Below are 230,686 nucleotides of genomic sequence, written 5' to 3' on the forward strand. Positions count from 1 at the left end.
AGAAGAAAACCAGAGGATAATGCCCTCAGCAAGGCTCTCTTTTGTACCCCGGCTTTTTTCCTTGAGGGCCTTCTGGCAAACTTCATTGGTCAATTTCCTCCCCTTTGTTTGGAAGTCACAACCTTATCCCTTTCAACCACCACCTTTCACCCTAACCAAACGTTAAAATGAAAACAATTCTACTTGCCTTGTTCTGTGTTTTGTGTGCTCAAGGAGCATGGGCTCAGGACCTCATTGTGAAAAGAAACGGCGAGGAAATCAGCGCCAAGATTCTGGAGATAACGCCAGACGTCATCCAATATAAACGCTTCGACTACCAGGACAGCCCCCTCATCTCCATAGCCAAAAAGGAAGTGTTCATGATCAAGTATGCCAATGGCAGCAAAGAAGTCATAACCACTACCTTGTCGCCCGCGCCCATTACCTTCAACAACGTAGATCCTACCCTTGGCCAGGAAGCCATTAAACTGGGTGGTCCCCGGTTAGGCTTCACCGCGATAGGAGGTACGTTAGCGGATGAGCTCAAAGAAGACCACAACCTTAACCCCTTCCTCACGCAGTTTGGCTGGCAGTTTGAAACCCGCCTGTTCACTACTTCCAAAGGTTTGACTGGTCTGGCAGAGTTTGTTCCCTTAGTGGGCGGTTTGGAACAAGGAGCTTTTCTGCCAAGTTTGAGCGCCTTGGTGGGCCTGCGCGGCGCCAAAGGATTTGAGTTTGGAGTGGGACCCAACGTTTCGCCGGCGGGCGCTGGGCTGGTGTTTGCCTTGGGCACCAACTTGCAGTCTGAGGGCATCAACTTCCCTATCAATCTGGCGGTGGTGCCTAGTAGGGACGGCGTACGGGCCAGCGTATTATTTGGGTTCAACTCCCGCAAAAACTGATTAGAGTCTCACATAACAGCCTTTATCCAGATGAAAAAAAGACTACTATTCATGGTGTTGTTCGCCTTGGTTTGTTTACAACCGCTTATGGCCCAGGACATCATCTTAAAAATGACCGGCGAAGAAATTAAGGCCAAGGTTATGGAAATCTCCCTGTCCCAGGTACGGTTTAAATTGACGGATAGCCCCACTGACAGCGTGCACGCACTCCCGAGAAGCGAAGTTTTCATGATTACGTTTGCCAACGGCGCCAAGGAAGTGCTAAACCAGGAGCCAGCAGATACTACCAGTGCAGAGGTCATGACTCCCCAGCAGATGTACCAGCTGGGTACAAAAGACGCGAAGGCTTACTACAAAGGAAGAGATGTAATTTGGGCCAGCGCAGCTACCACCATGCTGTTTCTACCCGCTCCTATTATCATGGGCGCCATTCCGCCTAAGATTAAACCCACAGAGGTTTCTAACATTGACTACCTCAAAAACAACTATTACGTGAAGGGTTACAAAAAGCAGGCGCACAAAAAGAAGATTGGCAAAGTGGCCATTGGAACGGGCGTGGGCCTTTTAACCACTGCTGCCATTAGTGTGATTGTCTTCATGACCGCCATGAACTCCATGTAAGCCAGCCGGCCGTTTTTGGCCTGTTTTCTGGAAAATTAGCCAAAAACGGGCCTAATCTAGTTTAATTTGAAGGATTTAGAAAAATCGAATTGGCTCAAACTAACAACCGTTTTTTATCTGATTATCAAATTATTAGCCTTTTTATTTTGTAATTCAAGTCCCGGGCCGTACGTTTGGTCTACCTATTGACATAAGATGATTCAGCACCACGCATTTTTCTTTGGTTATTACTTTTTTGGACCTTACAAGGGGCTCAACTGGTAAACCTATGCGTTGAAAACATAACACATACAACACCTGAAGCCCCGCCCACCAGCGGGGCTTTTTTATTGGCAAAAATGTAAGATGAGAATAGCAATTCAAGGAGGCCCAGCCTCTTTTCATGACGTACTGACAAGAACTATTTTTGAAGAGACTTCCCTGGAAGTTCTGCATTGTGACACCTTTGAGCAAGTAGGCCAACTTTTGGCAGACGGTAGCGCTGCCCGGGCGGTCATGGCCGTGGAGAATACCCTGGCCGGGCCTTTGCTGAATAACTTCAAGTTAGTGCAACAGCATCAGTTCCATATTCTGGAGGAGCACTGGCTGCCCATTGACCAAACGCTGATGGCGTTACCAGGCCAGACCTTGCAGAACCTTCAGGAAGTATGGTCGCACCCCGTGGCCCTGCAGCAGTGCAGCCGTTTGTTTGAGCAGCATCCATACCTGGTGGCCACGGCCAAGGCAGACACCGCCGACAGCGCCCGCCAGATTCAAGAACAGCAATTGAAAGGCATAGGAGCCATCGCAAGCCTTGCCGCCGCCGCCTTATATGACCTAACCGTTTTGCAAGCACAGGCCGCAGACACCCGTCACAACTATACCCGCTTTTTCCTTTTGTCTAAAGAGCGCCGCGGCGCGCATGTTCCCGCCACCAAAGCGAGCCTTATTGTACCTATCCTATCTGTAAATTCCTCCGCCGCTTTAGTCAGCCAGCTCAAAAAAATTCTGGGGAAGAAATTGTCCCTTTGCCAGGAGTTGCCGGGCGGTAAAAACCCAGAACTGCTGGTGGAAGTGTCTTGCCCGAATGAAAAGGAATTGATCTTCGCCCTGAAAAAATTGAAGTCCCTTGAGCCTCGGGTTCAATTGCTGGGCATGTACCAAGGCAAGCCTGCACCGCAACTATCGTCAATTCTAGATTCTGCCCTATGATTATTTCCAGCGCTCACCGGTTGCAGAACGTGCCAGAATACTACTTTTCCAGAAAGCTGGCAGAGGTACGGGCTTTGCAGGCAGCCGATAAACACATCATTAACCTGGGCATTGGCGATCCTGATTTGCTGCCCTCCCCAGAAACTGTGCAGGGTCTTGTGCAGGCTGCCGTCCGTCCAGAAGCCCACCACTATCAGCCCTCTGCCGGTGCGCTGCCTTTAAAAAAAGCCTTTGCACGTTGGTACCTGAAAACCTACGGAGTCACGCTTGACCCTAAGTCAGAGGTTCTTCCTTTGATGGGCTCCAAAGAAGGCATCTTTCATATTTCCATGGCCTTTCTGAACCCGGGAGATCAAGTGCTTCTGCCAGACCCCGGCTACCCGGCCTATACGGCGGTAACAAAACTAGTAGGTGCGCAGCCGGTTCCATATGCCCTAACCCAGGAGAACGACTGGCAACCAGATTTGGACCAGTTAGAAGCGGTGCTGCAAGGCGGCAAGGTTAAACTCATGTGGGTGAATTATCCGCATATGCCCACGGGGGCCGGCGCCTGCATAACAATGTTGGATGCCCTCATTGTCCTAGCCAAAAAGTATAAGTTTCTACTGGTGAATGACAATCCTTATAGCCTGGTATTGCCACAGGAATCGCCGGTAAGCCTGCTTTCCAGACCGGGAGCCGAGAAGTGCTGCCTGGAACTTAACTCTCTGAGCAAATCGCATAACATGGCGGGATGGCGCGTGGGCGTGGTGGCAGGAAATGGTGCGTATTTGAGCTGCCTGCTCCAGGTGAAGAGCAATCTGGACTCTGGCATGTTTCTGCCCGTGCAACAGGCCGCCATCAAAGCCTTGCACAATCCAGAGACTTGGCATGACCACCAAAACCAAGAATACCAGAAGCGCAAACAGGTAGTCTTTGAGCTACTTGATCTCTTGGATTGCCACTACCAAACCAACACGCACGGTCTTTTTGTCTGGGCCAGAGTGCCGGACCATGTTCTAGACACAGAAGCCTTTTTAGACGAACTCCTCTATGAGGCCGGAATATTCCTGACTCCGGGCAAAATCTTCGGGAAGCAAGGCGAGCGGTACCTACGGGTCTCGCTCTGTTCACCAGTATCTCAGTTAAAAGAAGCCATTCAAAGAATTCAACATCACCTTTTACCCAAGAATACCCATGCAAGTATCTAACAACTCCCTTACCATCACCGCCCGAACCAAAATTTTAAACGGCGGCCCACTGCCAACCGTCATTGCTGGTCCCTGCAGCGCTGAAACCGAAGAACAAATGCTCCAAACCGCCAGGGCTCTGCAGCAGGATCACCGCGTGTCGGTGTTCAGGGCGGGCATCTGGAAACCCCGCACTCGGCCAGGCTTGTTTGAAGGAATTGGCCAGGTGGGTTTGGAATGGCTACAGAACGTGAAAAGTGAGACCGGCCTGCAAACTGCGGTGGAGGTGGCCAATACGCAGCACGTAGAACAGGCCCTTCGGCATGGGGTGGACATTTTGTGGGTGGGTGCCAGAACCACCGTCAATCCTTTCTCTGTACAGGAGATAGCTGATGCCCTGCAAGGTGTGGACATTCCGGTGCTGGTGAAGAACCCCGTCAACCCAGACATCCAGTTGTGGCTGGGCGCCCTGGAACGACTGAACCGCGCCGGCATCACAGACCTGGGACTCATTCATAGGGGCTTTTCCACCGTCAACAATAAACCGTACCGCAACCATCCCAAATGGGAAGCCATTGCCCAGATAAGAGCCCTCGCGCCTGGAGTTCCTTTGATCTGTGACCCCAGCCATATTGCTGGCCGCCGCGACCTGTTACAGACTGTTAGTCAGCAGGCGCTTCACCTGGGCGCAGACGGCCTCATGATTGAAACCCATTGCAACCCAGACGCTGCGTTAAGCGATGCCTCCCAACAAGTGACTCCCGCGGGCTTAGACGCGCTCCTCACTTCTTTGGACCTGGAATCTGAGCGGGTGGCCAACACGGGACAGTTGCAGGAATTAAGAATGATTGTGGACAGATTGGACCAGGACCTGCTGCACCTGCTCTTCCTCCGGACGGATGTTTCGGAACGCATTGGCGCCTACAAGAAAACACATGGCCTGGATGTTTTTCAGGCGGGACGCTGGCGCGATGTACTGGAGAACAGACTCACCATTGCCCGCGAAATTGGCTTGGACGAGCATTATGTAAAAGCCATCTTTGACATCATCCACAACCAGTCCATCGGGCTACAAAACGAAGTAGTGGCCTCTTCTGCTCCTGTTCAGGAAACCGCCCACTAAATGAAGTTTTCTCTGCATGGAATAGATAATTATACCGGTCGTTTTTGGCTTGTTTTCTGGAAAACAAGCCAAAAACGACCGGTATCAAAGTAGTATCACTTGAGAAACCCCAACAACAGGCCAGATTGCTTTGCGTTACTCTAGAACAACCATTTTGTAGAGTTATGACGCATTTCAAATACCTAAGCCTTCTTCTGCTTTTTGTGTCCCAGATAGGCGTTGCCCAGGCGCAGCCGAAACCTTTGGACCCAGACCTAACCAAGTACACCTACCCTTTTCCGGTGCATTTCCATTCCCTCACCGTGCAGCGGCAGGCAGTTAAAATGGCGTTCATGGACGTGAAGCCGTCCACTCCTAACGGGAAGTCCGTTTTGCTTTTGCACGGCAAGAACTTCAACGGGGCGTATTGGGAACAAACTGCCAAAGACCTGAGCAAAAATGGCTTTAGAGTGATCATCCCAGACCAAATAGGTTTTGGCAAATCCAGTAAGCCGCAGAACATCCAGTACAGTTTTCAGATGCTGGCACAAAACACCAAAAGCTTGCTAGACAGTCTGGGCGTAAAGCAGGTGGCGGTGCTGGGGCATTCCATGGGCGGCATGCTGGCCACGCGCTTTGCGCTTATGTACCCAGAGACTACGGAAAAACTCATCCTGGAAAACCCCATTGGCCTGGAAGACTGGAAACGCTGGGTGCCCTATCAATCCATAGAAAAATGGTACGCCGGGGAGCTCAAGCAGAACTATGAGACCATCAAAAAATATCAGCTGGATAATTATTATGGTGGAACATGGGACCCCAAGTATGATGAGTGGGCGAACGTTCTGGCCGGTTGGACCTTACACCCGGAATATCCTAAAATAGCCTGGGTTTCGGCGCTCACCTATGACATGATTTTCACGCAACCGGTAGTGTATGAGTTCAGCCAGGTGAAAGCGCCTACCCTCCTGCTCATTGGTCAACGCGACAAGACCGCCTTGGGCAAGGCCAACGCCCGTCCCGAAGACCGCGCCCTGCTGGGTAATTACCCCGCACTGGGCAAGGAGATCGCTAAGAAGATTCCAAACGCTAAATTGGTGGAGCTGGCCAACGTGGGCCATTTGCCGCACATAGAGGCCTATGACCGGTTTCTTGTCCCTCTGCTGCAATTCCTGAATAGTAAGTGAAAAGGTTTTCTGCCGTAAATTCTGACTAATCTGTTTTTGGGCTGTTTTCTGAGAAACAGCCCAAAAACAGATTATTTTTCAGAGGGTGGTTAAACCTTTTGGAGTGGGTTCAGTCAAAGTCCAAACCATTCCAGCAATGAAAAAACAACATTTACTCTTTCTTCTATTTTTCACCCTTTCCTTTACGGCCTTCAGCCAGTCCACGTCGGTGAGTGGAACGGTGGAAGGTGGCGGGTCTCCCCTTATTGGGGCCACGGTAGCGCTCCTTAAAGCAGATTCAACGGTGTTCAGAGGAGCCGCGACTGACGTTGACGGCGGGTTTCAAATCGCCGGCGTACCTGCCGGTCGTTATATCATCAAGGCTTCTTATTTAGGCTTCTCTGATTTTTACCGCGGCGTAACCGTGGGCGGCACGCCGGTAAGCATGGGCACCCTCACCTTGTCCAGCGCCAGCAGACGCCTGCGCGAAGTAGAAGTAGTAGGCAGAGCCGCCACCGTGATCACCAAGGCAGACACCGCTGAAATGAACGCCGCGGCCTATAAAGTCAACAAAGACGCCAACGCCGAAAACCTGATTCAGAAAATGCCGGGCGTCACCATCCAGAACGGTCAGGTGCAAGCCCAGGGCGAACGCGTGCAGCGCGTTCTGGTGGACGGAAAAGAATTCTTCGGCGAAGACCCAAACGCGGTCCTGAAAAACCTTCCTGCCGAGGTGATCTCCAAAATACAAGTGTTTGACCGTCAGAGTGACCAGTCCCAGTTCACTGGGTTCAGCGACGGCAATGAGCAAAAAACCATCAACATCATCACCAAGCCAGAATTCAGAACCGGGCAGTTTGGGCGTTTCAGCGCAGGCGTTGGTACAGATGAGCGCTTTAGACTAAGCGGCAACATCAACCAGTTTAAAGGTGACCAGCGCATTTCTATAGTGGCCTTGAGCAACAATGTAAATGAGCAAAATTTTTCTTCTGAAGATCTTGTTGGTGTGGCAAGCGCCAGTTCCAGAGGAGGCGGCAACCGTGGCGGCGGTGGCGGTGGCCCACGCGGAGGAGGCGGCGGGTTTGGCGGCGGTAACAATACGGGAGATTTCTTGGTGAATTCCAGCAACGGCATTGCCACTACCAACGCCATTGGTATCAACTACCTGGACAAATTGGGTAAGAAAGTAGACGTGCAGGGCAGCTACTTCTTTAATTACACTAACAATGACAACAACTACAACACCCTAAGAGAGTTTGATTTTAATAATCCTGGGGCGTATGATGTCAATGAGGGTGGTCTTTCTGATGCCAAAAACCAGAACCATCGCCTTAACCTGCGCATTACCTACAACATTGACTCTGCCAACTCCATCATCATCCGACCAAGACTGAGCTTGCAGCAAAACAAAGGAGATAGTTTTACGGAATCCAGGCTCTTCTCAGATTCTCAAATTGAATCAACCCAGCTTTTATTGAAGAACTTTGACAATACTTTTCTTTCTGACTTAACAGGCATTAACTTCAATAATAGCATCTTATACCGCCACAGCTTTGCCAAGAGAGGGAGAACCATCAGCTTGGATGTCAACAACGGCTACAACCAAAACAAAGGTGATAACAGAAATGACATCATCTTCTTGAAGGACTTAGTGAATGAAGGCGATGACTCCTTGGTATACCTCACGTCTAACTTAGACAACAGAGGCTACAACGTGGGTGCCAATTTGAATTACACAGAGCCCCTCAGCCAAAAAACACAATTACAGTTGACGTATGTGACCAACTACTCAAACTCAGACGGTGACAGACGCACATTCCAGTACCGTCCGGTTACAGAACTTTATGATAGTTTGGTAGTAAATCAGTCCAGTACGGTAGACAACCGCACCTTTACCCAGGAGTTTGGTGGAGGCTGGCGCTATAATACCAAAGACTTCCAAGTGATGCTGAACGCCCGCTACCAATGGCTGGAGCTTTCTACAGACCAGATGTACCCTAGAGCACTGGACACGGTCAGAAACTATCACAACATTTTACCGTTTGCCATGCTGCGTTACAATTTTACGCAAGACCGAAACGTGCGTATTTTCTACAATGGCCGTTCCCAGACACCTTCTGTGGACCAGTTGCAGGGCGCGGTGGATTACTCCAACCCCACCATTCTCACCCAAGGCAACCCAAACCTGGGCCAGAGCTTTAACCACAGCTTTAACGTCCGTTATTCTTCTGCCAATCCAGGTAAGTCTGCCTCGTTCTTTGCCGTATTCGGTGGGTCGTTTGCTCAGGATTACTTGGGCCGAAGCACCATCATTAACAATGGCCCAGACACCAACGGACGTGAGGTGGAAGATGAACCGGTTGCGACGGGTACTGGCGTTTTCTTGGGAAGAGGCCAGCAGCTTTCCAGATCGATTAACCTGGATGGACAATATTCCTTCCGCTCGTTCTTAAATTATGGCTTTCCGCTTAATTTCATCAAGTCCAACCTCAACCTCAACGCCAACGCCACCTATTCCAAAACACCGTCCTTGTACAGTGATTTTGGAACGTCCTATCAACCAGTTGCCAATGACAGTAAAACGGCTAACTTGGGTGGCGGGGTAGTGTTGAGCAGTAACATTAGTGAGAACTTTGACTTTTTGATTTCAACCAACGGAACCTACAACCAGGTAGAATACGCCTACCGTACCACTCAAAACAATGACTACTACAATCAAAGCAGTTTGCTAAGGTTGAACTGGGTGCTTTGGAAAGGCTTGACCCTCACATCTGAGTTAAACCACCAATACAACGGTGGTCTGGCCGAAGACATTGACAACACCTTTACACTTCTGAATGGCAGCGTAGGCTACAAGTTCTTGAAAGACAGAAAAGCCGAAATTAGACTTTCTGGTTTTGACTTACTGGGTGAGAATAATAGCCTGAATGTATTATTCCAGGACAACTACAGAGAAACTACGCAAACTACGGTATTGCAACGCTACTTCATGGTGAGCTTTGTGTACAACCTGCGCATGTTTGGCGGAGCGGGTGCCAGACCAATGCAGCAACAACAAGGTCCGGGTAACTTCCAGCGGGGCGGCGGCATGCATTAATCTGCGCCCAGCAAAAGAGAATTACTGTGCGGCTTCTGATTTTGGCTTGTTTTATGGAAAACAGCCCAAAATCAGAAGCCGCTTTTTTTGCCCGCCGTTTTTGGCTTATTTTTGAGGAATTACGCCAAAAACGTCCTTCTCCGCTATGCACCTGGAAGCCCTCAGAGCCTACTGCCTTTCTTTAGCTGCCGTCACCGAAGACGTGAAATGGGACCATGACCTGTGCTTTTCCATTGGCGGGAAAATGTTCTGCGTGGCCAGCATGGAACCGCCCTTTTCCTTTTCGTTCAAGGTGGACGCAGAGGATTTCCAGGCTCTCTCTGCAATGCCTGGTTTGAGTCCCGCCCCGTACCTGGCCCGCTATCATTGGGTTCTGGCAAACGAAGGCCATACGCTTTCCAGCCAGGAAATTGAGCACCGCGTGCGGGAATCCTATGAGTTGATTAAAAGCAAACTACCTAAAAAGGTGCTCAAAGAAGCCGGACTTCTGTAACAGCATCGCTTTCTTAAAAAATCCTTCCTTTTCTCCTTCCTGCAGCAATTACGTATGAACCGCCTTTCGCTGCCCATCTCTGAACCTGCATGCCTTTCCCTTCGTGTGCTTTAAAACTTCTTTACTTTCCCTACAATCTTGAAATGCTCCAATCTGGGTTTGGACGCCATCAAGGCGGCACTAGGTGATCCAGTCCGCCTATTCCCCAACTTTCTTGGGTATTCAATTGATTATGTGCGCTTTGCCAAACAGGCTCGTGTGAGACAAAATAGATAAAAGCTCCCAACTCAGACTATTTTTACACACCTCTGCACAAAAAATGGAACATTCAAAACGAGTTGGTAATGGAATCACTCCCATCAAAATTTTTAAATAATCTAAATTTTATTTGGAACGCGTCTAAATAGGCTGTTAGTTTGCATCAGTTTAGAACAAGTCTAAATAAATTTAAACCCCATGCATTCTACCTATACCTATTCAAATACCCCCAAAAGCCTACTCCTTCTTTGTTTCTTTTTCTTGTCCTCCTTGTCTTTAATGGCGCAGCAAAATGTGTTGCGCGGAAGAATCACCACTCCTGACGGGGAGCCTGCCGCTTATGTGTCTGTGTTGTTGAAGGAAGCCAATCGGGCAGCCATCACCTCAGAGGAAGGAACGTACCAGTTCAAACACATTCCGGCGGGCACCTACACGCTCATGGCCACCTGCATCGGTTTTGAGTCGCAGGAGAAAACCATCAGCGTAGCGGCGGGCCAGACAAACATCCAGGATTTCACGGTCACCAAAACCTCTACCCAGTTGCAGGAAGTGACTGTGACGGGTCGTCAGTCCATTAATGAGAAACCGATGGCTATTGGCAAAATAGCCATTAAGCCGCTAGACCTTCCGCAGAGCACCACCATCATTGGCGCAGAGGTGCTGGAAAAACAACAGGTACAGACCTTGGGCGAGGTCTTGCAGAACGTGAATGGCGTTTACCAAATGGGCGCCACCGGTGGCACACAGGAAGAAATTGCCGGCCGGGGCTTCGCGTTTGGCAGCAGCAACACCTTTAAAAACGGATCACGGTTCAACAACGGCATCATGCCAGAAATGTCTGGTTTGGAGCGGGTAGAAGTCTTGAAAGGCAGCAACGCCATTTTGTTTGGCAACGTGGCCGCCGGCGGCGTTTTGAACCTGGTGACCAAGAAGCCCAAGTTTGAGCATGGTGGAGAGGTGAGCCTGCGCGCGGGTAGCTATGACTATTACAAACCGGCCATTGATGTGTATGGGGCCATTAACCACAGTGAAAAAGTGGCCTATCGGTTGAATACTTCTTATCTTAATTCGGGTAGTTTCAGGGACCAGGTGAAGGCAGAGCGCTTTTACATCAACCCATCGCTTCTTTTCAAGGCCGGTGCCAAGACAGACATCTTGCTGGAAGGCGACTACATGCACGACACCCGCACGCCAGATTACGGGGTGGGCGCCATCAACTACGCCATCACAGACCTTCCCAGAAGCGCGTATTTAGGCGTTTCCTTCGGCAAAAACGAGGTGAAGCAACGCAGTGCTATGGCTACCATCACGCACCGCCTCAATGACAAGTTTGAAATCAGAAGCACCAGCTCTTTTCAGAACTACAACGTGGCCCTGCTCACTACCTCCCGCCCTACCAACTTTGTCCTGGACGCCGAAGGCAGATACAACGGTGACCTGAAAAGAGGCTTGCAGCGCTCAGCCTCTGATGAGAAGTATTACCTGACCCAACTGGATTTGACAGGCAAGTTTAACACCGGCTTCTTGCAGCACACCTTGCTGGTAGGCGCAGACGTGGACAAATATGACACAGAGGCTCCTTCTTTCAACGCCATCAGCTCCTATGACGTCATCAACATCTACCACCTGAACCCAGACAACCAGCGCAAGGACATCCCGGACTTCATCACCAAACCCTACAACACCAAGACCGTTTCCAACCGCTTTGGTGTGTATGCCCAGGATTTGATTAGTGTTTCGGAGAAGGTGAAAGTACTGGCTGGTTTGCGCTACAGCGCCATTGACACAGAAGGCGAATCTACCGTGACCGACGCACAAACCAAGAAAGAAGTGCTAGGCACTACCAGCAGCTATGACTATGCGTTCAGCCCCAGAACCGGCGTGGTGTTCCAGCCTACCCAGAACATGTCCTTGTTTGTGAGCTATGCCAACTCTTTTACGCCTAATACCGGCACAGATGTGAACATGAAACCATTGGATCCGTCCATCACAGATCAGTATGAGGTAGGCATTAAGAATGAGCTATTGAATGGACTGTTGTCTGCCAACGTGACGGCCTACCAGATCAAGAACAGCAACTTTGCTCAAAGAGCCTTGTTTCTAGCCAATGGCGTGACGGCCAACACTAACAACAACATCAAAGAACTGGCCGGCGAGGTTACCAGCCAGGGCGTGGAAGTAGACATCATGAGTAAGCCAATGCTGGGCTGGTCTCTGCTAGGCGGCTACAGCTACAATGACACCCGCTACACAAAATCCAACACCTATGCTAAGAACGAGCGCCTGCGCTACAACCCGTCACATACGGCCAACGCCAGCCTCTTCTACTCATTCCAGAACGAAACGTTGAGTGGCTTAAACCTGGGTGCCACCGCCTTCTACGTGGGAGACCGCCTGGCCGGAAGAAACAGGACAGATGCCAACCCCAACTTTAAACTGATTGCCCTGCCCAACTACATGCTTTTTGACGCCCACGTAGGCTACACCCTGCAGCGCGTGTCTGTGCGGTTGAAACTGACCAACCTCCTGAACAAACTGAGCTACAATGCCCATGATGATAACAGCATCAACCCCATTGCGCCGCGTCAGTTCATGACCACCATTGCCTACAAATTGTAAAGATTAAAAAGATGGATGAAAAGCGTTTTTGGCCTGTTTTACCGGAAATGGGCCAAAAACGCTTTTGCTTTTAGCAGGGCATTCTCGTAATTTTATAGCACACTAAACATTCTGTTCTTATGGCCAATTGGAAAAAAGCCTTGAAACGTATGGGAGTGGCAGGTTTTCTGTTCTTCTTGATCAAAGGCCTCATCTGGATCTTTATTTTCCTGGGGGGCGCCAAACTAATTTTTGATTAAAAAGACGCTTCTTTCCTCCTGAATTCATTCCCTGCAGGCGCTGCCTTTCTTTTATTACCTCCTGATCCTGAGCATCTTCTCCAGATTACACCAATCTCCCTTTCTAGCTTTTCTGCTGCTATCTTAGAAAAGCTGAATATTTGCTATTGATTCCCATTCTTTCTTAGTACCTTCTCTTCCAGATTTCACATACCATCCTCCTGGCGCCCATCTTTGGTTGATTGGCAAAGATTTTAACAGGGGCTTTTTTTAGAGTGTGGATTCCCGTTTCCTTTTCTTCAGGTGTCATGCCTGGCTATGTTTTTCTTTGTTTAGTATGCCCGCTCCTAGTATCTCTTCCGTTATTACCGGCTCCGGTAGTTTTATTCCCGCCAACATCATTGACAACAGCCATTTTCTGGAGACAGAGTTTTTTGACGCGCAGGGTCACCGGTTGGTAGGGGCCAATGAAACCATCATCCGGAAGTTTCACCAAATCACGGGCATTCAGGAAAGGCGCTACGCAGATGCTGGCATGGTCAACTCAGACCTTGGGTACCATGCGGCGCTACTGGCCATTGAAAATGCCAACATAGACCCAGAGACTCTGGATTACATCATTGTGGCCCATAATTACGGCGATGTAAAAGACGGCTGTGGCCGCGTGGACATGGTACCTACCCTGGCGGCCCGCGTAAAGCACTTGTTACGAATCAGGAACCCGTACACCGTGGCGTATGATTTGCCCTTTGGCTGTCCGGGTTGGCTGCAGGCACTCATACAGGCCCACTATTATTTACAATCCGGGGATGCCAAGCGTATTCTGGTGATTGGCGCCGAGACCCTTTCCCGCGTATCTGACCCGCATGACCGCGACAGCATGATCTATTCTGACGGCGCCGGTGCCGTGGTTCTGGAGGCCCTGGAGACGGAAACCAAGACCGGTATTTTAAGCCATCTCACGGTTTCAGACACATACTCCCAGGCACATTGGCTCCGGAACACGCATTCTTACAATCCAGATAAACCGCAGGAACAGTTGTATATTAAGATGGATGGCCGCAAAATCTATGAATATGCGCTCACCACGGTGCCCCAAGCCATTCAAAAATGCATTCAAAAGGCAGGCCTAGATTTGGATGACATTCAAAAGGTATTGATTCATCAGGCCAACGAGAAAATGGACCAGGCCATGCTGGAGCGCTTGTTCAAGCTGTATGGCAAAGCAGAAGTACCGGCTGGTATCATGCCCATGACCGTGAACACCCTTGGCAACAACTCCGTGGCTACCCTACCAATCTTATATGACCTGGTGCAGAAACATCAATTAGGCGATCATACCTTAGAAGCTGGCCGGCCCTTGGTGTTTGCTTCTGTGGGTGCCGGCATGAACGCCAATGCCGTTGTCTACCAGATGCCTTAACCCAGTCAGAAAAGCTTTCTCTTTACCTCTTTTGAATACGCTAAGCCAGTTACGTTAAAAGCAATAATTTACGGCTTAGTATGGTGTTTTGCCACCCATTTCTGCTGAGATTTGCGGCAGTAACCAAGACAGGCAATCATGACCATTGGCATTATAGGCGGCGGCATTGGCGGACTCACCACGGCCATTGGCCTTCATCAGGTAGGCATACAGGTAGAAGTATTTGAGGCCGCGCCGGCCTTTGCCCCCGTAGGCGCCGGGTTGGCCCTGGCAGCCAACGCCATAAAAGGCTTGCAACGGCTGGGCATTGCCCAGGGCATCATCGCTCGAGGCCAGTGCCTGGATGGTTTCCATATCTTTGATGAAAAGGGCCGCCTCATCAACCGCACCGACAGCCGGGCCATGAGCGCCAAATATGGTCTGGACAACTTCGTGATACATAGGGCCAGTTTGCATGAGGCACTTTTGGAGCATTTAACCGATGTCCCCTTGCACGTAAACAAGCGCGTTCTTAAAGTAGAGAACCATGCCCAGGGAGTTACTCTGTTTTTTCAGGACGGTTCCACGCGGCAGGTGGACTTTCTGGTGGTGGCAGATGGCATCAACTCGCAGGTTCGGCAGCAGCTGTTGCCTTCGTCCAAGCCCAGATATGCGGGCTACACATGCTGGCGCGCAGTGATTGAAAACCCGGGACTCACGGCACATTATGCCTCAGAAACCTGGGGCCCTGACGGACGTGTGGGCTGGACGCCATTGCAAGACAATAAGATTTACTGGTTTGCCTGCATCAATGGTCCGCAGAATGACCCAGCCATGCGCGCCATGAACATTGAGGGGCTTCGGGCGCATTTTCAATACTACCACGCCCCCATTCCATACCTGTTTGCCGCCACTAAGCCCGAAGAACTGCTGTGGCATGATCTGTTTGACCTGGCCCCCATTTCTACCTTCGCCTTTCCCAACATTCTGCTTTTAGGAGACGCTGCCCATGCCACCACACCTAACATGGGTCAGGGAGCGTGCCAAGCCATTGAAGACGCCGCCGTGCTGACAGATGAACTGCAAAAAGACCTTGATTTTAACGCAGCGGCCCAGCGCTTTGAGAAACGCCGACTAGACCGCACTCACTGGGTCACTAACCAATCCAAGGTGTTAGGAAGCGTAGCCCAAATGTCTAACCCGTTTTTGATCAAAGCCCGAAACTTCGCGCTCAGGCACCTACCCACAAGAATCAATGACTGGCAGTTAGAAAAGGTGTATTCAGTAGATTTTTAAATCGGGAGCGGTTGTCGTTTTTGGCGTATTTACTAGAAAACAGCCCAAAAACGACCGTAGCACAGATACAAGAAAAGGCGCCCATATCCGGGCGCCTTTTCTTGTATTGGGTTCAATTAGAACAAGGTTTTTAATAGGAACTGGCCGTGTTTAGCCGTTGAATGTCATGTTCTGTCAAAGTAAGCTGCGTGGCTTTAATCAGATCTTGCAGCTGTTCTGTACTGGTGGCACTGGCAATGGGTGCAGTGATGCTGGGCCGGGCCATGAGCCAGGCCAGGGAAACCTGCGCAGGCGTGGCCTGATGATGAGCGGAAATAACGTCCAAAGCAGCTAGAATGCGTTGGCCTCGCTCATTCATAAACTTCTGCATGCCGCCGCCGCGGGCGCTCTTGCTAAAGTCCTCCTTAGAGCGGTACTTGCCCGTCAGGAAACCGCTGGCCAGGGCAGAATAGCAGATTACGCCAATCTTATTTTCCAATACCAGTCCCTCCAGCTCATGCTCATAGCCAGCGCGGCTGTACAGGTTGTATTCTGGTTGCAAAGTTTGATAGCTGGGCAGGCCATGCTCTTTACTCACCGCCAGAGCTTCTTTTAGGCGGTTGGCTTTGATGTTAGAAGCCCCAATGGCGCGTATCTTCCCTTGGTCCAACAGTCGGCTATAGGCCTCCAAGGTTTCCTGAAAAGGCGTAGAAGCATCATCCACGTGTGATTGGTACAAGTCTATGTAATCGGTTTGGAGACGCTTGAGGGATCCTTCCACGGATGTCATGATGTAGTCTTTCTTGAGGCCTTCGCGTTCTGGGGTGATTTCCCAACCCACTTTGGTGGCAATCACTACCTGATTGCGGTTGCCTCTGGCCATTAGCCACTTACCAATGATGGTCTCAGATTCGCCGCCCTGGTTGCCGGGTGCCCAACTGCTGTAAGAATCTGCCGTGTCAATCAGGTTCAGGCCCGCCTCTATGAAACCGTCCAGCAGCTGGAACGAGGTTTTCTCGTCTACCGTCCACCCGAAGACGTTTCCGCCAAAGGCCAGCGGCCCTAATTCAATGCCCGTATTTCCTAAGATTTTCTTTTTCATAGTATGGTTTAAGTCCCTTGTGCCCGCCTAAAAAAGAACACCCGCCCCGGTTGAGGGAGCGGGTGCCTGTTCAATTGCATTTGTTTGTTTTACGCTATCTCCAGGAAAAGGTCTTTCTTGCTGCGGCGCACTTTCTTAGCCGTGGCCAGAAAATCCTTTTCAGTGTCACGGTACCCTAGCGCCATGATGGTAATGCTTCGTAAGCCTTTCTCTGCCAGGCCCAGCACTTTGTCCAGGGCGGCCGGGTCAAAGCCTTCCATGGGTGTGGCGTCTACGCGTTCTGCCGCCGCAGCCACCAGGCCGGTGCCCAGGGCAATGTAGCTCTGCTTGGCCGCCCACTGGAAGTTCTCTTCTGCCGTGCGGCTGTTGATGGTGCCTTTGAGGCTATCCGCGAAGCCGGCCAAGGTAGAAACGTCTACCCCGCGTTCCTGCGCAATCTGGTTCATGTAAGCATCTACCTGTTCATCGGTTAAGGTAGCCCAGGCGGCAAAGATCAACAGGTGTGAGGCTTCTACAATCTGGGGTTGGTTATAGGCAGCGGCTTGTATTTTCTTTCTCACCTCAGGATCCTGGATCACCAATACATTGTAAGGCATAAAACCCATGGACGAAGCTGATAACCTGATGGCCTCCAATATATTCTGCAGTTTCTCCTCTGGAACGGTCTCACCGGTCATGCGTTTTGTGGCATAGCGCCAGTTCAAATCTTCAATCAGTTTCATTTTGAAATTTTAAGGTGTATATACGTCATTTGTATAAACAAATTTACGTACCTTTGGTTTCAAATAGATACTAATATACCCAGGTATACCGGTATCTTACATGAAAGCTAATTTGCCATGGAAACCATCACAGTACCAGACACGGGTATGTGCATTACCCACATCCTTCCTATTAGAGACGCTTTGGACATCTTGAGCGGCAAATGGAAGATTCCCATCATTGTAGCCCTGTGCGTGCACAAGCGCCGGTTCAAAGAACTGCACCGTGATGTGGCAGGCATTACGGCCAAGATGCTTTCCAAGGAACTGAAGGAGCTGGAAATCAACAAGCTGGTAAAACGTACGGTGCATGACACCTCTCCGGTGACGGTAGAATACTCCATCACAGACTACGGCCACAGCCTGGCCCCGGTGATCAGAGAACTGCGTGACTGGGGACTCAAGCACCGGGATAAAATCATCTATCACCCAGAAGAGGCCTAAGCCGATTCTCCTTCAATGACCTTAGCCGTTTTTGGGCTGTTTTCTGATAAACAGCCCAAAAACGGCTTTTTCATTTACCGTAATAGTTTGCGGGCCTGGTGTACGTCTAGTCCGTTTTCCCATTTAGCTACAAAGAGCGTAGCTACGGCATTGCCTACCAGGTTAGTGAGCGCCCGCGCCTCACTCATGAACCGGTCAATGCCCAATATAAGCGCCAACCCGGCCACGGGAATGCCTCCTACCGCCGGCAACGTGGCCGCCAAGGTGATAAAGCCGCTCCCCGTCACGCCGGCCGCTCCTTTTGAGGTGAGCATGAGTACCAGCAGCAAGGTGACTTGTTGCTGCAGGCCCATGGGCGTGTCGGTGGCCTGGGCTACGAACACGGCAGCCATGGTCAGGTAGATGGAGGTGCCGTCCAGGTTAAAGGAGTAACCAGTAGGTACCACTAGGCCTACCACGGGTTTGGCGCAGCCGGCTTGCTCCAATTTTTCCATCAGGCTGGGCAGCGCCGCCTCAGAGGAAGAAGTTCCCAGGACAATGAGCAGCTCTTCGCGCAGGTACTTGAGCAGGGAAATGATGGAAAATCCCATGGCTTTCATGATGGCGCCCAGCACCAGAAGCACAAACAGAATGCAGGTAAGATAAAAAGCGCCCATCAGCTGGCCCAGCGCCCCTAAAGACGCCAACCCGTACTTGCCAATGGTGTAGCCCATGGCCCCAAGTGCTCCCAAAGGCGCTACTTTCATGATGATGTGAATGACGGCGAACAACCCATTGGCAAACGACTGGATGACCGTGAGAATGGGCGCAGCCTTCGGGCCAATCTTAGACAACCCAAACCCGAACAGCACCGAGAAGAACAGAATCTGCAGCAGTTCACCTTTGGCCAGGGCGTCTATGATGTTCTCAGGGATAATGTGCAGCAGAAACCCGATGACGCCTTCCGTTTCCTGCTTTTTCTGGGTGAGTGCGTTCAAGGCGGTGGCGTCTAAACTGGCGGGGTCAATGTGCATGCCTCGTCCCGGACCCACCAGGTTCACTACCAACAAGCCTAACACCAGGGCAATGGTGGTGAGCACCTCAAAATACAGTAATGCCTTTACGCCCACGCGCCCCACCTGCTTCATGTCCTGCATGCCGGCAATGCCCGTCACGATGGTACAAAACACCACCGGCCCAATCATCATTTTCACCAGCCGAATGAAGGCGTCTCCTAAAGGTTTTAACTGCACCGCCACGTCTGGCACATAATGACCTAGGGCGATGCCTAACAAGATAGCAGCAATGACCTGGGCATACAGACTTTTATACAGCGGCTTTTTGGATAGCATTTAGACGGAGGGCTTATTTTGGCAGCTTAAGATTACACAGATAGTTGCACAGTGGCAAATCTCTGCCCTCTCCATCGCCCGTGGGCATAGCAAAAATCCGTTTTTAGCCTCTTTCCTGTAAAACAAGCCAAAAACGACGACATGTCTTAAATTGACTATATTTTATTTATTATGTTAAATTAAATCATTTGTGCACTTTCAACATTGCCGTTGCTTTAAACTATTTTATGACAAGTGTCGTTAATTTATAGACAAGTTTCGTATCTTTCCTTTCAATTTGTAGACACCATGAGCAAGGCCCTAACTTTAGACACTACCCTTTCCAACAGTTCTGTAGATGACAGAGACATTCTGCTGTTGGTGCAGACGGTGCGCGCGGGCATCAAGTACCCGCTTTTTGTGAAGATTGCGAGCCAGAGCCCTTTTAATTTAAGTGAATGGTCTGTGTTTCTGCATTTGTCTGAGCGCACCATTCAGCGCTACAAGAAAGAAAAGAAAACCTTTGACCCTATCCACTCAGAGAAGATTCTGGAAGTGACCCTGCTGTACAAGCGCGGCACAGAGGTGTTTGGTAGTACAGAGAATTTCAATGCCTGGCTGGAGGCGAAGAACGTGGCCCTGGGTGGCATCACGCCCAAGAGCCTGCTGGATACTACCTTCGGGATAAGCTTGCTCAAGGACGAGCTGACCCGCATTGAACATGGCGTGCTGGCATGATTGTATTCAGGCTGAGCAAGGGCTTGTACAAAACTGATTTGTCGGGCCGCGGGGCAGAGTTGGTGGGTGGCCGATGGAACAGCAAAGGCACAGCTCTGGTGTATACCTGTGAGTCCCGGGCTTTGTGTACCACTGAGATTGCCGTGCACACCCCGCTGGGCATTCTTCCCTCTGACTACTGGCTCATCACCATTGAAGTACCAGACACTCTTCCGGTTTCTGAACTCGTGCAAGAGGCACTTCCACCAGACTGGAAAGCGTTTCCGCACCCCAACGCCACGCAACTCCTGGGTGATTCTTTTGTGCGCGAAGGGCAATACGTAGCCATGAAAGTACCATCTGCGGTAGTCCACGGCGACCATAACTTTCTGCTTAACCCCAGACACCCAGACTTCAGGCATATCAAGATTCTTGAATCGGAGCCCTTCCCTTTTGATGAGCGGTTGTTTATCAAGTAAAATCCACCACCTGCCTTATGAAAGGTAAATCCTCTAAAAATACCCGCGTAAAGTAACCTTCATTCAATTAAAAAGCCGCCAGGGAGTTCCTGACGGCTTTTCATTGTGCCTTTGCTATGGATGAGGTTACTGCCGCAGCAGTTGCATGGTCTGCACGCCATCGCTGGTAATTAGTTTCACCACATAGAGTCCGCGGTCAACCTGCTTGGGAGACCATTCCAGGCGCACCTGCTGGCCCGCCTGTGCGTTGGCCGGGGCAAACCGCTGCACTAATTTCCCTTTCATGTCATAGATTTCAACCGTGTACTGCTGTTTCTTAATAAAATTCATGGCAATGGAAGTGGCTTGCGTGAAAGGATTAGGATAAACCCGCAAACTATTAACCTCAGCCTTGGCAGCCATCATTTCTTCATTGCCACATTCGCCTAGTCTGTCTTCGGGGTGGTTTTTCAAATGTGCTTTGACGGCGTCATCTGCAATACAAATCATCTGGCCCTTGTGGCAGATCATGACCTTGGTGAGTTTAGAGCCGCAGCGCACATCCATCACGGTGATGGTCACGGACTCTGTAGCCGTACACTCGCCATTAGCTACAGTGACTGTAAAGGTGTACATGCCCGCCTCAGTGGCTGTAAACACTGTTTCGGCGGTGTTGGTGCTACTCAGGCCAGTGGCCGGGCTCCAGGAGTAACTGGTGCCACCGCTGGCGGTTAGCATGATGGATTCTGGTCCGTAGCCTAGGTACAGGGTTGAGGGAACATCACCTGTGTATGTGTTGGCCATGCGGGTCAAGGCGATGGCCGGGGTTGGCACCACGCAGGTCTCACCAGTCATTTTCACAATCCAAAAGTCAAATCCGCCCACGTTGGCCTCTGATTTCTCTCCGCTGATGGGCGAGGTGGAGGATCCACCTATAATGTAACCGCCGTCCATGGTATGGTCCATGGAAGAAAGGACGTCATCGCCGGCGCCTCCGAAGGATTTATCCCATAATGTAGTGCCGGTGGCGCTCAGTTTCACTACCCAATAGTCGCCAGCGTTGTATTCATCCTCGTCACGTTGTGGTTCGGTTTTATCACCGCCAATGCCAGAAATAGACCTTCCGCCAATAAGAAAGCCCCCGTCTGAAGTAGCCAATAAACCTCCAAACCTGTCATCTTCGGTACCACCTACGGTTCTATCCCATTGGATTTGACCCATGGCGGTAATTTTAACTACCCAAAAGTCCCTACTGCCATTGTTACTATAGTTGGGTGCTGTTTTATCGTAGCTTGCACGAGCCGCATCTGAGGCCCCTCCTAATAAATAGCCTCCGTCTTGGGTGGCTACCATGTCCAGAATGCTTTCTCCGCTTTCACCGCCTCCGGCTCCCATGGTTCTGTCCCATTCTTTCATACCAAGGGCATCTACTTTCACCAGCCAAAAGTCAAAAGCGCATTCCTCGGTACAGTTTACTTTAGGCGGGTCTGTCTTGTCACCGCTTACCAGAGAAACAGAGCCCCCGCCCAGCAGGTACCCGCCATCACTAGTTTGCAGAAGGGAGTTTAAGCCATCATAAGAACTGCCTCCGTAGGTTCTATCCCACTGCTGTTTCCCTTTAGAGCTGAGCTTCACAATCCAGAAGTCAGACCACCCTCTAGCGTCCTCAGATTTATCTCCACTTTTCATGGAAGAAGAACTTCCGCCCAGCAGGTAGCCGCCGTCACTGGTTTGGATGATATCATTTAAGGCATCACCACCACTGCCACCCAGGGTCTGGTCCCACTGCACCTTTCCCTTAGAATTGATTTTAATCACCCACATGTCACTGCCTCCCCTGCTTGGGTCAGATTTGTTGATGGTTTTACCTGCGCTGGAAGTACCCCCCAGTATATAGCCTCCGTCACTTGTTTGCTCCAATGCGGAGAGTCTGGCAAGGCCATCATACACCTTGTTCCATTCTATTTCACCAGCGGCGTCTACTTTCACTACCCAAAACTCCAGGCCATCACCGGTATCCTTGGTTTTGTCGCCGCTTATGCCAGAATATGAGTTTCCGGCCAAGATGTAGCCGCCGTCACTGGTGTGCCGGACAATCTCCAACTCGTCATTTTCTGTGCCGCCATAGGTCTTGTCCCATTGCTTCATCTGGCCAAACGCCAAGGAGGAAGACAAAAGCAGCATCATCCCCACCATTGTTATTTTAAATGCACTAACTTTTTGAAGGCCAGTCTCTATTCTGGCTTGGTTTTGAAATAAATTTTTTACCATGATTAATAAGAAGATTGTGTGAAACTAACTGGGGGTCATCAGAAAAACACAGTTGAGAAAGGATCACTGTACCGAGGGCAGGTAAAAGCCGTACAGAAAGGGGTAGACATACCTCTTCCTGCATGATTATGGTAGGAGCGTATAAGGGACGTTGATTTTAGTAGTTGGAATTTAAATTGAGCCAGCCGGAGATAGAATGATCAGTTTGTGTTGACCATTCTACCTCCGGCTGGCTCAACCATTTATTGCTTCAGAATCTGCCTATTCTGCACACCGTCTCTAGTGATGATTTTGACAACATACAGACCGCGTTCCCCCTTCTTAGGTGCCCATTCCAATTTTACCTGCTCGCCGGCTTTAACGCTGGTAGTGGCCCATCTTTTTATCATCTTTCCATTGCCATCATACACCTCAACGGTATATTCTTGGTCCTCTTGGAAACTAAGCTGGATGGCCGTTGCACTGGTAAACGGATTTGGATATACTTGGACACTGGCAGCGGTGGTTGCGGTAGGCATCTCCTCCGTCTCACAAGCTCCCAGCCTATCTTCGGGATGGTTTTTAAGATGAGCCTTGGCGGCGTCATCTGCTATGCAAATCACCTGGCCCTTGTGGCAAATCATGACCTTGGTGAGTTTAGAGCCGCAGCGTATGTCCATGACCGTAATGGTCACAGAGGCGGAGGCCATGCATTCTCCGTTCCAGGCAGTGACCGTAAAGGTATACACACCTGCTTCTGTAGGCGTGAATACCGTCTCTGCCGTGTTGGTGCTGCTCAAGCCCATAGCAGGACTCCACATATAGGTAGTGCCACCGCTGGCGGTTATGGTCATAGACGTAGGCCCGTAACCCAAATACATGTTGGTAGGTATGCCCCCGGTATACGTATGCGAACTGGGCGTTAAAGCAATGGAAGGCGTTGGTGTTACGCAGGTCTCGCCTGTCATTTTCACAATCCAATAGTCAAACCCGCCAACGTTGCCCTCAGTTTTATCTCCGCTGATGGGGGAGTCAGATTTACCACCTAAAATATAGCCTCCATCCATGGTAAGGTCTAAGGATTCAAGGTCATCATTTCCGGTTCCACCAAAGGTCTTGTCCCAGAGTTTAGAACCCATGGCGTCTAATTTAACTATCCAATAGTCGCCGGCATTGATATCCTCGTCACGTCTAGGCTCTGTTTTATCATCGCTCACCTCAGAATTAGACCTGCCACCCAACAGGAAGCCGCCGTCTGGAGTAGCTAGTACGGCCCCTAAACTTTCATTTCCATCAGCACCTAAGGTTCTGTCCCACTGAATATCTCCTGTGGCGTTAATTTTCACCACCCAAAAGTCATTGTAGTCTCCAAAGGTGCTTTTATTGGGCTCAGATTTGTCATATTTTGCATCAGAGTCAGAGTTACCAGCCAGAAGATAGCCGCCATCCTGAGTAGGGGCCATGTCTAGAATGCTTTGCCCGGTCTCACCGCCGGTTGCCCCAAACGTTTTATCCCATTCCCAATTGCCAGTGGCATCTACTTTCACTACCCAGAAATTAAAATAGCATTCATCATCACAGAATACCTTTTGCGGGGAGGTTTTGTCACCGCTCACATAAGAATCAGATCCGCCCCCTAAAAGGAAGCCCCCGTCACTGGTCTGAAGCAGGGAGTTCAGCAAGTCTGACAAGGCACCGCCGTAAGTTCTGTCCCACTGCTGTTTTCCTTTGGACGAGAGTTTTATAATCCAGTAGTCATAACCGCCTCTGGAGGCTTCAGTCTTGTCGCCGCTCACTGCTGAGATGGATTCGCCACCTAGTAAATAGCCGCCGTCACTGGTTTGAATGAGGTCACTGAGAAGATCAGAAGAGGAACCTCCCACGGTTTGGTCCCACTGAACTTTGCCCTTGGCATTGATTTTGACTACCCAATAGTCATAGCCCCCTCTGGAAGGGTCTGATTTGTTGCCATTTTTGCCTGAGATGGAGTAACCACCCAGAATATAGCCGCCGTCATTGGTTGGTTCCATGGCCGCCAGTCGGTCATCACCATCACCACCGTAGACTTTGTTCCATTCTATGGCGCCTGCAGCGTCTACTTTCACTACCCAGAAATCTGCGCCACCCCGGCTGGCTTTGGTCTTGTCGCCGCTTATGCCAGAATAGGAAGTCCCGCCCATGATGTAACCGCCGTCACTAGTATGCCGCACAATCTCCAGCTCGTCATTCTCTGCGCCGCCGTAGGTCTTGTCCCACTCCTTGGTCTGGCCCATGGCCTGGCTAGCAAGCAGGATGGTGGACAGTAAAAATACCCATACTCTAAAATAATTGGATAGATGGTTGCCTGCTTTGGTGCTGGCAAAGGCTGTAAATAAATTTTTAATCATGATAATGGAATAAAATAAATGAACTACCTGGGGGTAAGCAGAAAGGCACAGGCGTAGTATGGCCTGAGAAGGGGAACCTACACGAATAAAACCAGAAGAAAAGGCACAGTCCTCCCGGTGAGTGGGTGCAAGTAGGAGGATATGGGGCAGCTTGCAGGAAACTGCGATAGATAGGTTGTTCTTATGTACGATAAGGATTATTTAAAGATTCCCATTGCACCTCAAAATCAATTACTTTAGGGAGAAGTAATCTGGTAGAAGTGACCGGAACTTGTATCTTGTACTTTCCTCTGGTTTAATCCTCTTTGTCTTGAAAGTAAAACTCATCCTGCCCGCCCTCGCCGAAGCAGAAAGTCCCTTCTGGCGGCCCATCAAGTATTCTTTGTTCCCTCCTTTGGGATTGGCTACCCTGGCCGCTTATTTGTCCCCGGACGATGAGATAGACTTACAAGACCAGCACGTAGAGACGCTTAATATTCATGATACGCCCGATTTGGTCATTATACAGGTGTACATTACCAACGCGTATAGAGCCTATGCCCTGGCAGACCATTACCGTAAGAAAGGCAGCTACGTCTTGTTAGGAGGCCTGCACGTTACTTCGCTGCCGGCAGAGGCTGCCCCGCACGCAGACACTATTTTCTTGGGCCCCGGCGAAGACACGTTTCCGCAGTTTCTGAAGGATTTTAAGAATAAGCGGCCTCAGAAAATATACACTTCCACCCTTAGAACCCTGGCCCAAGTGCCGCCCATCAGGAGAGATTTGATCAAGCGGGAAAGGTATTTGGTTCCAAACTCCATAGTGGTCACCCGCGGCTGTCCGCACCACTGCAACTTTTGCTATAAAGACGCTTTTTTTGAAGGAGGCAGATCTTTCTACACCCAGACGGTAGATACCGCCCTGGCTGAGATTGACCGACTGCCCGGCAGGCACTTATATTTCTTAGACGATCACTTGCTGGGAAACGCCAAGTTTGCGGGCGAACTATTTGAAGGCATGCGCGGCATGAACCGGGTTTTCCAAGGGGCGGCTACCATTGACTCCATTTTGCGGGGCAACCTCATTGAAAAGGCAGCAGACGCAGGTTTACGCAGTCTTTTTGTAGGATTTGAGACCTTCTCGCCGGCCAACCTCAAACAAAGCAACAAGAAACAGAACCTGCAGAAAGACTACCGAAAGGCCGTGAACAGACTGCATTCCCTGGGCATCATGATCAACGGAAGCTTTGTCTTCGGGTTGGACGAGGACGACAAGGACGTATTTAAAAGGACCGTTGACTGGGGCGTAGAAAACGCCTTGACCACTGCCACCTACCACGTGCTTACGCCCTACCCGGGCACCCAGCTCTTTAAAGACATGGAACGCGAGGGCCGTATTCTTACCCGCAACTGGGACCTCTATGACACCAGAAACGTGGTCTACCAAACCACCCACCTTACGGCGCAGGAGCTGAAACAGGGCTATGACTGGGCCTACAAGGAATTCTACAGTTGGTCCAACATTTTCAAATCAAGCCTGAAGCACGAGGCCCACAAGCACAAGCTCAAACACTTCTTCTACCAGGGCGGCTGGAAGAAGTTTGAACCCCTCTGGAACATGCTCATCAAGTCGGGGAGTTTGAACAACATGCTGCCGCTGTTGGAGGCCATTCTGGCCAAAGTGCCGGCGGCCCGCAAAGAGGACTTACCGCCGGCAGACCAGATGCCTGAGGCACTTGAACCTGAACAAGCTTTTAGCCCGGTCCCCATTGCAGATACCTTTACGCCTTTGCCCATTCTAAATAACTAAGGTTACTTTTGCCCCAAGAATGTAACTTGCCGCTTTGTTAAGAGCCTACCTCTTTCTATGCAGATAAAAACCTACATCATAGACTCGTTCACGCAGGAGCCCTTCAAAGGAAACCCGGCGGGCGTGTGCTTACTGGATTCTGAATTGGCGCCACCGCTCATGCAGTCCATTGCCAGTGAGATGAACTTATCTGAGACCGCCTTTCTGGTACCTGCCCCAGAGAGTGATGACCATTTTCACATCCGATATTTCACGCCAAAAGTGGAGATAGCGTTTTGCGGACATGCCACGCTGGCTTCGGCGAAGGTAGTGTTGGACAGGCTATCATTGTCTAAGGCCACCTTTACCACCGGGCAGGGTTTGCAGTTGCAGGTAAGCCAGGAAGAAGACGGCGGTATTCTTATGCATTTCCCGCTGTACGCCCCGGCGGCCAAGGAACCTCTTCCTGAAATCTACGCGGCCCTGGACCTCTCCCCCGACGACTGCGTAGGAGTTTTCTACGCTGAACCTCTTACCCTGCTCATTGTGCAGCTCAAAAAGCACAAGACCCTGCTAGAGGTAAAGCCAGATTACAAGAAATTAATTCAGGAGGCACCGTACTTAAAGGGACTGGCCCTTACCTCACCCTCAGAAGATCCGGCATATGATTTCTGCTCTCGTTGTTTCTGGCCGTGGGTGGGCATTAATGAGGATCCGGTGACCGGCTCGGCACACAGTGCATTGGCTCCGTTCTGGGCCTTTATTCTGGGCAAGACTCAGCTGAACGCCTACCAAGCCTCGGCTAGAGGCGGCAGCATGCACCTTACCCTGCAACCGGCCAAAAGCCTGGTAGAAGTAAGAAGCCACGCGCAAATTGTGCTGGAAGGCGTACTGTTTGTCTAAGTTTGCGTATACCCTCCCGTTTATGCTCCATTCTGGCAGAAGCGCCCTGGTGGTTCTGCTGCCCTCTTATCTATGAAAAAATTAGTATTTGCCCTTTGCCTGTTCCTCCCGGGATTAGCCCAGGCACAATTGTCCAAGCTCCAAAAAGAAGTAAAAGTTACTCTCAACCAGACCTTCACCAAAGACGAACTGGAACCCAATGACCCCAGCCTGCACCAGTACAGGTTCAAGGCGAAAACCGGCGGCGGCGCAGAAGTCCTTTTAAGCAATTACCTGGCGGGTAGCTTCTTTGTGAAAGGCGGGCTGGGCCTGCGGTTTAACCAGTTCGGGTTTACCATTGACCAGACCTCCAGCCAGGCCCAATGGCAAGGCGACCAATCTCTGCTGACGTTACAAGTCCCACTCTTATTAGAAAACAGATTTTTAGAAGAAAGGCTCCGGCTGAATTATGGCGTGACACCCTACGTGCTTCTCTATCATACTGAAGACCTAAAAGCCGCCAACGCCGGAGCCAAAGCCATGGAACCTGCTTTTCAAAACACTAAATACAACCTGGTAGGCATGCAGTTGCAGATAGGCACTTCGTTCCAAATAAACAGAAGTTTAGGCCTTACCTTGGAGTACAACTACCTATTCTCCAACCTGATCAAGGAACAGGTGGCGCAAGGTACGGCAGTGCTTCCGGCCAACCTGCGGTTGCACACCGTGAGCGCGGGCGTGCTGTATCGTTTGGGCAGTCAATCAGGAAGGCTTAGAAGACTTTAATTAAAGTTCCTTATCGCGCCCGGGGCTGTTTTTGCCTTGTTTTCTGGAAAAGAGCCTAAAAACGCCAAGAGATGAGGTTAGTAAAGAAGAACACAGAATAAATCGCGTACTTTAAACGTTCGCACAGCAAAGAAAAAGACATGCCTAAGATTCTGATCATTGACGATGAGCGCAGCATACGGTACACGCTCAAAGAGATTCTGGAATACGAAAGTTATATAGTAGACGAAGCCGAAGACGGCGAAAAAGGCCTGGAGCTCCTGCAGAAGACTAAATATGATGTGGTACTCTGCGATATTAAAATGCCCAAGATGGACGGCCTGGAAGTGCTGGAGCGCGCGACTATTCTGGTGCCCGACACGCCCTTCATCATGATCTCGGCGCACGGTACCATAGACACCGCCGTTGAAGCCACCAAAAAAGGCGCTTATGATTTTCTGGTGAAACCCCCAGACCTCAACCGCCTGCTGGTTTCTGTGCGCAACGCCCTGGACAAAGCCCATCTGGTAACTGAAACCAAGACTCTCAAAAAGAAGATTTCCAAGACATTCGAAATGGTGGGCGCCTCCCCGGCTTTGGGAAAAGTAAAGTCTGCCATTGCCAAAGTGGCCCCTACAGATGCCCGCGTACTCATTACCGGACCCAACGGTGCGGGTAAGGAACTGGTGGCCCGCTCGCTGCATGAACAAAGCAGCCGTGCCCAAGGCCCCATGGTAGAAGTAAACTGCGCCGCCATTCCTAGTGAACTGATTGAAAGCGAGTTGTTTGGACATGAGAAAGGGTCCTTTACCTCTGCCGTGAAACAGCGCATTGGCAAATTTGAGCAGGCCAACGGTGGCACTCTGTTTCTGGACGAGATTGGCGACATGAGCCTTTCTGCCCAAGCCAAAGTGCTCCGTGCCCTGCAAGAGCATAAGATTACCCGCGTGGGCGGCGACAAAGACATTACCGTAGACGTGCGCGTGGTGGCGGCCACCAACAAAAACCTGCTGGAAGAGATTGAGGCCAAGAACTTCCGGGAAGATTTGTACCACCGCCTGAGCGTGATCCTTATTCATGTACCGCCCTTGAATGACCGCCGCGAAGACATTCCAGACCTGGTGGAGAAGTTCTTGCAAGACGTGGCCCGCGACTACGGCAACAAGCCCAAAGCCATCTCCCCTGAAGCCCTCACCTACCTGCAGAACCTGGACTGGCGCGGCAATGTGCGCGAACTCCGCAACGTGGTAGAGCGCCTGGTCATTATGAGCGAAGACACCATCACTGAAGAAGACGCCCGGCAGTTCGCCAAGTAGGATTCGTCAATACATTTCAACCGAGCGCCACCTAAAGTCCATTTGGGTGGCGCTTTCGTTTTTGCGCTGTTTTCCGGGAAACAGCCCAAAAACGGTTACTACCCCGGGCAAATTGGACTTACAATTGACTCTTTTAAATCATCCAGAAAATCATATCTTGTCCTAGAAATTAATGCTTGGAAAAAGTCCACTTCCAGACATAGAGTGAACTCAGCCTATAGTGCAGATAAGCCGGACAGTTCGGTTTATCTGCACTAGTTAGGCGTAAATAACAAAGTATAGAATGGGAGTAATTAGACTAATATTGTTCTTGCTGATTCTAATTCCGACAACAGCTTACTCTCAAGTAGACTATGATAAGATTAAGCAAAAAGGGTTAGAACCAATCACCATCGACACAGTCAATGAAGACGTGCTGATTGTAGAGAAACGCTTTGGCACTCTATACTTTAAAAAAGCAGATGTCAGGAAGTATGCTATTCCTCATAATAATCTAGGTGTTCGCATTGACCAGCATCATGATAACTTATTGAAAATAGTAAATACATCTGGTAACACAAGGCTAGTGGACTGGTGGAATGACTATACAGACGAAGAAAGGCAAAGCATCCATGGTAATCCCAATTTTGTGAACGATCACAAGAAAGCCCTATCAGAGCTTTACTATGTCGGAGCCGACTTGATTCATGACGGGAAATTTATGGTCGTAGATAAATCCTCAGGTGAAGAAGTTAGAAAAAGGCTTAAAATGAAAAGAGTTAAAGGGTTGTATGGGAGCCGCTATGTGGAGTTCCTCTTGCCAAACGGTCAGAAATTTTGGCACCTAGTAACCCGCCTTGGAGAATAGAACTACTTAGCCCAACAAGGTTTATACCCTATGCCTCAGCCGATGGCCTCGCACAAGGTATACACGAACACGTTGGCAGAAATTAATAATAATACAGTTGGAGTTTAAAGAAGAACAAGAAATTGAGAATGCTGCAGCAGTAGTCAATCACTTTGGTTATTGGCCTTCATTTCACGACTCCGAAGTCCTTTCGATTAAATTTGAAAGGAGCCTTGAAATGGGGATGCCTACCGTGGAAATGAAAGTCTATGCTTTTGAAATGACCGACAAAGTGATAGATGGTTATTATGAAATGGTCAAATTCTGCATCATCGACTTTTTGTTTATCGACTTACAGACAAGTGACATACAGGATTTCAATCATCAGAACGCAGTCCTTGGACTGGACTTTGTAAAGGAAGGCGAGGACTTAAAATGTGAAATTCATGCAGCGTATGGTGTTGATGGACAATTAACTTCCAGAAAAATCAGAGTAGTAAGTGTAGAGCATATAGAAAAATAACTACCCCTAACAATAGCTAAACGTCACCTCGGCCGACGGCCTCGCCGCCGTTTACACTAGACGTTAATGCAATACTATCCTCAAACAAAAACACAAACAATGGCACTTATCAACCCGCACATCAACTTCAATGGAAACGCCGAGGAGGCCTTCAATTTTTACAAATCAGTATTCGGGGGAGAGTTCGCCAGGATAGTGCGTTTCAGAGATTTCACCAGCGCTGAATACCCAATGGCAGAAAGCGAAGCAGAAAAGATCATGCACATAGCGCTGCCCATCGGGCAAAACATGCTCATGGCCAATGATGTGCCGGCGAGCATGGGGCGGGTGGATGAAAATGAGAACCGGTCCAAAATCTCCGTCAGCACCGAAAGCCGCGAAGAGGCGGAAAGAATTTACAACGGCCTTTCAGAAGGAGGAACCGTGGAGATGCCCATGGAGGACAGCCCCTGGGGCTCGTATTTTGGAATGTTCAGAGACAAATACGGCATTGAATGGATGATAGAATTTGACCCTAATAGCCGCACGAAAGTATAGGCAAGCCTTTAAAAGCGATTCCTTAATTTCGAGAAGAAGGCAGATAAACACTCATTTGGTAGTTCTGTAGTCCTTAGAAATTTGCGCTTCTAATGTATTACAGTGCTTACAGCTTTCTTTTACAGCAAAGCTCCCAAACAAGGAGAATGCCCAGCTGTTAGCTTTTAGCTATTTACAAAATTACGCTATTCAATCCTTTCGTTTTTGGGCCGTTTCCCAGAAAACAGCCCAAAAACGATCTTCTGGAGGAAAGGCTGTTAGCATTCGCGTTGTTAGACTTATCTTTGTAAACCAGTTGACTAAACGCTGGCCGCTTTTGCTTTTGTCCTCACTTAACCCTCCCCTTCCAAAGTATTTCATTCCGTTTCAGGAGGCTGATTTGGTAGGGCGTTTGCCAGAAAAATTTACTTGTCCCTTTGACCGTCAACCGCATGCTGTGGCTAAGATGGCAGCGGTGCAATTGCAAATTCATTTACAGGAACAACGGGTTTGGGAGCATAACTTCGGATTGAGGAATGGTCAAGAAGGACCCGTGATTGGGAAGATGTTTGGTGTGCTGGTTGTTCAGGCAGAGCAAGGTGAGTTAGGTTTTCTGGCGGCTTTTTCTGGGAAACTGGCAGGGAGCAACCACCATGCGTATTTCGTGCCGCCCGTGTTTGACAGCCTCACCGAAGGCAGTTTCCTGAACCTGGGCATGGCAGCCCTCACCCAGCTCAACAACCAGATTAAAGCGCTTTCAACAGAAACGCCAACGGTCGGCAACCAAGTCCTACAAGCGGAGCTTATGGCGCAAAGAAAATTGCATTCATTGGCATTGCAGGAGCAGCTTTTTGAGGAGTACCATTTCTTGAACCAAGGCGGTGAGGTGAAGACTTTGCGCCAGTTGTTCAAGAAAGAATCTGGCAAAAACCCGCCCGCCGGAGCTGGTGAATGCGCTGGCCCTAAACTTTTGCAGTACGCTTTTCAGCACAAACTACAACCTCTGGCCATGGCTGAATTCTGGTGGGGACAATCGCCTAAATCAGTACACTGGCAGCATGGCCATTTCTACCCCGCCTGCCAGGAAAAATGCGCTCCTATCTTGGCGCACATGCTGCAAGGATTGATTGATTGATTGATTGATTGATTGATTGATTGACTGACCTTACAACCAATGGACAAGCCAATGCGCTTCCATTAGAAATCACCGGTAGGTAGCCTGCCAATAAATAGCCTAGCTTTATGAATTTCCGTTTTTGGCCTGTTTTCCAGAAAACAAGGTAAAAACGGCATTGGATACTGCTTTTATCTTAAGCCTATCCATGAGAGTTTCCAAAACCTCTTCTAAACAACGGGTGCGACTGGTTTCTCTTTATTGGACCCGTAGGCAATTTGGTTGATCATGCCTTTGAAGATGAAACCATGAAACGGCAGCACGGCGTACCAATACAACCTTCCCCATAAACCCAAAGGCCTGAACGTGGCGGTCTGCTCCAGCATATGGTCGGTGATTTTGAATTCCAGCCAAGCCTCTCCGGGCAGTTTCATCTCGGCGTACAGGAGCAGGCGCTGCTGCTTTTTGCTGGCCAGCAACACGCGCCAGAAATCCAGCGTATCTCCGGCCTGTATCTTGGTGGGGCTCCGCCTGCCGCGCCTCAGACCTACGCCGCCTACCAGTTTGTCCATCAGTCCCCTGAGCCCCCAAAGCCAGTTGCCATAATACCAGCCGTTCTGTCCACCAATGGCCCAAATCCTTTGCAAAACCACCTCTGGATCTGCCACGTGCACTTTCCGGACGTCACGGTAACAACCGTTTACGGGCGTCTCAATATGCTGGGCAATGCCTTTGCTGAGGATGTTGCTGCTCAAGGCATCTTTCCAGCTAGATACTACTTCATTCTGCTCAATCCGGTCAAAGGCCTGTTCAATGGCCTGGGTATAGGTGATGAGTTGAATGCCCAGGGTTTGAGCCAGGTGGTTGGGCGTGCAGACCATCTCTACCTTCATGCTGTCCACCAGGTTTCTGGCCAGATTATAGGACGTGGCCGTGACAAAATAAAGCCAGTAAGAAGATAGCCTGGGCGTCATGACCGGTACAATGAAGATGCGGCGTGTGAGGCCACGCACCCGGGCAAAACGCAAAAGCATCTCTTTGTACGTTAGGATGTCAGGGCCGCCAATGTCAAAACTCTGGTGGTAGGTTTCCTGCCGAAGCATCACTCCCGCCAGAAACTCAATCACATTCCGAATGGCAATAGGCTGACAGTGGGTGTTGAGCCAGCGCGGGGCAATCATGACGGGCAGTTTCTCCACCAAATCACGGATGATCTCAAAAGAAGCGCTGCCCGAACCCACAATGATGCCTGCCCGCAGCGTGGTCAAAGGCGTCTTCCCCGATGCCAGTATTTGCTCCACCTGCCGCCGGGACTGCAGGTGCTTGGATAGATGCCGTTCATTGATGATACCGCTCAGGTAAACCACTTGCTGTACGTTGGTCTGCTCCATGGCCTTCACAAAATTACGCGCAGCCGTTGCTTCCAGGCTGGAGAAATCACCGGTGGTGGAAGCCATGGAATGAATGAGGTAAAAGGCCACGTCCACTTCCGCAGGAAGGGAGGCTAACGTCTCTTGCCGTAGAAAATCAACCTCTATTACCTGGAGCAGCTCAGTGTTTAAGGCCTCCTCCGGAAACCGGTTCAGATCCCGCACGCAACAGACCACCTCATGGCCCGCTTCTAAGAGCACGGGCAGCAATCTTCTGGCAATGTATCCGGTGGCCCCCGTCAAAAGAATTTTCATGCTGCTGCTCCGTAATAGTGGGAATAAGAACCAAGGCATAAAGGACGCGTCTCCTCCAATCTGCCTCCTTTACCAAACAGGTGGTACGGTCAATTGTTGCAGAAACCTCTCCCACCATTTATGTCAATTAAAGACAAGGCTCATAGGTAGTGTTCCCCGTTTTTAGGCTATTTTCTGGAAAACAGCCTAAAAACGGGGAACACGCGCCCTCTTAACATTAAAAACGAATAAGAAGATAGGGAGATACAAAAAGCAACAGCAGTTGTTAGCCCACCAACAAGTTACACCCTCTAATATCTGAGTTGTCAAATCTACCTAGCACTTCAAAGGTGCCATCTGTGTAGAGTTTGCCCAGATCTTTGGTCTCTATGAAAGCGCAGGAATCAGCGTTGGCCAGGTCTATCACGTTGATGCCGCCAGATGCGGGACCTCTGGTAACGGCAAACGGGTCGTTCACGTCACGCACCAACACCTGCAGCGTTCTGGACGGTTGGAAAATGCCCTGGCCTGTAGAATAGGCCTGGGACAGCAATTCGGTCATGCCATATTCAGAGTGAATGGCCTCCACGCCAAAGGCAGTGGTTAAGATGTGATGCAGTTCTTCGCGCACCATTTCGCGGCGGCGACCTTTCATGCCGCCGGTCTCAAATACGGTAAGGCCAGAAAATTCTCCCGGGCTTAGGTCCTCCGCCAGGTCCAGCAACGCGTACGTCACGCCAAATAGATAAATCTTCTGGCCGGCGGCTTTGGCCTGGGCCACGGCCGCTCTCAAGTCTTGGTGGTTGTGCAGGTAAAAACCTGTCTGCTGCTGACCGGTGGTTTTAATGAAATGATCAATCATCATCACCAGTGATGAATCTCCCTGCTCCAGGTAAGAAGGCAGCAAGGCCAGAACCACAGTTCCTTTGAGCGGGCCATACGTGTCTTCAAACAAGGTCTGGGCGTGGCGGCAATAGAAGTCTGGGTTGGCTACCAGGTGGCGGCTGCGCTGTTGCAGGGTGGTGCCACTGCTTAAGAAAATGGTTTTCGGTTCAAAGGAATGAGATACTACCGGGTGCGTCTTGAAGAACTCAATGGGCAAAAACGGTATTTGCTCCAGACCTTCTACTTTTTCAATGGCGTGCGGCAAGCCCTGTAAAAAAGAAGCATAGACCTGGTTTTCCTTGGCCTGATACCTGAAAAGCTCCAAGGCGGCCTCCTCAAAGGCATCTGGGGTAAGCGAAGAAAGTTTGGATTTGAAATCTTGGATAAAAGCCATAGCAGGCATTAAAATTACTACAACAAAGTACGCAACTAAGCGTTAGGAAATCTAACTTAGGTGTTATTTCTTGCGCCATGATCCGTCACAAAATCATCTATTCGCTTTTGGCAGGGTTGAGCCTTCTTGGGTTTGCGGCTTGCCAGGATGCCCCAGATTTTTCTAACACGCCCAGCATTGAATATCGTGGCAATCTGCATTATTCCTTCCGGGACAAGAACGGCGTGGTGTGGGACACCATTCAGCACGTGCTTAGGTTCACCGACGGAGACGGCAACATTGGCCTCTCAGACAAGGATGACCCGGCCATCAATGACTACTTCAGCGAGTTGTACTTAAAACGGAATGGCGTCTTCACCCAAATCTATGCACGGTTGGCGGTGAGACCCGCGAACCCCATCAGGTACTACGGTCGCATTCCGCTTTTAAATACCACAGATCGCATTGAACCCCTGGAGGGCGACATCAAATACGGCGTCAGATTAAGGAAAGACACTCCCATTGAATATCCTTCTAACGGTGGTTTCGTTGAAAGCACCTTGAAAACCGGAGATACCATCAGGTTTGACTTCTACATCAAAGACCGAAGCGGCAATACCAGCAACAAGGTAGAATCACCGGAAATCATCCTGAAACTAGACCAATGACCGTTAGTGAATCTTCATAAAAGAGAAAGGCCCGTTTGATTGTCAAACGGGCCTTTCTCTTTTATGAAATCCAAGGACTACATGATCGCCGGAAACGCTTCTGGGTCTGCCTCATGCATGATGGCATAAACTGTTTCAAACACATCTTCTACGTTCGGTTTGGAGAAGTAATCCCCGTCTGAAGAATACGGAGGTCTATGGTCATGCGCCGACAAGGCTTGTGGCTTAGAATCTAACCAGCGCCAGGCTTCCTGCTCATCTACTACTTTCTGCATCATAAAGCCGGTGGCTCCGCCAGAAACATCTTCATCTGCAAACAGTACACGGCTGGTCTTCCGTATAGAGTCTGTGATGGTGTGATGGATATCAAACGGCAACAAGGTTTGTACGTCCATTACCTCGGCTGAAATGCCAAACTCCTGTAATTGCTCGGCGGCGTCCAAGACAATGCGGCACATAGATCCGTAGGTGACAATGGTAATGTCCGTGCCAGCGCGCAAAATCTCAGGCTGTCCTAATGGAACGGTAAACTCGCCCACGTTGGCCGGAATACGCTCTTTTAAGCGATAGCCGTTCAGGCACTCAATTACCAAAGCCGGCTCATCTGACTTAAGCAAAGTGTTATAGAAACCGGCGGCCTGGGTCATGTTACGCGGCACCAGAACGTGCATGCCCCTTAAGCTGTTCAGAATCATGCCCATGGGTGAACCAGAGTGCCAGATGCCTTCCAGTCTATGACCGCGGGTACGCACAATCAAAGGGGCCTTCTGTCCGCCTTTGGTGCGGTACTGCAAGCAAGCCAGGTCATCAGACAGAATCTGGATGGCATACAGCAGGTAATCTAAATATTGAATCTCAGTGATAGGACGCAAACCACGTAGCGCGGCGCCTATGCCCTGCCCTACAATGGTACACTCCCTAATTCCAGTATCCGTTACTCTAATCTCGCCGTATTTTTCCTGCAAGCCGGCAAAAGCCTGGTTCACGTCGCCAATCTTTCCTACGTCTTCACCAATGGCAAATACGCGCGGGTCACGGGCCAGAATGGCGTCAAAGCAGGCCTGCAATACTTCGCGGGCATCTACGGTGGGGCTATCCTCGGTGTATTCTGGTTTGATTTCCTCTACCAGCAGGGCAGATTCTTCAGACTGGCTGTATAAATAAGAGTTGAAACGGTCTGCGTTTTCGCCCTGGGCAGTTTCCAGCCATTTCACCAGGTCGTTTTTAGCCGCGCTTCTCACAGTACGCACGTAGCGCAAGGCTTTGCGCGCAGCTTTTACCGCGTCTGATCTAATAGGAACGGTGGTTTTTTCTAACTCTTCCTTGATGGCGGCTACTTCAGAAGCGTGGGCCTCAATGCTGCCAGAAAGGTTTTCCAGTAACTGAACGCATTCTTTATGGTCCGTTACGATGCCTTCATTAAAAGCGTTCCAAGCGGCCACGCGGGCTACCTTTACGGCTTCCTTGGCTTCGGTTTCAATTTGATCCAGGTCTGCTTCTGTCGCGAAGCCATTTTCCAGCAGCCACATGCGCATTTGCTTGATGCAGTCAAACTCAGCTTCCCAGGCCAGACGGTCCTGCGACTTATAGCGCTCATGGGATCCTGAGGTAGAGTGGCCCTGTGGCTGGGTGACTTCTTCTACGTGTACCAACACCGGCACGTGTTCCTCGCGGCAGACGGCAGACGCCTGTTGGTAGACTTCGCAAAGACCGGCATAGTCCCAGCCTTTCACTTTGTAGATTTCATAGCCCTGCTCGCCGGACGCATTTCGCTGGAAACCGGCCAGAATCTCAGAGATGCTGCCTTTGGTGGTTTGATAATGTGCTGGCACCGAAATTCCGTACCCATCATCCCAAACGGACATGAGCATAGGCACCTGCAGCACGCCGGCCGCGTTGATGGCCTCAAAGAACATGCCCTCAGAAGTAGAGGCGTTGCCAATGGTACCGTAGGCTATCTCGTTTCCGTTGATGCTAAAATCCTCAAACTGATGCAGCTCAGGGTTCTGGCGGTATAGCTTAGAAGCGTAGGCCAGGCCCAACAAGCGGGGCATCTGTCCGCCGGTAGGCGAAATATCTGAACTGGAATTCTTGGTGTCGGTTTGGCGCTTCCAGTTGCCTTCCTCGTCCAGGAGGCGCGTCCCGAAGTGCCCGTTCATGGCTCTTCCTGCGGTAGAAGGTTCCTGCTCTACGTCTGTATGTGCGTACAATTGGGCAAAATACTGCTGAAGCGTAAGGGCGCCAATGGCAAACATGAACGTCTGGTCCCGGTAATAGCCAGATCTGAAATCACCGTTCCGGAAGAATTTGGCCATGGCCAGCTGGGCTACCTCCTTGCCGTCGCCAAAGATCCCGAATTTGGCCTTGCCCATGAAAACTTCCTTGCGGCCGGCCAGGCTGGCCTGCCTGCTTTCACAGGCAATGCGGTAGTCTTGCAACATTTCATCTACTGACAAGGAAAGCTGATTGGTCCGTTCAACGGTTTGCATGCTCTATAGGATAAGATTCTGAACTTCGTTTAGGCTTTTTACAACCAAACTTACGTAAGTTTTGTGCCATTTTCAAGAAGAATGGGCTTTTGCCCCATTAATCGGCGCTTCGTTGTTAGTACATCGAACTAATTTTTTGTAATTTTGTTCTGCCCATAACAAGGCCTCTTAAAGGAACTTAACGATCATTTACTATGAAGAAAATCTATCTTTTTCTGGCGCTGGCACTGGTAGTGCTGTCTCAGGGTGTAGCTGCTGCTCAAGGTGTATTGACCTTTGAAAAAGAAACCCATGACTTTGGAACCATCAAAGAAGGCGGCGTGGCCACCTATGAGTTCAAAGTGAAGAACACGGGCAATGCTCCGGTGATTATTAGCCACGTACAGGCTTCTTGCGGTTGCACCACGCCTGAGTGGTCAAAAGAGCCCATTGCCCCGGGTGCCACCAGCGTCATCAAGGCTGGTTACAACACAGTGGGCCGTCCGGGTGCCTTTAACAAGGCCCTGACCATTACGTCTAACTCTACTCAGGAGACCCAGATGCTGTTCATCAAAGGAACGGTGACGAGCGCCCCGGCTGCCCCGGCCCATACGCCTGAGCAATTGGCCGCCTCGCCAAAAATTGAGCTGACCAGCTCAACGTATGACTTCGGGAAGGTGGAAAAAGGCCAGAAAGTGACGGCCAAATTCACTTTGAAAAACACCGGAAAACAGGATTTAAACGTATCTGGCCTACAAACGGCCTGCAATTGCGTAACCTATAAACTGTCTCCGGCGGTAGTAAAGCCAGGACAATCTGCCAAGTTGGAACTAACTTACAACCCGCAGGTGTTGCAAGACAGAATAGAGACGGTAACATTAGCTTCTAATGACATCACCGGCTCGGCCACCAGCCTTACCCTTAAGGCCAAAGTGGTGGAAAGCTTAGCAAAGCAAAGCGCAGTTAAGATTAACAAGGGCAGCGTCCCTTTTAAATAGTTTTTTCATAGTTTTATTTTGTACTAATGGCAAGGATTCAATCCTTGCCTTTTTTTATTTAACCCCAATCCGTTTTTGGCCTGTTTTTAGGGAATTAGCCTAAAAACGACGGTTAAAATTTTAAACTGCTATTAAATGGGCGGTTACTTGCAAAATTGCTAGTGGGTTGGCGTATATTTGCCCGCAAATTCTACATCTTTTAATTTTTCATATAATGATTATAGGTCTTCCAAAGGAGATTAAAAACAACGAAAACCGCGTAGCCCTTACCCCGGGCGGCGTGGCAGAGTTTGTTAAAAATGGCCACACCGTGTACGTACAAGCTACGGCTGGTGAGGGAAGCGGCTTCTCAAATGAAGAGTACGTAGGCGCCGGTGCCACCATTCTTCCAACCATTGAAGAAGTGTACGCCATCGCGGAGATGATTGTGAAAGTAAAAGAGCCGATTGAGCAGGAATACAGCCTGATCAAAGAAGGCCAGTTGCTGTTCACGTATTTCCACTTTGCCTCTTATGAGCCATTGACGCACGCCATGATTGAGCGTAAGGCAACGTGTTTGGCCTACGAAACCGTTGAGTTGAAGGACCGTTCTTTGCCGTTGTTGATTCCAATGAGCGAAGTGGCCGGCCGCATGGCTCCGCAGGAAGGCGCAAAATACCTGGAGAAACCATTGAAAGGCCGCGGCATCTTGCTAGGCGGCGTACCAGGCGTTCCTCCTGCCAATGTATTGGTATTGGGCGGTGGTATTGTGGGTACTCAGGCAGCTAAGATTGCTGCTGGCTTTGGCGCCCGCGTGACCATCATGGACATTAGCTTGAAGCGTCTGCGTGAACTGGATGACTTCATGCCAGCCAACGTGACCACGGTGATGTCTAACCACTACAACATCAAAGAAGCCATCAAAACCGCTGATTTGATCATTGGTGCCGTATTGATCCCAGGCGCGAAGGCTCCTCACTTGATCACCCGTGACATGTTGAAAGACATGAAGCCAGGCACCGTACTCGTGGACGTAGCCGTTGACCAAGGCGGTTGCATTGAAACGTGTAAGCCTACCACCCATGAGAACCCCACCTTCATCATTGACGACGTGGTGCATTATTGCGTAGCCAACATGCCAGGTGCGGTTCCTTACACCTCTACCCTAGCCTTGACCAACGCTACCTTGCCATATGCCATCTTGCTTGCCAACAAAGGCTGGAAGCAGGCATGCCAGGAGCGCGACGAGCTGAAACTAGGTTTGAACGTGGTGGATGGGAAAGTAGTATATCCAGGTGTGGCTGAGGCCTTCAATCTCCCTCTGGTGAATGTAGCAGATGTTCTAGCGTAAGCTGATCAACCATAACTTGGAAGCGCCTCCTGATGCAAATCAGGAGGCGCTTTTGTTTATTAAGGAATTAAGCTGATTTTGGTTTGTTTTTTTATTGTTTTCCAGGAAAGAGGCGAAAAACGATTTTCTTTTTTTTCCCTTGTATTTTGAAGATTGGGACTCAGCCCTCTGAAAGATTTCCTTTTGCTGGGGTTGATAATCTTTGCCACTTCCGTGGTTTATGTGCTCACCTACTTATCCTCCTGCAATTGCCATCGCCCGCCGTTGTTGGTGTTCTCATCAACGACCAAGACTACTTCTCCAGTAGTTAATATGTTCCCTGTTGCCGGCAGTGCACTTCCGTTGGCCTTTCCTTCGTAGTTTCCGCCTGTTCCGGAGCGCACTCACTGCCTTGTTTCATTGTGTCTGCTAAGCGCTCACGGCCGCGGGGCCACGTCCTGTCCCTTCGCGCTGCTGTTGTTTGTGGGACTTTGTCCCTGCCGCCGCTGCCCGCGGCGCACAAACACCAGAGGCGCTCAGGACCAGGACTGGCTTGGGTCCCAGTTCTGCTTTTGTAGGATGCTTGGTTCGCTTGTTGCTGGCAATTGCGGTTCCTGTCGCTGCAGAGGCATGCGTGCCAAGGCACGGTTTTACTTATCTGATTTCCCGCGTCTGGTTCAAGCTTATAACCTGGACCCACCGTGGCGGGCAGTCTGAGGCTGCCCTGGGTATCAGCCTCCCACCTCTTTCGCTGGGGAACCGGTGCATCATCCTTCGCCAAGTGCGGATTCCCCCTTAGAGGGGGGCGAGGGGGGTGTTTACACCTGTAGAAAAAAGCTCCCCGCCAGTTTAGTGAAGTTGGAATGATAAATACTGCAGAATAAGTCGATACGTATAGCAATTAACTAAACCCACAGTTTTTAGCCCGTTTTCCAGAAAATACGCTAAAAACGGGGAGAATGTCAGCCTACCGGGATGCTTCCCATTGAAGTTGGAGCTGGGCGAAGGTTGGTAAGGTTTCTAAAGATGAAAGACTGATGCCGTCTGGACCTACTTGCCAGCAGTAATGCTGGAGGCCGTTACTGAGGAAAAGAAAAGGAGCCTGAATGGTTTGGTTGTAGACGGCAGCCTGCTGCACCGTGGTGGACGTGAGTGGTACGTGCGGAGCTTTGCATTCTACCAGCAAAAGAGCCGTCCCTTCATGGCTGTAGATGCAGAGGTCGGTGCGCTTTTGAAGGGTGTTGTAGGTGGTTCCGCGCTCTACGCCCATCAGGCTGAGCGGGTAAGCGAGGTGCTTATGGAGGAAATGGATGACATGCTGCCGTACCCACTCTTCAGGGGTTAAGACCAGCCATTTCTTGCGTACTACATCGTATATACAGGTTTTCCCTCCAGAATCCTTAAGTTTGTAGTCAAACGCCGGTAAAGTCAACTGCTCCATCCCTCAAAGATAGCATTTGTTGAGATTCCGTTTATCGGCTGTTTTCCTGGAATTAAGCAAAAAACAACCTATGAAGACAAAAGAAGAAATTGTAGAGAACTGGCTGCCCCGCTATACCGGCAGGCCCTTAAACGAGTTTGGCGAGTACATCCTCCTGACCAACTTCCTCAACTACGTGGTGATGTTCTCTGAGCAGTTCGGCGTGGAAATGAAAGGCCAGGACAAGCCCATGCAGACCGCCACGGCTGAGAACATTACCATCATCAACTTCGGGATGGGAAGCGCCATGGCTGCCACGGTGATGGATTTGCTTTCTGCCATTAAGCCGAAGGCTGCTCTTTTCCTGGGCAAATGCGGTGGCTTGAAGAAAGCCAAACTAGGCGATTTGATTTTGCCTATTGCGGCCATCAGAGGCGAGGGAACGTCCAATGACTACCTTCCACCTGAAATTCCGGCCCTGCCTTCGTTCCGTTTGCAGCGCGCGGTTTCTTCCATGATCAAAAAGCACGAACTGGACTATTGGACCGGCACCGTATACACCACCAACCGCCGCGTATGGGAGCACGATGAGAAGTTCAAGGAATACCTGCGTTCTATCAGAGCCTTGGGCGTGGACATGGAAACGGCTACCATTTTTGTGGTGGGCTTCATCAATGAAATTCCGCACGGAGCGTTGTTGCTGGTGTCTGACAACCCAATGACGCCAGACGGCGTGAAAACCTCTGAAAGTGACCTGCGCGTGACCGCCGACTATGTGACCAAGCACTTACAGATAGGCATTGACTCTTTGTTGGAGCTTAGAGACTCAGGCGAGTCTGTGAAACACTTGCGCTATGACTAAGAAGATTTCACACTGGGGCCTGGGGGTCCTGCTGTGCGCCTCCCTCCTGTCCAGCTGCCAACGCAACGCAGGTGACCAGGCAGATTTGCTGGTGTACAATGCCAACGTGTATACCGTAGATGACCAGTTTGCCAAGGCGGAGGCTATTGCGGTAAAAGACGGAAAGATTTTGGCCGTGGGCACCACTAACGACCTCCGGAAGAAATACAAGGCCACCGAAGAGGTAGATGCTCAGGGCAAATCTCTGTACCCGGGCTTCATTGATGCGCATGCCCACTTTGTAGGCTATGCTACCAACCAGCGCGAAGCAGACCTGGTGGGCACCACTTCTTTTGCTGAGGTTGTGCAGCGCCTGCAGGCCCACAGAAAAGAATATCCATCGTCGGCGTGGTTAACCGGCAGAGGCTGGGATCAGAACGACTGGCAGGTTAAGCAGTTTCCTACCAAAGACACGCTGGACAAGCTTTTCCCTGACACGCCGGTCATTATTGAGCGCGTAGACGGCCACGCCTCCCTGGCTAATCAAAAGGCTTTGGATCTGGCGGGCATTACCACGTCAACGCCTGTGCAGGGTGGCAAGATTGAGCAGCAGAACGGCAAGCTCACTGGTATTTTGGTAGACCGCGCCGCAGACCAGGTGGTGGCTAAAATCCCTACGCCTACTGTGGCAGAATACACGCAGGTGTTAAAAGAGGCTGAGCAGAATCTCTTTGCCGTTGGCTTGACGTCTGTGGTAGACGCTGGCTTGCCTAAATCTGCGGTGAACCTGATTGACTCGCTGCAAAAGAAAAACGAGTTGAAGATACGGGTGTACGCCATGCTCAACCCGTCCAAAGAGAACCGAGACCATTATTTTAAGAGCGGCCCGTACAGCACAGACCGTTTAACGGTGAAGGCATTTAAGGTATATGCAGACGGCGCCCTGGGCTCCCGTGGCGCCTGTCTGTTGCATCCGTACACAGACCGCCCCGGTGAGACAGGATTCTTGTTACAAACCGTGCAGGAGTACAAAGACCTGGCGGCTGAGATTTACAAGACAGATTTCCAGATGAACACCCACGCCATCGGGGATTCTGCCAACCGCGTCATTTTGCAGATTTACGGCAATCTGCTCAAAGGCAAGAATGACCGCCGCTGGCGCATTGAGCACGCGCAGGTGGTCAACCCAGTGGATGTGCCTTTGTTTGGCAAGTATAGCATTCTGCCATCGGTGCAGCCAACGCACGCAACATCAGACATGTACTGGGCCGGGGAGCGCTTGGGCATGGATAGGTTGAAACACGCCTATGCTTTCAAGGCGCTGTTACAGCAGAACAACATGATTCCGCTGGGTTCAGACTTTCCGGTGGAGCACATCAATCCCTTGTATGGTTTCCATGCGGCAGTGGCCCGCCAAGACGCTAAAAACTACCCTAAAGGCGGCTTCCAGATGGATAATGCCCTGACCAGGGAAGAAGCTTTGCGAGGCACCACTATTTGGGCCGCGTTCGCTAACTTTGAGGAAAAACAGAAAGGCAGCCTGGAACCAGGTAAGGTAGCCGACTTTGTGATTCTGGAGAAGGACATCATGACGGTGGCCCCAGAAGAACTGAGAGATGTGAAAGTGCTTTCTACGTATGTAAACGGAGAGAAAGTCTACGGCAAGAAGTAGTACCGTTTTTCACCTGTTTTCCAGAAAATAAGCCAAAAACGCCAACCTCTACCGGTTGGCGTTTTTATTTTAGTTTAATTCGGCCTTAGAATTTCATGTTGTAATCGGCGGATAATTTGTCCTCGTTTTTTTGGATAGACATGCGGTTGAATCTGGAATGCGTAAGGACACCAGAGGATATATGCTCTATGAAGATGTCAACAAATTGAACCTGGACAATTATACTTTTTAAGTTCGCTTTCGAGGAGATTCACTTAAAGTTAGATACAAAACAGCCTCTGTTTTTGGCCTATTTTCTGAGAAATAGGCCAAAAACAGAGGCTGTCCCATTGAAGGAAGCTCTTACGCTATGGCAGGCACAGGTTCTTCCTCGCCAGAGAGCTTCCGGCTTTTGATGGTAAGCAGGATGATGAGGCCAATCACAAAGAAGACCAACAAGGTGAGGATGCTGTTGCGCATGGACCCGAAAATCTGCTGCGTCACGCCGAAGGCTAAACTTCCCATGGCCAACCCTACCTTGTCGCAGATGTCATAGAAACTGAAGTAAGAGGCGTGGTCGGTAGTTTCGGGGAGCAATTTGCTGTAGGTAGACCTGGACAGGGACTGAATGCCGCCCATCACCGCGCCCACCACAAAGGCCAACACATAATACTGCGTGCCAGTCGTCACAAAGTACGCGCCTACCGTGATTCCCACCCAAATAATGACCGTGATGGCAATGGCCTTAATGTTCCCAATCCTGCCAGACAGCCATGCAAAGAAATACGCGCCCCCAATGGCTACGGCCTGAATGATGAGCAACACCGTGATTAAGGAAGAATCAGGGAGGTTCAGTTCTTTGGAGCCAAACAGAGAAGCCACATACATAACCGTCTGCACGCCCATATTATAAAAGAAGAAGGCCAGCAAAAACCGCTTCAGCAAAGGAAGGTGCTTTAACTGTCGCACTACCAAACCCAGCTCTTTAAAACCGTTCAGCAAGAAATTACCTTTGCTTTCTCTCTGATAGGGATTGTGAGGCAGGTAGGCAAATGAGTATTGCGCGAAGCCAAACCACCAGAGTCCGGTCATCAGGAAGGAGATTCTAGCGGGCAAGGCAGAGTCCGTAATGCCTATCTTTTCTGGAAATAGCACTAATACCAGGGAAACGATCAGCAGAATCATGCTACCAATGTACCCTAAGGAGAAACCCCGCGCACTAAGCTTATCAAACTGGTCTTCGGTGGCAATCTCTGGCAGGTAAGCATTGTAAAATACAATACTGCCGCTGTAGCCAATGGCCGCAATCATGAACAACAGCACAGAAATGGAGAACGTCTGCTCCGTGAAAAAGAACAGCCCCATGCACGCAAAAGACCCCATATAGGCAAAAAAGCGCATGAAGGACTTCTTGTTTCCGCCGGAGTCTGCCAATGCCGTCAGCAATGGGCTTAAAAAAGCGATGATTAGAAATGCCCCCGTCAAGGCGTAGCTGTACAGCACCGAGGCAGAAATATCCCAGCCAAAAAAGCTCACCTGGTCTCCGTTGTCCTTTTTAGTGAGGGCCACGTAGTAAATAGGGAAAATGGCGGTGGTAATCACCAATGAGTACACTGAGTTAGCCCAGTCATAAAAGCACCAGGCCCGCAGAATCTTTGGGTCGTTTTTAATGAGTTTCTCCATAAGGTAAAGGCAGGCAGGTTGAGGCCGCTTTTGTAAGGCTAGTTACGGAAAATCTTTCTTTAAACAGCCAAGTCTGTGATTTTAGAGTCACAAAAGTAGGAACCCTCTGCGCTTCTTTTATCTTTGCAAGCTACTTTAAATCATGCCACTTATGGGTTCACCTGCACCAAGCCCAGACCAGGACTTACACCTTCTGCTCAAAACCAATGAGGCTTTGTTCATGGAGAAGCTCTTTAAGGAGTACTATGGCCTATTGTGCCGTACGGCCCTACGGTTTACCAAGGACACAGAAGCCGCTGAAGACCTTGTGCAGGAGGTTTTCTGCAAGATATGGCAGAACCGTGAGGTACTGGAGGTCACCACCTCGTACAAGGCCTATCTGGTAAGGTCTGTTACCAATCAATCCCTCAACTACTTAGAAAAGCAAAAACGCCTGGTGCTCACAGAAGATACCTCGCCGTTTGAAGAAGCCTTTTCTGCCAATACCACCATGGACCTATTGGAAGGCGCCGAGATGGAAACCAAGGTGCAGCAGGCCCTGGCCGCCTTGCCTCCCCAGTGCCGGCTTATCTTTGAAATGAGCCGCTTTGAGGAACTGACCTACAAAGAGATAGCCGAGACGCTGGAAATTTCCCCTAAGACCGTTGAGAACCAAATGGGCAAGGCCCTGCGCATTCTGCGCGAGCGCCTGCTGGGCCTTCTGGTATTGTTCTACTTTTTAGGTGGTTAAACTGCTGTACCTACCTGGGTTAGCAATAAAATAATATTTTTTCATTTGAGGATAGGGGTGCCCCTTACTTCATCTGTCTTACAAGCAACATGACACAAACAACACCTGTCAACCATGAGAGCCCAGAATGGGTGCTTATGGCAAAGGCCCTCCGCGGAGAGCTGAATGATGAGGAACAAAAAGAGTTCTCTGCCTGGCTTGCCCAAGAGGAGTCGCATGCCCAGCAATGGACCGATGCCCTGGAAACCTGGCAACGAGTAGGTCTGGAGCAGCACTCCGCTTTTGAGCCAGATGCCCGCGCAGCCTGGCAGAAAGTATGCGCCAAAGCAAATATCCATACTCCGGTTATCCCAGCAGTAGAGGCGCAGGAAGCGGTGGTACTACCTATGTTTAACTGGAGCTCTCTTGCCAAATTTGCTGCTGTTTTTGTGTTGGCGGCGGGCTTGGCATGGTTAGGATACTCCCGTTTTGGCGGCTCTGAAGAATGGACGCAGGTTGCCACGCTCACCGGCGAACGCAAGGTGTTCTACCTTCCAGACAGCAGCCGAGTGGTCCTGAATGAAAATTCCACTTTACGCTACCTAGCCTCCTTTGAGGGCGATGAACGCAAGGTGGAACTCACCGGCGAAGGATTTTTTGAAGTACAGAAAAACCCCAGCAAGCCCTTTCTTATTACCAGCGGCGATGCTCAAACTAAAGTGCTGGGCACGTCTTTCAACGTATGGGCCCTTAAAGACGAAAAAGAGGTAGCCGTGACGGTTTCTACGGGCAAAGTCTCCTTCTCCTCTCTGCAAACCCAAAACAACGTGATTCTTACCCCAGGATTCACCGGAAGGTTAAACGCTAACGGGCAAGTGGAGAAGCAGCTGACAGAAGAGGCCTTGGCTCCTACCTGGCAGACGCTTACCTTCAAAGGCACTACGTTAGGGCAGATGGAGAAAACCCTAGAAGCCTACTTTGGAGTTGATATCACCTTAAACAACAACACCTTACAACACTGCACTTTTACAGGTACTTTTAATCATCCTCACTTAAAAGAGGTCTTGGCGGTTCTGGCTGCCTCAAATGGATTTACCGTTCTACAGCCAACGGCCAACAATTATATTATCTCCGGCGACGGCTGTCAATAAGCCACCCGCCGGGCAAGTTCCATTACCATGAACTTACTCAGATTCTCTTTTTTAAGTACATGCTTTTGCTTGTCACTGGCGTTCACCTCCTGTGATATCCTAGCCGATGGTCCTTGTTTGCAGGGCAGCGGAGAAGTAAGAGAAGAAGTTCGGGACATGGCGTCCTTCACCGGAGTTGATTTGCGCATTCCGGGCAAGGTTTTCCTCATAGAAGGTCCCCAACGTGTACGAGTAGAAGCCTACCAAGATATTTTGAAAGAGGTGAAAACCGAGGTGGTATCCAATACCTTAGTAATCCGGTCAGACGCATGCCTGGAGTATGCAGATGAAGAAACCAAGTTCTATATCTCCATGCCGCATGTAGAGAATGTGGAGTTGAAAAGCTCTGGGCAAATTTACGTGCAGTCTGTGCCCTCCCCTGATAAGCTTCGTCTGACCATGTCCGGTTCTGGGTTTATTGACTATTCTGGGAATTTGAAAAAACTGTACGTGCTTCACTCAGGCTCCGGCGATGTGGACCTCTTCGGGAGCACTTCTTATCTTGAGTCCACTTTGAGCGGGTCTGGCAGATTACGCGGTTTTGCAATGGCCACAGATTCTGCTAAAACCACTCTTACAGGTTCTGGCTACCAACAAGTTTGGGTGAACAACTTCCTAGAGGTGATCATTACGGGCACGGGAAATGTGTATTACAGAGGCCAGCCATGGTTCACGTCTACCTATACCACCAGCTCAGGCAAACTTATTGACAGCAACAAATAAAGAGAGTCTGTTATTTTTCTCTGAAGCCTCTTTTGCAGGAGCTTTGACTATTGTAATTAATCCATAAAAATCTGAATTTGCGGTAAATCCTTGCGCCTCCCCCGGCCCTCCTCAGCACTTCCACCTATGGGTTTGCCGCCTTTGTTTAAACTTTCCATCTTCTGTCTGCTGCTCCTGCTTTTTACCCAGGAAGCCGCTGGGCAGAAAACGGCCAAAGGAAAAGCTCCCAAAATCTCCTTCGACTACCAAAACACGCCGCTTTCTCAAGTACTCCAGGACCTGGAACAACGGTATTCCCTCAATTTTTCCTTTAGCAATGAGCAGGTTGATGTAACTTCAAGGGTTACCTGCGCCACAGAAACAGTTAGTTTGCAAAAAGCTTTAAGGCAGCTTACCTCCTGCCTGGGTCTTAGCTATCAGTTAGTAGGGGAACAAGTGGTTCTGCGCCGGAGCCTCAACAATGGATTGGGAGAATCTGCCAAACCTTATACCCAAAACATACGCGGAACCGTGGTAGATGCTGCCATTCAGACTCCGCTGATAGGGGCCACTGTAATTCTGGTGTCTGAATCTCCTATACGAGCTGTTACCACCCGAGAAGATGGTTCTTTCCTGATTCCTAAAGTGAGCATAGGCCGCCATATTCTTAGAATCACCTATATAGGATATCAGGAGGCAGAGATTTCCAACCTGTTGGTGGTGGCGGGAAAGGAGGCCATTGTCAGCGCTACGCTGGAAGAAAGCCTCACTCCCGGAATGGAGATTGTGATTGAAGCGGAAAGTGATAAGTCCCTGCCCCAAAACCAATTAATCGTTTCTAGCGTGCATACGCTCAGGACAGATGAAATCAATCGGTTTGCTGGCTCAAGGCAAGACCCCAGCCGCATGGCAGCCAATTACGCCGGCGTTCTCAATGCCTCTGACCAGCGCAATGATTTGATTGTGCGCGGCAACTCTCCCTTGGGTGTTCTCTGGCGGTTAGAAGGTGTTGAGATTCCCAATCCTAACCATTTTACCTTTACCCCTAACACCGGCGGCGCGTTCAGTCTACTCAACAACAACCTGCTGGCCAGTTCAGACTTTCTTACGGGGGCCTTCCCCGCGGAATATGGCAACCGCATTGGTGCCGTCATGGATGTGAAGATGCGGACGGGCAACAACCAGAAATTTGAAAACACCCTGCAGATTGGTTTGAATGGGCTGGAAATGGTGACTGAGGGGCCATTGATAGGCAAGTGGGGAGGCTCTTTTCTGGGCAGCATGCGCCTTTTCACGTTTCAGCCGTTAGAAAAACTGGGAGTGGATATTGGTTTCAACGGTCTCCCTAAGTATCAGGACGGTTCTTTTAAGATTGAATTGCCCACTCCCAAGGCTGGGACCTTTACACTGTGGGGCATTGGAGGCACCAGCAACATCACCGTCATGGACTTTGACCCAGACACGACCACTTGGGGGAAAGTACGGTATAGAACAGAGCATACCTTGACTAATAGGATGTTTGCAACCGGTCTCAGACATACTTTCACCTTCTCCCCCAAAACCGTCTCAGAGTTTATAATTTCCAGTTCGGGGAGTCAGGTGGAAGCCACCAACACTGCCACCTTCCGGAACAGAACCACCAAGCTGTCTTACTACCTGCGCAACTATGAACAGCAATTCATCTCCAGGTTGAACGTCACGCACAAAGCTTCCCAGAAGCTGCTGTTCAAAACGGGCCTTTCCTGGCAGAAAATGTACTACAACAACCAGGAGATAGTATATTATGACTTGCGCGACGTGTATGAAATCCCTTTAGACGCTCAGGGGTCAGCCTCCATTCTGCAAGGCTATGGGCAAGCCAGGTATTCCTTTAGTCCCATGTTGGATGTTCAAGTGGGATTGTACAGTCAACTATTCTCCATAGGGGGCAAATGGTCTATAGAACCCAGAATCTCAGCGAGCTATTACCTCACAGATGAGCACCGTATATATTTAGCGGCAGGCTTACACAGCCAGACCCAACCGTTGGTATATTATGAGTACAAGTTCTTTAACCCTTCAGGTGAAGGCTTTAACCAACCGTACAATAAACTAGATTTTACCAGAAGCAGCCAGGTGGTGGCAGGGTACAATTACAACATCAGTACAGCCTGGCGCTTTAAGACCGAGGTCTTCTTTCAAAAGCATTACCGGGTGCCTGTTAGTAAAAGAGCCGGGGAAGAAGCTTTTTCTATGCTGAATCAGGGAACAGAGTACAATTTTGTTACCGTAGACAGCGTAGTGAGCGAAGGCTATGGCAGAAACTATGGGATAGAACTTACCCTGGAGCGGTTCTTGAAGAAAGGATTCTATGCTTTAGGCAACGTGACCTTGATGCAATCCTGGTTTACAGGCGGAGATGGCAAGGAAAGACCCACCACCTTTAGCGTTGGCTACATCTCTAATATCCTCATTGGCAAGGAGTTTCAGCTGGATCAGGAGCAGCGGCACTTGTTGTCCTTAGATGTACGTTTCAATTTATCTGGCGGGAGACGGTTTATTCCAATAGACGTAGAAAGAACCATCAATGAACCCACAGACAAAGTACACTATGACGTGGCTAATGCCTTCCTGCCGCAGCTTAAGCCTTACTTCAGGTCTGACGTTCGACTTTCTTACCAATTGAACACCCGCAAAACCACCCACTGGATTTATGCCGCCGCAGACAACTTCCTGAACACAAAAAACGAGCTGTACTATAGCTGGGACCTGGAGGAAAACAAAGCCAAAATATACTACCAGTTGGGCATTTATCCTTATTTGGGCTATAGGATACAGTTTTAAAAAGAAAGCTTACGCTTCCTGCTTTTGCAAACGCTCCAGCACCAGAAGCCATAAATGCTCATAGGGTACAATCTCTATCTCAGCGTACGCATCACCGGGCGGATTAGTGTGAAGCAGCTTTTGGTACAATGCCTCTCCTCTTTTTTGCGTGGCCGTAAAATCAAAATTTGCTTTCACCACCAAGGCCAGTAGTTTAAAGAAAATCCGACTTCGTTCGCTGAAGCTGTCTTTGAAGTGCTTGTGCGCATATTTTTTCAGCGCTTCCATTCTATACTCCAGAGCCTCAGTGTCCAGCATCTCTACATAGTACAATACTTGCAAGATAAGAATGGCCACATTGAAGCCCTCTTTGTCTTTACTATAACTAGGCACGTTTTGTACTAGATTCTGCCATTTAAAAGGAACATCATGCTGGGGAGCCATAAGGTGCAAATAGGCCTCAAATAGGCTCCAGCGCTCTTGTGCCATTTTGGTGATCTTCTTAAAGAAAGGGTTGGTTAGAACCTTGTGCATGATGCCATGCGCCACCTCATATTGCTTGGCATGCAAAGCCAGCAAGGTATAGTTCTCCATAAAGGCAAACCAATTGTTGCTGGACGGGTTAAAGGAAGTCTCATACCTACTGGCTAACCGTATGCCTTCCGTTAACTTTTTGGCGCGCAGGTGGGCGTATACCTGAATATATTTATTATATCTGTGGTCAAAGCGTTCAGCGTTCACCTTATTATTTTTCAATAGTTCCTCAGAGGCGTTGGTGATGTCTACAATTTTAATGAAGTCTCCAATGAGTTCCTGCGCCCAGATGGAAAGAATATAATAGTAGTCAAACGTGTTGTAAGATTGGGATTCCTGCCATAATGTCTCCAATTTGTCTAGTACTTCCCGCACTTTCCCCAAGTGGTTTTTTCTGGCAGATACAGAATGACTTAACTCTATTTTGGATTCCAGAAACAACTTCTCTGATTCCTGGTCGGCGGTGAGTTTTGGCGTCAGGTTAAGCAACTGCTCCGTCACCTTGTAAAACTGCGTGCGCTCCCCCAAATTGGCATAGGCATGCATAAAGGACCGAAGTGCCAGGGAGGCAATATCATTGAAGTCATAATTCTGCGCCGTAGCCAAAACCTGCCTTAGGAGCGGCAAGGCTAAATCATAGGCGCCAGAGTTTATGAGCACACGCGCCTGGTACAACTTTGCCAGGCACTCCTGCTCCAGGGTATGAGAGCTTTTAATGCTCTTCCCTTGAAAATCTAAGAAGAACAATTGGTTCATCAGCTTTTTTCTAAGCCTGGACTTCACCATTTTAAAAGCGGCGGTAGAGTTTTCTTCTGGATACAGCAACTTAAGAGCATCTTCCTCATTCTGGATATATCCAGTTGCCAGACCATCAAATAAGACCCACTCCTTGTTAGGGCGCTTCGTCTTAAAATTTAAAAGCTGAGAATCAGAAGCCCCTCGCTTTTGGATAATCTGCACCAGCTTTTTCAACTCTTCCATGCGTTCAATAACATTTAAATGGGTATAGATTTGGAAACCCTAAATCTATATGATAATCTTGTTGCTAAAGTAATTCAAGGCAACTTACCTTTAGTTACAAAACATTCCATTTCAGGTGATTAAGTAATCACTAAAAATGGTAATTTCCAATTGCAGAGCTATTTTCCCTTCTTATCTGCAAGATTTACTACGTTTATTTCTAGTTACATTCTGCAACATCCTTTCCTTTTTATTAGTAAGGCTTTCCGTCATATTTGATCTAGACATTAAAAACAAGACGAACCATGATAGAATTACTCATTGCTCTACTTCTGCAGTTAGGTGTTTTGACCGGCGGAAACGGCCAAAAGCAAAATAACACGAAAACAGCTACAAGCAGCACCACTACTCAAACAACCACCACAACCACTACAGGAACGGAGGAAGAAAAAACTACCGATGAAACTGCCAATTATGGTGGTACTGGCAATTGGGACACAAAAGACTAATAAATGAAAGCGGACACTTTCCCCCCTTGTCCGCTTTCATTTATTTAATTCTCTACTCAAATCTGAGGCAAGTTTTGTAATATTGAGCAGGGCACCTTAGCTTCTGTAATCAATGAAAAAACTTCTATCGATAGGCTTGGGGTGCTTGTTGGCATGTCAGGTCTCTTGCTCTCCCTCCCCACAACAAGAAGATCACGTTCAAGTACGGCTCTCCCAAGACCCAGCTTCTCTACATCCGTTAAGCTATGGGAATGCCCATGCCCTCCAGCTTATCAATCTTATTTATCAAAGCCTACTCACTGTAGAGATTGGATCCCATACGGTTCAGCCACTGCTGGCTACGGCCTTGCCGGTAGTCAAGGTAAAAGATTCTATTTCCTACTTTTCCTACCAGATCAGGCCCGAGGCGCGCTGGGACGATGATCGCCCGGTCACGGCTAAGGATGTGGCCTTCTCTCTTAAATTACTCCACGGTCCACTGCTAGACAATGAACGATGGCGGGCTCAATACCACTTCATTAAGGACATTCAGCTTCGGGAAGACAACCCCCTGGCCTTTACCATTGTGGCATCTGGGTACACCCCCGAAATGGATTTGCTTTCAGGGGATTTTTTTATTCTACCTGCGCACAAATACGACCCCAAGGGAAGTTTACAGGCTTTACCACTCTCCTTGGTAAAGAGCAAATATGACTCGCTTTCTACTAGTCCTACCTTTCAGGCCTTGTCTAAAGAAATCAACCACCCTAAGGTAGCCAGAGATACGGCATGGGTGCGGGGCAGCGGCCCTTACCAGCTCACTTCCTGGAACAACGGACAGCAAATCATCCTTTCCAAGAAAGCCAATTGGTGGGGGAACAAGTTAGCCACTACGCATCCTAGCTTCGTGGCCAGGCCCACGCAACTGCAGTTCCAAGTTATTCCCGACAATGCCGCAGCTGTCCTAGCCCTGAAAGCCAGACAAGTGGATGTAATGGATAATATTCCTTTGACCAACTTCCTGGAGATGCAGAAGGACGCTGAGTTTAAAAAGCATTTCAACTTATCCGGGGCGCCCACCTATGATTTAGTTTTCTTGGGCATGAACGGCTTCAGCAAGACTCTGCAAGACATGAAAACAAGGCAAGCCTTGGCGCACCTGGTTAACATTCCGCAACTTATTAAAACGGTACAGGGAGGACTGGCTACTCCTACCGCGGGCTTGGTACACCCTTCTGAAAAGCAGTTTTATAATTCTGCATTGAAACCCGTTGGCTTTGACCCGGCAAAAGCCCAGGCGCTATTGAAAGAAGCAGGCTGGCAAAAAACCTCTGCGGGCTGGGTGAAAGACCAAACTAAAAGCAAATCTCCTCTGGCCCTCAACCTCATGTACAGAGGCGGCAACTCTGAATTTGAAAGCATAGCGCTTCTGTTTCAGCAGAATGCCAGAGCCATAGGAATTCCTATTACCTTACAAGCCATAGAGAGCAGCCAGATTTCGCAGAGACTACAGGAGCATACTTATGATCTGTATTTGCGCACCTTTGTAGGCAATCCTTTTTCGTATAACCTGCTGCCACTTTTACATACGGGCAGTACAGGCGAAGATGGCGGCAACGTCACTAATTTTGGCAATGCAACCACAGACCAGCTTTTAGAGAAAATCGCCAAAGAAGCTAGCCCAGCCACGAAAGCCACCTTACTAAAACAACTGCAGAAAGAGATGCAGGAAGAGAGCAATATGGTGTTCCTGTTTTTCCAGCAAAATAAGCTGGTAGTCTCCAGCAGGTTTGACTCGGTGATAGTTTCCAGCTTGAAACCAGGCTATGACTTACCAAAGTTTAAGCTAAAGAAAAACTAAGGAATGTCCCTCAGGAATTGGCTATTCAAGGCTTTTGCGCTGTTGCTTTCCTTGTGGGGAGCCGCCACCGCTTTGTTTTTCCTGAGCCTGCTGTTGCCCAACGCCTCCTCCCCTTTGGGAATGTCAGATCCAGACACCGCGGTCTATGGCCAGGCTTCTTCAACGGTGAGTGAAAAGATTAAGGCAGAGTATCAACTAAGAAAGGGCCTTGACAAGCCACTCTTTTATATACGTGTGCAACCTTGGGGCATACTCAAAGGGGAGAAAATGCCAGTCGAACTTCCACACCTTACCCAGTTCACCGGTAATGCAACTCTATGGCATGGCAGAGAGGCCACACATGCCTTCCTACAAGCACTGCAAGAGGAGTTACGCTCTAACAATTTTTCTTCTTCCCAAAAAGCACAGATAACTTCTTCACTTTCTGCCTGGGCAAGTGCTTCCTCTCATACTGCAAAGGAAGAAGCGTCAGCTCAGTTTTCGCTTTATTTGGAAAAAACTGGCCAAAAAAGAAATTCTCTTTTATTAGCACGCTGGCAAAACTTGCAGAAGGCCTCCGCACCTTGGTGGCATTTGCTCCCGGTGGTCCAGTGGAATAGCTGGGACAATCAATACCACCTGTGGTTAACTGAAATTATAGCCGGCCGGCTGGGTACCTCACTGCAAGACTATTCCCCAGTACAAGACAAGGTAGCAAAGGCTTTGAAGGTCTCTTCTATTATTGCCTTCCCCGGATTTGGATTAGCCTTAATTGGGTCATTTATCTTGGGTTTTTGGCTCACTCTTACTCCTTTGAGTCTAGCTACAAAATGGGTGAAACAGGTTTTGTACACGTTAGATAGTGTGCCGGGTTTTATGATTACACTGGGCATCTTTGCCTTGTATCTGCTGGCGGGCGGCACCTTGTTTTTTGCTTCTTCCGGAATGTCGTTTACGCCCTCCACGCTTTTGGGCAGCGGGTGCGTAGCTCTCTTTTTGCTACCCTTTCTTTCCCTGTTCTTTCACCAGAGCCTGCAGCAAGAAGCCTCCAAGCTCTATCTGCGCACAGCCCAGGCCAAAGGCCTTTCCTTTTCCCAGGCCATGGTGTACCATGCACTGCCCAATGCGCTGGCCTCCTCTGTAGTGGTGATAGGTGATATTCTGGCAAGTTTGTTGGCGGGTGTTTTGATTGTGGAGGTCACCTTCTCCCTCCCGGGTACAGGAAGTCTTCTGGCCAAGTCCTTACTCACGCAGGATTACCCCACAGTCATTGGCCTCACCCTTTTCTTCTTGCTCCTAAGAACCGTACTCATGTGGACGGCAGACATTGTGAGCGGGCTCATTGACCCTAGAATGAAGGTGCAATGACGTTAACCAAACCGAGAATGGTCTCCAAGCCTGCCGTCTGGTCACCTGGCGTAGTATTAGCTTTGGTCTGGTTCTGTTTGTTCACGTTGACAGCTTGGCTCCCCATCCCCCTGCAAGCCATTGACGCCTACCCAGAAAACGCCTTGCAAGCTCCTTTTAAAACCGAAAGCCACTGGCTTGGCACTGACCAACTAGGAAGAGACGTTTTCTGGTATGTGGTGGCCAGCGCCAAAACTGCCTGGTGGCTTACGTTTCCGCCCTTGGCGGGTGCTACATTTTTGGGTGTACTGGTTGGAACGGTCTCTGCGAATTTTGCGAAGAAACCCCTTGTCCTTCGCCTGTTGCCTAGCTTATGTGCATTGGCCATATTACTAAGCCTTTACTATCTAGGCTATCTATATAAACTAGGAGCACTGCAATCATCTGGTATTAGCACCTCCTTCTGGCTTCTGACGGCTTTTCTTATTGCAATAATCGGGTTGTTCTACTGGGGCGTTAGGGCCCTAATTCCAAGGGCAGTGAGAAGAGGCACCATTCAGATTCCCCTTGATGAGACCATCCAAAGAATCATGGATTTCTGGACTACGTTTCCTAAGCTGTTGCTACTATTATTGCTTTCTGCCTTGTCGGCACCGTCTTTACAAGGGCTAGGCTTCTGGATTATGCTCACGTATTGGGTGCTGCCCGCCAGACTAGCCAGGGCCAAGGTGCTACAAACAAAAAACGAAGCTTTCTATGAGGCGGCCATTGCGCTGGGTACTACTAGGCAAACGCGCTTCAAGCAATACCTATGGCCTGCTATGAAAAGTCCCTTAATAACCAATTTCTGTTTTAATGCGTCTGGTTTATTAGGAATTGGTTCTACCCTAGCCTACCTAGGCATAGGCTTACCCGCCGATGTGCCTTCTTGGGGAAAGATGTTATCATTAGCCAGGTATTCCTTTGATAGCTGGTGGCTGTTCTTATGGCCAGCTATTCTATTGTTGCTTTCTATCTTAAGCTTACAAGCTTTAGGCAATTATTTTGGCAAAATCAAGCAATAACGAAATGTTATTTCTACCAAAGTTAAAATATATTTTAATACTGAACAACAGCAACTTATCCTACTTTTTAAATCATACTTTCAATTATATATTATTTTTATCCTAGTTACGATTTTTCAACTCTTTCCTTTCTTCTCCGTCAATATCGCTATACTTTTACAACAATTCAGAGCTCTGCTACTTACAAGAAGGCGTATCTCTGGGCATTGATAACCCAAAGTTGCAATGCATGTGTTTGTTGGTAGGCTCTGCGAAGTTGGTGTTTGAATTTTCCTGCTTCCTTACTTATTCCTGTGTATAACTCATGAAGAGTTATTAGTTGGCAGACATGTTCTGCTAAGTATTCACTCATCATACATAGCGAAAAAATAGAGGACAGTGAGATTTGACTTACACTCGTCAGAAGCCAGATAAAGAGTTTACAAGATGAATATCAGTGCTTCCCCCGGGCACCGATGTGCGTTTCAATTTAGTTTTTTTGTTGTTTGTCTGTCTGCCTGCCGTCTTGTCAACGGCAGGCTTTTTTTATCCTAAATACAATTACAGAATTTTTATCCCGCTTAACGTAATCAAACCAAATCGTATTAAAAGAAAAAGAGCCTTGCAACACATCAGTTGCAAGGCTCTTTGTTTTGGTGGCGGAGAGGGAGGGATTCGAACCCTCGATACCGTTACCAGTATACACACTTTCCAGGCGTGCTCGTTCGACCACTCTGACACCTCTCCGGATTACAGGTTGCAAAGAAAGGCAGAACCAAACGCTTTTGCAAGCCCTTTTCTAATTTTACCTGGATTAAACGCGTAAAGTAAGCTCGCCCCGCAGATTGGTCTGTAGCAGCTCTTTGGTTTCATCCATAGAAAGGCGTTGTCCCAGCACAAACATCAGCTTGGTCACGGCCGCCTCAGTGGTCATGTCTGAACCACCTACTACGCCCATTTCGCGCAGATACAAGCTGGTCTCATATTGTCCTTGCCGTACTTCGCCCTCCTCACATTGAGAGATGTTCAAAATGACCACGCCGCGCTGCATGGCTTGCTTGAGTAATTCCAAAAACCAGGGATAAGTAGGTGCATTGCCAGATCCAAACGTTTCCAGCACCAATCCCTTCAAACCCTCGCTCTCCAAAACGGCTTTGACTACTGCCGGGCTTATACCCGGGAAAAGTTTCAAAACCGCCACCTGGTCCTCCAGGTCCTGAAACACCTTGAGGGGCTGCTCCGCCAAGGGTTTGATATTCGTCTGATTGTATTCAATATCAATGCCTACGTGCGCCAACGGCGGAAACTTACCAGAGTGAAAGGCATTGAACATGCGGCTCTCCACCTTAGTAGCCCTATTGCCGCGCAGCAATTGAGTATTGAAGAAGATGCACACTTCAGGCACCAGCGGCTTGCCTTTCAAGTGCGCCGAGGCAATCTCAAGGGCGGTAATAAGGTTGCGGCGAGCGTCTGTGCGCATACGGCCTATGGGCACCTGTGCTCCCGTGAAAATGACTGGCTTGGAAAGGTTCTCCAGGAGAAAGCTCAGCACCGAGGCGCTGTAGGCCATGGTGTCAGTGCCATGCAGCACTACAAAACCGTCATACTCGTCATAGTTCACCTGAATTATCTGCGCCAGTTTCACCCAGTGTTCTACGCCAATGTTGGAAGAGTCAATGGGCGGATCAAGGCTGAGCACGGTTAGCATCACTTTGAACTGCCGCATCTCTGGCACCCTGTGAATCACCTCACTAAAGTCAAAAGGGACCAGGTGCTCATCCTGCTTGTCAGACACCATGCCAATGGTACCACCCGTGTAAATAAGCAAAATAGACGCCTCTGGATTACGCGGGGCGGCTGTGTTGATATTTACCTTAAAAAACTTCATAGATCAGGAGAATAACTGAGTGGCATTGGCAGAGGTGGCCGCGGCAACTTCTTCCAATGGTAATGATTTTAGATCGGCTAGGCGCTGAGCCACTTTGGGCAGATAAGAAGGCTCATTGCGCTTGCCCCTGAACGGCACCGGGGCCAAATACGGGCTGTCGGTTTCCAGGACCAGGTGTTTCAGGTCAATTTCTTGCAGGACGGGTTCCAGGCCGCCGTTCTTAAAGGTAGCCACCCCGCCAATGCCCAGTAAAAAGCCAGCCTCAATGGCTTGGTGCGCTTCTTCCACCGTCCCCGAAAAGCAATGGAAAATTCCCCGGAGGGTGCCTTCCTGCTGCTCATTTACAATGGCCAGTGTTTCCTGAAAAGCGTCTCGGGTGTGGAGAATGATGGGAATCTTGTATTGCTTGGCCCACTGGCACTGGATTCTTAGCACTTCCTGCTGCTGGGCAAAAAAGGTTTTATCCCAATACAGGTCCAGGCCGGCCTCCCCTATTCCTTTGAACGTGCGCTTCTGAAACCATGCCTCTATCTCATACAGCACCTGCTGGAAATCTTCTTTCACGTAGCAAGGGTGCAGCCCCATGAGTGAATGGCATAGGGAGGGATATTTTGCTTCTAATGCCAACATGGCCTCAATAGAGGTTTGGTCAATGTTGGGCATGTAAATTTCGGTGATGAGGGCGTCTTGTGCCCTTTGGATCATTTGGTCCTGGTCTTGATCAAACTCTGGGGCGAAGATATGGGCGTGGGTATCTATGAACTTCATGTTGGCGCGCGTTGGGTGGATGCTGTTTTTGGCCTATTTTCCAGAAAACAGCCCAGAAACGACAAATATAACAGTTTACCCGCCAACCGTATTTTTCAATACAGCCTTCCCTTCCAATTTATCTTGAACGGCAGGAAGAAATACAGCAAAAGCATTAAAGAAACGGTCAACAGATATCCCTCCAGATACAACAAATCCTGCCACCCAATGCGCACGTCCGCCCGTTTAAAGGCTTTCTTGATGAAGATACTTTGCAGGAGCACCTTTCCGCCGCCAATCAACGCCATGGTTCCCAGAGAAGCGTGTAGAAAAAAAGGCAGCCATACCGGATAGTACATGGAATGGAAAACCAGCAGCGCCCAGATGTACCAGGGTAGTTGGGAGGCACCAAGCATCCAGCGTTTGCGCTGGTGCAGTAACTCCATTAATGACTGAATGGGCAGGCTCAACGCCAAAACGGATTTGTCAAAAACATGGCCGGTCTTGAAGCCCTTTTGCACCACGTGCTTGAACAGTTGCACATCCTCAGTGATAGAAAACGGAAGCCCCTCAAACCCACCCACGGCCTCATACGCCTGCCGCGTCACCACCATGTTGTTGCCCATACAGGAAACGGGAAGCCCCCGGTCAGCCACCACCTGCATGAGGCCCAGGGAGTATAACCAATCCAGGGACTGCATTCTGGCAAACCAATTCTGCCCCTTGACCGTGGTGGTACCCGTGACGATGGCCAGACCTTGCTGCACTTCCGCCAGCAGGCTTTGGACCCAGGCCCGCGGAACTTCTATATCTGCGTCTGTGATGAAAAAATAATCTGAGGTGGCATGGTGCGCCAGCTGCGCCAGCACATTGGCTTTGCCCTTGAGCCCAGGCAAGTTCTCTTCAATGGCCAAACAAATAAGGTAAGGCTTGTCTTTTCTATAGATCTCCACCAGCGCGCGCGTCTGATCCTCAGAGCGGTCGTCTCCTACTATCACTTCCAGCTTGTCTTTGGGATAGTCCAGCCGGTCAATGGCGGCCAGACACGTGAGAATGTGCGCCTCTTCGTTTCTGGCGGCTATCAGGATGGAGACTTTTGGCAGGTTAGCGACTAGTTCTTGCTTTCTTGATCTACCCTTGAACCTGAACAGCCAGAAGTACAATACCAACAGAAAAAACAGGAAAAAAACCACGAAGTAGACCAATGAAAACAGCATGCGCTTACAGGGCTTTAAAAGAATACCCCAATGAAACAGCATGTTGCAACAGGCGCGGCAAGACAAAACGCAGGTTCCGTTCAGCCTTTAGGCTATCATGCATCACTAGTATGGCGCCAGGCCTTAGCTTTCCTTTAAGCTTGTCCCAGCACTTTTCCGGCGGAAGCGTCTGATCAAAGTCATAAGTTAAATGACTCCACATGACAACCTGGTATTTTTCCTGCAACCGCTTAAGATGCGCCAACGTCAGCTGACCGTGCGGCGGCCGGAAGAGCATAGAAGAGTTGGCCGTGGGTTGTACTTTATTTAGCGCGGATTGACAGCGTTCCACCTCTAGCAGATAGTCATTTACCGGCGTCTTCCAGGCTTGCACGTGCTTGTGGGTATGGTTGGCCAGCGTATGACCGGCATGGTAAACCATTTCAGCAATGGCAGGATTTCGCTCAAGGTTCTCCCCTACACAAAAAAAAGTGGCTTTGGCCTGATAGAGGGCTAATTGATTCAGGACAAACTCTGTCACGTCTGGAATGGGGCCATCATCAAACGTAAGATAAAGTACCTTCTCCGCGGTCTTCCTGTGCCACCAGATTCTGGGGAACAGCCAAGAGAACACAGCAGGAGTCTGGAAGAAGCGCACTTTACAAATTTATGGTTAGATAAGCGAAAGCGTACTTAATTGTGCCCAAGTTTAAACTGATGGCCGTTTTTGGCGTTTTTTCTGGAAAATAAGCCAAAAACGCCGGCCATTCATCTAGCACCTAGTTTAATTAATTTTATTTAAATCGGCAGGACAGCAAGGTAATGTCATCTGAATAAGACGCACTGCTGTTGAAGCTATTGATCTCCTGCAACAACTGCGTATGTATGTTGCGCGAACTCACATAGCGGCAGCACTGAAGTACCCGTATGGTGTTGTCTATGCCAAACTCGTCTTCGTCGGTGTTGAATACCTCCGTGAGGCCGTCCGTGTAGCAGAACACAAAAGACTTGGGAGGAATGTACACGTTGGTTACCGTCAGGAAGGGAAGCTCTTCAAAAATGCCCAGCATGGTGCAGCCAGCCTCCAGCAACTGGTAGGTGTTGTTCTCCAAGAGCAAAATAGAAGCGTTGTGACCGGCATTTACATAAGACAGCTCGCGCGTCTGGGCATTATAAATCCCTACAAACGTGGTGATGAACTTTTCGGCAATCGCGTTCTGGTAAATCAGGTAGTTCAGTTCAGAAACGATGGTGCCCAGGTCTGTGGTTTGCCGAAGGATGGTGCGCAGGCCCGCCTGAAAGTTAGACATGAGCAAAGAAGCCGGCACGCCTTTTCCAGAAACGTCTGCCACGCAGAACAGAAACTGGTCTTTATCTATCTGAATGAAGTCATAATAGTCGCCTCCAATGGATGAATGCGGAATGTAGGTGGCATGAATGGAGACTTTGGAGTTGTTGGGCAGGCTCTTGGGGAACAGCATGTTCTGCACCTCACGGGCAATTTCAATCTCCTTCCTAATCGCCTCCTGGGCCAACCGGTGCCGCTCCAGCCTACGGTTTTCCATGGCTACCAGAATAATGTTGCTCAGGGTCTGCACAAAGCTCAAGGCGCCCAGCGTGGTGTAGTAGGCGTGCACGTTCCCGATCATGACGAAGGCCAGAATGCGGTTGTTATGAATGATGGGAATGATAGTCTCAAAGTCCTGCCAGCGCTTGTCAATAGGCAGCTTAGCCATGGCAGTGATCTGCCGCAGATCGGTTACCTCAACGGGCAGCTCTATCTCTCTGAAATTATGATCTGTCCCGAAGTTGACTTTACACTCCCAGGCCTCGTCATGAATAAACAGCGCCAACCTTCTGATGTGGAGCTGCGCCAGAAGCGTGAAGTGGTAGATTTTATAGAGCGCTTCCTCTGGCAAGTTGTTGTTGATGGCCTTCGTGATTTCCAGCAAGGCCGCCAATTCCAGCTTCTTCAGATTCAACTCCTGCTCTACCGTGGGAAACTTCAACTCAGACATTGTCTTTCAGGTTTGGGGAAACGGAATAACCAGTTGCGGTAGCCGGGTCCTGCCCATCATACGTTACCAGAAGATTCAGCCGGCAAAATAATTAAAATAACCCACCGAAGCACATTTACCAAGGCAAAGTCTGGTCGTTCTCTTGCGTAAGCCCTTAAAATCAGTATTTGTACTGTAAGGTTTTACCCAGCGGTGTTGTGCGCCAGAAGTCCTGCCTTGGTGGCCAGAAGATAATACTGCTCACGATAGGCGGCAAAATGTTCTGCCTCAAAGGGTACCTCTGTGTCCTGGTCAGGGAACAACACCTTCACGTACCCATTGCCAATCAACTGCAGCAAGGTTTGTTCAAACTCCTGCTCGGGCAGGTTTATTTGTTGGCGAAGCTCGTTGTAAGGCGTAACAAAATACAACTCATCTAAGAGGTCAAATTCTGAATCTGTCATACGGGTAAGTGTTGACGGTTTTTCCAGGCATACGTTCCCCGCCACCCCAGAATGGCGGTGGCGAGCACATACGGGACATACAGCACCTGTAAAAGACCAATAAATAAAAGTAATCTCTTTCTCCTAAAGAAGTCCAGCACCGGCGCAAGCAATACCAGATCAGGAACTAATTTCATAGCCAGCGCCCACCAAAACCACCACCAGCCCAGTGTACCTGCTACCGCCAAACCAAGAACCACCCAAAGCGCCACATTTGCCGTTAGCACCAGCACCGCCAAGGCTTTGGGAGCCGTGCGGGTATAATGCTTCCATTTGCTGGCCCAGCGTTTGCGCTGCTCCAAAAAGCTTTTGAACGCAGGTATTGCTGAGGTCTTGACAATGGCCTCCTGATCTTTTAAAAAAGCAACCGACCCCGGATACTTTTGGTGGATTTTGTGCATCAGGAATTCATCATCCCCCGACGGTAGATGGTCATTCCCGGCAAAGCCGTTCACGCCCAGAAAAGCAGCTTTTTCATAGGCTAGATTGGCACCGTTGCACATGGTGGGCTGCTGCCAGCCAATGCATGCCGCCCCCACTCCAATAAGCGCCGAGAACTCCAGCGCCTGCAACTGTTGAAACCAATCTTCTTGGTAAGTGAGCATTACGGGCCCGCTGATCAGTTTGGCTTTCTGTTCCAGCCGGCAGGCATTGAGTACAGTAAGCCAGTTAGGATGAACTCTGCAGTCCCCGTCTGTGCAGACAATCCAGTCTCCCTGGGCTTGGGAGACTCCCAGTTCAATGGCTCCCTTTTTTAGCCTCTTTTCTGGAAAAGAGGCTAAAAACAGAAGCTTCACTTGTAAAGAGCTGCGCTGAAGAAAGTCATTTACTAAGTCCGGCGTGCCGTCTATGGAATGGTCATCCACTACCAAAACCTCAAAAAGCGATGATGGGTAGGTTTGTCGTTCTAAATCTTGGAGTAATGGAAGGAGATTGCCTTGTTCGTCTTTTACCGGAATAATGACTGTGAAGAAAACCTTGGAACCTACAGATTGGTTTTTCGGAACCGGTAGTCTGGCCCAGGCCCAGGCACTACCCAACAGCACCAGGGCGTAGGTTCCTAACACCAACAGCAAAACGACTAAGAAAATCAACGGGTGCGGGTGAGTTTAAGCGGAAGCACAAACAGCAAGCCCACCACGCTGGGCAAGGCAATGTTGAGGGCCCACAAAGACAAACTGGCTCCCAGCACCAGCATGGGTTCCTGCCCCATCAACCCGAAGAAGTGCATAGCGCTCAGTTCGCGCATGCCAATGTCTGCCAGAGCATTGATGGACGGCACCAATGATTTCAGCAGGAAGGTTCCGGCCACGCCCCAGATGTACTGATCTAGCGTAAGGTTGACGCCAAACGCCCACAGCAGGGCAATGAACTGGGCCATGAACACCGCATACCGCAATCCAGAAAGTAAAATCATCCGGTTCAATTCTTCGGGCGAGTAGTCCCCTATCACAGCGAAGTAGTGCACCCATCGCTTAAGCAGAGGAATTCTTTCCAGCACGGCAATAGCCCAGTGAAAACTGAACAGCAAGGCCAGCATCCATCCATTGACCAACAGCAGTCCCAACGCCACCGAAATTCCCACCGGGGTGGCCAGGGGCAGATAATAGCTATAGAAGAAATACGCCAGCGCGCCAGAACCCACCAGCACCGTGGCAAACAACTGGCACAGACGGCCCAGCAAAATGGCGCCTATAGCGTCTACCCGGTTCTTCTGGTGCAGCGTTAAAATGCGGCCTGCATAGTCTCCTACCCGGTTAGGCGTCACAAACCCCAGGGTAAGGCCCGCCAGTACCGCACGATAGGCTTTTAAGAAAGATAATTTTTCAATTTTCTGGGAAAGGTACTGCCACTTGAGAGCTTCCACGCCCCAGTTGAGGGGCAGTAAAACAAGGGCCAGCGCCGCTGCCCATCCGTTGGTAGACCACACCTGCTGCCATCTGACCCAGGAAAAGGCAGTTTGATTCTCAGAATCCAGCAGGGCCTGTCTCAAATAATAAAGCGTCAAACACAAAACCGCCAGCTTGCCCCCCCACACCAAAAGGCGCACGGGTAGCTTAAGACTGCCAGATTGTTTGTAATTTTGTACTTTATGATTCATTCTAGCCTACCACTTCCTAATAATAAGTTAATTCTTGGCGTAGACCCCGGCACCAACGTGATGGGCTATGGCCTCATTGAAATAAACGGTTCCAAGATTAATGTGCTACAGTACGGGGTTCTGCAACTGAAAAGCTACCCGAACCACGCTGTGAAATTAAAGAAAATATTTGACGCCACCCTGCGCCTCATCACCGAGTACCTCCCCGACGAGATGGCCATTGAGGCACCGTTCTTCGGGACTAACGTACAGTCCATGCTAAAGTTGGGCCGGGCGCAAGGGGTTGCCATTGCTGCCGCCCTTTCCAGAGACATTCCCTACGTGGAATACGCGCCCAAAAAGATTAAACAGTCCGTGACCGGCAACGGAAACGCCTCCAAAGAACAGGTAGCAGCCATGCTCCTGCAAATTCTCAAAATAAAAGAAGCTCCCAAGTTCCTGGATGCCACAGATGCTCTGGCCGTAGCCCTTTGCCACCACTACGCCCAAGGCAGCAATTTAAAAGCCGGCGGAAAATCCTGGAAAGCCTTCTTAACAGAAAACCCCAATCGCATCAAATAGACGTTAGAAGGTAGACACTAGACAGTAGACTTTTGATTTAGACCTTGAATAGAGGTTAAAACAGTTCTGCCGTTTTTGGGCTGATTTCATGAAATCAGCCCAAAAACGGCAGAACTGTTTACTAAGAATACCCAAGAATCATCTTGTGATCATTGAGGTAACTATTACTGTCTAATATCTAAGGTCTACTGTCTAGCATCTACACTTACTGCAAGGCTTCTCTTCCAATGGCGTGGGCCACATCTTCCATCTCTTCTGCGGAGAACTTCTGCTTGGGATTGCTGAAGTTCATGTCTGACATCTTGTTGATGGGAATGAGGTGGATGTGCGCATGGGGCACCTCCAGGCCTATCACCGCCATGCCTACACGCTCACAATCAACGGCTTTCTTGATGGCCACGGCCACCTTCTGCGCGAACTTATGCAAATCTGCCAGGGTGCCTGGTTCCAGGTCAAAGATGTAATCTACGGGCTCCTTGGGGATGACCAGCACATGGCCTTTCACCAGTGGGTTCACGTCCAGAAAGGCAAGGAAACGGTCATCTTCCAGCACTTTATACGCCGGAATCTCTCCATTCACAATCTTTGAGAAGATGGTTTCTGCCATGGCGCTTACTTATTAACGGGAGATTTCTTTAATTTCAAACTTGATGGTACCGGCCGGAACGGTGATTTCGGCTACGTCTCCTACGCTTTTGCCAAGCAGGCCTTTGCCAATAGGTGATTTCACTGATATTTTGCCCGCCGCCAGGTTGGCCTCTTCTTCAGCTACCAGGGTGTACATCACCTCCATGTTATTGTTGAGGTTCTTCAGCTTCACCTTTGACAAGATTAGCGCCTTGGTAGGGTCAAGGTTAGAATCATCTATGAGGCGGGCGTTGCCCACCACCTCTTCTAGTTTAGAAATCTTTAGTTCCAGGTGGCCCTGGGCGTCTTTCGCAGCGTCGTATTCGGCGTTCTCGCTCAAGTCCCCTTTGTCACGGGCTTCAGCTAACTGACGCGCCGCCTCCGCACGTCCTTTGGTCTTCAGTTCTGCCAACTCTTCTTTGAGTTTCTGCAATCCTTCTGCGGTGTAGTATGATACTGTTGCCATAATTGGTATGGATGAGTACTGTGGTAAAAAAGAAGAACGGCCTTCCGTTTGGAGACCGTTCTTATGCTAAGGTAGTATTATTTTTTTGAAAAGCATGGAATCCGGCCAATATTTTAAAGCTCCCTCCTTTTCTGGAAATCGGGTGGTAATTCCCCTTTTAACGCACCTGCAGCCCAGGTTGTTTTTGGCTTGTTTTCTAGGAAACAGACTAAAAACGCTGCTTTATCCATAGGGCCGTTTTCTGTTTTTGGCTATATTTGTTTCTACCTCTATGACAGAAGCCACTGAACCCCTCTTAAAACTGGCCGCCATTGACATTGGTTCTAACGCGGTGCGGTGCCAGATTTCCAACGTGTTTAAGTATGAGCAGCACACCCTCTTTAAACGGGTGGAATACATACGGTATCCCATGCGTCTGGGCGAGGACGTTTTTGCCTCTGGCATCATCTCCAAGAAGAAATCAGAGAAGTTCATAAAACTGCTGCACGCCCTTAAACTTCTGTTAGAAGTGCATGAGGTGCAGGATTACATGGTCTGCGCCACCTCCGCCATGCGCTCTGCCACCAATGCCCCGGAGATCATCCAGGAGGTCCACAAAAAACTGGGTATGGACATACAGGTGATTGACGGCACCACCGAGGCAGATTTGATTAACATGGTCATTCGGCAGCAGCTGGACGACAAAAACTACCTGCACATTGACGTAGGTGGCGGCAGCACCGAGTTCAACATCTACGTGAACCGCATGAAGGTGGCCTCGCGGTCCTTTGAGCAAGGCTCCATTAGGCACATGCAGGGCGATGAGTCTCAGGAAATGTGGACGGCCATGCAAGAATGGGTAACCGAGAAAGCTAAACTGCACCATGTATCAAGGGCCATTGGCACCGGTGGCAACATCAACAAAATCTATGACATGGCCCGCAAAACCGGTGGCAAGCCTATCTTCAAAAAGCAGATTGAAGAAGTGGTTGACCACATTGCCAGCCTGTCCATGGAAGAGCGCGTGAAAGTGCTCCTCCTCAACGCAGACCGCGCCGACGTGATTGTTCCAGCCGCCGAGATTTACCTGTCTGCCATGAAATGGGCCCACATTGAGAGCATGCTGGTTCCGCAGGTGGGTTTGAAAGACGGTATGTTGCAAGCCTTGTTAGAGCGCCACCAAGAAGGCATCCACCACCATTTCAAGATTGATTTTTAGATCGTTTTTTGCTTATTTTCTGAGAAATAGCCCAAAAACGGAAGAGCCCGATAGTTAAAACTTTCGGGCTCTTCCGTTTTATAACTCATTAGAAAATTGAATAATTAGCATTTTAAAACAAGCAAGCTTCCTTGGTCATCTCACTGGTTAAGTGGTAGAATTCGCGGTGGGCGTTGAAGGGTGCTTCGCCTTCTGCCGGATGACGGCGAATGTAAGTGCCATCCTCGCGCATCATGTAGGAGTTCTGGTTGTCCATGAGGTTAAAGCGAAGGATGTTGATGGCCTGCCGTTTTAACTCGTCATTGACAATGTAGAACAAGGCTTCAATGCGGCGTTCAAAGCTACGCACCATGATGTCTGCGCTACCGCCCAACACCGTGGGAATGCCATTGTTGTGGAAGTAGAACAAGCGTGCGTGTTCCAGGTACTCGCCCACAATAGAGCTCACCTGAATGTTCTCGCTCAAGCCTTCCCTTCCCGGACGAAGACAGCAGATACCCCGCACAATCAACTTGATTTTCACGCCCGCCTGCGAGGCAGCGTAAAACTCGTCTATCACCTCTTTGTCTTCCAGGGAGTTGATTTTAATGACAATCCCCGCCTCAAAGCCTTTTTTGGCATTTTCCGCCTCGTGCCGGATCAATTCTATCAACTGCTGGCGCATGTCCTTGGGCGCCGTGATCAGGTATTGATAGTCCTCTGGATAGGAATGCCCCGTGATGACATTGAAGAAGTCAGACACGTCATGCGCGTACACGTCATCTGTGGTTAGTAAACTGATGTCTGTGTATTGGCGGCTGGTAGACTCGTTGTAGTTACCAGAGCCAATGTGTACGTAACGCGTTACCTTCTCCCCTTCCTTCCGGATAATCATCATCATCTTGGTGTGGGTCTTGTACTTACTGATGCCGTAAATCACGAAGCAACCAGCTTTCTCCAGACGCTCCCCTTCCTTGATATTTTTCTCCTCGTCAAAGCGGGCCTTCACCTCAAAGAGCGCAGACACGTGCTTCCCATTCTCGGCGGCTTTGAGCAGGGCGGCCGTCACTCTGGAATTGTCTGCCAACCTGTAAATGGTCTGCTTGATTCCTAGCACATACGGGTCTTCGGCGGCTTTTTCTAAAAGGCTCACCACCGGCTCAATGCTGTTGTAGGGGTGGTGCAAGAGCACGTCATGTTCCTTGAGGTACTCAAACATGTTCTCCTCGGCACCGCGCGGTAAACTAGGCGCCTGCACGGGGGCTGGGGCCTTCATGAGCTTGTTCTTGAACAACGGATGCTTGATGATCTGCCAAAGGCCGCGCAAGTCTACCAGTCCGTCTATCTGAAACAGGTTGGCTTGGTCAATGGTCCAGCGCTCCTTCAGAATCTTAAGCATGTGCGGCGAGGGTTCTTTGTCCATCTCCAGGCGCACCACCCGTCCTTTTTTACGGGTCTTAAGCTTGAGTTTGACTTCCTGCACAAAGTCCTGGTCCATGTCATCGCTTTCTTCCAGCGTAAAGTCTCCGTTGCGGGTAATCCTGAACAAACTCACCGACAGAATCTCCACGTTGCGAAACAGCTTGGGCATGTTCTCCCTAATCACGTCTTCAATGGGCACGAAAATGACTTTGTCCTTGCGCTGAATTTCCAAAAAACGGTTCAGATTGGCCGGTACCTGAATGAAGGTAAGACGGTTGGCTGGTTTCACGTCTTCATTCACCTGCGTCACTACCCCAAAAATGAGGAGCATGTTCATCATGAGCGGGAAGCCGTGGTAACTGTCATAGACCATGGGCGTGAGCAGCGGGAAGATGGTGTCCTTAAAATAGGCGTCTACCTTGCGTTGCTCGGCCTCGGTTAAGTCTTGTACCCGGCAGATGTCCAGCCCGTGCTTCGGGAATTCCTTCACCAGTTCTTGATACACTTTGTACTGGTCTGTGACAAAGCGGTGCGAAAAATCCAGCAGTTTCTTCCGGAACGGAACCTCCCGCATGCCTGAGTAGTCAATTCGCTCCTTGCCGTAGTCAATGTAGTTGTACAGAGAGCCAATCCTGATCATGAAGAACTCGTCCAGGTTGGATGCCGTGATGGCCAGGAACTTGAGCCGGTCAAAGATGGAGGTGTCTGGGTTGCGGGCCTGGTCCAGGACTCTAAAGTTAAATCGCATCCAGCTCAGGTCACGAGAGATGTAATTACTTTTCCGGATTTGGTCAGAGACTTTTATTGGGTTCATAGCAGATGAATCATCAATTCTGAAACGCGGAATATCCCGTTTCTGCCTTGTGCTAAGATACTAGCTTTTTGCTTGTCAGCATGAATACAAACACAAAAGCCTGCAAGAGCGCAGGCTTTTGTGTTTGTTCTATAATTCAACTTCCATTTCTGCCCTAAGGTTGCCAGAAAAAGAAGCTTTTATTGCTTACACGTCTACTTTGGCGTATTTGGCATTGCGTTCAATGAAATCCCTGCGCGGCGCCACTTCATCGCCCATGAGCATGGAGAACAAGTGGTCAGCCTCGGCAGCAGATTCTACTGAAACGCGCTTGAGGGAACGGGTGTCTGGGCGCATGGTGGTTTCCCACAATTGCTCAGGGTTCATCTCACCCAAACCTTTGTAGCGCTGTACGCCCACGCTTTCGTCCTTGCCTTTGCCTAGTTCAGCCACCGCTTCAATACGGTCTTGTTCGGTCCAGCAGTAACGCTCTTCCTTGCCTTTCTTCACCAGGTACAGCGGTGGCAGGGCAATGTACACGTAGCCAGAGTCAATCAAGTCACGCATGTACCGGAAGAAGAACGTCAGGATAAGGGTTCTGATGTGAGAACCGTCCACGTCCGCATCCGTCATGATGATCACCTTGTGGTAACGCAGCTTGTTCATGTTCAAGGCCTTGTCGTCTTCTGGCGTCCCGAAGCTCACGCCCAAGGCAGTGATCATGTTCTTGATCTCTTCGTTCTCATAGATGCGGTGCTCCTGCGCCTTCTCCACGTTCAAGATCTTACCTCTCAGCGGCAGAATGGCCTGGAACTTACGGTCACGGCCTTGTTTAGCCGATCCACCCGCAGAGTCACCCTCCACCAGGTACAGTTCACAGTTTTCAGGATCGTTGTCAGAACAGTCAGCCAGTTTACCCGGTAGGCCAGAGCCGCCCATCACGTTCTTACGCTGTACCATCTCACGGGCCTTGCGGGCCGCCAGACGAGCTTGCGCCGCCAAAATCACTTTCTGGATGATGATACGGGCTTCTTTGGGGTTTTCTTCCAGGAACTGGTTCAGGATCTCTCCTACTACCGTGTCCACGGCGCCCATCACGTCTGAGTTACCCAGCTTGGTTTTGGTCTGGCCTTCAAACTGCGGTTCCTGCACTTTCACAGAAATCACGGCGGTCAAACCTTCCCTGAAGTCATCGCCCTGAATCTCCACCTTGGCTTTTTCCAGCATACCAGACTTCTCGGCGTAGCTTTTCAAAGTACGGGTAAGCGCTCTCCTGAAACCGGCCACGTGGGTACCGCCTTCATGGGTATTGATGTTGTTGACGTAAGAGAAGATGTTCTCTGTGTAAGACGTGTTGTAATTCAAGGCAATCTCAACCGGAATACCGCCCTTTTCGCTCTCCACATAAATGGGGTCAGGAATCAGGTTCACGCGAGTTTCCTCCAGGTAGGCTACAAATTCACGCAGACCGCCTTCAGAGAAGAAAGAGTCGTTCAGGAATTCACCACCCGCCAAAACCTCGCGGCGGTCAGTGAGGTTGATTCTGATGCCCTTGTTCAGGAAAGAAAGCTCGCGCAGACGGCTGGCCACGGTTTCATACTTGTATTCTGTGACCGTGAAGATGCTGGCGTCTGGCTGAAAATGGACCGTGGTACCAGATTTATCTGTGGTGCCAATCTCGCGTACGGGGTACGCTGGCACGCCAATGTTGTAGTGCTGCTCATACACTTTTCCGTTTTTGTGAACGGTCACGTGCAGGTCAGTGGAAAGGGCGTTCACGCAGGAAACCCCTACGCCGTGCAAACCGCCAGAAACCTTATAACTGTCTTTGTCAAACTTACCGCCGGCGTGCAATACGGTCATGACCACCTCCAAGGCAGAGCGCCCTTCTTTCTGGTGGAAATCTACCGGTATACCGCGGCCGTTGTCTGACACGGTGATGGAATTGTCTTCATTGATGGTGACGTTGATCTCATCGCAGTGACCGGCCAGGGCCTCGTCAATGGAGTTGTCAACTACTTCCCATACCAGGTGATGCAGACCCTTTACGCCAATGTCGCCAATGTACATGGCGGGGCGCTTGCGTACGGCTTCCAGTCCTTCCAGAACCTGAATGCTGTCTGCTGAATAAGAGGTGTTGTTATCGAGAGTTTGTTCGATGTCACTCATGGTGTAATCGGTGGGTTATTAACATGCAAAAATAGCGAATTTTATCGGTTTTTGCCAGTAAAACTGCCGGAAATATAGGAGAAATTTAATAATTTCTGAAGCATCTCCTACCCCATTGGTGTAAGTCCTGGTACACAAATGGCTTCTTGGTCTTGGCCCTCCGTTTTTGGCTTGTTTTCTACAAAACAAGCCAAAAACGGAGTACTTTACATAATCCGCTTTCAAGGCGACATTTTCTTACTTAGCGAAGGATCATAGCATTCTGTTTGGCCTAGCTAATAATTATAAACACTTAATTTTCTGATAGTTATTTGTCAACCACATAAGAACTACAAGGCCTTGTATTTGGGTAAATGCCCGATTCTTCTTAAGTTTCGTCTTTTAAAGCAAAAGTACCCAAGGCAGCCTCCTCTTTTGGCCGTTCTGCCTTCTGCATCTATTCTCTACAAACGCACATGAAGGACGTAATTTTAGGTATTGACATTGGGGGCACCAACACCAAGTTCGGTTTTTTGGATCGGGACGGTATTAGCCTGGTTCAAGGGGAGCTTTCTACCAATGAAGGAGAAACGGTGCATGATTTCTTGCGAGTCCTGTACCAGGAGGTGATGACCAAATTCAAGAAGATTGAAGACGAGGCCAACCTGATTGGCGTAGGCGTGGGCGCCCCTAACGGCAACTACTATACCGGCACCATTGAAAACGCACCCAACCTGAAATGGCACGGCAGCGTTCCCTTGGTGGACCTCCTGAAGCAGTACTTTAAAATGCCGGTTTTCCTGACCAATGATGCCAACGCCGCCGCCATTGGCGAGATGGTGTACGGCGGAGCCAAGAACATGAACAACTTTGTGGTCATCACGCTGGGCACCGGTCTGGGCAGCGGCATTGTGGTGAACGGCCAGCTGGTGTACGGCCATGACGGCAACGCCGGCGAAATTGGACACACCCTGGTGAACGTGAACGGCCGCGGTCGCATGTGCGGCTGCGGAAGAAAAGGCTGTTTAGAAACCTACGTTTCGGCGACGGGCATCAAGCGCACCGTGTACAAACTCCTCGCCGACTCTACCGATTACAGCGAGCTGCGCAGCGTGAGCTTCAATGACTTGACTGCTGAGATGATCACCCAGGCGGCCAAACGCGGCGACAAGATTGCCATTGACGCCTTTGAATACACCGGCAAAGTGCTGGGCATGAAACTAGCCGACACCGTGGCCCACCTGAGCCCAGAGGCCATCTTCTTATTTGGGGGCTTGGTGCGCGCCGAGGAGTTCTTGTTTGACCCCGTTCGCTACCACATGGAGAAGAACTTGCTGCACATCTTCAAAGGCAAGGTAAAGATTCTTCCGTCTGGCCTAGGTTTGAACAACACCGCTGTCATGGGTGCTGCTGCTCTGGCTTGGAACGAAATGGAGCGCGGAGCCACTGCGTGAACGAATCCCATTGATTTAGATAAAACGGAGAGGGCGCTACCAATGGTAGCGCCCTCTCCGTTTTTGGGCTGTTTCCCAGAAAACAGCCCAAAAACGATATTCCTGGCCGGCACATAGCTCTTTGGACATTTTCTGCCATACTTACTTTAGTTGCTGATTACTTCCTTTCCTTCTTAAGCCTTAAGTCGAAGTTTTGATATCACTTTTGCCAGAATCCGGTAGCATGAGAGTATCGTATATCTCAAAGGCATCTTTTTTAAATGCCGTACTGAGGAGATGGAAGCAACATTTTTTTAAAATATTAGTATTTACAAATATCCTTTCTTTTCAGGCAGTGCAGAGCAGTTCAAGAGTAACAGGGCGCTCTTCCCTTCCAGCAGATTTTAATGATTGCACCCCGTTGCGCTTCCTCACCCCAAGGAAGAGATGATTCACTGGCGTTCAAACAGATACGTACCTTTCACTCAATTCTAGTAGAAATTACCCGCGGTACATTCGCTCGTTTTATTTCCTTAAAAACAGGTTTCTAGCTTAATAAGGAATTTCTGAAAAACGGCACCGCATCCAACATACAGTAATTACTCTTTCTCCCAACGTTCCTTTGAGCGGCTTTTTGAACGTGATCTGCCGCTAGCATACCCTTACCTTTTTCTATGAGATAAGATGTACTATTACAAAAGGTGTTTACTGTTCATTTGCGTTTTTCTGATGAATCTGGCACAGGGTGTTGCGCAGGAATGCCCCGCTGTGATTACGCCCTCCAATCCGGCCGCCGTCTGCCAGCCAGACGCGGTGACCCTGGCCGCCAATAGCGGTCCTGGGCTCACCTACCAATGGCAAAAAGACGGAGTAGATGTGCCAAATGCCACCGGGGTCACGTTTACGGCCGCGGCCTCGGGCAATTATACCGTGCGGGTGACGGGCCCTAGCTGTACCGCCAAAACTTCTACGCCCGTTACCGTCACCATAACTCCTCAACCGGCCCAGCCTACTTTTCTGGTCAACCCCAACATTGTTCAGTGCGCTGGCACGCCCATTGGGTTTTCCATTGTAAATCCTTTGCCCAACACCAACTATGTCTGGGATTTTGGTGACGGAACTACCTCTACTGGTGATTTCGTACAGCACGCATACAACTCGGTGGGTAACGGAACAGTCACTTTCACGGCTCAGGTGTATGCCGTGACGCAAGGTGGTTGTACCTCTCCGGCACGGTCTACAACAATCTCGGTGGCTCAGAAGCCGGCTTTCTCCCCGCCCAAAGACAGCAGCAATTTTATTGTCTGCGTGCCAGACAGCCAGAAGGTTATTAAACAGACGGCCTCTTTGCTCAATCCTACTCCGGTGCCCAATAACATTGTTTCGTATGTGGTGGACTTCGGGGATGGTGCCGGGCCAAGGGCATTTACAGCAGGAGATTTCACGGCGACTAAGCCTATCCGGAATACCGTGCCCTATGACACCACCGGCGCTTTTAAAATCTCCATCAGAGCCATTGGGTCCAACGGCTGTGATTCTGTGTATACCATTGATTACCAGATCAGCCGAAAGCCAAAGGCTGGCTTTACCACCAACAAAGAACGGGTGGACCCTGCCGCCTGCGTGCCCGTGAAAGTGACCGTAGACACCGACAGCAGCAGCGGCGGAAACCTGAGTTATAAGTGGAAGGTCCTCAACAAAAACGGCCAGGAAGTAGGCAACAGTGATATGGAGTACCTGGATAACACCACAGACACCACTCAAAATCCCATCTTCAGTTTCAAGAACAAAGGCCGGTTCACCATCAAGCTGTTTGTGTCCAATACCTGCGGCACAGATTCTACGGAACAGAGCGTGTTGATTGCCTTGCCCGAAGTACAGATGAACGCAGACTCCACGGCCTGCGGGGCGCCCACCACCATCAGGTTCAACGCAGACATGGTGCAGTTTGACGCCAACCTGGGCACCATTAGCGGGTACAAATGGACTATCTCGGGCACGAGCGGGGCAACAGCCGTCAACGGCACCACCCTTCAGGACATGACCCCTGAGATCAGGTTCCCCAACGTGGGTGTCTACACAGTCACGGTAGTGGCGACCAATGAATGCGGGGCCTCAGATGAAGTAGAGCAGCAAATGGCCACGGCCACCATCACCGTCAATGAGATACCCGGGGCACCTACGTTCACCACGGCCTCCACAACCATTTGCAATGAAACCTCCGCCCTCCTACGACCGACGGGGCCAGGTACGACGTATAATTTCTATAGTGAACCTGCGGGAGGAACGCCTTTAAAAACCGGAAGAGACTACACCACAGATTCCCTTAATAGCGCTACCACCTTCTACGTGGCCTCGGTGACCCCGCAAGGTTGTGAAAGCGCCACCCGCACTCCCTTCACGGTGAACGTGACGCCTGGCATCACGGATAATTCCATCTCTGTGGAAGCCGGAAACCAAGAGATTTGCGCAGGTTCCTCCCCAGGCACCCTTGCCGGTACGGCGGCCAAAGAAGGCACCAACACCCCCGCATACGTCTGGCAGAAAAGCACTACCAATGAAACTACTGGGTTCACCACCATTGCTGGGGCTACGGCGCAAGATTACGCGCCGGGGCCATTGGCTGCCACCACTTGGTTTAGAAGAATAGCCCGCTCTAATTTCTCCTGTCCGTCAGATACCAGCAACGTAGCCGTGGTGAATGTGAGTCCGGCTATTGAGGGCAACACCATTAACGTGGGCACCGGAAGGCTTTTCACCATCTGCGAGGGCAGCACCGCACCTGAAATCACCGGTACTGCCATTGCGGGCGTGAGTTACCTCTGGGAAAGCAGCAACAATGCCACCGACGGCTTTACCGCTGCCCCTGGCGTGAACAACCAGCAGAACTACAGTCCCGGCGTTCTTACCCAGACTACTTTCTATAGAAGGCGGGTCATCAGTTCTGCCTGTGACCAAGCCTCTGCCGTGGTAGTGGAGATACGCGTAACGCCCAAACTGACCAACAACGTGATTGAGGGCAATCAGGAAATTTGCGCCACTGGCTCTGCTCCGGCTCCTTTGACCGGCACCGTGCCTACCGGCGGCACGCTGAACAGAACCTACCGCTGGCAAAGCAGCCTCAACGGCAACGCAGAAGACTTCCAAACGGCGGCAGGCAACTCCACTGGTCAGAACTATTCTCCAGCGGTGCTCACCCAGACCACGTTCTTTAGGAGGCTGGTATCTTCTGAGGGGTGTGACTCCTTGAGCAGCAACGTGGTGAAAATTACGGTGAGCGCGCCGGTCAATGACAACACCATTACTGCTGCACAGACATCGGTTTGCCAGAACACCACCACCTCTTTTACTGGTTCTGTGGCAACAGGCGGCTCCGGCACCTTGAGTTACCAATGGCAGCAAAGCACCACCAATGGCACAGACGGGTTCCAGAACATTGCGGGCGCCACTTCGCAGAACTATACGCCGGTTGCCACCAATCTCAACACTTGGTACCGCCGATTGGTGACTTCTGCTGGTAATACCTGCCTGGCCAATGCCTCCAATGTAATCCTGATATCGGTGCAACCTTCTCCGGTGGCCCCAACCGTGGAGGCAACAAATGTCACCTCCTGCGCCGGTGAGTCCGTTACCCTGCGGGCAAGCGGGACTGGTGGCGTGTTTGAGTGGTTTACTTCGCCTGAAGGTGGAACGCCAGTGTTCATCGGTCCAGAATTCCAGACGGGGCCTTTGACGGCTTCTACTTCGTACTACGTGCAGGCCAAGAATACCAATCAATGCGTGAGCGTGACCCGCACCCAGGTGCAGGTGACCGTGAGCAACGCGGTGGCAGACGCCGGGCCAGATGCCACCATTATTGAAGGCCAGGCCGTGACTCTGCGCGGCAGCGGGGGTGCCACCTACCTCTGGACTCCGGCTACCGGCTTAAGCAGCGCCACCGTGGCCAACCCGGCCGCCAGCCCCATATTCACCACCACCTACACCTTGCAGGTAACAGACGCCAACGGCTGCACCGACACAGACGAGGTCACGGTCACCGTGATTGGCGGCCTTAAGATTGTAAATACCTTCTCTCCTAATGGCGATGGTGTCAATGAAACCTGGGACCTGGGCAACGTAAGCAACTTCCCGGACATCAGCATTGAAATCTTTAACCGATGGGGACAACGGGTGTACACCTCTAAAGGCTACGCCACGCCCTGGGACGGAACTTACAACGGCAAGGCGCTGCCCGTAGACACCTATTACTACATCATCCGGCTGAACCAGGAGGAGAATCCTTTGAAAGGCAGCGTCACCATTATCAAATAACCGGCTATGAAAAGATTTCTACTTACAGGAGGTTTGGTACTGGGAATGATGACCGCTGGCTGGGCCCAACAACGGCCGCAGTACACGCAATACATGGTCAACAGTTACTTGTTTAATCCGGCCATTACGGGCATAGAAGACTACACAGACATTAAGTTCGGATCAAGGCAGCAGTGGATAGGTCTGGAAGGCGCACCCAAAACCTATTTTTTAACTGCGCATTCACCTTTGAATAAAGCCCTGGGAAGCGTGCGGAGCTCGTCAAGCCCGGGAGGAGTGCGCACCGTGAACAGGAACAAGTTTGTGCCGGCTTACCCGCACCACGGGGCGGGCATTATAGCCGTTGTAGACAAGGCAGGGCCGTTGCGCAGAACCAATGTCAATCTTTCTTACGCGTACCATTTGCCGGTTACCAGAAGCATCACCATTTCTTTGGGGGCCTATGGGGGCATTCTCCGGAACAGTTTCAATGCCAGCGAAGCCACGTTTTCCAATCCCGCCGAACCTGCCCTCAACAGTGATTTCTTAAACCGAAACTTCATTGACGTAGGCCTGGGCACCTGGATTTACGCACCCAATTTTTACCTCGGCTTTTCTGGCGCACAGCTGTTGCACACAGAATTAAAAGCCTCTGAAGGCTCCGTGACGGAAGGAATCATCCAGCGGCATTTCTTCGGGATGGCTGGTTACAAGTTTAGGGTGACTCCGGCGGTGACCTTGATTCCCTCGGTTCTGGTGAAGATTGCCTCTCCCAGCCCTACCACCGTTGATGCTAACCTAAGAGCGGTGTATGCAGACCGATTCTGGGTAGGTGCCACCTACCGGACCAAAGACGCCTATGCTGCCATGCTGGGTCTTAACGTAACCCACTTCCTGGAGATGAGTTATGCTTATGACTACAATACTTCCAACCTTAACATTGCCAATTCCGGCAGCCATGAAGTCACGGTAGGCGTGCGTCTGTTCAACAAAGGCAAAGTGCTCTGTCCGCGCTGGATGAATTAAAAACCGATCCTTGAAACCGCAGCCCTCGTTTTTAGCCTGTTTTCTAGGAAACAAGCCAAAAACGAGGGCTGCGGCGTTTCTATTGCTAGCTTTCTAGCTGGAATCGAATTAAAAAGCCAGCAATTGCTACAGTGGCTAGTTCTTCTAATCAAAGCGAAGGAGATTGCTAGCATAAAACCAACAATGGCAGGCTGGCCTTTACTCAAAAGCTTAAGCGGCGGTAAACCAACCAAACTTTTACAACGAAACCAGGCAGGCCGTTTTTGGCTTGATTTCGAGAAAACAAGCTAAAAACGATACAAACAACTCAAGTTGAATTTCGCCAATTTTTCAATTCAACATTACCAGCGCAAACAATAATCGGAGCAGCTTTTGGCTTGTGTACAGAACCTAACCAGGCGCGGGACGTTTTTGGCTTGTTTTACAGAAAATAGGCTAAAAACGGCAAGGGCTAGGTCAATCTGTTTCTACTAAATGACGAGTCGTTACTTTTTGTAGAACAACCAGGTGAAGGCATCCGGGAATTCGCGTTGCCAGAAGGATTCTTTGTGCTCCCCGTCGGCGTGGGTTTCATAGTGCAGGTTCTTCTTTTTGAGCCCTTTCTTCAACAGCAAGTCACGCATTCTAGCCATGTCTGGCACCATCTGTTGACCTTCCTTTTCGCCGGCCAACAATACAATTTTCAAGTCTTTGGGTACTTTGTGGGTTTCTACAAACGAGTATACCTCCGGAGAAACCCAGAACGCAGGTGAAAACACACCCGCCTTCCCGAAGACGCTTGGATGCTTAAGCGCGGCATACAGAGAAATCAACCCGCCCATGGAGCTGCCGGCCACGCCCGTATGTTTTTTATCTGCAAGCGTCCGGTAATGGGCATCCATGTAAGGCTTTAAGGTCTGAGCCAGAAAGTCAACATAAGCATCGCCTTGTCCGCCGCCGTATTGTGCATTCTTCCAGGGGGTGTACTCGTTCATGCGCTGATCAGAGCCGTTGTCTGGCGCAACAATGATGGCGCCCCTTCCGGTCTCTGCAAACAATTTGTCCATTGACTCGTCCACGCCCCACTCGCCGCTATAGCCATAAAACGCATCAAACAGGTTCTGGCCGTCGTGCATGTACAACACCGGGTATCGCTTTCCCGAGGTGGCATAATCTGGCGGCAAATAAATCCAGACGCGGCGACTGCGATTGAGCTGCGGCATCCAGAACTCATTGCTCAGGATCTTCACATTGGGACTGGCCGTGTGTACCTTTTCTGGGCTGGCAAAGAAGTCTGACCAGCTTTCAATCTCCACCCGCACCGTGTCTGTGGATTTCTTGGCTACGTAGATTCGGTTGTTTTTGGGCGCACCGCTGATGAGGGCCTCGCCAGTGGCCCAGTTGCCGCGCGTGATTTTATATTCCAGCTCACCGGGGCCCGAGGGCATGGTCAGGTACCAGCGTCCGTTGGCGTTTTTTTTGAAAGCATGGGTTTTGCTGCCAGGGTTCCAGTTGTTGTGATTGCCCGCCAGAAAGAGGGTGTCCTGCGCAGGGGTTTTAGCAGGTACTTTGGTGACCTCAAAGGTGACCTGCGCCGAGGCAGAATGCACGCCCACGCCTACCAACAGGAGGGTCATCAGCTTAGCGCTAAAGCTGTTTTTCATAATTTGGCATTTTTAAATCAAGGAAATCGATTTCCCTCTCGCAAATCTTATTATTTTTGGTGTAAATATTATAAAACTAGCAAAGAATCGCTAGGCTTCTGGACCTAAAGCTACTTGAAGGCATGTATAAAAAGGCAATCCCCGTATTACTCTTGGCCAGCTGTGCACTTTTTTCCTGCACCAGAAATGCCTCAGCGCCTATGCCTTCTACTGCTACCTTATACACATCGCCCGCGTTTTCCATCTTTTCAGACAAGGTAATCCAGGGGAAGAACGAAGCCCATGCCTTGTCCCCTACGCACCTTAGGTCTACCTACCAAAGCCCTGCCAACCAAACCTTTAACCGCTTAATTGAATTCAAGTTCAGCCTAAACGGCAAGGACAATGAACTACCCGTAGGCGTGAACCACCGGCTGGTGTTACAACCGGTGAACGGCAAAGTAGAGACGCCGGTGTTGGTGTTCGGACAGCAGGATGCCACCACGCCCACTGCCAAGGCCAACGATTTCCTGGAACCCAATACCCAGGTCACGTTGAAGTTGGACATGCGCCCGGTGCTGGAAGCTTTTCAAAAACAAGGCTTCTACACGGCTTATAACGGCGACAAGCTCTATGCTCAGGATTTTAAAGGCGTGTTTGTGGCCGGCGGCTCAGAACCCTTGAGCTGGGACTTTGAGAACCTGCCCAGCCGCCAGCACCTGCAGCTCCAGGACCCTGACAAAGACGGCATTTATACGGTTACCCTCACCTTCAATGCCTACAACCCAGAAAACTTCACGGCCTCTGAGTGGCAACTCAAACAAGACATCAGCAAACTGCCCCAATTCAACTCCAGCCATGTGCTACTGGACGCGCTGTACAACCTGTCACTGGAAGAATCTTTGCTCAACATCAGGACGGACCAGACCTTTATGGCCGGTGCCAAATGGGACGGCGTCTGGACCCGAGACATAAGCTACAGCATTGTGCTGGCCCTGGCCGCCATTCACCCTGAGATTTCTAAAAACAGCCTGCTCCGCAAGGTAAAAGACGGACGCATTATCCAAGACACGGGCACGGGTGGCTCCTGGCCTATCTCCTCTGATCGCATGACCTGGGCCCTGGCCGCCTGGGAAGTTTATCTGGTGACCGGTGACCAAAACTGGCTGCAACAAGCCTATGCCATCATCCAAAAGTCTTCCGAGGAGGATTTCTTAACCGTGCAGGATTCAAAGACCGGCCTCATGCGTGGTGAATCTTCTTTCCTGGACTGGCGCAAGCAAACGTACCCGCTCTGGATGCAACCCGTGGATATCTACGAGTCCCTTAACTTGGGCACCAACGCTGTGCATTACCAGATGTACCGCATCCTGGAACAGATGGCCCAGCGTTTGGGGCAGCCGAGCCAACAATATAGTCAACGGGCTTCCCAAATTAAACAGGCCATAAATGACAGACTTTGGTCTGAGGAACAAAAATACTACGGACAATATCTGTATGGCCGTCAAAACTTGTCGCTGTCACCCAAAGCAGAAGGACTGGGCGAGGCCTTAACCTTGCTGTACGGCATTGCCGAAGGAGACCGCAGAGACCAAGTGCTCAACAACACGCCGCAGACTAACTTCGGGATTCCCAGCATCTTCCCGTATATCCCAGAAATTCCGCCGTACCATAACAACAGCATGTGGCCCTTTGTGCAGGCCTATTGGACCTGGGCTGCCGCCGAGGCCGGGCACACCGCCAAAGTTTCTGAAAGCATGAGCGCCCTCTACCGGGCGGCGGCTCTGTTTCTCACCAACAAAGAAAACCTGGTGGCCACCACCGGCGATTACAAAGGCACCGAAACCAATTCTGACCGCCAGCTCTGGAGCGTGGCCGGCAATTTGGCCATGGTCTATAGAGTATTCTTCGGGATGAAGTTTGAGCAGGACAAACTGGTATTTAAGCCGGTGGTGCCCGCCTCTTTTGCCGGTAAAAAGAACCTGACCAAGTTTCCATACAGAAAAGCATTCTTAAACATAGAGTTAGAAGGCCACGGCACCCAGCTGAAGGAGATTTACCTAGATGGCAAACGCGTAAATTCGGCTGAGATTCCGGCCAACTTAACTGGTGAGCATTCCCTTAAAATGGTATTGGCAGGAGACACCGGTACCACCACACCAGCTAAACTAGTGGAGCATAAATTCACGCCAGCTACGCCGCAACTTACCTACAAAAACGGCAAGGTGAGCTGGACTTCGGTCCCGCAAGCTGCCTCCTATAAAGTAGTGCACAACGGGAAAGTAGCAGCCACTATGGAAACTACTTCTTTCACAGTTCCCACCAATTCTTTAGAACCCGCAGAATACCAAATAAAAGCGATTGGAGCTAACGGAACAGAATCCTTCTTAAGCGAACCCCTTAGCGTAAAAGGCACCAAAGCAGAGCGTTTGGTGGAAATGGAAGAAACCACTGCTTCAAAAGCCCACAACGCGGCCGGGTTTACCGGAAAAGGCTACATCGAAATAAAGAAAGGACAGCCTGCGCTATCATTCCAAGTAAAGGTAGCTGAGAACGGATTATATGCGTTGGATTTCAGATACGCCAACGGAAGCGGCCCCATTAACACAGACAACAAAGCGGCCATCAGAAGTTTAAGCGTGAACGGGAAGCGCATAGGCGCCATGGTGTTTCCGCAGCGCGGCTTTGACGAATGGTCTAACTGGGGCTACTCCAACGCACAGAACCTGTACCTACCCAAAGGCACGCATACCTTCACCTTGTCTCTGGAAGCCTCAGATGAGAACATGAACGGCGATATCAATGAGGCCTTGCTGGATCTTTTGCGACTTACCTGGCTACGAGCGAAAGAATAAGCTTCGTTTTTGGGATATTTCTCAGGAAACAGGCCAAAAACGGATTTGTAAAATTTGAAAGACACTGATTGAAATAAATATGCGACAATTCCACTTCGGCTTGAGGAGCAAACTAAGCATTTTGCTTCTTCTTGTGCTGGTCACCTTCACCACGCAGGCCCAGAAAAAAGACGGCATTACCCGCATGGACCCTACCTTCTGGTGGGTGGGCATGAAGAATCCCAACCTGCAATTGTTGGTATACGGCCCCAACGCGGGCACGTATGAGTATTCCTTGAGCCATCCGGGTGTGACGCTGGTGAAGACCAACAAAGTAGAAAATCCCAACTACGCCTTCCTTGATTTGACCATCTCCCCTACTGCCAAGGCGGGTACGTTCACGCTTACCGGAAAAAAAGGCGGCAAAACCATCAAGCGCACCTATGAGTTGAAGGCGCGTACCGCAGAACCGAAGGCGCAAGGCCTAAACGGCTCTGATTTTATCTACCTGGTCCTGCCCGACCGCTTCTCCAACGGTGACCCCAAGAACGACAAGTTCAAGGATATGGCCGACTCTAATGCGGACCGCAACAATCCTTTCTATAGACACGGCGGTGACATTAAGGGCATCCAGAATCACTTAGACTATTTCCAGGAATTTGGCGTGACGGCGCTTTGGCTGAACCCGGTCATAGAGAACAATCAGCCCTTAACAGATGAAGGCGGCACCAAACGCAGTGCCTACCATGGCTACGCCTTCACGGACCACTACAATGTAGACCGCCGTTTGGGTGGCAATGAAGCCTACAAAAAACTGGTGCTAGCCGCGCACGCCAGAGGCATGAAGATTGTGCAGGATGCCGTGTACAACCACGTGGGCATCAACCACTGGTTTATCAAAGACATGCCCAGCAAAGACTGGGTGCACCAGTTCCCTAGCTATACCAACACCTCGCACAAATTCCAGCCCATCATTGACCCTAACGGCTCTAAAGCCGACTGGGACATCATGCTCAATGGCTGGTTCACGCCTTTCATGCCAGACCTGAACCACGAAAACAAACTGGTAGAGAATTATCTGATTCAGCACGCGCTTTGGACGGTAGAGCATTTTGAGATTGATGCCTGGCGCATTGACACCTACATGTACAATGAGGACCAGTTCATGAACCGTTGCAATCAGGCCTTGCTAGATGAATATCCTAACATCCACATCTTCGGGGAGAGCTGGGTGAACAACGTAGTGGCTCAGGCTCGCTTTGTCCGTAACAACATCAACTTCCCCTTCAAGAGCAACCAGCCAAGCACCCTGGACTTTGTTTTGTTCAACGCTTTTAATGACGCCCTAAACCAGAACTTCGGTTGGGACGAAGGAGTGAGCAAAGTACACCAGGTCCTGGCCCAAGATGCCGTGTATGCAGCCCCCATGAACCTGGTGACTTTCCTGGACAACCATGACATGAACCGCTATTTCTCTGTCATTGGCGAAGACCTGAACAAATACAAAATGGGCGTGACCTGGCTGTTAACCACACGCGGTATTCCTTCTTTGTATTATGGCACCGAGATTCTGATGAAGAACTTCAAAGACCCAACGGACGCTGAGGTGCGCAAGGATTTCCCGGGCGGTTTTACAGGCGACAAGGAAAATAAATTCACTGCATCAGGCAGAAACGAGCGCGAGAATGATGCGTTCAACTTTGTCAAGACCTTGGCCAACTACCGCAAGAATACCCCGGCCCTGCACTCGGGTAAACTCATGCAGTTTGTACCGCAGGACGGCATCTACGTGTATTTCAGATACAACCAAGACAAGACAGTGATGGTGGCCACCAATACCACAGACAAAGAAGCAGACCTAAAAACTGAACGCTTTGCCGTGCGCATGACTGGATTCACCAAAGCGCAGAACATCCTCACCAAGCAACCGGTAAGCAGTTTAAGCACTATTAAGATTCCGGCTAAAACGGCTTTGGTGCTGGAGTTACAGAAATAACCAGTTTTTGACCTGATTCCCGGAAAACAGGCCAAAAACAAAAGCAAATTTATACCTCCGTATGGAGGTCGAACATTATAAGAGCAGAAGTAGATGAGCCAGATTACAGCGTGCCTTTTTGACTTAGACGGCGTTTTAGTAGACACCGCCGTGTACCACTACAAAGCCTGGCGCGACCTTGCCAACAGCCTGGGCATTGACTTCACCGAGGAAGACAATGAGCGCCTGAAAGGCGTGAGCCGCGTTAGGTCCCTGGAGATTATTCTGGAGATTGGCGGTCAGACCTTGGACCAAGAAAAGATGCTGGCCCTTTGCGAGCAGAAAAACACCGAGTACCTCAAAGACGTGGCCCAAATGACGCCCGCAGAGATACTGCCCGGTGTGGTAGATTTCCTGAAGACATTGAAGCAGGAAGGAATGCTGATTGCCTTGGGCTCTGCCAGTAAGAATGCCCAATTGATTCTGGAGCGCACCGGCTTACTCGGCTACTTTGACGCCATCATTGACGGCCGACACGTCATCAACGGCAAGCCAGACCCAGAAGTGTTCCTGAAAGGCGCCGAAGCCCTTGGCGTTCAACCAGAAAACTGCGTGGTCTTTGAAGATGCGGTGGCTGGCGTAGAAGCCGCTAAAAACGCTGGCATGCGCTGTGTGGGGGTTGGTGAACCAGAGACCTTAGCAATGGCAGATATCGTGGTAAAAGACATGACGGAGATGTCAGTGGCTAGACTACGTGAACTAGGACAGAAATAAGAAGCCGTTTTTGGCCTGATTATCAGAAAACAAGCCAAAAACGAATACTTGAAACATATTAATAACTGAGTCTTGATACGTGTGTCTTGATTCTTGATACTAAAAAAGCATGAAGCAATACCTTACCATAGATGAATGGTCCATCATTGAAGAAGGCTTCCGTCCAGAGTACAACCGTATTTCTGAGAGCGTCTTCAGTTTGGGCAACGGGCGCATGGGCCAGCGCGCCAACTTTGAGGAAACCTACACCGGCGAGACCCTGCAAGGCAATTACGTGGCAGGCGTGTACTACCCAGACAAAACGCGCGTGGGCTGGTGGAAGAACGGCTACCCAGAATACTTCGCCAAGGTCTTGAACGCCGCCAACTGGATTGGTATTGATGTGCAACTAGACGGCGAAACCCTGGACCTGCACCACTGTCAGGTATTGGAGTTCAGACGCGAGCTGAACATGCGCGAAGGTTGGTTAGAACGTACCTTTACGGCGCAGTTGCCCAGTGGCAAACAAGTGCGCGTGGTAGCCAAGCGATTCACCAGCATTGTGGACGATGAGGTAGGCGCCATCAAGTATTGCCTTACGCCGCTTAACTTCTCGGGCACCATCACCTTCATGCCGTTTGTAGACGTGGACGTGATGAACGCTGACTCCAACTATGATGAGAAGTTTTGGAACGAGGTCCAGAAGGAAGCCAAAGGCCTGGAGGGCTACGTGACCGCCGAAACCAAGAAAACCGCTTTTCATGTGTGCACCGGCCAAAAGGTAAAAGTAACGGTAGACGGCGAGGAAGTATCTGTAGACGCATCAAACACGGAACGGGCTAAATATGTGGCTTCAACGTTCACAGTTTCTGCTAACCAGGACCAGGACGTGGTGGTATACAAGATTGCCGCCAACCTTTCTTCAGAAAATCACCCCAAGGAGCAATTGCTGGCCAAGACCAAAGAAGTAATTGCCCAAGCCTACGCCAAAGGTTTCAATCAATTGTTGTTAGAGCAAATAGATGCCTGGGCCGCCAAGTGGGAAGAAAGCGATATCATCATTGAAGGAGATGCCTCTGCCCAGCAAGGCATCCGGTTTAACATCTTCCAGCTCAACCAAACCTACACCGGCGAAGATGAGCGCCTCAACATTGGCCCAAAAGGCTTTACCGGCGAGAAATACGGCGGGTCTACGTACTGGGACACAGAGGCCTACTGCCTGCCCTTCTACCTGGCCACCGCCGACCAACAAGTAGCGCGCAACCTCTTGGTATACCGTTACAAGCACTTGCAGAAAGCCATTGAAAACGCAGAGAAGCTGGGCTTTACCAATGGTGCGGCTTTGTACCCGATGGTGACCATCAACGGCGAAGAGTGCCACAATGAATGGGAAATCACCTTCGAGGAGATTCACCGCAACGGCGCCATTGCGCACGCCATTTATGACTACATCCGGTACACCGGTGATGACGCGTATTTAGCAGAGTATGGGGTGGAAGTGTTGGTAGGCATCTCAAGGTTCTGGGCACAGCGCGTGAACTGGTCGGCGGCCAAAAACCAGTACGTGATGCTGGGCGTGACCGGCCCGAACGAATACGAAAACAACGTTAACAACAACTGGTACACCTCTACCATTGCCACCTGGACGCTGGAATACACGCTCAAAGCTTTGAAGCATGTGCAGGAAACCAATCCAGCCCGCTACCAGGAATTGGTGAGTGTATTAAACCTGGACGAAGCCAAGGAAACCGCGCAATGGCAGCATGTCATTGACCACATGTTCTACGCCGAAGATAAAGACTTGGGCATCTTCCTGCAGCAGGACGGCTTCCTGGACAAAGAGCAGACCTTGGTGAAGGACCTTCCGGCAGAAGACCGCCCCTTGAACCAGAAATGGTCCTGGGACAGAATCCTGCGCTCGGTGTTCATCAAGCAGGCCGACGTATTGCAAGGCATTTACTTGTTTGAGGACCGCTATGACCTGGAGACCATCCGGAGAAACTATGACTTCTATGAGCCGCGCACGGTACATGAATCGTCGTTGAGCCCATGTGTGCACTCTATACTGGCCGCCAAACTGGGTGATGAAGAGCGTGCCTATGAGTTCTACCTGCGCACCGCCCGTCTGGATCTGGACGATTACAACAACGACACCGAGGATGGTTGCCATACCACCAGTATGGCCGGTACCTGGATGAGTGTGGTGCAGGGTTTTGGCGGAATGCGCGTGCGTGACAACCAGTTGCACTTCAATCCTTTCATTCCGGCGGGCTGGTCCAGCTACTCGTTCAAGATTAGGTTTAGAGGTCATTTGTTAAAGGTGAAAGTGACCAATGAAGGCGTAGAGATTGAGAACCAGCACATCCAGCCGCTGGCGCTTACCATCTTTGACCAACCACAGACCATTGAGGCCAATGGTAAAGTACAGCTGGCCCACAAAGTAGCGTAATAAATAAACTTCCGTTTTTGGCCTATTTTCTGGAAAACAGGCCAAAAACGGAAGCTTTTTCCCTTTCTACTGGCGCGAGTCTCCAGACTCGTGACACAAGATGAGGTGAGTCTTCAGACTCAATAGAAACATACATAGAAACTGGAGTCTGGAGACTCCAACCATCCAATGTCACGAGTCTAGAGACTCGCGCCAGAATAAATCTTGATACTTGATACTCGCTACTTGATACCAAAAACTATGAAACCTACGCAGCGTTCAATCCTGTCATTGGCTTTGCTGGCTTCGCTAGCGGTTGGTTGTAAATCGTCGGTGCCTAGCACTTCTACTATACCAGATAAAGAAACCACAGAAACGACTATGACTTCTTCTGAAGGTGCGACAGAAACACCCAATCCCTTCACCACAAATGAAGAGGTAACCGACCAGAAACTGGTGATTTACCAGATGATGACGCGTCTGTTTGGCAACAAGAAAACGGTGAACAAAACCTATGGCACCCTACAAGAAAATGGCGTGGGCAAGTTCAACGACATCACAGACAAGGCGCTTCAGGAAATTAAGAAACTGGGCGCCACACACGTCTGGTACACCGGTGTTTTGGAGCACGCACTCATGACAGACTATACCAAATTCGGTATACCCTTGGATGACGCTGATGTGATTAAAGGCCGTGCCGGTTCGCCTTATGCGATTAAGGATTACTATGACGTGAACCCAGACCTGGCGGTGGACGTGCGCAAACGCATGTCGGAGTTTGAAGCGCTGGTAAAACGCACGCACGGCAATAGCTTGAAGGTGATTATTGACTTCGTGCCCAACCACGTGGCTCGTAAATATCAGTCCGACGCCAAGCCGGCAGGTGTAGAGGATTTCGGGGCGAAGGATGATGTGACGGTTGGTTTTAAACCCAGCAACAACTTTTACTATTTGCCGGGCCAACCTTTACAAGTTCCATCTGGGTACAATGCCTTGAGCGCTTCGTTCAAAGGACCGCAGGAGGACGGCAAGTTCGCAGAGAATCCGGCAAAGGCATCTGGCAATGATGTGTTCAGCGCCACGCCTAGCGTAGATGACTGGTTTGAGACCGTGAAACTCAACTACGGCGTAGATTATCAGAACAACCGCACCAAGCACTTCTCTCCTACCCCAGACACCTGGATTAAGATGCGCGACATTCTGTTGTATTGGGCCGGCAAGAAGGTGGACGGTTTTAGATGCGACATGGCCGAGATGGTGCCTGTGGAGTTTTGGGCCTGGGTGATACCGCAGGTGAAAGCCAAGTACCCAGACATCAAGTTCATCGCTGAGATATACAACCCCAATGAGTACCACAACTACATTAAGACCGGCGGCTTCGACTATCTCTATGACAAAGTGGGCTTATATGACGGCGTGCGCCGTTTGATGGAGAACAAAGGAAAAGGCAATACCGCTGACATTACCAAAGTGTGGCAAGAGGAAAGCCGAGGCATCTCCAGCCACATGCTGCGCTTCTTAGAAAACCATGATGAGCAACGCATTTCCTCTCCAGACTTCGCCGGTACGCCTTGGGCGGGCGTACCAGCCATGACGGTGAGTGCTACCTTGGGCAGCGGTCCGGTGTTGATTTACTTTGGACAGGAAGTGGGTGAGCCGGGCAAAGGGCACGAGGGTTTTCAGGGCGAAGACGGCCGCACCACCATCTTTGACTATTGGGGCGTACCTACGCACCAGGCCTGGATGAATGGCGGTAAATTTGACGGAGGCAAACTCACTGAAGATCAGCAGCGCCTACGCGAATTCTACGCTAAACTTTTGAATGTAAGCACCAGCCGCGAGGCCCTTCGGAAAGGCAAGATGTACGGCTTGACGGTGCAGGAAGGAATTGCGCCGGCGGGAACCTATGCCTACATTCGGCACACTGCCAATGAACGTATCTTGGTGGTGGTCAATTTCAACCGCACCGCCGCAGATTTCAGTTTGGCATTGCCAGCTCAAGCATTGTCTGCGGTAGGATTAGATAACAAAGGCACGCTTATCCTGCAAGATTTGCTTACCAGCATGCCGCCGTTGTTTTTGGAGCCTTCGGTAAAAACTAAAATTACGCTGGCACCTATGAGTGCGCATATATTTCTGTTGCAGAAAAAATAGAAAGAGGCCCCGTTTCTCGGCTATTTTTCCCAAATTAAGACAAAACTGACCTAACCCTTTACCTAACAAACAAACCCCTGCCCATGGCACAAACCTTACAGAACGCCACCTCCAAGCCACGGCTGGATTTCTGGCAAATCTGGAACATGAACTTCGGGTTCTTAGGAATCCAATTTGGCTTTGCCCTGCAGAACGCCAACGTAAGCCGCATTTTTGAAACCCTGGGCGCTACGGATATAGCCACTTTGTGGCTGGCTGCACCCGTGACTGGTTTGGTGGTACAGCCCATCATTGGCTACCTAAGCGACAAAACCTGGCACCCCGTGTTTGGCCGTCGCAAGCCTTACTTCATGATTGGCGCCTTACTTGCTTCGCTGTCTCTGTTCATAATGCCAAACTCTTCCGTGCTCTGGATGGCGGCAGGAATGCTCTGGATTTTGGATTCTTCCATTAACATCTCCATGGAGCCGTTCCGGGCCTTGGTGGGCGATTTGCTTCCTTCCAGCCAGCGGACGTCGGGCTTTGCGTTTCAGACGTTCTTCATTGGCGTGGGAGCCGTGGTGGCTTCCGCCCTGCCCTGGGTGCTGAATAATTGGTTTGACATGCCTAATACCGCCCCGGCAGGTGAAATCCCGCCATCGGTGAAATGGGCGTTCTACCTGGGTGGCGTGGTGTTCTTTTTAGCGGTGCTTTGGACGGTCATTAAAACCAAGGAATATCCCCCCGAGGACATGGACGCTTTTGAGCGCGAGAGAAGCGAGACTTCTTTCTGGGCGGGCATGAAAGAAACTGTGCTGGGCATCTTCAAAATGCCGAAGACCATGCTGCAGTTGGCTATTGTGCAGTTCTTTACCTGGTTTGCACTTTTCTCCATGTGGATTTTCACCACTCCCGCCATCACCAGCCACCTGTATCACACCACAGATAAAGCATCCAAACTCTACAATGAAGGCGCAGACTGGGTGGGCATTCTGTTTGCGGTCTATAACGGGGTTTCAGCTATTGCAGCTCTTTTACTGCCAACCTTGGCTAGAAAGACCAACCGCAAAATGACGCACCTCATTTGCCTGGTGATTGGCGGGTTGGGACTTATCTCCTTCTACTTCGTGAGCGACCCCAAAATGCTGATCATTTCTATGGTGGGTGTAGGGATTGCCTGGGCGAGTATCTTGTCTATGCCATACGCTATTCTTGCGGGATCACTGCCTAGTAATCGCATGGGCTATTACATGGGCGTGTTTAACTTCTTCATTGTGATTCCGCAGATTGTAGCCGGGTCTTTGTTGGACTTCTTCAACAAGCATGTATTTGGAGGCGAGTCTATCTATGTTTTGGTCTTAGGCGGATGCTCTATGGTGCTGGCTGGCTTGCTAACGCTGTTTGTGAAAGACGTAGACGAAGCCGTAGAATAGATATTGGCAAATCAATTGATAAAACGAAGAAGCCCCAGTCCAACGCTGGGGCTTCTTCGTTTTTGGGCTGTTTTCTGGAAAATAGGCTAAAAACGAACCAATCTGAAGTCAGAAATTAAGGAAATAAATGTTTCTTACTTATTGGCTAGCACTACTACGTTCATTGGACTAACCTTCACTTGCTTAGAAGCTTTATTAGAAAATACATCTTTGAATTTATTCTTCCTCAACAGCTCATGTGTGAACGTAATCTCTTGGTTTCCTCTGTTCACAATCACTACCACTTCTTCATTCCCTAACTTTCGGCTGAAGGCATACATTTGGTTTGCATCATCTATGGCTATAGTAGTAAAAGAGCCTAGTTTAATTGCTTTGTATTGATGACGCAAGGCAATGAACTTCTTATACCAGTTGAATAGGTCTTGGTTGAAAGCTACTGCATCTGGATCATGCATACTTTGGTCTGGATTATGCGTCTCAGGGTAATAAGTCAGGTCATTCCAAACCATTGGCTTCCGGCAATCTGGGTCATTGCTTCCCCACATGCCTGCTTCATCTCCGTAATAGACCATGGGAGAGCCTACGTATAAAAGTTGGAAAGCCGCAATCAGCTTTTGCTTCTGCAGTTGGTCTGGAGTGGGCTTGCGGGCATTGTAACTTTTGTTGTTGCTCTTCTGGCTCCAGTTGAAGTATTTGCCCCAGTTCCCAAATTTCTCCCCGTCTGGGTTGGCCACGGCACTGCCCAGGCGGGTGGCGTCATGGCTGTCCATCAGGTTCTGCATGTTTAAGGCCACTCCATTCCCAAATGCATTGCGCAGCTCATTCAATTTCGCATCAAACTGGGTGACTGTAGAGGCCTTTTTTTCCTGCACAAAGAAGTCATGCATGATAAAAGCGAAATTGTAGTTCATGGTAGCGTCAAACTCGTCTCCGCTCAGATATGGCTTCGTTTCTTTAATAGAAAAGACCAGTTCTGCCGTCATATACGCGTTGGGATTGATACTACGAACGTGCTTGCGCCAGTCTTTCCAGAAGGCATGACTCACGTCATAGGCCACATCTAGTCGCCACCCGTCAATGCCATGTGCCACTCCTTTATTCATAGGATTCATCCAGCGCTTGGTGGCATTAAAAATGTATTCCTTGGGTCCTGCCACAATACCGGTGCTGTCTTCCTTGAACTCTGGCAGAGTGCTCACGCCAAACCAGCCTTTGTATTTAAAGGGAATACCTTTCGCTTCATCACGCCAGCTTTCCACTATGAACCAGTCTTTGTAGGCAGAGGCCTGCTGCTTTTTCACAAGGTCCTGAAACGCAAAGCTGTTTAACCCAATGTGGTTGAACACTCCGTCAAAGATGATGTACATGTTTCGCTTGTGTACCTCATCAATGAGTTTCAAGGCTAGCTTGTCTGCACTTGTCCAAACCCAAGTGTTGGGGTCTAGCGGGTTTTCCTTAGCAATCAGCTGCTTATCACCCTCTGGATCTGGGCCGAAAGTTGGATCTACGTGATGGTATGAGAGTGCGTCATATTTATGCGAAGAGGGAGCCCAAAACACTGGATTCATATAAATGGCATTCACACCCAATGATTGCAGGTACTCTAGCTTGTCTATTACGCCCTGTAAATCACCGCCGTAACGACGACGCTGTAGGTTGTAGTAGATGTCTTTTCCATTCCCTTTTTCATAGGGTTGGAGCTTATACCAATCACTGGTCCAAGGATGTATTTGGAAAGCTGAGGAATCATTGAAGGGATACGCGCCCCGCTGGTCCTCTACCTTGGGGTCATTGGTCTTGTCTCCATTGTTAAATCTATCTGGAAAAATCTGATACCAGACCACACCTTTGCTCCAGTCTGGAGTAAAATCTTTTTGAGCCCAGACGGGAATTGCGTTTAAAAGCATCCATTGCAAGGCAGCACCTAAAAAGAATTTCTTCATCATCAAGTTTCTATTTTCACTTTAATACTTACTTAAGAAAGCTACTTTTTCAAAAGCACCGTGCTAAATGCCGGAAGGGTTAAGGTTGATTTATTTAGCTTGGACTTGTCCGTGGCGAAATGAATTTTATTGAACGATTGTACCTCTGTAGGAAGGCTGATGGTGATATCATTTCCAGAAAGATTATGTATTACCAGCATTGACTCCTCGCCAGAGGTTCTGGTAAAAGCGCTCACTGCCAAATTGCTGACCTTTACCGGAACAAGGTCGCCAAAGGTTAGGGCGTGGCTGTTTTTTCTTAAGGCAATAAGCTTTTGGTAATGGTTATACAAGGAGTTCTTGTCTTTGATTTGAGCCGCGGCTGGTACTACGGTTTTCTCCGTCACATACTCGGGCTTCATCCATTTGGTGCGGCTTTTGTCTTTGCTGGCTACGTCCCATAAGAAGGGCTCTCTAATGTTAGGGTCTGGTTTTTTGCCAGTCATGCCTAGTTCCTCGCCATAATACAGGTACGGTGAGCCAGGCAGCGTTAGTAAGATAGAAGCCGCAATCTTCGCTTTGTTCTTGTCTCCGTTCAGGTCACTCATGATTCGGTTCTGGTCATGGTTGCTCAGGATGGTAGCATCAATGAAGTTGGGGTTCACAGATTTATAGAAGTTGGTGATGTTGGCGTGTTTAATGGCCAGGGAATCACCTCTGCCTTGGTTCACGGCTTTAGGTATGGCCCAACTCATCTCAAAGTTGAACAAGGCCGGCAAACCCTTCATGTAAGGAGCCACAATGTCTGCGGGCGCCCAGACTTCACCTACCAAGTACACATCTGGTTTGGCCTTCACCATTTCGCTTCTAAAATACTCCCACCAGCGGTGGTTGTCATAGGGCCGCTCATCAGGGAAAATGTGACGGGCTGCATCCAGTCTGAATCCATCTACGCCCACGTCTTGCAACCAGAAACGGCCAATCTTGAAAATCTCATTGCGCAGTTTAGGGCTGTCAAAGTTCAGGTCAGGCATGCCATTGTAGAAATAGCCGTAGTACAGGTAGTCACTGCCTTCTACTTTGTGCCAGTGTTGGGTATTGTCAGAATCGGCGCCGGTGGGTCTGCCCTCTTTCTGGGTCTGGGGGTCAGATTTGTGCGTCCAGACGTAATAGTCGCGGTACGGGCTGTTTTCATTTTTAGCGGCGTCTATAAACCACGGGTGCTTGTTGGAAGAATGGTTGATGACCATGTCCATAACCACGTTGATTCCTCTTTTATGAGCTTCCTTCACAAACTCCTTGAAGTCGGCCATGGTACCATAGTCTGGGTGGATGCCATAGTAGTCTGTGACATCATATTTATGGTAAGACGGCGAAGGGTTGATAGGCATGAGCCATACGCCTTCCACTCCCAGATTTTTCAAGTAATCCAATTTGGAAGTCATGCCTTTAATATCCCCGATGCCGTCTCCGTTGGAATCTGCAAAGGACTGGACAAAGATTTCATAGGTCACTCCTCTGGGCCACTTGCTTTCTTTCTTATCCTGGGCGTTGGCCGTCTGCACAGAACCAGTCCAAAGGGCCATGGCACTGAGCGCAAGAGTGATCGCTTTTCTTAGGTTTCGTTTTTTCATACGTTAGGGGATTGGCTCTATAGGTTTGTTTATCTTAGTGGGCAACTATTAGTCTCTTCATGGTCACCAGTCCTTCTGATTGTATTTTCAGGAAGTAGGTACCATTGGCCCAGGAACGGGTATTCAAAGTAATAGATTGGCCTTTGAAGCTGGTTTTGGTCATTAGCTTTCCGGTCACATCATACACCAGCAATTGGTTACTGCTTTTGGGAGGATTCTGCAAAGTGAGCGTAACGTTGTCTGCCGCTGGGTTGGGAAACAAGGTGGTTTCTAGGTGAGGTTCTTCTTTAATACCAGTGGTGGTACCCCTCGTTAAAAGCAAAATCCAGGTCTGGTCTGCGGCCAAAGGACCCGGTATTTGCCAATTGGAAAAGCCACCTTGTTCATTGATGGTAACACTCCCCACCGCCCGGTCACCTATAAGCTCCCTTACCTGATAAGTACCAGCCTGCAAGGTAGACACCGACATGGAAATGCTGGGGTTTAGCAAGGCATCACTTCCCAAATTAGACACAATGAGGGACGCCTCCTGCTCATATACCCGTCCATAACTCATCAAGGAGGCATTGCCGGCTGTTACCTCTGCATAATAGCCTTTGCGGAGAGTGGGTTGTGCGTTTCTGGTATGGATTAAGGTCTTGTAATAGTTAAGCAGCGAGCTGGGATCAGCGGCTAGAGTCTGCACATTGAACTGCGCGAAATTGGAGTTAAGCGCACGCCACGGAGTGCCGGTGGTAAAACCAGACTTAGCTCCATTGGTCCACTGCATTGGTTTGCGTTTGTCTTCATCTACACCAGAACCCAGCATGCCTACCTCTTCGCCGTAATACAGGAAGGGAACGCCCGGCATGGTCAAGTACAAGGCTGCCGCTTGTTTCATTTGGGCCAGGTTGGCACCTAGCTCGTCCATGACGCGGTTTTGATCATGGTTGGTTAGAAACGTGGCATACTGGAGTTTTGGGTAAAGCCGGTTGACCAGGTTCAATTGATTCCGCAAGCCCGCCGGATTGGTATTTTTCACCGAATTGATAATCGCTGACGCCAAGTCAAATTCAAACGCCATGTCCAGCCTGTTGTCTTGTACATAAGGAACCACGGCCGAAGTATTAGACCAGGCTTCGCCTACCGTAAAAGCGTCTGGGTTGGACTTTTTTACTTCCTGGTGAAACTCTTGCAAAAGGCTGAAGGTCTCAGGGGTGCTTTCAAGTTTCGGGCCGTCTTCGTCTAAATATTTGACGGCATCAATCCGGTAACCGTCCACGCCTTTGTTCAGCCAAAAACGAGTAATCTCCCACATAGAACTCTTCAGCTGGGGGTTGCTCCAATTTAAGTCTGGCATGCCACTATAGAAAATACCATAGTAATACTTCCCGTTTTTCTGATGCCATACTCCTTGCCCCCAAGGCCCAATTGTGCCCGGATTGGTATCTGACCAGATGTACCAGTCCCGGAAGCTGTTTGTGGTGCTGCTGCTGGACTGCTGAAACCAAGGGTGCTGGTCTGAGGAGTGGTTCATCACGAAATCAATGATTACTTTGATGCCACGGGCATGAGCGGCCGCCAGAAATTCTTCAAAATCGGCCATAGTGCCATAATCTGATTCGGTGGCGTAGTAGTTGGTCACATCATACCCGTGATAGCTAGGCGATTCCATCATGGGCATGAGCCAAATACCGGTTATGCCCAGGTCTGTAGTGGTGGCAGGATTGCCATCGTTTAGGTAATCTAACTTTTGAATAAGCCCTTTAAAATCGCCTTTTCCGTCGCCGTTACTGTCATAGAAGCTTCTTACAAAGATTTCATAGAAGACCGCATCATTCCACCAAAAGGTAGGATAGTCAGCGTTGACGGGCACGTTTCCTGAAGTGGCACAAGACCCAAAAAGAAAGCTTGGCGTCTTCACCGAGGTGGTGGCATCTAACGTGCGGTTCCAAACTCCTTCCCCGCCAGACACTCCGCAGGCGCTGGGAACCTGCTCTGCGCCAGATGTGGAGGAGCCATTAACGAATTTGTATTGAAAGAGTCCGCCCGCTGGTAATGCTACGTTCACCGTGTACACTCCGTCCCCTTCTGGGTCTTGCACTGGAATAGAACCAGGGTTCCAGTCTGCGCCGTACCCAGCCAGAGCCTGAAAGTTGCCCATTACGTACACGCCGCCACTAGCTACCGTTTGCTGGCTCATGTCTACGGCAAAGGTTATCTGTGTTGTACAAGAACCGAAACTCACCACTGGTAGTCGTACGTTACTAGCTCCTACCGTCACCTGCCTGTTTACATTCCCAGCTCCATCCTCCATGCCGCAGGCAGCTGGCACCAACTCCGGCTGCGGCGCCAGCCAGGTACTACCATTGATGAATTTATACTCATACACACCAGCCGGAACATTCACCGTCAGTTCATAGACATTGTCTTTATCGGCATCGGTCATTACAGAAGTAGCCGGGTTCCAGTCTGCCCCTACCCCAGATTCAGATTGAAATGAACCTGCCACATGCACCCCATTTGGTGATACAGTCTGCTGGCTCATGTCCACTCTGAAGGTGAGCTGTACTTGTTGAGCGTGCAAGCTAAAAGAGGCACTTATCCAAAGCAGGAAACAGGTAAAAAGTGCTTTCATTTAAATAGAAAAAATGAGATAATACTAATTTTAAACTTCGCCCGAAACAGAAGATGAAAGGGATTTCCCTCCTCTGTAGTTTCACAAGTCATATTTATGCACAGAAGCATTATTGGCCTGTTTCTCACAAAGGGAGTCAAAAACAGAAAGTGGCCAAAATAGCAGAAGAGGTTACCTCATCTATATGAGATAACCTCTTCTATGACTATCTACACTGCACTAGATAGATTAAACCTTGGTTAGCTTGTAAGTGCCCATGCCTGTTGTAAAGTCAACATCAATTCTGTATTTACCTGCAGCTAATCCTTTAGTTGACAAGTTTGGACCATTACCCTGTGCATCAAATGTACCTTGGGTAGAGGTTCCTGAACCAAAGGCCCATTTGTCATTCCATTGATTATACTCAGGCAATAACAAATATTCACTATCTGCTTTCAGGTCAATAGTAATTGAGTATTTGCCTGGTGCAGTTTTAGTAAAGTCTTGACCAGAAGATACTCCCCAGTCACCTGGAGTGGCTCCACCCACAATCACAATTTTGTTTCCTAATGTAAAGGCTGGATCACCAAAAGTACCTATGCTTACACGTACAGGATTAGTTTTACCGTCCCATATGGCAGACTGAGCAAAACCGTATCTGTTTTTACCAGTGGCAGAAGCTGATCCTTTCACAACTACGTACTCAACACCTGTTTTCTTAGGTACTGCTGCAGCAATCTTGTTAGTACCTTCAAAGGCAATCATTTTAGTAGCACCTGTTAGGCTAGTGGCACCTTTTTCTACTACGTAATAGTCGCCGCCTTTCGCATCTAAGCTATTGTCTAAGGTAGCTACAAAGGTCAACATGCCAGCCTTAACCGCATCAGCAGGAACATTCAGAATTTCGCCACTTGTAGAAGTTGGAGTTACAGTAGGCAGATCTTTCCAGTTGAAAGCAGTAGCGTTAAAGGTAGTTTCACCGTTATAGGTAAAGTCTGAATACTCCGCACCAGCGGCAGTGGTCATTTGCTTGTCCCAGGTACCACGAGTAATTTTAAACTTATCGCCAGACACTAAGTGCATGGCAATTTCGTAGCAAGTTGGGCTCAGTTGGGTAAATTTGTGCGGTCCTCCACCGCCATCCCAATCAGAGCCCCCTTCACGAGAACCAAAACTACCAGTAAGGTAAACTGTTCTGTCTGCAGCCGGAAGTGTGGCACCATTAGGAACATACAATCTTATCCATACCGTTTTTCCTTCTGGAAGACGACTAGTAAAATTACACAACACAGGCTCCATGTTGTTGATTACGTTAATTTTGTAGGAACCTACCGTCTGCTCTCCATCCTTGCTGGTCATCTTGTAATTAACCGTATACACACCAGAAGGCGCCTTGTCATTGCCTGGAAGTTTCACGCTCATGTTTACACGGTTCAAGCTGTTAGACTTGATGTTGTTAAGAGTGGAAGTGGCAATGGCATTAGAAGCTCCTTCTTTCATTACTTCTACCACTACCTTCTCCAAGTCAGTGGCAGACGCGGTGAAAGATACGGGAATGGCTGGGCTAGCATCTGACAACACCACCAAGTCATACTCCTGGTTTCTTACTTCCATAAACATGGAATCCACCTCATCCTCGCCACATCCCCACATGAAGGCACTCATCAGGAGGCTGAAGAAAAGGAAATATTTCTTAAAATTTTTCATATGAATTCTAGTTTAATGCTTAATAACCAGGGTTCTGCTTTAATGTTGGATTGTTAGATATTGCTACAGCAGGAATAGGGAACAATTTGTATTTATCACTGCTTTGCGCTTTGAATGCACGGGCAGCGGTAAAGGTGCCAAAGCGAATCATATCCTGACGACGGTGACCTTCCCATACAAGTTCACGGCCTCTTTCATCATATATCTCATTTAAGGTCAAGGTACCTGTGATGTCAGCTAATCCTGCACGGTTTCTAACTTGGTTCACTAATGATTTAGCAGTTCCCTGATCTCCATTGCTCCTAAGCAATGCTTCCGCTTTGGTCAGCAATACGTCAGCATAACGGAAAACCGGGAAGTCGTTTGAAGTACTATTATTGGATTCAAAGGGAGGAACAGGCAAAAACTTAGCGTTTCTGGCACCATCTGTCATTCCTGCGTTATCTATAGAAGATATGTTCAGGTTGTAGGTAACACCCCCTGGCTGCGGTCCTATAAGCCATTGATCGCGACGCTTGTCCTGTTCAGAATATTTGTTTACAAAATCCTGATGAACGGTAGCCCCGTTCCAACCACTAAAGCCAAACAAGGCGGTAGCATGAGGACCATGGAGCGTACGAATACCAATAATGTTCCGTGGAGCAGTAAGTGCATCTACGTACACAGCCAAAATCACTTCTTGGTCAGACAATCTATCTCCAAACACTGCTTGCGAACCTGCATTGTCATAAAGGTTTTGCACTAAGGAGAAGCCACCTTCATTTATTACCTTATCTGAGGCTGCAATGGCCTCTGTCCAACGTGGAGTACCTGTATACACTTGGGCATTTAGGTAAAGTTTACCCAACAAAGCATAACCTGCCCATTTATTGAAGCGACCATAGAATTGCCCTCCCTTGGCAGTAGGAAGCAAATCAATATTAGCATTCAGCTCATTTTCAATGAATTTGAAAACCTCTGCGCGCGGAGTTTGTGGAATCTGGTCTACCGTTACATTGTTTTCGGTGTAGAAAGGAATATCTCCCCATCCATCCATCAACATATAGTAAAAGTAGGCTCTCAAAACTTTAGCCTCGGCTATTCTAGCCGGGTCTGCATTAGCTTTGGTCAAAAGCTCCACCGCCAAGTTAGCCTTAAAGATGCTTCTATATAACCAGTTCCAAGTATTCCCAATGAACTCTTGAGAACCTGTCCACGTGTGCTGGTACATAGCACGCCAGATACCATTATCATCCCAAGCCCCATCAGAGCGTCTAGGAATAATCATCTCATCTGTAGAGGACTCGTTCAAGTCATACCAGCCTCTATCAGCGCCGGCAATTCCTTTTCCGTTCCAGTCTCCTCTTACCTCATTGTAAATATTGGCTAAGGCTGCATTTACACCGGCTTCAGTAGCGTAGAAATCGTCTGCTACCTGTTGCCCGTAAATACCTTCATCCAAATCGGTACAGCCCACAAACGTGACAGACGCGAAAATCAAGGCTGAATAAAATATCTTTTTCATACAAAAATCTTATAGTGTTTACCTAGCGCCTATTGCCTTATAAGCTAAGACAAAAGCACTTAGTTCATTTTTAGAAGGTTGCGTTTATCCCTAATGCAAAACTGCGCGTACGTGGATAAATACCGTAGTCAACCCCAAATCCAGATCCACCGCTTGTGCTCAATTCTGGGTCAATGCCAGAGTATCCTGTGATGACAAAAAGGTTGTTTGCCGTAAATGAGAATCTTAAAGATTTAACAGCTCCAAACTTTTCCGTATTCACATTATAACCTAGAGTAAGGTTTTCTAAACGAGCAAAATCTCCGTCTTCTAACCAATAGTCAGTAGCGTATGTCAAGTTATTGATGCCATCTTCTAAAGCGCTTTTCAACATGTTAGTCTGACCAAAGCTTCCCAGAGCACTCATTGTAGCTCTTCTAGCATTGAAAATCTTATGACCGTGAGCACCTCGCACCACCATGTTCAAATCAAAGCTCTTGAATCGTGCAGATGGTGTAAACGCCCATGTGAACTTAGGCAAGGCCTGACCAGCAACGTAACGATCTGGGTTTTCTCTGTTTCCATCAGAAATAACTCCGTCTCCATTTAAATCATCAATGATTTGGTTACCGTTGGCGTCAACCCCAGCGTGCTTGAACAAATAGAATGTTCCCAAGCTCTGACCAATGATTAAGTGAGAGATAGCATTGTTAGTTGAGGCTACCCCTGTTGTACCACCAGAAGCCCAAACAACGTAATCTGTCTCCAATGGTAAGCCGTTCAAAGAGCCGCTCAATTCTTTTACTTCGGTCTTAGTAGTAGATACGTTACCCGCTAAAGTCACCCCTACGTTTTCATTGTCTACTAAAATATAACTTAAGCTAGCCTCAAGTCCTTTATTCATGATCTCACCAATGTTGGCTTTGATGGTTCCAAAAGGATATGGAGGTTGTGGCACCGCATAGTCAAACAGTAAGTCACTGGTTAAGCCATAGTATCCATCAAACGTACCAGAAAGCTTTCCTTCAAAGAAACCAAAGTCAATACCGGCGTTGTACATCTTCTTAACTTCCCACTGCAAGTCTCTGTTTTCGTTCTGGGTAATAGAGAAGTTAGGGATTACAGAGCCTCCAAAGAACACAGTCCCATCATTGTTCACTAAGCGTACAGAGTTTAATGGCCCTAAACCTTGCTGGTTACCGGTTTCACCGTAGCCAACTCGCAATTTAAAGTCGTTCATCACATCCAAACCAGACATGAAGGCTTCTTCAGAAATTCTCCAGGCTCCAGAAACAGCAAAGAAGTTAGCCCATTTGTTGTTGGCTCCAAATACAGAAGAACCATCACGTCTAAAGCTGGCGCTCAACATATATCTATCTTTGAAAGAGTAGTTTACTCTACCAAGGAATGAAGCCAAAGTTCTGTCAGATTTATAAGAAGTAATGTTGCCCGCTTGGAACAAAGTAGGGTCTGACGATTGCAAACTGCTCAGGTTATTCTCAGTATCAACAGTAAACCCTCTGGCAGAAGCTCTAAAACCGTTATACACTTGTTGCTGCCACTCGTTTACGCCAATTACATCAATGCTGTGATCGCCGAATTCCTTTTTATAGTTCAAAATAAAGTTGAATAACTTCTCATCAGAAGAATTCAGTTCTCTGGAAGCAATACCGTCTGGCAAGTTCTGAATGTACAGGTTTCTTTCTGCACCAGTAAGGTTAGCAGGCACAACCCCTAGGTTTCTAGCGCTTTCCTGAGTAGTTCTAGCCGAAATGTAATTTTGGTACTCGCGGTCAGTTTTACGCCAAGAGCCAAAAGCAGTAGCGGTTAGGCCATTCAAGATTGTGTATTCCGCACGAAGGCTACCAAACAAATTGTTGGTTCTGTCGCCGTCTACAATCTCAGTAGTGCGAGCTACAGGGTTTAGGTAATTGAAACCGTTAGGATCAATAAAATATGGACCCGTGTCTTTGTTTAACGGATTCTCTACATAAATTGGATCTGTGGGTCTGCGATTGATGGCCTCTCCAATTCTACCGCCGTTATTGAAATCATTGGTGAGAACTGAAGTATTCAAATTGAAGGTTAATGCCAACTTGTCTTTGAAGGCCGACTGCATTCCCTGGAATCGGGCGATGTAGTTTTCAGAGTTTGACTTCTTGATGATACCTTGTTGCAGAATGCCTGTTAATGAAGTTCTGTAAGTAAAGTTTTCAGTACCTCCAGAAACAGCAAGGTTGTGTGTAGTAGTATACCCTCTACGAGTAATTGCATCTACCCAGTCTGTATCTCCTCCAAAGTCATAGGTGTTTTCGATACCTCTAGCCGCAGCGGCAGCTCTGTATTCAGAAGCATTTAGCAACTCATAGTTTTTAGCGATGGTTTCTACTGAACCCACGCCGCTGTATTCTACAGTGGTTGTGCCTGCAGAGCCTTTTTTAGTAGTCACCAAAACTACACCGGCTGCACCTCTAGACCCGTAAATAGCCGTAGCAGAAGCATCCTTCAAAATCTCAATAGACTCAATCTCACTTGGTGGAATCTGCTTTAACAGGTTCAAGTCACCTTGAATACCGTCTACCACCACCAAAGGATCATTACCACCAATCAAAGAAGTAATCCCTCTAATCCGGATGCTAGGCGCCTGGCCCGGCTCACTACCCACTTGGTTGATGTTCACACCGGCCGCTCTACCATTGATTTGTTGTAATGGGCTGGTGATAGGTCCTGCGTTGAAATCTTTTTCATCTAAAGATGCAACAGAACCTGTCACGTCTCTTTTATTTTGAGTACCATACCCTACCACTACAATTTCATCTAAGGCCTTCGCATCAGACTGGAGGGTTACATTTACAGTTGGCTGTCCGGCAATGGCAACTTCCTTAGATAGAAAACCAATATAAGAGAATACCAAGGTTCCATTTGCCTGAGCATCAGACAAAGACAATGTATAACGGCCTTCAGCGTCTGTAGAAGTTCCGTTGGTAGAGCCTTTCAGGACTACCGTTACCCCTGCTAAGGGAGATCCTTCCCCGCTAACAACACCAGAAACACTACGCTGCTGGGCTTGCACCAGACCGCTGCAAAGCAGAAAGAAGACCGTAGCCAGCACCAGAAATCCTGATTTCTGAAACGGCCGTTTGCCTTGTGGTCCATGACTGGGAGGCAAATTTTTGAGTAATAATTTAAACATAGATAGAGGTTTAGGAATGATAGGTTAAAAGTTCAAGGTTCAATTCTCAGACCTGTGAGTTAAAATATTGGCTTTTAGTTATTTACCTTCAAAGCCAGTTCTTGGCAATCGATTTCCTTAGCGATTTAACAACTTCTGCGCTAATTGCAAAGCGTTTTAGGCAGAATTAATCAATAAGTTTTAAGGATTTCCCAAAAATACGTCTTAAACACGTATGATTTTCAAAAATACCTTCCAGAATCGTCCCTTTATTAAAATATGTTTAATTAGCTTTGTTTGCTGCGTATCAGCTTAGCGGCTGTTACAGGCGCATTCTCCCAACATTTTACGAAATCGATGGTTCTCCATGGCTAGAGTTACAATTCATGACATTGCGAAAAAGGTAAACACCACTGCCTCTACGGTTTCTAAGGCCCTGAACGATCACCCTTCCATTAGTACCGCCACCAAAGAACTCATCAAAGAAGCGGCCCAGAACCTAAACTACCGCCAGAACAGACTGGCCTCTTCCCTCCGCTCTGGCAGAACCAACATCATTGGCATTGTCATACCCAGTTCTGAGATAGGATTCTTCGCCACGGTAGTGCACGGCATTGAGAAAGTAGCTAGAAACCACGGGTACAACGTGCTGCTGTTTCAGTCTAACATTTTGGGCGAGTACGAGGTGGAAGGCATTGAGACGCTGCTTCACTCCAGCGTAGACGGCATCATTGCCTCCATTGCCAAAGACACCACCACCTTGGACCATTACCTGGAGGTAAAAAAGAGAAAAGTACCATTGGTGCTGTTTGACCGCACCAAAGACGAGATTGGCGTGCCTTCTGTGGTGATTGATGACTACAAAGGAGCCTACATGGCCACGGAGCATTTGATTGAGCAGGGCTATACCCGTATTGCTCATATTTCTGGTGCCCAGCACGTAAAGATTTTCAATGACCGTCTGCGGGGTTACGTAGACGCCCTTCGTGCCCACAACCTGACCGTAGATGATGATTTAATCCAATATGGTAAAAACTCCATTGAGTCTGGGAGGGCGTGTATGCAAGCTTTGTTGGAAGGCGCCAAAAAACCAGATGCCGTCTTTGCCGTTGAAGATTTCACCGCCCTGGGAGCGCAGCAGATAATAAAAAAGAGCGGCTATAGAATTCCGGAAGAAATCGGCTTGATTGGGTTCGGAAATGAGTCTTTCAGTCCGTTTATCACCCCAGGACTTTCCACTATAGACCAGCAGGCCGCACAGATGGGCGAAGAGGCATTTAAGATGTTTCTGCACCAAGTCAAAAACCCAACCATTGCTACTGAGTTAATTCCTAAACTGGTGCTGGACCCGGTGCTCATCATCAGAGAGTCCTCGGTAAGAAAATCATAGGAATAGAGTTTTACTCTCAGCCTTCGCCCCTCTTTCGTTTTTGGCCTGTTTCTCAGGAAACAGGCCAAAAACGAAAGAGGGCTTTTTATTGTATCTCGCTTATTATGTTTACCAATCCCTGATGGCATAGAAGGAAATGCGATGGCTCCTTTGCTTATATCCCTTCCTGCTTCTCTACAATTCACTGTAGGAAACCCATGCATTTAAAGCAAAAAGTGTTTTTTCAGCACTTTTGCATCTGTTTGCCGCTTCTTCCTTTTCTCCTCTATTATCTTATTCCTATATTACCCATCCAAACTCTGACTAAACAAGACAAACCGCTTTATGGATCAACATTCTAGTAAAAGTTACAGCTCGGCGCTCTACACGCTGGCAATGGTATTTTTCTTCTGGGGCTTTCTGGCGGCCTCCAACGGGGTATTCATACCCTTCTGTAAATCGCATTTTAACCTGAGCCAGTTTCAGTCGCAGTTGATTGACTCGGCCTTCTACGGTGCTTACTTCATTGGCTCGCTGTTGCTATATCTTTATTCTACCAGCGTAGGGTATGATTTCCTGAACAAGATTGGCTATAAGAAAGGTATCATTTATGGCTTGATGGTGTCTGTAGTCGGCGCTTTGGTAATGATACCAGCGGTGAACACTGGCGAGTACCTGTTCATCTTGCTAGCATTTTTTGTCATTGCCTTGGGCTTTTCTTTGCAGCAAACCTCTGCCAACCCATTTGCCGTGGCGCTAGGTGATCCGGCCACCGGATCTCACCGCCTGAGCTTGGTGGGTGGCGTGAACTCCCTGGGAACTACCATCGGACCCATCATCATCACGCTAGTCCTTTTCGGAACGGTGGCGGCCACGCAAGAGCAAACAGAGTCAGCCCCTATCAGCTCCATTAACACCCTTTACTTGATTCTTGCAGGGGTATTTGTACTGGTGGCCGGCATCTTTGCGGCCCGAAACATGCCAAGAGTTACCTCAGACGAAGAGCCTGAGCGTAGTGGCAAGGCCACTGTTTCCTTGCTAGCTATTACGGGAACCATCATTGCCCTGGCCGTAGTGGGCAATTTGCTGCCTGAGAGCGAATCCGGAACCTCTACCATGATTCTTCTCATACTGGCCCTGGTAAGTGTTATTCTTATTCTGGTATTGTCTAACTTGGCTGCTCAAAAGAACGGCGAAGGCTGGGGTGCCATGAAATACCCTCAGCTTACCCTGGGCATGATTGCCATCTTTGTTTACGTGGGTGTGGAGGTAACCATTCAAAGCAACCTGGGTGCCCTGTTGCAGACCCCGGAGTTTGGCGGTTACAATGAGTCACAGATTTCTCATTTCATTTCCTTGTACTGGGGTAGTTTGATGATTGGCCGCTGGATGAGCGCGGTGACCGTGTTCAACGTTAGCAAGAACGCCAAATTGGTGTTAAGCATTCTGGTGCCATACATAGCTTTTGCCGTGGTATTGTTTGTGAATTACATTTCTGGCAATGACGTGAGCGACCTATATATTTACGCCGTTTGCATTGCCATCATGATTGCCGCCAACTTCTGGTCACAAGGCAAGCCTGCCAAACTTCTAATGGGCCTGGGCTTATTAGGAGTTGTAGCTATGCTCATTGGCTTGTTCACCACAGGTACCGTGGGCTTGTTCGCGTTTATCAGCGGCGGTTTGGTTTGCTCCATCATGTGGCCTAGCATCTTTGCGTTGAGCATCACGGGTTTAGGGAAATACACCAGCCAGGGCTCTTCGCTCCTCATCATGATGATTTTGGGAGGTGCCATCATTCCTCCGCTACAAGGCGGCATCGCGGACTTCACAGACATCCACTCATCGTATTGGGTGGCAGTGTTGTGCTTCGGGTACCTCACCTTCTTTGCCTGGAAAGTCTCTGGCATCTTAAAGAAACAAGGCCATGACATTGAAAACCTAAATGCTGAAGGAGGTCATTAATCTTCCTTCTTACTTAGAGTAACGCAAAAGGGCGAGTAATTCTACTCGCCCTTTTTTATATGATTAATTAAATAACATTCCCCGATTACCCTTCAATTCTAGACTAACAAAATAACGCATCATAAAAGGCCTTCCTTCCTTCCTTCCTTCCTTCCTTCCTTCCTTCCTTCCTTCCTTCCTTCCTTCCTTCCTTCCTTCCTTCCTTCTTAACTATTGCTCCCCACCATTCTTTTGTCCTCCTGCAAGGACCTTGTGGGCAAGCTGCAACAACTTTAACTATGGAATCAGAACTGCCCTACTCCAGAAGAAAATGCAAAGTAGTTTCAAAGCCAAAGTCTGTCTAGGTCGCCAACAAGATTCTTGCAGGAAGACAAACTTATTAGTTGGATGTCCCTTGATTGCAGAAAGCTGAGTCACGCCGTTTTTGGCTTGTTTTCCAGTAAATACACCAAAAACGAAGGCAATTTTAGAAAGCTTGAAACGACTTTTCCTGCTCACTATAATTCCATTCTCCAGCAAAGAAATTAATTCAGCCTTCTCATCTTCTATTCAATTTAAGGAGACTCCCTTCGTTTTTGGCGTATTTCTTGGAAAAGAGGCCAAAAACGGCTTCAAGGCCAGCTACAAAAAAGGCCAGCTACCGAAACGATAGCTGGCCTTTTACTTATCAACTGATTCTAGTTACTGCACTACAATCTGCACAGATTGAGCGGTTTCACCAGTGATCACTTTGCAGATGTACATTCCCGGGGCCAATCTTCCGGCTACTGGAGTTGTCAATGGCAGCTTAACTGTTTTGGTGCCGGCTGCTTGTTTGCCTAATTCCTGGGAGTTCACTAATCTGCCCATGGTATCATACAAATGGATGCTCACCGAAGACGAAGAAGCCAGTTGGAAAGAAAGGGTGGCCTGGCCATTATAGCTGGGATTAGGATACGCTACCAGTCCTTTCACAGGCGAGTTTTTGTCTTCTGCCACTCCGGTAATGATACCGCTGTTAGTGATTTTTTTGGAAGTGTACAAACGCATTTCGCCGGGTTGCAGGGTGATAAGCTGGTTGACGTTGGTAACCACCAACTCCTCCCCCGACATGTAATCATACCAGGTGCCGGTGTATTGAAACTGTGCATCTGCAGAGGTAGCCGTCAGGCCGAAGTTGCCTACAATGGCCACGTTCATGCTGGGGTCCTGGATATGAATGCGCTTCACCAGTCCACCCAAATCCAGCGTGAAATCATTGGACTCAAAAGCAGGCTGCTCTATTTTCAGTTTAATCAAAGCGGCGTAGACATCATACAATTTCTTGCGCTCTGCCTCTTGGTAGTAGTTCCAGAGAACAGGCTTGTTGCCAGTACGGCCATTCTGATCAATGGAAATGTCATACCCAACCTCCCCAAACTGCCAGATCATTTTAGGACCGGGAATGGTGAAGAAGAAGCCGGCTGCCAGGCGCATGCGTTTGAGGGCATTTGTCAAGGTTCTGGTAGAGTAGTTACCAGAGCTTCCGCCGTTTCTTAAGACGTCATACATTAACCGTTCCTCGTCATGGCTTTCCATGTAGCCTACCACGTGCGGGCTGTTCCAACCGCGGCGTTTGTAGGAAATCCAGTCAAAGTTAGAATCATTCACAAATCCTTTGGCAGCCTGGCGATAATTGTAGTTCAGGTTACCCCAGAGCATCATGCCATAGTCTGCCAGTACTTTTTCTTCAGAATTGTCTGCCAGGTGCTCCAGAATGACAGTGGCGTCTGCGTCTACGCTCCAAATATGATCAGCCATCCTTTTTAATATTCTTACTCTGGATTCGTCATACTGGCCCCACAGCCCCACGTTACCTAAGGTCTGCTTCTGAGTAAACCCTTTTGACAAGTCAAAACGGTAGCCGTCTATGTGGTATTCCTGCAGCCAGAACTCGTTCACGCGGTCCACAAAATATTGGGTGGCCAGGCTCTCATGGTTGAAGTCATGGCCTACGTTGTAGTCATGCGTTGGGTCTGGGTTAAACCATGGGCTCTCAGGAGTAGTCTTGCCGGTGGCACTGTTGAAGTACAGCTGCACCATGGGTGACTGCCCGAAGGAGTGGTTCAAAACCATGTCCATGATTACGGCCATGCCGTTTTTGTGCGCCTCATCAATAAAGCGCTTGAGCATGTCTTTGGAACCGTAGTACTTGTCTGGCGCAAAATAGAAGCTGCTGTTATAGCCCCAGCTCAGGTTGCCCTCAAACTCATTGATGGGCATCAGTTCAATAGTGTTCACGCCCAGGCGTTTTAAATAGCTAAGCGTGTCAGAGAGGCTCTGGTAGTTATGGTTTGCCAGGAAATCACGCAGCAATAACTCATAAATGACCATGTCCGTCTTCTTGGGTGCCTGAAAATTGGTCACTTGCCAGGCGTATGGTGTTTGGTCTGTTTGCAGGACGCTCACCTGCCCCGTGGTTTTGCCGGTTGGGTAGGGCTTGAGGTTTGGATAAGTGGAGGCCTCCAGGTATTGATCATTGTTAGAGTCCAACACTTTTTCTGTGTAGGGGTCTGCAATTTTGATGGTTTCATCTACCAGGTATTGGTAGGCGTATTCCTTCTTAGGCGTAAGGTTGTCTATGCGGGTCCAGAAACGGGTACCGTCTGGGGTTTTGTAAAGCGGTGTGCTGGCCTGCCAGTTGTTAAAGTCCCCCATGGCATACACGCTCTGCTTGTTGGGCGCGTACAGGTTGAGCAACACGCTTGTGGGGCTCAGGTAGGTAACGCCGTCTTTGGCGGTGGCCGGCAGGGCCATGACCTGGGTGGCGGTTCTCACCACAAACCCGAAAGAATCAGCAGCCAGGATGGTGCCGGCGTCTTCGGCGGTCAGTTTCACTTTGTTGTACCCCGCAGCGGCGGCCGTCAAGGTGGCTTCTAAGGAAGTGCCGGTGGCTTCTGAGACCTTCTGCCCGTTCACGTACAATTTGAGCGAACTGCTGGCAGAGGCCGTTCCTTTCACCTGAATGGTTTGGTTCTGGTCTACAAAATATGGGTTCATGCCCACGGCGGGCTGCGTAATGGTCACGTTCACACCACCCGATTTGAACACCGGTACTTTGATGTCTTTGTTTTCAGTGTCCTTGCCTTCTTTGGTGCCCGTGGCGGTCTTGCTCCAGAACACAAACATGAGGGCCGTGATTTCTTCATCGGCCGCCACTCCGTAATAAGTGCGCGGGTTGTCAATGACAAGTTGGTATTTGTTGTTGCCGATGGAGGTCAGCTTGGTGGCCTCTATGCCCACTTCCCAGCCGCTTTTCACGTGCGTCCAGGTGGTGCCGTTGTTTACCAGCACGCCGGTGTGCGCGTAAATGGGAGTGGTTACGTCTAGCAGGCCACGGTTTCCCTTAGTGGCGTCAAAAATAATGGTTACCTTATCGGTTTCGGAGGGAAAGCTTGGCGACCAGGTGACCACCTGTGCCTGTCCTGTTTTTGCCAACAGAACCAACCATAGGAGGCAAAGTAATCGTAGAGTATATTTCATGCCAATGCGGTAAAATTGTTTTAAAAGAGAAATTTACGGAGAAAATACGTTCTTACGAAATCGTTTTCCTTGATAATTTCTCAAAGCAGGCAGAAGGCTGATATCTGTTTTTGGCATATTTTGAGAAAAACAGGCCAAAAACGATATAAACCTCAATTTATACAGGCAACTACTTACTAATCAAGCGGTATTCTATCTAGTTAATTTATGCGTCAGTCCTCCCCCTCCCTTGCCCTTGTTCAATCAGACGTTTACCTAGAACCCTATCTCCCCAAGCTTCTGAAAAGGCAGCAACGGTTTCAGGAGGCTTTGGCCCAGATTGAACGGGAACATAACAGCCTGATACACTACGCCACCTGGCATGAGTATTTGGGCGTACATCAAGCACCGGATGGTTCTGGTTGGTGGTACCGCGAGTGGGCCCCGGCCGCTCAAGCGCTTTCCTTCATTGGTGATTTCAACGACTGGGACAGAAACGCGCATCCCTTGACCAAAAAAGAAGATGGCGTTTGGGAAGTGTTTGTACCAGCAGACTCCTATCCCATTCGCCATGGCCAGCGCTGCAAAGTGCAAGTGACTCATGCAGATGGTAAAACGCAGGATAGGATACCGGCCTGCATCAGGCGCGTGGTGCAAGACCCGCAAACCTATGATTTTGCCGGACAGATCTGGTGCCCGGAAGACACCTTCACCTGGACAGACCAAGACTTCCAGATCAATTCCCAGGAGGCGCCGCTCATCTATGAATGCCACATCGGCATGGCGCAGGAAGAACACCGCGTAGGCACCTACCGCGAGTTTGCCGATTTGATTCTACCCCGCATTGTGGAGACTGGCTACAACTGCCTCCAGATCATGGCCCTGGCAGAGCACCCATATTACGGCTCATTCGGGTACCACGTCTCCAACTTTTTTGCGCCTTCCTCCAGGTTTGGCACCCCCGAAGATTTAAAGTACCTCATCAACCAAGCGCATCAAAAGGGACTTACCATCATCATGGACTTGATCCATGCGCACGCCGTCAAGAATGAAGCCGAAGGTCTGGCCAATTTTGACGGTTCTGGCGGGCAGTACTTTCATGAGGGCACCAGAGGCCACCACCCCGGCTGGGATTCCAAGCTGTTCAACTATGGCAGACCAGAAGTGCGGCGGTTTTTACTGTCTAATTTACGCTATTGGCTGGAGGAGTTCCATATAGACGGTTTCAGGTTTGACGGTGTCACCTCCATGCTCTACCACCACCACGGCGAGGGTGTTTCGTTTGACCATTATGACAAGTACTTTGACGCCGGCGTAGATGAAGACGCCATCCTCTACCTGCAATTGGCAACGGAGCTTTCGCATAGATACACTGCGCATTCCATTCTCATAGCCGAAGACATGAGCGGCAAGCCTGGCCTTTGCCGGACGCACGAAGAAGGCGGCGTGGGCTTTGATTACCGCCTGGCCATGGGTATCCCTGATTTTTGGATCAAAACCCTCAAACACCAGCGGGACGAGGACTGGAACCTGCACGACATCTGGCATGAACTCACCAACCGCCGTTTGCAGGAGAAAACGGTGGCGTACGCCGAGTCTCATGATCAATCCCTGGTTGGTGACAAGACCCTGGCGTTCTGGCTCATGGACAAAGACATGTACTTTCACATGCAGGTGGCGGATAAGAATGCCAACATAGACCGGGGCATGGCGCTGCATAAGATGATCAGACTCCTTACCCTGGCCTTGGGTGGCGAAGCATACTTAACCTTTATTGGCAATGAGTTCGGGCACCCAGAGTGGGTGGATTTTCCAAGGCAGGGCAATGACTGGAGCTACCAATACGCCCGCCGGCAATGGTCCCTGGCAGACAACCCAGATCTGAAATACCGTCAATTGTGGCAGTTTGAGAAAGACATGCTGCGGGTTTCTAAAGAAAATGAATTACTCACCCAAGGGCCCGCGCATTTACTGCACCTAGACACGCACAACAACGTCCTCATCTTTGAGCGCGCCGGACTGGTGCTTCTTTTCAACTTCCACGTGAAGAATTCCATACCAGACTATATTTTCCCGCTGAACCACGCAGGCAGCTACCAGATCATTCTTTCATCAGATGCCCCTGAAACTGGTGGCCATGACCGGGTAGACACTGAGCTGGAGTATTTCACGCAGCCCACCAAATATGGTCCCAGAATGAGCGTGTATCTCCCCAATCGTACTGCTTTGGTCTTGAAAAAGAAGAAGTAAGTACGCTCATACAAAAGAAGCCCCTTCCAAAGCTATTAACTCTGGAAGGGGCTTCTTTATAATTCAAGGAATTTCTTTAGTCTTGGGCCGGTTTCGCGACGGAAAGCAAGGCTTGGTACACTTGCTCAGAGGCCGCCTTCCAGGTAAGGTCTTTTAGAGCTGCCTGGTTGGCCTGCACGGCGCGAGTGCGCAGGGCATTATCATTAAGCAGTTCCAAGATGTGATCAGCCAGACCTTCGGTGTCCTGGGCATCTGATAGATAGGCGCTGGGCAGCACCTCTGCCGCTCCGGTCTGGCGAGAAATCACCACCGGAATACCTGCTTGCGTAGCCTCTACTGCGGCCAAACCAAAAGGCTCAGAAACGGCCGGTAGGCAGAATACGCTGGACTCCCGAAGCATTTCCTTGGCCTCCTCTGCAGGCAGAAATCCTTTAAAGGACACCACTTCTTCTAAATCTAGTTTTTTGGTGAGTTGCTGGGCTTCTTCCCACAACGGACCATGCCCGGTCACCACAAACTGAACCTCGGGGTCTTTGCGGTGCACGCACTTGGCCACTCGTATGAACTGTAATGGCCCTTTCTGCGGCACCAATCGGCCCAGGAAGATGACTTGCTTGGCATGAGCAGGAACCATGGGGGCTAAACTGTTTTCTGAGGACCCGTTGTACACCACCTTAATCTTGCTCTTGCTTACGCCGTAGCGGGTGGCAATCATGTGGGCGGTCCGTTCACTCACGGCCAGAATAAGGTCTGCCTGCTGCATGGCCTTGGCCTCCAGTTCATATACCCATCCCCACGGTTGGGCCACCTGCCGGTCAAAGGTGAGGCTGTGCACGTGCAGGACCAAAGGCACCTTACGTTGGTTCTTGATTTCAATGCCTGCCAGAAAGGTCATCCAATCATGAGCGTACACCACGTCTATCTCTTTATGAGAGGCCAGGCGAGCCGCAAACCGGGCAAACTGGATTACTTCAAAGTTGAGGGTGCCTCTAGGGCCTGTGGCAATGGCAATCTCTGGCTGAGGGCGGGGAACTTCTGGGGCCGTTTCATTTGGTTGCTCTGCTAAAGTTTCTCCTTCTTGCAGGGCCGCTTCTTTGGCTAAGGCTTCTTTTACGTAATACTCGTCTTCATTCTCATAGGGGAACAAATTGGCTGGAACCCGGTAGGTCTTGGCAAACCGTTCATAAGATTTGGTCACAGGGGCCTGTGTGACGGCAGCAAGGTCCAGGTCGTTCAGGCCCACCACGTTGGTGCGCTGGGAGTAGGCCTGGCCTTCGGCCTGGGGTACTATCAAAGTTAACTCAACTTCATTTGTTAAAGACTCAGCTAAATGAAAGCAGGCTTTGCCCACTCCTCCATTTAAGACGGGCTGGTCTTCCCAGCCCAGCATCAAGATGCGCAGTTTTCCCATGGTAAGCTCTAATTCATCATTGGTGAAGGGGCAATGGCCGCCTCTCAAAGGAAGCACCGCCTCCTCCCCTGGTGTGAATCAGTAAATGTATTTATTTATCGTCTACTTAAGTAAGCATAGGAAAGTTAAAAGAAACTTGCAGTATTTAGCGCAAAATATTTCGGTTAGAAATACGTATACCCTTTTTTAGCATCTCGTTTACCCAGTTTCCCAGAATGGACAACCCAATACAGGACCATAATTACATGCTCAACGACCTGGGCACCAAGCGCGAAGAGTTCTTCCCGGGCGTGGTGCAGCAGGTGCAGCAGACAGACCATCACCTTGTTTTCACCTGCGCCAACCGTGCAGGGCTTAAAGTAGAAATACTGGCAGACGGCCTGCTTAGGTTTACCTTTTCTACAGAAGGTGCTTTTGCCCGTGACTTCTCTTATGCCGTTTTTGGCCAGAACAAACCTTCACCGCCGGCCTTTGAGTTCAAAGAACTGGCGGACCACTTCCGCATCACTACCCAGGAACTGATTTGCACCATCTCTAAAAATGGCCTGCGCACCAGAATGATGGACCGCTCTGGGCAGCTTTTGAACGAAGACGAGAAAGGCTTCCATTGGGAGGAACACCAGGACTACGGCGGCGACATTGTGAAGATGAGCAAAGTGGCCCAGCCCCAGGAATTTTATTATGGCCTAGGCGACAAGGCCAACAACATGAACCTGCGCGGGGAACGCTTTGAGAATTGGGGCGCCGACACCTATGGCTATGGCAAAGGCTCAGACCCGCTCTATAAGAACATCAATTTCTACATGGGCCTGCACCAGCGCAGCGCCTATGGCATCTTCTTTGACAACACGTTCCGGTCTTTCTTTGATTTTGGCCGGGAACGTAAAGACGTGACCAGCTTCTGGGCCCAGGGAGGCACCATGGACTATTATTTCATTTACGGTCCTACCCTGCTGGAAGTCACCCAGAAATACACACTTTTAACGGGCACGCCCGAACTGCCGCCCTTGTGGTCATTAGGCTATCACCAGTGCAAATGGAGCTATTACCCTGAAAAAGTGGTAAAGGATTTGGCCAAAGGCTTCAGAGAACGCCAGATTCCCTGCGACGCCCTTTACCTGGATATTGACTACATGGAGGGTTTCAGGTGCTTTACCTGGAGCAAAGACCATTTCCCGGAGCCGGCCCGCATGGTGCAGGAACTAAAGGAAGACGGCTTTAAAACTGTAGTGATCATTGACCCGGGCATCAAGATTGACCCAGACTACTGGGTGTACAAGCAAGGGATGGAGAACGATTACTTCTGCCGGCGCGCCGATGGCCCCGTCTACAAAGGAACCGTTTGGCCAGGCCTGTGCCACTTCCCGGATTATACAAGAGAGGACGTGCGCCAGTGGTGGTCTGGTTTGTTTGAGGGCCTCATCTCTGAGGTGGGCGTGAAAGGTGTCTGGAACGACATGAACGAGCCCGCCGTTTTTGAGATTGGCACTTTCCCTAACGACGTGCGCCACCATTTTGACGGCGACCCTGGCAGTCACCGCAAGGCACACAACATCTACGGCATGCAAATGGCCCGTGCTACGTATGACGGCGTCAAGCGCTTTTCTTACCCAGACCGGCCCTTTACCATTACACGCTCGGGGTATGCCGGCGTGCAACGCTACGCCTCGGTTTGGACGGGAGACAACATTGCCTCTTGGGAGCATCTTTGGCTGGCCAACATCCAGTGCCAGCGCCTGAGCATTTCGGGGATTTCATTTGTGGGTTCAGATATTGGCGGCTTCATTGAAACTCCAGACGGCGAGCTGTACATCAGGTGGTTGCAGCTAGGCGTTTTCCATCCTTTCTGCCGCACGCACTCCTCCGGAGACCACGGGGAGCAGGAGCCTTGGTCGTTTGGGGAGCCCTATACCAGCCTGGCCCGTAAATTCATTGAGCTGCGCTACCAACTATTGCCCTACCTCTACACCACCTTCTGGCAGTACACTACGCAGGGAACGCCTATGTTGAGGCCGCTGGCTTTGTTAGATCAAAACGATCCAGAATGCTATGACCGAATGGCAGAATTTTGCGTGGGCGACCACCTGCTCCTCTGCCCTATTACCCAGGCTGGCGTAGGCGGAAGACGCATGTACCTACCCCTGGGCGAATGGTATGACTTCTGGACGGACAAGGTCTTCTTTGGCAAACAGGAATTCTGGGCCAGCGCGCCCCTGGATCAAATCCCTATGTTTGTGAGAGCCGGAGCCGTCATTCCTTTCTATCCCGTGCAGCAGTATGTAGGAGAGAAAGAAATCACGGAACTCACCTTGCATGTCTACTATAGCGCCAACACCTGCCAGAGCGTGTTATATGAAGACGGCGGCGATGGCTATGGGTACGAAGAAGGACAATACCAGCAGAAAACGTTCCTAACGGCCACTTCGCTCACCACGTACTCGCTGTCTCAGCAAGTGCAAGGTGATGGCAAAGAAGCGCATGAAACCTACCGCGTCATCTTCCATGGAATGCCCGCCGCAACGGCCGCTGTGCTGGTAGACGGACAGGACGTGCCGTTTGAAGCCTCAGAAAACCAGGCCACATTAACCGTCAAGGTGCCAGCAACTTTCAATCAATTGAGCCTGCATTCCGTTATGCCCACAACGTAGCGGAGGCATTTGCAAAACTAAGAAGCCCGTCGTTTTTGGCCTGTTTTCTGGAAAACAGGCCAAAAACGACGGGCTTCTTAGTTTAACTAGATAGATGGGCTATTCGTCTGCGTTCAAGGCTAAATGGTAGGCGCGTTCATAATGCACCAGTAGTTTCTTCCAATCGAACATTTCTGAGGAGCTTTCCACTTTGTTGCGCTGGGCAATGCGTTCCCTTCTGGAGAATTCCACAAAGTCCATCAGGTGCTTGGCCAGTTGCTCGGCAGATTCTTCAAAGCCTTTTTCATGGCGATTGATCACGTAAATGCCTTTGTCTGTGTATTTCTTGACGTGCTTCTTCACGTAATCCCCGAAGCCTGATAAGTCACTGGTCACGGCCGGGATTCCGCTGGCCACGCACTCCAAGGGCGTGTAACCCCAAGGCTCATAATAGCTTGGGAAAACGCCCAGATGGCAACCACGCACAAACTGCCCGTACTCCATGCCAAACAGTGGGTTGGTAGGCGAAATGAAGTCTGGGTGGTACACGATCTTCACGCGGTCATCGGCGTTGTTCACCAGATTGGCCGTGCGCAGGAACTCCAGAATCTCGTCGCTTTTATCATTGACCAGATTATGCGTGACCACGGAGGGTAGATGGTGGGTTTTCCAGGATTGCAGGGTACGGCGGTAGCGCAGTTTCCAGTAATCGTCCACGAAGTTCTCCAGGTTGGGCAGTTTGTACTCTGTGCTGGCCGCGGCCTCATAGAATAAGCGCTCTCCAACTTGGTTGCTGATGGCCTCCACCGTCTCGCGTATTTCTTCCATGAGGGCCTTGGAATGCAACACCTCTGGGTTAATGGAATGGAACGGTTGTTTGGTAATGAAGAACATGACCACCGTAGTGTCCATGCGCGCTTTTTTCATGCGGTAGTTCAGGCGAGCCAAGGCCTCCAGCGTCAGGTCGAAGCCTTTGTTGCGGTACTCAAACCTGCCCGAGGTAAAGAAATACAAAGTCTTGTCCAGCGCAAACGGGAAGCTCTGGAAGAAATGCGACATCACAAACCGGTGAATCTTCTCCTTGTAGGTCAGGTGCAGGTTCTGGAACTCATGCATGGCCGTGAACCGCCGTATGTTCAGGCCATTGGGTAAAACCGTGTCCGGAATTCGGTCCAGCAGGTAGATACACTCGCGTACGGTCACTTCACTCACGGTAGTAAACACATGGGCGCCGTGCGCGGCCGCGCGTTCAATAGAAACTGCCGGCTCAATGTTAAAATGCCGCGCTTCTTTCTGCCAGTCTACCGCCGTGAGCTGGTCATAAAAATTGGGATCGTTCATTGCCAGGTACCGGCCCAGCAAGGTAGCGTGCGTAGTGAATACAATCTTGACCGGCACCTGCTCGCGGCGCAAATCTGGAATAGCCGAGCCTACCATCCATTCATGAAAGTGCGCAACTACTTTAGACATGTTGGCCACCAGCTTGATGAACCGCTTGGTCAACTCCCCGAAGGCCAATACCTGGTGCAGTAGGTATTCTTCTGAGGTGGGAAGATGATGGTTTTCCCAGAGCTGGTGCCTGATCTCGTTTAATTGATGGAAGGCACTGCTGGGGTTGATGAGAACAATGCGGGGCCGGCCAGTCACCAACCACGTGCCGTAGTACACCTCTACTCCTTCCTCACGCAACTGCAATACGGCCTTACCAAACACGTCTGAGTAGTCATCTGTGGGTTCAAATTCTGCCGCGGCCTGCTGCGGAAAATAGGGTCCTACCAGGCAGTATTGTTCCCCCCAGTATTCCATCATGGCAGGCACCTTGGATCTGATTACCGTGTAAATTCCGCCTACTTGGTTACAAGCTTCCCAGGCAATTTCTAAAAGATGAGGTGAGGCGGTAGAGTGCGGCATAATGAAATGGATTTTGGCCTATTTTACCGAAATTAGAGCAAAAATGGTTGTACCACGGCAGGAATTCTCTCAATTAATAAAAGTTCTGTACTACCACCCTTCTCCTCAAGCTGTTGCCCTCCCCTGAAAAGAACCTTTCCAGAGCCTCCTTTGGACCTTTCCCAGTCTTGCCAATACCTATGATTTTGCCAAATTGCGTAAGAGTATACTTTTACCAGAGGAAACGCCCATTGGTGTCTTCTTTACCAAAATACCCACTATGAACAATGAATACAACGGCCACGTGATTTGGTCACAAGTAGATGCCAACATGCATTTGCGCCACTCTGCCTATGCAGACTTCGCCGCACAGGCGCGCATATCCCTGCTCAATGAATTAGGCTTGGATTTTTCCGTTTTCCAGAAGCTGCAGATGGGTCCCATTCTGTTCAGGGAAGAACTGCAGTACCTGCGCGAAGTAGGCATCAATGACCAAATCAAAATACTTTCCTTCCTCACAAAAGCCAAGGCAGACGGGGCAAGGTGGTCCATCAGGCATGACCTGTACCGCGGCGATGGCGTAAAAGCCTGCATCATTCACGTAGACGGAGCCTGGCTGGATCTGCGGAAGCGCAAACTCACGGGCTTACCAGAAGACGTGGCGACCAAATTCATGGAAGTAACTAAATCTGAAGATTTTGAGTTGCTGGGCTAGGCCGTCGTTTTTGAGCTGTTTTCCAGAAAACAGCTCAAAAACGACAAGCCAATTACCAATCAAGTCGGCCAGCAAGCCATGGTTTCAGAGGCCTGGTGAATTTTGTTGAATGGCCTACATCTGTCTGTCTTTTACTTCGTATTAGTACCAAGATGACTGACGCGAATACCTATTTATTTCTGCATCAACTGGCCCAGAAAAGCAACAAGCTCATTTTTTGCTTTGACGCTGCCACGGGCTCTTTCCTCTACTTAAACAGTAGCTTTGAAACAACCTGGAGCCTGACCAGCCAACAGATTCAGGCGCGCCCAGGCCAGTTGCTGGATTCAGTGCACCCCGAGGATTTGGATTTTCTGGAACGAGAATTTGAAAGGCTGCTCAGCGGGGAAACGATAGACGAAGTAGATTTCAGAATATTGCTGCCCAATCAAATTGAAAAGTGCCTGCATCTTTCAGCGGTTTTGTTGCCGGGAGACGGGCAACAGCAACTGGTAGCCGGCATTGCCGAAGATGTGACCAGCCAAAGAGACAACATCAGGAATCTGCAGAAGTTTGCCGCCAAGAAGAACTCCATTCTGGAGATTCTGGCCCATGACCTTGCCGGTCCGCTGGCCAGCATCCAGTCCCTGTCCGGCTCCCTTTCAGAGTCGTTCAAGGGCAAGGCCAAAGAAGAAGACGCGCACATGGCCCAGCTAATCTACAAGACCAGCGTGAGAAGCATTCAGATGATCCGCGACTTTGTGAAGCAGGAGTTTCTGGAATCTTCCAACGCCGGCATGATGAAGGTGCGCCTGAACTTAGCAGAGAAAATTCAAGAGGTGGTAGAGCAGTACCAGGAAGGTGAGCGGAACATCAAAAAGTACTTCAGCTATTCCTGTGCCTCGCCGCAGGTGTATATCTCGCTGGACCAAAACAAGTTCATGCAAGTCATCAACAACCTTATCTCTAATTCCATCAAGTTCAGCAAAGACGATGCCCATATTGACATCACCTTGTCAGAACAAGAAGACCGGGTTTTGGTAGAAGTAAAGGATGATGGCATTGGCATTCCGGAAGAGTACCACGAGGAGCTGTTTGACAAATTCACCAGGGCCCGCCGCAACGGCCTCAAAGGCGAACCGTCCGTGGGTCTGGGCATGTCCCTCATTAAAACCATTGTAGAGTGGCACGGCGGTCGTATCTGGTTCACCAGCCAGGAAAACGCAGGAACTACTTTCTTCATTGAGCTACCCAAAGAATAAACCGCCTGATTGGCTTTTGCTTATTTTTTGAGAACCTGCAGGAATCCTTTGTCATACACTCTCTTCTGGGTGTATGAGTCTTTTTCATACCAGACATCCAACACAAAAGAAGGCGTATGGTAGGTGGTGGCAAACTCTTCTTCGCCGTTAATCAGTTTGGTGTTGGTGATCATTTCATACCCCTTCTCCAAGGCATTTTCATAGGCTAGTTCTTCATCTTCTGTGGCTAGCAGACAGGCTTCATACGCGGCATGGTATTGCTCTGTGATGGCCTCATACAGCCGCTGCAACTGGCTGGTCTCAAACTCCATAAAGCCTTCCTCGTCTTTGGTCCACCAGCCTGTTAGATGCATTTTACCTCTCTCCTTTTCTTTATGATTTTCGATGGTGCCAAATGTAATGGGTTTTGGATAAACCGCTCCTGTCCCTAGACTAAAAATGAAGCGCCCCTTGCCAGAGCTTTATTTCTGACAAGGGGCGCTTGCTGGTTTAATTTAGCTGCTTATTTGCGCACTACCCGCAAGGTTTGGGTACCGCTAGACGTCACCAATCTTACAAGGTATACGCCCACGTTCACGGTGTTGTCACCCCATTGCACTTGCACTGGCGTGTTGGCCTGGGCTTTGCCCGAAGTCACATTTTTCACCAACGTGCCACTCATGCTGTACACTTGCAGGCTGTACTCCTCATCCTGGGCAAAGCTAAACTCAAAGGTCACCTTTTCTGTGAACGGATTAGGGTAACTGATGAACTTGCCTTTACCAGAAGGCTGGTCCACCTGGGCTACTACGCTGCTAGGTTTCACGTTGCCTTTCACCACGTCATGAATGACAATGGAGCCGCCGCCAATGGTTGTTCCGTTGCTTCCTGACAAGGCAGAAGGATCATCGCTTGCGCCAAGTTGGTTGTCATACACGACTACGTTGCTTACTTTATCCCAGATTTTTATCCTGAACAAGTCTGGCGATTTGGTGGTGCCCAGGTCCCCGTCTACGGCTGTTAGCATGAAGCCATAATTACCGGTGCCGTTAATGGTTCCAGAACCTTTGTACTGAGCTCTGGTGCCTGCCACGGTCAGCCACTCATACACAGAACTCTTGAAGTTCATGCCGGCTGCCTGGAATTGGAACTCGGTATTACCCGTTGGCACTTTGGCACCTTTCTCATACTTGCTCACAAATCCGAAGTTGGCTTTTCCTTCTACCTGCATATATGGGAAGTTTTGTCCAATGGGCGAGTTAACCCAGCCACCGCCGGTTACAAATCCAGCGCTAGGATCAAAGAACACCGCATACACTGGCGCCGAGGTGTACTTGCCCCCTAGCCCGTCTTCAAACAGCATGGTCACTGTGTACACACCCACGGCAGAACTAGTGATGCTCAGGCTATTCAAGGCTTCCACCATGGAACTTGAAGAAGCACTGGTACCCGCAGGACTAGTCACTACCCATTTAGGAGCAAAGACGTCTGGCCCTAACGTGGCAGATACCGTGGAGGTGCTGTTGATGGCCAATGGATTTGACGCTATCAGGTTCACCGTTGGCACTGCATAAATAGTAAGCGTTGCTCCCTGGTACGTTAAGGCATAATTGCTGTTTAGGGCTAGAGTGCCCTGTCCTATGGCATACGTGCCTTTGCCTTCGCCCACAGATCTTACCAATGCCCCCGAGAAAGCGTCTGTACCCACCAAGGCTCCAGCAGTTATGGTATAGGTGAGTGCAGGATCAATCGTGCCCACTAATTTTTTCTTAGCATCTGCGGTGATGGTGATTGCTTTGGCAGTGATGGTAAGGTCAGCTGGAATATTGGTGATGGAATAGTTTCCCAGAGCTGCCACCGGACTCAGGCTGGCCGTAATGGCGTAGGGACCATCTGCCACGGTTTCGCCGGCCTTGCGGCTATAGGCTATCTGCACCTGATCTGCGGCTATGAAGCCAGACACTTCGCCGGTCAGTAGGGGGTCTTGCTCACCGTAGGTTTTTGACAAGGTGGCCACTTTTACTGAAGCAGCTCTAGGCGAGATAGTGATCATGACAGACCCTTTGGCCGGCTCATAATTATCATTGCCGGTAAAGCTCCAGTTGGCCGTACCACCCGGGGTGTTTTTAAAGGTATCACCCAGTAGCAGCAACTCTTTCAAGCTTTCCCCCTTCACGCCGGCCGCGGTGCCAAAAGCGCCATGGGCTTGACCGTCATACACCACGGTTACGCCATTCACAGAGATGGAGGCTGCAGCCTTGGTAATAGTCACATTGGTAGAGCCACTCGCATCTTTGTAATTGGTCCCGCCCGCAAATTTCCAGGTGGTGACTCCTCCTGGAGCGTTCGTAAAGGAAGTGGCAAAGCTAAGGTTGGCAGTGAGGTCTGTGCTGCCAACTCCGGTTACTACCCCAGAAGCAGTATGCGCATTGCCATCATAAACGCCAACGTAAGGTTGTATGGTGATGCTAGCTTCTGCCTGATCTATTACCATATCCTTTGTGACAGAAACGGCTGTATAATTGGGATTGTCTAAACTTGCCGTAACCTGATAAGTACCAGCGTCTGTTCCAGAGCCAGTAACGCTTACTCCGGCTAACCCAACTGGTGCTGTACTGGCAGAAGCAGTTTTCAATAGGCCATCATACACGTGGCTCAAGTCTGCCAGTGTTAAGGTTGCAATCGCTTTTTGAATGGTGATGGTAGCAGTAGCATTACTTCCAGAGTGGTTGTCATCTCCCGGATAAGTAGCTGTGACGGTATATACTCCCGCGTTGATAGGTGGAGTTTTTGTAGGGCCATACGCCATAGGGCTGGCTCCTTCATAGCTGTATAGAATCCCTTCAGATGTGTTTAGCGCACCTGCTCCTGTGGCATTGGCAGCTGCTGCGTGCTCCTTGCCATCATATGTGGCAGATACATCATTCATGCTGACAAAAGACGCGGCAGGTGTAATCACTAATTCTCCGTTAATAGCCGAGGCTACATAATTGGTATTTTCCAAGCTGGCATTTACCGCATATCTGCCGGCATTGGTTCCTTTACCCGTTACCGTAATTCCTTTTAGCTCTATACTAGCTGAATTTTGATAAGCCGAAGCAGTAGCTTTCTTTTCTGCACCGTCATACACATACTCTAACGTGCCAAACGCCAAAGTCACAGGAGCTTTCCGGATGGTTATATTCACTGCCCCGGATTGGTCTGTGTAATTAGGATTGCTAAAGGTCCAGTTGGCAGTTCCTCCCGGTGCATTGGTGAAACTATCCCCTAAATTCAACCCCTCAAGCTCTTCTTTCATAACCCCAATTGCCTTGCCCGTAGCGCCATGAGGCTTGCTGTCATACTCTCCTTCAAACCCTTCCACGGCAATGGCCGCTTCTGCTTTGGTGATGGTTAGAATGGACGGGGTAATAGATACCTCATAATTCTTGAGCCTTGAATCTGGGTCCAGGAGAGTGGCGGTGATTTCATAGCCACTGGTAGTTACGGCACTCATTTTCTCGGCGGTGGTAGCATAGGCCACGGCGATGTTGTCTTTGCCTAATACTCCCGAAAGATTGCCAGTCAATTCTGGGTTCTCTGAGCCATACACCTTTGACTTTGGCGCAACGGTAACCGTCAAGGCGGCCGTCCCTATGGTTAACATTTCCTCGGCAGGAAGAGCTGCATAATTAGGGTCCGTGATAGAGGCTTCTACCTTGTAAATAGCCGCATCCATTGGAATAGTGGCAGACCCGTTATAAGTGACGTTCACAGAAAGCCCAACTGGAGACGTGAGAACCGTTACTTCCTGAGGAGCGCCGTTGTATTTCAAGGACAAGTCGCTTAGGGTGATAGTAGCAGGAGCTTGCGTAATGGTAAGCACCCCAGGCGTATTGGTTACCCTATAGTTTCGTAAAACTGATTCCGAAGCATTTATTGTGGCTATGATGGGATAACCACCGGCCTTCACATTGCTTGTTAGCGTGGCCAGCGTGCTATAGGTAACCGTAATATCGTCTTCTGAAACGCCCCCTTCTACTGTTCCCATGAGGGTTGGATTAGGCGTACCATACACCTTTTCCAGGTTAGCGACCACCACCGTGAATGGTCTGGCGGTGATGGAGGCCAAGGTAGTTGCTGAAGTAGCGGAAAGGACATAGTTACCATCTGAGATGGCAACCTTGGCTGTCGCCATTTTGCCATTACCTACATTAGCATCTGAGAACTCTGCCTCTTGGGTAGTAACGGCAATATCAACTCCCCCAACTCCTTTCGCAGTACCTGAAACGGTGGCTGCTTTGGTACCATCATACACTTTGTCTTCTGCCGTTATAGAAGCTGTAATTTCTTTTGGCTGAATTTCAAAAGTATTGGAGACGAATGTGATGCTGTAGTTTTCATTGGCCAAAGTACTACTAATGGCATACTCACCCACATTTACACCAGCAGCACGCGTAAGCCTTCCAGAGAATTTATCCTGATTGATTACTTCACCCGCCGTCACTTTATAGGTGAGAATTGGATCTTCGTCGCCATACTTTTTGGCAAGGGCATCTGCTGTTAAGGTGATGGGTTTGGGAGTGATAGCAAAAGTAGAACCAGTGGCCAGGCGTAAGTCATAATTACCGCCCGCTGAAAGCGTATCCAATGAGAAGGCATAGAAATCGCTTTTCACTGTTTCTCCGGCATCACGGCTCAACTTTCCTGAGAAAGCATCCTCCAGCAGCCCACCATCATTGGTAAAGGTAAATGCAGGATCAGCTTGTCCATATTCTTTCTTCTGACCTGCCGTGGGTGTAATGACTACTGGCTTAGGCTTGATAACAAATGTACCAGTAGCGGAACCTTCATAATTGCCATTCACCAAGGTTGCTGTCACGCCATACGTACCCGCATTGACAACCTCTGACGGCAGCACAGGTGCTCCCCCTTTGGTATAGGAAAAGGAAAATGAGCTAGTCCCCGCGGCCGAAGTAGTAGCTGAAGCGGCCAGTGCTGCTCCGGTAAATGTTTGATTTAAATTATCTAAAGTTACGGAGGCGGTGGCTTTATTGACTACAATGGAATTTGTACCTGAAGCAGTTTTAAAGTTAGTTGTATTGCTTGGAGTAAATTCTACCGTCAAGGGGTAAGCCGTAGCAGAGGCGTTTAAAAGGGTAGAATTTGTGAGTACTATATCCTCATGTTTGTAAACAAAGGTACCTTCAACTAGAGTACCATTAAAGGAAGCTTTGGCATTAAGCTTTCCTAGTAAGGTGGTGCCATAAGCGATGGTACCGGCAGCGGCCCAAGAAATTACTGGTTGTGCTTTCTTAATAGACACCTCTACAGGGGTGCGTCGGCTTTCACAGCTAGAAGTTGTTTCCGCTACATAATATGTTCCACTACTAAGGACGGTAGAATTATCTAAAGCAGAAGTAGATGTTTCTGTAGCATACCATTTATAACTTCCATTGCCACCGGGAAGTGAGCCTACCGTGGCATTGTCAATAGTTAAAAAGTTTTGTGCTTCTATAATTGGGGCATTGGGGGTAGGGTTAATTGTGACTGCCACCACCGTTCTTGGGCTTTCACAACCTTCTGCAGATGTCTGGCTAACGTAATAATTGCCAGTTGTGAGTGAAGTATTTGCACCAAGTGCACTCCCTCCAGATGAACCGACATACCATTTAAATGTACCATTTCCTGTAGGTAAGGACGATACAGTTGCTACAGCACTACATAAAGGTTGAACACTTACACTAGGTGCTAAGGGCCTTGAAAAAATGCTGATTGCAGGATATATAATAGGGCTTATAGGTAAATTACTTTCATTAGTCAGGACGAATTCTGGATTTGAACCTGAATTGGATGTTAAATTACTAGAGGTAAAAACCTTGGTTTCTAATGTGAGGCTTCTTGAATTTGAAACTACTGCAGTTAATGGAATTATTAAGGAATTACCTGACGCGACTGGATTTGTAGAAGTAAATAAGCGAATCTCTCCTGGAACACTACTATCTAAAGACCAACCTTGAGGTGGTATAGCATTAATAACTACGCCATTAGGCACGATTAACTTTAGAGATGAAATTGTCCGATTTGTGTTATTGCCAGTTGCATTAATGATGTTCGAAATATTTTTAATAGTTAAATTAAATTCATTGCTTGAACAGGCTGAGGAACTTGAAATTTTAGAAGTATAATCACTTCTACTATCAGTAAACAAATAAGAAGTGGTGAACCCGCTTTGCTTCCCTACAGACGTCACGGTGAATTTCACTCCCAAATGTCGTTGTTCTACCTGGTAATCAATTTTCCAATTACCGTCTGCATCGGCTATCACATCATACACATGATAATCTGGATAATCGGGCTCTTCTTTAAACTCCACATGAACCAGTTGATCTAGTTTCCAGCCAGTGCCAGTGATGTACGCAATTTCACCGGGTGCGTAATCATCCTTGTCAGAGGTGACGGTGGGAGCTGGTAAGCCGGCATTGGCGTACGCGTCAGTAGATTGAACAACAGATAGCTTTTCACTTTTACCTGCGAGCGGCGCTCCGAAGCCCAGCGTACAGAGCGACAAGAGCGCCCAGAGCGTTAGCCCAATGGCCAGTCCCCGCTGAAAGGCGAAGCTTAAATGGGAAGTGGAATGCTTTCTTTGGACATAGCGGTCCTGCAAGCTTTTTGAAAAAGATTGAGTAAAGTTTCTCATGAACTTTAAAACAAAGTATGACAATCAATGCAAAAAAACGGGGGAACCGACGCAAGAAAGCAGCGTGACCAAAGGGCAGGAAGCGACAAGCAGCGAACTGCTTAAATTGAAAGATCAAAAAACACGAGTGTCAACACTGTAAAAGTGTACAAAGTGGCCTCGAACAGAAGTGAAGGTTTCCCCACAGTAGGCTTACGCTAAGCCATCAACCCATTCAGATAAGAAGTGAAAAGCAGGCCTATGAACATAGCACCTGTATCTACACTTACTACTCCTTCTAAAAAAGGTTATACAGGAATCTAAGTATTTTATAAAATGTTTAAATTTTAGTTAAATATTCAAAGATTATATATACCTATAAGACTAAATATTAAATCCAAAAGCTTCTTTTAGGTGATTCAAAAGAAAAACTTGAGGCAGATCCGGGAATCCTGAAAAGGGAGAGTATTAAGAATAGTAAAGTGGCCTAAGGGCAACCAATATTCCCTGTTTGGAAAACGCAAGGAAGTATCTGAATGCCGGGCATAAGAAAACCCTCTCTAGATAATTCTAAAGAGGGTTTTCTTTCCCGTGTGGTGATCCCATTTGGATTCGAACCAAAGACCTACTGCTTAGAAGGCAGTTGCTCTATCCAGCTGAGCTATGAGACCATCGAAACAAAAATGAGTAATGGAGAATGGTTGAACATCCAACATTACTCATCTCCTTTCGTCGGGGTGGCAGGATTCGAACCTACGACCTCCACATCCCAAATGTGGCGCGATACCGGGCTACGCTACACCCCGAGTCTTGCAATTACCTAGTAAAAACCAACTAACCAAACCCATCTTCCGGGTAATTGCGGTGCAAAGATATTAATTAAAATATACTTTCCAAAATAAATTTTCAAGAATATTTCGCGGAGAGAGGGGGATTCGAACCCCCGGTACCCTTTAGAGGTACGGCAGTTTAGCAAACTGCTGGTTTCAGCCACTCACCCATCTCTCCGGGTAGCTCTTTCGGTTAAAGAGTGTGCAAATATAGCCTAATGGCCCGCACTTTACCAACTCCCTTCCCAAAAAAAATATACCGGCAGACCGCTTTTGCTTGCAACTGGCTTCACACACAGCAGATTAAATTTCTGGTCGGCCGCAATATTTTATTCACAACCCCTTCATCTTCCCCCAAACATCGGTCAAAAATCAAATCCAGACACTATTGCGGGGGTTTTGTATCTTTGTTTTGAAAGCAGCCCAGTGGCTGCCTCCCCTGTTGCTATGACCTGGTACCTGCCGTTTACATTATTAGAGCTGATGCTGTGCCTGCTATTTCTGGTACTGTATGGCGGCTATTTGTACAGAATTAAACGGCTGGCCCACCAGTTCGCCCAGCAGGCCAACACGCTTTGGATTAAAGCCGCCCTGCGCACCCTATATGGCGCCCTAATCATGGTGGCCTTGCTGGGCCCCTCCTTCGGGGCTATGACCAAAGAGATAAGAACAAACGGCAAGGACGTTTTGCTGGCCGTGGACTTGTCTCAGTCCATGAAGGCCGCCGACGTGTCCCCGTCTCGGTTGGAAAAAGTGAAACTGGAATTATCTTCCTTTATTCAACAGGCCAACTCAGACAGGATTGGTCTTATGGGCTTCTCTTCCAGTGCCTTTATCATCAGTCCGTTCACGTATGACAACAGTGCGCTGGAGCTGTTTATCCAGTCTTTGAAAACCAACCAAGCACCGCCAGATGCTGCCCAACTGGCACCCGTCTTGAACTTGACCCTGCAAAAATTCCAGGACCTGGAAAGCAACCGTGACAAAGAAAGAACCAAGATTCTGGTCATTTTCTCAGACGGCGAAACGTTTGGCGAGAACCTACAACTGCTAGCGCAGCAAATGAAGAACAAAGGCATTCACGTATTCTGCGTGGGGGTGGGCACTACCGTTGGGGCGAAAATCCCAGAGGGACGTGGTTATAAAAAAGACAAGGACGGCCAGACCGTCATTACCCGCCTAGAGTCTGACCCTTTGCGGCTGCTGGCCAAAACCACCCAAGGCGACTATTTTGAAATGTCCCAGAGCACCAATGAACTGCCCCGGCTGGTACGGGCGGTGAACGCCGTTCAAAGCGAGGTGCGCCAGACCAAAGTGATTGAGGTAACGGCCAATAAATACTTTTACCCCTTGCTGGCGGCGCTTCTGCTTATTGTCTTGGATGTATTGTGGACCCTACAAGTATTGCGCATATGAATCTTTGGTGGCTGGTCTTACTTTTCACGCTGCTGCCTTTTGACGGCCTGCAGCGTATTCGCCTCAGGAACGATTATGCCCTGCAGGCAGAGGCGGCTTTCCAGAAAAAACAGTATCAGCAGGCGGCCTTTTTGTTTGAAAAAGTAAAGAAGGCCGAAGGCAACGCCGTCTCTTACTCGGTGCAACTGAACCTGGCCCACTCCTACTTTCAAATACACGATTATAGCCGGGCAACCCCGCTGTACCGCCAGATTTTCCAGAAATCCAACCCGGCCCAGCAGGCTATGATCAATACCCAGTTGGCCGTCATAGAAGCAGAAGAAGGCAATTACACCAAAGCTCTCACTCTCTGCAAGCAGGCCCTTAAACTGGATGAAACCAACCAAGCGGCTCGCTATAATTTTGAGCTCTTGCAGAAATACTTGCTGCTGCACCCAGAAAAACAGAAAAGCCTGCCTCCGCCGCAGAGGCAACAAACCCAAAGAGGTGCCGGCGGGCGTGCACAGGCCGGTAATACCACCACCGCGCCCGCGCAAGAAGGCCAGAACGGTCCCACCCCTGCCCCGGGCCAAGGCGAAGGACAGGGTACTTCTCCCTCTAATGCCGCCGGCCAGAGCCCCCCGCAGGAACAGGTGCAGGGCAATGAGCCGGGCAATACGCGCGGCCGATCAAGTGATGGTGCAGGTAACACGGCGCCAAACGCAGCTAACAAAGGCAGCAACCAGGCCGCTGGCGGTCAGGATGCGCTGCTCCAGACGCGTTTTGAGCGCTTGTCTAAAATGAAACTGACCCCAGAAAAGGCCCGCCAGCTGCTGGATGCCATGCGCCAGGAAGAAACTCAATACCTGCAGCAGCTGCCCAACAAGAAGCCACGCGTCAAAAAACAATCAGGACCGGATTGGTAATAGGCTGCCGTTTTTGGCTTGTTTCCCAGAAAATAGGTCAAAAACGATAAACTTAGTCTTTGCTTTCTTGCTAGTTGGCATCCCTACTTTTCACCGATGGAGCGGTACCAACCTAACAAGTGTTTGTTTATTTCCGTTGATAAATGTAATTTCATCCCACCAAACCTTGAATTAAGATTGATATGCAAACCAAAGAAGTATATGTGATTTCTGCCGTGCGTACTCCTATTGGGAGTTTTGGTGGAGTATTGTCTAGCCTGACTGCCCCTCAACTGGGTGCCATTGCCATTAAAGGTGCTGTGGAGAAGGCGGGCATTGACAAAAGCAAAGTACAAGAGGTGATCATGGGCAACGTACTGTCTGCCAATGTTGGTCAGGCCCCTGCCCGCCAGGCCGCTATCTATGCTGGTCTTGGCTATGAAGTAGAATGTACTACTGTTAATAAAGTTTGTGCTTCAGGTACTAAAGCGATCATGTTTGCCGCGCAGGCCATCATGCTGGGTCACAAAGACGTAATTGTGGCAGGCGGTATGGAAAGCATGTCCAATGTACCTTACTATTTGGATAAAGCACGTTTCGGGGCGAAGATGGGCCACGGCCAAATGATTGACGGCCTGGTGAAAGACGGCCTGTGGGATGTGTACAATGACTACCACATGGGTTCTGCCGCTGAGAACACGGCCAAGGAAATGGGAATCACGCGTGAGATGCAAGATGAGTACGCCATCAGCTCTTACCGTAAATCTGCCGAGGCGGCCAAAGGCGGTTTCATGAAAGACGAAATCGTTCCGGTAGAAATTCCGCAGCGCGGCAAAGACCCGATTGTGGTAACCGAGGATGAAGAATACTCCAAAGTGAACTTCGATAAAATCCCGGGCCTGCGTCCGGTGTTTGATAAGGAAGGCACCATTACCGCCGCCAACGCTTCTACCTTGAACGACGGTGCTGCCGCGGTTCTGTTGATGAGCAAAGAGATGGCCGAAGAACTGGGTGTGAAGCCTATCGCCAAGATTAGAGGCTTCGCGGATGCAGAGCAAGAGCCGAAGTGGTTCACTACCTCTCCTGCCCTGGCCATTCCTAAAGCGTTGAAAGTATCTGGCGTAGAAGCGTCTGACGTAGATTTTTATGAAATCAATGAAGCGTTTTCTGTAGTGTCTCTCGCTAACAACCAAAAGCTGGGTCTTGAAGGCTCAAATGTGAACGTGTACGGCGGAGCTGTTTCCTTGGGTCACCCACTGGGAGCATCGGGCGCGCGCATAGTCACTACCCTTATCAACGTGTTGAACAAAAAAGACGGAAAGATTGGCGTAGCTGGTATCTGTAACGGCGGCGGCGGGGCCTCAGCCATTGTAGTAGAGCGCATCTAGTTTTTCTGAACTATACTAACCTTAAAAAGCCTTACGTTATTTGTAAGGCTTTTTTTATTGCTTTGTACCTATGAAACGCTTCCTTTCCCTTTCTATTTTTTTCCTCTTTTTCCTGCTGGTGGGCGTATCCTCGGGCCAGGCCCAGACGTCGCGCGTGGTGACGTACCATGACTCCCTGGGCACGGCTGTCAAAGAAGTGTACTTCATCAAAACCAAACCAGACACCGTCCTGCATGGCTACTATCGCAAGTTTTACAAGTCCGGTGAGTTAGAGGCCATGGTGAAAGTGGTAGAGGGTCAGCGCGACAGTCTGTACACTGAGTTTTTCCTCAACGGCAAGCCCAAACTGGTCATCCCGTACAAAAACGGCAAGAAGAACGGCATCCTAGTGGCGGTATATCCTAACGGCAACAAGTCACAGGAAGGCCAATACGTCAATGACCTGCAGAGCGGCTCCTTTAAAACCTTCTATGAAAACGGCACCCTAAAACAGGAAACTACTTTTAAAGACGGCTTCCCAGACGGAACGGTCAAAGAATACTACCCTAATGGCAAGCCCAAGTCTGAGATTACCTACCAACGGAAAGTACAGAGCGGCCCGGCCAAAACGTTTCACCCCAATGGCGCGGTACAATCTGAGGCCGTGTACCGCAATGGCATGCTGGAAGGCAGCTACAAAACGTATTATGACAACGGCCAGCTGGAAAACGAAACCATCAGTGACCCCAGAAGCAAGTCGGCGAAGTTCAAAAGCTATTACCGCTCCGGCAAGCTCCTGACCGAGGGTTCTTTAAAGGAAGGCAAGCCCGAAGGATTGTCAATTTCTTACCATGAGAACGGGCAGAAGCGCAGTAGCCAGACCTTTGTGAAAGGCATACGCACCGGCACCGCCCAGATCTGGAACGAGAAAGGCCAACTAGAGCAGGAAATCAAGTACACCAACAATGAGAAGGACCGCAAAGTCACTCGGTATCATGCCAACGGTACCGTAGCCGCCCAGGAAGAGTGGAAAGAAAACAAGAAATACGGCACCTGGCAGGAGTTCTATGACAACAAGCAGGTGAAGCTCATAGAACCTTATAAAAACGGCAAGGTCACCGGCGAGCGGCTCACGTACCATGACAACGGCCAGCCGGCTTCCAAGGCCACGTACCTCAACGGCAAAATTATTTCCGCTGAGTTCACGTACTACCCATCTGGCAAAGTAAAGTCAGAGACGTTCTACAAAGACGGCCTACGGTACGGCACCTATAAACTCTTGTATGAAAACGGCAAAACCCAACTGGCCGGCACCTACCGCAACAACCGCGAAAACGGAACCTGGGTTTACTTTGACGAGAACGGCAAAAAAACCAGAACCGTGGAATACAAGTTCGGGAAGATAGAATCAGACAAGAAGCACTAATTGATTGCTGATTGTTAAAAGTTGATTCATCCGTTTTTGGCCTGTTTTCAAGAAAACAGGCCAAAAACGGATTTTAGGTTATAGTGGATTTGCTTATTTAAAACCAATCATTCATTCTAATTCACCTTTTCATAAAAGTAGGTATGGGTGACCGGGCCGCTGCCAGCTTCTAACTTCATGTTTTCTTCTTGGTACTGAGTAGCTGTTACCGTGGTGATCTTAGTATAATCTTCCTTACCGAAGTTGCTATAAAGTTTTCCATTATCCTCCGTCAAATAACCAGGGTGATGAAACCTTCCATAGGTAGAGTTATCTGGCCTCAGGTAATATTCTTCAATTTGAATCTCCCGCCCGTTATAGGTTTTAAGAATCACAAGGTTGGTGAACACTTGTTCAGTTTTAGGGCTGCCATCTACGGTAGATAGCTTCATGACTTTAGACAGTTTCCATTCTCCTTTCAATAGTTGGAGCTGTTGTTCAACTGCGCTTAATTCTTCTTTCTTGCAGGAAGTAAAGACAAATGCCAAAAGAATAAGGACTGCAAACAGTTTAATTGGAGTCGATTTCAATTTTTCAGTTTTAGGTTTCTACTCAACAAGATAACCATTTAGGCGATAACCTTTTTAATGACACATTTAACAATCAACACATAGCAATCAAAAATCAAATGCGTTTTTGGCCTACTTTCCAGAAAACAGCCTAAAAACGATTCCCGAAGGCTAACTAACGTTCTATAAATTTCGGGGATTGGGTTTTGTGCCGTACTTTAGTCCCCTAAACTAGACACACAAAACTATGCAGGACGCCCTTACCACCACTCCGCTTCGTACTGACTGGAGCATGGACGAAATCCGCGCGATTTATCATAAACCTGTGCTGGAACTGATTGTAGAAGCCGCGCAGGTACACAAGCAATACCAGGCCACCGGCGAGGTGCAGGTGTGCACTTTATTATCAGTGAAAACCGGTGGTTGTCCAGAGGACTGCGCGTATTGTCCGCAGGCCGCTCGCTACCATACTGATGTGCCTGTGCACAAACTGCTCAGCAACGAGGTAGTATTTGACGCCGCCCAAAAAGCAAAAGACGCCGGTTCTACTCGTTTCTGCATGGGTGCCGCCTGGCGCGAAGTGCGTGACAACCGCGACTTTGACCGCGTGCTGGAAATGGTGGAAGGCGTGAACGACATGGGCCTTGAAGTTTGCTGTACCCTGGGCATGGTGAACGAGTACCAGGCCGAGCGCCTGAAGCAAGCTGGCCTTTACGCCTACAACCACAACCTGGACACTTCCGAGGAAAATTATAGCAACATCATTACCACGCGTACCTATGATGATCGTCTGCAAACCATTGAAAACGTGCGTCAAGCTGGTATTTCGGTGTGTAGCGGCGGTATCATTGGCCTTGGTGAAACGGATAGTGACCGCATCGCCATGCTCCATGTGTTGAGCAATTTGCCTCAGCACCCAGAGTCAGTGCCGGTGAATGCTTTGGTACCGGTAGAGGGAACACCCTTGGCAGAACAGCCGCGTGTGAGCGTCTGGGAAATGGTACGCATGATTGCCACGGCCCGTATCTTAATGCCGAAGACCATGGTACGCTTGTCGGCGGGCCGTCAGGAAATGAGCACGGTGGAACAAGCCATGTGCTTCCTGGCCGGTGCCAACTCCATCTTCTCTGGTGACAAGTTGTTGACTACGCCTAACCCAGGTTTCAATGATGACCAGGCCATGTTTGAATTGCTAGGCTTGACGCCCCGTAAATCATTCCAGGAAAACTCTGGCTGTGGCGTGAAAGTAGTAGCTACAGAAGGCGCTCTAGCGGCAGAATAAGCTATTTACATGGTGCCAGAACGCCTGTTGCGTCAGTTAGAAAACCGAGCCCAGAAGGGAATTTTGCGTCAACTGCAGACTCCCGCTCCGGGTTTGGTAGACTTCTGCTCCAATGACTATCTGGGCCTGGCGTCATCCCCCAGGCTCACGCAATTAGTAGAGGCTGAACTGGCAGGCAATCACTTGCACGGCGCAACGGGTTCACGCTTACTCAGCGGCAACAGCGTATATGCTCAAGAATTAGAGGCGGCTTTGGCGCATTTTCATCACGCCGAAGCCGCTTTGTTGTTCAACTCCGGCTATGCGGCCAACGTGGGCTTCTTCTCGTCTGTTCCGCAACGCGGCGACACCATTCTTTATGACGAGGCCAGCCACGCCTCCATGAAAGACGGCATCCGGTTGAGTTTCGCGCAAAGTTTTGCGTTCCGGCACAATGACCTGGAAGACCTGCAAACCAAACTGAAGCGCGCCCAAGGCGATGTCTACGTAGCCGTGGAGTCTCTTTATTCCATGGATGGTGATGTTGCGCCGCTGCAGGAACTAGCCGAGTTATGCCAGGAGAAAGGGTTGTATTTGGTGGTTGACGAGGCACATTCCAATGGCATCTACGGCCCAAAAGGTGAGGGTTTGGTAGTTGAACTGGGCTTAAAAGAACAGGTGTTTGCGCGTATCATGACCTTCGGGAAAGCCTTGGGAAGCCACGGTGCCGCCGTGGTAGGACCAAAAGCGTTGCAGGAGTTTTTATTAAACTTCAGCCGGGCCTTCATTTACACTACCGCGCTGCCGCTTGCCTCCCTGGCCACCATCAAAGCCGCCTACCACTTGTTGCCCAGCCTCCATCAGGAAAGAGCGCACTTACAAGAATTGGCAAAGGCATATCATACCTTCACCCAAGAGGCAGCCGTTTTTAGCTTGTTTTCTGGAAAACAGACCAAAAACGGCCCCATCCAGACATGGCACCTGCCGGGGGTAAAGGCATTAAAACAACTGTCATTTACGTTGCAGGAGGCAGGCTTTGACGCAAGGCCCATTCTCTCACCTACCGTTCCAGCGGGCACCGAGCGCTTACGGCTGGTGCTACATGCCTTTAACACCCAAGAGCAGTTACAACAATTATGCAGTCTTCTTCTTCAACACAGCCCAAGCGTTATTTTGTAACCGGCATAGGCACAGACGTGGGTAAGACCATTGCCGCCGCCATTCTTACGCAAGCCCTGCACGCCGATTATTGGAAACCTGTTCAGGCCGGCAGTCTAGAGGCCACTGATACCATGCGCGTCCAGGAACTGGTGAGCAATTCTAGGTCGGTTTTCCATCCAGAAGCTTATCGCTTAAAACTACCTGCTTCTCCGCATCTGGCCGCCGCTCAGGAGGGAATTGACATTGATCTAAACAATATTCAACTGCCGCAGACGCAAAACCATTTGATAGTGGAAGGTGCCGGCGGAGTCATGGTTCCGCTCAATAACAATGAGTTGGTGCTGGACTTGATTTCAAAACTAAACCTGGAAGTGATTCTGGTGTCCAGAAACTATCTAGGCAGCATCAATCATACGCTCACCACCTTGGAAGTCTTAAAGGCTAGAAATATCTCTGTAGTAGGTATCATCTTCAACGGGGTGCCCAATCCGTCCACCGAGCAGTTCATTAAAGACTACACTCAAGTGAAAGTGCTTCCGGCAATTCTGGAGGAGGCAACCTTCACTCCGCCCTTGGTAGAACACTACGCCCAAACCTTCAGAAACGCCCTTTAGCTTATGCAAACCTTATCTGAAAGAGACGTACTGGTCAACTGGCACCCGTATACCCAAATGCACACGGCCGCGCCTCCTATTGGCATTACCCACGGCAAAGGAAGCTTGCTTTTTTCTGAAGACGGCCGGACGTTTATTGACGCGGTTTCTTCCTGGTGGGTGACTATTCATGGGCACGCTCATCCGCATATCGCGCAGAAAGTAAGCGAACAACTGCGTACGCTGGAGCACGTGATTTTTGCGGGTTTCACCCATGCGCCCGCCGTGGAGTTGTCTGAGCGCCTACTCAAGCTTTTACCTGATAACCAGGCCCGCGTTTTCTTCTCTGACAACGGTTCTACGGCAGTGGAAGTGGCCATTAAAATGTGTCTGCAGTATTGGTTTGACCGTGACCTACCCAGAACCAAAATCATCGCCTTTAAAGACAGCTACCACGGTGACACGTTCGGGGCCATGTCGGTGAGCGAGCGATCTGCTTTTACCCGGCCCTTCCACCAGTATCTCTTTGACGTAGAATTCATTGATGTACCGGTGCCAGGCCAGGAAGAAAATACAGTAGAGCAATTGAAAGCGGCTTTAGCAAAAGGAGACATAGCGGCCTTCATTTTTGAGCCGCTGGTGTTGGGCACGGCCGGCATGGTCATGTATGCACCAGAGGTGTTGGACCAGCTCATAGCCCTTTGTCAGCAGCACCAGGTGTTCACCATCGCAGACGAGGTGATGACCGGTTTTGGACGCACGGGCAAACGCTTCGCCTGTGACTATCTGCGGCAAGAGCCAGACCTCATGTGCTTTTCCAAGGGTTTGACTGGCGGCACCATGGCCATGGGCGTGACCACCTGCACCCAGGCCCTATACAATTCCTTTCTGAGCGAAGACAAAGCCAAGACCTTCTTTCATGGTCACTCATATACGGCCAACCCTATTGCCTGTTCAGCGGCGGTGGCCAGTCTGGATTTAGTGGAGCAAGACGCGTTTTTGGCAGATTTAGAGAGAATTTCTGCTTCGCACCAAGCCTTTGCGGAGACCCTGAAAGACCAACCGGGCATTAAGGAAGTACGGCAGACGGGAACCATTCTAGCCATAGAATTTGCCACCGGCACTACCTCGTATTTTAATAACCTGCGGGACCAGTTGTACAATTTGGCCATATATGAAGGTGTCTTATTGCGGCCATTGGGCAACATTGTCTATGTGTTGCCTCCGTACTGCATCACTCAGGAAGAATTAGCAAAGGTGTACGCGGTTCTGGAGAAAATGTGCCAACTGGTGCTGAACTCGTTTTCCGCCTGATTTCCAGAAAATAGCCTAAAAACAGAAGGAGTATGCAGCAAGAGTGGATTGTGGTGAGAGGAGTAGGTGCGCTTTCAGGTTTGGGCTGCACCCAGGCAGAAACGGCAGAAGCGTACGCGGCAGGCAACACTTGCTTTACTGCGTTTGAAGATGGTGAACTGGCTGTTTCTCCCCTCTCCGCCTCTGCCCAACACGTACTAACCGCGCTCCTCCAGGAAAAACCGAAATACGGTTCCCTGGACCGTTCTGTACTATTGGCCGTGGCCGCCGCCCGAGAGGCCGTAAGTCAGGCAGGCTGGGACTCCGATGAATTCCCTCTGGGCATTAACCTAGGTTCTTCCAGAGGAGCCACCAGTCTGTATGAAAAGTACCACGCAGATTTTCTGGGCAGTCCGCAAGGCAGCGTCTCTGCCATGGCTTCGCCCAGCACCACTTTGGGCAATCTAGCCAGTTGGGTGGCGCAGGACTTAGCCGCGCAGGGCCCCATGATCAGCCATTCGGTGACGTGCAGCACCGCGTTACAAGCCGTGGCCAACGGAGTAGCCTGGTTGAAGGCGGGCATGGCCAAGCGGTTTCTGGTAGGCGGCACCGAGGCTCCCCTCACCGGATTTACGCTGGCTCAGATGCGAGCTATTGGAATCTACTCACCCTTTGCTGCAGATAATCACCCTTGTAGGCCCATAAACGGGAAGCAGAACACCTTTGTCCTGGGCGAAGGCGCAGCCGTCCTCGCGCTGGAGCGCATGAAAGAATCTGAATTGGCCCAACTGCCGCCTCAGGACCGCATTGTGATAGCCGGCGTGGGCATGGGACTGGAACAGACGCCCTCCAAAACCGGAGTTTCCAAAGAGGGTCTCCATTTCCAGAAGTCCATGCAAGAGGCCCTACACATGGCGCAGCTTTCCCCTGAAGCCCTACAAGCCCTGGTCCTGCACGCCCCCGGAACCAAAGCCGGAGACGCCGCTGAATTGGCAGCCATAGCCGCCACTTTCCCCAACCCAGGCCCTTCCCTTTATACCAACAAATCATTGATCGGGCATACGTTGGGTGCCTCAGGGGCCTTGAGTCTTTCCCTGGCCATTGCGCTCCTGCAAAAACGTCCCATCTCAAACAGGCTTCGGCTTTCTACAGCGCCAGTTCCCTCACCCACTTCCGTACTGGTGAATGCCGCTGGTTTTGGAGGAAATTCCGCCAGTGTTTTATTGCAGGCGCTTTAACGTTGATCAAAGGCCTTCCTTCCTTCCTTCCTTCCTTCCTTCCTTCCTTCCTTCCTTCCTTCCTTCCTTCCTTCCTTCCTTCCTTCCTTCCTTCCTTCCTTCCTTCCTTCCTTCCTTCCTTCCTTCCTTCCTTCCTTCCTTCCTTCCTTCCTAAGCACAGCTTCCCACCATTCTTTTGTCCTCCTGCAAGGACCTTGTGGGCAAGCTGCAGCAACTATAACCATTGAATCAGAACTGCCCTACTCCAGAAGAAAATGCAAAGTAGTTTCAAAGCCAAAGTCTGTCTAGGTCGCCCACAAGATTCTTTCAGGATGGCAATAATTTGGATTGAGTGGTTATGAAATTGCAGCAAGTTAAGTCGGCCCGTTTTTGGCTTGTTTTCCAGGAAATACCCCAAAAACGGATGCTCTAAAAAAGAGGAATAATTCTTGACTAACCTGCTCTGCCGTACCGCTTTCTAGACTTTGTTTAGTAAATTCGCAGGTTTTATTTACGTTTTATGAAAATCATGAAATTTGGGGGCACTTCGGTGGGTTCAGCAGAACGCATGGGTGCCGTTTCTCAACTCCTCCCCACGCAGGAGCCCGTGATTGTGGTATTGTCGGCGATGTCCGGTACCACCAATCACCTGGTTCAGATTGGGCAGCAGCTGGCGCAGCAAGATCAGGCGCAGGCTGAACGTTTAACAAGCCAACTAGAAGATCGCTATAAACAGGTGATCACTGAGTTATATAAACAGGACGCTTCCAAACACAAGGCCAAACAGGTCATTGACACTACGTTTCAGGACATCAGAGCCTGTTTTGGTACTCCTTTCACGCCAGCCTCAGAGAAAATCATTCTGGCGCAGGGTGAGTTGTTGTCTACTCAGCTTTTCCAGATTTACCAGGAAGAGCAGGGCACGCCTTCTGTCTTGTTGCCGGCCTTGGAGTTCATGCGTATCACGGAAGAAGAAGAGCCAGACCAGGCGTACATAAGGGAGAAACTTTTGCAGCAACTGGCGCAGTACCCAGATAATCAATTGTTCATTACGCAAGGGTACATTTGCCGAAACGCCCAAGGTCAGATTGACAATTTAAAGCGTGGCGGCAGTGATTACTCGGCGTCTATCATCGGCGCTGCCCTACGGGCTCAGGAAATCCAGATTTGGACCGACATTGACGGCATGCACAACAACGATCCGCGCATTGTCAAAGACACTTATCCTATTGCGGAGCTTTCCTTTGACGAGGCGGCGGAGTTAGCGTACTTCGGGGCGAAGATTCTGCACCCGTCCAGCATCCTGCCGGCGCAACAGTTCAAAATTCCGGTACGGTTGCTGAACACCATGCAGCCAGCGGCAACAGGCACCTTGATTTCTTCCAAAAAATCTGGCAACAGCATCAAGGCAGTGGCTGCCAAAGACGGAATCACGGCCATCAAAATTAAGTCGAGCCGTATGTTGCTGGCCTATGGTTTTCTGCGCAGTGTGTTTGAGGTGTTTGAGCGATTCAAGACGCCCATTGACATGATCACCACTTCTGAGGTGGCCGTGTCCCTGACCATTGACAATGACACACATCTGTCTGCCATTACAGACGCGTTGCAGCGGTTTGGCAGCGTGGAGATAGACACAGACCTGAGCATCATTTGCGTGGTAGGTGACTTCATGGAAGACAAGCCCGGTGACGCCCTGCGCGTGATGCAGTCGTTGAAGGATATTCCCTTGCGCATGATTTCCTATGGCGGAAGCAAGAACAACATCAGTCTTCTGGTGAACACCAGCCAGAAAAACAACGCGCTTTTGGCTATCAATGAAGGGGTTTTCCAGGAAAGGAGGCTTTCTTAATGCTAGGCCTTCATTTACCTGAAATTCAGCAGCACGCCACGCCATTCTACCTTTATGACTTGGGGCTGCTTCGGCAGACCTTGGCTACGGCCCGTGCCGAGGCGGAGAAATACGGCTACCACGTGCATTATGCCTTAAAGGCCAACGCCAACGCGCCCATTCTGGTAGAAGTACTAGCCCACGGCTTCGGGGCAGATTGCGTGAGCGGCAACGAGGTACAATGTGCGCTTGATGCCGGTTTTGCGCCGGAGCACGTGGTGTTTGCCGGGGTGGGTAAGTCTGACGCCGAGATAAACTTAGCCCTGGACAACAACATCTTCTGCTTTAACTGCGAGTCCAGTCAAGAGTTGGAAGTCATCCATGAGCTGGCGGCCGCCAAGGGCAAAGTTGCTCAGGTGGCTCTGCGCATCAACCCGAATGTGGACGCTTACACGCACAAGCACATTACCACTGGTCTGGAGGAGAACAAGTTTGGCATTAACATGTGGGAGTTAGAGGTCTTGTTGCCGCAACTGGCACAATGGACTAATATAAAGTTGATTGGCTTGCACTTCCACATCGGGTCGCAGATTACAGATTTGCGAGCCTTTGAGAACCTGTGCGCGCGCGTGAATGAGATACAGCAGTGGTTTGAAGACAAGGGTTTTACTTTCCCGCATTTGAACGTAGGCGGTGGCCTGGGCGTGGATTATAAACACCCAGACACCAACACCATCGCTGATTTTGCCAACTATTTTGCCATCTTCCATAAGTTGCTGGACAAGCGCGAAGGACAGCAAGTACATTTTGAGTTGGGCCGCGCCCTAGTAGCCGCCTGCGGCACCTTGATTTCTAAGGTGCTGTACATGAAGCACGGGCAGAAAACCAACTTCGTGATACTGGACGCCGGCATGACCGAGTTGATGCGCCCGGCCTTGTACCAAGCGTACCACCACATAGACAATTTGACCAGCACTCTGCCGGCTAAAACTTATGATGTGGTAGGACCTATCTGTGAGTCTACGGACAGTTTCTCTAAAGCTATTCAATTACCCGAAACCAAGCGGGGCGACTTGATGGCCATTAGAACGGCTGGCGCCTACGGCGAAGTAATGGCGAATCAATACAATCTGCGTAACCTCGTGCAGGCGGTGTATGTAAACTAAAATTCCGTTTTCGGGCTGTTTAACAGAAAACAGCCCGAAAACGGTTTTAAACGAAGACGCCCAACTTAAATGTCGGGCGCTTTACGTGAATAAACGAAAATTAACAAGCATTCTCTTAGATAGCCTCTGCCAATTCTGGTGAGGCTATTTTCTTTTCATGGCCTGTGTAATGAACAGATGTAGCCATGACCAAAGAGCCGGTTTCCCGCAATTTTTCCTGGTATTTCACAAGCGCACCCAATGTCACATTTCCTACAAGACTAATGGTCTCGCTTTGGCGTTGCAACATTATAATTTTGGTAAGGCCTAGTACGCCCAACAAACTAGCATTCTCGGTGCGGACGTATATTTCCAGCTCAAAACCTTTGTCCAGTTCGGCCGCTTCCTGATTTTGCTGGAGTTTTGGATATTGGTACTGATAGCCTTTTAACAAACCGGCAATGTCTGACAAGACCGCCGCGCCGGTAGGAAGCCCGCCGGCGCCCTTGCCCTTGAACAGTTGCAACCCGGTATAGGCCCCTTCTACTACTATGCCGTTAAACTCCTGCTCCACCGTGGTCAGGTCATCTGTAGGTTGTACCAGCGTGGGCAGTACCAAGGGCACCAGTTTCCCTTCTTCCGTTTTATGTAGTGAAGCCACCAATTTAATGACCGCTCCCCTGCATCTAGCAAATTCCCAGTCAGGTTGAGATAGGGCATTGATGCCAATAAAAGGCACCTCTTCCGGTGACAGAACTCTACCAAACGCATGCGCCGACAAGATGCAGAGCTTGTGCCTGGAATCGGCGCCGCTTACGTCCAGCCAAGGGTCCAACTCCGCGAAACCTTTGTCCTGCGCCTCCTGTAATGCCTCAGCGTAGGGCTTCTGCTCTTTGAAAATTTGGCTCAGGATGTAATTGGAGGACCCATTCAAGATTCCGGAAATTCTACTCACTGGTTCCTGCCCAAAGAATTCTTCCACGGTTCTTACTATGGGAATGCCCCCGGCCACGGCCGCCTCATACAATAACAACCCGCCATATTCTGCCTGTAGTTGCAACAGCTTCTCCAGGTGGTGGGCCACCATCTTTTTGTTGGCGGTCACCACCCGCTTGCCTTGGCGAAGCGCCGTGGTGACAATGTCATAGGCGTCATGAGCGTCACTGATGGCTTCTACCAGAATATCTAGATTGTCATCATTGAGCAATTCCTGCGCGTCAAACGTGAAATGGTTGGCTGGCAGTGACCGCTCCTTCAAAGGGTCCTTCACGCAGATTTTTACCACCTGAGCCGGGAGATTGGGTTGCTTTTGCAAAATATCATAGAGCCCCTGCCCTACACACCCAAACCCGAACAAGCCTATCTTTAAAATACGGTTGGTATCCATGTCTTTCTTTGTGGTTTTTGCTCCAAGAAGGAGGTGATACTTTTTTCTAATTGGTCGGTCTCTAGTAAAAACCCATCGTGGCCTTGCTCAGATTGTATAACCTGCAAGGTGGCATTGGGCAGGTACCGGGCAACAAACTTCTGTTCTTTAAGCGGGAACAGCCCATCAGAGTCCACTCCTATAATAAGTGCCTGCGCCTGCACTTGGTTTAAAGCCTCCTCCACGCTTCCTCTCCCGCGACCCACGTTATGAGAATCCAGCATTTTGGTGAGGTGCCAATACGTGAAGGCGTTAAACCGCTGGGCCAGTTTTTCGCCTTGGTAGCGCTGATACGATGCGGCTTTGTACCTGTCCAAGGACTTAGGATTTTGCTCCCGTTGTCCCTGATGGTAGGATTGGTAACTCCTATAAGATAGCATAGCCACCGCCCGCGCCGTCTGTAAACCCTGGGCACCGGCTCCGTCGGTGTTCAACTGCCAGGTTACGTCCTGTTCAATGGCCATTCGCTGGGTCTCGTTCAAGGCGATGGCATACGGCGACTGCACCGCATTGGAAGCCACCAGCACCAACCTTTTAATCACTTCTGACTCTCCTATCGCCCATTCCAAAGCCTGCTGTCCGCCCAAAGAACCGCCAATTAACACTTGTATGGTATCCAATTCCAGATGTTCACGCAAAAGTTGGAAGGCCTTTACCACATCACGATTGGTCAGCGCTGGGAACTGGTGGTAATAAGGCCGACCCGTTTCTGGATTCACTGACAAGGGCCCTGTAGAGCCATAGCAACCGCCCAAGGTGTTGGCGCAGACAATGAAATGTTTGGCGGGGTCAAAGGTTTTGCCTTCTCCGAAGAGGCCGCCCCACCAGTCTTTCACAAACGTGTTGCCACTAAAAGCATGACATACCCAGACCACGTTGTCTCTATTCTCATTGAGCGTGCCCCAGGTGGTATAGAAAAGTTGGAAGCCGGGCAGCTGCCGCCCAGACTCCAACTCAAACGCTTCTTTAAATTCAAAAACTCGTCCTTTCAACATGGCTACCTTAGTTAAGCGCCTCGGCGACTGGACGGGCAATTTTCACCTTGGCAAACGCCTGCTCAAAATCAGCTTGGATGTCATCAATGTGCTCAATGCCCACCGATACGCGCAACAACGTTGGGTTCACGCCCGCCGATAACTGCTCCTCTTCTGAAAGTTGCTGGTGGGTGGTAGAAGCCGGATGGATGATAAGCGTCTTGGCATCACCTACGTTGGCCAAGTGACTCACCAGTTCCAAGTTGTTGACGAAGATTTCGGCCTCTTCTTTGCCACCTTTCAGGTTGAAGCTCAAGACCCCGCCAAAACCGCGTTTCAAATAGCGCTTGGCCAAGCTATGATAAGGGCTGGAAGAAAGGCCCGGATAATTAACGCTTTCTACGGCTGGGTGCTCTTCCAGCCACTGGGCCAAAGCCAAGGCGTTATGCACCGTGCGGTCCACGCGCAATGACAGCGTCTCCAACCCTTGTAATAATTGGAAAGAGTTGAACGGGCTGATGGCCGGGCCAAAATCGCGCAAACCTTCCACTCTGGCTCTTATGGCGAAGGCAATGTTCCCGAAAGGCCCTTCGGCGCCGAACACTTCCCAGAAATTGAGGCCGTGGTAGCCTTCTGAGGGCTCACTGAACTGTGGGAACTTGCCGTTGCCCCAGTTGAAGTTACCTCCGTCTACAATCACGCCGCCCACGCTGGTGCCGTGCCCGCCAATCCATTTGGTAGCCGAAGCCACAACCACGTTAGCGCCGTGCTCCAACGGCCGGAACAGATAACCGCCCGCGCCGAAGGTGTTGTCTACTATTAAAGGAAGCTTGTGACCTAGAGCCACGGCCGCAATGGCCTCAAAGTCTGGAATGTTAAAGCGCGGGTTGCCAATGGTCTCCAGGTAGAAGGCCTTGGTGTTTTCATCCACCAATTTGGCATAAGACGCAGGCTCGTCATTTTTGGTGAAGCGCACCTCTATGCCCAACCGCTTGAAGGCGACCTTAAATTGGTTGTAAGAACCGCCGTACAGATTGCTGGAGGCAATAAAGTTGTCGCCAGCTTGTAAAATGTTGGTAAGTGCAATGAATTGAGCTGCTTGTCCTGAACCGACCGCCACCGCGGCAACGCCTCCTTCCAAAGCGGCAATGCGTTTCTCAAACACATCTGTGGTGGGGTTCATGATGCGGGTGTAGATGTTGCCAAACTCCTTTAAGGCGAACAAATTGGCGCCGTGAGCCGCATTTTCAAACACATAAGAGGTAGTCTGATAGATAGGAACCGCTCTGGATCGGGTGGTGTCATCTATTTCTTGGCCAGCGTGAAGCTGAAGGGTATCAAAATGGAAAGTATTAGACATGGGAATACCAGGTTACAATTTAAAATTGAACAAAAGCAAGACAGGTGGCTAAATTGATACGCGCAGAACCAGTAGGCTACGCGCGGTTAGCCCTGAAAACAAGAAGGAGAAATGGCTGGATTAGCGGCAACAACAGCAACAATAACCCAGCACGGGCATTCGCTGCGGATGACGCAAGAAAGTGAGGATGGCAGACACAAGGGTCTGGGTGAACACTAAAAAGTGCTCTGCTGTGATTTGACGAATGGTTTGGAATTGTTTTTCCATCATTGTATCAATTTATATTCCCCAGCGCACTATGCGGTTGGGTTCAGGAATTAGCACCTTACACCAAGGTAGGTTGCTAGAGCTTCACAGAGCCTGTCTCTCCACTCTTCTTTATAAATCAACTACCGGAATAATTGACTTGATGCTGCAAATGTATAGACGAATTGGACAAAAACAAAAATCCTTCTATTTTTTTTATTTTTTCTTTACGCAGGTTCCGGCACTTTCGTTTTCGGGGTATTTTTCAGAAAACAGGTCAAAAATGGAAACCGTCTTTTCTGCTTGCCCCCTTCGCATCCTTTTCTAACTTTGCCTCCTTAAGCACACGCCATGCAAGCGCTCAAAGAAACCCATTTCCATTTTCCTGAACAAACCGGGTTCTACCGGGGCAAGGTGCGGGACGTCTATTACTTTCAAGACAAACTGGCGTTAGTAGCCACCGACCGCATCTCTGCCTTTGACGTGGTCCTGCCTAGAGCCATCCCTTTTAAAGGACAGGTCTTAAACCAGATTGCCGCCAAGTTCCTGGAAGCCACCAAAGACGTAGTACCCAACTGGGTCATCAGTCATCCGGCGCCCAACGTAACCATAGGAAAGCAATGCGAGACCTATAAAGTGGAGATGGTAATCCGCGGCTACTTGGCTGGCCACGCCTGGCGCGAGTACAGCGCCGGCAAACGTACCGTCTGCAACGTTTCTCTTCCAGAAGGTTTAAAGGAGAATGACCGCCTGCCAGAACCCATCATCACCCCTACCACCAAAGCCGCCGAAGGCCACGATGAGGACATCTCCCGTGAGGAAATCATCCAACAAGGAATTGTCTCAGAAGACGAGTACCTGCAATTGGAATCCTATACCAGAGCCCTTTTCCAGAAAGGCACCGAGCTGGCGGCTGAGCGCGGTTTGATTTTGGTGGACACTAAATATGAGTTCGGGAAGGCAGATGGCGTCATCTATGTGATAGATGAAATCCACACTCCGGATTCTTCAAGATTCTTTTACTCAGAGGGTTACCAGGAACGGCAGGATGCCAACCAACCGCAACGGCAACTTTCAAAGGAATTTGTACGTCAATGGTTGATTGAGCAAGGTTTCCAGGGAAAAGACGGCCAGCAGGTGCCCGAAATGACAGATGAAAAAGTGGCCGAAATATCCCAGCGTTACATTGAATTATACGAGCAAGTCTTAGGCGAAACGTTCTCCCCCCAGCCGTACGCCCAGGACCTGGAAGCCCTGCAAAAGAGCATTGCTTCCAACATTTTTTAAACCACTTTGTTACAGATATTCCACCAATTTTTGGTAGATTCGCACTCTAAACCTTTTTGCTGTTACTTATGAAGTACACAATTGATAAAAAAGAGAATTATACCGTCATCACGATAGATGAAAAAAAGCTTGACACCACGATTGCGCCAGATCTGAAGTCAGAGTTTGTGAAGTTGAACGCAGAAGGTATAACCAATTTGATCCTTGATCTTACCAACGTAAAATATACAGATTCATCTGGGCTTTCTTCTATCCTGATCGCCAACCGTCTTTGCAACTCTTCTGGAGGGGTATTGATCTTGACGGGTTTACAGGAGCACGTAATGAAGTTGATCACTATCTCTAAGTTAGAGTCTGTGTTGAACATCTTGCCAACCGTAGAAGAAGGCATTGACCGCGTGTTCTTACACGAAATTGAGAGCGATCTTACCAAGAAAGAAGAATAGTCTAAAAGGGCGCCGGTTTGGACTTTGAGCTAAAAATTCTTGGCAGTTCTTCTGCTACGCCCTCTTTTGACCGACATCATACCGCCCAACTTTTGGCAATTGGCAATCAATTAAACCTGATTGATTGCGGAGAAGGTACACAAATGCAGCTGATGCGTTACAAAGTAAAGCATCAGCGCATTTGTAACATCTTCATTAGTCACCTCCACGGTGACCATTATTTTGGCTTACCCGGGTTGCTGTCCACTATGCACCTGCAGCAGCGTACCGCCCCTCTCAACCTTTTCGGCCCCAAAGGCTTAGCCGAGATACTAACCCTCCAGTTTAAGTACGCCGGCACCCAGCTTCCTTACAAGATCAATTTCCATGAAGTAGACACCACCGTCTGCCGGAAAATCTTTGAGGACAAAACCATTACCGTGCACACCTTACCTATGCAGCACCGCATCAATTGCTGCGGGTATCTGTTCAAGGAAAAGCAAAAACCCCGACACCTGCTCAAAAGCAAGCTTCCTGCCTTCTTGACGCCGCCGCAACTGGTGCGCTTGAAATGGGGCGAGGATGTTCTAGATGAGGCCGGGCAAGTATTGGTGCGCAACGTGGAGGTGACCACTGAGCCCAAGCATAGCCGTAGCTATGCCTACTGTTCAGATACCAAATACAAAGAAGATATTCTACCCATGATCAAAGGCGTGGACCTGCTTTACCATGAATCTACTTTCCTAAGTGACATGACCCAGCGCGCGGACTATACTTTCCATAGCACCGCCCAGCAGGCCGCTACGTTGGCTTTAAAAGCTCAGGTGAAGCGTCTGCTTATCGGGCACTTCTCAGCGCGCTACAAGGACCTGACGCCGTTGCTGGCAGAGGCGCAGGCTGTGTTCCCCAATACTAACCTAGCGGTGGAGGGTAAAACGATTAGCGTCTTGGAGTAGTCGGGCTCTACGTTCCTTCAAAGTATTCTTCCGTTTTTGGCTTGTTTCCCGGAAATCAGGCTAAAAACGAACTCCTCTCGTCATCCAGAACCTGCCGAAGTATCTACCGAAAACTTCATTGTGCCTGCCTTGCGCTTGTATTCCAATTTCCCTACCGCCATTGTAGGGGTTCTCACCAATGACCATTACAGCCTTCTTCCAAGGCGTAGAGGTTACATCTGTGACTTTCTATTACAGGTGATGCACTTCCGTTGGCTTTTCCTGAGCAATGTCACTTCATCCGGTGCCCTTATGCTGCCTTGTTGCATTGTGCCCGCTAAGCGCTCGCGGCCGCGGGGCCTCGTCTTCCCGCCTCGCGCTGTACCAGCTTGCCTCTTCTGCGTGGTAATTTTTCTGATTGTTAACCAGTCTTGCTTTGTCGTGACCGTCGTCCTGCCAGAGGCGGCAACCTGCTTAGGCGACTCGCCGGAAAGACTGGAACGGGTGCTAGTAGTAGAAGCCTATGCTAAACGCAATTGGAACAGGTGCAGAAGCAAAGGCTATTACTATATGTAGATTCTCCCCTTGAGGGGGCGAAGGGAGGTGTTTACATCGGCAGGTAAATCAATCGACAATTGACAACCAGCAATCCTTCCGTTTTTGGGCTGTTTTCTAGGAAACAAGCCAAAAACGAACTATCTCCAACAAATAACAAGTCTGCCAGTTTATGAGTTGACAATATCGCATAAGCACTATCTTTACAGGTCTTTACCTTTCAACGAAAGTCCATGTCCATACCCACAGATGCCCACAACATGGGCTATAGAAAACGACAGCTCTTCATGGTGTTGAGCGGCATCTTCCTGACCAATGCGTTGCTGGCGGAACTGATTGGCGTTAAGATTTTCTCGGGTGAGGCAGTGTTCGGTCTGCCCGGGGCGCAGATTCCGGTTCTGGGCGCCACACTGGATTTTAATCTGACGGCAGGCGTCATTATTTGGCCCATCGTGTTTGTGACCACAGACATTATCAATGAGTACTTCGGGCGGGATGGCGTGAAGAAGATAAGCGTGCTCACCGCCATGCTCATTGCGTATGGCTTTCTGGTGATAGTAGCGGCCACCACCCTGCCGCCGGCACAGTTCTGGCTGGATGTGAACAACCAAGGCCCCAACGGGACCGCCTTTGACATGGATTTCGCCTTTAACCGGGTATTCAGACAGGGCCTGGGCATCATCATTGGTTCTTTGGTGGCATTCTTGGTGGGGCAGTTACTGGACGCCTACGTATTCCATAAGCTTAAGCACCTAACGGGCAGCAAGAAACTATGGCTTAGAGCTACCGGCTCCACGCTTATTTCTCAGTTGGTAGACACGGTAGTAGTGTTGTTCATTGCGTTCTACCTCTTCGGGAATTGGGATTTGAAGACCGTGCTGTCTGTGTCTGTGATCAACTACTTGTACAAGTTTGTGGTGGCAGTAGTATTGACCCCGGTGTTGTATTTGGCCCACCCTATCATTGACAGGTATTTGGCCGGTGACCACGCCGTCCCCATGGACACGTTCATTTCTAAGGACTAGGCTCGTTTTTGGCGTATTTCCTGGAAAACAGGCCAAAAACGAGGTAATCCAATATGGGCTTCATGCTTAACGTAGACAGACAACAAAGCTTCTAATATTTCTATGCAAGATCTTTCTCCGGTGTATTTATTGAGCGGCCTGGGCGCCGATGAACGGCTGTTTCATAACCTGAAACTCCGGCATCCGGCACCGGTGGTTATTCAATGGATCAGGCCAGAGAAGCAAGAGTCATTACGAAACTATGCGCAACGGTTGTTGGCTCAGATTACGCCTTCAGAAAAGCCGCCCATCTTAATTGGCCTGAGCTTTGGTGGCATGGTGGCCCAGGAGATGGCCAAGCTTATTCCCGTAAAGCGCGTCATTCTTTTGTCTAGCTTGGCAGACACGGGTGCCCTGCCGTGGTATTATCGTGTGGGTGGCTTTTTGCGCATGCAGCAGTGGCTCCCGTTTGAGGTAGCCAAGCGGTGGCCGGCCCCTGGGTATTGGCTTTTTGGGGTGCATTCAAAAGAAGAGCAAAAACTGTTCAAATCCATCATTCAAGACACAGACCTGCACTTTCTAAGGTGGTCGCTCACGCAGATTCTGCACTGGCGGCACAAGGCCCAAGACCAAGAGGTCATCCTACTGCACGGCGATGCCGACAAGGTTCTCCCCGTGCCACAGTACGCCCATGTGCATGTGCTCAAGGGCGCCGAGCATCTGATGGTTTTGAACCGCGCCCAGGAAGTCAGCAATCTGCTCAACCAGTACCTGGACTAGGCTCGTTTTTGGCGTATTTTCTGGAAAACAGCTTAAAAACGGATTCTCCTTTCCCGTTTGCCCGTCAATGATTTACTTTGTACCCTATTAACGTACATTTTTATGGCACGAATTCTTACCGGTATCCAGAGCAGTGGCCGTCCGCATTTGGGCAACCTGCTGGGTGCCATCCTCCCCGCCATTGAGCTTTCCAAGAAAGCCGGCAATGACTCTCTGTACTTCATCGCAGACTTGCACTCGCTCACCTCTATCAGAGACGCTGAGGAGCGCCGCATGAATACCTATGCAGTGGCCGCGGCGTGGCTGGCCTTCGGGTTTGACACAGACAACAACATCTTTTATAGACAAAGCGATGTGCCCGAGGTAACCGAGCTGACGTGGTATTTGAGCTGCTTTGCGCCGTACCCTATGCTGGCCAATGCGCACTCCTTCAAGGATAAGTCGGCTAGACGTGGGTTGGCTGACGTGAACGCTGGTTTGTTCACCTACCCTATCCTCATGGCCGCCGATATTCTGTTGTATGACGCCAACTTTGTACCGGTAGGCAAAGACCAGGTGCAGCACCTGGAAATCACCCGCGACGTGGCTTCATCCTTCAACCACATCTACGGAGATACATTTGTGATACCAGAGGTGAAGGTAGATGAGAGCGTGATGACGGTGCCGGGTATTAACGGCGACAAGATGAGCAAGTCCTATGGTAATACCATTGACATCTTCTTGCCAGACAAGGAATTGCGCAAGCGCGTCATGAGCATTGTCTCTGATAGCAAAACCTTGGAAGAGCCCAAAGACCCGTCCACGGATACCACTTTCAAGTTATATGCGCTGTTGGCTTCAGAATCTGAGTTGGAGACCATGCGTCAGAATTATTTGAACGGAGGTTTCGGCTATGGCCACGCCAAGCAGGCATTGTATGACTTAATCATCACTAAGTACGCAGAGCCGCGCGAACGCTTCCAGTACTACATGAACAACTTGCCAGAGATTGACGCTAAACTAGCCGAAGGTGCCGCCAAAGCCCGCGCCATTGGTGCCCCGGTGCTGAAGCGCGTACGGGAGAAGTTGGGATTCTAGGATAGTAGCTAGATATTAGATTTTAGATTTTTGACAATAAGAGAAGCCGAGGCAGATTGCCGCGGCTTCTTCGTTTTAGTCAAGAATGAAATGAATCTTTTGAACCTCTTATAAAGCAACTGCCGTTTTTGGCTTGTTTTCACCAAAACAGGCCAAAAACGAAGAGGCTCCATCCAAGAAAACTTGAAATGGAGCCTCTTTAAAAATCTAAAATCTAACGTCTAAAACCTAGCGTCCAGAATTATCAGACTTCCAGACTTCCTGGCGCACGTTCTTGCCTACGCTTAAGAAGATGCGCATAGGGTTGGGTACCAACAGCAAGCGGGCTTCTTTGTTGGGATAGGCGTCTGCCTCTACCCACACGCCTTCTTTGCCGGTAATTTCCACCTGGCCTTCGGCGTTCATGGCTTCTGGCAGGTAGGCGGTAGGTAGGAGAACGTCCGTGTCTGGGCAGACCTGGGTATGCACATCGCCCAACACGTCTTCCAGGTATTCCCCGAAGTTGTCGTTGAACTCGTCTTCCAGGTCATGCAGTTCTTCTTCTACGTCGTCGTAGCGTTCATCATTATAGGAAAGCTTGCTTAGTTCCTGCTTTTTCTGGATAAGCGTCACCAGCGATGTATTCAGTTCTTGGATATTCATGCCGTCTGTCGGTTTTTTTACAAATTTTATAACATCTACGGCTAATTCCAAGCATTGCCTGAAAACTACCGAAGGAATACTTGTTTTCTTTCCTGCCAATTTCTCCTATTTTTACCTAGAAAACACGGTTTTCTCACCATTTCATCTCATTAAAGCACATTTATATGACCATGGCCACAGATTTCCTTCCCCTTAATGGTACAGATTATATTGAATTCTATGTAGGCAACGCCAAGCAGGCCGCCTATTTCTACCAAAGCGCCTTCGGGTTTGAGCAGGTGGCCTACGCCGGCCCAGAAACCGGCGTGCGCGACCGCGTGAGCTATGTGCTGCAGCAAGGCAAGATCCGGTTCATGCTCACCACGTCTCTGGTGCCAGACTCCCCTATCTCTGAGCACGTGCGCCTGCACGGCGACGGCGTAAAGGTGATGGCCCTGTGGGTGGACGATGCCTACAAGTCATATGAAGAAACCACCAAACGCGGGGCCAAGTCGGCCGGTGAGCCCCAGACCTTGACAGATGAGTTTGGCGAAGTAAAGGTAGCTTCTATCTATACCTACGGCGAGACCATACACACCTTTGTGGAGCGCAAGAATTACACCGGTGCCTTCATGCCGGGTTTTGTGGCCAAGAAAAGCAACATCCCGTTCACTTCTGTGGGCTTGAAGCACGTGGACCACTGCGTAGGCAACGTGGGCTGGGGCGAGATGAACACCTGGGTGAAGTTTTACGAGGAAGTGATGGGCTTCCAACTGCTGTTGACCTTTGACGATGAGGACATCTCCACCGAGTATTCTGCCCTTATGTCAAAAGTGATGAGCAACGGCAACGGCTATGTCAAATTCCCGATCAATGAGCCCGCCGAAGGCAAGAAGAAATCGCAGATTGAGGAATACCTGGACTACTACCACAGCCCGGGCGTGCAGCACATCGCCATTGCCACAGATGACATTGTGGCTACCGTGGGCGAGTTGCGCAGACGCGGCGTGGAGTTCCTGAGCGTGCCAGCTTCTTACTATGCAGACTTAGCCGAGCGCGTAGGTAAGATTGACGAGGACATGAAGCCTTTGCAAGACCTAAACATCTTGGTAGACCGCGACAATGAAGGCTACTTATTGCAAATCTTCACCAAACCCGCCCAAGACCGCCCTACCGTGTTTTATGAAATCATTCAGCGCAAAGGAGCCAAGTCCTTCGGCAAAGGCAACTTCAAAGCCCTGTTTGAATCCATTGAACGCGAACAAGCCCTTCGCGGAAACCTTTAATTGATTTGAAGATGTGGAGATTTGAAAATGTGAAAATGATTCCCTTTTAGTCTCATTTCTACATCTTCATATTTTCAAATTTTCACATCTTCAAATTTAACACGGCTGTTTTTAGCTTGTTTTCGTAAAAACAGGCCAAAAACGCTTGCCCTTTTCTCTACACACATCCTATGGAAAATAACTTGTCATTAGACGCGGCCGTGCAGGCCAAATTAGACGCGTGGCTTACGGGAGGCTATGATGAAGACACTAAATCCCAGTTACAGCAGTTAGTAGAAACCAAAGACGCAGACACCCTCACTGATTCGTTTTACAAAGACCTGGAGTTTGGCACCGGCGGCCTGCGCGGCATCATGGGCGTGGGCAGCAACCGCATGAACCGCTACACGGTGGGCATGGCTACCCAGGGCCTGAGCAACTACCTCTTAAAGTCGTTCCCAGACCAGGAGATCTGCGTGGCCATTGCGCATGACAGCCGCAACAACTCCCCTGAGTTTGCCAATGTGGTGGCAGACGTTTTCTCTGGCAACGGCATTAAGGTGTACTTCTTTAAAGAGCTGCGTCCTACGCCAGAACTTTCATTTGCCATCCGTCACTTGGGTTGCCAAAGCGGCGTGGTGTTGACGGCCTCGCACAATCCCAAAGAATACAACGGGTACAAGGCCTATTGGAACGATGGCGGCCAGGTAACGGCCCCGCATGATAAGAACATCATTGCCGAGGTCAACAAAATACAGAGCGTAGACCAGGTTAAATTCGCCCGTGATCATTCTAAGGTGGAATATGTGCTGGAGGACGTAGACCAGGCCTATTTAGACAAGGTGGCCTCCCTGTCGGTAGACCCGGCCGTAATTCAACGCCAGAAGGATTTGAAGATCGTCTACACTCCTATCCATGGCACGGGCATTACCTTGGTGCCGAAGGCATTGGAGCGTTTTGGCTTTACCAACGTGACCGTGGTGGAGGAACAAGCCACTCCAGACGGAAACTTCCCGACGGTGGTCTACCCCAACCCCGAAGAGAAAGAGGCCATGACCCTGGCCATGAACAAAGCCCGTGAACTGGACGCTGATTTAGTTTTGGCTACCGACCCAGACGCGGACCGCGTGGGGATTGCCGTGAAAAACCACAAAGGCGAATTCGTGCTCATTAACGGCAACCAGACTGCGGCTTTGCTTACCTATTATGTATTGAGCGCCTGGAAGAAAGCGGGCAAGCTGACAGGCAATGAATACATAGTGAGCACCATTGTCACCACAGACTTAATTAACCGCATTGCCGAAGGCTTTGGTGTAGAATGCTACGAGACTCTTACCGGCTTCAAGTACATTGCCACCATCATGCGCGAGAAAGAAGGCAAGGCGCAGTACATCTGCGGCGGCGAGGAAAGCTATGGCTTTCTGGTTGGGGACTTTGTGCGGGATAAAGATGCCGTTTCATCCTGCGCCATGATCGCGGAGATGGCGGCCTCGGCCAAGGACCAGGGCAAAACCTTGTATGAGCTCATGATTCAGATGTATGAGGAATTCGGGTTCTACAAGGAAGACTTGATTTCCATTACCAAAAAGGGCCACCGCGGCGCCCAGGAGATACAGGAAATGATGCAGGAGCTCCGGGAGAACCCTCCTACCTCCATTGCTGGATCTAAAGTGATTGAGATCAGTGATTACAAGACAGGGTTCCGGAAGAATTTTCAAACCCGTGAAGAAAGCGCCACTGGCCTGGAAAGCTCCAACGTATTACAATTCCTCACAGAGGACGGAACCAAGGTGTCGGCACGCCCTTCTGGCACAGAGCCCAAGATCAAGTTCTACTTCAGTGTGAAAGAACCTCTGGCTTCTGCCGCAGACTATGATGCCGTAAGTCAGAAGCTAGATGAAAAGATAGAGGCAGTGATCAAAAACCTGCAATTAAAATAAGCCATCTGCCTTTCTCCTTTATACTATGAACTCCCGCCTTAGCGAATGCATGGGCGGGAGTTTGTTTTTGGCCAGTTTTCTGGAAAACAAGCCAAAAACGGACCTTAATGCTTGGTCTCAAAACATTTTGCTTGCTTTCTATAGCATCAGGAATAATACACCACCTTATTCATCGCCTTTAAGAAATTCCAACGAAAGATATGGTGTTGGTTATAAAGGAAAACAGGTTAGTAAAGGGCCTTGCTTTTCCCAAATCAAGTACCTAGCCAGGAAAATCAATCCTATTTACATATTGCTTATGTTCTAATTACAAACCTGGTACGATATTTTAATTATTCAAATAAACCCATACCACTAATCTTCTATTTTATAACTTTACAAATATCAAGTTTCCAAAATCAGTTGGTTCTTTAGTTTGATTATCTCTTTTATCATATTGACTCTAAGTCTCATATTATCAATACAATATATAGCTTGTAGATATATTTAAGGAGTTTTCCTGTTCATCGGGAAATTGTCTGTGTTCATCGAAATAAGCTTCAGCCTCCCATAGTTTTTGCCGATCTTGTTGCTATATGAATTGCACATAACAATTCATGAAATAGTGAAACATTCATGACAAGATTATTTACGACCCTTAGTTTTATCCTAGTTTTAGTTGGTTTTACTCCCCTTTTCACTTGGGCTCAGACCGCACCAACTGTTTCTTCCATAACTCCTATCGTGGCTCAGCCAAATACGGAGGTAGTCTTGACAGGCACTAACTTAAATGGGGCCACCTCTGTCCTTTTCTCGGGTACCTCTGCCAAGTTTACCGTTAATACCGACACGCAGATTACCGTGAAGGTACCAGGCACTGCCTTTACAGGACCCATTCGGGTAACCACTCCTTCCGGAACCGCTTTGAGCGCCCCTGTCACCGTTCAGCGCACTACTAACTCTTACACTTTTACTTCTTCCAGCAATCTTTCTTACACGCCGTTTCTCTACAACGGCAATAAAATAGCGGAAAACCCCAGTCCTGTTTTTACAGATTTGAACAATGACGGTTTGCTAGATTTGTTAATAGGTACCATAGCCGGAAACGTAGAGCATTATATTCAGTCGGCTGCAAACTCCCTAAGCTTTACCCAGGGAAATCAGTATTTGATCAACCTGAACCCTGTTCAGAGCAACAACACCCAGAAATATGCCTCTCCTACAGTTACTGACCTGGACGGCGATGGCCTTTTGGACGTTTTAGTGGGCGATGGCAACGGGTACATCAGTCATTTTGAACAAACTGCAAAAAACGCCTTTACTTTCAATCTGCTTAGCAGCGACTTCCTGGGCACCATACTGGCAAAAAATGCTGCTCCCACCGTTTCTGACCTGGATGGCGACGGCCTTCTTGATTTACTAGTGGGTGCGGCAGATGGTAGTGTGCAGCATTTTGAGCAAAACGCTGCCAATTCTTTGGCCTTTACTAGAAGAACTGTCTCTACTGGTACTTTCAGCAATATTGACGTGAGCAGAACCCACGGCTGGGCTCAGCCCAAAGTGATGGATTTGGACGGTGACCAACTGCTTGACCTCATCATTGGCGGATATGACGGCGTTACCTATTATTTTGAACAAACCGCGGTAAATGGACTCACCTTTGATGGAAATGCCATCTTGGTAGGAGATATAAGCGACCATGCCGCCCCGGCATTTGCAGACCTCAACGGAGATGGTTTGTTAGAGATGGCTCTGGGTGCCTGGAAGATGCAGCTTAAATTGTACAACCAGCAAGCGTCTCCCAAAGCAGATGTAGGCGTGGCCATTACTCCTTCTGCCGCGCCTTATACCGTGGGCCGTACTATTACTTTTACGGTGACAGTGAGCAATACTGGCCCCAGCGCGGCGTCTGGGATTGCAGTGACAGATTTGCTGGACCCTACCAAATTCCAGAACATCACGGCTACAGATGCCACGTATGACGCAGCCAACCGAATCTGGAAAGTAGGTTCCCTGGTGGCAAATGCCTCCAAGACTCTAACCATCACGGCGCAGCCCCTGGCTACAGGAACATACACCATTTTGGCCAAGCAAGCCCATACCGAGGTGGACCTGAACACGGCAAATGATAGCCAGACTGCTACTATTGATGTAGTTTCCTCTGCTGACATTGAAGTGAAGAACGTAGCCTCTAAGAGCACCTATAACAGTGGTGACATCATGGAATTCACCATTACAGCAAAGAACCTTGGCCCCAGCGCGGCAAACAATGTGGTGGTTCAAAGCAAACTGCCCGCCAAACTAACCCTATCTGGCGCAGTACCAGCTGGCTATGACACTTTAACTGGCAACTGGACGGTGGGTTCCCTGGCCTTGAATGCTACCAAGACGCTGGTGCTTAAAGCCAGACAAATTGATTTGTCTTCACTAGGTTCATTTACCTCTACGGCTACCTTAGTGGACAGAGGCACCAATGAGGCAGACCTCAACACCAATAACAACACGTCTTCTGCTTCGTTTACCATTAACCCATCGGCAGACATTGCCGTTAGCATGGCGGTTTCTACCACTACGCCTGCCCAAGGCTCTACCTTTACCTATACCATCAAAGTAACCAATAACGGCCCCAACAATGCCGCTGATGTGGTGGTGACGGGCGCTGTTCCCGCAGGGCTTTCGTTTTCTTCGGGCTCCATTACCTCAGGGTCTGGTACGTTCAGCGCTACCACTGTCACCTGGAGTGCGGGCCTTGTGGTAAAAAACACTACCCAAACCATGGTTTTGACGGGATCTGCCAATACCGTTGGTGCCATCACGTTTACCATGGCGCAAACACATACAGAAAATGACACCAACACCAGCAACAACAGCGCCTCTCAGACCATTAACGTTGTACCTACTTCTGATATCAAAGTAGAAAACCTGGTTACGTCTTCTCCAGCAGTAGCCGGCAAGTACAGCAATGACGAGGCCGTTTCTTACCAGGTACGCATCACCAACAACGGTCCTAGCGCCGCCTCTTCCATCAAAATCAAGGATCTACTTCCGGCTTCTTTAAAAGAAATTACCTACAGCGCGCCCGCAGGAACCACTTACTCTACCCTTACTGGTGAATGGCTGGTGCCTTCATTGGCCAACGGCAGCACACTTGTTCTTTCCCTGAACGCCAAGGTGAAGGAAAGTGCGGTAATTAGTACTACGGCCTCTTTGGTTTCTTTGGATCAGGTTGACAATGAAGCCAGCAACAACAGCGCCTCTAATACCATTCAGGCGGGCACGGGCACCATCACGGCAGACATAGCAGTCACTGCCACCATTCCTGCCGGCACATATTACACGCAGAATCCCATCACTTTTGTAGTGAGAGCCACCAACAACGGGCCAGACGCCGGCACTAACCTTACCTTCAGTGCGCCGCTGCCCGCAGGGTTCACCCTGGTGAGCGCCTCTGGCAATTACAGCAACGGCGTATGGACGGTGGCTTCCCTGGCATCAGGTGCTTATGCAGAGCTTACCTTGGTGGGCAAACCGGCCGCCTTTGTCTCCTCTGATCTTGCCGCCGATGCAGTCTACACGTTCACGGCAACACGCAGCGGTACATTTGCCCAGGAAGACAATGTGGCTGCCAACAACTCCGCCACAGCCACAGTGACGGTCAAAAAACAAGCCGACATTATCACCAAGATGAAAGTGACCAGTGATAGACCTGATGGCAAGTTCTACCATACTCTAACCACGGCCACTTTTTACATGACAGTAGTGAACAACGGGCCAGATGCCGTGACCAACCTGCGCGGGAAAGACACCCGTACCGGCAATATTGATCCGAAAGGCCTAACCCTTTCGCAGGGAACCTATTCTTATACAGGCGAAAACGCAGGCATCTGGTTTATTGGCACTATCCAGCCAGGTGATTCTGCCACGTTGGTTCTAAAAGGCATTCCTATTGTAACGGGCCGTATGAACTTGGGCGGCAGCATCACCTACGCTGATCAGTTTGACCCTATCGTGGAAAACAACTCTACCGTTACCCTGTTGAACGTACTGCCCGTGGCCGAGGTAGCAGTGACGAACACGCTGGTGACTACAGAGCTTTACAATGGCGGTACGGCCACCTTTACAGTAAAAGCATCCAACAATGGACCAGATGTGGCCACCGGCCTGCAGATTCTGGATGCGCTGCCCGCTGGGCTGGAATACGTAAGTTCTGAAACCTCCTCGGGAGCATATGATCCTGCCACCGGCATCTGGACTTTGGGAACCGATCTTTTATCTGGAAGCTCTAATGCGCAGACCATGACGCTGGTAGCCAGAATCAAAGGCGCTGGAGCTTTCTCTACCACCGCCTCTAAAGTGGAACCAGCCCAGGTATTTGACCAAGTGGCAGCCAACAACACGGCCACGGCAGGCGGTACGGCCACTAAAGCTGCAGACGTGGTAGTGACCAGCTCACTGCCGGCTGGCCCATATTATCCAAGTGAGTTCATTTCTATTGTCATAGATGCCGCCAACCTGGGTCCTGACAATGCCACCTCGGTGAAAATTGCCAATGAGCTGACCAACCTGAGATTCATCTCGGCGGCCGCCTCAGAAGGATCAAGCTATGATTTCTCCACCAAAACCTGGACCATTCAGGAGTTGGCTTCTGGCAGCAGCCAGAGAAAGACTTTAACCTTGGTAGTGCAAGCCTTGGACTATGGCTATTTTGCCAACTCAGCCTTTAAAACCGGAGCCAATGAGTTTGACAATAACGGCGGAAACAATGCCAGCGGCAACAACAGCGCCCTGGTTTCTGGGGAAGCCGTAGAGAAGCCCAACTTGTTACCTGTTACGCTAGCCTCCTTCACTGGAAAAGTGCAGAACAAAGGCGTACAACTAGCCTGGGCCACGGCCTCTGAGAAAAACAGCGCTTTCTTCCAGGTGCAGCGCAGCACAGACGGTAAGAACTTCAATACCATTGGGCAAGTGAAAGCCGCGGGCAACACCAGCCTTCTGGTCAACTACCAGTTCTTAGACACCCAAGCACCGGCCGGCACCCTATATTACAGATTGCACCAAGTGGATGCAGACGGTACCTTTGAAGACAGCAAAGTGATTGCCGTTCAACAGAAAACCGCCTCGTTGTCATCAGTGAGCGTAAGTGTTTATCCTAACCCTTCGGCCAGCAATCCTACCTTGAACCTAAATAGCTTACCCGCCCAGGATTTTGTGGTGACCTTGTACAGCATGAATGGCCAGCAAATGAAGCAGGTGGTGGTAAAAGGCGGTGCCCTTCATACCCTTGACGTGCAGTCGCTGGCAATAGGTCAATACATCATTCAGGTGAGCAACGGCAGCTTCTTACAGAATATCAGGTTTATCAAAAATTAAACTCAGACAAAGCCCAGTTAATTACTACCTGTTGAACTCCCTACTTGCCCAATGTGCAGGTAGGGAGTTTCGTTTTTGGCCTGTTTTCTGGAAAATAGCCTAAAAACGGCTAAGTCGGCTCTTTCTTTAGAACAATTTAAACAGAATTAAATCATATCTTCGGGCAAGGTTTTCAACGCCAGATTATATTTAAAAACACTTCTGCATTCCCTCTTCGTCTCCCATGAAAAAATATTTCCTGTTTGCTTGTGCACTATCGGTTTTCTCCCTCCAGACGAAGGCCCAGGATATTGCCTCTCTTTTAAAGAAGATTCCGAAGGTTCCGGCAAAGGACAAAGTGCAAATCATGGTGCTGGGGTCACAGCACTTCGGGCAGGAGAATTTTTATAAGAATGCGCCCAAGGCGGACTTGTTCTCCAATGAAAGGCAAAAAGAGGTGGACCAAATCAACAAGCTGCTTCTCAAATACAAGCCTGACATGATCATGATTGAAAACACGCCCGAAGAGCAATCTTCAGTAGATAGTCTGTATACCTTGTTCAAAACCGGAAAGATTGAGCTGAAAGACATTGAATACGGCCGTGCAGAACGATACCAGTTTGGCTATAACCTGGCCAAGCAACTGCACCATGACCGCATCTTTGGCGTGGACCACTATGAAAGCGTCTCTAATAGAATCCTGGCCTCGGGGCAGAACATAGACTACTATACCAATGCCCGGCTTGCTTTCTCAGCCATTGGCAAAGAACTGGACGAAGGTTTTAAGGCAGGCACAATTTCCCTGAAGGAATACCTTACCTTTTTGAATTCGCCGCAAGTGGCCAGCCTCACCTATGACCTGTTCTACATCACGCCCGCCAAGGTTAGAAACAGCAGTTTTGTAGACGCTCCGGCTCAATACCATGATTCTGTGCACGTGAGCCGCCAATACATTGGTGCAGAGTTTGTATCCCTGTTCTTAGAGCGAGAACTTAAAATCTACTCCAACATTGTCACCACGCAGCTAGCCAACAAAGGCAAACGACTTTTGGTCATCATGGGCCAGCGGCACGGGGCGGCTCTTCCTAAAATCATCGCCAATGACCCGCGCTACCAAGTGGTACCCGTCTCTGCCTATTTAAAGTAATCCTAGCTCTGGTCTGACAGCAAGACCGCCTGCGCTTAGCGTTTTCCTTTGGCAGAAACTGTTGAAAAGTCCCACCGTTTTTGGGCTGTTTTCTGGGAAACAGCCCAAAAACGGTGGGACTTTTCATGTAGCACAACATACTAAACCACCGCAGGAACTCTTATATTCACGTCACCTTTCCACCTGAAACAAGGCAAAAAGGAATTCGCATTTTTTCACAAAAACACACGCATGAAACATATCCCAAAGATTAGCTATCTGTTGCTGCTACTGGTGGCGCTGGTGGCCTGCCAGAAGCTAAGCAAATCCAACACTGCCAAAACCGAGTTCAAGGTGGACTATGAGAAATTCACGCTGGACAATGGCCTGCAGGTCATCTTCCATGTAGACAAGTCAGACCCGGTAGTGGCCGTAGCCCTGACCAGCCACGTGGGTTCTGCCCGCGAGAAAGAGGGCCGCACGGGTTTTGCCCACTTGTTTGAGCACCTGCTGTTCTTAGAATCTGAGAACCTGGGCAAAGGTGGCCTGGACAAGATGAGCGCGCGCATTGGCGGCTCAGGAGCCAACGGTTCTACCTCCCGTGACCGTACCAACTATTACCAGACCGTGCCCAATGACGCCCTGGAAAAAATGCTCTGGGCCGAGGCCGACAAACTGGGCTGGTTCATTAACACCGTCACGGAAGAAGTGGTGAACAAGGAAAAGCAAGTGGTGAAGAATGAGAAGCGCCAGAGCTATGACAACGCTCCCTACGGCCACACATCCTACGTGATTGACCAGAACCTCTACCCCAAAGACCACCCCTACCACTGGCAGGTGATTGGGTCGTTGGAAGACTTGCAGAACGCCACCTTGGCAGACGTAAAAGAATTCTATCGCAAATGGTACGCGCCCAACAACGTGACCTTGGTAGTGACCGGAGATTTTGAACCGGGCCAGGCCAAAGAGTGGGTAGAGAAATACTTCGGCGAAATCAAGAAAGGTGAAAGCATCCCTGAAATGGAGAAGCGCCCCGCGGTATTGTCTGAGACCAAAAAACTATACCATGTAGACAACTTCGCGCGTTTGCCTGAGCTTACCTTGGCCTGGCCAACAGTGCCCGTGTACCATCCAGACTCTTACGCGCTGCGCGTTTTGTCTACCTACTTGTCAGATGGCAAAAAAGCGCCGTTCAACCAGGTAATCGTAGACCAAAAGCAACTGGCCCCGCGGGTGAGCATTTACAACAACAACTCAGAGATTGCCGGCCAACTCATGCTGAGCGTGCGCGGATATGACAAGGTAGACTTGAATAAGATCCATGACGCCGTGCAGGAATCGTTTGCCAAGTTTGAGAAGGAAGGCATCACCGAAGCAGACCTGAACCGCATCAAGGCCGGGCAGGAAGTGGCCTTTTACAATGGCCTGGCCAGCGTGCAGGGCAAAGGCTTTCAGCTGGCGCAATACCAGATTTTTGCCGGCGACCCGGGCTTTGTGACCAAAGACATTGCCAATATGATGGGTGTGACCGTGGCAGACGTGAACCGCGTCTACCATCAATACATCAAAGGCAAGCACTACGTGGCCACCAGTTTTGTGCCGAAAGGCCAGACCAACCTGATTTTGGAAGGCTCTAAAAAAGCCAGCGTGGTAGAAGAGAAGATTGTGGAAGGTGCCGAGGAGAAATTCGATCTGAACGCCAAAACCACTTATGAGCGCACTCCCTCCAGCTTTGACAGAACCGTGGAGCCGGCGTACGGCAAAAGCCCAGAAATTAGCGTACCGGCCGTTTGGGAAACCAAATTAGACAACGGCATGCGCGTGCTGGGCATTGAAAACCGCGAGGTGCCTTTAGTGCAATTCAACCTGCGCATACAAGGCGGCCTACTGCTTGAGAATCCCAACAAAGTAGGCGTGGCCAATCTGCTCGCTGAAAGTCTCACCAAAGGCACCAAGAACAAAACCACCGCTGAACTGGAAGAAGCCATTGACGCCCTGGGTGCCACCATCACCATCAACGCAGATGATGAGGAAATTAGCATCAACGGCAGAACTCTGGCCCGCAACTATGCGGCCACTATGGCTCTGGTGCAGGAGATGCTGTTAGAGCCCCGCTGGGATGCCAAGGAGTTTGAACTGAGCAAGCAGAAGACAGAAAGCCAGATTAAAGGACAGAAAGCCAACCCTAATTCAATTGCCAACAACCAGTTCAAGCAGATTCTCTACGGCAAGGACCACATTCTAGCCAACAACATTCTGGGCACCGAGGCTTCGTTGAAAGCCATCACCTTGCAAGACTTGCAGAACTACTACACTGTCTACTTGTCTCCTTCTTTAGCAGCGTTCCATGTGGTAGGTGCCCTGGAGAAAGACCAGGCAGTGGCGGCCTTGAACGGGTTAAACCAGAACTGGAAGGCGAAAAACGTAGCCTTGCCTGCTTACAACACTCCGGCTGCGCCCACGGCTTCTAAAGTGTATTTCTATGATGTGCCGGGGGCCAAGCAGAGCGTGCTGCGCTTCGGGTACCTGGCCTTGCCGGCCACGTCTCCAGACTTCTACCCGGCGCAGGTGATGAACTACATTCTGGGCGGTGGCAGTTTCGCGTCTCAGCTGACGCAGCAGTTGCGCGAAGGCAAAGGCTACACCTACGGCATCAGCTCCTCTTTCTCTGGTTCCACCCAACCGGGTCCGTTCCTGATTCAGAGCGGGGTTCGGTCCAATGTCACATATGAGTCTACCAGCTTGGTGCGCGACATTATGAAAAACTACGGCCCTACGTTCTCGGCGCAGGACCTGGACGTGACCAAAGGCTTTTTGGTGAAAAGCACTGCGCGGGCCTTTGAAACCATGGGTGCCAAACTGAACATGCTGCAGAACATAAGCGCCTACAACTGGCCGTATGACTACGCCAAACAGCGCGAGGCCCTGGTGAAAGGCATGACGGTAGACAAAATCAAAACGCTGGCCGATCATTACGTGAACCCAGACAAGATGTACTACCTCATTGTAGGGGACGCCGCCACTCAGTTGAAGAAACTGGAAGAACTGGGCTATGGTAAACCAGTTCTTTTGAACTAGATTCAAACACCTATTTAAAAAGCAGAATAGAAAGGGGCAGCTCTTTCTATTCTGCTTTTTATGAATAACTTACTTTCCTGTTTCGTGCTATTCCTGCCCAACCAACCACTATGAACTACAAACAAACCATCACCTATAGCCTAGCCCTGCTGGGCCTCCTGGGCTTCTCCTGCCAACAAGACAGAACCACGGAGGGAACACTCCCGCCTGCTGCTTCTGTCACGCCTGCCACCTACTTTCAGCAAACCGAAGGCGGGGTGCAGGACGGCGGCGTGCAAATGATTCCCATAAAAACACCCAAAGGCGAATTCAAGGTCTGGACCAAGCGCTTCGGGAACAACCCCAAAATGAAGCTTTTGCTTTTAAACGGCGGGCCCGGGGCCACGCACGAGTATTTTGAGGCGTTTGAAAACTTCTTTCCGGCGGAAGGCATTGAATTCATCTACTATGACCAGCTGGGTTGCGGCAACTCAGAAGACCCCAAAGATCCATCCATGTGGGATTTGCCCCGTTTTGTAGAAGAAGTGGAACAAGTGCGCACCGCCCTCAACCTTACCAAAGACAACTTTTATATTCTGGGCCACTCCTGGGGCGGCATCCTGGCTTTGGAATATGCGCTCAAGTACCAGAGCAACCTCAAAGGCCTCATTATTTCTAACATGATGGCCAGCGCCCCAGACTACGGCAAGTATGCAGAGGAGGTCCTGGCCAAACAAATGGACCCGAAGGTGCTGGCAGAGGTACGCGCCATTGAAGCCCGCAAAGATTTTTCCAACCCTAGGTACATGGAGCTGCTGTATCCTAACTTCTACACCCAGCACATCTTGCGCATGCCTTTGGACCAGTGGCCCGAACCGGTGAACCGCTCCTTCGCTAAAATGAACCAATCGCTGTACGTGACCATGCAGGGGCCCAGCGAATTTGGCATTTCTGGCAAGCTGGAAACCTGGGACCGTACCGCTGACCTGCCCAAAGTGACCGTACCCACCCTCACCGTGGGCGCCCAGTTTGACACCATGGACCCTGAGCACATGAAGATGATGGCCGGCAAAGTACAGAACGGTACTTACCTGTATTGCCCCAAAGGCAGCCACATGAGCTTGTATGATGACCAGGACACTTATTTTGCGGGGTTAATAAAATTCATGAAAGGCGTTGACGCGGGCCAGAAGGAAGTGACCTTATAAATCTTACTCTCAAATTAATCGGCGATGCTTTCTGGCTTACCATTTGAAAGCATCGCCGTTTTTGGCTTATTTTCCAGAAAACAGCCCAAAAACGAGCCAATCACAGGTTGCCACCTACGTTAGTTTCTTATTAGACTTACTCCATAGATGTATGGTAATGACTACGGACCAATCGTATTCAATACGGCCTTATCAACCGGCAGACCAGGCGCAGGTCATGCACCTTCTCCAGTTAAACACGCCTACCTACTTTGCCCCTGAAGAAGAAGCAGACCTCCTCCATTACCTGCACCATGAACTGGAAGAATATTTTGTTGTGGAGTACCAGGATAAGGTGGTGGGCTGCGGGGGCATCAATTTTTCTGAGGACAAGCATACCGGAAAAATAAGCTGGGACATCCTCCACCCTGAATACCAGGGCAAAGGGCTGGGCAGCCAACTGCTCCAATTCAGGATTTCCCGGTTACAATCACTAGAACAAGTGGAGCATATCACGGTGAGAACCTCGCAGCTGGTCTACCCCTTTTATGAGAAAAACGGCTTTGCCTTAGTGGAGGTAGTTAAAGATTACTGGGCCCCGGGATTTGATTTGTACAGCATGAGGTACACAGGGAAAATTTAGAAGAGTGCATCTTAAAAAGCTTAAAAGTCCTTACCTTACTTTCCTAATCAAGCTAACCTAAACCCACTTTTCTTCATGGCATCAATTCACGCGTACCTTAACTTCAACGGCAACACCGAAGAGGTTTTTAACTTCTATCAATCTGTCTTCGGCGGTGAGTTCATTACTTTTCAGCGCTTTAAAGACATTCCTGGGCAAAATGACATGCCCGCCGACGCTCTGGACAAAATCATGCACGTGTCCATGCCCATCGGGGAGAATACCGTGCTCATGGGCTCAGACGCGGTAGAATCCATGAACCAAAGTGTGACCATGGGCAACAACATTCACCTATCCATAGACTCCAAAAGCCCGGAAGAGGCTGAACATTTGTTCAATGGCTTGTCTCAAGGTGGCAAGGTGACCATGCCCCTGCAAAAGACTTTCTGGGGAGCTTATTTTGGCATGTTCCAGGACCAGTTTGGCATAAACTGGATGGTGAACCATGACTTTGAAGAAAAAAACTAAGCATACGTACCACACCCCATATGGCAACCCATCCTAATTTTGTCATTTCTAGGGAAATCAACGCGCCCATAGAACGCGTTTGGCAGGCCTGGACCCAGGAAGAGAACCTGAAACAGTGGTGGAGCCCGGCTGGCTTTGACTTAGAGGTGAAAGAATTCAACGCTGTTCCTAACGGCACTTTCCTGTATGGCATGAGCGCCGAAGGCATGCCCACCATGTGGGGAAAATGCACTTACGTTTCCTTGGAGGCTCCGCGCAGGTTGGAATATATTGATGCATTCACAGATGAAGAAGGCAATCTGGAGAGTGCTCCCTTCAGTGAGGCCTGGCCCACAGAAATGCTCAACGTCCTCACGCTCCAAGAGCAGAACGGCAAAACGCTGATTACTTTGACCGGCAAGCCCGTAAACGCCACTCCGCAAGAAGAACAAACGTATTTTGAGGGCCACTCAGACATGCAACAAAGCTATAGCGGCATTTTCCAGCAGTTAGCAGCGTTCCTGCAATAACCTTTCTCTAGCCATTTTTAAACAGGCGGCATCTTTTGTAAGATGCCGCCTGTTTTGTTTTAACAGGTGGCCACTCACTCTACGTGGGATGGTTAAGCCAGCCTCTTCATGGGATCACCTTCTTACAAGGCTTATCCTGAGGAGTGTAACGTTTCATGACCAGCAGGGCAAAAAGGATGTAGCTGTGATTAAAGTTTTCCCGTTTAAAAGAGGAAATTCTTTTCACCTAGACTCAAACATTGCCTTACATATGGATCCCATTCAACCAAATTTCAGTGTGACGGAAAGCTCTGAAGAATCTCTGGCCTCTAAACAGAACCAAAATCCTCTGCCCCGCGCCGTGCTGCGGCCCAACAGCCATTACCTGCTGGACGGTGAGTGGAGCTTCGCCATTGACCCAGATGACCGCGGTCTGAGAGAGGGTTGGTACCTGGGTCACCGCTATGAGCACACCGCCCATTGGCCAGGCTCTGTAGAAGAACACATGGCCGCTGCCAAAGGTCATGTGCAAATTCCGGCCTGGCAAGACAAGGTGGTAGCCTGGTATGAACGTGAATTTGAGCGTCCCCAGAAAAGTGCCAACCACTCTCCTACCATGTTCCAGATCACGTTTGGGGCCTGTGGCTATGAAACCAGGGTCTGGCTGAATGGGCGCTTGCTGCACACCATTGACGGTTCTGACGTCCATTACGGCGAGTATACCTCCTTCTCCTATGAGCTAAACGAAGAGCACCTGTTGCCGGTGAACCACCTCACCGTGCGCATAGCAGACACCATGGACGCTGAGATCCCCAGGGGCAAACAAGAGTCACATGTGTACAAGCGCGGAGGCATCTGGTACCAGACCTATACCGGGGCCGTGCGCAGCGTCTGGCTGGAAACGGTAGAGCGTAACCGGCTAAGGTCAAGGGTGGGCGTCATCAGCATTATTGAAGACTCCCTGGTACGGTTTGGCATTACCACGCGCATTCATGACCCGGGCCAGTATACCCTTCGACTCAAAATCTTTGACCGTGATGACCAGCAGGGAGAACCACTTTCCACAGCAGATTTCCCCCTAAGGTTGGAGGCCGGCCAGAAACACCAATACCTCACGGCCCACCTGCCCAACGGCGAGTTGTGGTCGCCGGAAAGCCCAAAGTTGTACCACCTGGTGGCCCAGCTCATTGACAACAACGGGTATGCGGCAGAGATACAGGCGCATTTCGGGCTCCGTAAGTTTGAGGCCCGGGGCCGACACCTGTACCTCAACAACAAGGAAATTTACATTGACGGCATTCTCTACCAGCCTGGTACCGCCACGTATGAAGAGATGCAACGGCACATGTACGCCATGAAAAAACTGGGGTGCAACCTGGTGCGGGTGCACATTGCGGGCGTTGACCCCAGAATCTACAACCTGGCAGATGAGATTGGCATGCTCCTCTGGGTAGAAGTGCCTAGTCCGCATAGTTCTACCAATCGCAGCCGCGAAAATCACAATGCCGAGCTTTTGCGCATGCTGGCCCTCATTGAAACCAACCCCTCTGTAATCATCTGGAGTTTGTACAATGAAGACTGGGGCGCGCAGGACATTGCCACCAACCCCGAAACCCGCCAATACATCATGGACACCTTCCATTTCATGAAAATCAGGTATCCGCAGTTCTTGGTGGTAGACAATGACGGCTGGCAGCACATCTCCTATGAAGGCAAGCTCAAGTCTGACCTCCTCACCGCCCACGTGTACACCCCTGAGGTAGACCGCTGGTGCGAGGTGCTGGACCAGATCACCGGCGGCCAAATGGAAGGCGTAGCGGCGTTCCCACTGGTGGTAGGCGACCCTTACTTCTACCGAGGACAGTCACCAGTCATCATCAGTGAATGGGGAGGCTTCGGGTTTTCTGACTACGGCGGACCCAATGACCTGGAAGAACGCGCCAACCGCATAAAGGTCTTTAAGCAGGAGATGCGCAAACGCAACATTGCCGGCGACGTCTACACCCAGGCCACCAACATTGAAGATGAACGCAACGGTCTGCTAGACATGCACACCGGTGAACTGTTCGTCCCCGAAAACCTGCTCAACTCCCGCCAACAAGAAGGCGCTTAACTATTCTTAGTGTTGATTCCATCAAGAGAGCCGTTCCTACCCAGGAGCGGCTCTCTCGTTTTTGGGCTCTTTTCAGGAAAACAGGCCAAAAACGACATAAGGAAAAATAGTTTGAGAACTATATTCTATCTTGTTGAGGCGGCCAGGGTCATTTGCTACAATTTGTGTTCGCAGGAAATTGACCTTGGTTTAACCGTTAGATTATCAGAAATGAGAAAAATAGCAGAAAGCAAGCATCGTCCCGCATCTACGTGCACAGGTTAAAATAGCCGTATCGCATCATTGAAATACAAAACCTATCGTGGTAAATACCTTAAGCTATCTAAAGACTGACTGGAAAGTTGAGAAAGTAGACCTGTCAGAGACATCATTGGTAGATTGGTTTATAGAAAAGGACTGGCGTGAAGAAAGAAGGCATTTAAAACAGATAGGCCCACTTTTAGGAAGTGTCATTCTACCCGAAATAACCATTCAGGTAGATAGATGGACGACGTTGATTGTATATGTGTTACCCATTGGATTTAAGGTAAGGCTGTCCAAAGACTTAATGTTGGGTCTGGCAGTTAAAAGCACCGAAGCCTCTATCTCTACAGAGCCAGACTTAAAAGAGATTTTGCAGTTAACCCAGGAGGGCGCAAGTGCTGCGCTTACGGCAAAAGTCCGCTCCATTGGTAAAAGGGAAAGCACCTTTAAGCAATTCAAGAACGTGCTATTGCCAATAGCCTCCTTGGTCATGTTCTGCTATTTCGGTTATTTATCTTTTAGAGATGGGGAGACTTACCAGCCCGTCAAGTCTGTAGAGGAACTGCAAACAGTAGAAGCGACACTAGTGAACGTTGATTACCAATGGAGCACACAAGGGCAGAACTATAAATTTAATTTATATACCACTGAATACCCTGTTGTTTTTTATCTGTCTGGCTTTCTCTCTCCCATTACAAAGACGCCTGAGCCAACTATTGCCAGCATCATTTCAAAAGTAGGCAAGGCTCCTATGAAAGTTCACATACCAAAAGCCTATGTAGACAGCCTTCATCAGCGCCATGGCGCCATACCAATCTACTCTCTAACCCTGCTCAATCATGAGTACATAACACCTCAAGAGACTGTAAGAGTGGATGTAGCTTACAAGAACGAACAGGCTCCTTTTTTTGCGTGGCTATTCCCGCTGATTGGATTTATAAGCATGATTGTTCTAAGAAACCGCCTTACCGGCAACCTATTAGGTGGTGTTTAACAGAAATTAGGGGAAATTTAAGAAGTTGACCTCTTTGAAAATGATATTCATATTGACTTAAAAGAATAAAATAATCTATTCTAACAACGTCTGAAGAATGCAATAGCTAGACTTTAACAGCCTGTTGAGCTTAATAAAAAACAGAAAATGAAGTTAAAACAATGGATAGTTGTTGCGCTATTACTTACTGCAGCCAGAATTTCTGTAGCCCAGGAAAAGGGAGTGATGTTCTCAGGGTCTGCTGTGAAAGCTGATTTAGAATACCTGTACCATACCTTAGAAGACGCCCATTACAACTTGTACGCCTACGTTAGCAAGAGCAAGTATGACAAGATGTATAATACCATTAACCAATCAATAGGCAAGGATTCTCTAAGCCAGCTAGAGACAATCAAGCTCTTTCAAAGACTGGCGGCGGCAGGCAATGTAGGGCACAGTGAGATTGACTTTCCCGTGCAAGCTTATATTGCTTTTGCCCGAGGAGGCGGCGCACTCTTTCCGCTGGAGCTGGCGTTTGAAAATGGGAAATCCTTCATCCGGAAAAATCATTCAAGTACACCCAATGCTGCCGTTGGGGATCAGGTGCTGAGCATTGACGGCCAGCCCATCAAAAAAATACAGGAAGCCATACACCCTTACCTTTCTGCAGAGCGCCTCTACTTCAAAAATGCGAAACTGGAGTTTTGGTCCTTTCCCAGGCTCTACTGGTCTGTTTTTGGAGAGAAGAAGTCATTCAATGTTACGCTCAAAAAAACTAACGGAAGAACAGAGAATTTAAAAATTCCGGCTCTACCAGTAATGGAATATGAAACAAAGCGGGGCGGCGAGATTCTAAGCATAGAACCTTCCTTCAAGTACATGGGTGCAGCAGCGTATCTTAATCCCGGGCCTTTTAGTTCTCAAGAAGCAGATGGAGAGGCCCGCTTCAAGGCATTTATTGATTCTGCCTTTGCAGACCTTAACTCAAAGGCCGTAAAGAACCTGGTAATTGATCTGCGGAACAATTCTGGCGGCCACAATGCCTACAGTGACCACCTGATCTCTTATTTTGCCACAAAGCCTTTCAGGTGGTACTCATCCTTTAAGCTGAAAACAAGCAAGGTGCTAAAGGAGCAGACCAGGAAAAACACCCCTGAGGCAAAGCTGGATGATTACGCAAAAGCAATCCTGAGCCACCAGGACGGCGAAAAATTTGCCTATGATCAGCCGTTCCAAAATCCGGCTCCAGAAGCTACTCGCTTCAAAGGCAACGTGTACGTGCTCGTAAACCGACAAACCTATTCCATGGCAGCCGTTAGCGCCGCGCTGATCCAGGACTATGGCTTTGGAAAAATTGTGGGCGAAGAAACGGCAGATGTGCCTACTTTGTATGCCTCTCAGTTTTCCTTCACCTTGCCCAAAACCGGAGTCACCGTGAAAGTACCCAAAGGATATATAGTAAGACCCAACGGCAATGAAGCTCTGTCTGGAGTAAAACCCGATGTCATGGTAAGGGACCACCTTCTGGATGACGAGGATGAGATTCTACACCATGTGCTTAACACCTTGCTGGCCCCAAATTCACCTTTGCGTTAACGGTTACTCCGCTAAGTAAAGCATTGCAATCTATAAATTTCAAACTCCTTTAATCAGCCACCCGCACATGGAAAACAGCATAGAAGAACCTGAGTTCTGTGAGTTACCAACAACGGGCTGAAAACGGACATATAGTCTTTACGGCCATCTCAAAAGAAGCGCACACCTATTGCAAGGGAACCTACAGCAACCAGAGCCGCCACAAGGTTTTCCCGAGAATAAACATGTACTTCTATGACAGGGAATCTGTGCAGGCTGAATTTGACCGGGCGGGCTTGGTAGAGACAATCATGGTAGAAGATGCATATCCCTTTCATCAAATCCCGAAAATCACGAAAGCAACAATTTTCTAAGACTGGCGCGTTAGCCCGAATGCCAATTTCTCATTACTTAATTGCGGCATAAAAACTAAATACAACTTACTTTACAGATCCATCCGTTAGTAATACTTATCCTTTGCAAAAGTCTTAGTTATATGCCTGCTGGTCTTACCTATACCGCCTCCATTCAACGGCTTCCTCACTTGATAAACACCCATTACCTGGAAGTAACGCCAGAGCAGATTCAGCAACTGGGCGGAAAAATGAAAGTGCGGCTGCTGTGCACCATCAATGGCAAACTTACCTTTCAAGGCGGCCTGGTAGCGCTGGGGAATGGTTCTGCCTACATCACGCTCAACAAACAACGCATGCAACAACTGGGTGTAAACTACCTGGACCAAGTAGAGGTGACCTTACAGAAAGATACAAGCCCCATAGGTACACCCATGCCCGAAGAATTAGCCGAGGCTCTGCACCAGGACCCTGAGGCCGCCAGCAGATTCCGCGCATTGCCAGACTCTTTAAAACGCTACCTGTTACAGCATGTGGCCGGGGTGAAAAGCAGCCAACTGCGCATAGACCGGGCCTTACTGCTGTTGTCCAATCTCAAACAGCTGGCGCCGGGCAAAGAAACGTTCAAAAACCTCCTGGCCAAATAGAAGGAACCTGATGACTGCAGATCTTGCAACATTCAGACTTTTCCCTGGTTATTCGCGTATGGGCAAATATCCATCTCCACTTGAACCAACTCGCTCTATGAAAAAAAATCTCCTACTCCTTTCCCTGGCCTCCTTGCTGGGCTTTTCACAATGCCAAACTGCCAAAGTCACCGGCGATGCCATTCCTACCCGCCTGGGTGAAATCACGGTACAGCCCGTCTTCCATGGTTCGTTTGCCATGAACTGGAACAACAAAACCATTCTGGTAGACCCCTACGGCGGAGGCGAGCTGTACAAAGACATCCCAGCCCCGGACATGATCCTCATCACTGACATTCACGGCGACCACCTGGACCTGAAAACCTTGGAGGCCATCAATACCCACAAGGCCATCATCATTGCGCCCCAGGCAGTGGTAGAGATGCTGCCCGAAGCCCTCAAAAGCAAGACCATTGACCTGGCCAACGGCGAAGACACCACTACCATGAACGTGCGCGTGATTGCCGTACCCATGTACAACCTCCCTGAAACGCCCGACTCCCGCCACCCTAAAGGCAGAGGCAACGGCTACATCCTGGACTTCGCGGGTAGAACAGTGTACATATCCGGTGACACAGAAGACATCCCCGAAATGGAGAACTTGAAGGGCATTGACGTGGCCTTTATCTGCATGAACCTTCCCTATACCATGGATGTTGACCAGGCTGCCTCTGCCGTTCTTAAATTCAAGCCGCGGGTAGTCTACCCATACCATTACCGGGGCCAGAGCGGCCTCAGCGATGTAGGTGCCTTCAAGAAGAAAGTAGACGCTGGCAAACAGAAAATAGACGTGCGCCTGCGTAAATGGTACCCCACTGAATAGTTAACGATTTAATAAAACAGAAGCGCCTGCCACTAAAAGAGGCAGGCGCTTTTGTTTTAACTATTCCGTATTCAAAATATCGTTTTTGGCTTATTTTCCAGAGAATAGCCTAAAAACGGTTTTTAGATTTTACCAGCATCCTGGTTTTTATCGCTTGACTGCTGGTCTTCGCCGAAGGGTTGGTCGTTCATGCGGATGCCGTTGGTATCACTGTCCATAGCGGTGTCACTGCCCTCCACCTCAAAGCCCGGCCCCTGTGAGGTGGCCTCGCGGCTATCACGGTCCAGGTGTCCCATGCCAGTGGTTTCATTGCCCGTAATGTGCAAGTTCTCCAGATTGTCCTTCTGGTCATTGCGTTCCAGGTCGCCGTTCAGGCCTACGTTGCGCTTCGCGCTGGGGTCTGGATGATTGCCCGGAGCATTGCGCTGATGGTTCTCATTATTCACGTTCTTCAATTTGTCTGGGCCGGTATTTTCTTCGTCATGTATTGCCATGGTTTTCAAGTTAAAGGTGGAGTCTCTGTGTACGCACAGCACCGGGCAGGGTTGAAAGCAGCTGGTTTCTCCCGCTCGCTTATTTTTACGCGCAGGCTTTAGCGTTTTTGGCTTGTTTTCCAGGAAATAGGCCAAAAACGGATGATTAGTTAAAAGTTAAGAATTATGAGTTTTAAGTGAGGCGTGGCAAAAGGTGAATGGTCCACTGCGCCGAAACCCGATGGACAGCTCCCTTCCTCGTTTCAGCTTATTCTGCTACTTTAGGGCATCCAGGCAATTCTCCATAAAGCATGACACACTCTTTCAAGAACAAAACCATCCGCTGGGGCATTATTGGCTGCGGCGACGTAACCGAGGTAAAAAGCGGGCCCGCTTTCCAGAAAATACCTCATTCTCAATTGATGGCGGTCATGCGCCGCGATGGTCAGAAAGCCCGGGATTATGCCCAGCGCCATGGCGTACCCACCTGGTATGACAATGCCCAGGCTCTTCTTCACGACCCCACCGTAGACGCTGTGTACATTGCCACGCCGCCAGACTCACACTTTGAATTTACTTTGCAGGTAGCGGCTGCAGGCAAACCCGTGTATGTTGAGAAACCCATGGCCTTGAATTTTGCCCAATGCCAACAGATGGTAGAGGCTTGTGAAGCAGCCCAAGTGCCTCTTTTTGTGGCCTATTACAGACGCTGCCTTCCCTCCTTCTTAAAAGTAAAAGAATTGATAGAAAGCGGGGCCATAGGAGACGTAAGGTTTGTGAACGTGCGCTTGTACCATCCGCCGCAACCCAACCTCCACCCAGCAATCCTTCCCTGGCGCTTACAGCCAAAGATTGCCGGCGGCGGCCTGTTTTATGACCTGGCCTCGCATCAACTAGACTTTCTGGATTACCTTTTAGGACCTATCAGGTTTGCTTCTGGCCAGGCGACCAATCAGGCTGGCTTGTACCCCGCGGAGGACCTGGTCATGGCGCAGTTCCATTTTGGGAACGGAGTTCTTGGCACCGGGACATGGTGCTTTACGGTAGACCAAACGCAGTTCAAAGATGAAACAGAAATCATTGGCAGTAAAGGCCGCATCACGTTTCCCTCCTTCGCGCTTACGCCCGTGGTGCTTGAAACGCCAGCAGGAAGGCAGGAATTTCTGTTACCTCCCCCAGCCCATGTACAACAACCCTTCATCCAGACGATTGTAAACGAACTTCGCGGCGAAAGCACCTGCCCCAGCACCGGCAGAACCGCCATGCGCACCGCCTGGGTCATGGACCAAATCATGGGCCGGTAAGCGCGTATAAGGTGAATGGTTTTGCTTCCGAAGGAATTAATCATTTTTTGCTCTTAACTCATACACCGTTTTTAGCCTATTTCCTGCAAAACAGGCCAAAAACGACTATCCCGTTCCCTGCAGTATTCCTATTCATTACCAGGGAGTTGCTTGGCCGTCTTTTAAAATTTCCCATTCAACGGCTTTAAAGTCAGCTCAGCTTTTCTGTTCTCATAATTTTAGACAGAATTGATTCATATTTTTTTAAAGTTTTAGTTTTATCCATATATTGCGCAATCGATTGCACATTCTTCCCTTTTGATAGATAAAGATGTTACACAGATTTTTGAAAATCCATCCGAATGACAACGTGCTGGTGGCACTGACGGATTTAAAAAAAGGCGAGACCATTGAGTATGATGGCGCGCAAATTTCGCTGGTAGATGACGTACAGGCCAAGCACAAATTCGCGCAGTACGTGATTGCGGCCGGCGAGGAGATCCTCATGTACGGGTCCCTGGTGGGCAAGGCCGTATTTGACATTCCCAGAGGCGGCGTGCTCACCACTGAGAACGTGAAGCACCAGGTGCACGGCTTCACGGGCAAGACCAAAACCATTGGCTGGACGGCCCCAGACGTGTCTAAATGGGCCAACCGTACCTTCATGGGCTACCACCGCGAAGACGGTCAGGTAGGCACCGCCAACTTCTGGCTGGTCATTCCTATGGTCTTCTGCGAAAACCGCAACGTAGACATCTTAAAGCAGGCTTTCCTGGATGAATTGGGCTTTGGTCAGCGCGACGTGTACAAGTCTTATGTATCTCAATTGGTAGACTTATATCAATCAGGCAACACGGAGGCCATTGACACCTTGACGCTGCAGAAAACTTCTGCACCGGTGCAAAAGCGCGTGTTTGAAAACGTGGACGGCATCAAGTTCCTGACGCATGAAGGCGGCTGCGGCGGCATCAGACAGGATTCTGACATGTTGTGTGCTTTGTTGGCCGGCTACATCCACCACCCTAACGTGGCGGGTGCCACCATCCTGAGCCTTGGTTGTCAAAATGCACAGGTGAACATCCTGGAAAGCAAAATCAAAGCCCTTAACCCTAACTTCAACAAGCCGGTTATTGTCCTGGAGCAGCAGAAGGAAGGCACCGAAGAGGAGTTAATGTCAAAGGCTATTCGTCAGACGTTCCTGGGCCTCATTGAAGCCGATAAAATCAAGCGCCAGCCAGCGCCGTTGAGCAAACTTTCTATTGGTTTGGAGTGCGGTGGTTCTGACGGCTTCTCTGGTATTTCGGCCAACCCGGCCATTGGGCATACCTCAGATATTTTGGTGGCTCTGGGCGGCAAGACCGTTTTGTCTGAGTTCCCGGAATTATGCGGCGTGGAGCAGGAGTTGATTAACCGTTGTGAGACCGAAGAGTCTGCCGAGCGTTTTGTGTCCTTGATGCGTGCTTATGCCAAAGCGGCTGAGGCCGTAGGTTCTGGCTTTGACATGAACCCTAGCCCGGGTAACATCAGAGACGGTTTGATTACAGATGCCATTAAGTCTGCGGGGGCGGCCAAGAAAGGCGGCAACTCTCCTATCGTGGATGTGCTGGACTACCCAGAATATGTGACCAAGCCCGGCTTGAATTTGCTTTGCACGCCAGGCAATGACGTGGAATGCACCACCGCTTTGGTAGGCTCTGGCACCAACATCGTGTTGTTTACCACCGGTCTGGGAACGCCCACGGGCAACCCTATCACGCCGGTCATCAAAATCTCCTCTAACACCAAGTTAGCAGAGCGCATGCCAGACATCATTGACATTGACACCGGGCCGGTTATCTCTGGTGAGAAGACCATTGAAGAAATGGGCGAAGATGTGCTGGATTTCATCATTGAAGTAGCCAGCGGCCGCATTGAAGCCAAAGAAAAAGTGCTTCAGCAAGACGACTTCATTCCCTGGAAACGCGGCGTGTCTTTGTAATTAAAGCAGTCACGCCATGGGTCGTTTAAAGAGGCTACCAAGGTGACTTTCATAAAAAGCCCTGCCCTTTGGCTTCTATTTCCGTAATTGGGGTAGAATTGAAAGGCAGGGCTTTTCTTTTTTCTTGCCATTCTCTGTTTCAACCGTCTCTCCTATGGCTGGAGAACGCTAATTCCTCCTTCATGAACCATGCATTAGCCCTGCCGGTAGGCACCACTTTAGACAGATTCATCCACCGGAAACAAGAGGACTTCCCCTATGCCACCGGCGAATTGTCCCAGCTTCTGCGGGACATTGCCCTGGCCGCCAAGATTGTGGCCCGCGACATCAGCAAATTTGACCAGGACACCGTTGGGCAGATGGGCACCGAGAACGTGCAGGGCGAACAGCAGCAGAAACTGGACGTGATTGCCAACATCCGGTTCATCAGGGCTTTGCGCAACGGTGGCGAGGTCTGCACTATTGTCTCTGAGGAGGAAGAAGAGCTCATCCATACCGGTAACCAGCACGCCAAGTACATAGTGGCCATGGACCCCGTAGACGGTTCCTCTAACATAGACGTGAACATACCGGTGGGCACCATCTTCGCGGTTTACAGAAGGCTCTCAGAGGCCAACGCAGACGGCACCTTAGAAGACTGCTTACAGCAAGGCACGCAGCAGGTGGCCGCAGGCTATATTCTGTACGGGGCCTCTACCATGCTGGTCTATTCCACGGGACGGGGCGTGAACGGCTTCACGTATGAAACCTCGCTGGGGGAATTCTTCTTGTCACACCCAGACATCAAAACCCCCAATATGGGCAGCCAGTATTCCTGCAATGAGGCGAACGTGAGTTCCTTCCCGCTGGGCATCCAGAACTACCTGGCCTACTGCAAATCAGAGAAATATTCCAGCCGCTACATAGGCTCTCTGGTGGCAGACTTCCACCGAAACCTGGTCAAAGGCGGCATCTACTTCTATCCGGGCTCCACCAAAAACCCGGGCGGTAAAATGAGACTGCTGTATGAGTGCAATCCGCTGGCGTTTCTGGCCGAACAAGCCGGTGGCAAAGCGACGGACGGCATTGAGCGCATTTTAGACAAACAGCCCAAGGAGCTACATGAACGCTGCCCGCTGGTCATAGGGTCTGCAGACATGGTGGACAAGGTAAAGAAATACATGACGCTGTAACTAAGCCTCAGCCAACATGCTACCTGTATGTTAAAGCCGTTTTTGGCCTGTTTTCCAAGAAACAGGCCAAAAACGGCTTTCTGGTGTATAAGACCTTACTGGGTGGTTGTAGGAAGGCCGTCTGAGTACTTCTTGGGCATGAGTGCGGTTTGGAAGAAGCGTACAGTTTCAATTTCGCCGTTAAACCAGGAGCGCTTGTCCATGCGGGTGCCAATGGCCGTTTTAGCCGAGGCCGGCAGCGGCAAAAACTCCAGATTGCCGGTCACTTCTGGCCGACCGTTCACATAGCCGGTTACTTTCTTGTCTTTATACACCAGCGTCATGGTGGCCCATTGGTTTACCGGGTGCGTTTTGGTGGAGTCCATTAGGGTCAGCTGGCCGTTGTCAGATTTCACAAAGAAGTCGGCGTACCACTGGTTGTCCTGGGTGAGGCGCAGCTCCAGTAAAAGACGGCGGTTGGGATTGGCTGGATCCTCTATGTGCAGAAAACGTTGTTCTATGTTGCTGGGATAGGCGGCGTTGGGCTTAAAAATAACCTCTACCGTGAACTCGTCTACGCCGGCAATGGCGTTATGGTCAATGAGAAAGCCATCATCTACGCCGTCAAAGGCTACTGCCGGAGCCCCGTTTCGGCCCGCGCCCTGCGTTGGGTTCCCAAGAACGGTGGTGGCTTGGCCCGCCAGTCCCGTAGGAGTCACGTTCCAGAGAATGGGTTTCTGAGGAGTGCAGGCAGTAAAGGCCAGGGCCAGGCTTGCACTGTATACCAGTAAATTGATTTGTTTCATAGCAAGGGGTTGGGAACAGAAGGAACCGTAAAACAGAAAAGTCAGGTAAACCAGTTGAGAAAGGCCCTATTCGCCCACCTCTCCCCGAAGCGCCATGCATCCTGTTCTAATTCTACGTCAATCTTCCAATAGTGAACAACTGCTACAGGTAATTCCCATCCTGCCACTCCTCAGCACCTAGCCTATCGGCCTGGGTTTCCTTAACAACCGCCTTTTCCGCAAGTTCTCTCCTAGTCTTTCTTCACGGCTGGTTTTACTATTCTGTCCGCCAGGTCCAGGTGAAGGGCTTTTATTTCGGCTAGGACAATCTGTGCCATTTCGCGGGCACCCAGTTCATTGAAGTGCGTGTCATCTATCTTGCCTTGCGGGTAGTTAGGGTGTTCATTGGGCTGCAGGTGCACAAACAGTTTGGCAGAGGTCTCAGGTCCGTATTGTTGCAACAAGGCCTGGCTTTTCTTGTCCAGGTCAATCAATGGCGTTTTCTGCTGTTGGGCCACTGACCTTACCAGGGCAGCATACACGGCATGGGTTTCTTCTATCTTACCAGCGGCATCAAATTTGCGGCGGGCGGCGGGCGTGATCAGGACGGGAACGGCCTTCTTCTGCCGGGTTTCTCTGATGAACCGCTCCAGGTTGGCCTTGTACTCTGCCTCTGGGGTATAGCTTTTCTTGGTAGGTACCTCATCATTATGCCCAAACTGAATGAACACATAATCACCGGCCTTTAGGTTGGCCACCACGGGCTGCCAGCGGTTCTCTTCCAGAAACGTGCGGGTGCTACGACCGTTTTTGGCATAGTTCTGCACGGTCACGGTTGAGTCAAAAAAGTACGCAAACGGCAAGCCCCAGCCCGTCTCTGGATACGCCTTGGGTTCCTTAATGGACATGGTAGAATCTCCAATCAGGTGCACTGTCATGTGCTTTTGATGGCTTGAATAAAAAGACATAAAACCTACGCTGAAAATGGAAAGGGCAATTAGGGAAAGCTTGAGTTTCATTTGCAAAAATGATTAGGGCCTTATTAGGAAAGTGCTGCCATTAGGCCGTTGATGGACACGTTTTTCAAGCAGATGTTTTGCTCGTTCTGAAATTTCTTTTCTAGGTCATGGGTGCTCTGTTAAGAGCGAAAGTGACATTATCTGAACTCCTCTATGTGAGGTCGTATCCTGATTCCTTTTCCACCGTTTTCTTGCCACGGCTTTCCATGCTTCCATAGGGTGCCCCCTTCTCAGTTTTATCAATCATCGTTTTTGGGTTATTTTCCAGAAACCAGCCAAAAAACGGAAAAAGGCCTTTCTACCACTCCTTACTTGCCAGCATGGGTTGGCCTCTCTTGCATAGCTGCAGGGCCAGTCCCCACGGGTCTCTAAGCATAACCAAATGAGAGCCGTCCTCCAGGTACTGCACCGCGTGCAGAGTGGCCCCGGCAGCGCACAACCGGTCCTGGTCCTCTGTAGGATTTTCTGACACAAAAGCCAGATGCACCAGCAAGGGATTCATGGTTCTATAAGCAGGCACCTGGTCGGTGGGGTTCAGGTAGATCTCTACCATGATGCGGCCGCTGTCATCTGCCAGAAAAGTAGTAAACGGAGCCTGGGGCATTTGCCGCATGATACGCATGCCCAGGTGCCCTGCGTACCAGGCAGCCATGGCCACCGGGTCTTCTACGTTTAAGGCAAAATGTTCTAATTTCATAAGAATGGGATTAACTTCTGCGCTGGCGGCAAGTCCTTCACCTGGCGCATAGCCTTATATGTTCTACAAAGAAGAGGCACCATTTGGAGATACGCGCAATCGATTGCATCTTACGGTATAAAAAAAAGGCATTTGACTTTGCCCGTTTTCTTTGTTCACTCTGTAACTTCTACAGTTAAATATCCTCATATTTCTGATAGTGAGCAAGTGGAATAAAGCATTACCGGCTAGTTTCTCAAAAGAATTTGAAGCCGCCGTTTTACCTTACTTGTTACATCATCGTATGAAAAACTCCTTCCTTGGACTTTGCTTGCTGTTTACGGCTACCACGGCGCAGGCGCAGATGACATCGGGGCTTACCGGCAAAGTAGACACTACCTTCTCCAACGCCAGCGCCTACCGGCAAGCTGTCAAGAAATACCCTACCATTGAGCTGGTCCAAGAGGCTAAGCTTCCAACAGTCAAAGAAAAGCGGAACATTCCCTACTGTAAGCTAGGCTCCCGAGTTTTGGCCCTGGATGCTTTTTACCCGAAGAAAAATTCCATTGCAAAATTGCCGGCCATTCTCATCATACATGGCGGCGGGTGGCGAAGCGGCAACCGACAACAACATATCCCATTGGCACAGCGGCTGGCAGGATTGGGGTACGCCACCTTCACCGTTGAGTACCGCCTTTCTACCGAGGCCCTGTATCCGGCCGCGGTACATGACCTGAAAGCGGCGGTTAGGTTCATAAAAGCCCATGCTAAGAAATTCAACCTGGACACGACCAAAGTGACGGCGCTGGGATTTTCAGCGGGCGGAGAATTGGCGGCGTTCATGGGCGTCACCAATCAAAACCCGGCGTTTGAGGGAGAAAGCTGCCAGGGCAAAACCGGTAGTCAGGTGCAGGCAGTAATAGACCTGGACGGGACGCTTTCTTTTGTGCACCCAGAATCTGGGGAAGGCAATGACAGCAAAAACATATCGGCGGCCACGTATTGGTTTGGCTATCCTAAAAAGGAAAACCTGGCGCTTTGGCAGGAAGCCTCCCCCCTCACCCACGTGGGCAAGCATACGCCCCCCTTTCTGTTCATCAACAGCTCCGTTGACAGAATGCACGCCGGTAGAGATGATTTCAGGAAGGTGTTGTACCAACATTCCATCTACTCAGAAGTGCACTCCTTCCCCGATTCGCCGCATACTTTTCCCTTGTTCAATCCGTGGTTTGAGCCAACCGTCCAGTTCATAGATGACTTTTTGAAGAAGGTTTTCGCGGAGGAGTAAGCGCAAAAAGAGCCGTCGTTTCTGGCCTATTTCTCCGGAAACAGGCTAAAAACGACGGCTCTTCTTGTTTAAGTTTTACTACTGTTGCTTTGGCAAGGTCTTCATTCCCTGAAAAACCAGCCTGGCCACCTCCTGGGCACCGGCCGGCAAAAAGTGGGTGTTGTCATTCTGGCCTTCGGGGTAGTTCTTGTATTGACCAGCCGGAAAGTTCATGAAGTAATTATTAGTTACATAGTCTTGCCCTTTGGCTGAAAATGAATCTATGGACAACTGTTGCAGGTCAATTACAAGTACGTTCAGTTCTTTGGCCACGTCTTTTACAGCCTGCGGGTACTTGCCGTGCACGTTGCCTATCTTGCCGTCCTTCCAAGGGTAGTTTCTGGTTACGGGCGTCAGGAGGATTGGCAAAGCGCCTTTCTCCCGGGCCTGGTTCACATACAGACGCAGGTATTCCTTGTACCCTTGAATGTTCACGTAGCGCTCGGGCTTGTTTTCCGCCGCATCATTGTGCCCGAACTGGATCATCACCACATCGCCTTTCTTCAATTCCTTGGTTACCTTGGCCCAGCGGCCTTCCTCAAAAAAGGTGCGGGTGCTCCTTCCTCCTCGTGCTTTGTCTAGCACCTGCACGCTGTCTGCCTTGAACAAATGCTTGAGCTGAGCCAAACTATCCTTGCGCATGAACGGCTGAAACACCTGTCCCCAACCCATGATAGGATAGCGCTTGTTCAGGTAGTCTTCGCCGTCATAGTCAGAGTAATCCGCCATGGTAGAATCACCAATCAAGTAAATGCGCACAATTTTCTTTTTAACGGGCGTAAAGGCTACGGTGCCCACCAAAAGCACGAATAACAAAGGCATTATTTTCTTTAGCATACCAAGGAGAATGAAGCACCAGATTTTTATGAAAAAGAAAGGCGGTGCCACCTTTCCTCCTTCCCCAATTTTACTGCACCGTCACAGCAGTTTTGCCCAGGTCTTTCCCTTTAGAGATTTGAGCGGCGGCGTTTGTAAAATCTTTGCCGTTCAGCTGCACATTCTGAGTAAGGGAACCCAGCACTTTTACCACCGGGTCTTTGGTCTCATTGTAAGTGAGGCCCTCTACTTTCACGTTTTTACTGTTGTAGATGGTGAGGGCAGGGCCTTTTTCGGTGATCACTTTCACGTTCTTAAGCGTAATGCCCGTGGCGTCTACCGCCGAGATGCCGCGCGTGGCCTTCAGGAAGGAGTTTTCAATGTTCACATTCTGCAGGTTCATTTCAGGGAGGCCCTGCAGCGCCACGGCCTCAGCGGCACCAGAAACGGTGATGTTGCGCATCCAGATGTTCTTGAATGACGGGGTCTCCTCAGTCACGGGCACCAGCTTCTCTACGCGGGTCTCATCACTGGCGCGCTGGTCTTCTTCCAGCACCGGGCTGTTGCCGCCGTAAAACAGGTTAAAACTGATGGCCTGCGTGGGGATGTTGATCATGTCAATGTTGGAAATCCAGATGTTCTCCACCACGCCGCCCCTTCCACGCGTACTCTTGAAACGCAGGCCAATGTCTGTGCCCATGAACGTGCAGTTAGACACGTGTATGTTGCGCACGCCGCTGCTCATCTCGCTGCCTACCACAAAGCCGCCGTGGCCGTGGTAGACTACGTTGTTTTTCACTACCACATTCTCAGTAGGTATGCCTCTTTCGCGGCCATCCTTGTCTTTACCAGATTTAAAGCAGATGGCGTCATCTCCTACGTCAAAGGTGTTGTTGTACACCAGCGCGTTTTTGCAGGATTCTAAATCCAGGCCGTCGCCGTTCTGGGAGTACCAGGGGTTGCGCACGTTCAGGTTACGGATGATGATGTCCTGGCACATAAGCGGATGCAGGTTCCAGGCCGGTGAGTTCTGGAACGTAGGTCCGTCCAATAACACGGTCTTGCAATTCACCAGGCTCAGCATCACCGGACGCAGGTAGTCTTTGATGGCCTCAAACTCAGCACGGGTTTTCAGATCAGGCACGTTGAAGTTGCTGCCCTGGGTATCCCCTTTCAAAGCATTTTCTGAAGGGTACCACATGTCGCCTTTGGCGTTGAGCACGCCGGTTTTGTTGAGTTCTTTCCATTGGGCGCCGGTCATTTTGCTTTTCTTGACAGGGCGCCAGGCATCACCGTTTCCGTCAAAGGTGCCGGTGCCGGTAATGGCAATGTTGGTCAGGTTTCTGCCCGAGATAGGCGACTGAGTACGATAGGTGTTCAGGCCTTCAAAACTGGTCTCTACCAAGGGATAATCGTTGAAATCACGGCTGAAGATGACCATGGAACCGGCCTCGGCGTGCAGGTTGATGTTGCTCTGGAGCACAATGGGACCCGTCATCCACAACCCACGCGGAATCACCACGGTACCGCCGCCTTTGGCCGCCACGTCATTGATGGCCTGCTCAAAGGCCTTGGTGTTTTTGGTAATGCCGTCTCCAACTGCGCCGTATTTGGTGATGCTCACGCTATACTCCGGGAATTTGGTTTCCTTCACGCGTGGCATGTTGAACTCCAGGTTCTCATACATCTGGTCTACAGACGTGATGCCTTGCCCGTAGCCAGAGGTGGCAGTTGTCTGCGTGGCCGCGCCCGCCGAAGTGGCCATAGAAGCAGACTGCCGCTGACAAGAAAACTGGAATACTCCCGCCACCGTCATTGCCAACAGCAGATTAGATTTAAGCGAATTCTTCATATGGGTACTTTTCAAAAGTGTCTTCAAAAATGATATTCTCTGACTTCCGTTTTTAGCCTGGTTCCTGAAAAATAGGCTAAAAACGAACGTCTTATTTAGTTATTCTGAACCAGTCATAATCGGCGTAGCCAGAATCATTGGTTTTATCTTGCCGCGTGGCAAAGAGGCCTACCTTGGCGCCTATCCAACGACCAGGCACTGCCGTGAATGGCTCTCCCGCCTGCTTGAAATTTTGCCCGTCCTGGCTATAGCTGAACTGGCATTGCGCGCCTTTGCTCACGGTCACCTGCAGGTACACTTCATTGCCGGTTAGCTTGCCTAAGTTCTGCTCTTTTTCTGGGATTCCCTTGTCAGCTTTCTGGGCGGTGTTATAGGTCATGTAAAGGCCATCTTGCTTGCTTACTATGGACAGGTGCGCGTAGTCTGCTCCCATCACCACCAGGCCCGTCCGTTCGTTCTGCAACTTTACGTTGGGGGTGAATTTGATTTTGGTGGTCACGGTAAATGCTTCTCCCGGAAACTTCTGTAACAACAGATTAGGCACGTCCCAGAGGTTCTTGCCCCCTTCTGGCATCTGGTCGGTGAAGAGGCGCAGGTAGCCTTTGTTGGTAGCGAACGCCCAGGTAGATTTAGGGTTGGCGTGCCACTGCCATTGCAAACCCAGTTGGTGGCCGTTAAACTCATCAGACTCGGCAGGCGTCAGGACAGGGTGATTTTTGCCGACGTTCGGTTTTTGGTAGGTAAGCACCGGCTGGCCCTTGCCGTCGCCGTCTGGGTCTTCCCCAATCACCGGCCAGTCCTTCACCCACTTCATGGGTTGCAGGTGCATGACGCGGCCATAGGCTTCTTTGTCCTGAAAGTGCAGGAACCAGTCCTCGCCAGATTTGGTGTCTACCCACGCGCCTTGGTGCGGTCCGTTAATGGGTGTCTGGCCCTGGTCCATCACAATCTTCTCTTCATAGGGGCCATAGATGTTCTTAGACCTTAGCACCAACTGCCAGCCCGTGGCCACCCCGCCCGCCGGCGCGAAGATGTAGTAATAGCCGTTGCGCTTATAGAACTTAGGCCCTTCCACGGTTGGGTGATTGTCATGTCCGTCAAAAACCATCATGCCCTCATCCAGCACCTTGGTGCCTTCTGGGTTCATGCGGTTGAGGGTAAGCATACTTTTGATGCCCGCTCTACTGCCTGCCCAACCATGCACCAGGTAGGCTTGGCCGTCCTCATCCCAGAAAGAACAGGCATCTATCAGGCCTTTGCCGGGCATCACCAACACCGGTTCCTCCCATCTGCCCGCCGGATTTTTGGTTTTCACCATGTACACCCCAAAATCCGGATCGCCCCAGTAGATATAAAACTCACCTTTGTGGTACCGGATGGAAGGGGCCCAAACACCATTGCCGTGCTGGGGCTTGGCAAAGTGCTCAAACGGCGGCAATCGGTCTATGGCGTACCCAATGATCTGCCAGTTCACCAGGTCATTAGAATGCAGAATCTGCAAGCCCGGAATGGCGTTGAAACTGGACGAGGTCATATAGTAGTCATCACCCACGCGGCACACGTCCGGGTCAGAATAATCAGCGTCCAGGACCGGGTTCTGGTAGAGGCCGTTGCCCAAATCTGACACCCAAACTTTGGAAACTTCAGTGGAGGAAGCTGCTGCAATTGAAGCCGCCGGTGCCGTGGTTTTCTCTGCCTGACAGGAAGCCAACAACAGCAAGGCTACAAGGGGAAAGTAGGTACTACGCATATGATTTTTATCAATTCTTCCCATTCAAAAGTCAGCCATTCTAGCTGCTTACCTCTAAAGAGTCTTCCTTCTCTGATCTCCTCCGTTTTTGGCATATTATCTGGAAAACAGGCCAAAAACAGATTGTTTTAGTTTTTACTTTCTTACCAAAGCCAAGCGTTTCACCACGCGTTCTTTGCCAATTTGCAGCACGTAGAGGTACATGCCGGCGGGCAGCTTTTTCGCCTGGGCATCTGTACCGTTCCATTCTACTCTGTGGGCGCCTGCCGGCAGGATTTTATCCAGCAGCGTGGTGATGTTTCTGCCAGACAAATCTGAGATGGTAAGGATGACCTTTGCCTTCTGGGTAGAAGTAAACGAAAACGACGTGGATTCTGAAAATGGATTAGGATACACCTTGTTTTCAAACGCACCCGCCTCTTCCCAGGTGCCGGTCACTACAGCGGTGGTGATACTGTTGAGGTATTCTTCCAGGTTGGTGTAGCCGTCATTGTCTGCATCTGCGTTTCGGTCCTCTGTGTTGTTGGGGTTCAGGCCCTGCTGGTTTTCCCAGGCATCGGGCATGCCGTCTTTGTCTGCGTCTGCAGGTGCAGGTTGGGAGGATAATTCTGGCCAGCCGCCCACGGTCTCCTGGGTGTCAATGATTCCTTTGGCCGCGCCGTACGCGCCGCCGTAGGTGGCAGTGCCGGTCCTTACCTCTTCAATGATTCTGGCGTCTACGGCATCGCGTTTTAAACTGGCACCTACTTGAGCCAATACGGCCTCATACGCCTGCACGGCAGTATGCTCTGTGGCCATGTGGTAGTCAATGGGTACCTGCAGGCGTACGTTGGGCCGCTGCTCCACTGGAATACCGCTGTCATACTCTACGCCTCCCGCCCAGTTGTCTGACGTGACGGTGGGGTTATTGTGTACATAATTGCCATTGATGAAAAACTTGCCGTACCCCACCCCAAACTGAGGATCTGCCTCAAAAGACACCTGCACAATGCGTTTGTTCTTGCTGCTTTGGGTGGCTGGCCCGGGCTTGTAGTAATTGTTGACCATGTTGTAGGTTCCATTCTCGCCGCCATAGGCACTGTTACCGCCCCAGTTGTAAAGCACGTTGTTCCTGAAGTCTACGTGCTCATTGGGATAGGTACCTCCATTGATGCCTGAGCGGCCGCCCCCGTTGAAGCGTGGGTTTCGGCTGGTATGGTGCGCCAGCAGGTTGTGGTGAAACGTGGTATGATCCCCGCCCCAGATACCGCCGTAGCCGTGGTCACCTTTGTCATGCACAGACCGGAACAGGCTTTCGCTCAACAGGCACCACTGCATGGTAAAGTTCTTGTTCAGATAGAAACTGGCCGTCTCATCCACTGACCAGCTCATGGTGCAATGGTCCAGGATGATGTCCTTCCGGTTGCGGCCCCAGATGGCGTCATTGTCCACCTTGGCCTCATCCCCCAGCCTAAACCGCATGTACCTAATGATGACGTTGTCCGCGTCTACCGTCACGGTCTGGTTGCTGATGCAGATACCATCTCCGGGCGCGGTCTGGCCGGCAATGGTGAGGTTACCGTTCTTGATGGGGAGAGGCGTCAATAATTTGATGGTGCCGCTCACTCTAAAGACGATGGTTCTGGCCCCGGTGGCCAACACGGCCGCCCTGAAACTACCCGCACCCGCGTCATTAAGGTTGGTTACTTCTATGACCGCCCCGCCTCTGCCGCCCGTAGTGAACCTTCCAAAGCCTTCTGCCTCCGGAAACGCCAGTTGCTGAGCCTGTGCATTGGCACCCGACCAGAGCAGCGCCACTAAAGAAAGAGTGCAGAGTAAGCTTTTTTTCATGTCTTGTTTGCTTAGGGGTGAGCGCTTTTAATTCTATCCTCGTTTTTGGCCTCTTTTCTGGAAAACAGGTCAAAAACGTTTATTCTTACTTGCCTGTACTACCTGCGGGCTTATGAGCCAATGGGTCCCAGTCTCCGAAGATCTTTTTCAAGGTATATTCCTGCATCTCTGCCTCCGTGAGTTGTTTTGACCATTTCACTCTGGCTTTTGGATTGGCACCGGGGCCCGATGACTTGTATTCAGCGTACAGCACCTGCTTCTCCGCTTGGGGTTTGTTCCAGTTGTGCCAGCCTTCTGGGTTGATGTGCTTGCCCAGGTAGGTGTTCAGGAAAACGGTTTTGGCGAAGGGCCTCCAGGGACGGCCCAGGAAATAAGATTTTTCTGGCGCATCGCCGGTGAGGCGGCAGTTTATAAACACGAAACCGTAGGGCTGGCCCTCCAGGGTAGAGGCAGCCGTCACGTAATTACCGCCCTTCTTGCTGTAGATTTCACAGTTCTCAAAAACGGCCGTAGACCACCCGAAGATGAAGTCTGTAGTCCCTTCTATGTAGCAGTTTCGATAGTATTGTCGGCTCTTTTCACCATGTGGATACAACGTGTCTTGAAAGCCCAGGAAACGACAGTTCTGAAACATGACCTTGTCACCGTCCACGCGCACCGCCACCGCCTGCCCCACCGGACCGGCGCTGTTCTCAAACGTGAGGTTCTCGGCCTTGAAATCATCCCCGAAGACAAAGAAACTGGTAGAGCCCGTGGTACCCATCTCCTCGCCAAACCGGTTTTTCTTGGCCGCAAAGTCATCATAGGTCAAGATGGTTTTCTGCACGTCCTGCCCTATCAAATGCACACCGGTTTTAGTGGCCGCCAGCGTGAGTTTCTCTTTGTAGACGCCGTTCTTGATGTAGATGGTGGTAGGATTCTTCCGGAAATCTGGAACGGCGTTGATGGCCTCCTGCACGGTCTTAAACTGGCCACTGCCATCCTGGGCTACCACAAAATCATAAGATTGCGCTCGGGCCTGCACCTGTAAAATGCCTAGCAGAAAAACCAACATCAGAAGCTTTTTGAACACCATAGCAGAGTTTAGTTAGCAGCTGATTGGTTCATTTCCTCAAACTCCAGAGAGGCCATGATGAACGGAGACACCGCCTTCGGGTCATTGTCGCGCTTCTCTTCATGAATGTAGTATTCATAAGAACCAGACCGGTACGGCGTGCCGCCCAAACCGGCCACCGCGCACACCTGCGTAATGCTGATGGTGCCGTCTGGATTTTCCTTAATGAGGTTATGGATAAGGCCTTTATACCCGTTTTTGGCGTTCTGCAGGTACTTTTTGTCTATGTAACCCTTCTTTACCGCTTTCACCAGAAAGTAAGTGAACATGCTGGAGGCAGAGGCTTCTAAGTAATTGCCTTCTTTTCCCCCTTGGTCTACTACCTGCCACCATAGTCCGGTGGCGGGGTCCTGGTATTGGGCAATGGAGCCGGCCATTTTCTGGGTGATGTTCAGGATTTCCTTGCGCTTGGGATGGTCTTGCGGAAAGTTGTCCAGCACGTCAACCAAAGCCATGGCGTACCAGCCCATGGCCCGTCCCCAGACATTAGGAGACAAGCCAGTCTGTTTATCGGCCCAGGGTTGCTCTCGTTTCTCGTCCCAGCCGTGGTAAAACAGGTTTTTCTCCTTTACATAGGTGTGCTTGTCAACCAGCATGATTTGCAGGGCCACGTCATCAAAGAGGGCCGGCTCCTTATAGGCGGCGGCGTACTGCGTTAAAAACGGCGAGGCCATGTACAAGCCGTCCAGCCACATTTGGTGCGGGTAGATTTTCTTGTGCCAAAAACCACCTTCAGAGGTTCTGGGGTGGGTGCGCATCTGGTCACGCAACTCGTCCAGGGCAATCTTGTATTTCTGCTGACCGGTCTCTTTGTACAAGGCCATCAGGAATTTGCCCGGGTTGACGCGGTCAATGTTGTAATCCGTCTTTTTGTAGGTTTTTATCTTGCCATCGGCGGTGATCATGGTATCTGCGAAAGCCTTGATATACGTCAGGTACTTCTGGTCTCCGGTGCGCTTCCAGACCCGTTCCAGGGCGCTGGCGAACAAGCCTTGCGTGTAATCCCATTTCGGCTCCTTTCTAAAGTCAATCATCCATCCCTCCGGGCTGCGCTTCATCTCAGAATCGGCCATCCAGACGGAATAAGGTTTGCCAGACGGCGAGGTTACCGCAGCGGTGTCACCGGCAGAGTTTTGTCCGGTTTTACAGGCCATGAACAGCAATGCCAGCAACAGAGGAAAGGAAAACAGGGTACGCTTTTTCATAGGAGGATGCTTGTCAGTCTTTTCAAAAACACTGTCTAATTCGTGTTCAGGAGTAAATCGTTTTTAGGCTCTTTTCCAGAAATCAGGGCAAAAACGGCCTTAGGGTTTGGTAGGATTCCAGTGGTCGTTTCCACCCAGCACTACCTCTGGCTTGGACAGCTTTTTGGCTTCTTTGCGCTTGAGTTGTCTGGACCAAGGCTCTCGTTTTTCTGGCGCGGCACCCGGCCCGGTTGATTTATACTCAGCGTAGAAAGCAGTTTTCTCGGCTTCGGGTTTCTTCCAGTTATGCCAGCCTTCGGGCCTGATGAATTCGCCTAAATTAGTGTTCAAAAATACGGTCTGCGCATAGGGTCGCCAGGGTCTGCCCAGATACACTTTGGTTGCCTCGGGAGATGCTGTGACGGTGCAGTTTTTAAACACATACCCGTAAGGTTGTCCTTGCGGCGTAGAGGCGGCCGTGATGTAGGAGTTCTTCTTGCAATGAATGAGGCAATTTTCAAAAAACGCCGTGGCCGGCCCGAAGATGAAGTCCGTAGTGCCCTCTATGTAGCAGTCTTTGTAATACTGGCGGCTGTTGCCTACCCCAGTGTAGAGCGTGTCCTGGTCGCCTATGATGCGGCAGTTGGTGAATACGCAACGGTCTGCTTCTACGTGCAAAGCCACTGCCTGCCCTACCGGCCCGGCGCTGTTCTGGAAGGTGATGTTCTCGGCCCGGAACTCGTTGCCCTGCACCAGCACCGTGTAAGAATTAAAGGTGTTGATGTCGCCCTTGCCAGAAAAATCGTCCCAGACCAGGATGGTTTTCTCTTTGTCTTCCCCGATGAAAGAGATTTTCGTCTTCCAGGACGAAACGACGATCTTCTCTTTGTAGGTGCCGTTTTTGATATGAATCTCGATCCTGTTCTCAGGAAAAGCGGGCACCGCATCTACCGCCGACTGCACCGTGGTATAATCGCCGGAGCCGTCCTGCGCCACCACCAGTTGCTTGTGCTGGGCCTGCGCCAGAAACGGAAAGATGACAACTGCTAAAACCGCTATCCACTTCATAGACCAGTCCTCTTACTTTACCAGGTTGTTCAGGTACACTTCAATGTTGGAGTATTGCTTGTGCAAGGTAAAGGCCGCTGCATCTGTTGCGCTGGCCGGGTTCAGTTGGTGCTGCACCTCCCAGGCGTCGGGCATGCCGTCCTTGTCCTTGTCTTCCGGGGCCGGAGCAGTTTTCAGGGCTGGGTAGCCGCCTGCCTCCTGGGGCGTGTCAATGATGCCGTTTTTTTGCTTGCCGTTGGCAGAGTTGCCGTTCTTCACTTCTTGCACCAGGCGGGCATCTACCGCATCTCGCTTGTAGCTGGCACCGGCACCGGCCAACACCGCCTCAAAGGCAGCCAGTGGCTCTTGTATCTTGATGCTGGTCACCGCAAAGGCTTTGGTTACTTTAGCAGAATCTGGGTGATCTGCCTGCACTCCGCCGGCCCAGTTGTCTTTGCTGATGGCCGGAAATCCTTCAACATGATTACCCGCTACATAGAACTGGCCATAGGGCTGGGACGGATTCACGATTCTGTCTTTCTTAGAGGCAAGCGTGGCCGGCCCGGCTTTGTAGTAATTGTTGACCATGTTGTAATGGCCTTTCTCCCCGCCGTAGGTATTGTTATGGCCCCAGTTATAGATGACATTGTTGGTAAAATCTACCAGTTCGTCTGCTGGGTTGGGCGTAGTGCTAGACCCACTGAACCGCGGCAACCGGCTGTTGTGGCTGGCCAATAGGTTATGATGGAAAGAGGCGCCGCTGCCACCCCAGATACCGCCGTAGCCATGGTCGCCTTTGGCATGCACTGAGGCGTTCAGGCTTTCTGAGATGATGCTCCACTGTAGGGTAAAGTTTCTGTTGCGGTAGAACGAGGCGCTTTCATCTGTGGCCCAGCTCATGGAACAGTGGTCAATGATGATGTTGCTGTTGCCTTTGTTGGCACCAAAGGCGTCTGCCTGCTGGGCGGCCTTGTCTCCTAGCCTGAACCGCATGTACCGCACAATGAGGTTGTTTGCCTTGATGCTCACCGGGTAGTTCTTCAGACAGATCCCATCTCCAGGCGCCGACTGTCCGGCGATGGTCAAGTCGCCGTTGTTGATGTCCAGGGGGGCCTCCAGTTCAATGTTGCCAGACACGGCGAAGACAATGATGCGCTGCCCTTTCTTCCGGATAGCCTCGCGCAGACTGCCTGGGCCATTGTCATTCAGATTGGTCACTACCACCACTTGTCCTCCGCGGCCGCCGGTGGTATGCTTGCCAAATCCCTCTGCCCCCGGAAACGCCAGCGCCTGCCCGTTCTCTACCGGCAAATCAATGGAAGCCGCGGTGCCGCTAGCCGTCGTTTTCTGGGCACAGCCCGAGAAGGCCACCATCTGGAAGGCCAGCCCCAGCATAGAAAGTTTGGTAAGGGAATGAGGTATTTTCATGAGTTGAGATTGGTAAAAAGGACTTCCTTTCCTGGTTGGGCAAAGATTGATTCAAAGGAAAGAAATCATGCACATTAGTCGTTTTTGGCTTATTTTCTGGAAAACAGGCCAAAATCGGGAATATAAACGTCTTGGTTATTTGGAGATGTCTACCTGCACCGGGTTGGCCAGTTCCTCTGCCACTTTGGTCAGGTAGTGATGAAACTCGGCTTCAGTTTTGATGCCGTGCTGCTCTAGCTCCCAAGCCGCCAGAAAATAATATTCTGCCCGTCCGTTGCTGGGCTTCAACTGCACCACGTGGTTCAGAGGATCTTCAGTGATGGAAATCAAGTCCTGAGGTTTGAACAAGACCGCAATGCCTACGTTGTCTGGCGGCGTGTTGAGGCTTTGTTTTCCATAGGTGGCAATGTACCCGTAGCTTCTACCCGCTTCGCCTTTGTAGCTGACCAGTGTGGCGTTTTTGTCTTTGATCAAGCCTGTGCTGATGTTCTGGGGCTGTCCTTTTTCAATGGCTAATTGGTGGTGCGTAAGCCTGGTACCGGCGTGGATACTGAGCTGAGAATGCACGTTCAGTTTCTGTCCAGCCACCTGCCAGCCATAGTAATCTGTCAGGATAGAGGAATAAACGTCTCCGTTTTGGGTGATTTTGCTGTAGGTACTGTCTGTCTTCTCCACGCGCACGGCCTTGCCGTCTGTGAAGATGGCCAGTGACCCTACTCCCAGTGCCTTGCCCACTTTAAGAATGTCCATGCCCCAGGGCTGCGCGGTGTGGTAGGAATCATATCCGTCCAAGCCAACGTTTTGCAGGACCATTTCTGGCGTCTTCTTTCCGAAAACGTCTACGCCGTTGCGCCAGTCCAGGTAAAACCGATAGCCCACCTTGTCAGACTCCCAGCCCGGGCCTTCATAGCGCAGATAGAATGAATGGTCGGTGACTTCATCGGGTACGCGCAATGAATCTATGTTTTGGAAAGTGCCGCCAATGTATTTGTGGTTTTCAAAGTGGCCTCCTACCTTTTTGGAGAGTTCGGCCTGGGTGCGCTTAGTATAAGTGCGTTTGTTAGTACCAGTAGTATTGTACCTGAGGGTGAGCTGGCGTTTTTCACCGGCTTGCATATTGTCCAGGACAAAAGCCAGGCCTTTGTTGAAAGTATCTTTGGCGTTGTACTGGCTAGGAATCTCTTGTGAGCCATCCATTATCACGAATGCCTGTTTATTGAACTTGGAGTGCGTTCGCAAAAGATCGTTTTCTGGCAAGAGCACCAGCACGCTTTCGCGGTCACGGTTGAGGGGATTGGTAACAGTTACGGTAAAGGATTGGGGGAACTCATTGGACAAAGCCGGCACGCCTTGGCTGGAGGCACAACTCAGGTTCAGGAGAAGCAAAACTGCCATCACTCCGTTTATCCATTTCTTTACGCTACTCGTCATTTTAAAACGTTTGGTAAGGGGGAATGTCGCTCTTTTAGAAGAGCTTGAATCTTAGGGCCGTTTTTGGCTTGTTTTCTAGAAAAGAGGCTAAAAACGGGTAATTCAATCAAGCATTTAAGAAGCGTTGGACCTACTGTTCTGGGCTTCTAATAATCAGAATCAGGTGGGGTATGGGAAAGGCAACAAATACCCATACCCCAGCCTTCTTCTTTATTCATTCATTTACACGGTACTCAACTTATCTGGCCCAGCGCGGGTCCCCAATCGCGGTTCCTCCCAGACCTGCGGTTCTCAACTCAGAACCAGCTGGCAGGGTAAAGTCTGTGGTAGTGGCCGTCCAGCCCAAGTCAACATTCTTGTTGTTAGACATTGCCACATAGCTTGGGAAGGTCAATGGTGCTAAAGGTGCCCCTCCTAATAAATTGAAGTAGTTGTTGTTCTTAAATTCAACAGAAGAGCCTGCACCTGCGCGTATGGCGCTCCCTTTGACCACTTGGCCTGGCTTTGGAGAGTTTGCCATGATGCTGTTCTGCATGATGAAGTCAACAACATTTGCGTTGGCATCAAAAATCACATTGTCTCTGTCTCCTGACCCAAAGTTGTTCAAGGTCACTCTGTCAATAAAGAAAATTGGACGGGCCACTGGCGTAAAGTTGGTGGCATAACTGATGAATCCTCTTCCTGCTTCGTTGAAAGTAGAATTGGTAATATCCACTCGGTTAATGTCCATCTTGTCCAGCATGAAAGACTGATAGTTGTCCACTCCATTTTTTGAAACAATGGTGTTGTCTACCTTAATGAAATCAATTTTGATGGCATTGTTGGCAGCTCTGTTTCCTCTAATGAAAGCGCTTTTAAAGTCATGGATGCTAGAGTTTTCTACCGTAATAGAAGACAAGGTTCCTGGCTCTGCGTCAATGTTAATGAAATAACCAGCGTTCACCTCTCCTGCTGTGTTTCTTCCGTCAAACTCAATACCATTCACACGCACCCCTGCGCCTGTTCCTTTCAAGGTAATTTCCTTGAACAACACTTTGGTGTCATTTGAATTACCAGACGTGGAACGTAGCGTGATGTGCTTGTTAGCAATAAGGATGCTGGCCACTGATGCATCATAAATACCTGGCTCCAACCCAATCACATCACCGCTAACGGCACTGGCGGCGGCGGCTACCAGGTCACTTCCGGCCGTTAAAGTATAGGTGAAGATGCTTGGCTCCTTAGTAGTAAAGGTGGTGATTCCTTTGCTAACTGTACCGGCAAAAATTTCAGCAGTGTAAGAGGTGGTGGCCGTCAGATTGCTTAAAGTAATGGCTCTGGCGGTCAATTGTTCTGGAGTCAAAACAATTTCTGTGGCAGTACCACCGGCTGGGGTCAAGACGATTCTTGTTACCCCGTTGGTTGGTCTCCAACGCAGAATGGCCGTTTTGTCCTTTATCTCTGTAGAAACCAATGGCAGGAAAATCTGCTCACCGGTAATTCTAAAAACCGGACTCACCACCCAGTTAGAGGCCGCAGAGTTACCAGCAGCGTTTGCTCTGATACGTGCGTAATAGTCTTGCTTAATGGAAATCTTATCATCTGTTATCACCGCATAGGCCGTGTCCACCACCACAGTGGTGGCTATGCTCTGGAAATCCTGGGTAGTAGAAACCTCAACCGTATAGGTGGTTTCTTCCCGGTTGGAGAAAAGCGACGGGTTCCAGGACAGTTTGGCCTCCGTCTCACCATTGGTGGTCATCACGTTTACGGGCGTAAAGGCACGGGCTGGCTCAAATAGCAAGTCCTGCTCGTCTTCTTTACACGCTCCCAGCATGGAGGAGCAAAGTGCCAATACCATAAGGGTCTTTGGTGCCTTCATTTTGGCTATTGATTTCATGTTTGTAGCTGGTTTCAAAAGATTAATAGCCATAGTCTTGTTTCAGATTTGGGTTCACATCTAACAAAGAGGTAGGCAATGGCAACAACTCGCTTTTGCCTGGCTTAAAGCCAATCGCGAATACATCTGACAAGGTGGTGTTCACGCCGGTTCCTACCCAGGAAATACTTACTGAATTAGCTGGCGCAGTGGCTGGTGCAGGCTCGTACAAAGAAGTTAAATACACAGGAGTTGTAGAATTGGCGGCAAAGTACATGGTAGCCGGAAGATTCTCATATGGCGCCTGCTTGGCCACCATCGCTCTTAAAGCGGCTCTGGTTTCCACAATCTTCTGCTCCAGCAAATTCCAACGGATAAGGTCATACTTTCTGATTCCCTCTCCACCTAGCTCCCAAGACCGCTCTTGTACCAAGGCATTGAAAAACTCAGTCTTGTCTAAACCTGGCTCCAGGTCCACGGTCATGTCTGGCGTATTTATAGCCTTCCCGAAACCTCTGCGGCGCACTTGGTTGATGGCCTCATACGCTTCAGGGGTTGGACCACCTTTCAACTCATTCTCAGCCTCAGCAAACATTAACAATACGTCTGCATATCGTATCAATGGCCAGTTCACCCCGAAGTATTGCGCTAATGAAGTCAACACTGTAGGATTAGTAATCCAGTCTCTTCTGAATTTACCGTCTGTCATGGTCTGCAAATTGCGAGGCTGAATGATTCCCGCAGAGCTTACATTGTAAGGAGCGGCGGTCACGTCACGGCGCTGATCCTTTGAGTCAAAGGAGTAGAAGTAAGTAGGCAGAATGGTTAAAGCGCCGTTACCAGTGCTTCCGTTTAGTCTAGGACCATTGTAATATCCTAATTTGCTGTCTCCTGTGGCACTGCTTCCGCCGGCCATGGCTATCTCCCACATCACTTCACCATTAGGCTCAATTCTGTGCGCATCAATAGCATCTTTCCAAACGGCCTGGTAGCTAGGATTCAATTTATGGGCGCCACGTTTGATGATGATATCACATTCATCACGGGCAATCTGATAGTACTTTAGGTAGTCAGAACCGCGTTGCATACCGCCGCTTCTGCGCAAAGAGAAACCTCCTCTGAATAAAGCAAGACGAGCTCTCAACGCACGAACAGCTCCTTGCGTGATGCGCTCATCATTGGCTACTTCACCTCTCCAGGGAACAAGGGTGGCCGCCTCTGCCAGATCCGCAATTAGTTTGTCGTAAATCTCGTCGCGGTCAGTTTTGCCTTTAAACAAATCTGTCTCAAAACTGGATGGGTTGAACTGGGCAGGAATGTCTCCCCAGTTACGGATCAATTCAAAGTAAAACTGAGCTCTTAATGTCAGGGCCTCGCCGTGCATCCGGCGTAGTTCGCGTTTCTCAGTTTCAGTGCCATTGGTGTACATCTCCATTTTAGGAATGTAATAGATGCAAATGTTGGCGCGTTCCACCCCCGCATACAACTGGCCAAATGGACCCGCTAGCTGGGTGTTGCTTGGTTGAACGGTATACCGGGCAATGTCTCTTCTTTCATTGTCACCGGGGTTTCCGCTTTGGCCCATCATCTCATCATTATCCAAAGGATAATACATGCTTAGACGGATGCCATACCCTTGGTCACCACCTAAGGCGGCGTATACGCCCGTCAGCTGTTTTTGCACGTTGTTCACGTTACTGAAAACATAGTCTGGGCTAAAGGAAGAAACAGGCTCCACTTCTAAATAGTCATTACACGAAGGAAGTGTAATGGACAGGCCGGTAGTGACGGCGGCCCATAATATATAAGAGTTGAATTTTTTAAGCTTCATATCAGGAGAATACTTACTGATTTAAATTATAAGGTGACGTTCACGCCAAGGATGAAAGCACGGCTTCTTGGATAAGCAGCGTAGTCTACACCAGCAGTGATAGGAGAGCTTCTTCTGGTGCTCACTTCAGGGTCATAGCCAGAATAGTTAGTGAATACAGCTAAGTTGTTCACCGTACCATACACGCGCAGCTTCTGAATCTTAGCTCTGCTCAACAAGCCTTGCGGCAACGTATACCCTAAAGTCACGTTGTTGATTCTAACAAAAGAAGCATCTTCTACTGCCCATGAGTGCACATAGAAAGAGCTTGCGCTGGTCAAAGGAGCCCAAAGCTTAGCGTTTGCGTTCAAAGCCGCCAATTGCACTGGATCTGTGACCACCACTCCTTCTTCGTTCACGTTTCTCCAGCGGTCATTCATGATGGACAGCAAGTTTGAATTCACGGAGTAGCCGCTAGAGAATTCCAGCTTGTTTGCATTTAGGACATCATTACCATATTGGAAGTTGATGAACATGCTTAGGTCAAAGTTCTTGTAGGCAATCTGGTTGTTGAAACCACCAAAGAAGTCTGGGTTGGCATCACCAATCACCGTTCTGTCTTTATCATCCACCACCAAGTCACCATTCAGGTTTTTGAATTTGATGGCACCTGGCTGCGGCGCTACTGCTGTAATACTTTGGTTGCTTGGAATGCCTGCCTTCAACGTGTAGGTTCCGGCTGTGGCATTGTAATCAAAGTCCTCAATTTTATAGAACCCGTCTGTCTCAAGACCCCATATGCTGCCCACTGGTTTTCCTACAATAACCGCGTAATCAAACGGTGCATTTCCACCGGCCCATCCAGAGTTGTATAAAGCCGAATTCTGCTTGCCATACTTTAATACTTCATTCTTATTGAAAGACAAGTTGAAGCCACTAGTCCAGGTAAAGTTGTCTTTCTCAATAGGCGTGGCGTTGATTTGCAATTCAACCCCTCTATTGGCTGTAGAACCAATGTTCTGGTTTTGGTCTGCATACCCAGTAGCCAAAGGAATCAACACATTCACCAGTAGGTCTCTAGTTTTGTTGCTGTAGGCGTCTACTGTCAATTGCAATCTGTTATTAAAGAAAGAGGCATCAAATCCTAAGTTTCTAGAGATGGTCGTTTCCCATTTCAGATCAGGGTTAGCCAAACCGGTTGGTCTGTAGCCAATTACTTGGTTATCACCGAAACCGTAAGACCCTCCTGGCTCAAACAGGGTCATATATTGGAAGTCTGGAATGCGGTTGTTTCCTGCCTCGCCATAGCTCAAGCGAAGTTTCAAGTCACTCACAGCTGTTGGTAGCACATCTTTCAAGAAATCCTCACTAGACAATCTCCAGGCCAATTGAGCTGATGGGAAATAGCCCCATTTGTTGTTCGGGCCAAACTTAGAAGAACCGTCTGCACGCACAGAGGCAGTCAAAAAGTACTTATCATCCAAAGAGTATTGCGCTCTAGAGAAGAAAGACACTAAGGTAGACTTGCGCTCATTTGAAGAAGGAATCTGAGGCGTACCCAATGCCATGTTGCCCAACGCCAACTCAGGCGAAATACCAGAAGGGAACAGACGGCTTTCTAGGTAGTTGTTCGATGAATTCTCCTCATAAATCTCATGCCCTATCAAGGCGTTGATGGCATGACGCTTGCTAAATTCAGTATCTGCCTTAGCATTTGAATAGCTTAACACATTTGAGTTATTCAATGTGTTTCTGGCACGGTTAAAAATGGACGCGATAGGTCTGGAAGAACCATTCTGACGAGAAACAGACGTGATCGAGTCATTGAACACATCTACTCTAGTATCTCCTAAATCAACTCCTAAAGTGCTCTTGAAATTTAGGTACTTATTCAGTTTGAAGTTGACATAACCATTCAAGTTCAGAACATCGCTGTTGCTTTGTCTGTATTCAGCCTGCGTTAATAAGATTGGGTTAACCAAAGCCAAGCTATTGCCGTTGGTTTCTTCTGCGTAATCCTGGTCATAATCTGCAAGCCCTTGACCGCCCATTAAAATAGGACGGTACTTTACGCTGTGACGTAATCTGTTCACTGAAGAAGAACCTTCTGTGGCCGTTCCGGCGCCGTTCACCTCTGTATTGTTGTAGCGCACGTTAAAACCGGCAGATACTTTGCTGCTTAGGTTATGGTCAAATCTGAAGTTCACCAGCTTACGGTCAAAGTCAGAACCCAGCATAATGCCTTCTTCTGTGTTTGAGGTCAAGCTCAGATTGAACTTTGTTTCTTTTGTACCGCCTGTTATGCTCACATTGTGCGTTTGCATCAACGCATTTCTGCCAAACACTTCTTCTTGCCAGTCTATAAAAGGAGCGTCTTTGTAAAGTTCTAAATCCTGGTAAGTGCCGTACGTTTCCAAGAACCCTTCTCTATCTGCTGAACCGTTTCTGCTTCTATCATACTGGTATAACACAAAGTCATATGGCTTCATGACATCCAGTTTATTGGCTAGTTGACGAATACCAGCCAGTCCGCTGTAGTTCACAGTGGTTTTCATCTCGCGGCCGCCTTTGGTAGTAATGATTACCACCCCATTGGCACCTCTAGAACCGTAAATAGCGGTTGAAGAAGCATCTTTCAATACATCCACAGACTCTATATCCTGCGGTGAAAGCACTGAGAAGGCGTTTTCTACCTGAATTCCATCTACTATATATAAGGGAGAATTGTCTTGGGTAATAGATCCGCCTCCACGCACTCTAATTAGCGCTTCAGCGTTAGGCGACCCTTCTGAAGTTGTGATCTGAACCCCTGCCAGACGACCGGTCAATGCCTCAGCAGCAGAGTTTACCGGAATATCAGCAATTTGCTTAGCTCCTACTGAAGAAACTGAGCTGGTTAATTCACGGCGAGTTACGGTCTGGTAACCAATCACCACCACTTCATCCATCATCTTATTGTCAGCCGTAAGAGTGGTATTCACCACGGCCTTGCCAGCAATGGCAATCTCTTTTGATTGGTACCCAATATAAGTGAACACCAAAGTACCATTGGCGTTGGGCACGCTCAAGGTGTAATTCCCGTCCACATCTGTAGAGTTGGCGGTGGTGGTTCCTTTCAGGAGAACCGTCACTCCTATTAGGGCTTCCCCCTTGTCATCGGTTACGCGGCCTTTCACGGTTACCGTCTGTGCGAGGGCCACTGTAGCTGCCACAAAGAATAAGGGAAGTACGAGCAGGTACCGTATCTTCTTTAGTAATGCTTGTTGCATAGGTAACATTAAGATTTTGTTAATAGGTGTGAATAGTTTGTTTGGCGTGGGGAACTTGCGCATAAACTGCGCAACCGATTGCATATTTAAGAAACTTTAAAATATTTCACAAACGCAAAGCCGGTTTTTTGTTAGATTTAAAAATAAACCCCTTTCTACTGGCTTATTTTATCATTTTATTATTAAGTTAGTAGCTGCGTTAGCAATCCCCTGGGCTGATTATCTACCATGGTCAGGAACAGCGGCGATACAACTCATTAATAAATTTGTAATTTGCGCAACCGATTACATAGATTTTACCCCAATTAGACACCTATGAACCATACTACCCGGCACGCCGTCCACCCAGAGGATTTCAAGTCTTATGGCACGCAGAAACTGCGAGAGCACTTCCTGATGGAGAATCTGTTTGTGCAGGATTCTATAGAAGTAGTCTACACCTTATATGACCGCCTGATTGTGGGCGGCGTGAATCCCGTGACCAAATCAGTGAAGTTGGACACCTTCCCTACCCTGCGCTCAGAGAATTTCCTGGACAGAAGAGAAATAGGCATTATCAACGTGGGGCCAGAGGCGAGTGTGACGGTAGAAGGAACTGAATACACCTTGGCTCCTAAAGAAGCACTCTATATAGGTAAAGGCGTGAAGGAAGTAGTTTTTCATCCAGCTAACACCGGCGAAGCCAAATTCTACTTCAACTCCGCTCCTGCGCATCATACTTACCCAACTAAAAAGGTAAGCCTGGCAGAGGCCGAAACCGTAGAGATGGGCGCTTTGGAGAACTCCAACCATCGCACCATCAGAAAAGTGTTGATTAATTCTGTAGTGGAAAGCTGCCAGTTGCAAATGGGCGTGACCGAGTTAAAGACTGGAAGCGTCTGGAACACCATGCCAGCCCACACGCATGACCGCCGCATGGAAGCCTATTTCTATTTTGAGTTACCCGAGGATCAGATGGTGTGCCACTTCTTAGGCGAACCGCAGGAAACCCGTCACATCTGGGTGAAAAACAACGAGGCCGTGCTGTCTCCGCCTTGGTCCATCCACTCGGGCGCAGGCACGTCTAACTATACCTTCATCTGGGGCATGGCCGGCGAGAATCTGGACTACAATGACATGGACAAATTCCCTATCACTGACCTGAAATAGCCATGACGCACCTATTCGATTTAACCGGCAAAGTGGCCTTAGTCACTGGTGCCACACACGGCTTGGGAATGGCCATGGCCAAAGCCTTGGGCAAAGCAGGCGCCACCTTAGTAGTGAATGGCAACACGCCTGCCAAAATGGACACGGCTCTGCAACAATATGCCGCTGACGGCATTGAGGCCAAAGGCTATTTATTTGATGTGACCAATGAAGAGTTGGCTATTGAAAACATTGCGCGCATTGAGCAGGAAGTGGGCCCCATTGCCATTTTGGTGAACAACGCCGGCATGATACAGCGCACACCTGCCCTGGAGATGGCCGTGGCCGACTTCAGAAAAGTGTTGGATGTGGATCTTACTGGTCCTTTTATCATGAGCAAAACCGTGGGCAAGTACATGGTGGAGCGCCGGGCGGGCAAGATCATCAACATTTGCTCCATGATGAGTGAACTAGGAAGAGATACTGTTTCTGCCTACGCCGCCGCCAAAGGAGGACTCAAAATGCTCACCAAAAACTTGGCCACCGAATGGGCGCGCTACAACGTGCAGGTAAACGGCATCGGACCAGGGTATTTTGCTACCGACCAGACCGCTCCTATTAGAGTGGACGGGCATCCTTTCAACGACTTTATCATTCACCGCACACCGGCCGGCCGTTGGGGTGACCCAGAGGATTTGGGCGGGGCTACCATCTTCTTGGCCAGCAAAGCCAGCGATTTTGTGAACGGTCAGATTTTATATGTAGACGGTGGTATATTGGCCACCATAGGGAAACCGAGCAACGAAGCATAAGGCCTTCTTCTCCCCCCTCACACTAAGTAATTAACTGCTTCTATGTCAAGCAAACCTAAGGTCACCATTCATGACATCGCTGAAAAGCTGAACATCACCGCTTCTACGGTGTCACGGGCATTGAATGACCATCCCAGAATAAGCGAGGCTACCAAGAAAACGGTGCTTAAAGCGGCCAAGTCGCTCAACTACCAGCCCAATAACATTGCGGCGGCCTTGCGCAACGGCAAAAGCTACATCATAGGCATTATCATACCTACGGTAGACCGCGCCTTCTTCGCATCTGTCATAAGAGGCGTGGAAGAAGTGGCCAACAAGCTCAATTACAAGGTCATCATCTCTCAGTCTTATGACAATTATGAGAAAGAGGTGCAGACCGTTGATGCTTTGTTGAGCGCCCGCGTGGATGGCATCATTGCGTCTATTGGCAAGAACACCGAGAATTTTGACCATTACAAGCGAACCCAGGAAAAAGGAATTCCGCTGGTTTTGTTTGACAGAACCACAGATGAACTAGAGGTAAGTCAGGTCATGATTGACGACTACCTGGGCGCCTACAAGGTGGTGGAGCATTTAATTAAACAAGGAGCCCGCCGCATCGCCCACTTTACCAGCCCTAAAAAAGTAAGCGTGTTCAAAGAGCGTTTGCGTGGCTATGTAGATGCCTTGCGTGATTATGAGATTCCGTTTGATGAGGCGCTGGTCATTAAAAGCAACCTGCAACTAGAGGACGGTCGCGCCAGCATGGAGCAATTATTAGCTCTGTCCAATCCGCCGGACGCAGTGTTTTCGGCCAGTGATTACGGGGCTATGGGTGCCATGCAGGTGGTGAAGGAAAAAGGCCTGCGTGTACCGCAGGACGTGGCGTTGGCCGGCTTCGGAAACGAGCCGTTCACCAGTTTCTCAGAGCCTGGTTTAACTACTGTGGACCAGTTCTCCCTCACCATGGGTCGCATTACCGCCGAGCTGTTCTTTGAGCATTTCAAGGCGGGGACAGACAAGAAACTGGTACCGCAGAAAACGGTGCTTAAGCCAGAACTGGTAGTGAGAGGATCATCCTTAAAAGCAGACGCCTTGAAGAAAGATGAGGCCATTAAGTCTAACTAAATCCTTAGCCATCCATCCGTTTTTGGCCTGTTTTCTAGAAAAGAAGCCAAAACGAATTAGAAGAACTTATCACCGCTTTAGTTGAATCACCAAAGCCATCTATCCAAATAAAATTTAAAGCAGAGGCAGAAACAAAAAGCCTCCCAGAAAACCAAAAAGATGCAACCGTTAAACAGACAAACCGCCCAAATCTCAGAGCAGAGGCCCGTGAAAGTGATACAATTTGGCGAAGGCAACTTCCTGCGGGGATTTGTGGATTGGATGATTGACATTCTCAATGAGAAAACCGACTTCAACGGAGCAGTAGAAATCATCCAGCCCTTAGATAAAGGCATCTACAAACTTATCAATGGCCAAGACGGCTTATACCACGTGGTTTTGGAAGGAATTCAGGACGGAAAGACTACGCAGGAAACCCGACTGATTAGCTGCGTACAGAACGCCATGAGCCCGTACGCTGACTATGAAGGCTATTTGAAACTGGCAGAAAATCCAGACCTAGAGTTCATCATTTCTAACACTACTGAGGCGGGTATTTCTTTTGACGCCGCAGACGCTTCTCCAGACACCACTTCTAGCTCGTTTCCGGGTAAATTAACCGCTCTGTTGTACCGTCGTTTCCAGTATTTCAACGGGGATTCTGACAAGGCGTTGACCATCATCCCGTGTGAACTGATTGAAAAAAACGGTGAGGCCCTGCGCACCACCATTCTGCAGTTCGCCCAGCACTGGAATCTACCCGAAGCCTTCTCTAACTGGATTGAGGCAGACACTATTTTCTGCAACACCCTGGTAGATCGCATCGTGCCGGGCTTCCCGAAGGACACCATCCAAGACATTCAGCAGGAGATTGACTTTGAGGATAATCTAGTAGTGAAAGCAGAGCCCTTCCACCTATGGGTGATTGAAGCGCCAGAATCGGTGCAGGCCGCCTTCCCTACCAACAAAGCGGGTTTGCAAGTGAAATTTGCTCAGGATTTGACCCCTTACCGCACGCGTAAAGTAAGAATCTTGAATGGCGCACACACAGCACTAGTACCTGTTGCCTACCTGCAAGGATTGCGGACCGTACGCGAGGCCGTGGAAGACGAGACTTCAGGCACCTTCATAAAGGATGCCATCTACCAGGAAATCATTCCTACCCTGGACCTTTCTACCGAGGAACTTAATCAGTTTGCCAAGGACGTGATTGAGCGTTTCCAGAACCCATTCATTCACCATGAACTCATCACAATTGCCCTCAACTCAGTAGCAAAATACAAAGTGCGCGTGTTGCCATCGGTGTTAGAATACCAGCAACGCACAGGGCAATTACCACAGCGCTTACTAAAGTCATTGGCAGCCTTGATTCTGTTCTACAAAGGCGAGTACAACGGCCAGCAGATTCCTTTAAATGACACGCCAGAAGTCTTGGAATTCTTCCAGGCGGCGTGGCAAAAAGAGTCAGTGGAAGAAACAGTGAAAATGGCCTTGGCCAGTGAAGACTTCTGGGGTCAGGACCTGAACCAGATTAACGGATTGACCGCCTTGGTAACTGCAGAAGCTGTGGCTTTGCAAGGAGCAGAAAACGTGCAGGCAAACACTAACTAATCATAAAAACAGCTTCCGTTTTTGGCCTGATTTCCTGAAATCAGGCCAAAAACGGAGCTCTCCATAATTACTGCTAAACAGCAAAATTTCATTCACCCATCAACAGCACCCTCATGTCATTTTTACACGACAATTTTCTTCTAGAGACTAAGACGGCCCAGACTTTGTACCATGAGCATGCCAAGCACATGCCCATCATTGACTACCACTGCCACTTGAACCCAGAAGACATAGCCAACGATAGAAAATTTAAGAACCTTACCCAAATCTGGCTGGAAGGCGACCATTACAAATGGCGCGCCATGCGCACCAACGGCATTTCTGAGAGCTTCTGCACCGGAAACGAAGATGATTACGCCAAGTTTGAGAAGTGGGCGCAGACCGTGCCCTACACCATGCGCAATCCTTTGTACCACTGGACGCACATGGAGCTTAAAAGACCCTTTGGGATTGAGAAGGTTTTGAAACCAGAGAGCGCGCGTGAAATTTATGACGCGGCCACGGCCATGTTGCAAACCGACGAGTTCAGCGTGCGCGGCATCTTGAAGAAGATGAACGTGGTGGTCATTTGTACCACCGATGACCCAATTGATTCCCTGGAGCACCATCAGAAGATTGCGGCTGATGACTTCGGTATCAAAGTATTGCCAACGTTTAGGCCAGACAAAGCAATGGCCATTGAAGACGCTGGTTATTTAGCTTATCTGCAGAAATTAGAAGCCGCTTCGAGCATTTCCATCAGCAAGTACCAGGATTTGCTGGACGCACTTAAGCAACGCCATGACTTCTTCCACGCCCAAGGCGGACGCTTGTCGGACCATGGCTTGGAAACCATCTACACCGAAGAATACACTGACCAGGAGGTTGCGCAAATCTTTGAGAAGGCCTTGCAGAAGCAGGTATTGACCAAGGAAGAAGTAGTAAAATTCAAATCTGCCATGCTGGTAGAACTGGCGCTGCTGGATCATTCCAAAGGCTGGACGCAGCAGTTCCACTTGGGCGCTTTGCGCAACAACAACACTCGCATGATGCGTGAGTTGGGCGCAGACACGGGCTTTGACTCCATCGGGGATTTTGACGTGGCCCGTCCGCTGTCTAAGTTCATGGACAAACTGGACAACTCAAACCAGTTAGCCAAGACCATTCTGTATAACCTCAACCCGAGCCAAAACGAACTGTACGCCACCATGATTGGCAACTTCAACGATGGTAGCACACCGGGCAAGGTGCAGTACGGTTCTGCGTGGTGGTTCTTGGACCAAAAAGAAGGCATGGAGCGCCAGATGAATGCCTTGTCCAATATGGGCTTGTTGAGCCGCTTTGTGGGCATGCTCACCGACAGCCGTAGCTTTCTCTCCTACCCTAGACATGAGTACTTCAGAAGAATTCTGTGCAACATGCTGGGCAATGATGTGGAGAGCGGCCAACTACCGGCTTCTGAGATGAAATGGATTGGCCAGATGGTGGAGGATATCTGCTACAACAACGCTAAAAACTACTTCAACTTCTAAGCCATGCAGACCAAAGGAAAAGTACTGTCCTTCGGGGAGCTGTTGCTCAGAATCTGTCCAGATGGTGACGGCCAATGGCTGGCAGAAAATCAATTGCCCTTCTTTGTAGGCGGCGCCGAACTAAACGTTGCCACCGCTTTGGCTCTGTGGGATATTCCTTCGGCGTACCTGACGGCCTTGCCTGAGAATTCGGTTTCTGAGCAATTGATCCAGTATTTGCAGGAGCGTAACATTGACACTTCTCCGGTAGTGATGCAGGGTGAACGCATTGGCTTGTATTACCTGCCCAAAGGCAAAGACCTAAAAAACGCGGGCGTGATTTATGACCGCAAGGGCTCCGCTTACGCAGACTTGACGGTGGGCACCATCAACTGGGACGCTGTGTTTGAAGGCGTGAGCTGGTTCCATCTCAGTGCTATCTGTCCGGCCATTAACCAGAACGTGGCAGACGTTTGTGCAGAGGCTTTGCAAGCCGCTAAGGAAAGAGACATTTTCATTTCCCTGGATTTGAATTACCGTGCCAAGCTGTGGCAATACGGCAAAGACCCGGTGGAGATTATGCCTGCCTTGGCGCAGTACTGTGATTTAATCATGGGCAACGTCTGGGCGGCTAACAAAATGCTGGGCATGCCTTTGCAGGAAGAGTTGGTAGCCGAGATTGAAAAAGAGAAGCTGTTGCAACACGCTACGCTCACCTCTGAAGCCATTCTGAAGGCTTTCTCAAATTGCAAGACCGTGGCCAACACTTTTCGGTTTGACTACCAGGAGAAAGGCATCCGCTACTTCACCACGCTGTACACCCAGAATGAACTGCATGTCTCGCAGGAGTATGTGGTAGACCAGATTCTGGACAAAGTAGGCAGTGGCGACTGTTTCATGGCAGGCTTAATCTACGGCTTCTACCAAGGCCATGCACCGCAAGAGACGTTGGAATTTGCCACAGCCGCGGCCTTCAAGAAACTATTCATATTAAGCGATGCCACCTCCAGCACGGTGGCAGAGATTGAAGAAACCATCCAAGCCTATGCCAACTAAAGAAACTGCCCTGCAGGCCATTTTAGACCAAGGCCTTTTGCCTTTGTTCTTCTACGAGGACCCGCAGGTGAGCCTTGAAATTATTCAGACGCTGTACAAAGCCGGGGTAAGAACCTTGGAGTATACCAACCGCGGACCGGCCGCTTTGGAGAACTTCAAATACTTAAAGCAAGAACTTCAGCAGTACCCAGACCTGCACTTGGGCATTGGCACCATCAAAACGGAAGCACAGGCCAATGATTTCCTGAAAGCCGGCGCTGATTATATTGTAGCCCCTATTGTGGACCCGGCCGTGGGAAGTTTGGTGCACGAGGCAGGACTGCTTTGGATTCCGGGTTGCTTCACGCCTACTGAGATTCATGTAGCCCAACAAGCGGAGGCGGCTTTGATTAAGATTTTCCCGGCCAACATTGTAGGTCCGGCCTTTGTGTCTTCCATCAAAGAGTTGTTCCCGGGCCAACTCTTCATCCCTACGGGTGGCGTAGAGATGGAGGAAAACAACTTCAAGACCTGGTTCAAGTCGGGTGTCTGCGCCGTGGGCATGGGAAGCAAGCTCATCAGCAAAGACATTCTGGCCAACCGTCAATACGACCAACTCCATACCCTCACCCAACAAGCATTGCACCTCGCCCAGACTTGTAGACTCTAACCAACCGCGCCCATGACCCAAACTACCCAAACAAACAACAGGCCAATGACCTCGCAAGAGAAAATGAGCCGCTACCGGTGGACCATCTGTTCGCTGGTCTTCTTTGCCACCACCATCAACTACCTGGACAGGGCGGTCATCTCCCTGCTCAAACCGTATCTGGAAACCGAGTTCCACTGGAATTCTGGGGACTACGCCAACATTGAGATTGCCTTTAAAGTAGCGTATGCGCTAGGCATGGTGGGCGTGGGCCGCGTCATTGACAAATTAGGCACAAAGATTGGCTACGCGCTATCCACCTTTCTTTGGAGCGTTGCCGCCGTGGGTCATGCCTTCGTTTCCTCCACCTTCGGGTTTGGGGTGGCTAGAGCGTTTTTGGGCATCACAGAATCAGGTAACTTCCCGGCGGCGATCAAGACTACGGCTGAATGGTTCCCGCAGAAGGAGCGTGCGCTGGCCACGGGTATTTTCAACTCGGGTTCTAACGTGGGGGCTATTCTGGCTCCGCTTTCGGTGCCGTTCATTGCTGAAACCCTTGGCTGGCAGTGGGCCTTCATCATCACCGGGGCGCTGGGTTTCATCTGGTTGATTTTCTGGTTTATCCTGTATGAAGTACCGGCCCGTCACGCCAAATTAACCAAAGCCGAGTTTGACTACATTCACTCTGACGTAGATGATATGGCCGCCGTAGCCATTGAAACTGAACCTAAGGTAGGCTGGGCCAGACTATTAAGTTTCAGACAAACCTGGGCGTTTGTGATCGGCAAGTTTCTCACAGACCCTATCTGGTGGTTTTACCTGTTCTGGTTGCCAGACTTCCTGAACAAGCAGTACGGCTTAACCGGCACAGACATCGCCTTGCCGGTGGCGCTGGTGTATACCATGTCCAGCATTGGCAGCATTGGCGGCGGCTGGATTCCCATGAAGTTCATCAAAAACGGCTGGCCGGCCTTTAGAGCGCGCAAGACGTCTATGTTGCTGATTGCCTTCTTCGTGTTGCCTATCGTGTTTGCCCAGCAGTTGGGGGAGATTAACATGTGGCTGGCCGTAATTGTGATTGGTATTGCAGCCTCTGCGCACCAGGCCTGGAGCGCAAACATCTTCACCACCGTGTCTGACATGTTCCCGAAACGCGCCGTAGCCTCGGTAACGGGAATTGGCGGCATGGCCGGCGGCTTGGGGGGTATCCTGTTATCTGCCCTGGTGCAGAAGCGCATGTTCGTGTACTATGAAAGCATCAACCAATTAGAAACGGCGTACTTCATCATGTTCCTAATCTGCGGGGGCGCTTACTTAGCAGCCTGGCTGATTATGCACTTCCTAGTGCCTAAGATGAAACCAATTTCTGTGTAATGTTTCTTAGCAGATGAAAGCAAACAAGCCCATCACTCTCACCAGTGATGGGCTTTTCATTTTACACAGAACGTTGTAGCCGTTTTGGCCTTTTTTCCAGAAAACAAGCCAAAAACGACCAACTCGCCCAGTTGTATATTTTGGTCAGGAGGTAGAAGGAACCCCATTTGAATTATCAATGACAAATAATTAAGAAGGCAAACAGTAAGAAACTTCTCCTCCCTCCTACTAATGTAATCTGTACAGGTGGCTTTACCTTTTACTTAACCATCTCCTGTCATTTTCTAACATATCGTCATCATAATCCAAACGACTTCATTGCATGAACAGATTTACTAAAATTTTCCTCCCTTTGCTTTTATTGCTTGTTGCTGCTTACGCCCTTTATGGCGCGTGGCATTCTGGACAGGGAAATTACTTTGCCAATGCGTCTTTCATCACTTCTGGACTGGTAGTGCTGGGCCTGGCGGCGTTGCTGTATCTTGTTTTTAAAGGCATTAAAGGGCTTTGGGTGATAGGCATTCTAGTAATGGCATTACAATCCTGCAACTATGCCAAATCTAACCAGCAAGTGGTGGTGTCTGATGACTGCGGCATGGCCTGGAAAAAAGTAAACGCCGGTGATGCCGTGCCGAAGGGCGTAGGAAACCCTTGCTTCATGAAGGTGGTGATTCCAAACTTTCCCATGCAAGGCGACAGCCGCTTCATTTCTAATTTGAAAGACCGCGTGCGAGCCTCCATTCACATTGACTATGACTACTCCATCACAGACCCGCTGGCGTTCATCAGGCAGGCCAAGTTTTTAGGGAAGGCCAATGCCAACGCAGACAAAAATGAAGCCTTGGATCCTAGTGCCTTTGAAGGCGCCGAGAACATGGTGATTGACAAAAGAATCAGAGATGTAAGCAAGTCGCTTTTCCTACAGGAAGACATTGTGGAGCTGGACCAGGCCGAACTAGAAAACAAGCTGTTACTATCGGCTAACAAATTACTGGAACCACTGGGCGTGCACCTCAACTTCATCACCCTCACCTTTGACTTGGATGAACAAACCAGACAGGCCATTGATATCTCCACCGCCATGAAAATCTATGAAAGCAAGAACCTGGTAGAGGTAGGCAAACAAGTGATCGTGTCCAGGGCTGGTGCCACCAAAGTCACCGTAGAAAACAAACTGGCTCCGCAGCCACAGCCGCAGGAAGAAGAGTAAAAACACCAAAGGGCCAGCAATGTCTGGCCCTTTTTCATGCCCCTTTCTCACGGTTGGTTAGAAACTGAACAGGCGGCAAAAAATAAGCATTCTCAACAAGGGCGACTCGACCTTTGGGTTTTCGTTTTTGGGCAGTTTTGGCGAAAACAAGCCAAAAACGGCCGCGTGCAAAAGTGCTTTGTTCTTTGTAGATTGAATGCACAAAATCCTTCCCCACCTAACAAACAAAACATGTCCAACTCTATACTATCGCGCCGCTCGCATGTGGCCGTTTGGATGCTCGCGCTCACCTTGAGCGGGCCGGTCATGGCGCAGGGTACCAAAGACCTCAACGTGCCCTACCAGCGCCCCGCAGAATCCATCGCGAAACTAATTGAAGCTCCTTCCACCCCGTCGGTGTCTTTTGACTCTAAGGGCGACTGGATGCTGGTGATGGAGCGGCCCGGTTACCCGTCAATTGAGGAAGTAGCCGCCCCTGAACTTCGCATTGGCGGCTTGCGCATTAACCCGGCGGTGAACGGTGCCAGCCGAGGCTCTTCCAACAACAACCTCAAATTGAAGAAGGTAACCGGCGGACAGGAATTCACCATCCAAGGTCTCCCAAACAACGCCAAAATAACGGACGTGGCCTGGTCACCAGATGAGCAGCACGTTTCCTTCCTGAACACGACCACCAACGGCATTGAACTGTGGGTGATGAACGTGGCCAACCGAACCGCCCGCAAACTAACCAATGCCACCATCAATGATGCCTATGGCAACGCCGTGATATGGGCACCAGACAGCAAATCTGTGTTGGTGAAAATGGTGAATCCTAACCGCGGCGAAGCACCCAAAACCAACACCACGCCGGCCGGTCCCATCATTCAGGAAAACCTGGGCAAAACGGCTGCCTCGCGCACGTATCAGGACCTGTTGAAGAACCGCACCGACGAGGCCTTGTTTGACTATTACCTCACCAGCCAACTCACGCAGATCAACCTGGACGGCCAGCAAACCAAAATAGGCGAGCAAGGCATCATCCGGAGCTTCAGCACCTCGCCAGACGGACAATATATATTGGTGGCCATTACCAAGCGCCCTTACTCGTACCTGGTGCCGGCCAACTCGTTCCCGTACACCGTGCAGGTATGGGATCGCCAGGGCCAGTTGGTGAAACAAATCGCAGACATCCCATCAGGAGAGAATATTCCGGTGGGCTTTAACGCCGTGGCCGCTGGCCCAAGAAGCGTGAACTGGCGCCCAGACCAACCGGCCACCTTGTATTGGGTAGAAGCCCAGGACGGCGGCAATGACAAGAAAGACGTGCCCGTACGCGACATGGTGTACATGCAAGCCGCACCTTTCTCTGCCAAACCGGTAGCCTTGGCAGGTACAAAATTACGGTACGCCGGCATCACCTGGGGCAACAATGACCTGGCCCTGGTGACGGAACGCTGGTGGAGAACCCGCCAGGAGCGCACCACCAAGGTAAAACCAAGCCAGTCCGGTGCTGAGCCGGTGCTTTTGATTGAGCGTTCTTATGAGGATTTGTACTCAGACCCAGGCACGCCCGTCATGACCAAAAACCAATTCGGCCGCAGCGTCCTGATGACCGATAAGTCTGGCCAGAACCTGTTCATGATCAGTGAGGGAGGATCACCGCAGGGCAACCGTCCGTTCCTGAGCAAATTCAATCTGGCTACCAAAAAGAATGACATTCTCTGGCGGTCAGAAGCCCCATATTATGAGCGCCCGGTAGATGTGCTGAATCCAGAGAAAGGCACCTTCATCACCCGCCGCGAATCTGAAAACGATCCACCCAACTATTACCTTCGGCAGATAGGCTCCAAGAAGCTCACGGTCGTGACCAAGTTTCCGCACCCCACCCCAGAGTTGATTGGCGTGGACAAGCAGCTGTTGACTTACAAACGCAATGACGGCGTCACGCTCACAGCCACGCTCTATACTCCAAAAGGCTACAAGAAAGAGCAAGGCCGTTTGCCCATGCTCCTATGGGCCTACCCGCGCGAGTTCAAGGACGCCGCCTCTGCCGGTCAGGTGAAAAGCTCTCCGTATGAGTTTACGCGCATCAGCTCTGGCTCTCCCTTGTTCTGGGTGACCCGTGGCTATGCCGTCCTGGACCGTACAGACATTCCCATTGTGGGCGAAGGCGACGCAGAACCAAATGACACCTATGTAGAGCAACTGGTGGCCAGCGCCAAAGCTGCCATTGACGAGGTCACAAAAATGGGCATAGCCGATCCTAACCGCGTGGCCGTGGGCGGACACTCTTATGGCGCCTTCATGACCGCTAACTTACTGGCCCATTCAGACCTGTTTGCCGCCGGTATTGCGCGCAGCGGGGCGTATAACCGTACCTTGACGCCCTTCGGGTTTCAGGCGGAGGAGCGCACGTTCTGGCAGGCACCCGAGGTATATGGCAAGATGTCGCCGTTCAACTATGCTAATAAAATCAAGACACCTATTCTGTTGATTCACGGCGAGGCCGACAACAACTCAGGCACGTTCCCCATCCAGAGTGAGCGGTTCTACAATGCCTTAAAAGGCCACGGCGCCACTACCCGCTACGTGGTGTTGCCGGCAGAAAGCCACGGCTACGGCGCCAAGGAATCCATCATGCACATGCTCTGGGAAATGGACCAGTGGCTGGAGAAATACGTAAAAAACAAGCCTCAGTCACAGACCATGCGGTAAGGTTTTCCTAATAAAAATTTAATCCAGAAACGCCTCACGAAACCGTGGGGCGTTTCCGTTTAAAGCGTGGAAAGCGGCAACAATGGCGTATCTTTGCGGTCAGGGTAAACGGCCACAACCCTCTTCCTATTGTCAGGGTATACCGTTTCTACTATCATGCGATTTCCAGCCACATGGTTACAAAAGAATTCAAGAAGCCCAACGGCGATACATATTTGATTGCGGAACGTGCCGATGATAATTCCTACATCCATGCCCGCTGGATTGGCATACAGACGCTGGAGACGGTGAAAGAAGGTGGTAATTTTTATGTGACCATGCTCAAAGAACATCCCTGCCCGCGCCTGCTTAACAACCACAAAGAACTCATTGGCCCCTGGGACATAGCAAATGACTGGATTGTTAAAGAATGGACGCCCCTGGTAATGCGCCTTGGATTAAAATACATGAGCCAGGTGCTGGCGCCGGGCATCTACGGCAAAATGTCTTTTCACCAGCTGCACCAACACATAGGCGACCAGTTAGAGATTAAAATGTTTGAGGAAGAGAAGCCGGCCCTGGATTGGCTTCTTAAGACAGGAAAATAGGTTCACCCTTACCTTGTAGCATATGTTGCAAAAAGCCAAAGAATTACACAGCGAAGAGTACGTCAACATCTGGTTCCATGAAGACACCCGCACCCTGGAAATGGAGTGGCTGGACTACGTGAGTTCCTACCGGTTCAGGCCGACGCTAGAACAGGCACTGGACCTGGCCGTAGCGCACAATGCGCGCTATTGGCTGGCCAACCGCGTAGAAATGCGAGAACTGGGCGACTCTGACCGCCTATGGCTCACCACTACCTGGCTGCCCAAGTTTCTGGAGTACAACTTTAAGAAGATGGCGGTAGTGGAACCAGAAAATTGCCTGCACCGCGTGTTTGAAGACCAGATGTTGCACAACACCAACGGCAAACCGGTAGAGATCAAATGCTTCCAGAAGCGCACTGAAGCACTGGACTGGATTGAGGAAGACTTCAACTTATAACTCCAACGTCACATCACCGCCCACCGGATGCCCCACGCAGGTTAAAACGTAGCCTTGGTCCAGCTTTTTCTGGGTAAGCACCTCGTTGTAGGACATCCAGACCTGGCCTTGGGCGCAGCGCGCGGCGCAGTTTCCGCATTTACCCACCTCGCAGCTATACGGCAAGGATATTCCCGCTTTTTGGGCTGCCTGCAAAATGGTGTCTGGGTACTGCGCCCAGAAGTGGTGCGTCTCCTTCTGCCACACCAATTCAATTTTATGCCTGTCCTTATCTGGCGGCGTAGCTTTTAGGTGTACTTTCTGGGTGCTGAAGGTCTCCTTTCTGATGTTCTCAAACGGCACCTGTGCCCCGCGTAATCCATAGGTACACATGCGCATGTAGTTTTCTGGGCCGCAGACGTAGGCCAGCAGCTGCTCTGGAGGAACAAGGGCCATTTCCTTTACCAGTTTTTCCAACAGATTCTTATGCAGGCGCGCCTGGTCTAGCTTAGGGGCATCACTGTACAACAGGCGCATGTGAAATCGCTCTGGAAAGGCTTTCTGCAACGCTAGCAACTCTTTCTTGTAAATAGTAAGCCTTTCTGTCTGATTGCTGTACACCAATACAACCGGCAAGGGAGCGTGCGCGGCCAACACCGTTTTCAAGAGGGAAAAGATGGGCGTAATGCCACTGCCCGCGGCGAAGAAGAAGAGTTGGCCTACTGTAGAAAGTTCTTCGGGGAGGGTGAAGAATCCGGCCGCTCCAATGGTCAGCACCTGGTCTCCTACTTTGGCATGGTCTACCAGATACCGCGAGAAGGCCCCGTTGGAAAGGCGCTTCACGCCAATGGCTAAAGGCTCCTGCAGGTCTGGGGAAGAGGTGATGGAATAAGACCGCCGTATCTCTGCCCTATGCGGTTGCGCCGGTAGCACCAAAGTTAAATACTGACCCGCCAGGTAAGCAATTTGAGAAGACTCGGGTCCGGAAAACTCAAACGTCTTCACGCCAGGCACCTCTTCTCTGATGCGCGAAATGGTCAAGGGAATGTACGGGGAGTTCATACTGCAGGCACGGTCACTAGTTCTGGCAAGGTATACGCAAAACCCGAATTTCTAATCTCTTCTTCCTGCAAACCATTTACTTTCCTCTGTACCTATGCCGTTTTTGGCCTGTTTTCCAGAAAACAGGCCAAAAACGACGCATTAAAAATGGCCACCTGTACAAGTGGCCATTTTAATTTATAAGGTAGCTAGTTGCTTTTTCCGTTTCAGGTTGGGAAGTACCAAAGCCAGAAGAATCACCAAGACGCCCATCCACCGTAGTGTGGTCACAGGCTCCTGTAACACAAAGTACGACATGGCCACCGCCACCGGCAACTCCACCGTGCTCAGAATGGAGCTTAACACTACCCCCGCCTTGGGAATGCCCTTTGCAAACAACACCGGCGGAATCACGGCGGCAAACAAGGCAAACACCAGACCCAACGCTCCCAATCCTTCTTGCAAACTGCCATTGATTAAAAACTCCGGCGGAAACACGAGGAACACCAATATGGCAGACCCTGTAATCATCCAGGCACTCTTCTTCACCGGCGACAGTTCATTGCCCACCCGGCCGTTCACAATTAAGAAGATACTGTACCCCAGCGCTGCCAACATCCCAAACCCGATGCCCGCCCAGCTCAAATTCTCTACCTGCGTTTCCAACATGCCACTGGCCAAGACCGTTCCGCCCAACACCAGCACCACGGCCATCATTTGCAGCCAGGTAGGTTTCTTCTTGAAGAGCACAGCCTCCAAGAGCATGCTTATCCAAGTGAACTGCATGAGCAGAATAATGGCCACCGATGCCTGCGTCATCTGCACACACTGATAATAGGCCATGCTCACCAGACCGTTGGTAGTACCGGCCAGAATTAGTTTCCAGGTGGGGGTTGTTTGCGGTTGCTGCTGCGCCCTAAATGATTTAGAACGGGTCTGCAGGAAATAGAGCGGCCACAGGATGAGCAGGGCGAAGAATGCCTGTGAACCGGTCACATCGCCCAGGGTATAGCCTTGCTTGTAGGCCAGCTTCACAAACGTAGACACCACGCCAAAACTGCACGCGCCCAAAAACACCAATAATCCGCCTCTAAACATCTAGTCTTTCTTTGTTGTAACCCCTTAGACAAAAGGGCTGCAAAGGTAGCGCTTTTAGAGACAGTTTCCACGCTCTGCGTTGAGATGGTTCCTTATTGCCTTTGCGCAAAGGGAAACCCGTTTTTGGTCTATTTCCTAGAAAATAGGCCAAAAACGGCATTCACTTAAGTAAAATATTTTTACCCAAGCAGATATGCCGTACTGCAAAAGGTACTCTTTCTAACATCAAAGGCATATGGCTACTATTCAAACCCCACCTACCTTGGAAACAGCTACCTTCTCTATGGGCTGTTTCTGGAAACCAGAGGCCCTTTTTGGGGCAGTGCCCGGGGTAGTGTCCACCAGCGCGGGATACGCGGGAGGCACCTCTCCTGCTCCCACGTATTGGCACCTGAAAGACCATCTGGAAACTGTACAAGTCACTTTTGAGGCTACCCAACTCAGCTTTGAAGAACTGCTGGCCCTCTTCTTTATCCATCATTCAGCCACCAGAATTGCCCCTAAGCGACAGTACGCCTCGGCTGTCTTTTATCACTCTCCCGTCCAGCAAAATGCCATAGAAAAGGCCATTCAAGCGGAGGAAGCGCGGCAACCAGAAAAAATACAGACGCTGGTGCTGCCTTTTACCCAGTACCACCTGGCAGAAGAACGTCACCAAAAGTGGAATTTGAAAAGGGTTCCTCCCCTCCTGCAAGAACTTCAGGTCTATTACCCAGATGAATTGACATTCAACGCAGCTACAACTGTAGCTAGAGTAAACGGCTTTGTTGCCGGGTTTGGAACGGAGGCGCACATAACCGCAGAATTGGAATGCTTTGGATTATCAGGTGTCGCCCAGGACGTGTTATGGCAGAAGTGGAAACAAGCTCGTCTTGCTTAGTCCTATTTAACATATTTTTACAGATACACTCTTACATTTTAGCCTGTTTCCCAAAACTGTCCCTTTTGCATCGTTCCGTGGAAGGTCATGGTTTTACGCAGCAGGACAACCTCCATCTGCCAGGAACTCTCCATTGCAACAAGGAAACGCTTCATTTCCCGATAGAATTGCTTTGGGAGGAGAGGCGCATGATTTCCATGGGCTTACGTCGTAATGGAAATACAACGCTACATCAGAAGAAAAGGTGATATGTCTAAGTTTGAAAATCGAACCGCCAGCGCACGGGAGCGTGCACCAGTATCAAAGGGCAAGCTGAGAATGGCGGAAGGCGGTGGTTGGTGGGATCACTAACAACGGAAAACGGCAAACCCACTGACCATAATCCAAACAAGAAAGGACAGAATTAGGCAGCGGCGGAGGTATTAAGTATCGCGCAAAAACAATCACTACAAAAACAACCAGCCCTAAAAAGCCCCTGGAAAACAATTGCTTTCCAAGGGCTTAACTCTTGATAACAAAGGCAATCTGTTAAAGAGGGAATCAGCCTTCTTTCTTCTCCGGGACAAAGGCCATAGAAATGGAGTTCACGCAGTGGCGGGTGTTCTTGGCGGTGAAACGCTCGCCTAAGAAAACGTGGCCCAGGTGACCGCCGCAGTTGGAGCAGACAATCTCGGTGCGGCTGCCATCTGCGTCTGGGACGCGGGTGACGGCCCCCGGAATCTCATCGTCAAAGCTGGGCCAGCCGCAGTGGGCGTCAAACTTGTCTTCAGCGCGGTAAAGCGGGGCGTTGCATTGGCGGCAGATATAGGTGCCAGGTTCTTTGATGTTGTACAGTTTTCCAGTGAAGGGGCGCTCGGTGCCTTTGCGTAAAATGACGTACTCTTCTTCGGGGCTGAGGTCGTTATATTTCTTCGGTTCGTTTTCCATGGGTTGCAGGTTTTGTTGGTACAATACTACTATAGAACGGGCAAAGAGAGGCATTCCGTTCCTATCCTTGAAGATACCAGAACGGCCAATCATGTTTCGTTTTTGGCCTGTTTTCCAGAAAAGAGGCTAAAAACGAAGGAAAGCCTAGTTATTAACAAGTTGGCAGTGATCATGTTTACAGCAAGTTATAAAACGTGCTGCGCCAGAACATTCTGCACATCATACACATTCACGCTCTTATTAAACTTCTTTTTGATGCTAGGGTTGGCCTCGCTGGAAATCCAGATTTTGAGTTCGGCGTCCAGCTCAAACGTGCCCGATGTCTCTACACTGAACCTGGAGATGCTTCTATAGGATATGGACAGGTATTCTACCTTGCTGCCGGTCAGGCCCTGATGGTCTACCAGAATCAAGCGCTTGGTGGTGAAGATAAACGTGTCCCGGAGCAGCTTAAAGCCCAGCTCAATGTCCTCGCCGGGAATTAACAGCTTACCATAGTCTTTCAAAAGATTCTCTTTGGACACAGCGCCAGCGTTGCCCATGATTGCAGAAAGTAAACCCATAGGTTGAATTAGAAATTAGAAATTAGAAATTAAAGGATACTGCTATTGGATTAACCTGGTTTTAAGTGACCTTTAGGCTTTCGGGAAGTAGGGAATCATCTCGTTCCAGGGTTTTGCGGTCCCAGTGGCCTAATTGCGCGCCAGCTTGGTAGGTGCTCCGCAAAAATGCCAGAAGCGTTTTCTCAGGGTGTTCGGCTTGCTGCACCTCTTGGTAAGGAAGAATGTACTCTCCCAGCGTGGCATGGTAAAACGCCGAAGCTGGTTGAACCTTGGCCGTTTTATATCCTTCGGGTTCTGGGTACTGGTAGCTGTAAAAGGCCGGCGAGGGCATAGCCTCATTGCCGGGCCAGAAGCCGCAGCTGCTCACCTCTTTGCAGTACGCCTCCTGGGCCACCCAATCTGGCAAGTGGGGTACGCCGCCGGGATGTTTGGGTGCCGCCCTTCCTGAGAACCTGGACACCGCCAAATCAAAGCTTCCCCAGAACAGGTGCACCGGGCTGCATTTGCCTGTAAACTCAGCCCTGAAGGTAGTAAGCACCCCTTGGGCCAGGAGGAAGGCGGTATGCAGTTGGCTGGCTTGTGCGGGATTATAGGTGGCATGCACAGAATCTTCTGCAAACGGAATAGGGTTTTCCAGTTCATTGGGCACTGCATGAATCTCCACCACTAGGCCTATTTCCTGCAGGGTGCTCATGAGCAACCCGTAAAAACCCGCCACAGACAGATTCGCCAACGGAAAGGTGCGCTCCTCCCCCAGACTGGTGACCACCTGCACCTGGTGCTGCCGAAGGTCCAGGTTAATCTGGAAGTGCTTTTTCCCGGCGGGCAGATCGCCGGTGGTAAACCCCGAGGGCGTTACTTGCAGAGTCACGTGCCAGGAGTGATTGAGCCAAGGCAGCTGCCCCATTTTTATCTTGCCCACAATCTGGCACCAGAGATGAAGCGTCTGGTAGGTATCTTTGGCTTCTTCATAAGAGAGTTTGGGCCATTGCTGTTTTTCCATGCTTACTTAAACGAGACCAATTCGGGATTGGCCTTGTAAAATACATTTCTATAACTACTTGTCCACCAAATAGCTTGGTATGGCTCAAATAAAAACTCCCGTAGCCGCTCCCTTCTTGAAAGGACCTACTACGGGAGCTAAGGAAAATGCAGAAGTGACGTATCCTTATTGTTGGGATGTGCTGCTGGAAATCTATTCCTGAAGGGCGCCCAAGGCTCTGCCTTCTTCAATCTTTTCTTCCAGTACCTGCACGGCACGCTCGGCGCGCTCAATCCTGGCTTTCTTTTCCTGATATTCTGCGTCAGAGAGTTTTTTGTCTTTGCGGTCTTTCTCCAGAGCTTCTCTGGCTTTGGCAATCTTGGTGCGGGCGTTTTTTACTTTTTCGTTGCCGTTTTCCATGGATTCCTCCAGGCGCTCTCGGCGCTGCTCGCCGGTTAAACGGGCCTGGGCGGCACGTTGCTGGCCAAACTCACGGCCCGAGACTCCGTCCTTGTCCTTGCCATACGCATTGCCCTGGTTGTCCCGGTCCAGACGATCTTCGTCCTTGTCCTGGCCGTTGTTGCCGCGGTTGCCATTTCCTTTGTTGTTGTTGTTGTTGTTGTTGTTGTTGTTGTTGTTCTGGCCTTTCTCCTGGTTGCCTTTACTGTTGTTTTTAGCTTGGTCTGGTTTCCCTTTTTGGCCATGCTCTTTCTCCTGGTCGTCCTTATCTTGGTGGGCTTCTTTCTTGGCCTGTCCTTTTCCCTGAGCAATGGTATCTAAGGGAGCTTGAAGTACTAAGCCCGCGCCTAGCGCCAGGCCTAGAAGTAGTTTATAATTCGTTTTCATGGAAGGGGCTTTCTTATAAATCTTCTAACAAAGAATCCACCTCTTGCGTGGCGGCTTCTATTTCTGTAGTGGTGTTTTCTATCTGAGTAGAATCTGTAACCGTGGTAGCTTGGTCTGTTACAGTGGTTTCTGAAGTAGTCACCGTTTTCTCTTTGGTTTCACTGCAGCCCAGGGCCAGCAGAGAGAGGGTAGCCAAAGCCATAATCTTGGTTTTCATAATGGATACGTTAGTGGAACAGATGTGCCTGATACAACAAGGCCTTTAACGGAAATATATTCATTTAGATGTATATTCAAAAATAGCTCCAATGGAATAGCTCTCAGAGGATAACAAGGCTTCTGTTTTCTAGGCGAGTTCTGCTTACTCTTTGTAACATAAACCGTATGCTAAGGCAGTTTAACCAATAGAAAACATACAGAGCCTAATAGGTACTTGCCGCGGGCCATCTATACCAGACATATCTTATGAAAATAGCTACCTATAATGTGAATGGAATCAGTGCCCGGCTGACGGTATTGTTGCGCTGGCTCCAGGAAACCCAGCCAGATGTAGTGTGCCTGCAAGAGCTGAAAGCACCGCAAGAAAAATTCCCGGCGGAAGCCTTGCTAGAGGCCGGCTACGAGGCCATTTGGCAGGGGCAGAAAAGCTGGAACGGAGTAGCCATTCTCTCCAAAGTGGGCAAGCCCGAAGAAATCAGAAGAGGCCTGCCGGGCAACCACGATGACGACCAAAGCCGGTACCTGGAAGCCAAAGTAAACGGTCTTACCATTGGTTGTCTGTACCTGCCCAACGGCAATCCCGCTCCGGGTCCCAAGTTTGAGTACAAACTGCGCTGGATGGAACATTTCGCCCAACACGCCGCCTCCCTGCTGGCGTCAAAGGAGCCAATCATTTTAACGGGCGACTACAACGTGATTCCCACAGAATTGGACGCCTACAAACCTGAGCGCTGGGTAGAGGACGCTTTGTTTAGGCCAGAGACCCGCGCTGCCTTTGAGCAATTGCTGGCCCAAGGCTGGACGGACGCTATACGGTACCTGCACCCAAAGGAAACCATTTACACCTACTTTGATTACTTCAGAAACGCCTTCGGGCGGAATGCCGGGCTGCGCATTGACCACTTTCTTCTGAGCCCCAATCTAAAGGACAAACTCAAAGCCGCTGGCGTAGACCGCGAGGCCCGAAGCTGGGAAAAGTCCAGTGACCACGCTCCCGTCTGGATTGAGCTGGAAGACGCCTGAAAAACCAAATCAGCGGTAATTCTTTAAGGGAATTAATGAGTTGTACCGGATTGGCTGCTTATTAAAAAGTGCTAGTCAACTGCCTTAACGCAGGTTTGTATCCGGAGGTATTAGGTATAGTTTGCCTAGAATGCGCAGGAGACCAGGCGGTGCCATTGTCTCTGCATTGGTCACCAACTGTTGGTCTGGTTAGGCCTTTAAAGGATGGCATTCATCTAATCCCCATTCACACTTAAACAGGGCATTATCATAGCAGGCATTGAAGGAGAGACAAGGGCACTGCCTGGTCTCCTGCGCTTTCCAGATTCCCCAAATTGCGGGCGCAAACGGAGGCTTACAATTGTAGGCTAGGACTCTAAGGCAGATTGTTAAAGCCAGTGGTGAAGAAAAAGCTACATCATCCGAGTGAAGCCTAATATTTGCCGTCCTCTTCTACCGCCACCGGGTATCGCGCCAGATTTTCTGCTGTTCTGGGGTTTGGAACGTCCAGGCGATGAGGCGACTGGCTTTGTTTCCCTGGCTCATGGGAATGGTTTTCACTTCCAGCACCCCTGCGGCCTGCAAGGCTTTGTGCACGCCCGGCACGTTGGCCTGCTTAGAAACCAGCGTAGAAAACCAGAGGCAGGCCGTGCCGAACCCTTTGCTTTGCCGCACCATGTTGGCAATGAATTCGGGCTCCCCTCCTTTGCACCAAAGCTCATTGCTCTGTCCGCCAAAATTGAGCACCGCAGCAGACACGCGCTGCTGTTTCAGGTTGCCCACCTTTCGTCTAGAGCCGGCCTGCGCTTCTGCTTTGGAGGCATGGAACGGCGGATTGCAGATGGTCACGTCAATGCGCTCCTCTGGACGTAGAATGCCTTTGAAAATGTTGCCGGGGTTGGTTTGCAGCCTCAGGTCAATGTGCCCTTGCAAGGCGGGATTTTGGTCTACCACCTGCCGCCCCGAGGCAATGGCTACCGGGTCAATGTCTGAACCAATGAACGACCAGCCGTACTCCTGATGCCCGATGATGGGATACACGCAATTGGCGCCCACGCCTACATCCAGACAGGTGACCTTTGCGCCTTTGGGTATTTTCTGGCCAGAAGCGCCCGCTGGCGTGGCACCCAGCACATCTGCAATGTAATGGAGATAATCGGCGCGGCCGGGTATGGGCGGACAAAGGTAGCCTTCGGGGATGTCCCAGAAATTGATCTTGTAGAAATACCTGAGCAGGGCCTTGTTGAGGGCTTTTACCGCAGCCGGGTTGAAGAAGTCAATGGAGAGGTCGCGGTACTCGTTCGGGCGCACGAAGCGTTCCAGGTTGGGGCTGCTCTTGATGAGTTGCTTGAAATCATACCGCGCCCGGTGCTTGTTTCTGGGGTGGAGATTTGATTTCTCTTCGGGGTGGATTTTCTTATCTGGACGCATTAGAGCAAAGGGCCATCACATTTGACAACCCGAAGGTAGGCATTCGGCCAGCTTTTTCCATAGCGTATCCTTTCCTTCTCCTACCAGAGGTGCTCTCTCGTCGATTTTCGCCCTTTTTAATCTTTTGCCAAGAAGGCAGCCTACCATAGAAAATCATAAAAGAGCGCAGCCATTTGTAAGCCTATTTCTCAAGACAGACAGCCTTTTCAAGCCTACTTCAAAGTCTATAGGAGGCCATAGAAGCATCGTTTTTAGCCTATTTCAGCGAAAACAAGCCAAAAACGATTGGTTGGGGAGGACTCTTGCAACGCTTGTTTTTGGCTAGCTTCTTCTGGCAATCATCTCCAGTTCTACCTGCGCACCCAGCGGCAGGGAGGCTACGCCAATGGTGGTTCGGGCGGGGTACGGGGCCGTGAACTGCCGGGCATACACCTGGTTCATCGCCTCAAAGTTGGCCATGTCGGTTAAGTACACATTCACCTTCACTACATGGTCTGGCGTGAGTCCTGCCGCCGCCAGCACGTTGAACAGGTTCTTAAAGCATTGCTCTGTTTGCGCGGCAATGTCTCCCTGCACCAGTTTCCCGGTCTCTGCCTCTATGGGCGTCTGCCCAGAAAGGTACACCAACTCCCCAGACGCCACAGCATGGGAATACGGCCCCACAGACACGGCACCTTCGGCGGTAAAAGCTTCTCTTTTCATAGTTGTTTTTGGGATGAGGGATAGTATATAAAATGGCTGGTGTTAGGAATGGTTGTTAGTTTCCAGATTGCAGCCTTACGGACTTGTGTAAGCTGCGGCGAGGGCTGTCGACCGTAGGCTGGCGCTTATACAGTATTGGCATGAGTTGTTTTTTTCTATTTCCTTTTGGTTTTTCTTATTAATCTCTGTTTTTAGTCTCTTTTCAAGAAAACAGGTCAAAAACGGAAATTTCATCTTTTACAAAATATTTTTAGCTGTCGGCCAAAGCAGTTTCTGTCCGCTGCCTAATTCCTTTTATAAACTTGTAGATGAGGTAGCATATCCCAATGATGTTTACTGCGTGCCAAAAGTAAAGTCCAACCACTACTGCTTTGTCGAAGTCGGTCATACTTTCCCAACTCCAATACTCGCCTTTGCTCTCGTCATAGTTGTCGTCGTAGCTCATCATCATGGTTCCTAAGAACACATATACAGCCAAATCGAAGAAAATTATTCCTAGCCGTAAAAGAAAGTCTTTGAATGAATATAGTTTAATTTTCACTTAAGGTTCATGATTACAATTGCTGCCAACGGACTAGTATAAAAGACGGCGAGGCCGTCGGCCGTCGCTGACTTTTATACAGTGTTGGCAATAGTAATTTTTTCTAGTACTTCTCAACAAGACTGTCTTTTATAATTTCAGCCACTTTCCAGTTGTCATCACCTTCTTTGATAACTAAACATTCTATCAAAACTCTTCCTTCTTGTCCTTCTAACTCGAATCTTAATTTAGCTGGATTGTCCGAGTCCTTAGGTAAATCATTTTGATTGAAATGCAGTGACTTGAATCCACCTATCTTGTTTTTTACGTCCAGATTCTGTTTTACTAATTCAACACCTTCATTGAAGGATTCTGGTTGTCCAGCATTTATTAAATAAGAACCTATGAAAGAAAACAAAACCGCCAGAGGAAAAAGTATAAGAAATCCTTTTATTAATTTCTTTCTGGTTACA

At 49.8% G+C, this 230,686-nt stretch carries 173 protein-coding genes, 4 tRNA genes and 1 riboswitch (2 of these 178 only partly in view); of the genes, 105 read left to right on the forward strand and 72 right to left on the reverse strand.

Annotated elements, in window-relative coordinates:
• The 12 genes from GU926_RS03745 to GU926_RS03800 form a co-directional block, all read left to right on the forward strand.
• A protein-coding gene (locus GU926_RS03745) for a hypothetical protein (protein WP_160689150.1) crosses the window boundary here: on the forward strand, positions 1–20 show its final stretch. 334 nt of this gene lie to the left of the window's left edge; 20 of the gene's 354 nt are visible here — the last part of the coding sequence; its start codon lies off the left edge, out of view; the stop codon is at positions 18–20.
• 147 nt (positions 21–167) lie between these two features.
• The gene (locus GU926_RS03750) at positions 168–881 is read left to right on the forward strand and encodes a hypothetical protein (protein WP_160689152.1); all 714 of its coding nucleotides are present in this window, start codon (positions 168–170) and stop codon (positions 879–881) included.
• Between the two features lie 30 nt (positions 882–911).
• Positions 912–1,502, forward strand: a complete 591-nt coding sequence (locus GU926_RS03755) for a hypothetical protein (protein WP_160689154.1) — start codon at positions 912–914, stop codon at positions 1,500–1,502.
• Positions 1,503–1,847: 345 nt separating this feature from the next.
• Complete coding sequence (locus GU926_RS03760) at positions 1,848–2,693, forward strand: prephenate dehydratase domain-containing protein (RefSeq protein ID WP_160689156.1); 846 nt, start codon at positions 1,848–1,850, stop codon at positions 2,691–2,693.
• The gene (locus GU926_RS03765; RefSeq protein ID WP_198001457.1) at positions 2,690–3,883 is read left to right on the forward strand and encodes a pyridoxal phosphate-dependent aminotransferase; all 1,194 of its coding nucleotides are present in this window, start codon (positions 2,690–2,692) and stop codon (positions 3,881–3,883) included. Before GU926_RS03760 ends, GU926_RS03765 begins: the two co-directional genes overlap by 4 nt.
• Entirely contained in the window at positions 3,870–4,985 is a 1,116-nt protein-coding gene (locus tag GU926_RS03770) for a chorismate mutase (protein WP_160689158.1), read from the forward strand. The genes GU926_RS03765 and GU926_RS03770 overlap by 14 nt, the downstream gene beginning before the upstream one ends.
• Before the next feature lie 164 nt (positions 4,986–5,149).
• Entirely contained in the window at positions 5,150–6,151 is a 1,002-nt protein-coding gene (locus tag GU926_RS03775) for an alpha/beta fold hydrolase (RefSeq protein WP_160689160.1), read from the forward strand.
• 136 nt (positions 6,152–6,287) lie between these two features.
• Entirely contained in the window at positions 6,288–9,227 is a 2,940-nt protein-coding gene (locus GU926_RS03780; RefSeq protein WP_160689162.1) for an outer membrane beta-barrel protein, read from the forward strand.
• A gap of 145 nt (positions 9,228–9,372) precedes the next feature.
• Positions 9,373–9,720, forward strand: a complete 348-nt coding sequence (locus GU926_RS03785) for an MmcQ/YjbR family DNA-binding protein (RefSeq protein WP_160689164.1) — start codon at positions 9,373–9,375, stop codon at positions 9,718–9,720.
• A 456-nt stretch (positions 9,721–10,176) separates the two neighbouring features.
• Complete coding sequence (locus tag GU926_RS03790) at positions 10,177–12,597, forward strand: TonB-dependent receptor (RefSeq protein WP_160689166.1); 2,421 nt, start codon at positions 10,177–10,179, stop codon at positions 12,595–12,597.
• 555 nt (positions 12,598–13,152) lie between these two features.
• Positions 13,153–14,238 (forward strand): 3-oxoacyl-ACP synthase III family protein, encoded by a 1,086-nt coding sequence (locus GU926_RS03795; RefSeq protein WP_160689168.1) that lies wholly within the window; start codon positions 13,153–13,155, stop codon positions 14,236–14,238.
• 138 nt (positions 14,239–14,376) lie between these two features.
• A complete protein-coding gene (locus tag GU926_RS03800) occupies positions 14,377–15,513 on the forward strand; it encodes an FAD-dependent monooxygenase (protein ID WP_160689170.1) in 1,137 nt (378 codons plus the stop codon).
• Between the two features lie 130 nt (positions 15,514–15,643).
• On the opposite strand, the gene GU926_RS03805 is transcribed toward GU926_RS03800, so the two are convergent.
• Both GU926_RS03805 and GU926_RS03810 read right to left on the reverse strand, forming a co-directional pair.
• Positions 15,644–16,594, reverse strand: a complete 951-nt coding sequence (locus GU926_RS03805) for an aldo/keto reductase (RefSeq protein WP_160689172.1) — start codon at positions 16,592–16,594, stop codon at positions 15,644–15,646.
• An 89-nt stretch (positions 16,595–16,683) separates the two neighbouring features.
• Positions 16,684–17,316, reverse strand: a complete 633-nt coding sequence (locus GU926_RS03810; RefSeq protein ID WP_160689174.1) for a nitroreductase family protein — start codon at positions 17,314–17,316, stop codon at positions 16,684–16,686.
• Positions 17,317–17,433: 117 nt separating this feature from the next.
• Between GU926_RS03810 and GU926_RS03815 the strand changes: the two genes are divergently transcribed.
• Positions 17,434–17,799 carry a winged helix-turn-helix transcriptional regulator gene (locus GU926_RS03815; RefSeq protein WP_160689176.1) on the forward strand — a complete coding sequence of 122 codons (366 nt, stop codon included), beginning with the start codon at positions 17,434–17,436 and terminating at the stop codon, positions 17,797–17,799.
• A gap of 74 nt (positions 17,800–17,873) precedes the next feature.
• On the opposite strand, the gene GU926_RS03820 is transcribed toward GU926_RS03815, so the two are convergent.
• Positions 17,874–19,130: a dicarboxylate/amino acid:cation symporter gene (locus GU926_RS03820; RefSeq protein WP_160689178.1), complete on the reverse strand. Its 1,257-nt coding sequence runs from the start codon at positions 19,128–19,130 to the stop codon at positions 17,874–17,876.
• A gap of 288 nt (positions 19,131–19,418) precedes the next feature.
• Here GU926_RS03820 and parS point away from each other — a divergent pair, with 288 nt between their 5' ends.
• Both parS and GU926_RS03830 read left to right on the forward strand, forming a co-directional pair.
• On the forward strand, positions 19,419–19,847 hold the full coding sequence (gene parS, locus GU926_RS03825; RefSeq protein WP_160689180.1) for a type II RES/Xre toxin-antitoxin system antitoxin: 429 nt from the start codon (positions 19,419–19,421) through the stop codon (positions 19,845–19,847).
• Positions 19,844–20,305, forward strand: coding sequence for an RES family NAD+ phosphorylase (locus tag GU926_RS03830; RefSeq protein WP_160689182.1), 462 nt, complete (start codon positions 19,844–19,846; stop codon positions 20,303–20,305). The genes parS and GU926_RS03830 overlap by 4 nt, the downstream gene beginning before the upstream one ends.
• 126 nt (positions 20,306–20,431) lie before the next feature.
• Here GU926_RS03830 and GU926_RS03835 read toward each other — a convergent pair whose 3' ends face one another.
• Positions 20,432–22,471, reverse strand: a complete 2,040-nt coding sequence (locus GU926_RS03835; RefSeq protein WP_160689184.1) for a T9SS type A sorting domain-containing protein — start codon at positions 22,469–22,471, stop codon at positions 20,432–20,434.
• A gap of 326 nt (positions 22,472–22,797) precedes the next feature.
• Positions 22,798–24,921: a T9SS type A sorting domain-containing protein gene (locus tag GU926_RS03840; RefSeq protein WP_160689186.1), complete on the reverse strand. Its 2,124-nt coding sequence runs from the start codon at positions 24,919–24,921 to the stop codon at positions 22,798–22,800.
• A gap of 310 nt (positions 24,922–25,231) precedes the next feature.
• Here GU926_RS03840 and GU926_RS03845 point away from each other — a divergent pair, with 310 nt between their 5' ends.
• From GU926_RS03845 to GU926_RS03880, 8 genes are all read left to right on the forward strand, one after another.
• Positions 25,232–26,710 (forward strand): B12-binding domain-containing radical SAM protein, encoded by a 1,479-nt coding sequence (locus tag GU926_RS03845; protein WP_160689188.1) that lies wholly within the window; start codon positions 25,232–25,234, stop codon positions 26,708–26,710.
• Positions 26,711–26,767: 57 nt separating this feature from the next.
• On the forward strand, positions 26,768–27,592 hold the full coding sequence (locus GU926_RS03850) for a PhzF family phenazine biosynthesis protein (protein ID WP_160689190.1): 825 nt from the start codon (positions 26,768–26,770) through the stop codon (positions 27,590–27,592).
• A 72-nt stretch (positions 27,593–27,664) separates the two neighbouring features.
• Entirely contained in the window at positions 27,665–28,357 is a 693-nt protein-coding gene (locus GU926_RS03855) for an outer membrane protein (protein WP_160689192.1), read from the forward strand.
• Between the two features lie 140 nt (positions 28,358–28,497).
• Positions 28,498–29,652 (forward strand): sigma-54-dependent transcriptional regulator, encoded by a 1,155-nt coding sequence (locus GU926_RS03860; protein WP_160689194.1) that lies wholly within the window; start codon positions 28,498–28,500, stop codon positions 29,650–29,652.
• 283 nt (positions 29,653–29,935) lie between these two features.
• Positions 29,936–30,499, forward strand: a complete 564-nt coding sequence (locus GU926_RS03865; RefSeq protein ID WP_160689196.1) for a hypothetical protein — start codon at positions 29,936–29,938, stop codon at positions 30,497–30,499.
• 97 nt (positions 30,500–30,596) lie between these two features.
• Positions 30,597–31,001 (forward strand): Imm50 family immunity protein, encoded by a 405-nt coding sequence (locus GU926_RS03870; RefSeq protein ID WP_160689198.1) that lies wholly within the window; start codon positions 30,597–30,599, stop codon positions 30,999–31,001.
• A 99-nt stretch (positions 31,002–31,100) separates the two neighbouring features.
• The gene (locus GU926_RS03875) at positions 31,101–31,538 is read left to right on the forward strand and encodes a VOC family protein (RefSeq protein WP_160689200.1); all 438 of its coding nucleotides are present in this window, start codon (positions 31,101–31,103) and stop codon (positions 31,536–31,538) included.
• 445 nt (positions 31,539–31,983) lie between these two features.
• Positions 31,984–32,652 (forward strand): pseudouridylate synthase, encoded by a 669-nt coding sequence (locus tag GU926_RS03880; protein WP_232058478.1) that lies wholly within the window; start codon positions 31,984–31,986, stop codon positions 32,650–32,652.
• A 209-nt stretch (positions 32,653–32,861) separates the two neighbouring features.
• On the opposite strand, the gene GU926_RS03885 is transcribed toward GU926_RS03880, so the two are convergent.
• Positions 32,862–34,316, reverse strand: a complete 1,455-nt coding sequence (locus GU926_RS03885; RefSeq protein WP_160689202.1) for an SDR family oxidoreductase — start codon at positions 34,314–34,316, stop codon at positions 32,862–32,864.
• A 265-nt stretch (positions 34,317–34,581) separates the two neighbouring features.
• On the reverse strand, positions 34,582–35,574 hold the full coding sequence (locus GU926_RS03890; protein WP_160689204.1) for an acyl-CoA synthetase family protein: 993 nt from the start codon (positions 35,572–35,574) through the stop codon (positions 34,582–34,584).
• Positions 35,575–35,651: 77 nt separating this feature from the next.
• Here GU926_RS03890 and GU926_RS03895 point away from each other — a divergent pair, with 77 nt between their 5' ends.
• Positions 35,652–36,221, forward strand: a complete 570-nt coding sequence (locus GU926_RS03895; RefSeq protein ID WP_160689207.1) for a hypothetical protein — start codon at positions 35,652–35,654, stop codon at positions 36,219–36,221.
• Positions 36,222–36,298: 77 nt separating this feature from the next.
• Here the strand turns inward: GU926_RS03895 and GU926_RS03900 are convergent, their stop codons facing one another.
• A complete protein-coding gene (locus tag GU926_RS03900; RefSeq protein ID WP_160689209.1) occupies positions 36,299–38,710 on the reverse strand; it encodes an alpha-ketoacid dehydrogenase subunit alpha/beta in 2,412 nt (803 codons plus the stop codon).
• 194 nt (positions 38,711–38,904) lie between these two features.
• On the opposite strand from GU926_RS03900, the gene GU926_RS03905 reads away from it, so the two are divergent.
• Positions 38,905–39,687, forward strand: a complete 783-nt coding sequence (locus GU926_RS03905) for a DUF1573 domain-containing protein (RefSeq protein ID WP_160689211.1) — start codon at positions 38,905–38,907, stop codon at positions 39,685–39,687.
• A 214-nt stretch (positions 39,688–39,901) separates the two neighbouring features.
• A complete protein-coding gene (ald, locus tag GU926_RS03910; protein WP_160689213.1) occupies positions 39,902–41,017 on the forward strand; it encodes an alanine dehydrogenase in 1,116 nt (371 codons plus the stop codon).
• Positions 41,018–41,963: 946 nt separating this feature from the next.
• Here ald and GU926_RS03915 read toward each other — a convergent pair.
• On the reverse strand, positions 41,964–42,437 hold the full coding sequence (locus tag GU926_RS03915; protein WP_160689215.1) for a type I restriction enzyme HsdR N-terminal domain-containing protein: 474 nt from the start codon (positions 42,435–42,437) through the stop codon (positions 41,964–41,966).
• 70 nt (positions 42,438–42,507) lie between these two features.
• On the opposite strand from GU926_RS03915, the gene GU926_RS03920 reads away from it, so the two are divergent.
• Together GU926_RS03920 and GU926_RS03925 are read left to right on the forward strand one after the other, a co-directional pair.
• On the forward strand, positions 42,508–43,278 hold the full coding sequence (locus tag GU926_RS03920; RefSeq protein ID WP_160689218.1) for an AMP nucleosidase: 771 nt from the start codon (positions 42,508–42,510) through the stop codon (positions 43,276–43,278).
• Entirely contained in the window at positions 43,271–44,929 is a 1,659-nt protein-coding gene (locus GU926_RS03925; protein ID WP_160689220.1) for an amidohydrolase, read from the forward strand. Before GU926_RS03920 ends, GU926_RS03925 begins: the two co-directional genes overlap by 8 nt.
• Before the next feature lie 342 nt (positions 44,930–45,271).
• Here GU926_RS03925 and GU926_RS03930 read toward each other — a convergent pair whose 3' ends face one another.
• Positions 45,272–46,591, reverse strand: coding sequence for an MFS transporter (locus GU926_RS03930; protein WP_160689222.1), 1,320 nt, complete (start codon positions 46,589–46,591; stop codon positions 45,272–45,274).
• A gap of 151 nt (positions 46,592–46,742) precedes the next feature.
• On the opposite strand from GU926_RS03930, the gene GU926_RS03935 reads away from it, so the two are divergent.
• The 4 genes from GU926_RS03935 (at position 46,743) to GU926_RS03950 (ending at position 52,015) form a co-directional block, all read left to right on the forward strand.
• Positions 46,743–47,321: an RNA polymerase sigma-70 factor gene (locus GU926_RS03935; RefSeq protein ID WP_232058419.1), complete on the forward strand. Its 579-nt coding sequence runs from the start codon at positions 46,743–46,745 to the stop codon at positions 47,319–47,321.
• 89 nt (positions 47,322–47,410) lie between these two features.
• Positions 47,411–48,451, forward strand: a complete 1,041-nt coding sequence (locus tag GU926_RS03940) for a FecR domain-containing protein (protein WP_160689224.1) — start codon at positions 47,411–47,413, stop codon at positions 48,449–48,451.
• 27 nt (positions 48,452–48,478) lie between these two features.
• A complete protein-coding gene (locus GU926_RS03945; RefSeq protein WP_160689226.1) occupies positions 48,479–49,213 on the forward strand; it encodes a head GIN domain-containing protein in 735 nt (244 codons plus the stop codon).
• Positions 49,214–49,339: 126 nt separating this feature from the next.
• Complete coding sequence (locus GU926_RS03950) at positions 49,340–52,015, forward strand: TonB-dependent receptor (protein ID WP_160689228.1); 2,676 nt, start codon at positions 49,340–49,342, stop codon at positions 52,013–52,015.
• Positions 52,016–52,024: 9 nt separating this feature from the next.
• Here the strand turns inward: GU926_RS03950 and GU926_RS03955 are convergent, their stop codons facing one another.
• Positions 52,025–53,509, reverse strand: a complete 1,485-nt coding sequence (locus GU926_RS03955) for a hypothetical protein (protein ID WP_160689230.1) — start codon at positions 53,507–53,509, stop codon at positions 52,025–52,027.
• A 284-nt stretch (positions 53,510–53,793) separates the two neighbouring features.
• On the opposite strand from GU926_RS03955, the gene GU926_RS03960 reads away from it, so the two are divergent.
• The 4 genes from GU926_RS03960 (at position 53,794) to GU926_RS03975 (ending at position 58,227) form a co-directional block, all read left to right on the forward strand.
• Positions 53,794–53,997, forward strand: coding sequence for a hypothetical protein (locus GU926_RS03960; RefSeq protein ID WP_160689232.1), 204 nt, complete (start codon positions 53,794–53,796; stop codon positions 53,995–53,997).
• A gap of 112 nt (positions 53,998–54,109) precedes the next feature.
• On the forward strand, positions 54,110–55,837 hold the full coding sequence (locus tag GU926_RS03965) for an ABC transporter substrate-binding protein (RefSeq protein ID WP_262886152.1): 1,728 nt from the start codon (positions 54,110–54,112) through the stop codon (positions 55,835–55,837).
• A 543-nt stretch (positions 55,838–56,380) separates the two neighbouring features.
• Positions 56,381–57,184, forward strand: coding sequence for an ABC transporter permease subunit (locus tag GU926_RS03970; protein WP_160689236.1), 804 nt, complete (start codon positions 56,381–56,383; stop codon positions 57,182–57,184).
• Positions 57,181–58,227, forward strand: a complete 1,047-nt coding sequence (locus GU926_RS03975) for an ABC transporter permease (RefSeq protein ID WP_160689238.1) — start codon at positions 57,181–57,183, stop codon at positions 58,225–58,227. The genes GU926_RS03970 and GU926_RS03975 overlap by 4 nt, the downstream gene beginning before the upstream one ends.
• 636 nt (positions 58,228–58,863) lie before the next feature.
• Here the strand turns inward: GU926_RS03975 and GU926_RS03980 are convergent.
• The 9 genes from GU926_RS03980 to GU926_RS04020 all read right to left on the reverse strand — a co-directional run bounded on the left by GU926_RS03980 (position 58,864) and on the right by GU926_RS04020 (position 66,638).
• A tRNA-Ser gene (locus tag GU926_RS03980) sits at positions 58,864–58,953 on the reverse strand.
• A gap of 67 nt (positions 58,954–59,020) precedes the next feature.
• Positions 59,021–60,094 (reverse strand): asparaginase, encoded by a 1,074-nt coding sequence (locus GU926_RS03985; RefSeq protein WP_160689240.1) that lies wholly within the window; start codon positions 60,092–60,094, stop codon positions 59,021–59,023.
• A gap of 3 nt (positions 60,095–60,097) precedes the next feature.
• The gene (locus GU926_RS03990; RefSeq protein WP_160689242.1) at positions 60,098–60,862 is read right to left on the reverse strand and encodes a TatD family hydrolase; all 765 of its coding nucleotides are present in this window, start codon (positions 60,860–60,862) and stop codon (positions 60,098–60,100) included.
• A gap of 95 nt (positions 60,863–60,957) precedes the next feature.
• Positions 60,958–62,058 carry a glycosyltransferase gene (locus GU926_RS03995; protein WP_160689244.1) on the reverse strand — a complete coding sequence of 367 codons (1,101 nt, stop codon included), beginning with the start codon at positions 62,056–62,058 and terminating at the stop codon, positions 60,958–60,960.
• Between the two features lie 4 nt (positions 62,059–62,062).
• Positions 62,063–62,695 (reverse strand): polysaccharide deacetylase family protein, encoded by a 633-nt coding sequence (locus GU926_RS04000; protein ID WP_160689246.1) that lies wholly within the window; start codon positions 62,693–62,695, stop codon positions 62,063–62,065.
• A 136-nt stretch (positions 62,696–62,831) separates the two neighbouring features.
• Positions 62,832–64,055: a PP2C family protein-serine/threonine phosphatase gene (locus tag GU926_RS04005; RefSeq protein ID WP_160689248.1), complete on the reverse strand. Its 1,224-nt coding sequence runs from the start codon at positions 64,053–64,055 to the stop codon at positions 62,832–62,834.
• A gap of 182 nt (positions 64,056–64,237) precedes the next feature.
• Positions 64,238–64,498 carry a hypothetical protein gene (locus tag GU926_RS04010; RefSeq protein ID WP_160689250.1) on the reverse strand — a complete coding sequence of 87 codons (261 nt, stop codon included), beginning with the start codon at positions 64,496–64,498 and terminating at the stop codon, positions 64,238–64,240.
• Positions 64,495–65,631, reverse strand: coding sequence for a glycosyltransferase (locus GU926_RS04015; protein WP_160689252.1), 1,137 nt, complete (start codon positions 65,629–65,631; stop codon positions 64,495–64,497). Before GU926_RS04015 ends, GU926_RS04010 begins: the two co-directional genes overlap by 4 nt.
• The gene (locus GU926_RS04020; protein WP_160689254.1) at positions 65,628–66,638 is read right to left on the reverse strand and encodes a lysylphosphatidylglycerol synthase transmembrane domain-containing protein; all 1,011 of its coding nucleotides are present in this window, start codon (positions 66,636–66,638) and stop codon (positions 65,628–65,630) included. The genes GU926_RS04015 and GU926_RS04020 overlap by 4 nt, the downstream gene beginning before the upstream one ends.
• Here GU926_RS04020 and ruvC point away from each other — a divergent pair.
• Positions 66,630–67,199, forward strand: a complete 570-nt coding sequence (gene ruvC / locus GU926_RS04025; RefSeq protein ID WP_160689256.1) for a crossover junction endodeoxyribonuclease RuvC — start codon at positions 66,630–66,632, stop codon at positions 67,197–67,199. The two genes, GU926_RS04020 and ruvC, sit on opposite strands and share 9 nt — an antisense overlap.
• A gap of 205 nt (positions 67,200–67,404) precedes the next feature.
• Here the strand turns inward: ruvC and GU926_RS04030 are convergent, their stop codons facing one another.
• Complete coding sequence (locus tag GU926_RS04030) at positions 67,405–67,806, reverse strand: HIT family protein (protein WP_160689258.1); 402 nt, start codon at positions 67,804–67,806, stop codon at positions 67,405–67,407.
• 12 nt (positions 67,807–67,818) lie between these two features.
• Entirely contained in the window at positions 67,819–68,292 is a 474-nt protein-coding gene (gene greA, locus GU926_RS04035; protein ID WP_160689260.1) for a transcription elongation factor GreA, read from the reverse strand.
• A gap of 271 nt (positions 68,293–68,563) precedes the next feature.
• Here greA and GU926_RS04040 point away from each other — a divergent pair, with 271 nt between their 5' ends.
• Positions 68,564–69,490 (forward strand): Ppx/GppA phosphatase family protein, encoded by a 927-nt coding sequence (locus tag GU926_RS04040; RefSeq protein ID WP_160689262.1) that lies wholly within the window; start codon positions 68,564–68,566, stop codon positions 69,488–69,490.
• Positions 69,491–69,602: 112 nt separating this feature from the next.
• On the opposite strand, the gene ppk1 is transcribed toward GU926_RS04040, so the two are convergent.
• Together ppk1 and gyrB are read right to left on the reverse strand one after the other, a co-directional pair.
• Complete coding sequence (ppk1, locus tag GU926_RS04045) at positions 69,603–71,705, reverse strand: polyphosphate kinase 1 (RefSeq protein ID WP_160689264.1); 2,103 nt, start codon at positions 71,703–71,705, stop codon at positions 69,603–69,605.
• Between the two features lie 186 nt (positions 71,706–71,891).
• Complete coding sequence (gene gyrB, locus GU926_RS04050; RefSeq protein WP_160689266.1) at positions 71,892–73,853, reverse strand: DNA topoisomerase (ATP-hydrolyzing) subunit B; 1,962 nt, start codon at positions 73,851–73,853, stop codon at positions 71,892–71,894.
• 455 nt (positions 73,854–74,308) lie between these two features.
• Here gyrB and GU926_RS04055 point away from each other — a divergent pair, with 455 nt between their 5' ends.
• The 3 genes from GU926_RS04055 (at position 74,309) to GU926_RS04065 (ending at position 80,581) form a co-directional block, all read left to right on the forward strand.
• Positions 74,309–75,286 carry an ROK family protein gene (locus tag GU926_RS04055; RefSeq protein ID WP_160689268.1) on the forward strand — a complete coding sequence of 326 codons (978 nt, stop codon included), beginning with the start codon at positions 74,309–74,311 and terminating at the stop codon, positions 75,284–75,286.
• 708 nt (positions 75,287–75,994) lie between these two features.
• On the forward strand, positions 75,995–79,576 hold the full coding sequence (locus tag GU926_RS04060) for a gliding motility-associated C-terminal domain-containing protein (RefSeq protein ID WP_160689270.1): 3,582 nt from the start codon (positions 75,995–75,997) through the stop codon (positions 79,574–79,576).
• 6 nt (positions 79,577–79,582) lie between these two features.
• On the forward strand, positions 79,583–80,581 hold the full coding sequence (locus GU926_RS04065) for a PorP/SprF family type IX secretion system membrane protein (protein WP_160689272.1): 999 nt from the start codon (positions 79,583–79,585) through the stop codon (positions 80,579–80,581).
• A gap of 485 nt (positions 80,582–81,066) precedes the next feature.
• Here GU926_RS04065 and GU926_RS04070 read toward each other — a convergent pair whose 3' ends face one another.
• On the reverse strand, positions 81,067–82,224 hold the full coding sequence (locus tag GU926_RS04070) for an alpha/beta hydrolase (protein ID WP_160689274.1): 1,158 nt from the start codon (positions 82,222–82,224) through the stop codon (positions 81,067–81,069).
• A gap of 200 nt (positions 82,225–82,424) precedes the next feature.
• On the opposite strand from GU926_RS04070, the gene GU926_RS04075 reads away from it, so the two are divergent.
• The 6 genes from GU926_RS04075 to GU926_RS04100 all read left to right on the forward strand — a co-directional run bounded on the left by GU926_RS04075 (position 82,425) and on the right by GU926_RS04100 (position 93,759).
• A complete protein-coding gene (locus GU926_RS04075) occupies positions 82,425–85,058 on the forward strand; it encodes an alpha-L-rhamnosidase-related protein (protein WP_232058420.1) in 2,634 nt (877 codons plus the stop codon).
• A 79-nt stretch (positions 85,059–85,137) separates the two neighbouring features.
• Positions 85,138–87,033: a glycoside hydrolase family 13 protein gene (locus GU926_RS04080; RefSeq protein WP_160689278.1), complete on the forward strand. Its 1,896-nt coding sequence runs from the start codon at positions 85,138–85,140 to the stop codon at positions 87,031–87,033.
• Positions 87,034–87,126: 93 nt separating this feature from the next.
• Positions 87,127–87,786 (forward strand): beta-phosphoglucomutase, encoded by a 660-nt coding sequence (gene pgmB, locus GU926_RS04085; protein ID WP_160689280.1) that lies wholly within the window; start codon positions 87,127–87,129, stop codon positions 87,784–87,786.
• 109 nt (positions 87,787–87,895) lie between these two features.
• On the forward strand, positions 87,896–90,214 hold the full coding sequence (locus GU926_RS04090; RefSeq protein ID WP_160689282.1) for a glycoside hydrolase family 65 protein: 2,319 nt from the start codon (positions 87,896–87,898) through the stop codon (positions 90,212–90,214).
• A gap of 447 nt (positions 90,215–90,661) precedes the next feature.
• Positions 90,662–92,347, forward strand: a complete 1,686-nt coding sequence (locus GU926_RS04095) for an alpha-amylase family glycosyl hydrolase (protein WP_232058479.1) — start codon at positions 90,662–90,664, stop codon at positions 92,345–92,347.
• Positions 92,348–92,430: 83 nt separating this feature from the next.
• The gene (locus tag GU926_RS04100) at positions 92,431–93,759 is read left to right on the forward strand and encodes an MFS transporter (RefSeq protein ID WP_232058421.1); all 1,329 of its coding nucleotides are present in this window, start codon (positions 92,431–92,433) and stop codon (positions 93,757–93,759) included.
• A 134-nt stretch (positions 93,760–93,893) separates the two neighbouring features.
• Here the strand turns inward: GU926_RS04100 and GU926_RS04105 are convergent, their stop codons facing one another.
• The 6 genes from GU926_RS04105 to GU926_RS04130 form a co-directional block, all read right to left on the reverse strand.
• Positions 93,894–95,705: a glycoside hydrolase family 13 protein gene (locus GU926_RS04105; RefSeq protein WP_198001458.1), complete on the reverse strand. Its 1,812-nt coding sequence runs from the start codon at positions 95,703–95,705 to the stop codon at positions 93,894–93,896.
• A 38-nt stretch (positions 95,706–95,743) separates the two neighbouring features.
• Positions 95,744–97,315 carry an alpha-amylase family glycosyl hydrolase gene (locus tag GU926_RS04110; RefSeq protein ID WP_160689284.1) on the reverse strand — a complete coding sequence of 524 codons (1,572 nt, stop codon included), beginning with the start codon at positions 97,313–97,315 and terminating at the stop codon, positions 95,744–95,746.
• A gap of 34 nt (positions 97,316–97,349) precedes the next feature.
• Positions 97,350–99,881 (reverse strand): alpha-amylase family glycosyl hydrolase, encoded by a 2,532-nt coding sequence (locus GU926_RS04115; protein WP_160689286.1) that lies wholly within the window; start codon positions 99,879–99,881, stop codon positions 97,350–97,352.
• 279 nt (positions 99,882–100,160) lie between these two features.
• Entirely contained in the window at positions 100,161–101,618 is a 1,458-nt protein-coding gene (locus tag GU926_RS04120) for a copper resistance protein CopC (RefSeq protein ID WP_160689288.1), read from the reverse strand.
• Positions 101,619–101,637: 19 nt separating this feature from the next.
• The gene (locus tag GU926_RS04125) at positions 101,638–103,122 is read right to left on the reverse strand and encodes a RagB/SusD family nutrient uptake outer membrane protein (RefSeq protein ID WP_160689290.1); all 1,485 of its coding nucleotides are present in this window, start codon (positions 103,120–103,122) and stop codon (positions 101,638–101,640) included.
• Between the two features lie 70 nt (positions 103,123–103,192).
• On the reverse strand, positions 103,193–106,294 hold the full coding sequence (locus GU926_RS04130) for a SusC/RagA family TonB-linked outer membrane protein (RefSeq protein ID WP_160689292.1): 3,102 nt from the start codon (positions 106,292–106,294) through the stop codon (positions 103,193–103,195).
• 346 nt (positions 106,295–106,640) lie between these two features.
• Here GU926_RS04130 and GU926_RS04135 point away from each other — a divergent pair, with 346 nt between their 5' ends.
• Positions 106,641–107,663: a LacI family DNA-binding transcriptional regulator gene (locus GU926_RS04135; RefSeq protein ID WP_160689294.1), complete on the forward strand. Its 1,023-nt coding sequence runs from the start codon at positions 106,641–106,643 to the stop codon at positions 107,661–107,663.
• A 324-nt stretch (positions 107,664–107,987) separates the two neighbouring features.
• The gene (locus tag GU926_RS04140) at positions 107,988–109,607 is read left to right on the forward strand and encodes an MFS transporter (protein WP_160689296.1); all 1,620 of its coding nucleotides are present in this window, start codon (positions 107,988–107,990) and stop codon (positions 109,605–109,607) included.
• A 681-nt stretch (positions 109,608–110,288) separates the two neighbouring features.
• On the opposite strand, the gene GU926_RS04145 is transcribed toward GU926_RS04140, so the two are convergent.
• Positions 110,289–113,108, reverse strand: coding sequence for a DUF4961 domain-containing protein (locus tag GU926_RS04145; RefSeq protein ID WP_160689298.1), 2,820 nt, complete (start codon positions 113,106–113,108; stop codon positions 110,289–110,291).
• 309 nt (positions 113,109–113,417) lie between these two features.
• Between GU926_RS04145 and GU926_RS04150 the strand changes: the two genes are divergently transcribed.
• The gene (locus GU926_RS04150; RefSeq protein WP_317165624.1) at positions 113,418–115,337 is read left to right on the forward strand and encodes an alpha-amylase family glycosyl hydrolase; all 1,920 of its coding nucleotides are present in this window, start codon (positions 113,418–113,420) and stop codon (positions 115,335–115,337) included.
• Positions 115,338–115,413: 76 nt separating this feature from the next.
• Here GU926_RS04150 and GU926_RS04155 read toward each other — a convergent pair whose 3' ends face one another.
• On the reverse strand, positions 115,414–116,805 hold the full coding sequence (locus tag GU926_RS04155; protein WP_160689302.1) for a glycosyltransferase family 4 protein: 1,392 nt from the start codon (positions 116,803–116,805) through the stop codon (positions 115,414–115,416).
• A gap of 158 nt (positions 116,806–116,963) precedes the next feature.
• Between GU926_RS04155 and GU926_RS04160 the strand changes: the two genes are divergently transcribed.
• Positions 116,964–119,396, forward strand: coding sequence for a glycoside hydrolase family 31 protein (locus GU926_RS04160; RefSeq protein ID WP_232058422.1), 2,433 nt, complete (start codon positions 116,964–116,966; stop codon positions 119,394–119,396).
• 99 nt (positions 119,397–119,495) lie between these two features.
• Here GU926_RS04160 and GU926_RS04165 read toward each other — a convergent pair whose 3' ends face one another.
• Complete coding sequence (locus tag GU926_RS04165; RefSeq protein WP_160689304.1) at positions 119,496–121,286, reverse strand: glycosyltransferase; 1,791 nt, start codon at positions 121,284–121,286, stop codon at positions 119,496–119,498.
• Positions 121,287–121,479: 193 nt separating this feature from the next.
• On the opposite strand from GU926_RS04165, the gene GU926_RS04170 reads away from it, so the two are divergent.
• Positions 121,480–121,980 (forward strand): acyl-CoA thioesterase, encoded by a 501-nt coding sequence (locus tag GU926_RS04170; protein ID WP_232058423.1) that lies wholly within the window; start codon positions 121,480–121,482, stop codon positions 121,978–121,980.
• Between the two features lie 152 nt (positions 121,981–122,132).
• Entirely contained in the window at positions 122,133–123,221 is a 1,089-nt protein-coding gene (locus GU926_RS04175) for a PAS domain-containing sensor histidine kinase (protein WP_160689306.1), read from the forward strand.
• Between the two features lie 20 nt (positions 123,222–123,241).
• Here the strand turns inward: GU926_RS04175 and GU926_RS04180 are convergent, their stop codons facing one another.
• Together GU926_RS04180 and GU926_RS04185 are read right to left on the reverse strand one after the other, a co-directional pair.
• A complete protein-coding gene (locus tag GU926_RS04180; protein ID WP_160689308.1) occupies positions 123,242–123,574 on the reverse strand; it encodes a hypothetical protein in 333 nt (110 codons plus the stop codon).
• 149 nt (positions 123,575–123,723) lie between these two features.
• Positions 123,724–129,003, reverse strand: coding sequence for an MBG domain-containing protein (locus tag GU926_RS04185; RefSeq protein WP_394350778.1), 5,280 nt, complete (start codon positions 129,001–129,003; stop codon positions 123,724–123,726).
• Between GU926_RS04185 and GU926_RS04190 the strand changes: the two genes are divergently transcribed.
• Positions 128,948–129,199: a hypothetical protein gene (locus GU926_RS04190; RefSeq protein ID WP_160689312.1), complete on the forward strand. Its 252-nt coding sequence runs from the start codon at positions 128,948–128,950 to the stop codon at positions 129,197–129,199. The genes GU926_RS04185 and GU926_RS04190 overlap by 56 nt on opposite strands.
• A gap of 1,253 nt (positions 129,200–130,452) precedes the next feature.
• Here GU926_RS04190 and GU926_RS04195 read toward each other — a convergent pair.
• The 3 genes from GU926_RS04195 to GU926_RS04205 all read right to left on the reverse strand — a co-directional run bounded on the left by GU926_RS04195 (position 130,453) and on the right by GU926_RS04205 (position 130,866).
• Positions 130,453–130,529, reverse strand: a tRNA-Arg gene (locus GU926_RS04195).
• Positions 130,530–130,590: 61 nt separating this feature from the next.
• Positions 130,591–130,664: transfer RNA gene (locus GU926_RS04200), tRNA-Pro, on the reverse strand.
• Between the two features lie 114 nt (positions 130,665–130,778).
• Positions 130,779–130,866: transfer RNA gene (locus GU926_RS04205), tRNA-Ser, on the reverse strand.
• 269 nt (positions 130,867–131,135) lie between these two features.
• Between GU926_RS04205 and GU926_RS04210 the strand changes: the two genes are divergently transcribed.
• The 4 genes from GU926_RS04210 to GU926_RS04225 all read left to right on the forward strand — a co-directional run bounded on the left by GU926_RS04210 (position 131,136) and on the right by GU926_RS04225 (position 135,781).
• Complete coding sequence (locus tag GU926_RS04210; RefSeq protein WP_160689314.1) at positions 131,136–132,104, forward strand: vWA domain-containing protein; 969 nt, start codon at positions 131,136–131,138, stop codon at positions 132,102–132,104.
• Positions 132,101–133,009 carry a tetratricopeptide repeat protein gene (locus GU926_RS04215; protein WP_160689316.1) on the forward strand — a complete coding sequence of 303 codons (909 nt, stop codon included), beginning with the start codon at positions 132,101–132,103 and terminating at the stop codon, positions 133,007–133,009. Before GU926_RS04210 ends, GU926_RS04215 begins: the two co-directional genes overlap by 4 nt.
• Positions 133,010–133,191: 182 nt before the next feature.
• Positions 133,192–134,376 carry an acetyl-CoA C-acyltransferase gene (locus GU926_RS04220; RefSeq protein ID WP_160689318.1) on the forward strand — a complete coding sequence of 395 codons (1,185 nt, stop codon included), beginning with the start codon at positions 133,192–133,194 and terminating at the stop codon, positions 134,374–134,376.
• Between the two features lie 70 nt (positions 134,377–134,446).
• A complete protein-coding gene (locus tag GU926_RS04225; RefSeq protein ID WP_160689320.1) occupies positions 134,447–135,781 on the forward strand; it encodes a toxin-antitoxin system YwqK family antitoxin in 1,335 nt (444 codons plus the stop codon).
• A 116-nt stretch (positions 135,782–135,897) separates the two neighbouring features.
• Here GU926_RS04225 and GU926_RS04230 read toward each other — a convergent pair whose 3' ends face one another.
• A complete protein-coding gene (locus GU926_RS04230) occupies positions 135,898–136,350 on the reverse strand; it encodes a hypothetical protein (RefSeq protein WP_160689322.1) in 453 nt (150 codons plus the stop codon).
• A gap of 226 nt (positions 136,351–136,576) precedes the next feature.
• Here GU926_RS04230 and bioB point away from each other — a divergent pair, with 226 nt between their 5' ends.
• Genes bioB through GU926_RS04255 form a run of 5 tightly spaced genes read left to right on the forward strand, consistent with a single transcriptional unit; the run spans position 136,577 to position 141,875 of the window.
• Positions 136,577–137,611, forward strand: a complete 1,035-nt coding sequence (gene bioB / locus GU926_RS04235; RefSeq protein WP_160689324.1) for a biotin synthase BioB — start codon at positions 136,577–136,579, stop codon at positions 137,609–137,611.
• Positions 137,612–137,620: 9 nt separating this feature from the next.
• Complete coding sequence (locus GU926_RS04240; RefSeq protein ID WP_160689326.1) at positions 137,621–138,769, forward strand: aminotransferase class I/II-fold pyridoxal phosphate-dependent enzyme; 1,149 nt, start codon at positions 137,621–137,623, stop codon at positions 138,767–138,769.
• Positions 138,727–139,365, forward strand: a complete 639-nt coding sequence (bioD, locus tag GU926_RS04245) for a dethiobiotin synthase (RefSeq protein WP_160689328.1) — start codon at positions 138,727–138,729, stop codon at positions 139,363–139,365. Before GU926_RS04240 ends, bioD begins: the two co-directional genes overlap by 43 nt.
• 3 nt (positions 139,366–139,368) lie before the next feature.
• Positions 139,369–140,658 (forward strand): adenosylmethionine--8-amino-7-oxononanoate transaminase, encoded by a 1,290-nt coding sequence (bioA, locus tag GU926_RS04250; protein WP_160689330.1) that lies wholly within the window; start codon positions 139,369–139,371, stop codon positions 140,656–140,658.
• Positions 140,659–140,690: 32 nt separating this feature from the next.
• On the forward strand, positions 140,691–141,875 hold the full coding sequence (locus tag GU926_RS04255; RefSeq protein WP_160689332.1) for a beta-ketoacyl synthase N-terminal-like domain-containing protein: 1,185 nt from the start codon (positions 140,691–140,693) through the stop codon (positions 141,873–141,875).
• Here GU926_RS04255 and GU926_RS04260 read toward each other — a convergent pair.
• On the reverse strand, positions 141,872–142,099 hold the full coding sequence (locus GU926_RS04260; protein ID WP_160689334.1) for a FliH/SctL family protein: 228 nt from the start codon (positions 142,097–142,099) through the stop codon (positions 141,872–141,874). The two genes, GU926_RS04255 and GU926_RS04260, sit on opposite strands and share 4 nt — an antisense overlap.
• A gap of 275 nt (positions 142,100–142,374) precedes the next feature.
• Between GU926_RS04260 and GU926_RS04265 the strand changes: the two genes are divergently transcribed.
• A complete protein-coding gene (locus tag GU926_RS04265; protein WP_160689336.1) occupies positions 142,375–143,703 on the forward strand; it encodes an aspartate kinase in 1,329 nt (442 codons plus the stop codon).
• On the forward strand, positions 143,703–144,848 hold the full coding sequence (gene lysA, locus GU926_RS04270) for a diaminopimelate decarboxylase (RefSeq protein WP_160689338.1): 1,146 nt from the start codon (positions 143,703–143,705) through the stop codon (positions 144,846–144,848). The genes GU926_RS04265 and lysA overlap by 1 nt, the downstream gene beginning before the upstream one ends.
• 115 nt (positions 144,849–144,963) lie before the next feature.
• Here the strand turns inward: lysA and GU926_RS04275 are convergent, their stop codons facing one another.
• The 3 genes from GU926_RS04275 to GU926_RS04285 are packed head-to-tail and all read right to left on the reverse strand — an operon-like array spanning position 144,964 to position 148,587.
• Positions 144,964–146,214 (reverse strand): homoserine dehydrogenase, encoded by a 1,251-nt coding sequence (locus GU926_RS04275; RefSeq protein WP_160689340.1) that lies wholly within the window; start codon positions 146,212–146,214, stop codon positions 144,964–144,966.
• Positions 146,193–147,248: a homoserine O-acetyltransferase family protein gene (locus GU926_RS04280; RefSeq protein ID WP_160689342.1), complete on the reverse strand. Its 1,056-nt coding sequence runs from the start codon at positions 147,246–147,248 to the stop codon at positions 146,193–146,195. Before GU926_RS04280 ends, GU926_RS04275 begins: the two co-directional genes overlap by 22 nt.
• Before the next feature lie 7 nt (positions 147,249–147,255).
• Positions 147,256–148,587, reverse strand: a complete 1,332-nt coding sequence (locus GU926_RS04285; RefSeq protein WP_160689344.1) for an O-acetylhomoserine aminocarboxypropyltransferase/cysteine synthase family protein — start codon at positions 148,585–148,587, stop codon at positions 147,256–147,258.
• Positions 148,588–148,863: 276 nt separating this feature from the next.
• Positions 148,864–148,974: riboswitch (SAM riboswitch) on the reverse strand.
• 210 nt (positions 148,975–149,184) lie between these two features.
• On the opposite strand from GU926_RS04285, the gene GU926_RS04290 reads away from it, so the two are divergent.
• The 6 genes from GU926_RS04290 (at position 149,185) to trpS (ending at position 154,896) form a co-directional block, all read left to right on the forward strand.
• Complete coding sequence (locus GU926_RS04290) at positions 149,185–150,120, forward strand: phosphoribosylaminoimidazolesuccinocarboxamide synthase (protein WP_160689346.1); 936 nt, start codon at positions 149,185–149,187, stop codon at positions 150,118–150,120.
• 68 nt (positions 150,121–150,188) lie between these two features.
• The gene (locus GU926_RS04295) at positions 150,189–150,566 is read left to right on the forward strand and encodes an STAS domain-containing protein (protein WP_066511830.1); all 378 of its coding nucleotides are present in this window, start codon (positions 150,189–150,191) and stop codon (positions 150,564–150,566) included.
• Between the two features lie 17 nt (positions 150,567–150,583).
• Positions 150,584–151,501 (forward strand): ribonuclease Z, encoded by a 918-nt coding sequence (locus GU926_RS04300; protein WP_160689348.1) that lies wholly within the window; start codon positions 150,584–150,586, stop codon positions 151,499–151,501.
• Between the two features lie 767 nt (positions 151,502–152,268).
• On the forward strand, positions 152,269–153,060 hold the full coding sequence (locus tag GU926_RS04305; protein WP_160689350.1) for a queuosine precursor transporter: 792 nt from the start codon (positions 152,269–152,271) through the stop codon (positions 153,058–153,060).
• 102 nt (positions 153,061–153,162) lie between these two features.
• The gene (locus GU926_RS04310) at positions 153,163–153,819 is read left to right on the forward strand and encodes an alpha/beta hydrolase (RefSeq protein ID WP_160689352.1); all 657 of its coding nucleotides are present in this window, start codon (positions 153,163–153,165) and stop codon (positions 153,817–153,819) included.
• 102 nt (positions 153,820–153,921) lie between these two features.
• Positions 153,922–154,896 carry a tryptophan--tRNA ligase gene (gene trpS, locus GU926_RS04315; protein ID WP_160689354.1) on the forward strand — a complete coding sequence of 325 codons (975 nt, stop codon included), beginning with the start codon at positions 153,922–153,924 and terminating at the stop codon, positions 154,894–154,896.
• Between the two features lie 228 nt (positions 154,897–155,124).
• On the opposite strand, the gene GU926_RS04320 is transcribed toward trpS, so the two are convergent.
• A complete protein-coding gene (locus GU926_RS04320) occupies positions 155,125–155,538 on the reverse strand; it encodes a hypothetical protein (protein ID WP_160689356.1) in 414 nt (137 codons plus the stop codon).
• Positions 155,539–155,708: 170 nt separating this feature from the next.
• Here GU926_RS04320 and hppD point away from each other — a divergent pair, with 170 nt between their 5' ends.
• From hppD to GU926_RS04395, 15 genes are all read left to right on the forward strand, one after another.
• Positions 155,709–156,803 (forward strand): 4-hydroxyphenylpyruvate dioxygenase, encoded by a 1,095-nt coding sequence (hppD, locus tag GU926_RS04325; RefSeq protein WP_160689358.1) that lies wholly within the window; start codon positions 155,709–155,711, stop codon positions 156,801–156,803.
• 170 nt (positions 156,804–156,973) lie between these two features.
• On the forward strand, positions 156,974–158,722 hold the full coding sequence (locus tag GU926_RS04330; protein ID WP_160689360.1) for a phospho-sugar mutase: 1,749 nt from the start codon (positions 156,974–156,976) through the stop codon (positions 158,720–158,722).
• A 723-nt stretch (positions 158,723–159,445) separates the two neighbouring features.
• A complete protein-coding gene (locus tag GU926_RS04335) occupies positions 159,446–164,071 on the forward strand; it encodes an FG-GAP-like repeat-containing protein (protein ID WP_160689362.1) in 4,626 nt (1,541 codons plus the stop codon).
• 223 nt (positions 164,072–164,294) lie between these two features.
• Positions 164,295–165,197 (forward strand): DUF5694 domain-containing protein, encoded by a 903-nt coding sequence (locus tag GU926_RS04340; protein WP_160689364.1) that lies wholly within the window; start codon positions 164,295–164,297, stop codon positions 165,195–165,197.
• 231 nt (positions 165,198–165,428) lie between these two features.
• Positions 165,429–168,254: a M16 family metallopeptidase gene (locus GU926_RS04345; protein ID WP_160689366.1), complete on the forward strand. Its 2,826-nt coding sequence runs from the start codon at positions 165,429–165,431 to the stop codon at positions 168,252–168,254.
• A gap of 110 nt (positions 168,255–168,364) precedes the next feature.
• Positions 168,365–169,441 (forward strand): proline iminopeptidase-family hydrolase, encoded by a 1,077-nt coding sequence (locus tag GU926_RS04350; protein WP_160689368.1) that lies wholly within the window; start codon positions 168,365–168,367, stop codon positions 169,439–169,441.
• 151 nt (positions 169,442–169,592) lie between these two features.
• On the forward strand, positions 169,593–170,063 hold the full coding sequence (locus tag GU926_RS04355) for a GNAT family N-acetyltransferase (protein ID WP_232058425.1): 471 nt from the start codon (positions 169,593–169,595) through the stop codon (positions 170,061–170,063).
• A gap of 75 nt (positions 170,064–170,138) precedes the next feature.
• Positions 170,139–170,570, forward strand: coding sequence for a VOC family protein (locus GU926_RS04360; RefSeq protein ID WP_160689370.1), 432 nt, complete (start codon positions 170,139–170,141; stop codon positions 170,568–170,570).
• A 20-nt stretch (positions 170,571–170,590) separates the two neighbouring features.
• Positions 170,591–171,079: an SRPBCC family protein gene (locus GU926_RS04365; RefSeq protein ID WP_160689372.1), complete on the forward strand. Its 489-nt coding sequence runs from the start codon at positions 170,591–170,593 to the stop codon at positions 171,077–171,079.
• Between the two features lie 250 nt (positions 171,080–171,329).
• Positions 171,330–173,171: a glycoside hydrolase family 2 protein gene (locus GU926_RS04370; protein WP_160689374.1), complete on the forward strand. Its 1,842-nt coding sequence runs from the start codon at positions 171,330–171,332 to the stop codon at positions 173,169–173,171.
• Positions 173,172–173,472: 301 nt separating this feature from the next.
• On the forward strand, positions 173,473–174,408 hold the full coding sequence (locus GU926_RS04375) for a hypothetical protein (protein ID WP_160689376.1): 936 nt from the start codon (positions 173,473–173,475) through the stop codon (positions 174,406–174,408).
• 147 nt (positions 174,409–174,555) lie between these two features.
• Positions 174,556–175,983: a S41 family peptidase gene (locus GU926_RS04380; protein ID WP_160689378.1), complete on the forward strand. Its 1,428-nt coding sequence runs from the start codon at positions 174,556–174,558 to the stop codon at positions 175,981–175,983.
• Between the two features lie 98 nt (positions 175,984–176,081).
• Entirely contained in the window at positions 176,082–176,336 is a 255-nt protein-coding gene (locus GU926_RS04385) for a hypothetical protein (RefSeq protein ID WP_160689380.1), read from the forward strand.
• A 122-nt stretch (positions 176,337–176,458) separates the two neighbouring features.
• Positions 176,459–176,962: a YdeI/OmpD-associated family protein gene (locus tag GU926_RS04390; protein WP_160689382.1), complete on the forward strand. Its 504-nt coding sequence runs from the start codon at positions 176,459–176,461 to the stop codon at positions 176,960–176,962.
• Between the two features lie 97 nt (positions 176,963–177,059).
• Complete coding sequence (locus GU926_RS04395) at positions 177,060–177,824, forward strand: MBL fold metallo-hydrolase (protein ID WP_160689383.1); 765 nt, start codon at positions 177,060–177,062, stop codon at positions 177,822–177,824.
• 122 nt (positions 177,825–177,946) lie between these two features.
• On the opposite strand, the gene GU926_RS04400 is transcribed toward GU926_RS04395, so the two are convergent.
• Positions 177,947–178,318 (reverse strand): hypothetical protein, encoded by a 372-nt coding sequence (locus GU926_RS04400; RefSeq protein WP_160689384.1) that lies wholly within the window; start codon positions 178,316–178,318, stop codon positions 177,947–177,949.
• 290 nt (positions 178,319–178,608) lie between these two features.
• Between GU926_RS04400 and GU926_RS04405 the strand changes: the two genes are divergently transcribed.
• From GU926_RS04405 to fbp, 3 genes are all read left to right on the forward strand, one after another.
• Positions 178,609–179,601 carry a Gfo/Idh/MocA family protein gene (locus GU926_RS04405; RefSeq protein WP_160689385.1) on the forward strand — a complete coding sequence of 331 codons (993 nt, stop codon included), beginning with the start codon at positions 178,609–178,611 and terminating at the stop codon, positions 179,599–179,601.
• 310 nt (positions 179,602–179,911) lie between these two features.
• Positions 179,912–181,558 carry a UxaA family hydrolase gene (locus GU926_RS04410; RefSeq protein WP_160689386.1) on the forward strand — a complete coding sequence of 549 codons (1,647 nt, stop codon included), beginning with the start codon at positions 179,912–179,914 and terminating at the stop codon, positions 181,556–181,558.
• A gap of 182 nt (positions 181,559–181,740) precedes the next feature.
• Complete coding sequence (gene fbp, locus GU926_RS04415; protein ID WP_160689388.1) at positions 181,741–182,730, forward strand: class 1 fructose-bisphosphatase; 990 nt, start codon at positions 181,741–181,743, stop codon at positions 182,728–182,730.
• A 95-nt stretch (positions 182,731–182,825) separates the two neighbouring features.
• Here the strand turns inward: fbp and GU926_RS04420 are convergent, their stop codons facing one another.
• The 3 genes from GU926_RS04420 to GU926_RS04430 form a co-directional block, all read right to left on the reverse strand.
• Positions 182,826–183,515 carry a LamG domain-containing protein gene (locus tag GU926_RS04420; protein ID WP_160689390.1) on the reverse strand — a complete coding sequence of 230 codons (690 nt, stop codon included), beginning with the start codon at positions 183,513–183,515 and terminating at the stop codon, positions 182,826–182,828.
• Positions 183,516–183,745: 230 nt separating this feature from the next.
• On the reverse strand, positions 183,746–184,432 hold the full coding sequence (locus GU926_RS04425; protein ID WP_232058426.1) for a rhamnogalacturonan acetylesterase: 687 nt from the start codon (positions 184,430–184,432) through the stop codon (positions 183,746–183,748).
• 379 nt (positions 184,433–184,811) lie between these two features.
• Complete coding sequence (locus tag GU926_RS04430; RefSeq protein ID WP_160689394.1) at positions 184,812–185,210, reverse strand: VOC family protein; 399 nt, start codon at positions 185,208–185,210, stop codon at positions 184,812–184,814.
• Positions 185,211–185,493: 283 nt separating this feature from the next.
• On the opposite strand from GU926_RS04430, the gene GU926_RS04435 reads away from it, so the two are divergent.
• Positions 185,494–186,477, forward strand: a complete 984-nt coding sequence (locus tag GU926_RS04435) for an alpha/beta hydrolase (protein WP_160689396.1) — start codon at positions 185,494–185,496, stop codon at positions 186,475–186,477.
• Positions 186,478–186,555: 78 nt separating this feature from the next.
• Here GU926_RS04435 and GU926_RS04440 read toward each other — a convergent pair whose 3' ends face one another.
• The 12 genes from GU926_RS04440 to GU926_RS04495 all read right to left on the reverse strand — a co-directional run bounded on the left by GU926_RS04440 (position 186,556) and on the right by GU926_RS04495 (position 205,905).
• A complete protein-coding gene (locus GU926_RS04440; protein ID WP_232058427.1) occupies positions 186,556–187,338 on the reverse strand; it encodes a rhamnogalacturonan acetylesterase in 783 nt (260 codons plus the stop codon).
• A gap of 85 nt (positions 187,339–187,423) precedes the next feature.
• Complete coding sequence (locus GU926_RS04445; protein WP_160689400.1) at positions 187,424–189,184, reverse strand: glycoside hydrolase family 28 protein; 1,761 nt, start codon at positions 189,182–189,184, stop codon at positions 187,424–187,426.
• A gap of 91 nt (positions 189,185–189,275) precedes the next feature.
• Entirely contained in the window at positions 189,276–190,934 is a 1,659-nt protein-coding gene (locus GU926_RS04450; protein WP_160689402.1) for a glycoside hydrolase family 43 protein, read from the reverse strand.
• A 135-nt stretch (positions 190,935–191,069) separates the two neighbouring features.
• Complete coding sequence (locus GU926_RS04455) at positions 191,070–192,764, reverse strand: FlgD immunoglobulin-like domain containing protein (RefSeq protein WP_160689404.1); 1,695 nt, start codon at positions 192,762–192,764, stop codon at positions 191,070–191,072.
• Positions 192,765–192,849: 85 nt separating this feature from the next.
• Entirely contained in the window at positions 192,850–193,818 is a 969-nt protein-coding gene (locus GU926_RS04460) for a pectinesterase family protein (protein WP_232058428.1), read from the reverse strand.
• Positions 193,819–193,847: 29 nt separating this feature from the next.
• The gene (locus GU926_RS04465) at positions 193,848–195,083 is read right to left on the reverse strand and encodes a glycoside hydrolase family 88/105 protein (protein WP_160689408.1); all 1,236 of its coding nucleotides are present in this window, start codon (positions 195,081–195,083) and stop codon (positions 193,848–193,850) included.
• Positions 195,084–195,182: 99 nt separating this feature from the next.
• Complete coding sequence (locus tag GU926_RS04470) at positions 195,183–196,130, reverse strand: pectinesterase family protein (protein WP_160689410.1); 948 nt, start codon at positions 196,128–196,130, stop codon at positions 195,183–195,185.
• 12 nt (positions 196,131–196,142) lie between these two features.
• Positions 196,143–197,537 carry a pectate lyase family protein gene (locus GU926_RS04475; RefSeq protein WP_160689412.1) on the reverse strand — a complete coding sequence of 465 codons (1,395 nt, stop codon included), beginning with the start codon at positions 197,535–197,537 and terminating at the stop codon, positions 196,143–196,145.
• A gap of 135 nt (positions 197,538–197,672) precedes the next feature.
• Positions 197,673–198,968, reverse strand: a complete 1,296-nt coding sequence (locus tag GU926_RS04480) for a DUF4861 domain-containing protein (RefSeq protein WP_160689414.1) — start codon at positions 198,966–198,968, stop codon at positions 197,673–197,675.
• 238 nt (positions 198,969–199,206) lie between these two features.
• On the reverse strand, positions 199,207–200,847 hold the full coding sequence (locus GU926_RS04485; RefSeq protein WP_160689416.1) for a DUF4957 domain-containing protein: 1,641 nt from the start codon (positions 200,845–200,847) through the stop codon (positions 199,207–199,209).
• Between the two features lie 22 nt (positions 200,848–200,869).
• On the reverse strand, positions 200,870–202,657 hold the full coding sequence (locus GU926_RS04490; RefSeq protein ID WP_160689418.1) for a RagB/SusD family nutrient uptake outer membrane protein: 1,788 nt from the start codon (positions 202,655–202,657) through the stop codon (positions 200,870–200,872).
• A 26-nt stretch (positions 202,658–202,683) separates the two neighbouring features.
• Positions 202,684–205,905, reverse strand: coding sequence for a SusC/RagA family TonB-linked outer membrane protein (locus GU926_RS04495; RefSeq protein ID WP_232058429.1), 3,222 nt, complete (start codon positions 205,903–205,905; stop codon positions 202,684–202,686).
• Between the two features lie 315 nt (positions 205,906–206,220).
• Here GU926_RS04495 and kduI point away from each other — a divergent pair, with 315 nt between their 5' ends.
• The 12 genes from kduI to GU926_RS04555 all read left to right on the forward strand — a co-directional run bounded on the left by kduI (position 206,221) and on the right by GU926_RS04555 (position 220,023).
• Positions 206,221–207,054 carry a 5-dehydro-4-deoxy-D-glucuronate isomerase gene (gene kduI / locus GU926_RS04500; protein ID WP_160689422.1) on the forward strand — a complete coding sequence of 278 codons (834 nt, stop codon included), beginning with the start codon at positions 206,221–206,223 and terminating at the stop codon, positions 207,052–207,054.
• Positions 207,055–207,056: 2 nt separating this feature from the next.
• Entirely contained in the window at positions 207,057–207,845 is a 789-nt protein-coding gene (locus GU926_RS04505; protein ID WP_160689424.1) for a gluconate 5-dehydrogenase, read from the forward strand.
• A gap of 42 nt (positions 207,846–207,887) precedes the next feature.
• Positions 207,888–208,952 carry a LacI family DNA-binding transcriptional regulator gene (locus tag GU926_RS04510; protein ID WP_160689426.1) on the forward strand — a complete coding sequence of 355 codons (1,065 nt, stop codon included), beginning with the start codon at positions 207,888–207,890 and terminating at the stop codon, positions 208,950–208,952.
• Positions 208,953–209,111: 159 nt separating this feature from the next.
• Positions 209,112–210,542, forward strand: a complete 1,431-nt coding sequence (locus GU926_RS04515; protein ID WP_160689428.1) for a tagaturonate reductase — start codon at positions 209,112–209,114, stop codon at positions 210,540–210,542.
• A 113-nt stretch (positions 210,543–210,655) separates the two neighbouring features.
• Positions 210,656–212,053, forward strand: a complete 1,398-nt coding sequence (gene uxaC, locus GU926_RS04520; RefSeq protein ID WP_160689430.1) for a glucuronate isomerase — start codon at positions 210,656–210,658, stop codon at positions 212,051–212,053.
• A gap of 3 nt (positions 212,054–212,056) precedes the next feature.
• Positions 212,057–213,088, forward strand: a complete 1,032-nt coding sequence (locus GU926_RS04525; protein ID WP_160689432.1) for a sugar kinase — start codon at positions 212,057–212,059, stop codon at positions 213,086–213,088.
• A complete protein-coding gene (locus GU926_RS04530) occupies positions 213,078–213,737 on the forward strand; it encodes a bifunctional 4-hydroxy-2-oxoglutarate aldolase/2-dehydro-3-deoxy-phosphogluconate aldolase (protein WP_160689434.1) in 660 nt (219 codons plus the stop codon). Before GU926_RS04525 ends, GU926_RS04530 begins: the two co-directional genes overlap by 11 nt.
• 12 nt (positions 213,738–213,749) lie before the next feature.
• Complete coding sequence (locus GU926_RS04535) at positions 213,750–215,090, forward strand: MFS transporter (protein ID WP_198001460.1); 1,341 nt, start codon at positions 213,750–213,752, stop codon at positions 215,088–215,090.
• Between the two features lie 322 nt (positions 215,091–215,412).
• On the forward strand, positions 215,413–216,300 hold the full coding sequence (locus tag GU926_RS04540) for a hypothetical protein (RefSeq protein ID WP_160689436.1): 888 nt from the start codon (positions 215,413–215,415) through the stop codon (positions 216,298–216,300).
• 231 nt (positions 216,301–216,531) lie between these two features.
• The gene (locus GU926_RS04545; RefSeq protein WP_160689438.1) at positions 216,532–218,997 is read left to right on the forward strand and encodes a S9 family peptidase; all 2,466 of its coding nucleotides are present in this window, start codon (positions 216,532–216,534) and stop codon (positions 218,995–218,997) included.
• A gap of 173 nt (positions 218,998–219,170) precedes the next feature.
• Complete coding sequence (locus GU926_RS04550; protein ID WP_160689440.1) at positions 219,171–219,584, forward strand: hypothetical protein; 414 nt, start codon at positions 219,171–219,173, stop codon at positions 219,582–219,584.
• 22 nt (positions 219,585–219,606) lie between these two features.
• Entirely contained in the window at positions 219,607–220,023 is a 417-nt protein-coding gene (locus tag GU926_RS04555; protein WP_160689442.1) for a hypothetical protein, read from the forward strand.
• On the opposite strand, the gene GU926_RS04560 is transcribed toward GU926_RS04555, so the two are convergent.
• Both GU926_RS04560 and GU926_RS04565 read right to left on the reverse strand, forming a co-directional pair.
• Positions 220,018–221,064 carry a ferredoxin--NADP reductase gene (locus GU926_RS04560; protein ID WP_160689444.1) on the reverse strand — a complete coding sequence of 349 codons (1,047 nt, stop codon included), beginning with the start codon at positions 221,062–221,064 and terminating at the stop codon, positions 220,018–220,020. The two genes, GU926_RS04555 and GU926_RS04560, sit on opposite strands and share 6 nt — an antisense overlap.
• Before the next feature lie 177 nt (positions 221,065–221,241).
• Positions 221,242–222,141, reverse strand: coding sequence for an EamA family transporter (locus GU926_RS04565; protein WP_160689446.1), 900 nt, complete (start codon positions 222,139–222,141; stop codon positions 221,242–221,244).
• Positions 222,142–222,376: 235 nt separating this feature from the next.
• Here GU926_RS04565 and GU926_RS04570 point away from each other — a divergent pair, with 235 nt between their 5' ends.
• Entirely contained in the window at positions 222,377–223,021 is a 645-nt protein-coding gene (locus tag GU926_RS04570; protein WP_160689448.1) for a peptide-methionine (S)-S-oxide reductase MsrA, read from the forward strand.
• A gap of 540 nt (positions 223,022–223,561) precedes the next feature.
• On the opposite strand, the gene GU926_RS04575 is transcribed toward GU926_RS04570, so the two are convergent.
• The 3 genes from GU926_RS04575 to GU926_RS18445 form a co-directional block, all read right to left on the reverse strand.
• The gene (locus tag GU926_RS04575) at positions 223,562–224,041 is read right to left on the reverse strand and encodes a methionine-R-sulfoxide reductase (RefSeq protein WP_232058430.1); all 480 of its coding nucleotides are present in this window, start codon (positions 224,039–224,041) and stop codon (positions 223,562–223,564) included.
• 92 nt (positions 224,042–224,133) lie between these two features.
• A complete protein-coding gene (locus tag GU926_RS04580; RefSeq protein ID WP_160689450.1) occupies positions 224,134–224,511 on the reverse strand; it encodes a PH domain-containing protein in 378 nt (125 codons plus the stop codon).
• Positions 224,512–224,572: 61 nt separating this feature from the next.
• Positions 224,573–225,514 (reverse strand): DUF5996 family protein, encoded by a 942-nt coding sequence (locus GU926_RS18445; protein ID WP_160689452.1) that lies wholly within the window; start codon positions 225,512–225,514, stop codon positions 224,573–224,575.
• A 79-nt stretch (positions 225,515–225,593) separates the two neighbouring features.
• Between GU926_RS18445 and GU926_RS18560 the strand changes: the two genes are divergently transcribed.
• A complete protein-coding gene (locus tag GU926_RS18560) occupies positions 225,594–225,716 on the forward strand; it encodes a hypothetical protein (protein ID WP_262886154.1) in 123 nt (40 codons plus the stop codon).
• On the opposite strand, the gene GU926_RS04590 is transcribed toward GU926_RS18560, so the two are convergent.
• A complete protein-coding gene (locus GU926_RS04590; RefSeq protein WP_160689454.1) occupies positions 225,707–226,339 on the reverse strand; it encodes a hypothetical protein in 633 nt (210 codons plus the stop codon). The two genes, GU926_RS18560 and GU926_RS04590, sit on opposite strands and share 10 nt — an antisense overlap.
• A 13-nt stretch (positions 226,340–226,352) precedes the next feature.
• Entirely contained in the window at positions 226,353–226,556 is a 204-nt protein-coding gene (locus tag GU926_RS04595; protein WP_160689456.1) for a hypothetical protein, read from the reverse strand.
• Between the two features lie 248 nt (positions 226,557–226,804).
• Between GU926_RS04595 and xth the strand changes: the two genes are divergently transcribed.
• A complete protein-coding gene (gene xth / locus GU926_RS04600; protein WP_160689458.1) occupies positions 226,805–227,581 on the forward strand; it encodes an exodeoxyribonuclease III in 777 nt (258 codons plus the stop codon).
• A gap of 432 nt (positions 227,582–228,013) precedes the next feature.
• Here xth and rlmF read toward each other — a convergent pair whose 3' ends face one another.
• The 4 genes from rlmF to GU926_RS04620 all read right to left on the reverse strand — a co-directional run.
• Positions 228,014–228,991 carry a 23S rRNA (adenine(1618)-N(6))-methyltransferase RlmF gene (rlmF, locus tag GU926_RS04605; RefSeq protein ID WP_160689460.1) on the reverse strand — a complete coding sequence of 326 codons (978 nt, stop codon included), beginning with the start codon at positions 228,989–228,991 and terminating at the stop codon, positions 228,014–228,016.
• A gap of 321 nt (positions 228,992–229,312) precedes the next feature.
• Positions 229,313–229,693, reverse strand: coding sequence for a RidA family protein (locus GU926_RS04610; RefSeq protein ID WP_160689462.1), 381 nt, complete (start codon positions 229,691–229,693; stop codon positions 229,313–229,315).
• 250 nt (positions 229,694–229,943) lie between these two features.
• Positions 229,944–230,144, reverse strand: a complete 201-nt coding sequence (locus GU926_RS04615; RefSeq protein WP_160689464.1) for a hypothetical protein — start codon at positions 230,142–230,144, stop codon at positions 229,944–229,946.
• 193 nt (positions 230,145–230,337) lie between these two features.
• On the reverse strand, positions 230,338–230,686 hold the 3' portion of the coding sequence (locus GU926_RS04620; protein ID WP_160689466.1) for a hypothetical protein. The gene runs 74 nt beyond the window's last position; the window shows 349 of its 423 coding nt (coding positions 75–423); the start codon falls outside the window, past its right edge; its stop codon occupies positions 230,338–230,340.

Source organism: Nibribacter ruber (genome assembly GCF_009913235.1).
Classification (GTDB): domain Bacteria; phylum Bacteroidota; class Bacteroidia; order Cytophagales; family Hymenobacteraceae; genus Nibribacter; species Nibribacter ruber.

Bases quoted from the DNA above. Each gene is read 5' to 3' on its own strand.
- GU926_RS04055 (WP_160689268.1), top strand. From the start codon at position 74,309: ATGAAGGACGTAATTTTAGGTATTGACATTGGGGGCACCAACACCAAG.
- xth (WP_160689458.1), top strand. From the start codon at position 226,805: ATGAAAATAGCTACCTATAATGTGAATGGAATCAGTGCCCGGCTGACG.
- GU926_RS04040 (WP_160689262.1), top strand. From the start codon at position 68,564: ATGACAGAAGCCACTGAACCCCTCTTAAAACTGGCCGCCATTGACATT.
- GU926_RS04145 (WP_160689298.1), bottom strand. From the start codon at position 113,108: ATGAAATATACTCTACGATTACTTTGCCTCCTATGGTTGGTTCTGTTG.
- GU926_RS03755 (WP_160689154.1), top strand. From the start codon at position 912: ATGAAAAAAAGACTACTATTCATGGTGTTGTTCGCCTTGGTTTGTTTA.
- GU926_RS04360 (WP_160689370.1), top strand. From the start codon at position 170,139: ATGGCATCAATTCACGCGTACCTTAACTTCAACGGCAACACCGAAGAG.
- GU926_RS04090 (WP_160689282.1), top strand. From the start codon at position 87,896: ATGAAGCAATACCTTACCATAGATGAATGGTCCATCATTGAAGAAGGC.
- GU926_RS03915 (WP_160689215.1), bottom strand. From the start codon at position 42,437: ATGGAGCAGTTGACTTTACCGGCGTTTGACTACAAACTTAAGGATTCT.
- uxaC (WP_160689430.1), top strand. From the start codon at position 210,656: ATGTCATTTTTACACGACAATTTTCTTCTAGAGACTAAGACGGCCCAG.
- GU926_RS04305 (WP_160689350.1), top strand. From the start codon at position 152,269: ATGTCCATACCCACAGATGCCCACAACATGGGCTATAGAAAACGACAG.
- GU926_RS04440 (WP_232058427.1), bottom strand. From the start codon at position 187,338: ATGCCTTTGTTATTCGTGCTTTTGGTGGGCACCGTAGCCTTTACGCCC.
- GU926_RS03890 (WP_160689204.1), bottom strand. From the start codon at position 35,574: ATGGCTTTTATCCAAGATTTCAAATCCAAACTTTCTTCGCTTACCCCA.
- GU926_RS04460 (WP_232058428.1), bottom strand. From the start codon at position 193,818: ATGTTGGTTTTTCTGCTAGGCATTTTACAGGTGCAGGCCCGAGCGCAA.
- GU926_RS04610 (WP_160689462.1), bottom strand. From the start codon at position 229,693: ATGAAAAGAGAAGCTTTTACCGCCGAAGGTGCCGTGTCTGTGGGGCCG.
- GU926_RS04065 (WP_160689272.1), top strand. From the start codon at position 79,583: ATGAAAAGATTTCTACTTACAGGAGGTTTGGTACTGGGAATGATGACC.
- GU926_RS04075 (WP_232058420.1), top strand. From the start codon at position 82,425: ATGCCTTCTACTGCTACCTTATACACATCGCCCGCGTTTTCCATCTTT.
- GU926_RS04525 (WP_160689432.1), top strand. From the start codon at position 212,057: ATGCAGACCAAAGGAAAAGTACTGTCCTTCGGGGAGCTGTTGCTCAGA.
- GU926_RS04030 (WP_160689258.1), bottom strand. From the start codon at position 67,806: ATGGCAGAAACCATCTTCTCAAAGATTGTGAATGGAGAGATTCCGGCG.
- GU926_RS04515 (WP_160689428.1), top strand. From the start codon at position 209,112: ATGCAACCGTTAAACAGACAAACCGCCCAAATCTCAGAGCAGAGGCCC.
- GU926_RS04425 (WP_232058426.1), bottom strand. From the start codon at position 184,432: ATGACAGTGCACCTGATTGGAGATTCTACCATGTCCATTAAGGAACCC.
- GU926_RS03925 (WP_160689220.1), top strand. From the start codon at position 43,271: ATGACTAAGAAGATTTCACACTGGGGCCTGGGGGTCCTGCTGTGCGCC.
- GU926_RS04400 (WP_160689384.1), bottom strand. From the start codon at position 178,318: ATGGCAATACATGACGAAGAAAATACCGGCCCAGACAAATTGAAGAAC.
- GU926_RS03935 (WP_232058419.1), top strand. From the start codon at position 46,743: ATGGGTTCACCTGCACCAAGCCCAGACCAGGACTTACACCTTCTGCTC.
- GU926_RS04435 (WP_160689396.1), top strand. From the start codon at position 185,494: ATGAAAAACTCCTTCCTTGGACTTTGCTTGCTGTTTACGGCTACCACG.
- GU926_RS03805 (WP_160689172.1), bottom strand. From the start codon at position 16,594: ATGAAAAAGAAAATCTTAGGAAATACGGGCATTGAATTAGGGCCGCTG.
- GU926_RS04160 (WP_232058422.1), top strand. From the start codon at position 116,964: ATGGACAACCCAATACAGGACCATAATTACATGCTCAACGACCTGGGC.
- GU926_RS04210 (WP_160689314.1), top strand. From the start codon at position 131,136: ATGACCTGGTACCTGCCGTTTACATTATTAGAGCTGATGCTGTGCCTG.
- GU926_RS03830 (WP_160689182.1), top strand. From the start codon at position 19,844: ATGATTGTATTCAGGCTGAGCAAGGGCTTGTACAAAACTGATTTGTCG.
- GU926_RS04535 (WP_198001460.1), top strand. From the start codon at position 213,750: ATGACCCAAACTACCCAAACAAACAACAGGCCAATGACCTCGCAAGAG.
- GU926_RS04220 (WP_160689318.1), top strand. From the start codon at position 133,192: ATGCAAACCAAAGAAGTATATGTGATTTCTGCCGTGCGTACTCCTATT.
- GU926_RS18560 (WP_262886154.1), top strand. From the start codon at position 225,594: ATGGCTCAAATAAAAACTCCCGTAGCCGCTCCCTTCTTGAAAGGACCT.
- GU926_RS03800 (WP_160689170.1), top strand. From the start codon at position 14,377: ATGACCATTGGCATTATAGGCGGCGGCATTGGCGGACTCACCACGGCC.
- GU926_RS03995 (WP_160689244.1), bottom strand. From the start codon at position 62,058: ATGCTGTTTTCATTGGTCTACTTCGTGGTTTTTTTCCTGTTTTTTCTG.
- GU926_RS04020 (WP_160689254.1), bottom strand. From the start codon at position 66,638: ATGAATCATAAAGTACAAAATTACAAACAATCTGGCAGTCTTAAGCTA.
- GU926_RS04560 (WP_160689444.1), bottom strand. From the start codon at position 221,064: ATGAACTCCCCGTACATTCCCTTGACCATTTCGCGCATCAGAGAAGAG.
- GU926_RS04265 (WP_160689336.1), top strand. From the start codon at position 142,375: ATGAAAATCATGAAATTTGGGGGCACTTCGGTGGGTTCAGCAGAACGC.
- GU926_RS04530 (WP_160689434.1), top strand. From the start codon at position 213,078: ATGCCAACTAAAGAAACTGCCCTGCAGGCCATTTTAGACCAAGGCCTT.
- GU926_RS04565 (WP_160689446.1), bottom strand. From the start codon at position 222,141: ATGTTTAGAGGCGGATTATTGGTGTTTTTGGGCGCGTGCAGTTTTGGC.
- GU926_RS04130 (WP_160689292.1), bottom strand. From the start codon at position 106,294: ATGTTTAAATTATTACTCAAAAATTTGCCTCCCAGTCATGGACCACAA.
- GU926_RS04380 (WP_160689378.1), top strand. From the start codon at position 174,556: ATGAAGTTAAAACAATGGATAGTTGTTGCGCTATTACTTACTGCAGCC.
- GU926_RS04060 (WP_160689270.1), top strand. From the start codon at position 75,995: ATGAATCTGGCACAGGGTGTTGCGCAGGAATGCCCCGCTGTGATTACG.
- GU926_RS04450 (WP_160689402.1), bottom strand. From the start codon at position 190,934: ATGCGTAGTACCTACTTTCCCCTTGTAGCCTTGCTGTTGTTGGCTTCC.
- ppk1 (WP_160689264.1), bottom strand. From the start codon at position 71,705: ATGAACCCAATAAAAGTCTCTGACCAAATCCGGAAAAGTAATTACATC.
- GU926_RS04110 (WP_160689284.1), bottom strand. From the start codon at position 97,315: ATGAAAAAACGAAACCTAAGAAAAGCGATCACTCTTGCGCTCAGTGCC.
- GU926_RS04240 (WP_160689326.1), top strand. From the start codon at position 137,621: ATGGTGCCAGAACGCCTGTTGCGTCAGTTAGAAAACCGAGCCCAGAAG.
- ruvC (WP_160689256.1), top strand. From the start codon at position 66,630: ATGATTCATTCTAGCCTACCACTTCCTAATAATAAGTTAATTCTTGGC.
- GU926_RS04340 (WP_160689364.1), top strand. From the start codon at position 164,295: ATGAAAAAATATTTCCTGTTTGCTTGTGCACTATCGGTTTTCTCCCTC.
- GU926_RS04365 (WP_160689372.1), top strand. From the start codon at position 170,591: ATGGCAACCCATCCTAATTTTGTCATTTCTAGGGAAATCAACGCGCCC.
- GU926_RS04455 (WP_160689404.1), bottom strand. From the start codon at position 192,764: ATGAAAAAAAGCTTACTCTGCACTCTTTCTTTAGTGGCGCTGCTCTGG.
- GU926_RS03760 (WP_160689156.1), top strand. From the start codon at position 1,848: ATGAGAATAGCAATTCAAGGAGGCCCAGCCTCTTTTCATGACGTACTG.
- GU926_RS04580 (WP_160689450.1), bottom strand. From the start codon at position 224,511: ATGGGTTTACTTTCTGCAATCATGGGCAACGCTGGCGCTGTGTCCAAA.
- GU926_RS04255 (WP_160689332.1), top strand. From the start codon at position 140,691: ATGCAGCAAGAGTGGATTGTGGTGAGAGGAGTAGGTGCGCTTTCAGGT.
- GU926_RS03960 (WP_160689232.1), top strand. From the start codon at position 53,794: ATGATAGAATTACTCATTGCTCTACTTCTGCAGTTAGGTGTTTTGACC.
- GU926_RS04615 (WP_160689464.1), bottom strand. From the start codon at position 230,144: ATGATGATGAGCTACGACGACAACTATGACGAGAGCAAAGGCGAGTAT.
- GU926_RS03945 (WP_160689226.1), top strand. From the start codon at position 48,479: ATGAACTTACTCAGATTCTCTTTTTTAAGTACATGCTTTTGCTTGTCA.
- GU926_RS03810 (WP_160689174.1), bottom strand. From the start codon at position 17,316: ATGAAACTGATTGAAGATTTGAACTGGCGCTATGCCACAAAACGCATG.
- GU926_RS03880 (WP_232058478.1), top strand. From the start codon at position 31,984: ATGGCAGCGGTGCAATTGCAAATTCATTTACAGGAACAACGGGTTTGG.
- GU926_RS04480 (WP_160689414.1), bottom strand. From the start codon at position 198,968: ATGACGAGTAGCGTAAAGAAATGGATAAACGGAGTGATGGCAGTTTTG.
- GU926_RS03820 (WP_160689178.1), bottom strand. From the start codon at position 19,130: ATGCTATCCAAAAAGCCGCTGTATAAAAGTCTGTATGCCCAGGTCATT.
- lysA (WP_160689338.1), top strand. From the start codon at position 143,703: ATGCTAGGCCTTCATTTACCTGAAATTCAGCAGCACGCCACGCCATTC.
- GU926_RS04295 (WP_066511830.1), top strand. From the start codon at position 150,189: ATGAAGTACACAATTGATAAAAAAGAGAATTATACCGTCATCACGATA.
- GU926_RS04120 (WP_160689288.1), bottom strand. From the start codon at position 101,618: ATGAAAAATTTTAAGAAATATTTCCTTTTCTTCAGCCTCCTGATGAGT.
- pgmB (WP_160689280.1), top strand. From the start codon at position 87,127: ATGAGCCAGATTACAGCGTGCCTTTTTGACTTAGACGGCGTTTTAGTA.
- GU926_RS04005 (WP_160689248.1), bottom strand. From the start codon at position 64,055: ATGTCTGAGTTGAAGTTTCCCACGGTAGAGCAGGAGTTGAATCTGAAG.
- GU926_RS04100 (WP_232058421.1), top strand. From the start codon at position 92,431: ATGGCACAAACCTTACAGAACGCCACCTCCAAGCCACGGCTGGATTTC.
- GU926_RS04180 (WP_160689308.1), bottom strand. From the start codon at position 123,574: ATGCATCTAACAGGCTGGTGGACCAAAGACGAGGAAGGCTTTATGGAG.
- bioD (WP_160689328.1), top strand. From the start codon at position 138,727: ATGCAGTCTTCTTCTTCAACACAGCCCAAGCGTTATTTTGTAACCGGC.
- GU926_RS04570 (WP_160689448.1), top strand. From the start codon at position 222,377: ATGGCTACTATTCAAACCCCACCTACCTTGGAAACAGCTACCTTCTCT.
- GU926_RS04165 (WP_160689304.1), bottom strand. From the start codon at position 121,286: ATGCCGCACTCTACCGCCTCACCTCATCTTTTAGAAATTGCCTGGGAA.
- GU926_RS03855 (WP_160689192.1), top strand. From the start codon at position 27,665: ATGAAAAAATTAGTATTTGCCCTTTGCCTGTTCCTCCCGGGATTAGCC.
- GU926_RS03965 (WP_262886152.1), top strand. From the start codon at position 54,110: ATGAAAAAACTTCTATCGATAGGCTTGGGGTGCTTGTTGGCATGTCAG.
- GU926_RS04290 (WP_160689346.1), top strand. From the start codon at position 149,185: ATGCAAGCGCTCAAAGAAACCCATTTCCATTTTCCTGAACAAACCGGG.
- GU926_RS03795 (WP_160689168.1), top strand. From the start codon at position 13,153: ATGCCCGCTCCTAGTATCTCTTCCGTTATTACCGGCTCCGGTAGTTTT.
- parS (WP_160689180.1), top strand. From the start codon at position 19,419: ATGAGCAAGGCCCTAACTTTAGACACTACCCTTTCCAACAGTTCTGTA.
- GU926_RS04555 (WP_160689442.1), top strand. From the start codon at position 219,607: ATGTTGCAAAAAGCCAAAGAATTACACAGCGAAGAGTACGTCAACATC.
- GU926_RS03950 (WP_160689228.1), top strand. From the start codon at position 49,340: ATGGGTTTGCCGCCTTTGTTTAAACTTTCCATCTTCTGTCTGCTGCTC.
- GU926_RS03990 (WP_160689242.1), bottom strand. From the start codon at position 60,862: ATGAAGTTCATAGATACCCACGCCCATATCTTCGCCCCAGAGTTTGAT.
- GU926_RS03770 (WP_160689158.1), top strand. From the start codon at position 3,870: ATGCAAGTATCTAACAACTCCCTTACCATCACCGCCCGAACCAAAATT.
- GU926_RS03895 (WP_160689207.1), top strand. From the start codon at position 35,652: ATGATCCGTCACAAAATCATCTATTCGCTTTTGGCAGGGTTGAGCCTT.
- GU926_RS04070 (WP_160689274.1), bottom strand. From the start codon at position 82,224: ATGAAAAACAGCTTTAGCGCTAAGCTGATGACCCTCCTGTTGGTAGGC.
- GU926_RS04430 (WP_160689394.1), bottom strand. From the start codon at position 185,210: ATGAAATTAGAACATTTTGCCTTAAACGTAGAAGACCCGGTGGCCATG.
- GU926_RS04405 (WP_160689385.1), top strand. From the start codon at position 178,609: ATGACACACTCTTTCAAGAACAAAACCATCCGCTGGGGCATTATTGGC.
- GU926_RS04080 (WP_160689278.1), top strand. From the start codon at position 85,138: ATGCGACAATTCCACTTCGGCTTGAGGAGCAAACTAAGCATTTTGCTT.
- bioA (WP_160689330.1), top strand. From the start codon at position 139,369: ATGCAAACCTTATCTGAAAGAGACGTACTGGTCAACTGGCACCCGTAT.
- GU926_RS04225 (WP_160689320.1), top strand. From the start codon at position 134,447: ATGAAACGCTTCCTTTCCCTTTCTATTTTTTTCCTCTTTTTCCTGCTG.
- ald (WP_160689213.1), top strand. From the start codon at position 39,902: ATGATTATAGGTCTTCCAAAGGAGATTAAAAACAACGAAAACCGCGTA.
- GU926_RS04215 (WP_160689316.1), top strand. From the start codon at position 132,101: ATGAATCTTTGGTGGCTGGTCTTACTTTTCACGCTGCTGCCTTTTGAC.
- GU926_RS04490 (WP_160689418.1), bottom strand. From the start codon at position 202,657: ATGAAGCTTAAAAAATTCAACTCTTATATATTATGGGCCGCCGTCACT.
- GU926_RS04135 (WP_160689294.1), top strand. From the start codon at position 106,641: ATGGCTAGAGTTACAATTCATGACATTGCGAAAAAGGTAAACACCACT.
- GU926_RS03975 (WP_160689238.1), top strand. From the start codon at position 57,181: ATGACGTTAACCAAACCGAGAATGGTCTCCAAGCCTGCCGTCTGGTCA.
- GU926_RS04280 (WP_160689342.1), bottom strand. From the start codon at position 147,248: ATGTTGAAAGGACGAGTTTTTGAATTTAAAGAAGCGTTTGAGTTGGAG.
- GU926_RS04390 (WP_160689382.1), top strand. From the start codon at position 176,459: ATGCCTGCTGGTCTTACCTATACCGCCTCCATTCAACGGCTTCCTCAC.
- GU926_RS04345 (WP_160689366.1), top strand. From the start codon at position 165,429: ATGAAACATATCCCAAAGATTAGCTATCTGTTGCTGCTACTGGTGGCG.
- GU926_RS04355 (WP_232058425.1), top strand. From the start codon at position 169,593: ATGGTAATGACTACGGACCAATCGTATTCAATACGGCCTTATCAACCG.
- trpS (WP_160689354.1), top strand. From the start codon at position 153,922: ATGGCACGAATTCTTACCGGTATCCAGAGCAGTGGCCGTCCGCATTTG.
- GU926_RS03955 (WP_160689230.1), bottom strand. From the start codon at position 53,509: ATGGAAGAGTTGAAAAAGCTGGTGCAGATTATCCAAAAGCGAGGGGCT.
- GU926_RS04285 (WP_160689344.1), bottom strand. From the start codon at position 148,587: ATGTCTAATACTTTCCATTTTGATACCCTTCAGCTTCACGCTGGCCAA.
- GU926_RS03985 (WP_160689240.1), bottom strand. From the start codon at position 60,094: ATGAAGTTTTTTAAGGTAAATATCAACACAGCCGCCCCGCGTAATCCA.
- rlmF (WP_160689460.1), bottom strand. From the start codon at position 228,991: ATGCGTCCAGATAAGAAAATCCACCCCGAAGAGAAATCAAATCTCCAC.
- GU926_RS04550 (WP_160689440.1), top strand. From the start codon at position 219,171: ATGGTTACAAAAGAATTCAAGAAGCCCAACGGCGATACATATTTGATT.
- GU926_RS03905 (WP_160689211.1), top strand. From the start codon at position 38,905: ATGAAGAAAATCTATCTTTTTCTGGCGCTGGCACTGGTAGTGCTGTCT.
- GU926_RS03920 (WP_160689218.1), top strand. From the start codon at position 42,508: ATGAAGACAAAAGAAGAAATTGTAGAGAACTGGCTGCCCCGCTATACC.
- GU926_RS03875 (WP_160689200.1), top strand. From the start codon at position 31,101: ATGGCACTTATCAACCCGCACATCAACTTCAATGGAAACGCCGAGGAG.
- GU926_RS03765 (WP_198001457.1), top strand. From the start codon at position 2,690: ATGATTATTTCCAGCGCTCACCGGTTGCAGAACGTGCCAGAATACTAC.
- fbp (WP_160689388.1), top strand. From the start codon at position 181,741: ATGAACCATGCATTAGCCCTGCCGGTAGGCACCACTTTAGACAGATTC.
- GU926_RS04175 (WP_160689306.1), top strand. From the start codon at position 122,133: ATGACTGACGCGAATACCTATTTATTTCTGCATCAACTGGCCCAGAAA.
- GU926_RS03815 (WP_160689176.1), top strand. From the start codon at position 17,434: ATGGAAACCATCACAGTACCAGACACGGGTATGTGCATTACCCACATC.
- GU926_RS03775 (WP_160689160.1), top strand. From the start codon at position 5,150: ATGACGCATTTCAAATACCTAAGCCTTCTTCTGCTTTTTGTGTCCCAG.
- hppD (WP_160689358.1), top strand. From the start codon at position 155,709: ATGGCCACAGATTTCCTTCCCCTTAATGGTACAGATTATATTGAATTC.
- GU926_RS04190 (WP_160689312.1), top strand. From the start codon at position 128,948: ATGCTGATTGCAGGATATATAATAGGGCTTATAGGTAAATTACTTTCA.
- bioB (WP_160689324.1), top strand. From the start codon at position 136,577: ATGCAGGACGCCCTTACCACCACTCCGCTTCGTACTGACTGGAGCATG.
- GU926_RS04510 (WP_160689426.1), top strand. From the start codon at position 207,888: ATGTCAAGCAAACCTAAGGTCACCATTCATGACATCGCTGAAAAGCTG.
- GU926_RS03930 (WP_160689222.1), bottom strand. From the start codon at position 46,591: ATGGAGAAACTCATTAAAAACGACCCAAAGATTCTGCGGGCCTGGTGC.
- GU926_RS04275 (WP_160689340.1), bottom strand. From the start codon at position 146,214: ATGGATACCAACCGTATTTTAAAGATAGGCTTGTTCGGGTTTGGGTGT.
- GU926_RS03900 (WP_160689209.1), bottom strand. From the start codon at position 38,710: ATGCAAACCGTTGAACGGACCAATCAGCTTTCCTTGTCAGTAGATGAA.
- GU926_RS04010 (WP_160689250.1), bottom strand. From the start codon at position 64,498: ATGACAGATTCAGAATTTGACCTCTTAGATGAGTTGTATTTTGTTACG.
- kduI (WP_160689422.1), top strand. From the start codon at position 206,221: ATGAACCATACTACCCGGCACGCCGTCCACCCAGAGGATTTCAAGTCT.
- GU926_RS18445 (WP_160689452.1), bottom strand. From the start codon at position 225,514: ATGGAAAAACAGCAATGGCCCAAACTCTCTTATGAAGAAGCCAAAGAT.
- GU926_RS03885 (WP_160689202.1), bottom strand. From the start codon at position 34,316: ATGAAAATTCTTTTGACGGGGGCCACCGGATACATTGCCAGAAGATTG.
- GU926_RS04540 (WP_160689436.1), top strand. From the start codon at position 215,413: ATGAACAGATTTACTAAAATTTTCCTCCCTTTGCTTTTATTGCTTGTT.
- GU926_RS04505 (WP_160689424.1), top strand. From the start codon at position 207,057: ATGACGCACCTATTCGATTTAACCGGCAAAGTGGCCTTAGTCACTGGT.
- GU926_RS04495 (WP_232058429.1), bottom strand. From the start codon at position 205,905: ATGCAACAAGCATTACTAAAGAAGATACGGTACCTGCTCGTACTTCCC.
- GU926_RS04140 (WP_160689296.1), top strand. From the start codon at position 107,988: ATGGATCAACATTCTAGTAAAAGTTACAGCTCGGCGCTCTACACGCTG.
- GU926_RS04470 (WP_160689410.1), bottom strand. From the start codon at position 196,130: ATGAAGTGGATAGCGGTTTTAGCAGTTGTCATCTTTCCGTTTCTGGCG.
- GU926_RS03750 (WP_160689152.1), top strand. From the start codon at position 168: ATGAAAACAATTCTACTTGCCTTGTTCTGTGTTTTGTGTGCTCAAGGA.
- GU926_RS04095 (WP_232058479.1), top strand. From the start codon at position 90,662: ATGATGACGCGTCTGTTTGGCAACAAGAAAACGGTGAACAAAACCTAT.
- GU926_RS04485 (WP_160689416.1), bottom strand. From the start codon at position 200,847: ATGAAATCAATAGCCAAAATGAAGGCACCAAAGACCCTTATGGTATTG.
- GU926_RS04350 (WP_160689368.1), top strand. From the start codon at position 168,365: ATGAACTACAAACAAACCATCACCTATAGCCTAGCCCTGCTGGGCCTC.
- GU926_RS03940 (WP_160689224.1), top strand. From the start codon at position 47,411: ATGACACAAACAACACCTGTCAACCATGAGAGCCCAGAATGGGTGCTT.
- GU926_RS03850 (WP_160689190.1), top strand. From the start codon at position 26,768: ATGCAGATAAAAACCTACATCATAGACTCGTTCACGCAGGAGCCCTTC.
- gyrB (WP_160689266.1), bottom strand. From the start codon at position 73,853: ATGAGTGACATCGAACAAACTCTCGATAACAACACCTCTTATTCAGCA.
- GU926_RS03835 (WP_160689184.1), bottom strand. From the start codon at position 22,471: ATGATGCTGCTTTTGTCTTCCTCCTTGGCGTTTGGCCAGATGAAGCAA.
- GU926_RS04465 (WP_160689408.1), bottom strand. From the start codon at position 195,083: ATGAAAAAGCGTACCCTGTTTTCCTTTCCTCTGTTGCTGGCATTGCTG.
- GU926_RS04445 (WP_160689400.1), bottom strand. From the start codon at position 189,184: ATGAAGAATTCGCTTAAATCTAATCTGCTGTTGGCAATGACGGTGGCG.
- GU926_RS03860 (WP_160689194.1), top strand. From the start codon at position 28,498: ATGCCTAAGATTCTGATCATTGACGATGAGCGCAGCATACGGTACACG.
- GU926_RS04260 (WP_160689334.1), bottom strand. From the start codon at position 142,099: ATGGTTATAGTTGCTGCAGCTTGCCCACAAGGTCCTTGCAGGAGGACA.
- GU926_RS04590 (WP_160689454.1), bottom strand. From the start codon at position 226,339: ATGAAAACGAATTATAAACTACTTCTAGGCCTGGCGCTAGGCGCGGGC.
- GU926_RS04105 (WP_198001458.1), bottom strand. From the start codon at position 95,705: ATGATGAAGAAATTCTTTTTAGGTGCTGCCTTGCAATGGATGCTTTTA.
- GU926_RS04320 (WP_160689356.1), bottom strand. From the start codon at position 155,538: ATGAATATCCAAGAACTGAATACATCGCTGGTGACGCTTATCCAGAAA.
- GU926_RS04420 (WP_160689390.1), bottom strand. From the start codon at position 183,515: ATGAAACAAATCAATTTACTGGTATACAGTGCAAGCCTGGCCCTGGCC.
- GU926_RS03840 (WP_160689186.1), bottom strand. From the start codon at position 24,921: ATGATTAAAAATTTATTTACAGCCTTTGCCAGCACCAAAGCAGGCAAC.
- GU926_RS03785 (WP_160689164.1), top strand. From the start codon at position 9,373: ATGCACCTGGAAGCCCTCAGAGCCTACTGCCTTTCTTTAGCTGCCGTC.
- GU926_RS04125 (WP_160689290.1), bottom strand. From the start codon at position 103,122: ATGAAAAAGATATTTTATTCAGCCTTGATTTTCGCGTCTGTCACGTTT.
- GU926_RS04310 (WP_160689352.1), top strand. From the start codon at position 153,163: ATGCAAGATCTTTCTCCGGTGTATTTATTGAGCGGCCTGGGCGCCGAT.
- greA (WP_160689260.1), bottom strand. From the start codon at position 68,292: ATGGCAACAGTATCATACTACACCGCAGAAGGATTGCAGAAACTCAAA.
- GU926_RS03790 (WP_160689166.1), top strand. From the start codon at position 10,177: ATGCATTCTACCTATACCTATTCAAATACCCCCAAAAGCCTACTCCTT.
- GU926_RS04575 (WP_232058430.1), bottom strand. From the start codon at position 224,041: ATGATTGGCCGTTCTGGTATCTTCAAGGATAGGAACGGAATGCCTCTC.
- GU926_RS04370 (WP_160689374.1), top strand. From the start codon at position 171,330: ATGGATCCCATTCAACCAAATTTCAGTGTGACGGAAAGCTCTGAAGAA.
- GU926_RS04545 (WP_160689438.1), top strand. From the start codon at position 216,532: ATGTCCAACTCTATACTATCGCGCCGCTCGCATGTGGCCGTTTGGATG.
- GU926_RS04330 (WP_160689360.1), top strand. From the start codon at position 156,974: ATGGAAAATAACTTGTCATTAGACGCGGCCGTGCAGGCCAAATTAGAC.
- GU926_RS04475 (WP_160689412.1), bottom strand. From the start codon at position 197,537: ATGAAAATACCTCATTCCCTTACCAAACTTTCTATGCTGGGGCTGGCC.
- GU926_RS03780 (WP_160689162.1), top strand. From the start codon at position 6,288: ATGAAAAAACAACATTTACTCTTTCTTCTATTTTTCACCCTTTCCTTT.
- GU926_RS04410 (WP_160689386.1), top strand. From the start codon at position 179,912: ATGTTACACAGATTTTTGAAAATCCATCCGAATGACAACGTGCTGGTG.
- GU926_RS04395 (WP_160689383.1), top strand. From the start codon at position 177,060: ATGAAAAAAAATCTCCTACTCCTTTCCCTGGCCTCCTTGCTGGGCTTT.
- GU926_RS03865 (WP_160689196.1), top strand. From the start codon at position 29,936: ATGGGAGTAATTAGACTAATATTGTTCTTGCTGATTCTAATTCCGACA.
- GU926_RS04595 (WP_160689456.1), bottom strand. From the start codon at position 226,556: ATGAAAACCAAGATTATGGCTTTGGCTACCCTCTCTCTGCTGGCCCTG.